Source organism: Sulfuriferula sp. AH1 (assembly GCF_002162035.1).
Taxonomy (GTDB): Bacteria; Pseudomonadota; Gammaproteobacteria; order Burkholderiales; family Sulfuriferulaceae; genus Sulfuriferula.
The window spans coordinates 736698-965984 of record NZ_CP021138.1; the positions used below are offsets into that span (position 1 = coordinate 736698).

General features: G+C 56.7%; 232 protein-coding genes and 2 tRNA genes (2 of these 234 running past the window's edge). 115 read left to right on the plus strand and 119 right to left on the minus strand.

All coding sequences use genetic code 11. The features are described from left to right. The 17 genes from CAP31_RS03875 to CAP31_RS03955 form a co-directional block, all read left to right on the plus strand. Window positions 1-1361 carry the 3' portion of a phage tail sheath subtilisin-like domain-containing protein gene (locus CAP31_RS03875; RefSeq protein WP_087446333.1) on the plus strand. Its footprint begins 61 nt before the window's first position, so the window shows 1361 of its 1422 coding nt (coding positions 62-1422); its start codon lies off the left edge, out of view; it ends in the stop codon at window positions 1359-1361. A 67-nt stretch (window positions 1362-1428) separates the two neighbouring features. Beyond that, window positions 1429-1803 (plus strand): phage tail protein, encoded by a 375-nt coding sequence (locus CAP31_RS03880; RefSeq protein WP_087446334.1) that lies wholly within the window; start codon window positions 1429-1431, stop codon window positions 1801-1803. Then, a complete protein-coding gene (locus CAP31_RS03885) occupies window positions 1800-2111 on the plus strand; it encodes a hypothetical protein (RefSeq protein ID WP_087446335.1) in 312 nt (103 codons plus the stop codon). The genes CAP31_RS03880 and CAP31_RS03885 overlap by 4 nt, the downstream gene beginning before the upstream one ends. Before the next feature lie 181 nt (window positions 2112-2292). Further along, complete coding sequence (locus CAP31_RS03890) at window positions 2293-4155, plus strand: phage tail tape measure protein (protein ID WP_087446336.1); 1863 nt, start codon at window positions 2293-2295, stop codon at window positions 4153-4155. 21 nt (window positions 4156-4176) lie between these two features. Then, window positions 4177-4359 (plus strand): hypothetical protein, encoded by a 183-nt coding sequence (locus tag CAP31_RS03895; RefSeq protein WP_087446337.1) that lies wholly within the window; start codon window positions 4177-4179, stop codon window positions 4357-4359. Window positions 4360-4418: 59 nt separating this feature from the next. Next, the gene (locus CAP31_RS03900; protein ID WP_087446338.1) at window positions 4419-5648 is read left to right on the plus strand and encodes a DNA circularization protein; all 1230 of its coding nucleotides are present in this window, start codon (window positions 4419-4421) and stop codon (window positions 5646-5648) included. Beyond that, complete coding sequence (locus CAP31_RS03905; RefSeq protein WP_087446339.1) at window positions 5632-6756, plus strand: phage baseplate assembly protein; 1125 nt, start codon at window positions 5632-5634, stop codon at window positions 6754-6756. Before CAP31_RS03900 ends, CAP31_RS03905 begins: the two co-directional genes overlap by 17 nt. After that, entirely contained in the window at window positions 6753-7358 is a 606-nt protein-coding gene (locus CAP31_RS03910; protein WP_087446340.1) for a phage baseplate assembly protein V, read from the plus strand. The genes CAP31_RS03905 and CAP31_RS03910 overlap by 4 nt, the downstream gene beginning before the upstream one ends. After that, complete coding sequence (locus tag CAP31_RS03915) at window positions 7358-7729, plus strand: phage GP46 family protein (RefSeq protein WP_087446341.1); 372 nt, start codon at window positions 7358-7360, stop codon at window positions 7727-7729. The genes CAP31_RS03910 and CAP31_RS03915 overlap by 1 nt, the downstream gene beginning before the upstream one ends. A gap of 3 nt (window positions 7730-7732) precedes the next feature. Beyond that, complete coding sequence (locus CAP31_RS03920; RefSeq protein WP_087446342.1) at window positions 7733-8803, plus strand: baseplate J/gp47 family protein; 1071 nt, start codon at window positions 7733-7735, stop codon at window positions 8801-8803. Further along, window positions 8800-9369 carry a YmfQ family protein gene (locus tag CAP31_RS03925; RefSeq protein WP_087446343.1) on the plus strand — a complete coding sequence of 190 codons (570 nt, stop codon included), beginning with the start codon at window positions 8800-8802 and terminating at the stop codon, window positions 9367-9369. Before CAP31_RS03920 ends, CAP31_RS03925 begins: the two co-directional genes overlap by 4 nt. Before the next feature lie 14 nt (window positions 9370-9383). Next, window positions 9384-9683: a hypothetical protein gene (locus tag CAP31_RS03930; protein WP_087446344.1), complete on the plus strand. Its 300-nt coding sequence runs from the start codon at window positions 9384-9386 to the stop codon at window positions 9681-9683. 11 nt (window positions 9684-9694) lie between these two features. Beyond that, window positions 9695-10021: a hypothetical protein gene (locus CAP31_RS03935; RefSeq protein ID WP_087446345.1), complete on the plus strand. Its 327-nt coding sequence runs from the start codon at window positions 9695-9697 to the stop codon at window positions 10019-10021. Window positions 10022-10023: 2 nt separating this feature from the next. After that, window positions 10024-11073: a hypothetical protein gene (locus tag CAP31_RS03940; RefSeq protein ID WP_087446346.1), complete on the plus strand. Its 1050-nt coding sequence runs from the start codon at window positions 10024-10026 to the stop codon at window positions 11071-11073. Continuing rightward, entirely contained in the window at window positions 11070-11486 is a 417-nt protein-coding gene (locus CAP31_RS03945) for a four helix bundle protein (RefSeq protein ID WP_087446347.1), read from the plus strand. The genes CAP31_RS03940 and CAP31_RS03945 overlap by 4 nt, the downstream gene beginning before the upstream one ends. After that, window positions 11486-11830, plus strand: coding sequence for a hypothetical protein (locus CAP31_RS03950; protein ID WP_087446348.1), 345 nt, complete (start codon window positions 11486-11488; stop codon window positions 11828-11830). Before CAP31_RS03945 ends, CAP31_RS03950 begins: the two co-directional genes overlap by 1 nt. After that, the gene (locus CAP31_RS03955) at window positions 11827-12840 is read left to right on the plus strand and encodes an RNA-directed DNA polymerase (RefSeq protein WP_087446349.1); all 1014 of its coding nucleotides are present in this window, start codon (window positions 11827-11829) and stop codon (window positions 12838-12840) included. Before CAP31_RS03950 ends, CAP31_RS03955 begins: the two co-directional genes overlap by 4 nt. Before the next feature lie 166 nt (window positions 12841-13006). Here the strand turns inward: CAP31_RS03955 and CAP31_RS03960 are convergent. The 7 genes from CAP31_RS03960 to CAP31_RS03990 form a co-directional block, all read right to left on the minus strand. After that, a tRNA-Lys gene (locus CAP31_RS03960) sits at window positions 13007-13082 on the minus strand. 65 nt (window positions 13083-13147) lie between these two features. After that, entirely contained in the window at window positions 13148-13405 is a 258-nt protein-coding gene (locus tag CAP31_RS03965; RefSeq protein WP_087446350.1) for a hypothetical protein, read from the minus strand. Further along, window positions 13405-14112 carry a type 1 glutamine amidotransferase gene (locus tag CAP31_RS03970; protein WP_087446351.1) on the minus strand — a complete coding sequence of 236 codons (708 nt, stop codon included), beginning with the start codon at window positions 14110-14112 and terminating at the stop codon, window positions 13405-13407. The genes CAP31_RS03965 and CAP31_RS03970 overlap by 1 nt, the downstream gene beginning before the upstream one ends. 22 nt (window positions 14113-14134) lie before the next feature. Continuing rightward, window positions 14135-14944: a GTP cyclohydrolase FolE2 gene (folE2, locus tag CAP31_RS03975; protein ID WP_087446352.1), complete on the minus strand. Its 810-nt coding sequence runs from the start codon at window positions 14942-14944 to the stop codon at window positions 14135-14137. A gap of 60 nt (window positions 14945-15004) precedes the next feature. Continuing rightward, entirely contained in the window at window positions 15005-16858 is a 1854-nt protein-coding gene (gene dxs, locus CAP31_RS03980; protein WP_087446353.1) for a 1-deoxy-D-xylulose-5-phosphate synthase, read from the minus strand. After that, on the minus strand, window positions 16855-17745 hold the full coding sequence (locus tag CAP31_RS03985; protein ID WP_087446354.1) for a polyprenyl synthetase family protein: 891 nt from the start codon (window positions 17743-17745) through the stop codon (window positions 16855-16857). Before CAP31_RS03985 ends, dxs begins: the two co-directional genes overlap by 4 nt. Beyond that, window positions 17735-17980 carry an exodeoxyribonuclease VII small subunit gene (locus tag CAP31_RS03990; protein WP_087446355.1) on the minus strand — a complete coding sequence of 82 codons (246 nt, stop codon included), beginning with the start codon at window positions 17978-17980 and terminating at the stop codon, window positions 17735-17737. The genes CAP31_RS03985 and CAP31_RS03990 overlap by 11 nt, the downstream gene beginning before the upstream one ends. 186 nt (window positions 17981-18166) lie before the next feature. Here CAP31_RS03990 and CAP31_RS03995 point away from each other — a divergent pair, with 186 nt between their 5' ends. From CAP31_RS03995 to CAP31_RS14970, 5 genes are all read left to right on the plus strand, one after another. Further along, on the plus strand, window positions 18167-19282 hold the full coding sequence (locus CAP31_RS03995) for an aromatic ring-hydroxylating dioxygenase subunit alpha (RefSeq protein WP_087446356.1): 1116 nt from the start codon (window positions 18167-18169) through the stop codon (window positions 19280-19282). Then, window positions 19279-20211: a DUF1853 family protein gene (locus CAP31_RS04000; RefSeq protein WP_087446357.1), complete on the plus strand. Its 933-nt coding sequence runs from the start codon at window positions 19279-19281 to the stop codon at window positions 20209-20211. The genes CAP31_RS03995 and CAP31_RS04000 overlap by 4 nt, the downstream gene beginning before the upstream one ends. A 76-nt stretch (window positions 20212-20287) precedes the next feature. Then, entirely contained in the window at window positions 20288-23845 is a 3558-nt protein-coding gene (locus CAP31_RS04005) for a DUF1631 family protein (RefSeq protein WP_189836638.1), read from the plus strand. A 152-nt stretch (window positions 23846-23997) separates the two neighbouring features. Further along, entirely contained in the window at window positions 23998-24840 is an 843-nt protein-coding gene (locus tag CAP31_RS14965; protein WP_223247354.1) for a hypothetical protein, read from the plus strand. Further along, window positions 24837-25421: an EAL and HDOD domain-containing protein gene (locus tag CAP31_RS14970; protein ID WP_223247355.1), complete on the plus strand. Its 585-nt coding sequence runs from the start codon at window positions 24837-24839 to the stop codon at window positions 25419-25421. The genes CAP31_RS14965 and CAP31_RS14970 overlap by 4 nt, the downstream gene beginning before the upstream one ends. A gap of 17 nt (window positions 25422-25438) precedes the next feature. Here CAP31_RS14970 and CAP31_RS04015 read toward each other — a convergent pair whose 3' ends face one another. After that, complete coding sequence (locus tag CAP31_RS04015) at window positions 25439-26476, minus strand: NADP(H)-dependent aldo-keto reductase (protein WP_087446359.1); 1038 nt, start codon at window positions 26474-26476, stop codon at window positions 25439-25441. A gap of 114 nt (window positions 26477-26590) precedes the next feature. Here CAP31_RS04015 and CAP31_RS15140 point away from each other — a divergent pair, with 114 nt between their 5' ends. Continuing rightward, window positions 26591-26719 carry a hypothetical protein gene (locus tag CAP31_RS15140; RefSeq protein ID WP_255377128.1) on the plus strand — a complete coding sequence of 43 codons (129 nt, stop codon included), beginning with the start codon at window positions 26591-26593 and terminating at the stop codon, window positions 26717-26719. On the opposite strand, the gene CAP31_RS04020 is transcribed toward CAP31_RS15140, so the two are convergent. Further along, on the minus strand, window positions 26692-27888 hold the full coding sequence (locus CAP31_RS04020; RefSeq protein ID WP_087446360.1) for a multidrug effflux MFS transporter: 1197 nt from the start codon (window positions 27886-27888) through the stop codon (window positions 26692-26694). The two genes, CAP31_RS15140 and CAP31_RS04020, sit on opposite strands and share 28 nt — an antisense overlap. Before the next feature lie 194 nt (window positions 27889-28082). On the opposite strand from CAP31_RS04020, the gene CAP31_RS04025 reads away from it, so the two are divergent. Beyond that, window positions 28083-28481, plus strand: a complete 399-nt coding sequence (locus tag CAP31_RS04025; protein ID WP_087446361.1) for a TraR/DksA family transcriptional regulator — start codon at window positions 28083-28085, stop codon at window positions 28479-28481. A gap of 23 nt (window positions 28482-28504) precedes the next feature. Further along, window positions 28505-30229: a DNA polymerase/3'-5' exonuclease PolX gene (polX, locus tag CAP31_RS04030; protein WP_087446362.1), complete on the plus strand. Its 1725-nt coding sequence runs from the start codon at window positions 28505-28507 to the stop codon at window positions 30227-30229. Between the two features lie 27 nt (window positions 30230-30256). On the opposite strand, the gene CAP31_RS04035 is transcribed toward polX, so the two are convergent. Genes CAP31_RS04035 through CAP31_RS04045 form a run of 3 tightly spaced genes read right to left on the minus strand, consistent with a single transcriptional unit; the run spans window position 30257 to window position 31302 of the window. After that, window positions 30257-30586 (minus strand): YqjK family protein, encoded by a 330-nt coding sequence (locus tag CAP31_RS04035; protein ID WP_087446363.1) that lies wholly within the window; start codon window positions 30584-30586, stop codon window positions 30257-30259. Then, window positions 30583-30963: a phage holin family protein gene (locus tag CAP31_RS04040; protein ID WP_087446364.1), complete on the minus strand. Its 381-nt coding sequence runs from the start codon at window positions 30961-30963 to the stop codon at window positions 30583-30585. Before CAP31_RS04040 ends, CAP31_RS04035 begins: the two co-directional genes overlap by 4 nt. A 3-nt stretch (window positions 30964-30966) precedes the next feature. Then, complete coding sequence (locus CAP31_RS04045; protein ID WP_223247356.1) at window positions 30967-31302, minus strand: YqjD family protein; 336 nt, start codon at window positions 31300-31302, stop codon at window positions 30967-30969. Between the two features lie 168 nt (window positions 31303-31470). Here CAP31_RS04045 and CAP31_RS04050 point away from each other — a divergent pair, with 168 nt between their 5' ends. Then, window positions 31471-32787: a hemolysin family protein gene (locus CAP31_RS04050; RefSeq protein WP_087446365.1), complete on the plus strand. Its 1317-nt coding sequence runs from the start codon at window positions 31471-31473 to the stop codon at window positions 32785-32787. Window positions 32788-32803: 16 nt separating this feature from the next. On the opposite strand, the gene CAP31_RS04055 is transcribed toward CAP31_RS04050, so the two are convergent. The 7 genes from CAP31_RS04055 to CAP31_RS04085 form a co-directional block, all read right to left on the minus strand. Beyond that, window positions 32804-33232 (minus strand): hypothetical protein, encoded by a 429-nt coding sequence (locus CAP31_RS04055; protein ID WP_087446366.1) that lies wholly within the window; start codon window positions 33230-33232, stop codon window positions 32804-32806. Between the two features lie 160 nt (window positions 33233-33392). After that, window positions 33393-35435 (minus strand): thioredoxin domain-containing protein, encoded by a 2043-nt coding sequence (locus tag CAP31_RS04060; protein WP_087446367.1) that lies wholly within the window; start codon window positions 35433-35435, stop codon window positions 33393-33395. Window positions 35436-35609: 174 nt separating this feature from the next. Next, window positions 35610-35909 (minus strand): DUF1540 domain-containing protein, encoded by a 300-nt coding sequence (locus tag CAP31_RS04065; protein ID WP_087446368.1) that lies wholly within the window; start codon window positions 35907-35909, stop codon window positions 35610-35612. Window positions 35910-36143: 234 nt separating this feature from the next. Further along, entirely contained in the window at window positions 36144-36992 is an 849-nt protein-coding gene (locus CAP31_RS04070; RefSeq protein WP_087446369.1) for a PA4780 family RIO1-like protein kinase, read from the minus strand. 54 nt (window positions 36993-37046) lie between these two features. After that, a complete protein-coding gene (locus tag CAP31_RS04075; protein ID WP_087446370.1) occupies window positions 37047-37328 on the minus strand; it encodes a hypothetical protein in 282 nt (93 codons plus the stop codon). 44 nt (window positions 37329-37372) lie between these two features. Further along, window positions 37373-39337 carry an AsmA family protein gene (locus CAP31_RS04080; RefSeq protein WP_087446371.1) on the minus strand — a complete coding sequence of 655 codons (1965 nt, stop codon included), beginning with the start codon at window positions 39335-39337 and terminating at the stop codon, window positions 37373-37375. Window positions 39338-39420: 83 nt separating this feature from the next. Beyond that, window positions 39421-39822, minus strand: a complete 402-nt coding sequence (locus CAP31_RS04085; RefSeq protein WP_157662647.1) for a hypothetical protein — start codon at window positions 39820-39822, stop codon at window positions 39421-39423. Between the two features lie 116 nt (window positions 39823-39938). Between CAP31_RS04085 and CAP31_RS04090 the strand changes: the two genes are divergently transcribed. Next, entirely contained in the window at window positions 39939-40151 is a 213-nt protein-coding gene (locus tag CAP31_RS04090; RefSeq protein ID WP_157662648.1) for a hypothetical protein, read from the plus strand. Continuing rightward, complete coding sequence (locus CAP31_RS04095) at window positions 40126-41127, plus strand: NAD(P)-dependent alcohol dehydrogenase (RefSeq protein ID WP_087446374.1); 1002 nt, start codon at window positions 40126-40128, stop codon at window positions 41125-41127. Before CAP31_RS04090 ends, CAP31_RS04095 begins: the two co-directional genes overlap by 26 nt. A 111-nt stretch (window positions 41128-41238) precedes the next feature. Here the strand turns inward: CAP31_RS04095 and CAP31_RS04100 are convergent, their stop codons facing one another. The 3 genes from CAP31_RS04100 to CAP31_RS04110 all read right to left on the minus strand — a co-directional run bounded on the left by CAP31_RS04100 (window position 41239) and on the right by CAP31_RS04110 (window position 42367). Continuing rightward, complete coding sequence (locus tag CAP31_RS04100) at window positions 41239-41502, minus strand: Txe/YoeB family addiction module toxin (protein WP_087446375.1); 264 nt, start codon at window positions 41500-41502, stop codon at window positions 41239-41241. Further along, window positions 41499-41741 (minus strand): type II toxin-antitoxin system Phd/YefM family antitoxin, encoded by a 243-nt coding sequence (locus CAP31_RS04105; protein ID WP_087448247.1) that lies wholly within the window; start codon window positions 41739-41741, stop codon window positions 41499-41501. The genes CAP31_RS04100 and CAP31_RS04105 overlap by 4 nt, the downstream gene beginning before the upstream one ends. A gap of 98 nt (window positions 41742-41839) precedes the next feature. Next, complete coding sequence (locus CAP31_RS04110) at window positions 41840-42367, minus strand: transposase (protein ID WP_087446376.1); 528 nt, start codon at window positions 42365-42367, stop codon at window positions 41840-41842. Window positions 42368-42530: 163 nt separating this feature from the next. Here CAP31_RS04110 and CAP31_RS04115 point away from each other — a divergent pair, with 163 nt between their 5' ends. From CAP31_RS04115 to CAP31_RS04125, 3 genes are all read left to right on the plus strand, one after another. After that, window positions 42531-42782, plus strand: coding sequence for a type II toxin-antitoxin system prevent-host-death family antitoxin (locus CAP31_RS04115; RefSeq protein WP_087446377.1), 252 nt, complete (start codon window positions 42531-42533; stop codon window positions 42780-42782). Between the two features lies 1 nt (window position 42783). Next, entirely contained in the window at window positions 42784-43095 is a 312-nt protein-coding gene (locus CAP31_RS04120) for a type II toxin-antitoxin system RelE/ParE family toxin (protein ID WP_087446378.1), read from the plus strand. Between the two features lie 126 nt (window positions 43096-43221). Further along, complete coding sequence (locus CAP31_RS04125; protein WP_087446379.1) at window positions 43222-43647, plus strand: hypothetical protein; 426 nt, start codon at window positions 43222-43224, stop codon at window positions 43645-43647. Between the two features lie 703 nt (window positions 43648-44350). On the opposite strand, the gene CAP31_RS04135 is transcribed toward CAP31_RS04125, so the two are convergent. From CAP31_RS04135 to CAP31_RS04145, 3 genes are all read right to left on the minus strand, one after another. After that, window positions 44351-44653, minus strand: a complete 303-nt coding sequence (locus CAP31_RS04135; RefSeq protein WP_087446381.1) for a DUF2288 domain-containing protein — start codon at window positions 44651-44653, stop codon at window positions 44351-44353. 70 nt (window positions 44654-44723) lie between these two features. After that, window positions 44724-46175, minus strand: coding sequence for a DNA recombination protein RmuC (gene rmuC, locus CAP31_RS04140; protein WP_087446382.1), 1452 nt, complete (start codon window positions 46173-46175; stop codon window positions 44724-44726). A 1-nt stretch (window position 46176) separates the two neighbouring features. Then, a complete protein-coding gene (locus tag CAP31_RS04145; RefSeq protein ID WP_087446383.1) occupies window positions 46177-48333 on the minus strand; it encodes a UvrD-helicase domain-containing protein in 2157 nt (718 codons plus the stop codon). 47 nt (window positions 48334-48380) lie between these two features. Between CAP31_RS04145 and CAP31_RS04150 the strand changes: the two genes are divergently transcribed. From CAP31_RS04150 to recX, 12 genes are all read left to right on the plus strand, one after another. Next, entirely contained in the window at window positions 48381-48773 is a 393-nt protein-coding gene (locus CAP31_RS04150; protein WP_087446384.1) for a rhodanese-like domain-containing protein, read from the plus strand. Next, window positions 48770-49159 (plus strand): DUF2237 family protein, encoded by a 390-nt coding sequence (locus tag CAP31_RS04155; protein WP_087446385.1) that lies wholly within the window; start codon window positions 48770-48772, stop codon window positions 49157-49159. Before CAP31_RS04150 ends, CAP31_RS04155 begins: the two co-directional genes overlap by 4 nt. A 67-nt stretch (window positions 49160-49226) precedes the next feature. Then, window positions 49227-49955: a YebC/PmpR family DNA-binding transcriptional regulator gene (locus CAP31_RS04160; protein WP_087446386.1), complete on the plus strand. Its 729-nt coding sequence runs from the start codon at window positions 49227-49229 to the stop codon at window positions 49953-49955. Window positions 49956-49988: 33 nt separating this feature from the next. After that, window positions 49989-50585, plus strand: coding sequence for a riboflavin synthase (locus tag CAP31_RS04165; RefSeq protein WP_087446387.1), 597 nt, complete (start codon window positions 49989-49991; stop codon window positions 50583-50585). Next, on the plus strand, window positions 50582-51673 hold the full coding sequence (gene ribBA / locus CAP31_RS04170; protein WP_087446388.1) for a bifunctional 3,4-dihydroxy-2-butanone-4-phosphate synthase/GTP cyclohydrolase II: 1092 nt from the start codon (window positions 50582-50584) through the stop codon (window positions 51671-51673). Before CAP31_RS04165 ends, ribBA begins: the two co-directional genes overlap by 4 nt. Window positions 51674-51723: 50 nt before the next feature. Then, window positions 51724-52191 carry a 6,7-dimethyl-8-ribityllumazine synthase gene (gene ribH / locus CAP31_RS04175; RefSeq protein WP_087446389.1) on the plus strand — a complete coding sequence of 156 codons (468 nt, stop codon included), beginning with the start codon at window positions 51724-51726 and terminating at the stop codon, window positions 52189-52191. Then, the gene (gene nusB, locus CAP31_RS04180; RefSeq protein WP_087446390.1) at window positions 52188-52619 is read left to right on the plus strand and encodes a transcription antitermination factor NusB; all 432 of its coding nucleotides are present in this window, start codon (window positions 52188-52190) and stop codon (window positions 52617-52619) included. Before ribH ends, nusB begins: the two co-directional genes overlap by 4 nt. Continuing rightward, window positions 52616-53590, plus strand: coding sequence for a thiamine-phosphate kinase (thiL, locus tag CAP31_RS04185; RefSeq protein ID WP_369802439.1), 975 nt, complete (start codon window positions 52616-52618; stop codon window positions 53588-53590). The genes nusB and thiL overlap by 4 nt, the downstream gene beginning before the upstream one ends. Next, window positions 53571-54059 (plus strand): phosphatidylglycerophosphatase A, encoded by a 489-nt coding sequence (locus CAP31_RS04190; protein WP_087446391.1) that lies wholly within the window; start codon window positions 53571-53573, stop codon window positions 54057-54059. Before thiL ends, CAP31_RS04190 begins: the two co-directional genes overlap by 20 nt. Continuing rightward, window positions 54056-54550, plus strand: coding sequence for a CinA family protein (locus CAP31_RS04195; protein WP_087446392.1), 495 nt, complete (start codon window positions 54056-54058; stop codon window positions 54548-54550). Before CAP31_RS04190 ends, CAP31_RS04195 begins: the two co-directional genes overlap by 4 nt. 105 nt (window positions 54551-54655) lie before the next feature. Beyond that, window positions 54656-55693, plus strand: a complete 1038-nt coding sequence (gene recA, locus CAP31_RS04200) for a recombinase RecA (protein ID WP_087446393.1) — start codon at window positions 54656-54658, stop codon at window positions 55691-55693. An 11-nt stretch (window positions 55694-55704) separates the two neighbouring features. Next, window positions 55705-56160, plus strand: a complete 456-nt coding sequence (gene recX, locus CAP31_RS04205; RefSeq protein ID WP_087446394.1) for a recombination regulator RecX — start codon at window positions 55705-55707, stop codon at window positions 56158-56160. 53 nt (window positions 56161-56213) lie between these two features. On the opposite strand, the gene CAP31_RS04210 is transcribed toward recX, so the two are convergent. The 3 genes from CAP31_RS04210 to trmL form a co-directional block, all read right to left on the minus strand. After that, window positions 56214-56747 carry a carboxymuconolactone decarboxylase family protein gene (locus CAP31_RS04210; RefSeq protein ID WP_087446395.1) on the minus strand — a complete coding sequence of 178 codons (534 nt, stop codon included), beginning with the start codon at window positions 56745-56747 and terminating at the stop codon, window positions 56214-56216. A 141-nt stretch (window positions 56748-56888) separates the two neighbouring features. Next, window positions 56889-57503: a TetR/AcrR family transcriptional regulator gene (locus tag CAP31_RS04215; RefSeq protein ID WP_223247358.1), complete on the minus strand. Its 615-nt coding sequence runs from the start codon at window positions 57501-57503 to the stop codon at window positions 56889-56891. A 68-nt stretch (window positions 57504-57571) separates the two neighbouring features. Then, window positions 57572-58036, minus strand: coding sequence for a tRNA (uridine(34)/cytosine(34)/5-carboxymethylaminomethyluridine(34)-2'-O)-methyltransferase TrmL (trmL, locus tag CAP31_RS04220; RefSeq protein ID WP_087446396.1), 465 nt, complete (start codon window positions 58034-58036; stop codon window positions 57572-57574). Between the two features lie 128 nt (window positions 58037-58164). On the opposite strand from trmL, the gene gshA reads away from it, so the two are divergent. Genes gshA through ptsP form a run of 6 tightly spaced genes read left to right on the plus strand, consistent with a single transcriptional unit; the run spans window position 58165 to window position 63781 of the window. Further along, the gene (gene gshA, locus CAP31_RS04225) at window positions 58165-59442 is read left to right on the plus strand and encodes a glutamate--cysteine ligase (protein ID WP_087446397.1); all 1278 of its coding nucleotides are present in this window, start codon (window positions 58165-58167) and stop codon (window positions 59440-59442) included. Further along, complete coding sequence (gene gshB / locus CAP31_RS04230) at window positions 59439-60380, plus strand: glutathione synthase (protein ID WP_087446398.1); 942 nt, start codon at window positions 59439-59441, stop codon at window positions 60378-60380. Before gshA ends, gshB begins: the two co-directional genes overlap by 4 nt. Continuing rightward, complete coding sequence (locus tag CAP31_RS04235) at window positions 60371-61396, plus strand: FAD:protein FMN transferase (protein ID WP_087446399.1); 1026 nt, start codon at window positions 60371-60373, stop codon at window positions 61394-61396. The genes gshB and CAP31_RS04235 overlap by 10 nt, the downstream gene beginning before the upstream one ends. A 3-nt stretch (window positions 61397-61399) precedes the next feature. Next, window positions 61400-61810 carry a PTS sugar transporter subunit IIA gene (locus CAP31_RS04240; RefSeq protein WP_087446400.1) on the plus strand — a complete coding sequence of 137 codons (411 nt, stop codon included), beginning with the start codon at window positions 61400-61402 and terminating at the stop codon, window positions 61808-61810. Beyond that, entirely contained in the window at window positions 61791-62060 is a 270-nt protein-coding gene (locus tag CAP31_RS04245) for an HPr family phosphocarrier protein (RefSeq protein ID WP_087446401.1), read from the plus strand. Before CAP31_RS04240 ends, CAP31_RS04245 begins: the two co-directional genes overlap by 20 nt. Beyond that, the gene (gene ptsP / locus CAP31_RS04250; RefSeq protein ID WP_087446402.1) at window positions 62057-63781 is read left to right on the plus strand and encodes a phosphoenolpyruvate--protein phosphotransferase; all 1725 of its coding nucleotides are present in this window, start codon (window positions 62057-62059) and stop codon (window positions 63779-63781) included. The genes CAP31_RS04245 and ptsP overlap by 4 nt, the downstream gene beginning before the upstream one ends. Here ptsP and CAP31_RS04255 read toward each other — a convergent pair. Then, the gene (locus CAP31_RS04255) at window positions 63775-64197 is read right to left on the minus strand and encodes a MerR family DNA-binding protein (RefSeq protein ID WP_087446403.1); all 423 of its coding nucleotides are present in this window, start codon (window positions 64195-64197) and stop codon (window positions 63775-63777) included. The genes ptsP and CAP31_RS04255 overlap by 7 nt on opposite strands. 75 nt (window positions 64198-64272) lie before the next feature. Between CAP31_RS04255 and merT the strand changes: the two genes are divergently transcribed. The 3 genes from merT to merA are packed head-to-tail and all read left to right on the plus strand — an operon-like array spanning window position 64273 to window position 66565. Then, window positions 64273-64623: a mercuric ion transporter MerT gene (gene merT / locus CAP31_RS04260; RefSeq protein WP_087446404.1), complete on the plus strand. Its 351-nt coding sequence runs from the start codon at window positions 64273-64275 to the stop codon at window positions 64621-64623. An 8-nt stretch (window positions 64624-64631) separates the two neighbouring features. Beyond that, window positions 64632-64934, plus strand: coding sequence for a mercury resistance system periplasmic binding protein MerP (gene merP / locus CAP31_RS04265; protein ID WP_087446405.1), 303 nt, complete (start codon window positions 64632-64634; stop codon window positions 64932-64934). Further along, complete coding sequence (gene merA / locus CAP31_RS04270) at window positions 64931-66565, plus strand: mercury(II) reductase (RefSeq protein WP_087446406.1); 1635 nt, start codon at window positions 64931-64933, stop codon at window positions 66563-66565. The genes merP and merA overlap by 4 nt, the downstream gene beginning before the upstream one ends. A gap of 97 nt (window positions 66566-66662) precedes the next feature. Here the strand turns inward: merA and CAP31_RS04275 are convergent, their stop codons facing one another. From CAP31_RS04275 to CAP31_RS04300, 6 genes are all read right to left on the minus strand, one after another. Further along, window positions 66663-67082: a hypothetical protein gene (locus CAP31_RS04275; protein ID WP_223247359.1), complete on the minus strand. Its 420-nt coding sequence runs from the start codon at window positions 67080-67082 to the stop codon at window positions 66663-66665. A 20-nt stretch (window positions 67083-67102) separates the two neighbouring features. Then, window positions 67103-68179, minus strand: a complete 1077-nt coding sequence (locus CAP31_RS04280) for a metallophosphoesterase (RefSeq protein ID WP_087448251.1) — start codon at window positions 68177-68179, stop codon at window positions 67103-67105. Between the two features lie 54 nt (window positions 68180-68233). After that, entirely contained in the window at window positions 68234-69313 is a 1080-nt protein-coding gene (locus CAP31_RS04285; RefSeq protein WP_223247360.1) for a cytochrome-c peroxidase, read from the minus strand. Window positions 69314-69542: 229 nt separating this feature from the next. Further along, the gene (locus CAP31_RS04290; RefSeq protein WP_223247361.1) at window positions 69543-70625 is read right to left on the minus strand and encodes an acetate/propionate family kinase; all 1083 of its coding nucleotides are present in this window, start codon (window positions 70623-70625) and stop codon (window positions 69543-69545) included. Continuing rightward, a complete protein-coding gene (locus CAP31_RS04295) occupies window positions 70625-72991 on the minus strand; it encodes a phosphoketolase (RefSeq protein WP_087446408.1) in 2367 nt (788 codons plus the stop codon). The genes CAP31_RS04290 and CAP31_RS04295 overlap by 1 nt, the downstream gene beginning before the upstream one ends. 107 nt (window positions 72992-73098) lie before the next feature. Then, the gene (locus tag CAP31_RS04300; RefSeq protein ID WP_087446409.1) at window positions 73099-73458 is read right to left on the minus strand and encodes a DUF488 domain-containing protein; all 360 of its coding nucleotides are present in this window, start codon (window positions 73456-73458) and stop codon (window positions 73099-73101) included. Between the two features lie 360 nt (window positions 73459-73818). Between CAP31_RS04300 and CAP31_RS04305 the strand changes: the two genes are divergently transcribed. Continuing rightward, entirely contained in the window at window positions 73819-75339 is a 1521-nt protein-coding gene (locus CAP31_RS04305) for a SulP family inorganic anion transporter (RefSeq protein WP_087446410.1), read from the plus strand. A gap of 36 nt (window positions 75340-75375) precedes the next feature. Here the strand turns inward: CAP31_RS04305 and CAP31_RS04310 are convergent, their stop codons facing one another. Genes CAP31_RS04310 through ppsA form a run of 5 tightly spaced genes read right to left on the minus strand, consistent with a single transcriptional unit; the run spans window position 75376 to window position 81741 of the window. After that, complete coding sequence (locus CAP31_RS04310) at window positions 75376-75684, minus strand: chaperone modulator CbpM (protein WP_087446411.1); 309 nt, start codon at window positions 75682-75684, stop codon at window positions 75376-75378. Between the two features lie 3 nt (window positions 75685-75687). Further along, entirely contained in the window at window positions 75688-76626 is a 939-nt protein-coding gene (locus CAP31_RS04315) for a DnaJ C-terminal domain-containing protein (RefSeq protein WP_087446412.1), read from the minus strand. A 15-nt stretch (window positions 76627-76641) separates the two neighbouring features. After that, window positions 76642-77907 carry a DUF4010 domain-containing protein gene (locus CAP31_RS04320; RefSeq protein ID WP_087446413.1) on the minus strand — a complete coding sequence of 422 codons (1266 nt, stop codon included), beginning with the start codon at window positions 77905-77907 and terminating at the stop codon, window positions 76642-76644. Window positions 77908-77923: 16 nt separating this feature from the next. Continuing rightward, window positions 77924-79309, minus strand: a complete 1386-nt coding sequence (locus CAP31_RS04325; protein WP_087446414.1) for an MBL fold metallo-hydrolase RNA specificity domain-containing protein — start codon at window positions 79307-79309, stop codon at window positions 77924-77926. Then, window positions 79306-81741, minus strand: coding sequence for a phosphoenolpyruvate synthase (gene ppsA, locus CAP31_RS04330; protein ID WP_087446415.1), 2436 nt, complete (start codon window positions 81739-81741; stop codon window positions 79306-79308). The genes CAP31_RS04325 and ppsA overlap by 4 nt, the downstream gene beginning before the upstream one ends. Before the next feature lie 102 nt (window positions 81742-81843). Between ppsA and CAP31_RS04335 the strand changes: the two genes are divergently transcribed. Together CAP31_RS04335 and CAP31_RS04340 are read left to right on the plus strand one after the other, a co-directional pair. Further along, entirely contained in the window at window positions 81844-82467 is a 624-nt protein-coding gene (locus CAP31_RS04335; RefSeq protein WP_189836639.1) for a DNA-3-methyladenine glycosylase, read from the plus strand. 93 nt (window positions 82468-82560) lie between these two features. Next, window positions 82561-82851 (plus strand): high-potential iron-sulfur protein, encoded by a 291-nt coding sequence (locus CAP31_RS04340; protein ID WP_087446416.1) that lies wholly within the window; start codon window positions 82561-82563, stop codon window positions 82849-82851. A 76-nt stretch (window positions 82852-82927) separates the two neighbouring features. On the opposite strand, the gene CAP31_RS15210 is transcribed toward CAP31_RS04340, so the two are convergent. Beyond that, window positions 82928-85000: a methyl-accepting chemotaxis protein gene (locus CAP31_RS15210; RefSeq protein ID WP_304442139.1), complete on the minus strand. Its 2073-nt coding sequence runs from the start codon at window positions 84998-85000 to the stop codon at window positions 82928-82930. A 154-nt stretch (window positions 85001-85154) separates the two neighbouring features. After that, complete coding sequence (locus tag CAP31_RS04350) at window positions 85155-87455, minus strand: Tex family protein (protein ID WP_087446417.1); 2301 nt, start codon at window positions 87453-87455, stop codon at window positions 85155-85157. Window positions 87456-87551: 96 nt separating this feature from the next. Here CAP31_RS04350 and hslO point away from each other — a divergent pair, with 96 nt between their 5' ends. Further along, window positions 87552-88430, plus strand: coding sequence for an Hsp33 family molecular chaperone HslO (hslO, locus tag CAP31_RS04355; RefSeq protein ID WP_087446418.1), 879 nt, complete (start codon window positions 87552-87554; stop codon window positions 88428-88430). 201 nt (window positions 88431-88631) lie between these two features. Here the strand turns inward: hslO and CAP31_RS04360 are convergent, their stop codons facing one another. From CAP31_RS04360 to CAP31_RS14760, 3 genes are all read right to left on the minus strand, one after another. Then, window positions 88632-90284, minus strand: a complete 1653-nt coding sequence (locus CAP31_RS04360; RefSeq protein WP_087446419.1) for a tetratricopeptide repeat protein — start codon at window positions 90282-90284, stop codon at window positions 88632-88634. Between the two features lie 115 nt (window positions 90285-90399). After that, window positions 90400-90834, minus strand: coding sequence for a prepilin-type N-terminal cleavage/methylation domain-containing protein (locus CAP31_RS15215; RefSeq protein ID WP_087446420.1), 435 nt, complete (start codon window positions 90832-90834; stop codon window positions 90400-90402). Next, the gene (locus tag CAP31_RS14760; protein WP_157662649.1) at window positions 90831-91187 is read right to left on the minus strand and encodes a hypothetical protein; all 357 of its coding nucleotides are present in this window, start codon (window positions 91185-91187) and stop codon (window positions 90831-90833) included. The genes CAP31_RS15215 and CAP31_RS14760 overlap by 4 nt, the downstream gene beginning before the upstream one ends. A gap of 70 nt (window positions 91188-91257) precedes the next feature. Between CAP31_RS14760 and plsY the strand changes: the two genes are divergently transcribed. Together plsY and CAP31_RS04375 are read left to right on the plus strand one after the other, a co-directional pair. Next, entirely contained in the window at window positions 91258-91860 is a 603-nt protein-coding gene (plsY, locus tag CAP31_RS04370; protein ID WP_087448254.1) for a glycerol-3-phosphate 1-O-acyltransferase PlsY, read from the plus strand. A gap of 21 nt (window positions 91861-91881) precedes the next feature. Beyond that, window positions 91882-92682: a hypothetical protein gene (locus CAP31_RS04375; RefSeq protein ID WP_087446421.1), complete on the plus strand. Its 801-nt coding sequence runs from the start codon at window positions 91882-91884 to the stop codon at window positions 92680-92682. Between the two features lie 16 nt (window positions 92683-92698). Here CAP31_RS04375 and tsaD read toward each other — a convergent pair whose 3' ends face one another. Further along, the gene (tsaD, locus tag CAP31_RS04380) at window positions 92699-93727 is read right to left on the minus strand and encodes a tRNA (adenosine(37)-N6)-threonylcarbamoyltransferase complex transferase subunit TsaD (protein WP_087446422.1); all 1029 of its coding nucleotides are present in this window, start codon (window positions 93725-93727) and stop codon (window positions 92699-92701) included. 107 nt (window positions 93728-93834) lie between these two features. Between tsaD and phoB the strand changes: the two genes are divergently transcribed. Together phoB and phoR are read left to right on the plus strand one after the other, a co-directional pair. Further along, entirely contained in the window at window positions 93835-94524 is a 690-nt protein-coding gene (phoB, locus tag CAP31_RS04385; RefSeq protein WP_087446423.1) for a phosphate regulon transcriptional regulator PhoB, read from the plus strand. A 37-nt stretch (window positions 94525-94561) separates the two neighbouring features. Next, on the plus strand, window positions 94562-95866 hold the full coding sequence (gene phoR, locus CAP31_RS04390) for a phosphate regulon sensor histidine kinase PhoR (RefSeq protein ID WP_087446424.1): 1305 nt from the start codon (window positions 94562-94564) through the stop codon (window positions 95864-95866). Between the two features lie 22 nt (window positions 95867-95888). On the opposite strand, the gene CAP31_RS04395 is transcribed toward phoR, so the two are convergent. From CAP31_RS04395 to dnaX, 4 genes are read right to left on the minus strand one after another with little or no spacing between them, the layout of a single operon-like run. Next, window positions 95889-96302, minus strand: coding sequence for an HIT family protein (locus CAP31_RS04395; RefSeq protein WP_087446425.1), 414 nt, complete (start codon window positions 96300-96302; stop codon window positions 95889-95891). A gap of 9 nt (window positions 96303-96311) precedes the next feature. Continuing rightward, window positions 96312-96917: a recombination mediator RecR gene (gene recR / locus CAP31_RS04400; RefSeq protein ID WP_087446426.1), complete on the minus strand. Its 606-nt coding sequence runs from the start codon at window positions 96915-96917 to the stop codon at window positions 96312-96314. Between the two features lie 19 nt (window positions 96918-96936). Beyond that, window positions 96937-97263 carry a YbaB/EbfC family nucleoid-associated protein gene (locus CAP31_RS04405; protein ID WP_087446427.1) on the minus strand — a complete coding sequence of 109 codons (327 nt, stop codon included), beginning with the start codon at window positions 97261-97263 and terminating at the stop codon, window positions 96937-96939. A gap of 14 nt (window positions 97264-97277) precedes the next feature. Beyond that, window positions 97278-98960 (minus strand): DNA polymerase III subunit gamma/tau, encoded by a 1683-nt coding sequence (dnaX, locus tag CAP31_RS04410; RefSeq protein WP_087446428.1) that lies wholly within the window; start codon window positions 98958-98960, stop codon window positions 97278-97280. A gap of 128 nt (window positions 98961-99088) precedes the next feature. Between dnaX and rpsU the strand changes: the two genes are divergently transcribed. The 5 genes from rpsU (at window position 99089) to CAP31_RS04435 (ending at window position 103662) form a co-directional block, all read left to right on the plus strand. After that, complete coding sequence (gene rpsU / locus CAP31_RS04415; RefSeq protein ID WP_087446429.1) at window positions 99089-99301, plus strand: 30S ribosomal protein S21; 213 nt, start codon at window positions 99089-99091, stop codon at window positions 99299-99301. A gap of 12 nt (window positions 99302-99313) precedes the next feature. Continuing rightward, the gene (locus CAP31_RS04420; protein ID WP_087446430.1) at window positions 99314-99760 is read left to right on the plus strand and encodes a GatB/YqeY domain-containing protein; all 447 of its coding nucleotides are present in this window, start codon (window positions 99314-99316) and stop codon (window positions 99758-99760) included. 55 nt (window positions 99761-99815) lie between these two features. Further along, window positions 99816-101522, plus strand: coding sequence for a DNA primase (gene dnaG, locus CAP31_RS04425; RefSeq protein ID WP_087446431.1), 1707 nt, complete (start codon window positions 99816-99818; stop codon window positions 101520-101522). 97 nt (window positions 101523-101619) lie between these two features. Further along, a complete protein-coding gene (rpoD, locus tag CAP31_RS04430) occupies window positions 101620-103530 on the plus strand; it encodes an RNA polymerase sigma factor RpoD (RefSeq protein ID WP_087446432.1) in 1911 nt (636 codons plus the stop codon). A gap of 55 nt (window positions 103531-103585) precedes the next feature. Next, window positions 103586-103662: transfer RNA gene (locus tag CAP31_RS04435), tRNA-Ile, on the plus strand. 351 nt (window positions 103663-104013) lie between these two features. On the opposite strand, the gene cysQ is transcribed toward CAP31_RS04435, so the two are convergent. Further along, window positions 104014-104814 carry a 3'(2'),5'-bisphosphate nucleotidase CysQ gene (gene cysQ, locus CAP31_RS04440; RefSeq protein WP_087446433.1) on the minus strand — a complete coding sequence of 267 codons (801 nt, stop codon included), beginning with the start codon at window positions 104812-104814 and terminating at the stop codon, window positions 104014-104016. 575 nt (window positions 104815-105389) lie between these two features. On the opposite strand from cysQ, the gene cysD reads away from it, so the two are divergent. Both cysD and cysN read left to right on the plus strand, forming a co-directional pair. Further along, window positions 105390-106352, plus strand: coding sequence for a sulfate adenylyltransferase subunit CysD (gene cysD / locus CAP31_RS04445; RefSeq protein ID WP_223247415.1), 963 nt, complete (start codon window positions 105390-105392; stop codon window positions 106350-106352). Continuing rightward, window positions 106352-108256: a sulfate adenylyltransferase subunit CysN gene (cysN, locus tag CAP31_RS04450; protein ID WP_087446435.1), complete on the plus strand. Its 1905-nt coding sequence runs from the start codon at window positions 106352-106354 to the stop codon at window positions 108254-108256. Before cysD ends, cysN begins: the two co-directional genes overlap by 1 nt. 251 nt (window positions 108257-108507) lie before the next feature. On the opposite strand, the gene CAP31_RS04455 is transcribed toward cysN, so the two are convergent. The 17 genes from CAP31_RS04455 to CAP31_RS04535 form a co-directional block, all read right to left on the minus strand. Continuing rightward, window positions 108508-110403: an ATP-binding cassette domain-containing protein gene (locus CAP31_RS04455; protein ID WP_087446436.1), complete on the minus strand. Its 1896-nt coding sequence runs from the start codon at window positions 110401-110403 to the stop codon at window positions 108508-108510. A 292-nt stretch (window positions 110404-110695) separates the two neighbouring features. Further along, on the minus strand, window positions 110696-111748 hold the full coding sequence (locus CAP31_RS04460; protein WP_157662650.1) for a M48 family metallopeptidase: 1053 nt from the start codon (window positions 111746-111748) through the stop codon (window positions 110696-110698). Then, window positions 111745-112659: an ExeA family protein gene (locus tag CAP31_RS04465; RefSeq protein ID WP_087446438.1), complete on the minus strand. Its 915-nt coding sequence runs from the start codon at window positions 112657-112659 to the stop codon at window positions 111745-111747. Before CAP31_RS04465 ends, CAP31_RS04460 begins: the two co-directional genes overlap by 4 nt. A gap of 6 nt (window positions 112660-112665) precedes the next feature. Then, window positions 112666-114390 (minus strand): pilus (MSHA type) biogenesis protein MshL, encoded by a 1725-nt coding sequence (mshL, locus tag CAP31_RS04470; protein ID WP_087446439.1) that lies wholly within the window; start codon window positions 114388-114390, stop codon window positions 112666-112668. A 4-nt stretch (window positions 114391-114394) separates the two neighbouring features. Next, entirely contained in the window at window positions 114395-114787 is a 393-nt protein-coding gene (locus tag CAP31_RS04475; RefSeq protein WP_087446440.1) for a hypothetical protein, read from the minus strand. Beyond that, window positions 114772-115431: a type II secretion system protein GspM gene (gene gspM / locus CAP31_RS04480; protein ID WP_087446441.1), complete on the minus strand. Its 660-nt coding sequence runs from the start codon at window positions 115429-115431 to the stop codon at window positions 114772-114774. Before gspM ends, CAP31_RS04475 begins: the two co-directional genes overlap by 16 nt. Then, entirely contained in the window at window positions 115428-116078 is a 651-nt protein-coding gene (locus CAP31_RS04485; RefSeq protein ID WP_087446442.1) for a PilN domain-containing protein, read from the minus strand. Before CAP31_RS04485 ends, gspM begins: the two co-directional genes overlap by 4 nt. After that, complete coding sequence (locus tag CAP31_RS04490) at window positions 116075-116980, minus strand: agglutinin biogenesis protein MshI (protein ID WP_223247362.1); 906 nt, start codon at window positions 116978-116980, stop codon at window positions 116075-116077. The genes CAP31_RS04485 and CAP31_RS04490 overlap by 4 nt, the downstream gene beginning before the upstream one ends. A 103-nt stretch (window positions 116981-117083) precedes the next feature. Then, window positions 117084-120536, minus strand: coding sequence for a LamG domain-containing protein (locus tag CAP31_RS04495; RefSeq protein WP_087446444.1), 3453 nt, complete (start codon window positions 120534-120536; stop codon window positions 117084-117086). A 10-nt stretch (window positions 120537-120546) separates the two neighbouring features. Further along, on the minus strand, window positions 120547-120957 hold the full coding sequence (locus CAP31_RS04500) for a hypothetical protein (RefSeq protein WP_223247363.1): 411 nt from the start codon (window positions 120955-120957) through the stop codon (window positions 120547-120549). Continuing rightward, window positions 120938-121747 carry a prepilin-type N-terminal cleavage/methylation domain-containing protein gene (locus tag CAP31_RS04505; protein WP_223247364.1) on the minus strand — a complete coding sequence of 270 codons (810 nt, stop codon included), beginning with the start codon at window positions 121745-121747 and terminating at the stop codon, window positions 120938-120940. The genes CAP31_RS04500 and CAP31_RS04505 overlap by 20 nt, the downstream gene beginning before the upstream one ends. Next, window positions 121747-122292 (minus strand): hypothetical protein, encoded by a 546-nt coding sequence (locus CAP31_RS04510; RefSeq protein ID WP_087446446.1) that lies wholly within the window; start codon window positions 122290-122292, stop codon window positions 121747-121749. The genes CAP31_RS04505 and CAP31_RS04510 overlap by 1 nt, the downstream gene beginning before the upstream one ends. Next, window positions 122279-122770 (minus strand): prepilin-type N-terminal cleavage/methylation domain-containing protein, encoded by a 492-nt coding sequence (locus CAP31_RS15220; protein ID WP_087446447.1) that lies wholly within the window; start codon window positions 122768-122770, stop codon window positions 122279-122281. Before CAP31_RS15220 ends, CAP31_RS04510 begins: the two co-directional genes overlap by 14 nt. Before the next feature lie 149 nt (window positions 122771-122919). Then, the gene (locus CAP31_RS15225; protein WP_087446448.1) at window positions 122920-123306 is read right to left on the minus strand and encodes a prepilin-type N-terminal cleavage/methylation domain-containing protein; all 387 of its coding nucleotides are present in this window, start codon (window positions 123304-123306) and stop codon (window positions 122920-122922) included. Between the two features lie 95 nt (window positions 123307-123401). Next, on the minus strand, window positions 123402-123848 hold the full coding sequence (locus tag CAP31_RS15230) for a type IV pilin protein (RefSeq protein WP_087446449.1): 447 nt from the start codon (window positions 123846-123848) through the stop codon (window positions 123402-123404). A 35-nt stretch (window positions 123849-123883) separates the two neighbouring features. Continuing rightward, window positions 123884-125113: a type II secretion system F family protein gene (locus tag CAP31_RS04530; RefSeq protein ID WP_087446450.1), complete on the minus strand. Its 1230-nt coding sequence runs from the start codon at window positions 125111-125113 to the stop codon at window positions 123884-123886. Between the two features lie 58 nt (window positions 125114-125171). Further along, on the minus strand, window positions 125172-126872 hold the full coding sequence (locus CAP31_RS04535; RefSeq protein ID WP_087446451.1) for a GspE/PulE family protein: 1701 nt from the start codon (window positions 126870-126872) through the stop codon (window positions 125172-125174). A gap of 125 nt (window positions 126873-126997) precedes the next feature. Between CAP31_RS04535 and CAP31_RS04540 the strand changes: the two genes are divergently transcribed. The 20 genes from CAP31_RS04540 to CAP31_RS04630 all read left to right on the plus strand — a co-directional run bounded on the left by CAP31_RS04540 (window position 126998) and on the right by CAP31_RS04630 (window position 145368). Next, on the plus strand, window positions 126998-128785 hold the full coding sequence (locus tag CAP31_RS04540; RefSeq protein WP_189836640.1) for a bifunctional diguanylate cyclase/phosphodiesterase: 1788 nt from the start codon (window positions 126998-127000) through the stop codon (window positions 128783-128785). A gap of 70 nt (window positions 128786-128855) precedes the next feature. Beyond that, window positions 128856-129608 carry an endonuclease/exonuclease/phosphatase family protein gene (locus CAP31_RS04545; RefSeq protein WP_087448256.1) on the plus strand — a complete coding sequence of 251 codons (753 nt, stop codon included), beginning with the start codon at window positions 128856-128858 and terminating at the stop codon, window positions 129606-129608. Further along, a complete protein-coding gene (clsB, locus tag CAP31_RS04550) occupies window positions 129605-130765 on the plus strand; it encodes a cardiolipin synthase ClsB (protein WP_087446453.1) in 1161 nt (386 codons plus the stop codon). The genes CAP31_RS04545 and clsB overlap by 4 nt, the downstream gene beginning before the upstream one ends. 151 nt (window positions 130766-130916) lie before the next feature. Next, window positions 130917-131663: a 30S ribosomal protein S2 gene (gene rpsB, locus CAP31_RS04555; RefSeq protein WP_087446454.1), complete on the plus strand. Its 747-nt coding sequence runs from the start codon at window positions 130917-130919 to the stop codon at window positions 131661-131663. 79 nt (window positions 131664-131742) lie between these two features. After that, window positions 131743-132615, plus strand: coding sequence for a translation elongation factor Ts (tsf, locus tag CAP31_RS04560; RefSeq protein ID WP_087446455.1), 873 nt, complete (start codon window positions 131743-131745; stop codon window positions 132613-132615). A 2-nt stretch (window positions 132616-132617) separates the two neighbouring features. After that, entirely contained in the window at window positions 132618-133334 is a 717-nt protein-coding gene (gene pyrH, locus CAP31_RS04565) for a UMP kinase (protein ID WP_087446456.1), read from the plus strand. Window positions 133335-133346: 12 nt separating this feature from the next. Further along, window positions 133347-133904, plus strand: coding sequence for a ribosome recycling factor (gene frr, locus CAP31_RS04570; RefSeq protein WP_087446457.1), 558 nt, complete (start codon window positions 133347-133349; stop codon window positions 133902-133904). Between the two features lie 2 nt (window positions 133905-133906). Then, a complete protein-coding gene (uppS, locus tag CAP31_RS04575; RefSeq protein ID WP_087446458.1) occupies window positions 133907-134668 on the plus strand; it encodes a polyprenyl diphosphate synthase in 762 nt (253 codons plus the stop codon). Beyond that, on the plus strand, window positions 134658-135470 hold the full coding sequence (locus CAP31_RS04580) for a phosphatidate cytidylyltransferase (RefSeq protein ID WP_087446459.1): 813 nt from the start codon (window positions 134658-134660) through the stop codon (window positions 135468-135470). Before uppS ends, CAP31_RS04580 begins: the two co-directional genes overlap by 11 nt. Further along, on the plus strand, window positions 135467-136657 hold the full coding sequence (ispC, locus tag CAP31_RS04585) for a 1-deoxy-D-xylulose-5-phosphate reductoisomerase (RefSeq protein WP_087446460.1): 1191 nt from the start codon (window positions 135467-135469) through the stop codon (window positions 136655-136657). The genes CAP31_RS04580 and ispC overlap by 4 nt, the downstream gene beginning before the upstream one ends. Continuing rightward, window positions 136657-136839 carry a site-2 protease family protein gene (locus tag CAP31_RS15280; RefSeq protein ID WP_369802441.1) on the plus strand — a complete coding sequence of 61 codons (183 nt, stop codon included), beginning with the start codon at window positions 136657-136659 and terminating at the stop codon, window positions 136837-136839. Before ispC ends, CAP31_RS15280 begins: the two co-directional genes overlap by 1 nt. Before the next feature lie 29 nt (window positions 136840-136868). Further along, window positions 136869-138011, plus strand: coding sequence for an RIP metalloprotease RseP (rseP, locus tag CAP31_RS04590; protein ID WP_369802455.1), 1143 nt, complete (start codon window positions 136869-136871; stop codon window positions 138009-138011). Then, window positions 138011-140323, plus strand: a complete 2313-nt coding sequence (bamA, locus tag CAP31_RS04595; RefSeq protein WP_087446461.1) for an outer membrane protein assembly factor BamA — start codon at window positions 138011-138013, stop codon at window positions 140321-140323. Before rseP ends, bamA begins: the two co-directional genes overlap by 1 nt. Window positions 140324-140334: 11 nt before the next feature. Next, window positions 140335-140832 (plus strand): OmpH family outer membrane protein, encoded by a 498-nt coding sequence (locus tag CAP31_RS04600; RefSeq protein WP_087446462.1) that lies wholly within the window; start codon window positions 140335-140337, stop codon window positions 140830-140832. 12 nt (window positions 140833-140844) lie between these two features. Then, entirely contained in the window at window positions 140845-141891 is a 1047-nt protein-coding gene (gene lpxD / locus CAP31_RS04605; protein WP_087446463.1) for a UDP-3-O-(3-hydroxymyristoyl)glucosamine N-acyltransferase, read from the plus strand. 1 nt (window position 141892) lies between these two features. Next, a complete protein-coding gene (gene fabZ, locus CAP31_RS04610) occupies window positions 141893-142321 on the plus strand; it encodes a 3-hydroxyacyl-ACP dehydratase FabZ (RefSeq protein WP_087446464.1) in 429 nt (142 codons plus the stop codon). Between the two features lie 15 nt (window positions 142322-142336). Beyond that, window positions 142337-143107: an acyl-ACP--UDP-N-acetylglucosamine O-acyltransferase gene (lpxA, locus tag CAP31_RS04615; RefSeq protein WP_087446465.1), complete on the plus strand. Its 771-nt coding sequence runs from the start codon at window positions 142337-142339 to the stop codon at window positions 143105-143107. 2 nt (window positions 143108-143109) lie between these two features. After that, window positions 143110-144273 carry a lipid-A-disaccharide synthase gene (lpxB, locus tag CAP31_RS04620; RefSeq protein WP_087446466.1) on the plus strand — a complete coding sequence of 388 codons (1164 nt, stop codon included), beginning with the start codon at window positions 143110-143112 and terminating at the stop codon, window positions 144271-144273. After that, window positions 144264-144839, plus strand: coding sequence for a ribonuclease HII (rnhB, locus tag CAP31_RS04625; RefSeq protein WP_087446467.1), 576 nt, complete (start codon window positions 144264-144266; stop codon window positions 144837-144839). The genes lpxB and rnhB overlap by 10 nt, the downstream gene beginning before the upstream one ends. A gap of 82 nt (window positions 144840-144921) precedes the next feature. After that, window positions 144922-145368 (plus strand): CopD family protein, encoded by a 447-nt coding sequence (locus CAP31_RS04630; RefSeq protein ID WP_087446468.1) that lies wholly within the window; start codon window positions 144922-144924, stop codon window positions 145366-145368. Here CAP31_RS04630 and CAP31_RS04635 read toward each other — a convergent pair. The 5 genes from CAP31_RS04635 to era form a co-directional block, all read right to left on the minus strand. After that, entirely contained in the window at window positions 145360-146478 is a 1119-nt protein-coding gene (locus CAP31_RS04635) for a M14-type cytosolic carboxypeptidase (RefSeq protein WP_087446469.1), read from the minus strand. The two genes, CAP31_RS04630 and CAP31_RS04635, sit on opposite strands and share 9 nt — an antisense overlap. Before the next feature lie 62 nt (window positions 146479-146540). Next, entirely contained in the window at window positions 146541-146729 is a 189-nt protein-coding gene (locus CAP31_RS04640; protein ID WP_087446470.1) for a DUF2892 domain-containing protein, read from the minus strand. Window positions 146730-146795: 66 nt separating this feature from the next. Then, on the minus strand, window positions 146796-147524 hold the full coding sequence (pdxJ, locus tag CAP31_RS04645) for a pyridoxine 5'-phosphate synthase (RefSeq protein ID WP_087446471.1): 729 nt from the start codon (window positions 147522-147524) through the stop codon (window positions 146796-146798). After that, window positions 147521-148282 (minus strand): DNA repair protein RecO, encoded by a 762-nt coding sequence (gene recO / locus CAP31_RS04650; RefSeq protein WP_087446472.1) that lies wholly within the window; start codon window positions 148280-148282, stop codon window positions 147521-147523. The genes pdxJ and recO overlap by 4 nt, the downstream gene beginning before the upstream one ends. Before the next feature lie 14 nt (window positions 148283-148296). After that, on the minus strand, window positions 148297-149193 hold the full coding sequence (gene era / locus CAP31_RS04655; protein ID WP_087446473.1) for a GTPase Era: 897 nt from the start codon (window positions 149191-149193) through the stop codon (window positions 148297-148299). A gap of 262 nt (window positions 149194-149455) precedes the next feature. On the opposite strand from era, the gene CAP31_RS04660 reads away from it, so the two are divergent. Further along, window positions 149456-150220: a glycosyltransferase family 2 protein gene (locus tag CAP31_RS04660; RefSeq protein WP_087448257.1), complete on the plus strand. Its 765-nt coding sequence runs from the start codon at window positions 149456-149458 to the stop codon at window positions 150218-150220. A 77-nt stretch (window positions 150221-150297) separates the two neighbouring features. Here the strand turns inward: CAP31_RS04660 and CAP31_RS04665 are convergent, their stop codons facing one another. Both CAP31_RS04665 and leuA read right to left on the minus strand, forming a co-directional pair. Beyond that, entirely contained in the window at window positions 150298-150630 is a 333-nt protein-coding gene (locus CAP31_RS04665) for a YnfA family protein (protein WP_087446474.1), read from the minus strand. 179 nt (window positions 150631-150809) lie between these two features. Next, window positions 150810-152483 (minus strand): 2-isopropylmalate synthase, encoded by a 1674-nt coding sequence (gene leuA, locus CAP31_RS04670; RefSeq protein ID WP_087446475.1) that lies wholly within the window; start codon window positions 152481-152483, stop codon window positions 150810-150812. 153 nt (window positions 152484-152636) lie between these two features. Between leuA and CAP31_RS04675 the strand changes: the two genes are divergently transcribed. Next, entirely contained in the window at window positions 152637-153119 is a 483-nt protein-coding gene (locus CAP31_RS04675; RefSeq protein WP_223247365.1) for an Lrp/AsnC family transcriptional regulator, read from the plus strand. Window positions 153120-153137: 18 nt separating this feature from the next. Here CAP31_RS04675 and CAP31_RS04680 read toward each other — a convergent pair whose 3' ends face one another. After that, window positions 153138-153545 carry a hypothetical protein gene (locus tag CAP31_RS04680; RefSeq protein ID WP_087446476.1) on the minus strand — a complete coding sequence of 136 codons (408 nt, stop codon included), beginning with the start codon at window positions 153543-153545 and terminating at the stop codon, window positions 153138-153140. Between the two features lie 271 nt (window positions 153546-153816). Here CAP31_RS04680 and CAP31_RS04685 point away from each other — a divergent pair, with 271 nt between their 5' ends. Continuing rightward, window positions 153817-154581 carry a slipin family protein gene (locus CAP31_RS04685; RefSeq protein WP_087446477.1) on the plus strand — a complete coding sequence of 255 codons (765 nt, stop codon included), beginning with the start codon at window positions 153817-153819 and terminating at the stop codon, window positions 154579-154581. Between the two features lie 32 nt (window positions 154582-154613). On the opposite strand, the gene CAP31_RS04690 is transcribed toward CAP31_RS04685, so the two are convergent. Continuing rightward, on the minus strand, window positions 154614-155792 hold the full coding sequence (locus CAP31_RS04690; protein ID WP_087446478.1) for a ketose-bisphosphate aldolase: 1179 nt from the start codon (window positions 155790-155792) through the stop codon (window positions 154614-154616). 118 nt (window positions 155793-155910) lie between these two features. Here CAP31_RS04690 and CAP31_RS04695 point away from each other — a divergent pair, with 118 nt between their 5' ends. Further along, window positions 155911-156312, plus strand: coding sequence for a hypothetical protein (locus CAP31_RS04695; protein WP_087446479.1), 402 nt, complete (start codon window positions 155911-155913; stop codon window positions 156310-156312). 3 nt (window positions 156313-156315) lie between these two features. Here CAP31_RS04695 and CAP31_RS04700 read toward each other — a convergent pair whose 3' ends face one another. The 5 genes from CAP31_RS04700 to CAP31_RS04720 form a co-directional block, all read right to left on the minus strand. Then, window positions 156316-156618 (minus strand): hypothetical protein, encoded by a 303-nt coding sequence (locus CAP31_RS04700; RefSeq protein WP_087446480.1) that lies wholly within the window; start codon window positions 156616-156618, stop codon window positions 156316-156318. After that, window positions 156615-158942, minus strand: coding sequence for a nitric oxide reductase activation protein NorD (locus CAP31_RS04705; RefSeq protein ID WP_087446481.1), 2328 nt, complete (start codon window positions 158940-158942; stop codon window positions 156615-156617). Before CAP31_RS04705 ends, CAP31_RS04700 begins: the two co-directional genes overlap by 4 nt. Before the next feature lie 63 nt (window positions 158943-159005). Then, the gene (locus tag CAP31_RS04710) at window positions 159006-159809 is read right to left on the minus strand and encodes a CbbQ/NirQ/NorQ/GpvN family protein (RefSeq protein ID WP_087446482.1); all 804 of its coding nucleotides are present in this window, start codon (window positions 159807-159809) and stop codon (window positions 159006-159008) included. Window positions 159810-159902: 93 nt separating this feature from the next. Further along, a complete protein-coding gene (locus tag CAP31_RS04715) occupies window positions 159903-160259 on the minus strand; it encodes a ribulose bisphosphate carboxylase small subunit (protein WP_087446483.1) in 357 nt (118 codons plus the stop codon). Between the two features lie 88 nt (window positions 160260-160347). Further along, window positions 160348-161769: a form I ribulose bisphosphate carboxylase large subunit gene (locus CAP31_RS04720; RefSeq protein WP_087446484.1), complete on the minus strand. Its 1422-nt coding sequence runs from the start codon at window positions 161767-161769 to the stop codon at window positions 160348-160350. Window positions 161770-161937: 168 nt separating this feature from the next. Between CAP31_RS04720 and CAP31_RS04725 the strand changes: the two genes are divergently transcribed. From CAP31_RS04725 to CAP31_RS04740, 4 genes are all read left to right on the plus strand, one after another. Continuing rightward, window positions 161938-162921, plus strand: coding sequence for a LysR family transcriptional regulator (locus CAP31_RS04725; RefSeq protein ID WP_087446485.1), 984 nt, complete (start codon window positions 161938-161940; stop codon window positions 162919-162921). A gap of 104 nt (window positions 162922-163025) precedes the next feature. Next, window positions 163026-164369, plus strand: coding sequence for an NAD(P)/FAD-dependent oxidoreductase (locus CAP31_RS04730; RefSeq protein WP_087446486.1), 1344 nt, complete (start codon window positions 163026-163028; stop codon window positions 164367-164369). Continuing rightward, the gene (locus CAP31_RS14995) at window positions 164369-165688 is read left to right on the plus strand and encodes a hypothetical protein (protein WP_223247366.1); all 1320 of its coding nucleotides are present in this window, start codon (window positions 164369-164371) and stop codon (window positions 165686-165688) included. The genes CAP31_RS04730 and CAP31_RS14995 overlap by 1 nt, the downstream gene beginning before the upstream one ends. Continuing rightward, window positions 165678-166262, plus strand: a complete 585-nt coding sequence (locus CAP31_RS04740; RefSeq protein ID WP_255377129.1) for a 1-acyl-sn-glycerol-3-phosphate acyltransferase — start codon at window positions 165678-165680, stop codon at window positions 166260-166262. The genes CAP31_RS14995 and CAP31_RS04740 overlap by 11 nt, the downstream gene beginning before the upstream one ends. 13 nt (window positions 166263-166275) lie before the next feature. On the opposite strand, the gene CAP31_RS04745 is transcribed toward CAP31_RS04740, so the two are convergent. The 33 genes from CAP31_RS04745 to CAP31_RS04900 form a co-directional block, all read right to left on the minus strand. Further along, window positions 166276-167571 carry a cation:proton antiporter gene (locus CAP31_RS04745; protein WP_087446487.1) on the minus strand — a complete coding sequence of 432 codons (1296 nt, stop codon included), beginning with the start codon at window positions 167569-167571 and terminating at the stop codon, window positions 166276-166278. Between the two features lie 81 nt (window positions 167572-167652). Further along, entirely contained in the window at window positions 167653-168273 is a 621-nt protein-coding gene (locus tag CAP31_RS04750) for a phosphatase PAP2 family protein (RefSeq protein ID WP_223247368.1), read from the minus strand. A gap of 97 nt (window positions 168274-168370) precedes the next feature. Then, on the minus strand, window positions 168371-169174 hold the full coding sequence (locus CAP31_RS04755; protein WP_087446488.1) for a polysaccharide deacetylase family protein: 804 nt from the start codon (window positions 169172-169174) through the stop codon (window positions 168371-168373). Then, window positions 169167-171515, minus strand: coding sequence for an MMPL family transporter (locus CAP31_RS04760; protein ID WP_087446489.1), 2349 nt, complete (start codon window positions 171513-171515; stop codon window positions 169167-169169). The genes CAP31_RS04755 and CAP31_RS04760 overlap by 8 nt, the downstream gene beginning before the upstream one ends. After that, window positions 171515-172117, minus strand: a complete 603-nt coding sequence (locus CAP31_RS04765) for a LolA-related protein (RefSeq protein WP_087446490.1) — start codon at window positions 172115-172117, stop codon at window positions 171515-171517. Before CAP31_RS04765 ends, CAP31_RS04760 begins: the two co-directional genes overlap by 1 nt. Next, window positions 172114-173049 carry an acyl-CoA synthetase gene (locus CAP31_RS04770; protein ID WP_157662652.1) on the minus strand — a complete coding sequence of 312 codons (936 nt, stop codon included), beginning with the start codon at window positions 173047-173049 and terminating at the stop codon, window positions 172114-172116. The genes CAP31_RS04765 and CAP31_RS04770 overlap by 4 nt, the downstream gene beginning before the upstream one ends. A 97-nt stretch (window positions 173050-173146) precedes the next feature. Further along, entirely contained in the window at window positions 173147-173350 is a 204-nt protein-coding gene (locus tag CAP31_RS15000) for a hypothetical protein (protein ID WP_223247369.1), read from the minus strand. Further along, window positions 173347-174696, minus strand: a complete 1350-nt coding sequence (locus CAP31_RS04775; protein WP_087446491.1) for an AMP-binding protein — start codon at window positions 174694-174696, stop codon at window positions 173347-173349. The genes CAP31_RS15000 and CAP31_RS04775 overlap by 4 nt, the downstream gene beginning before the upstream one ends. Before the next feature lie 61 nt (window positions 174697-174757). Next, entirely contained in the window at window positions 174758-175477 is a 720-nt protein-coding gene (fabG, locus tag CAP31_RS04780; protein WP_087446492.1) for a 3-oxoacyl-ACP reductase FabG, read from the minus strand. After that, window positions 175474-175941 carry a hotdog family protein gene (locus CAP31_RS04785; RefSeq protein ID WP_087446493.1) on the minus strand — a complete coding sequence of 156 codons (468 nt, stop codon included), beginning with the start codon at window positions 175939-175941 and terminating at the stop codon, window positions 175474-175476. Before CAP31_RS04785 ends, fabG begins: the two co-directional genes overlap by 4 nt. Next, the gene (locus tag CAP31_RS04790) at window positions 175935-176732 is read right to left on the minus strand and encodes a beta-ketoacyl synthase chain length factor (protein ID WP_087446494.1); all 798 of its coding nucleotides are present in this window, start codon (window positions 176730-176732) and stop codon (window positions 175935-175937) included. Before CAP31_RS04790 ends, CAP31_RS04785 begins: the two co-directional genes overlap by 7 nt. Before the next feature lie 2 nt (window positions 176733-176734). Beyond that, on the minus strand, window positions 176735-177928 hold the full coding sequence (locus CAP31_RS04795; protein WP_087446495.1) for a beta-ketoacyl-[acyl-carrier-protein] synthase family protein: 1194 nt from the start codon (window positions 177926-177928) through the stop codon (window positions 176735-176737). Between the two features lie 152 nt (window positions 177929-178080). Continuing rightward, a complete protein-coding gene (locus tag CAP31_RS04800) occupies window positions 178081-178719 on the minus strand; it encodes a hypothetical protein (protein WP_087446496.1) in 639 nt (212 codons plus the stop codon). After that, a complete protein-coding gene (locus tag CAP31_RS04805) occupies window positions 178719-179003 on the minus strand; it encodes a phosphopantetheine-binding protein (protein ID WP_087446497.1) in 285 nt (94 codons plus the stop codon). The genes CAP31_RS04800 and CAP31_RS04805 overlap by 1 nt, the downstream gene beginning before the upstream one ends. Window positions 179004-179112: 109 nt before the next feature. Continuing rightward, window positions 179113-179814, minus strand: a complete 702-nt coding sequence (gene rnc / locus CAP31_RS04810) for a ribonuclease III (protein WP_087446498.1) — start codon at window positions 179812-179814, stop codon at window positions 179113-179115. Between the two features lies 1 nt (window position 179815). Continuing rightward, on the minus strand, window positions 179816-180187 hold the full coding sequence (locus CAP31_RS04815) for a DUF4845 domain-containing protein (RefSeq protein WP_087446499.1): 372 nt from the start codon (window positions 180185-180187) through the stop codon (window positions 179816-179818). An 11-nt stretch (window positions 180188-180198) separates the two neighbouring features. Next, window positions 180199-181005, minus strand: a complete 807-nt coding sequence (gene lepB / locus CAP31_RS04820) for a signal peptidase I (protein ID WP_087446500.1) — start codon at window positions 181003-181005, stop codon at window positions 180199-180201. A gap of 25 nt (window positions 181006-181030) precedes the next feature. Beyond that, window positions 181031-182824: a translation elongation factor 4 gene (gene lepA, locus CAP31_RS04825; protein WP_087446501.1), complete on the minus strand. Its 1794-nt coding sequence runs from the start codon at window positions 182822-182824 to the stop codon at window positions 181031-181033. A gap of 53 nt (window positions 182825-182877) precedes the next feature. Continuing rightward, a complete protein-coding gene (locus CAP31_RS04830) occupies window positions 182878-183135 on the minus strand; it encodes a glutaredoxin family protein (protein ID WP_087446502.1) in 258 nt (85 codons plus the stop codon). Next, the gene (locus CAP31_RS04835) at window positions 183135-184511 is read right to left on the minus strand and encodes a DegQ family serine endoprotease (RefSeq protein ID WP_087446503.1); all 1377 of its coding nucleotides are present in this window, start codon (window positions 184509-184511) and stop codon (window positions 183135-183137) included. Before CAP31_RS04835 ends, CAP31_RS04830 begins: the two co-directional genes overlap by 1 nt. After that, window positions 184508-184999 (minus strand): SoxR reducing system RseC family protein, encoded by a 492-nt coding sequence (locus CAP31_RS04840; protein WP_087446504.1) that lies wholly within the window; start codon window positions 184997-184999, stop codon window positions 184508-184510. The genes CAP31_RS04835 and CAP31_RS04840 overlap by 4 nt, the downstream gene beginning before the upstream one ends. Further along, window positions 184996-185955 (minus strand): MucB/RseB C-terminal domain-containing protein, encoded by a 960-nt coding sequence (locus CAP31_RS04845; RefSeq protein WP_087446505.1) that lies wholly within the window; start codon window positions 185953-185955, stop codon window positions 184996-184998. The genes CAP31_RS04840 and CAP31_RS04845 overlap by 4 nt, the downstream gene beginning before the upstream one ends. Continuing rightward, window positions 185952-186476 carry a sigma-E factor negative regulatory protein gene (locus CAP31_RS04850; RefSeq protein WP_157662653.1) on the minus strand — a complete coding sequence of 175 codons (525 nt, stop codon included), beginning with the start codon at window positions 186474-186476 and terminating at the stop codon, window positions 185952-185954. The genes CAP31_RS04845 and CAP31_RS04850 overlap by 4 nt, the downstream gene beginning before the upstream one ends. 11 nt (window positions 186477-186487) lie before the next feature. Then, window positions 186488-187087 carry an RNA polymerase sigma factor RpoE gene (gene rpoE / locus CAP31_RS04855; RefSeq protein ID WP_087446507.1) on the minus strand — a complete coding sequence of 200 codons (600 nt, stop codon included), beginning with the start codon at window positions 187085-187087 and terminating at the stop codon, window positions 186488-186490. Between the two features lie 179 nt (window positions 187088-187266). Continuing rightward, window positions 187267-187635: a DsrE/DsrF/DrsH-like family protein gene (locus CAP31_RS04860; RefSeq protein ID WP_087446508.1), complete on the minus strand. Its 369-nt coding sequence runs from the start codon at window positions 187633-187635 to the stop codon at window positions 187267-187269. A gap of 88 nt (window positions 187636-187723) precedes the next feature. Continuing rightward, a complete protein-coding gene (gene gltX / locus CAP31_RS04865; RefSeq protein WP_087448260.1) occupies window positions 187724-189127 on the minus strand; it encodes a glutamate--tRNA ligase in 1404 nt (467 codons plus the stop codon). Between the two features lie 91 nt (window positions 189128-189218). Beyond that, window positions 189219-190688 carry a metalloprotease TldD gene (gene tldD / locus CAP31_RS04870; RefSeq protein ID WP_087446509.1) on the minus strand — a complete coding sequence of 490 codons (1470 nt, stop codon included), beginning with the start codon at window positions 190686-190688 and terminating at the stop codon, window positions 189219-189221. A gap of 9 nt (window positions 190689-190697) precedes the next feature. Continuing rightward, entirely contained in the window at window positions 190698-191603 is a 906-nt protein-coding gene (locus tag CAP31_RS04875; RefSeq protein ID WP_087446510.1) for a carbon-nitrogen hydrolase family protein, read from the minus strand. Next, complete coding sequence (locus CAP31_RS04880) at window positions 191596-191949, minus strand: hypothetical protein (RefSeq protein WP_157662654.1); 354 nt, start codon at window positions 191947-191949, stop codon at window positions 191596-191598. Before CAP31_RS04880 ends, CAP31_RS04875 begins: the two co-directional genes overlap by 8 nt. Next, window positions 191918-195730 carry a YhdP family protein gene (locus CAP31_RS04885; RefSeq protein WP_087446512.1) on the minus strand — a complete coding sequence of 1271 codons (3813 nt, stop codon included), beginning with the start codon at window positions 195728-195730 and terminating at the stop codon, window positions 191918-191920. The genes CAP31_RS04880 and CAP31_RS04885 overlap by 32 nt, the downstream gene beginning before the upstream one ends. Before the next feature lies 1 nt (window position 195731). Continuing rightward, window positions 195732-197699, minus strand: coding sequence for an acetate--CoA ligase (gene acs / locus CAP31_RS04890; RefSeq protein WP_087446513.1), 1968 nt, complete (start codon window positions 197697-197699; stop codon window positions 195732-195734). A gap of 162 nt (window positions 197700-197861) precedes the next feature. Next, complete coding sequence (locus CAP31_RS04895; RefSeq protein ID WP_223247370.1) at window positions 197862-199919, minus strand: cation acetate symporter; 2058 nt, start codon at window positions 199917-199919, stop codon at window positions 197862-197864. Next, window positions 199894-200214 (minus strand): DUF485 domain-containing protein, encoded by a 321-nt coding sequence (locus CAP31_RS04900; protein WP_087446514.1) that lies wholly within the window; start codon window positions 200212-200214, stop codon window positions 199894-199896. The genes CAP31_RS04895 and CAP31_RS04900 overlap by 26 nt, the downstream gene beginning before the upstream one ends. A gap of 208 nt (window positions 200215-200422) precedes the next feature. Between CAP31_RS04900 and glnE the strand changes: the two genes are divergently transcribed. From glnE to CAP31_RS04920, 4 genes are all read left to right on the plus strand, one after another. After that, complete coding sequence (gene glnE, locus CAP31_RS04905; protein ID WP_223247371.1) at window positions 200423-203101, plus strand: bifunctional [glutamate--ammonia ligase]-adenylyl-L-tyrosine phosphorylase/[glutamate--ammonia-ligase] adenylyltransferase; 2679 nt, start codon at window positions 200423-200425, stop codon at window positions 203099-203101. A gap of 46 nt (window positions 203102-203147) precedes the next feature. Next, window positions 203148-204068 (plus strand): branched-chain amino acid transaminase, encoded by a 921-nt coding sequence (locus CAP31_RS04910; RefSeq protein ID WP_189836642.1) that lies wholly within the window; start codon window positions 203148-203150, stop codon window positions 204066-204068. Window positions 204069-204078: 10 nt separating this feature from the next. Continuing rightward, complete coding sequence (locus tag CAP31_RS04915) at window positions 204079-204321, plus strand: zinc-finger domain-containing protein (protein ID WP_087446516.1); 243 nt, start codon at window positions 204079-204081, stop codon at window positions 204319-204321. 71 nt (window positions 204322-204392) lie between these two features. After that, a complete protein-coding gene (locus tag CAP31_RS04920) occupies window positions 204393-205142 on the plus strand; it encodes an MBL fold metallo-hydrolase (RefSeq protein WP_087446517.1) in 750 nt (249 codons plus the stop codon). Between the two features lie 62 nt (window positions 205143-205204). Here the strand turns inward: CAP31_RS04920 and CAP31_RS04925 are convergent, their stop codons facing one another. Further along, the gene (locus CAP31_RS04925) at window positions 205205-205969 is read right to left on the minus strand and encodes an IclR family transcriptional regulator (protein WP_087448263.1); all 765 of its coding nucleotides are present in this window, start codon (window positions 205967-205969) and stop codon (window positions 205205-205207) included. Window positions 205970-206097: 128 nt separating this feature from the next. On the opposite strand from CAP31_RS04925, the gene CAP31_RS04930 reads away from it, so the two are divergent. From CAP31_RS04930 to glcF, 5 genes are read left to right on the plus strand one after another with little or no spacing between them, the layout of a single operon-like run. Next, complete coding sequence (locus CAP31_RS04930; RefSeq protein WP_087446518.1) at window positions 206098-208290, plus strand: hypothetical protein; 2193 nt, start codon at window positions 206098-206100, stop codon at window positions 208288-208290. Window positions 208291-208294: 4 nt separating this feature from the next. After that, a complete protein-coding gene (locus CAP31_RS04935; protein WP_087446519.1) occupies window positions 208295-209623 on the plus strand; it encodes a four-carbon acid sugar kinase family protein in 1329 nt (442 codons plus the stop codon). Continuing rightward, window positions 209623-211116, plus strand: coding sequence for an FAD-linked oxidase C-terminal domain-containing protein (locus CAP31_RS04940; protein ID WP_087446520.1), 1494 nt, complete (start codon window positions 209623-209625; stop codon window positions 211114-211116). Before CAP31_RS04935 ends, CAP31_RS04940 begins: the two co-directional genes overlap by 1 nt. Next, window positions 211116-212180, plus strand: a complete 1065-nt coding sequence (gene glcE / locus CAP31_RS04945; RefSeq protein ID WP_087446521.1) for a glycolate oxidase subunit GlcE — start codon at window positions 211116-211118, stop codon at window positions 212178-212180. Before CAP31_RS04940 ends, glcE begins: the two co-directional genes overlap by 1 nt. 1 nt (window position 212181) lies before the next feature. Then, window positions 212182-213399, plus strand: coding sequence for a glycolate oxidase subunit GlcF (gene glcF / locus CAP31_RS04950; RefSeq protein WP_087446522.1), 1218 nt, complete (start codon window positions 212182-212184; stop codon window positions 213397-213399). Window positions 213400-213537: 138 nt separating this feature from the next. Here the strand turns inward: glcF and CAP31_RS04955 are convergent, their stop codons facing one another. Then, a complete protein-coding gene (locus tag CAP31_RS04955) occupies window positions 213538-213804 on the minus strand; it encodes an SHOCT domain-containing protein (RefSeq protein ID WP_157662655.1) in 267 nt (88 codons plus the stop codon). Window positions 213805-213829: 25 nt separating this feature from the next. Then, on the minus strand, window positions 213830-214219 hold the full coding sequence (locus CAP31_RS04960; protein ID WP_087446523.1) for a DUF302 domain-containing protein: 390 nt from the start codon (window positions 214217-214219) through the stop codon (window positions 213830-213832). Window positions 214220-214417: 198 nt separating this feature from the next. Here CAP31_RS04960 and CAP31_RS04965 point away from each other — a divergent pair, with 198 nt between their 5' ends. The 11 genes from CAP31_RS04965 to ggt all read left to right on the plus strand — a co-directional run bounded on the left by CAP31_RS04965 (window position 214418) and on the right by ggt (window position 228709). Continuing rightward, window positions 214418-215335, plus strand: a complete 918-nt coding sequence (locus CAP31_RS04965) for a L,D-transpeptidase family protein (RefSeq protein WP_223247372.1) — start codon at window positions 214418-214420, stop codon at window positions 215333-215335. A 14-nt stretch (window positions 215336-215349) separates the two neighbouring features. Beyond that, window positions 215350-215793, plus strand: a complete 444-nt coding sequence (locus CAP31_RS04970) for an OsmC family protein (protein ID WP_087446524.1) — start codon at window positions 215350-215352, stop codon at window positions 215791-215793. Between the two features lie 50 nt (window positions 215794-215843). Further along, window positions 215844-216407, plus strand: a complete 564-nt coding sequence (locus CAP31_RS04975; RefSeq protein WP_087446525.1) for a bifunctional pyr operon transcriptional regulator/uracil phosphoribosyltransferase — start codon at window positions 215844-215846, stop codon at window positions 216405-216407. 184 nt (window positions 216408-216591) lie between these two features. Beyond that, on the plus strand, window positions 216592-217053 hold the full coding sequence (locus tag CAP31_RS04980) for a DsrE family protein (protein WP_087446526.1): 462 nt from the start codon (window positions 216592-216594) through the stop codon (window positions 217051-217053). A 526-nt stretch (window positions 217054-217579) separates the two neighbouring features. Further along, entirely contained in the window at window positions 217580-220237 is a 2658-nt protein-coding gene (locus CAP31_RS04985) for a PAS domain S-box protein (RefSeq protein ID WP_087446527.1), read from the plus strand. A 46-nt stretch (window positions 220238-220283) separates the two neighbouring features. Next, window positions 220284-222092 carry an ATP-binding protein gene (locus CAP31_RS04990; protein ID WP_189836643.1) on the plus strand — a complete coding sequence of 603 codons (1809 nt, stop codon included), beginning with the start codon at window positions 220284-220286 and terminating at the stop codon, window positions 222090-222092. A gap of 99 nt (window positions 222093-222191) precedes the next feature. Next, complete coding sequence (locus CAP31_RS04995) at window positions 222192-223106, plus strand: sensor histidine kinase (protein ID WP_087446529.1); 915 nt, start codon at window positions 222192-222194, stop codon at window positions 223104-223106. A gap of 52 nt (window positions 223107-223158) precedes the next feature. After that, window positions 223159-223902 (plus strand): response regulator, encoded by a 744-nt coding sequence (locus tag CAP31_RS05000; RefSeq protein WP_087446530.1) that lies wholly within the window; start codon window positions 223159-223161, stop codon window positions 223900-223902. Between the two features lie 21 nt (window positions 223903-223923). Further along, the gene (locus CAP31_RS05005; protein ID WP_087446531.1) at window positions 223924-225150 is read left to right on the plus strand and encodes a diguanylate cyclase; all 1227 of its coding nucleotides are present in this window, start codon (window positions 223924-223926) and stop codon (window positions 225148-225150) included. Next, window positions 225147-226967, plus strand: a complete 1821-nt coding sequence (locus CAP31_RS05010; protein WP_087446532.1) for an HD domain-containing phosphohydrolase — start codon at window positions 225147-225149, stop codon at window positions 226965-226967. The genes CAP31_RS05005 and CAP31_RS05010 overlap by 4 nt, the downstream gene beginning before the upstream one ends. Window positions 226968-226969: 2 nt before the next feature. Beyond that, a complete protein-coding gene (ggt, locus tag CAP31_RS05015; RefSeq protein WP_087446533.1) occupies window positions 226970-228709 on the plus strand; it encodes a gamma-glutamyltransferase in 1740 nt (579 codons plus the stop codon). Between the two features lie 20 nt (window positions 228710-228729). Here the strand turns inward: ggt and CAP31_RS05020 are convergent, their stop codons facing one another. Beyond that, window positions 228730-229287, minus strand: the 3' portion of a protein-coding gene (locus tag CAP31_RS05020; protein ID WP_087446534.1) for a cytochrome c. 33 nt of this gene lie beyond the right edge of the window; only the last 558 of its 591 coding nucleotides appear in the window; its start codon lies off the right edge, out of view; it ends in the stop codon at window positions 228730-228732.

Genomic DNA, 229287 nt, shown 5'->3' on the forward strand with positions numbered 1-229287 from the left:
ATTTCGAATTCAATACCGCCCTGGCGGTACGTACCTTGCCGGGTAACCTGCAAAAGACGCTGATCATGGGCCAGCGCACTGCTGCCGGTACGGTGCTGGCCAATGTGCTGACGGATGTTTTCTCGGATACCGATGCGGCGACGTACTTCGGCTATGGATCGATGCTGCATCTGATGGTACGGGCGGCATTGCGCGCCAATCCGTATCTGGCATTGTCGGTGATCGCGCTGGATGACGATGCGGCCAGCCTGGCTGCCGCCAGCACGGTGACGGTGACCGGCACTGCTTCAACCGCTGGCGTGGTAACGCTGGGAATCGGTGCGCAGCAAGTGCAGATTGCAGTTAATAGCGGCGACCTGCCGGCGACGATCGCATCGGCACTGGCTACGCAGATCGGCAAGCAGCCGGATCTGCCGGTCACGGCGACGGTGCTGGCGGGTGTGGTGACATTGACTGCCAAGAACAAGGGCGCGCTGGGTAACTCGATCAAGATCTCGGTGACCAGCACTGTCGGTACCACCACCGTGGTGGCCACAGCATTTGCTGGCGGTGCGACCGACCCGCAACTGACTACGGTGCTGCCGACTGTATTCTCCGCCGGGCACAATATCCTGGTGTCGCCGTATAACGATGCGACAAATCTGACCTCGCTGCGCACGCACCTGGACAGCGTGGCCGGCCCGATGGAGCAGCGCGGCGCAATTGGTGTCTGCGGATTTGTGTCCACTTTGTCGACTGCAACGACGGCGGCACTGGCTAATAATAGCGGCCGCATATCGGGAATTCTGGTGCCTAATGCGTCTGACCTAGTCTGTGAAGTGGCGGCGTCGTATGGCGCGGTGTGCGCCAGCGAGGAGGACCCAGCGCGGCCGCTGAATACGGTGCCATTGACCGGCCTCACTCCGCCGCCAATGGCGAACTGGCTGTCGCGCACCGAGCAGGAAAACGCGCTGTACAACGGTATCACCCCGGCTGAAGTTGGGCCTGGCGGTGTCGTGCAGATCGTGCGCGCGATCACCATGTACACGGTAAATGCCAGCGGTATCCCGGACATCAGCCTGCTGGATCTGACCACTATCCGCACGCTGGATTACGTGCGCAAGGCCGCCCGTGAACGCATCGCGCTGCGTTTCCCACGCGAGAAGCTATCGGAGCGGACTGCGCCAAAAGTGCGGTCGGAGCTGCTCGATGTGCTGACCAAGTTGGAGGAGCTGGAAATCGTGGAGAACGTAGCGGCCAATGCAGCAGGCTTGCTGGTTGAGCGCGATCTGCAAGATCCGAATCGACTGGATGCGAAGATCCCAGCTGATGTGGTGAACGGGCTGCATGTGTTTGCTGGTCGGATTGACTTGTTGCTTTAGGCGTTAAATTTTGATGGCGATAGCATTGGTTTAACGCCAAGCTTACTATCCTAACTGGAGAAAGATTATGGCATTAGAAGAATACGCCGGCTCGATTGTGATGGAGATCGATGGTAAAGAGGTCGAGATCGCGAGCCTGAATGCGACTGAAAAAACCGGCCGAAAACTGGTCAAGACAATGAATAAAACAGGTCGAGCAAAAGGCTTTTCCAGAGGTATTAAGGAATACGACCTGAGTATTTCAGCTGTGATTCCGCTGACTGGCGATATTGACTGGGCTGCGATCGAAGGGGCAAAGATTACTCAATACCCGCTATCTACCGGTGGCCAGCGTGTTAGCTACCTTGATTGTTTCGCAATTAGTGTTGGTGAAAAATACACGGTAGACAATGAAGCCATGCGCGATATTGCTATGGGCGCATTGCGCAAGGTGGAAGAATGAGCGCCATTATCGTAAAGGGTACGCTGCCGATCGGTGTTGAGGTTGATGGGCAGCGCTATCGGGAGTTCGAGATTCGTTCCGGCACGCTGCGCGATGCCATCGCATTATCCGAGATTGACGGCTATCTCGATCTGCCAGAAAACAAGAAGCGTTACTCCGGGATTGCGCAACGGCTAAGTATCGATGGGGTTGATGCCGAGATGATCACGCTGGATTTGCTCCTGGATATGGTGGATCGTGATTTCATCGTTATCGATAATGCGGCGGATGAAGTCGAAAAAAAGCTCGATGCGCTGAGCAGCAGCTAAAGCCAATTCGCCAGGCGCAGGGGCTGCTCGCCCGCGCCGGGTTCGACCCGGACAAAGTGCTCGATATGAGCGAGGCCGAGGTTGAATCCCACCTCAGTGTCGTGCTTCAGCTTTCTGGGGCAAAAGCACATGGTGATACCACTACCAAACGCGTCATCAGCCAGCGCAAAAAGAAACCATCATGAGCGGAAAACTTGAACTAGAACTGATAATGCGCTTGCGTGATCTCGCCTCTGGCGCGTTCACCGGTTCACAGCGCAACATGCAGTCTGAGATCGGCCGAACTCAAAGCTCGGTAGATCTGCTCACCCGCAAAATGCAGGGCTACGAGCGCCAAACTTCAACGGCTATTCAAAAGAATGACAACCTGCTCGCCGGTGTGCGCCGCTTAGCCAATGAGCGCGGTCCTGTGGCGCTTATCAACGGCCTGCGGACGGTATCAGAGCAGGCGGCACGTGCGCAGCGGATGATTGAGGGAATGTCCAGGGCTGCTGCGGGTGTCGCTGCAGCAGGTTACGTTATATCGCGCCCGCTGAATCAGACGATGGATTATGGCATGCGGCTGGCGGGCATGGCCAATACTGCATTTACCGATCGTAACGCTGGCGGTCGTATTGCAGGCAAGGATGAACTGAATAGCGCTATTGTCAAAGCAGTGCGTTACGGCGGCGGTACCCGCGACAGCGCGGCCGAGACCCTCGATACGTTGATCGCCTCCGGTGCCATGTCGGCCAAGGATGCGATGGGGATGCTGCCGACGCTGGTGCGTTCTGGCACAGCTTCTGGTGCTGACCCCAACCAGCTTGCCCAGATCGGCATCCGTGGCATGCAGACCTTTGGCATCAAGCCGGGTGAAATGGGTAATGCCATCGATATGGCGATTACTGCAGGCCAGGCAGGTGGATTCGAGCTGAAGGACATGGCCAAGTGGCTGCCGCAGCAAATGGCGGCGGCCAAGATATCCGGATTATCCGGTACCGCTGGTCTGGCCAAGCTGCTGGCAGCGAACCAGGCATCGGCGATTACTGCTGGCTCGAAAGATGAAGCTGGTAACAACCTGGTGAACCTGCTGACCAAGATCAACAGCAGTGACACGGCAAAAGATGCTCAAAAGCAAGGTATTAATCTGTCTGGCACGCTGGCTGCAGCACGGGGCAAGGGGATGGACGGCATTGATGCTTTTGTCGCCATCACGGATAGCATTGTTGGCAAGGACAAGAATTATCAGGCGCTGCAGGGCAAGCTGAAAACTGCTCAGGGCGGTGATCGCAAGACGATACTTGAAAGCCAGGCCGATATCCTGCAGGGGTCGGCAATCGGTAAAATTGTACAGGACCGGCAGGCATTAATGGCGCTGGTAGGTATCATGAGTAATCGCAGCTATATGGCGGATGTGCAGAAGAAAACACTCGCCGGTGCAGGTGCTACCGAAAAGAATTTTGCTGTAATCTCGGCAGAGGCCGGTTTTAAAGCCCAGCAAGCGGGTAATGAAAAAGTATTTGCCACTCAGAATGCGTTTGAGAAGCTGGCGCCGATGGTGTCATCAACAGCTGACTGGATGACCAGTATGGCTCGTCAGTACCCAGTATTGACTGCTGCAGTCATGGCGGCTACTACGGCACTGACGGCTTTGGCTGCAGCTGCTGCTGCGTCGGGTGTAGCCGGGTTGCTTACAGGCAGGGGTGGCGGCGCGCTGGCTCAGAAAGCAGGCGGCAGCCTGCTCACCCGGCTTGGCGTCACTGCTGCATTTGCCGGTGGATCATCGCTCACTACTATGGCTGGGCTGGGTGCTTCCGGGCTGGCTACGATTGCCGGTGGGGTTGGAGTTGCCGGTGCAGCTGGATATGGTGTCGGTAGCCTGGTCAACAAAGGTATTGAGGGCACCGCGTTTGCCGACTCGCTGGGCAGATCTATTGCAAGGGCATTGGCCTTTATGGGTAGCGCTGAGGCAAGGCAGTCGCTCAAGGTTGAGGTCGACGTCAAAAACGGCAATATCGTGGCTGCAGTTAACCAGGCTAACGCACGTCAGGCGAGCCGTCATTAATGTTTAAATGGATGATTAGATATGATGCTGATGTTTGAGATTTCTCGTCCATTCCGAGCAAAACCGAAGATGGAGAAATATGGGATTTTATCACGGTGGATTTGGTTGTGGTTTTCAGTGGCATATTTGGATGCCGGATTCAATGATATTACTAAACAAATCCGCTTAGAGGAACGTGCGCGGATTGTAAATAACCTCTTGTAACCATCAGGCGGAAGCTCTTCCGCCTTAACCAGCCTCACGCGCGCGCGTAATCTGTGCGCATGGCCTGGAAAGATACCCTACTTGAAGCCTCGTTCAGAGGCGTTGTTTTCGACTGCATCAGTACGGATGACAGTGCGGATCGCGCTACGGCCGAGCATTCCTACCCTTACGTCGATGGCGCGGACATCGAAGACCTTGGGCGTGGTCCTCGTCATTTCAGTGTTGCGGCAATATTCTTTGGCGATGATTATGAGGTCAGGCTGCAGGCGTTCCTTGCAGCATTTGACCAGCCTGGTCCCGGTGAGTTTATCCATCCCGTATTCGGCTCGATCAAGACCGCGCAAGCGATACGCTCCAGCGTCCACCATGAGGCTGATAATGTCGACCAGGTGTCAGTCAGCCTTGAGTTTATCGAGTCCACCCCTAGTAATCCATTTTTTGACCGTAGCCTGCCATCGCAAAAAGCTGATGCCATTGGGCAGCATGGCGATGCGGCCACAGCATCTGCCATATCTGAAATTGGTAACGTGGTCGACAGGCTGCATGCAGCTAACCCGCTGGCTGCGCTGGATACCTTGCGCCAGGCGATGACCGGTCCGCTGTTGGCGGGTATGTCGCAGGTGCAAGGTGTATTACTCAGCGGGATGGATGTGCTGGCTTACCCTCGCGCATGGGGCAATGATGTTTCTGCATTGGTTGGTGGCGTGCTGGATGCGCAGGATTTCACTACCAATGTGTCGGCTGCATGGGCGTCGGTACAGAGCAATTTGACGCTGTTCGATGTATTCAGCGCGCCGCCCGCCAGTGTGCCGGCGCAGGTGAATGCAAGCGCTGTGCCGACTGAGCAGCAGGCTGTGGCTGCGGCAGCTGTCACTGTCAAAATCAATTCAGCTACCGGGCTGGCAAGCGCTGCCGGGATGTTGCTGTCTACCGAGTCGGCCACGCCGACGTTATCCCCGCTTGAGATCACTGCCATCGCCAATGCTGTGCGTACCAGCATTGAGAGCGCGATTGTCGATGTGCGCGCCATTTATCCGCTGGAGCAGAGCCGTGCGATTACCGAGCCATTAAAAGATCAGGCGCTGGCGATTCAGGATGCGGCGCGCGCGATTATCGAGATCCGGCCGCCTTTGATCGTGCGGGTGATGAATGCACCAGGTAATTTCCGTCTGATCGCGCATCGTCTGTATGGCGACCATACCCGTGCGCCTGAGCTGTTCCGTTTGAACAATATACGGCTGCCTAACTTCATCCAGCAGGGGGATAAGCTCAATGCCTACGCCAGCTGACAAAGTGCAGCTGCTGATCGGCGGCAAGATGCATGAGGACTGGGAGGACTACGATGTCGATTCTGACTTGCTGATCCCTGCGGACGCATGGCATGTCACGATGGGCATGCGTGGTGGCCAGATGCCGCCTGACGTTGTTGTCGGTGCGCCGGCAGAAGTGCGCGTTGGTGGCGAAACCGTGATGATTGGCCGGATTGATGATATCGATGATGAAGTCAGCAAGACTGCCCGTACATTCTCAATATCTGGTCGTGATAAGGCGGCCAACCTGGTCGACTGCTCTGCGCCTGTGTTTGTCGCACGTATGTCCAGCCTGGCAGACATCATGGCCAAGGTGGTGCGGCCGCTGGGTATCACCAAGATCCGCATCGATGCTGATGCTACCCGTACCCGTGAAAAAATCAATGTGGAACCGGGCGATAGCGCATGGGATGCGCTGTCGCATATTGCCGAAGCCAATGGTCTTTGGCCCTGGTTTGATCCGGATGGTACGCTGGTTATCGGCGGGCCGGATTACGCCAAGCCTGAAGTGGCCACGCTCATCCTGCGCAAGAATGGCAAGGGCAATAATGTCCTGAGCCTTGCCAAGCAAGAGGCGGTAAACGAACGCTACTCCGAGATTACCGTACTGGGTCAGACTCACGGCACCGCAACTGAAACGGGAAAGCATGCGCTGCGTGCTACGGCCAGAGACACCAACGTCAGCTGGTATCGACCCAAAATCGTGGTTGACCATGAAGCTGACAATACTGCCGTCTGTCTCGATCGGGCACGCAAGCTGCTGGCCGATAGCCGCTTGCATGGTTTTACTCTGCAAGCCACGGTTAAAGGTCACCGTATCGTCGCGCCTGGACAGCCTGCTGGTGGCAAGCTTTGGACGCCTGGCCAGCGTGTTCGGGTGTTTTCTGAGCCGCATGGTATCGATGGCGTATTTTTCCTGATGGCGCGTAAATTCAGGGGCGGCCGCGCTAGCGGGTCACGCACTGAGCTGACGCTGAAAGAAGATGGCGTCTGGGTGCTGGATGCTCACCCCCATAAGGGCAAGCATCGCCGTGGCAAGAATAGCGCACCAGGACAGATCATCGACCTTACTGGAGCGGCAGCATGATTAAGCAGATCGATGCCCGTATCCAGCGCGCCCTCGGCAGCATTCGCCAGGCATTTCGCGGCGTGCTGACATTGGTTAAATCAGGCGGTGCTGTGCAGCTGGTGCAACTCGATGGCCTGGCCGGCGAGCAGCTGCAGGATGCCGAGCTGTTCCAGCATTACGGCTACACCAGCAACCCGCCTGCCGGCACGATGGCCATCGTGCTGCCGATCGGCGGCAAGACCGCCCACGGCATCATCGTGGCCACCGAGCACGGCAGCTATCGGCTGCAGAACCTGCAGTCCGGCGAGGTGGCAATCTACACCGACGAAGGCGACAGCATCGTGCTCAAGCGCGGCCGCCTGATCGAGGCAACCACCCAGACGTTTACCCTCAATGCCGGCGTCGCCATCAATCTGAACGCGCCCACTATCACCGCCAACGCCAGCACCGAGGTGGCGTTGAACACCCCCGTGGTGGCCGCCAGTACCGACGTGAAGGCGCAGGGCGAGGTGATCGACCACGGCAACAAGTCCATGTCCAGCATGCGCGACGTCTACAACGGCCACACCCACACTGACCCGCAAGGCGGCAGTGTGAGCGCGCCCAACGGAATAATGTAATGGATGCCTGGATCAATCCGTCCACGGGTGACTATGAACTGAGCAATGGTGCGGCTTTGCGCGACCCTGCAAATGGACTAGCCAATGCCGTCTACCTGCGCCTGATGACGCCGCTCGCCAGCTACTGGGCCGACACCACGCTGGGCAGTCGTTTGCATGAGTTGCAGCGCGAGAAAGATGTGGCGCGTGTTGCGATTCTGGCTCAGCAATATTCAGAGCAGGCGCTGGCCCCGCTCAAGGCCGATGGGCGCGTGACGGACATAGCGGTAACTGTGGATCGCCCTGGCAATGGCTGGATGTATTTGTTCATACAGGTGACTGCCGCCAGTGGCGAGCAGTTGCCTTTTACTTACCCCGTTAAAGTGATTTAAGACATGGCATTTTTAACGCTCGATTATCAGGCTGTGCGCGACGGTATATTGCGCGATATCGCTAATCAGCCGCGCTCGGATGGCCAGGTGCCGAATGTGGCGCTGGATGGCGATTATGCTATCCGGGCGAATGCCACCGGCTCCGCCATCGAAGGGCTTTACCAGCATCAACAGTGGATCGTGCGCCAGCTTTTCGCGGATACGGCTGACACGGACTACCTGGAGCGGTTTGGCGCGCGCTATAAAATCTATCGGCTGCAAGCCGTGGCAGCTACCGGCAGTATCGACTTCTCCGGCACGCCAGGTGCAGCCGTGCCCATTGGCACTGCATCCACGACGATAGATGGCGTTGCCTTTGTCACCACTGCGGCCAGCGTGATCGGCGCCGGCGGTACGGTGAACATTGCCGCCCAGGCTTCGCTTGCCGGGGCGGCGGGAAACAAGCTTGCAGGCACGGCGCTGACGCTCACCGCTGCGCCCCCCGGCGTGCTGTCACAGGCGGCGATCAATACCATGACCGGCGGTGCCGATGCGGAGACCAATGCCGCGCTGCTGGCGCGCATATTGTTCCGCCTGCAAAACCCGCCTTGCGGCGGTGCGGCCCATGACTATTACGCCTGGGCGATAGAGGTATCCGGCGTCAGCGCTGCCTATGTGTACTCCAACCGGCGCGGGCTGGGCACGACCGATGTAATCATCCTGACGAATGGCGGGCTTCCCAGTGCGGGCCTGGTGGCCAGCGTGCAAAGCCATATCGATGGCGTGCGCCCGGTGCAGGCGGATTTTCTGGTGTTCGCGCCAACGGCGGTAGCGGCCAACATCACTGCTACGCTGACCTTGGCGGCCGGGTATGTGCTGGCCGATGTTGCGGCGGCGATCAATACCGTGCTGGATGCCTATTTCGCCACGTTGAAACCCGGCGACACCTGCTACATCAACCGCATTCGCGCCATTATCTCGGATACGCCAGGCGTGCTTGATTTCAACCTCACCGCCCCGGCCGGGAATGTGGCCACGCTGGTGGACGCCACCCATACCGAGATTGCTGTTAAGGGCGTCGTGACTCTGACATGAATCACGCCGACCTTCTAAAGCTGCTGCTGCCGCCGTCGAGCATCGACCCGAATGGGCTGGCGATATCGATCGAATTAGCCGCCGAAGGCAAGGCGCTCGACACGGCCTATTACAGCGCCAACCAGCTGCTCGAGGAGGCAGACCCAAGCACCACGGTGATGATGCTTCCCGACTGGGAGCGCAACTACGGACTGCCCGATGCCTGCGTGGCGGCCGCCGGGATCATCCAGTCAACTCAGGAGCGGCGCGCTGCACTGGTAGCCAAGGTGACTATGGTGGGCGGCCAGGATCCGGCGTTCTTCATCGGGCTGGCGGCCGATCTCGGCTACACAGTGAGCATCACCGAATGGCGGCCGCACACCACCGAGGACGATTCTGAGTACCCGGTAACCGACGAACCCTGGCGCTTCGTCTGGCAGGTCAATGCGCCGCTGAACACCATCCGCGAGCAGACCACCGAAGACGATACCGAAATGGCGCTTGAGGTTTGGGGAAACGATCTTTTGGAATGCGTGATCAGCCGCTTCAAACCGGCGCATACGCATGTAATTTTCAGCTACGCATAAAGGAGAAAGACACCATGCAGCGAGTCAAACGCAGTACCGCCATCGCCGTTTTACCGGCGGCTCCGGCTGGGGGCACACCGGGGTATTTTGCGGCCCCTAATCCGCAAGGCGGCGTGCCCGCCACGGTACCTGGGTACGAGTGGTACAACGGGGTGCAGGAAGAGCTTTGCAACGCGATTTTGGATTCCGGTCAGACCCTCGATCCTGATAATAACTCCCAGCTTAAGTACGCCATTCAGGTGCACGACACCGCTGCGGTAAAAAGTTACCGGCTGGGCGTTTCCAACGGCGCGCTCGTCCTCATCGAACAATAAGGAGGTTTTACATGTACGGAATTCCGCGAATCCTGCAAACACGGGAAGACTTTGATCTTGCTGTCTCTCTGGCCCGGAGCGGAGAGGCAGACCGCCATGTTGTTGCTAATCAGCTGCATGGCTTGCTCGAGGCGGCTCAGCACTACGTCTTTGACCGAGTGCTTGCCGCTGGCGAGGCGCCGGATGGCGCCATGCCAGGCTACTGTGTTGTCGAGCCGAGCGATACGAATCCACAGCGCCAGCAGCTAAAAAGCATCATCGACAACGAGGCGCGGCTGTTTGCGCTTGGCTTCGCCCAGGCGGAAATTGAATCACTTATCACTGAATTGGAGGCTTGATCATGGCTGTAGGCGACATCATTGCAATCCCGGCCATGTCGGCCGGTTATTTTCAGGTGCAGGGGCGGCTAGCCAAAACCAGCGGCGGCGATACCCTGGACATACCGGCCGGCATGCTGAACATCGGTGGCAACGGGTTTGGCTATATCCTCAGCGCCGCCACGGCCTGGAACCCCTATCTCGTTGCGAATAACGACGCGAGCTTTTCCATAATCACGCTCGGCGACGATATCTATGTCTATGCTGTCCAGCAGGCAAGCGGCGTGGCCAAACTGGTGGCCAGTAAAAATGCTACGGCGCCAACCGGATATAGCGCCAGCAATTCGCGCAAGATCGGCGGTTTCCACGTCGGCAGAACTCGGCCAATAGCCAATCGCTTCGATGCCGCCTTCCTGCCAGCCATCGGTATCGTGCCCAACAGCGTCTGGGATCTCGCCACTCGCCCCAAGGCCGCCCCCGAGGGTATGGCCGAGTTCGTCCCAGGACGTTGGGGCAGCATTTACCTATTGTCGCCGATCTCAGGCGCATGGCCCAGCGTGGTCTTCGGCAGTCGCTACAACGTATCGCCAGTGCGATCGACGGGCGGCTATAACGAGCTGGATCTGCATCGTGGTGTGCATGCCGCCGGGATGCGCGAACCGACCTTTGAAGAATGGTTGATGATGGCAGACGGCGCACCGCAAGGGTTGGATGCTGCCAACGATACCGCGTGGAGCATGACGACCAACACCGGGCCATGCAACACGGGGTTCCTGCAGAAATCAGTGAGTTGCGCAAATTTCGTGGATTGTGTCGGAAATCTCTGGGAGCGCCTGAATCACCACTTTGACACCACCACTGGCGCCTATGCGTGGGATGCTACGGTGGTCAATACCGGGCAGGACGCTGCTCAAGCGCGCGGCCAGGTGAACCACGTTGCCTGGCGCGACGCCGTCGCCGGTGGCAGTTGGGTTGAGGGTCTCCACGCGGGCGCTCGCACGCTCAGTTTGGGTGCCGCTGCCTGGGCTGCCGGTGGCAATATCGGCGTGCGCGGTGTCAGTGATTCCCTATGAGCATATCGCTTGATTTGCCTGGTCACGGCAGTGGCCGGGCGGCTGACTTGCCGAGGCTGAAGGTGCTGGAGCTGTGCGAGCAGCTGATTGTCGAGGCAATGCCTGTGCTCGATAAGATTCCGCGCTGCCATCGCTACCGCTACGGTGCGCGGCTGGAATCGGCGTTGTTTGCACTGCCTGAACTGGTAGTGCAGGCAGCGAGCTCAGGCACCAAGACCAAGGTGTTTGCATTAACAGACCATCTGGAAGTAACCAATGCCCTATTGCGCATTGGTGCGGAGCGCAAGCTGATCAGCCCGCGATTCGTGGGGCATATCATGAGCGCGCCTACCGAAGTCTCGCCGCGAGGTGGACTACTGCGGCAGGTTGGTGCGATGGCAGCCTCCTGGCGCAAATCGATAAAAGGGCAGTAATGCAACAAGGGATAAGGCGGGTTTCGACGCGCGGCCAGGTGAACCACGTTGCCTGGCGCTACGCCATCGCCGGTGGCAGTTGGGTTGAGGGTATCCACGCGGGCGCTCGCACGCTCAATTTGAATGCCAATGCCTGGAATGCCAATGGCAATATCGGCGTGCGCGGTGTCAGTGATGCAATAGCAGCAGAGCAATACTCAGATGCCCGGGCGGAATCTCGTGCACCCTGCATCCCCTATGGATCAGCCGCTTCATCCCAGCCAGGCAGTCGCCTGGCTGAATATCAAAAAACGCCGTGCAGTCGCGATACCAAGCCGCTGCATGGCAACAACCTCCAAATATGAGTAAAAAACACGACCATCTAATCGAGCGGATTGCCGACTGGGATAACCTGCTGCTGGCCTACCAGAAAGCCCGCAGCGGCAAGCGAGATCGCGCTGAAGTGCAGGTGTTTTCCAGCGACCTTTGGCTGCACCTGGGGAATATCCAGCACCATCTGCTGCACGGAACCTACCGGATGGGCGACTATCGTCGATTCGTTGTGTATGAGCCGAAGCGCCGGGAAATTCTGGCTGCGCCTTTCGCGGATAGGGTAATGCAGCATGCCATCCTGAATGTGATGCAGCCGATCTGGGATGCCTGCATGATCGAGGACACCTATGCATGTCGCCCCGGCAAGGGCACGCATGCCGGGGCTGACCGGTTGCAGCAGTGGCTACGCGATATGGCGGCCAATCAGCCGTTGGCGGAGGTCTGGATTGCGAAGACGGATTTCAGCAAGTATTTCCAACGTATTCAGCATGCCGATCTAAAGCTGATCTGCCGGCGCAAGATCATATGCGAGCGAACCCTGCAACTGCTGGATTCGATTATCGGCAGCACGCCCGGCGGTGTCGGCATCCCGGTTGGAAACCTAACCAGCCAGTGGCTGGCCAACCTGCTAGGCAACGAGATCGACCAGTGGATCAAGCGTGAGTTGCGTGTGAAGCGCTATCTGCGCTATATGGATGATATGGTTGCCATCTTCTCCAGCCAGTCTGAGGCGCAGTGGTTCGTGCGGCAGATTGAAGATCGTGCTGGTCGATATGGGCTTACGTTTTCGCGGTGGAGCGTGCACCGCGCAACGCAAGGTATTAATGCGCTTGGCTACCGTATCTGGCCAACTCATAAGTTGTTACGCCGCCGAGCGGTTGTGATGTTCAGGCGTGATATGCGGCATCTGGTGCGCGGCAAGGAAGAGGGTTGGGCCAGTTCTGATCAGGTGATGGCTAGGGTTAAGGCATTCGTAGCCCATGCAAAACATGGGGATACATGGCGGCTTCGTAAAAAGCTATTTTCGTCTATTATTTTTTAAAATGTTTAGTGCCAAATAAATCGCAAATCAGTGCCAAATTGGCCGCGCCGTTACAAGCACGCGCAGTCGGCTTTGAGAATACTGACATCGGTGGTGTGACGCCGGATTTATTGGAAAGCTCCGGATGGAAATAAAAAAGGCTTGCATCGCTGCAAGCCTTGTTTTCTGGTGGGTCGGGCGGGATTCGAACCCGCGACAAACGGATTAAAAGTCCGCTGCTCTACCGACTGAGCTACCGACCCGGTTGAGAGCCGCAATTATACTGGATTTCACAAATCCGTCAAGAAAGTAAATGCAAAAAAACGAATCAGAATTTTATGAGGAGAAATTCTGGATGTAGCCGGGAGCCGTCCTCGACAAGGACCGGGATGCTGATGGTGGTGCTGACTTCGCGGTGTGCGCGACCATGAACGTCGCTCTGAATGGCGTGATCAGGATGACATTTTTGCGCGATCAGGGCCGGCGGCTGGTCGATGATTTCGATGGCGATATAACGATCGTTTTTCCAGATGAAATTCAGTCCGATTATTTCGTGAAGTTCGTCGAGACTGATCGGCGGTTTCATTATTCTTTCAGGCCCTTGATCCAGCGGCTGTACATGCGGTCCGCCACGTGATTCAGGTCGTTCAGCCTGGTTTGCAGGTCGGCCTGCATTTCGGCCGGGGTTTGCACGGCGGGGCTGGCACTGGCGGCATTGATTTCGTCTGTACCGTGTTCACACCAGCTGTTGACCATGTCGGCCGTCATTTCGATGTGGCATTGCAAGGCCAGGTTTTTGCCGATGACGTAGGCCTGATTTGCGCAGTAATCGCTTTTAAGGATATGCGTTGCGCCTTGAGGCAGGCTGAAGGTTTCACCATGCCAGTGAAAGCTGCTGAACCGGGTGAGGCCGTCCAGCCATGCGCGCGCACTGTCGTTGTCGGTGGCGTAAACTTCGCCCCAGCCGATTTCTTTTACCGGATTGAGGTTGACAGACGCTCCCAGCGCTTTGGAAATGAGCTGGCCGCCAAGGCAGTGACCGAGGACGGGAATGTCAGCCGCTATGGCATCGCGTATCAGTTGCAATGACTGCGAAATCCACGGCAATGGATCATTTACGCTCATGCTGCCCCCCATGAATACCAGGCCGGAAAATGCCGTCGGGTCCGCGGGGATGGGTTCGTTTTCGTCAACCTTGATCAATACACTTGGAATCTGGTGCTGATCGAGAAAGTCGCTGAAATAGCCTGCGCCTTCAAACGGGATATGGCGAAAAATGGCTACGGGTTTCATGGCGTTGGCATGCTGTCGCAGCTCAAAGCTTGCGTTTGTCGCGTTCGATCAATGCGTAGGCCGAATGATTATGGATGGATTCGAAATTCTCGCTTTCCACCACATAACTGTCGATACGCGGCTCCCTGTCCAGCGCTGCGGCAACATCGCGCACCATGTCTTCGACGAATTTCGGATTGTCGTAGGCGCGTTCGGTGACAAATTTCTCATCCGGGCGTTTGAGCAAGCCGTAGAGTTCGCAGGAAGCCTGCTTCTCGGCTACGGCAACGATATCCTCTATCCACATGAAGTCGTTGGTGCGCGCGCTGATGGTCACATGCGAACGCTGATTATGCGCGCCGTATTCCGAAATTTTCTTCGAGCACGGGCACAGGCTGGTGACCGGCACCACGACCTTGGTGGTGTGCACGTACTGGCCATTCTCAATCGCGCCGATCAGCGTTACGTCGTAATCCATCAGGCTCTGCACGCCGGAAACAGGCGCGGTTTTGTTGATGAAATACGGGAAGCTCATTTCGATGTAGCCGGAATCTGCCTCCAGGCGCTGTACCATCTGGCGCAAAATGGATTCGAAATTCTCGATGGAGATCTCGCGCTCGTTGGTGTTGAGTATCTCCACGAAGCGCGACATGTGCGTGCCCTTGAAGTTATGCGGCAAGAACACGTACATGTTGAAATTGGCAATCGTGTGCTGTATGCCACTGCTTTTATCGGCCACCTTGACCGGGTGGCGGATCGATTTTATCCCCACCTTGTTGATGGCGATCTGGCGGGTATCCGCGTAGTTTTGCACATCCGGCATGGGGGCAGTGATGTCACAACAGTCGTTCATGGTCATTCCTGTAGAGGCTAAATATGTGTTCAGTATAACGCGTGCGAATACCTGAGTAAACTACTCGGATAAGGCGCGGTTGACGCTCGCGATGATGCCGTCCGCATCCAGTCCGCATTCGCGCAGCATTTGTGCATGGTCGCCGTGATCGATGTAGGTGTCAGGCAGGCCTAACTGGATAACACGAGTGGTCACCCCCAGTGTATGCAGGCATTCGCTCACTGCGCTGCCTGCGCCGCCCATTATTGCGTTTTCCTCCAGCGTGACGATCAGTTCATGATTGCTTGCCAGTTGTTGGATGAGCGTTTGGTCAATTGGTTTCACAAAGCGCATATCGGCGACGCTGGCGTCGAGCTTTTCTGCGGCGCTCAGTGCCGGGGTAACCAGGCTGCCGAACGCCAGCAAAGCGATGCGTTGTCCTTGTCGGCGGATGACACCCTTGCCTACCGGCAGCGCCTCCATGTCCTTGACGATAGGCGCGCCCGATCCGGTGCCGCGCGGGTAGCGTACGGCGCTGGGGGTATTCAGCTGCATGGCGGTGTACAGCATTTGCCGGCACTCGTTCTCATCGGAGGGCGCCATGACTGTCATGTTGGGAATGCAGCGCAAATAACTCAGATCGAAGCTGCCGGCGTGAGTAGGGCCGTCAGCGCCGACCAGACCGGCGCGGTCGATCGCGAACACCACCGGCAGGTTCTGCAAGGCAATGTCGTGGATGAGCTGATCGTAGGCGCGTTGCAGGAAAGTCGAGTAAATGGCGACTACCGGTTTGTAGCCGTCAGCGGCGAGACCGGCGGCAAAAGTAAGCGCATGCTGCTCGGCGATGCCGACATCGAAATAGCGTTCGGGATACTGTTCGGAAAAACGCACCAGCCCGGAGCCTTCGCGCATCGCCGGCGTGATGCCGATGAGGCGGGGTTCGATCGCCGCCATGTCGCACAGCCAGTCGCTGAACACCTGCGTATAAGTGGGCTTGACGACGGGTTTTTCGAGTACGCCAAGTGCCGGATTAAAAGAGCTTACGCCATGATAAAGGCAGGAGTTCTCTTCTGCAGGGGCGTAGCCTTTGCCCTTTTTGGTGACGACGTGCAGAAACTGCGGGCCGGACAGATGCCGGATATTGCCTAATGTATCGATCAGTACATCCAGGTCATGGCCGTCTATCGGGCCGATGTAATTAAAGCCGAATTCCTCGAACAGGGTGCTGGGTGTGACGAAGCCCTTTACGTGCTCTTCTGCGCGTTTGGCCAGCTCAAGCATGGGCGGCACATGCGCCAGGACTTTCTCGCTGGCGCGGCGCGCAGCCGCATAAAACTTGCCGGACATGAGCCGGGCCAGGTAATTGTTGAGCGCACCGACGTTGGGCGAGATTGACATGTCGTTGTCATTGAGAATGACCAGCAGGTTGGCATCCATGTCGCCGGCGTTGTTCAGCGCCTCGAATGCCATGCCCGCCGTCATCGCGCCGTCGCCGATGATGGCGACGGCGCGGCGATCCAGTCCGTCCAGCTTGGCGGCGACCGCCATGCCCAGCGCTGCGGAGATCGAGGTGCTGGAGTGCCCGGTGCCGAAGGTGTCGAATTGGCTTTCTTCGCGCTTGGGGAAGCCGGCAATGCCGCCAGCCTTGCGCAGGTCGGCCATCGCCGCGCGGCGCCCGGTGAGGATTTTATGCGGATAGCTTTGGTGGCCCACATCCCACACCAGACGATCGTCTGGTGTGTTGAACACATAATGCAAGGCGATGGCGAGCTCGACGGCACCGAAATTCGAGGCGAAATGTCCGCCCGTCTGCGCGATGCTGGCGAGCATGAAATTGCGTAATTCCTGGGCTAATGCGGGGAGTTCATCGCGCGGCAGCTCACGCAGATCGAGCGGGTTGTTAATACGGTCTAGCAAAGGGTAAGTTTGACTCAAAATGATCTCTGTACGATAAAATCAGCGAGTTTTCGCAAGCGTTGGTTGTGCTCAAAGCCATTCAGGGCGTCAAGTGCATCGCGATGCAGTTCCTGAGCGAATGCCTTGGCAGCGGAAATGCCCATGAGGCTAACATAAGTCGGCTTGTTGTGTTCGGCGTCCTTGCCGGCCGTTTTACCCAGCGTTGCTGTCGGCGCCTCTGCATCCAGAATGTCGTCTACTACCTGGAATGCCAGCCCGACGCACTTGGCATAATGATCCAGTTCGGCGTGCTGTGGCTCGGACAGCGGCTCACCGCAATAGGCGCCCAGCAGGACCGCCGCGCGGATCAATGCGCCGGTCTTGTGGATATGCATGAATTCAAGTTCTGGCAGGGTCAGGGTGACACCGACGCTGGCCAGGTCGATGGCCTGGCCGCCAGCCATGCCGCGCGAGCCGGAAGCATGGGCCAGCAGTCGGATCATTTCGATCTGCCGGGCCGGGATGTCGCTTAAGACGTTATCCGCAAGCAATTCAAATGCCAGGCTTTGCAGGCTATCGCCGGCCAGCAATGCGGTGGCTTCGCCGAATTCGACATGGCAGGTGGGTTTGCCGCGCCTTAATACATCGTCATCCATGCACGGCATGTCATCATGCACCAAAGAATAGGCATGGATAAGCTCGACGGCGCAGGCGACGATTTCCACCCGCGCAGGATCGGCGTGACATGCTTCGCCTGCAGCGAAAGCCAATAGCGGACGCACGCGCTTGCCGCCTTCCAGTACTGCATAGCGCATGGCTTGATGCAGGGTTTTCGGCGCATTGGCGCTATTGGGTAAATGCTGTTCCAGTACGATCTCGGTGCGCGCTTGCAGCGCAGTCGACCAAGTGAGAAAATCAGTTGTCATCTTGAGTGCCGGGATTGGTAAAGGCCTGTAGTGTGCCGTTTTCGAGGATTTGCACTTGCTGCTGGGCATCAGCCAAAGCGCTCTGGCAGAATTTCAATAATTCTGCGCCGCGCTGGTACGCGCCGAGGGATTGTTCCAGCGTCAGCTGTCCCGATTCCATTTCGGCAACAATGCGTTCCAGCTCGGCCATGGCCGCTTCAAAACTGGGGGGGTGGGGTGCGGTACGACGCGTCATTACTTTAATCTGGTCTGCAAAGTAATAAATCTTACCGAATAATTGCGCTTAACGCTATTATTAGCGATAATCTCGCCTTTTATTTTCGTTTGGTTTGTTACTTACTCTATAGGGGGTTAAGCGGCTGTTGTGCCGTCTTAATAAACTTTTTGCTTTGGTCACTTCGCCTGGGGTGTACTCGATATTATGTCCGATTTGGCTGTCGCGTCACAATTGACGCACACTTCTCCTCAATTACCCATCAGCTGGTATTTCGATCCCGATATTTACGCGCTTGAGCTGCAACATCTGTTTGCAAACGGCCCCGGTTATGTCGGTCACCAATTGATGACACCCAATGTCGGTGATTATCATGTGCTGGATACCGCTAATCAGGCCGCTTTGCTGGTGCGCAACGCCAATGGCGTGGAAATGCTGTCCAACATCTGCCGCCATCGCCAGGCGCTGATGTATGAAGGCCGCGGCCATACCCGCAATATCGTCTGTCCGCTGCATCGCTGGACTTACGATATGGAAGGCAAGCTGCTCGGCGCGCCGCATTTCCCCGGCAATCCGTGCCTGAATCTGGGCAAGACGCCGTTGCAGAACTGGAATGGCCTGCTGTTTAACGGTCCACGCGATGTTGCGGCGGATCTGTCGCGGCTGGGCGTGACGCAAGTCCTCGATTTCGAAGGCTATATGCTCGATCGCGTGATGGTCGAAGAGTATGCCTTTAACTGGAAGACGTTCATCGAAGTCTATCTGGAAGACTACCATGTCGAGCCGTTCCATCCTGGTCTGGGCAATTTCGTTACCTGCGACGACCTGAAATGGGAATATGGCGACTGGTACAGCGTGCAGACCGTTGGCGTAGCGCGCGGCCTGAGCAAATCCGGCAGTGCCGTCTACCGGAAATGGCAGGAGCAGGTATTGCAGTACCGCAACGGTGCGGTTCCCGAGCAGGGCGCGATCTGGCTGACCTACTACCCGAACATCATGGTCGAGTGGTATCCGCATGTGCTGGTCATCAGCACCATCATTCCTACCGGCGTCGAGTCGTGCCGCAATGTGGTCGAGTTCTATTATCCTGAGGATATCGCTCTATTCGAACGCGAGTTCGTGGAAGCGGAGCAGGCGGCTTATGCCGAAACTGCGGTCGAGGACGATGAAATCTGCCGGCGCATGCATGCCGGGCGTCGCGCCCTGTATCAGCAGGGACGTGAAGAGGCGGGACCATACCAGTCGCCGATGGAAGACGGCATGGTGCATTTCCACGAATTTGTCCGGCGCCAGCTGTCCCCGCATCTACCCCGAAATCCGTGAAATCCAGCCGCCTGCTGACCCTGTTCCATGACGCGCATGTGCGCGATCTGGTATGGGCGATGGCGGCACCCGGTCTGCTCGATCATGCGGACTGGGTGATCCCCGATAGCGAATGTCTGGCGCTGGTGACCCAGGCCATGCCGCAATTGCAGGCGCTGGACCGGCAGCCCGACGAGCTGCACGCATGGATTGCCGCGCGCAATCCCCAGCGTCTGGGGCGCTATTTCGAAACCCTGCTCGGTTACTGGCTCACCCATTTGATCGATGCGCGCTGGTTCGTCGCCAACCAGATCGTTAAATCCGGGCGCATCGTGGCCGGCGAATACGATTTGCTCTGGCGCGATGCCGGCGGCCAGCTGCATCATTGGGAAGCGGCGATCAAATTCTACCTGCAGGTCGATCCTGTTGCGGGTTTCGCCGGCTATGTCGGCCCCATGCGCCGCGATCGCCTGGATCTGAAGACCGCCCAGCTCCGCGATAAGCAATTGCAGCTGTCGCAAACGCCTGCCGGCGCGGCTACGCTGGCCGAGATGCTGCATACCTCCGATGTTGCAGGCCCGGTGCTGGCGCGAGCGTTGTTGAAAGGCTGGCTGTTTTATCCGGCGCATAGCCTCCCGCATCCGAGCACAGGCTTGTCGGCAAATCATCTGTCCGGCTGGTGGATGCGCTGGGCTGCGGCGGATTTCCACTTGCCGCCAGGGCTGCGTTGGCGCGTGCTGGACAGGCTGGCATGGCTGTCGCCTGCCATGACCGGCGATGCGGCGGCATTGCTTGACGAAGCCGATTGCATTCGCCGGCTCTCTGCGCATTTTGCAATCGACGGCGTGCCGCTGCTGATCGCAGGGCTGACGCACACCGCAACCGGCTGGCAGGAAGTGACGCGAGGTTTTGTGGTGCCTCCTGCGTGGAACGGACAGGAGGCGATCTGAGCTGCAGCCTCTGTCATTTTTGCTTCATAATAGCCATCCTGGCGTATTATGAAGGTCTCTTCAGGAGACTATGCATATGGTGCAAAGACGTCGCTTCCGGCGCATAACCGTTATCCAGCCCGCAACCTTGTTGAGCCAGCATACGGGTTCGATAGCAGGAGAAATACGCGATTTTTCGCCTAGCGGCGTGCTGTTCGCGCTGACGCGGCCGGTCGGCACTGCCGCTTTGCAGAATCAGCTCATCACCATCGAATTCCGGCCAAATCTGGCCGATACCCAGCAATACCGGATAATCGGGCGGGTAGTACGGATCTTCGACCAGTCCGTCGGTATCGTCATCGAGCATTTCCCGGCAAATGCCTATCGCGATCTGGTGCTGTTGACGAATCAGCCCAAACAGCCGGTGCCGACCGCGGCGACGGCCGGATACAGCGAGGCGCAGATCAGCGATGCGCTGACGCAGTGTCATACCCGCTTCAAATCGTTCATCGCCCAAGTCATCACGCATTTTTATAACAGCCTGAGCGGAAAACAGGCGTTTTCTGCAGAACAGACGGCAAGTATGGAAGAGCGCTGGCTGGTGCAGGAGGCGTATCCCCGGATTGCGATGCAGCGCGCCGGATTGGAGCGGGCTTTTTTCGACGACGATTATCTGGATCGCGATATGCAGGATAATGCGTCCATCAAGGAAGAGAACCAGCCGCTGGCATTGGTCGACGTGGATGAATTCGATGACTGGCTGGCAGTGACGCAACTGGTGAACAGGCTGAATCTGGAATATTCGTATGAAGCCGGTAAATTCGAATCGCGTTATGCCGTGCTCATCGGCACGCAGTTGAGCCCGAATGCCAACCCGTTCGGGTCGCATTATATTTTTCAGACTTTTCGCGAGGTGTGGGCGGCAGTCGAATTCCCGCATCAGGTCAAGGCACTGCTTTACAAAACCTTCCATGAAGCGATGATGGTATTCATGGATGAGTTTTATCGTGACCTGAATGAAATAGTGGCATTTGTCCAGGTCTCGCCGCTCAAGCCGGTTGTATCCGAATCGATGGCCAGAGCGGTAGACACGGCAGCCGTGAACAGGGTTAATGCCAGGACCGGCAGCGAGCAGTCCGCAGCCATTCCGTTGGAGGATTACCTGCAGACGCAAGGTCCGGGCACACAGCATGCCGCCAGGCAACGATCATCGAGCTCGTCGTCATCGGCGACAGGTATCCCGGGCCCGAATGCGGCGCTGGGCTACGGACTCAATCAGTTGCTGGAACAGCTCCATCTGTCGCAGAACAACGGCAGCGGCGAACCGGATTATCGCGCCCTGACGGACAGCCTGCGGGGCTTGCAAAGCGGGCAGGCTCGTACCAGCCGCTGGTCGGACAGCGTCATCCCGGCGATGCATCAATTGCTGGAAGCCGCCAACCCGCAGCTTCGGCAAACTGGTGCAGCCGCGCCGGGCGGTATGCAGGCAGGCGCTGTCATCGACAGCGATAACCTCAGCCAGATCCTGGGCGTGCTTAACGTGATGCAGCAGCGTATGTTGCAGGGGGACGTGGCAGACGAGGCATCGATCAAGCGCCAGCTGATCGATGCGCTGCCGCAGTTTGGCAATGCATCGATGCAGGACCGGTTTTTCCATTCCGTTCATCTGTTTGACGAAATGCTGAGCACGCCGCTGTCCGACGCCGGATTGAATTCGGATATTCGCGGTCTGCTGAAAAAGATCGAACTGACCCTGCTCAAGCTGGCGCTGATGGACGAGGATTTCCTCGAATCCAGCAATCATCCGGCCCAGCAGACCGTCAACCTGCTGGAACGGTTCTATGCCGCTGCGGACGACATGGGCAGGATTTTTGATCCGCGCTTGCAGCGCCTGCTCAATCTGCTGGCGAATCAGATCGTGGATCAGTTTGAAGGCAAGCCCGACGTGTTCGACGAGGTCAATAAAGTCCTCGATAATCTGCTGATCCCGATAGACGATATCCGCAAGAGCAAAGTCGAGCAGATTCAATTCGTCTGCCAGCACAGGGAGCAGCGTGCAGGCATCGAGCCTGCGGCAGAGTTTTTTGCTTCCAAGCAGAATGGCGAGACATCCGAGATCAACCTGTTGCGGCAGGATGACTGGCTGTCGGTGATGGTCGATGGCGTACTGGCGCCGTATCAGCTGGTGTGGTCGAGCCCGTCAGGGCGGATGTTCGTGATGACCAGCCGTTCCGCTACCACCGTGCGCGAGTTTACGCGTCAGTCGCTCATGCAGGCGTTAGCGACGGGGCAGGTGATACGTCTGCCCGAATACGATATCCCGTTCATGGAGCGGTCCGCCCATAAACTCATGCTCAATGCGTATGAGCGCGTATATCAGCAGGCGACGCATGATCCGGTGAGCGGCTTGCTCAACCGCAAGGGCATGATTACGCAGCTGGACGTGATTTTTGCGAACGAGGATGTGCAAAAGCGGCGCGGCATCCTGTGCATGCTGATGTTCGACCAGCTCAGCCAGCTTTACCATAATTGCGATGCGGAAGAAGCCGAAGTATCGCTGATGGCGCTGATAGGCCTGATCGCCAATGAAGTGAAATCGACGGACCTGTTCGCCCGGCTCGGCGAGAATACGTTCGCCATTCTGTTGCATGACAGCGATCTCGCAAGTGCGCAGGCGAACATGCAAGGCCTGGTCGCCATCATCGAACAGCAGCGCATCAGCTGTCAGGGCAAGCAGTTCGTCATTGGCGTCAATGTCGGTATCGCGCAGATCGATGCTGTGGTCGACAGCGTTTCCAAGCTGTTTAAGAGCGTTGGCTCTGCCTGCGTCGCGGCAAAGGCGCAAGGCGTCAATTTCGTGCAGATCTACGAGGCCGGCAGCGCGCTGATCAGGCATGAGCAATCCCTGTTCGAATGGGCCGGCGCAATCGACCAGGTGTTTAACGACAATCTGCTGTTCCTGCGTTGCCAGAAGATACAGCCGATCGATGCCGGTCGCGGCGCTTTGCCGCACTATGAGATACTGCTGGGGGTAAACAAGCACCTCACCACCAATCCGCAGGAATTCATACTCGCCGCTGAAAAATGGAATCGTTCGGCCGATATCGATTTGTGGGTATTGCAGCAAAGCTTCGAATGGCTGGCTGCACAGGGCGGCAGGCTGGATGCACTCGGCGGGGTGTCGATCAATCTTTCCGGACATTCGCTGGCCAATGAAAAGATTCTGGCTTATATCTACCAGACCCTTGAGGCCAGGCAGATACCGGCCGACAAGGTCATTTTTGAAATCACGGAAACAGCCGTTATCAGCCGGCTCGACAGCGCCCAGCGCTTTATCGAGACTGTGCGCGGATTCGGTTGCCGGTTCTCGCTGGACGACTTTGGCAGCGGCTATTCGTCGTTCGCCTATTTGAAGAACCTCAAAGCGGATTTCCTGAAAATAGACGGCGCTTTCATTCGCGATCTGGCCAAATCGCCCGCTGATCTTGCGATGGTCAAATCCATGCATCAGGTAGCGCATGCGCTTGGGTTGAAGACGATAGCCGAATATGTCGAGAATCCGGTCACGCTGGATATGCTGGGACGTATCGGCGTGGATTATGCCCAGGGCCATGGCATAGAGGCCTCCAGAGCGCTCGACACGCTGGTATTGTAATTTGCCGGTTGCTGGAAGCAGTACGTGGTTGGGCCGGTATTGCTGCCAGCTGACTGCGGTTTCGATTATGATAGCGCCGGTCAGCAGTTTCTTCGGCAGGCGGGTTGCTTTCAGCTCGCGCGCCGTTTTTCAAATCGTTATGAATGTTGCGGATGTTAAGTCGATTTTTTAAAAAAATACTGAGCAAGGATGCAGTTGCGGCGAAAGCCGATACCAAGGGGAATGCAACTGCTTCAGGCGATCCGGAATTCGCGCTGCTTAACGAACTGGCGCCGCTAACGGCCAATGGCGGGGTGCAGCAACCGGTTCAGGATTCGGGGGCGGATGCCGGCGGTGCCGGCACCATGCCGTCATCTGTCGTTTGCCGCGAAGCCGTGTTGAATAAGGAGCGTCGGGTCGCAGGCTATTCCTTTACCCTGAGCCGCAACATCAACCAGCGTGTCCGCGCCTCTTCGGCCATTGTCCAGCGGCTGTATGACGAAGTGCTGCTCAGAAACATCCTGTACATGGATATCAAGCGCCTGCTCGGTCACCGCCTGGCGTTTATCCCGGTGCTGCCGTCATCGCTGGGACACCCGCTGCTCGAGCAATTGCCGCGGGGAGGCGTCGTGCTCGTGGTAAACGCACTCGAGCAGCTGGCCAACGCCAGTGATATTTGCCTTGTTCAGCTCGGCACACTCAAAGCCGCCGGATTCCGTATCGCGTTGCAGGGCAATATCGACCTGCCCGGCCTGCAGCCATTCATCGAACTGGCGGATTTCGTTTTTGTCGATATCGGCAACAACGACCTGCCGACCATTACCACGCAAATCGATGCGGTCAGCAAACTGGCTTTCGACAAGGCACTGGCGGCAACCAACATCAGGACGCTGGACGAGTTCCGTGTGTGCGCCAAGCTGCCGTTTCTTTATTTTCAGGGCGCATTCGTTACCAGCCGGGAGGGGTGGGTCGCCCCAGGATGGACGCAGGCCGGATCAGGATACTGGATCTGTTGAACCGTATTCGCCAGGATGCCGAGAGCAGCGAGCTGGCGCAGATATTCAAGCAGGATCCCGCGCTGTCTTTCAAGATACTGCGCTACATCAATAGTGCCGGCTCCGGCCTGACCAGCAAGGTGGATTCCATCGACCAGGCGCTGCTTATGCTGGGACAGCAGAATCTTTATCGCTGGCTCACGCTGCTGCTGTTTACCAGCGGGGGCAGCGATACGCCGGACTGGGCGCTGATGGAGAATGCGCTGGTACGCGCGCGTCTTGCGGAACTCTCTGCTGGCGATGCTTTGTCGGCAGGGGAGCGGGACGAGCTGTTTGTGGCCGGTATTTTCTCGTTGCTGGATATCCTGTTGCAGTTGCCGATGGCGCAAGTCCTGCAGCAGATCAGCCTGCCGCCGCTGGCTGAAGAAGCGTTGCTGCATAAACGCGGCAAATACGCCCCTTATCTGGAACTGTCCATCGCCTGCGAGGAGTTCGATCAGGAGCGCATCTCCGATCTGGCAGCGCAGCTCGGGCTGGAGTTGGCGCATGTCAATGCATATCATGCCGATGCGCTGATCTGGGCAGAACAGCTCAACGGCTAAATCCGCGCAGTCCCGGCTTACGGTGCCGGATTCATATAGCGCAGGTGGATAGCTTCGATCTCCGCGATGATGTCGGCGGACAGCGGCTTGTCCCAGGCCGACAGGTTTTCCTCCAGTTGCGCCATGCTGGTTGCGCCTATGATCGTGCTGCTGACGAACCAGCGCCGGTAGACGAACGATAGCGCCAGTTGCGCCGGCGTCATGCCGTGCTTGCGCGCCAGTTCGGCATAGGCGGCTACCGCCGGTTGCACGTTCGGTTTCTCATAACGCTGGGCGAAGCCCTGGAATTCGGTGACGCGCCCCGGCGCCTTGGAGTCGGCGAGGTATTTGCCGGACAGATGTCCGAAGGCCAGCGGCGAATAAGCCAGCAGGCCAACCTGTTCGCGATAGCTGATTTCGGTCAGGCCAAACTCGTATCCCCGGTTGATCAGGCTGTAGCAGTTCTGGATCGAAGCAATGCGCGGCAGATCGTATTCTTTGGCCAGGCGCACGAATTCCATGATTCCCCAGGCTTGTTCGTTGGATACGCCGATATGGCGTATCTTGCCTTCCTTCACCAGTTCGCCCAGCGCCTCCAGCTGTTCCAGGATGGAAACTCTTTCCTTTTCCAGCGCGGGGTCGAACTGATACTGGCCGAATATAGGTGTGTTGCGCTCCGGCCAGTGCAGTTGATAAAGATCGATATAGTCGGTCTGCAGGCGCGTGAGCGAGCCCTCGATGGCTGCGCGGATGTTGCTGCGGTCGAGTGACTTGGGGCCGCCGCGTATCCACTCGATGGCGCGGCGCGGGCCGGCGACCTTGGTGGCAAGGATGATCTTGTCGCGCGGCTGCTTTCTGAGCCAGTTGCCGACGATGGTTTCGGTGCGGGTGTAAGTTTCGGCGCGCGGCGGCACCGGGTACATTTCCGCGGTGTCGATGAAGTTGATGCCTTGCCCGACAGCGTAATCCAGCTGGCTGTGCGCTTCGGCTTCGGTGTTCTGCTGGCCGTAGGTCATGGTGCCCAGACAGATGGCTGAGACCTTGAGTTCGCTGGTTCCGAGTTGGTGGTAATCCATGGCTGAAATCCCGTACAGTTGGCTAAATATTGATTCTATCACCAGCGGGGAGCGTATGGCTCCGGGAATTGGCAGGCCGCATCAGTGCTGGCCGCCTGCACGGTGCCCGGCGCTATGGCTTTCGGCCAAGAATCGGGCCGCGGTTCTGAACGGTTCGGGCTGGATGCGGGCGTCAAAACAGCGGCAGCGGTCGCCGAAGCTTGTGCGATGCCGGTTTATCCGGACGATTCCACCCTGCAGTAGATCTGCCAGGTGACGCGCCCCAGCAGCAGGAATCCCATCATCCCCAGCGCCAGATACATGGGCGAGAATGACAGCATGGGGGAAATGATGCCGGCGACGATGGCATTGAGCATGGTCTGCACGAAGCCCTGCATCGACGACACCAGTCCGCGATGCTGCGGGAACAGGTCGAGCGCGAGCAGGGTGATGCTGGGCATCGCCAGTGACATGCCCATGCCGTACAGCGCAATCGGCAGGATCGCCCAGGGCCAGGCGGGGATGAAGGTGCTGTTGTAGGCCAGGTTGATCGCGGCAGCGCTCAGCAGCAGTACATAGGCGTATTTGACCGTCTGCTGCTGCGTGATGCGACCGGCCAGACGCCCGGACAGGAATGCGCCGATCATCACGCCGGTGATGGCGGGGATGAACAGCCATGCGAATTGATCCTCGCGCAAATGCAGGGTCCGCAATACGAATACTGGCGCCGAGGCGATGTACAGGAAGAACCCGGCAAAATGCAGCGCCACCGTACCCGCCAGCAGCAGAAAATGCGGATGGCGGGCGACCTGATGATAGTTGCCGATCAGCGGACGCATCGAGAACGGGTGGCGTCCGGCCAGCGGATGGGTTTCCGGCAGGTAACGCCAGCTCAGCACCAGTAGCAGCAAGCCCAGCACGGCCATGAACACGAACACCGAATGCCAGCCGAACATCAGATGCAGCCAGCCGCCGATGATCGGCGCGATCGCGGGCGAGATCGCGAACATCATCGTGATCTGCGACATCAGGCGCTGCGCCTCCGCTCCGGCATACAAGTCGCGGATGATCGCGCGCCCGACGATCAGCCCGGCTCCTGCCGACAGACCCTGCATGCCGCGCAAGACGATCAGTGTATTGATGTCATTGGCGAACACGCAGGCGATAGATGTCAGCACGAACGCCACCAGCGAGCCGAGGATGATCGGGCGCCGTCCGAACGAATCGGAAAATGAGCCGTGGAATAGCATCATCACCGCAAAGCACAGCAGATACACGCTCAATGTCTGCTGCACCTGCAGCGGCGTCGCGTTCAGGCTTTGCTGTATCGCCGGGAACGACGGCATGTACGTGTCGATGGAAAACGGGCCTAAAGTCGATAAGCCTGCCAATAGCATGGCTAAAGTGGCGCGGTGCGGTTTGCGATGCGGCATGGGGTGGGTCGGGTTCCGTTGGTTTTGCTGGCGCCGGATTTTGGGGGTGTGGAGTCGATACCGGGGCGATCAGCCCTGATTTTATACCATACCCGCACATGCCTGAACATATCTTGCCAAATGACCTGCCATGTTGCGCACAGTTACTATAATGAATAAAACATCGACTGCATAACTAATGGATAGGGGATGATATGAGCGAACTGACGCAAGCGCAGCTAACCCGGATAAAACAGGTGCTGAATCAGCGTTATTGGGCATTGCTGGAAGAAGTCCGCGATGCGCTGGAGAATGCGGGGCAGCAGCAGTATATCGAGATTATCGGCAACGTACCGACCGACATCGGGGATGCCTCCATGGGCGACGCGCTGGCAGATCTGAATGTGGCGATGATAGACCGGCAGATTCATGAATTGCGCGATATCGAGGCTGCCCGCCAGCGTCTCGCGGACAAGGCTTACGGCGATTGCATGGACTGCGGTGAAGGCATTGCGTTCGAGCGCCTGATGGCTTATCCCACCGCCAAACGTTGCTTTCGCTGTCAGCAGCAGCACGAAAAAACCTATCACGGCGAAAATACGCCTTCCTTGTGAACCGGGTAGCCGAAGGGAATAGCATGCCGATCCACAACGCCGACATAGCGGCCATCTTCGACGAGATAGCGGATTTGCTGGAGATCCAGGATGCCAATCCGTTCCGCGTGCGTGCTTACCGCAATGCCGCACGGACGATAGAAGGACTGGGGCGTGATCTCCGCAGCCTGCTGCAGCAGGACGGTGTATTGCCGAAAATGAGCGGAATAGGTGCCGATCTTGACGCCAAGATCCACGAAATCGTGGAAACCGGGCACTGCACCATCCTCGAACGGCTGCGCAAGGAATTGCCGTCCGCCATCATCGAATTGCTGAAGATTCCGGGGCTGGGGCCGAAGCGGGTGAAGGCGCTGTATCACGACCTCGACGTGCAAACACCGGAGCAACTCTACCGCGCCGCCAGGGATGGGCGTATCCGGGTTCTCCATGGCTTTGGCGAAAAGACCGAGCGCAATATCCTGGAAAGCATGGAAGCGCATATCAATCATACGCGACGTTTCAAGCTCGCCGTTGCCGCGCAGTATGCGGATGCGCTCACCGCTTATCTGAAACAGGCGCCAGGCGTGCAGCGGGTGGTGGTGGCCGGCAGTTTCCGCCGCATGCGCGATACCGTTGGCGATCTGGATATCCTGGTGACCGCCGCCAGGGATAGCCCGGTAATGACGCGATTCATTGCCTATGACGAGATCGGGGAGATCCTGTCGCATGGCCCGACCCGTTCCAGCGTGGTGTTGCGCAGTGGCCTGCAGGTCGATATCCGTGTAGTCGATGAGGCTAGTTACGGCTCCGCGCTGCATTATTTTACCGGCTCCAAGGCGCATAACATCGCGGTGCGCAAGCTGGCGCTGGCGCGTGGACTCAAGGTCAACGAGTATGGCGTGTTCCGGGGTGCCGAGCGCATCGCCGGAGAAACCGAGGAATCCGTCTATCGCACGGTGGGGCTGCCGTATATCGAGCCGGAGCTGCGGGAAAATCGTGGCGAACTGGAAATAGCGCGCCTCGGGCAGCTGCCGGACCTGATCACGCTGAGCGATCTGAAAGGCGATCTGCATGCACACACCAAGGCCACGGACGGGCGTAACACCCTGCTGGAAATGGCGCAGGCAGCCAAAGCCATGGGCTTCGAATATCTGGCTATTACCGAGCATTCGCGGCACCTGACGGTCGCGCATGGCCTCGACCCGCAACAGCTGCTGCAACAGATGGATGAAATCGACAGGCTGAACGAAACCTTGCAGGGCATCACACTGCTCAAAGGCATCGAAGTCGACATACTGGAAGACGGCAATCTGGATCTGCCCGACAGCGTACTGGCGCGGCTGGATCTGGTGATCGGCGCGGTGCACAGCAAATTCGAGCTGTCCCGCGCAAAACAGACCGAGCGCATCGTGCGTGCGATGGCACATCCTCATTTTACCCTGCTCGCGCATCCGACCGGGCGCCTGATCGATCGGCGGGCGCCGTATGACGTGGACATGCTGCGCATCATCCGTGAAGCAAAACAGCGCGGCTGTTATCTTGAACTCAATGCCCATCCGGAACGTCTGGATTTGCTCGATACCCAGTGCCAGATGGCCAAGGAAGAGGGCGTGCTGGTGAGCATCGATTCGGATGCCCACACAGCGCAGGATTTCGGCAATCTGCGTTTCGGCGTCGGTCAGGCGCGGCGCGGCTGGCTGGAGAAGAAAGACGTGCTGAACACGCGCACGTTACAGGAACTGTTGCCATTGCTCGGCGGGACGATGTAGCGGGTCCGGATTCGTCCCGGCGTGACGTTAGCTTCGGGGTTTACGGGCCTTGCCGGTCGCAGGCCGGATGAAGGGCAATATTTTCAAGCCAAAGGACAGTAGCACAGGGTAATTGCGCCAGCATATCCTGGCAAAGCGGAGCAGCCCTTTGCGTCGCCACAGTACCAGCACTGCGACGCTGCCGATGACCATCCCCGGATGGGCGCGCAGGTAGCGTATCGCTTTTAATCCGGATTCTGCCGCCAGCAGCGGTTTGTGCCACTGTCGCGAGAGTGCGGCCACTTCCGTACGCTGCTCGTCTATTTTTGCCAGCAGTGTTCGCCGCCGGTCGATAACGTCTGTCAGGCAGTGCTTCATAAGCGCGGCGCCAGCTGTTCGCGGTCCTTGCTTAATTCGCTCAGGCTGGCAGCAAACAGTCTGGGTCTTTCCCGGCACATGGCGCGGAACGTATTCAGCGCCAGCAATCCTGCCAGCGTGAATAACCCGGTAAGACCGCCTATCATCAGCAGGCGGTGGCTATCCCAGAACAGCACGATCAGGAATACCGTTGCCAGCAGTAACGCCAGCCCGAAGAAAAACAGCGTAAGGCCGCCGATCACCAGTATGCGGGTGAGACGTATCCGCTCTTCTTCCAGTTCGTTGGACAGCAGTTCGAGTCGCGTCTGGCCGATGGTCAATAAGGTACGCACGAGCCGTTTCAGCGACTCCATCAATCCGGATGTAACCTCCGCCATGATTCAGCGTCGTGCGATCAGCATGCCGATGAGTACGCCCACGCCAGCCCCTATCCCCACCGCCTGCCATGGATGTTCATGCACATATTCGTCGGTGGCCCTGGCTGCTTGCCTGGTGCGCTCCACCAGGGCGGCTTCGGCTGATGCCAGGCGAAGCCTGGCGCTGTGCAGGCTCTCCCTGATACGTTCGCGGGCAGAGGCGATGCCTTCGCCCGTCTGATTCGCAGTCGCGCGCAGCAGTTCTTCTGCATCGGTCACTACCGCACGCAGATCTTCCATGAGCTGTTCCTTGGGTGCCATGCTTGCAGCATCTTCAGTCACGGTTGGATTGGCTTTCATTGTTCGCTCCCTTTTTTTGAAAGATAGTTTAAGCATAGTCACCTTCTGCAGAGTATCAAGATGATTCTTTGGCATGTATTGCTGCGCGATGGGGAAGCGGCAGCCATTGCCGCAGCGAATCGGGCGGAACTTTGCTATAACTAAAGTAAACCCCTGTCAGGATAATTCATGGAAATACTCTTTCTTGTCATACTGATACTGCTTAATGGCGCGTTTGCGATGTCGGAGATCGCGCTCGTCACCGCACGGCGCAGCCGGCTGGCCCGGCTTGCTGCCGACGGCGATGTGGCGTCCATCATTGCGATGCGCCTTGGCGAAGAGCCGACCCGGTTTCTGTCGACCATCCAGATCGGCATTACCGCGATCGGCATTCTGAACGGTATCGTCGGTCAGGCTGCACTCGCCGCGCCTTTCGCCGTCTGGCTGCAAGGCCTGGGCATCGCGCAGCGGGAGAGCGAAGTCGGCGCGACGGTGCTGGCGGTCATTGCGATTACCTACATATCCATCGTCATCGGCGAACTGGTACCCAAACGCATCGGGCAGTTCAATGCCGAGGGCATCGCGCGGCGGGTGGCGCGGCCGATATCGGCTCTCGCGGCCATCTCGCGGCCGTTCGTGCGCCTGTTGTCGTTTTCGACTGACAGCATCCTGCAATTGATGGGCAAGCGCGACATGGGCAGCGCGAACATGACCGAAGAAGATCTCCATGCCATGCTGGAAGAAGGCTCCGAATCCGGCATCATAGAAAAACACGAACACGACATGGTGCGCAACGTGTTCCGTCTGGACGACCGGCAGATCGGATCGCTGATGATCCCGCGCAGCGATATCGTCTACCTGGATATTGATGAGCCGCTGGAGATCAACCTGACCCGCGTCGCTCAGTCCGACCACTCGCGCTTCCCTGTCTGCCGCAGCGGGATGCACGATATCCTGGGCGTGATTGCTGCCAAGCAATTGTTCAATCAGCTGTATAAAACCGGCAAGGCCGACCTGGCCTCGCAACTGCAGCCAGCCGTCTATGTGCCGGAATCGCTGACCGGAATGCAGCTGCTGGAACAGTTCCGCGCCTCCGGTACGCAGATGGTGTTCGTGATTGATGAATACGGCGAGATACAGGGACTGGTGACGTTGCAGGACGTGCTGGAAGCCGTTACCGGTGAATTCAAGCCGCGCAATGCCGAGGAGGCCTGGGCCGTGCAGCGCGAAGACGGCTCATGGCTGCTGGACGGTATCATTCCGATCCCGGAACTCAAAGACAGGCTGGAGTTGAGAGAGGTGCCGGAGGAAGACAAAGGCCGCTATCACACTCTAAGCGGCTTGATTATGTGGCTGCTGGGGCGTCTGCCGCAAACCGGCGATGTGGTCGAATGGGAACAGTGGCGCCTGGAAGTAGTGGATCTGGACGGCAAGCGCATCGACAAGGCCTTGGCCAGCCGGCTGCCCGACGCCGATGGGGAAGCGGGAATCGGCGCCGGACAATAAGCGCCGGGCGTGCAGCTTACTCGCCTTTTTCCCTTGCGGCTTCATCCGGTGAAAGCGGGCGATCCCAATGCAGGATCACGTGTTTGCTGTGTTTGCCGTCCAGCGTCACCTTGCTGGATTGCGTTACGCCGTTGGATACGGCCTTGATGGTATATTTACCCTTGGGCAGACGCACATACAGCATCGGGCCGACATTGGACAGATTCAGAACCACCTTGTTATGTTCATCCGTGATGGTTACCGGAATATCGGCAACAAATGCGCCAGGCTTGCCTTCAGAGAATTCCATCTGCAGCGGGAATTCCTTGGCGATGCGCCGCATCATCGCCTGATCGCCTTCGCCGATGCCGCCGTTGACATAGCTGCATGAAGCGCCGTCTGCATAAGCCAATGGTAAAGCCGTGAATAGCGCTGTCGCCAGCAACAGTGAGTTTCGCAGTTTCATAATGCGTTTCCTTTCATCAATTGAGATCGGTAATGGAGCGCTGGCATATGCCGTGTCCGAAGGAGTGGACGCGAACCTGTCGCTCCCGTTTGAAATGCTAGTTTTCAGTATAGAACGCAGGCGGGAATTCACAAGTGAATGAACCAGTCAGATCAGTTAACTATCCTTTGGTAGCAAAACACGCATCCAGCAATTTCCGGATATCGTCCAGCGGCGGCGAGCATTGCGTGCCCTGGCAGATCCACGCGCTGACATCCTTGGTCAGCGGTTTTGCCAGCGCTGCCGGCAGTCTGGCGATCTCGCCTTCCAGCGCCAGTATCAGCTTGTCCGGCGCATAGTGGCTGAGCAATTGGCGGCGCCAGTAATCGCTTAGTCCCGGCGTGCTGCGCAGAATGACGATCTGCGGCGGGATGAGGTGTTCCTGCAAGGTAATCAGCAGGCTGGAAAAACCGCCGGTGTGCCGCGACATCGCCGGATAATACAGTGCCAGCGTGCGTTCGGCGGCATCCAGATAACGGGTGTCTCCGAGCAGATAACCCAGGCGTTGCAGCGCAAAGGCGGCGATGCCGTTGCCCGACGGCATCGCGCTGTCGTGACCGGGCTTGGGGCGGTGGATGAGCTGTTCGTGGTCGTGGCTGGTAAAGAAGAAGCCGCCCGCCTGTTTGTCCTCGAATTGTTCCAGCAGCGTATCGGCGAGCGTGCGCGCGAATTCCAGATCGCTCAGGCGGAACTCCGCCTGCATCAACTCCAGCAGGGCGTCGAGCAGGAAGGCGTAGTCGTCCAGATAGGCGTTCAGATGTGACTTGTCGTCCTTGTAAGTCGCCAGCAGGCGGCCGTTATGCCACATTCTGGCATGGATGAAATCCACTGCCTGTTGTGCCGAGGCGATCCAGACCGGCTGGCCCAGGATGTTGCCGGCGTGCGCCATGCCTTTGATCATCAACGCGTTCCAGCTCACCAGTATTTTTTCGTCGCGTCCCGGTTTTATCCGCTGGGTGCGGGCGGTGAACAGCTTCTGCTGCGCGCAGGCGAGCAGATGCTCGGCCTGTTCCAGTGGTATCTTGAGTGCGGCCGCGACATCGGCCAGCGGCTTGGCCACGATCAGATTCCAGTGTTTTTGTTCGAAATTGGGCGGCTGGTCCAAACCGTAATAAGCGGCCACGAGCGCGTATTCGTCCACGTGTAGCAGACTGGCGATCTGATGCGGGGTCCACACGTAGAACTTGCCCTCTTCGTGTTCGGAATCCGCATCCAGGCTGGAATAGTAGCCGCCATGCGGTGCCTGCATCGTGCGCATGACCCAGCCGGCGATGCCGTGTGCCGTATGCTTGAACGCGGCCTCACCGGTCAGGACAAAAGCATCGGTGTACAGCGACAGCAGCGGGCCGTTGTCGTACAGCATTTTCTCGAAATGGGGGATCGCCCAGCGTTCGTCCACGCTGTAGCGGCAGAAACCGCCGCCGAGCTGATCGTGAATGCCGCCGTCCGCCATCTTGCGCAGCGTATGCAGCGCCATGTGCTGTGCGCTGGTGTTGCCGCTGCGTGCTGCGTATCTGAGCAAAAAGTCCATATCCGTTGGATGCGGAAATTTGGGCGCGCTGCCAAAGCCGCCGTGGGTGACATCGAACGATTGCTGCAAGGCCTCAGTCGCGGCATCCAGCGGTGCGGTGTCGAAACTGGCCTGGCCCTGCGCGCTCGGCAGGGTGGTGTCGAAGGCCTGCAACAGCGAAGCATTCTGACTGGCGATGTCTTCCTGCCGCGTGCGGTACAGCTCGACTACGTGCTCCATCAGCGTGATGAAGCCGGGCAGATTGTGACGGGCCTCTTTGGGGAAATACGTGCCGCCGACGAACGGCGTCTGATCCGGCGTCAGGAACAGCGTCAGCGGCCAGCCGCCGTTGCGCTGGGTCAGCATGTAATGGGCGGTCTGGTAAATGTGGTCGAGGTCGGGGCGTTCCTCGCGGTCGACCTTGATGTTGATGAAATGCTTGTTCATCACTGCCGCCACTTCGGGGTCCTCGAACGACTCATGCGCCATCACGTGGCACCAGTGGCAGGCGGAATAGCCGATCGACAGCAGTATCGGCTTGTTCTGTTCGCGCGCCAGCCGCAGCGCTTCTTCCCCCCACGGGTACCAGTCGACCGGATTATCCGCGTGCTGTTGTAAATAAGGGCTGGTTTCCTGGGCAAGTCGGTTGGGCATGGTCGGCTCGATAGATAGGGTTAAGGGAATACGTTATCGGCTTTGCCGAATCCTTCCGGCAAGCCGTCACCCGGGTTTTACGGCTGATTGAAAAATGGGCAGCCTCTTCGACCGCCCGACTCAACCATGTCTTCAGCGGCATACACTGAATCTCGCTGTCATGCATCGCACAGACTAACGTGCGGCAAAGGTCATGCAATTTACCTGATTCTGGACATGGCCGACCATGATGTTGTCCGACATGCATTCGAGGCCGTCGTTAAACTTGCAGCCAGCGACCTTGCAGGCGCCTATTCCGGCTGAGCCCATGCCCGATTTGGCATGCTGCGAACTTTTCATGTAGGTGTCGCAGCCCGGGTGTATCCCGTCTCCGACGGAAATCGCCCGTGCCTGGCAGGCCTGGTCAAGATTATAGGCACATTCAGTAGCTGAACATCCAGCCACAACCGGCATTTCTATACAGATTTTCTCCATGGTGTACTCCTTTCATGCAGATTGCTCGGTGCTGATCGGGACTGAAATAAACGTACGCTGGCAGCCACGGTATCAGCGGGGGTGCATCCAACTCGTTGTGGATTGGCTGTGTATCAGAGGGTTGCCCGAAGGCGTGAAGCGCCGGGATACACCTTATCAGCTTAGTCGCCAATGCGGGTTTTTCAAGTGGCAATGCCCGCATTGAGCCTCTCGTCATTGGACTGTGCCGCGTGCTTACTGCGATGCCTGCATGCGCAGCCGCCGCGCAGTTTCTTCGGCCCGCGCATCGTCGATCTCCCTGATCACGCCGTGCAGGTCCACCGGCTTGTCGCTTGCAGTGAAATGGCCGCTTAGCGGCGTATCCGGGCGCAGCTCGCCTTGCTCATAGAGTGCCCAGATTTCCTTGCCGTATGCAGTTTGCAGCAGCTCCGGCGCAAAGCGGCCGAAATAGCTGGTCAGGTTGGTGACGTCGCGCTCCAGCATGCTGCGGGCGTGGTTGTTGCCGGCGGCATCCACCGCCTGCGGCAGGTCGATGATGACCGGGCCGTCGCTGCCGAGCAGGATGTTGTATTCCGACAAATCGCCGTGGATCACTCCGGCGCACAGCATCAGCACCACTTGCCTGAGCAGTGTATGGAAATGCGCCCGTGCCTGCTCCGGAGTGAAATTCACGTCGTTCAGCCGCGGCGCAGCATTGCCGGTGTCGTCGGTGACCAGTTCCATCAGCAATACGCCAGCATGAAAATTGTAAGGCCTGGGCACGCGCACGCCCGCGGCGGCGAGGCGATACAGCGCATCGACCTCGGCGTTCTGCCAGGCTTCCTCCTGCGCTTCACGCCCGTAGCGCGAGCCTTTCGCCATGGCACGGGCCTGGCGGCTGTTCTTCACCTTGCGGTTTTCGGTGTAATCGACGCTCTGGCGGAAGCTGCGTTTGTTGGCTTCCTTGTACACTTTGGCGCAGCGTACTTCTTCGCCGCTGCGCACGACGAACACCATCGCTTCCTTGCCGCTCATGAGCTGGCGGATAACGTCGTCGATCAGGCCATCTTCGAGCAGCGGGGCGAGTCTTTTCGGGATTTTCATTAATCAGTTCAGGTATGGAGTGGATTCAATGCGACGGAGCATGGGGCGATGGTATCACTCCTTGCCATGGGATCTGAAAATCTCCGGCAAGTAATCATCCAGCCGTCTCCCTGGGGCGGCTCGCGTACCGGATGTGGTTGGCAGACGTCCGCGCGGGCGCCGCATGGCGGCCAGTACGGTATAGGTTTCGGGCGTGAACGCTTCGCTTGCTGCAATCGCCTGCTTTAACCAGGCTTGAAAAAACTCAGGGCTATCCTGGTCGGGTATGCTTCCTGCATTGATGCCTGATGTTTCGTTGAGGGGAGGGGTGGCCGTACCGTTTTTAAACAGGGGCATGATTTTCCTTTCTCGGTTGATGTTGCGCAAGGCGCCGGGATGCCTTATTGCGCAGGCGGCACCGAGCTTTTTGCCTGATGGATCAGGTGTCCGCATGCGCTGTCCTTGCCGGGGCCGGAATCGACCAGCGGGATGATTGCGAGGAACGGATTGAGTACCGCCAGCGCAGCTGCACCCGCACCGCGCAACAGGATCCGGGTCTTGTCGATCGATACTTTCGGGTTGGCGAAGGGGCCGCGGATATAGATCGGGCTGCGCAGCGCTACCGGGCTGAGCACCTTGGTATGGGGTTCCAGATCGAGATTCAGGGTTTCCTGCGCCATGTTGATGTCGCCGCTGCCGATAATGGTATTGATCTCGGTGTCCAGCACCAGCGCCCGGGTTTGCATGTCGCCCTGCTTCACATCGAAATTGGCCACGGCGCAATTGAGCTTGATGTTCTTGTCGCCGGTGATCTTCAGCTGCAGCATCTCCCACAGGTGCAGATTGATGGTTTCCAGCATCAGTTTGCTGATTTCGCCGCTGTCTATGAGCAGCACCACTTTGCCATCGGCGTCGGCGAGCATTTTGCCGACCGCGTTACCTTTGCCGGCAAGATCGAATTCGCCGTTTACCTGGCCGATACTTGCCTTGCTCATTTTAATGGTCGGGAACAGCTTCTTGAGCAAAAGCTTGCGCGCCTGGATCTTCAGTTTGCCCTGGATGGGGTCGGTGTGGCCATTGAGCGTGACGGCGCCTTCCAGCGTGCCGCCCGCGACGCCGAATCTCAGCGGGTCGAGGGTCAATACCGAATCATTCATCTTCACGTGCGTCGCCAGATCCTCGATCGGCAAGGCTTGCGCACGCTGGATGCGCTTTGCCTGAATTTTCACATCGGCATCCACGCTGTTCCAGCGTTCGGTACGGAAAGGCAGCTCGGGCAGCACCTTGCGTTTGCCCGCGGCTGTGACGGGCTGCGTACCGGCATCCGCCGCCGTATCGGCCGTATCGTGCGCCGGTGCCTCGCCCTTGTTGCGGTTGCTCATGCCTACCAGCGATCCCAGGTCTTCCAGATTGAGCAATTGCAAAGTCAGATCACCCCGTAAAAACGGTCGCTTGCCGCCCTGATCGATTTGCAGGTCGCCCGCTACGTCGCTTTTGCCGACGCGCGCGGTGAATTTTTCATAGCGCCATTGTCTGGCATGGCGCAGCAGATGCCCTTTGGTCTGGTACGCGGGCGTGCGCGGCAGCGCGATGCCGATCAGCGGGTAGAGCCGGTCCAGGCTGGCGCCGGCAAGCTGCATGTTCAGATCGACAATGCTGAACCGGGTCAGGCTGGTGACCGTGCCCGCCGCCTGCAGCCGGGTATGGCCGAGATCGACGTCGATGTCGAGCGGGTAGGGCGTGGTCTGGTCGTTTAGCGCCAGCACCGTGCCGCCGCTGCCCTTGGCCGTTAACGGCAAGCCCTTGAATCGACCGTCTGCGGCGAAGACAATGTTTGCGGTGCCCTGCGATGCGCTCTGGCGGGTGGAAAGTGTCGCCTGAATGTGGGTGTTCTGTGCCGGATCGGCGTAACTGATATGGCCTTGATCCAGCATGATGCGGCCAATCTCCGGCTGTGCGCTTTCATCCTTCTGGTGGTGATCCAGCAGCCAGTTCTTGCGGCCATCCGGGTTCTGTTCGAGGGATATCTGCGGTTGTTCGAGCCTGATCGTACCGATGGTGAGATGGTGCCTGAACAGCTGCGGCAAACTGATATCGCCGTCCATGCGCTTTACCGTAAACATCTGCGGCTGCTTGCACCAGTCGGGGTTGGCGAAGGTGACGTCCGCAACCTGAATGCGCGTCATCGGCCAGCCCAGCTTGACGTCGAGGTTGCCCTGGATGACCAGCGCGCGTCCGGTCTTGTCGGTCACCATGCGTTCGATCGGGTGGCGCAGCCAGTTCCAGTCGAAAAAAATGACCAATAGCACCACCAGCACGGCGATTCCGGCCATGACATAGGCGAACCACTTAAAATCGCGGCGCATTTTCAGGATTCAAATGTATTCATAGTGAGGCAAGTGTTTCACGAAAACGAAAAGGCATCGGTTCGTTAGCGCACGGTTCACGGCTAGTAACAGCCGTTGCCTGACGACGACCAGCTTTCGACGATATTGGCGGGTGACACCTTGAACAATATTTTGCAGGAATAAGCGTAACTGGATACCGGCGTCGCCTGCTGCGTGGGAACGGAAATCCAGCTGCCGCCGCTGGCGCTGGGTACGTAAACCGGCTGGAAGGTCGTGTAGGAATCACCGCCGCGCACGACCGTCTGGCTGGTGAAATACTCGAAGAGCCGGGCGCCGGTCGATAGCTTAAAGGACCTGGAAGGCGGTCCTTTCGCCAGCACCAGATCGTCGGAGCTTTTGCCGACATGGATGTCAAGGCTGCGAGCGAACGTGGCCTTGCGCTGTTCCAGCGAAACGCAACCGGTCAGCGAGGCAAGTATCAGAAGGACAGGAATAAGGCGCATGACAGGGCTCATAACGTGGGCGAATGCGTGCATGGTAGCCTCACTTCCCTGCGCGAGTAAAGCGGGCGTTTGCCGGGTATCGCTCCTGATATGTGATTATAGATGCTTTGAAAGTCATGACAGCGCAAGCGATGCAGGAACTGACTCCGATGCACGCAGGAGCGGTGATGACATATCCGGTTGGCATTTTTGTTTTTGTCCGCAACCATTTCGTTCCTGTGAACTCCAAAGAAGATATATCAGCAAGAAACATAAGGCTGGTATATGTATGGAATGTCCACATTGACAAGAAGGAAATCAAGCATGATCAAAGCCTTTGCCGCATTTGAACCACACGGAGAACTCAAGCCCTTTGAATATGATCCCGGCCAACTCAAGCCCGACGAAGTTGAAATCGACGTTCAGTATTGCGGTATCTGCCATAGCGATCTGAGCGTGATCGACAATGAATGGGGGATTACCGAATACCCGGTGGTTCCCGGACACGAAGTGGTTGGAACGATCGGCAAAATCGGCGCAGACGTCAAGCACCTGAAGATCGGCCAGGTGGTGGGGCTGGGCTGGCATGCCGGGTATTGCAACGAATGCGAACCTTGCAAGACAGGCGACAACAATCTATGCGCGACCGCGCAGGCGACTATCGTCGGGCATCACGGCGGTTTTGCCGACAAGGTGCGTGCGTCAGCCAACAGCGTGGTTCCGATCCCGGAAGGCATTGATCTGGAGTCCGCCGGCCCGCTGTTTTGCGGCGGGATCACGGTGTTTAATCCGCTGGTCCAGTTTGATATCAAACCCACCGACAAAGTGGCGGTGATCGGCATTGGCGGCCTTGGCCATATGGCGTTGCAGTTCCTGAATGGCTGGGGCTGCGATGTCACGGCATTCACCAGCAGCGAAAATAAAAAGAAGGAAGCTCTGGAGCTGGGCGCGCACCATACCTTGAACTCGCGCGATCCGAAACAAATCGAGGCGGCTGCCGGACGTTTCGACATGATCATTTCCACAGTGAATGTGAAGCTGGACTGGAATCTCTATCTTGGCACGCTGAAGCCGCGCGGGCGTTTGCATTTTGTCGGCGCGACGCTGGACCCGCTCGATATCAATGTGTTTTCGCTCATCATGGCGCAGCGTTCGATTTCCGGTTCTCCGGTCGGCAGCCCTTTAACCATTGCCAGAATGCTGGAGTTCGCCAAGCGCCACCACGTCAAGCCGGTCATCGAGAAATTCAGCTTTGCTGATATCAACAAGGCAATCGAAAGACTAAGAAGCGGTAACGCGCACTATCGCATAGTGCTTCATCGCTAATGGTGTGCAACGGACATCGTGGACACGTCATGCGAAGGTAGAAACGGCGTCAAAAATCGGGTTAGTTCTTTGTTAGAATGTAGAGCTGACCCTAACGTGCGTTTTATGGACTCATTCATAGTGAGTCCACATCCGCAGAACACGAACGGTTTTTTCCTCGGCAAATACCTCGTACACGATACGATGCTGAATATTGATGCGGCGCGAATATGCGCCAGCAAGATCGCCGACCAGTTTCTCAAAGGGTGGCGGGTTCTGAAATGGATTATTTGCAAGCACGGTGATCAGCGCTTGCGCTTTTGGCATGAGGCCGGTTGCAGCAAGCTTTTTTGCGTCTTTCATTGCGTGCTCGGCATAAACAACCTCCCAGCTCACCAATCAAGCTCCTTGGCGCTTTCTGTGAGGGGTTCGGCCATGCCTGCTTTTATTGATTTCCGCATGCCGGGTACGGCAAGCAAATGCAAGGTTTCCTGAATGGCGCTCCAGTCTTCTATAGAAAGCAGCACAGCACTGCTACGCTTGCCGGAAATAATGATGGGTTGATGCGACTCCGCTGTTTCATCAATCAGCCGGTAGAGATTGGCGCGCGCTTCGCTGGCGGTAAGGGTGTGCATTTTTCGCTCCTGAGAAGAAGTTAAAATGGTACGTAAATGCGTACGCAATGTCAAATCCGGAATTTGATCGTAGGATGGGTAGAGCAAAGCGAAACCCATCACAACTCCCCAGTCGCCATTGCTTCCACATCACCAGCCCAGTCCGCCGGATACACCCCCATTTCAACATGGCGGTGAAATGAAGAGTAAGGCCATTCCGCCACCGAATTCACATGCCCATGCTTCACCGGATTGATATGGATGTAGTCCACATGCCTCGCATAATCCAGTTCGTCCCTGAGCGTGTGTTCCCAATAACGCCGCTGCCAGATACCGCGTTCGCCTTTGCCTAAACGGCTACGCGATATACGCTCCCTTTTTGGTATCGACCTCGAGAATCGGCTCTTGATCAAACGCCAGCGCATTGCATAATCGCAGTCGCCAGCAGGCAAAGTCCAGATGGTGTGCAAATGTTCAGGTAGCACAACAATCGCATTGATTTCGAAAGGATGGCGGCTACGCGTATAGCGGAATGCTTCGCGTAATAGTTCGATATGTTCCGTGAGCAGGCTGGATTTACGCTCAGCGAGATTCACGGTGAAAAAGAAGCTGCCGCCCGCAACAAAGTTTCGTCGATAGTTTGCCATGGGCGGTATCGTAGCAGAGGGTGGTGGTTTTGATGGGTATCGCTTTGCTTAACCCATCCTACGGGATGACCGCAAATATTAATGGATGGCTGCTTAATTAAGACTATTATAAAGCTCTATTTTTAGAGGTATAATTAGCTTAATTTATGCGTAGGAGAATACCATGCAAACCATCTTTACCGATCTGACCATCAGTATGTCGGACTTCAAGAAAAACCCGGCCAAGGTGCTGCGCGAGGCAGGCCAAAAACCGGTTGCCGTGCTCAACCACAACAAACCGGCGTTTTACATGGTTGATCCGCAGATGTTTGAGCTGCTCATTGAGCAGCTGGCTGATAATCAGCTGATGCCGTTGTTGCAAGCACGTATGGCGCAACGTGCCAACGCAGTGGAAGTGAACATCGACGAGATTTGATATGGCCGAACAATATAAATACAAATTAAAGTTCGTGCCTGATGCGCTGGGAGAATGGAATCGGCTTGATGGTTCTGTTAAAGAGCCATTACGCAAATTGCTGAAAAAGCGGTTGAATGAGCCTTTCATGCCGGGTTCGGAATTGCATGGCGAGTTGCGGAATTGTTATAAAATCAAGTTGTTAAAGCAGGGTTACCGGCTGGTTTATGTAGTGGAAAATGATGAGTTGGTGGTGCTTGTGCTGGCAGTGGACAAACGTGAAGATGCTACGGTTTACACTTCGGCAACGGCGCGGCTGAAAACTAAAATCTAGTTCGTAGGATGGGTAAAGCAAAGCGAAACCCATTACAAATAGATAGGGTAGTTGTTGGAATGTTAGAACTGACCCCGTTGTCCCAAATGTGGCTTAAATGAGCGACGAAATTGTTCCGGAGTATTTATGGCAATAATTGGTCTTATTACTTCGTTTGGTATGTTTACTGTTTATTTCTGTATGAAATATACCTATACCGTACGCGCATTAGCGTATCAATCAAACATATCGTTTAAAGATGTATGGAATTTTTCTTTTGATGGGCATCCTATGCGTAGAAGCATTGTCCCAATGAAGTATATTGCAATTTTCTTTGCATTTACGAGTTTATTTGGATGGGATCACGATCTCAGTTCAAAAGATATAAGGAGTTTATGGACCATGGTATTGATATTAATAGCGTATCTGGGTACATGGGCTCGCATTGCCATTTATGAGGCCACACATTGGAAACAAGGTGTTGAAAAGTCGCTGACTAAGAGTGAAATGTTTAAAAAAGCATTAAGGATATTGGTTGGTTTCCGCAAGGTAAAGACTGGTTATCGAGAATAGTTAATGTATCAAATATAGTTCTACTGAGTGTTGTTATATCACGCGTTATTTCTCTTTACTTTTACGGCTAGAATTGACCCCATTGTGCACGCTCAGCGCTCAGCGAGATTCATGGTGAAGAAGAAGCTGCCGCCCGCAACAAAATTTCGTCGATAGTTTGCCGTGGGAGGCATCGTAGCAGAGGGTGGTGGTTTTGATGGGTATCGCTTTGCTCAACCCATCCTACGGGCTACGGGCTACGGGCTTATTTGCCTCTACCGATTAGCGCCTGTTTTTTTAAAGTAAGGCATACACATAAATAACCAATATCAGCTCAAGCAAAAGTACAGCTAAGCAAAGCAGGGTCAATCTTACATCATGCAATTTAAAGAATTTAAACTTCCAAAGAAAACCTTGCAATGCCCATGCTGATCGACTTAGGTTGGAATCAGTAAGTTTTGGCTTACCCATTTCAGCATATATACCAGAGTGGTGTTTAGAGAGATAACTTATTAATAAGTGGGAAATCAATAACGCAAACAAAAGTATCGGAAGGTAATATAAATCCATAAAAAACTTCATTTAAATCACCCTTTCCACGCATAATCATAAGTACTACTTGCGGAAGTTCTGCCTCGTGGAGAAATTCGAGAAAATTTGGGGTCAGTTCTAACATTCCAACACAACAAAAAATAGAATTTTAGTACGATTAAAGCATCCTACCTCAATGCCCCCGCTCCTGCACCAAGATCCACGGCGCTAGCACCACCGTCCAGATTGCCGGCTTACGTTCTTCCCAGTCCAGCGCGGTTTTGTCGTCGAGTTTGACCAGTTGGCCGCTCATCATCCATTCGCGCACGCTCTCGGTGTCATCAGCAGCAATATGCGCGGCGACGTCGACTAAATCCAGCCGGTTATCCACTTTGATCAGCTGGCCTTTGGCGAAGAACGGGCGCAGCTCGGCCCAGTCGGTTTTGGCGGTTTCGGTGTTGAGTTTGGCGCGCATGAGTTCTATGGGCTCGGTCATGGTGTTTTCCTTGATCTTTGCTGATGGGTTTCGCTTGGCTCTACCCATCCTACGGTTCGGTGATGATTTTTTAATCTTCGTCAGGCAGTAGCGACGGGGCAGGGGCACGCAGGTGCTCGAGGTCGACCGACTCTATCTGGCTGAAACGCTTGCTGATTTTCTGGCTGCTGATGTGGACTTCGGCGGCGTCTTCGTTAGCCTGGCGGATATGGTCGGCGAGCTTTTTCATGCGCGTGTCGAATCGGCTGAAATCCTTGCCCAGTTTGGACAGCTCGTCCTTGATGATGTGCACCTGGCGGCGGGTTTCGACGTCCTTGATCACGGCGCGTGCGGTGTTGAGCACGGCCATCAGCGTGGTCGGTGATACGATCCACACGCGGCGCGACATGGCGTATTCCACCAGATCGCCGTGGTAGGCGTGGATCTCGGCGAATACCGCTTCGGCGGGGATGAACATCACCGCGCCGTCGGAGGTCTCGCCCTCGATGATGTATTTGCTGGCGATGTCGTCGACGTGTTTCTTGACGTCGGCCTTGAACGCGCGGGTGGCCCCGGTGCGGTCGGCTTCTGCCGTTTCGCGCGAGAACATGCGGGTGTAGTTTTCCAGCGGGAATTTGGAATCGACCGCGACGCGCCCGGTCGGCTCCGGCAATACCAGCATGCAGTCGGCGCGGCTGCCGTTGGACAGCGTGGCCTGAAATTCGTAGGCGTCGGGCGGCAGGATGTTGCGCACCAGGCCTTCGAGCTGGACTTCGCCGAAGGCGCCGCGCGAGCGTTTGTCGCCCAATAATTCCTGCAGGGTGACGACGTTGGTGGTGAGGCCGTCGATCTTTTTCTGCGCTTCGTCGATGGTGGCGAGGCGCGCCATGACATTGGCAAAGGTCTCGTTGGTTTTCTTGAAGCCGTCATCCAGGCGCTCGGTGACTTTGCCGGAGATTTCCGCCAACCGGGTGTCGACGCCCTTGGCTAGCGTTTCCACGGCGGCGGCGAGCTGGGCGCTGGCCTGCTGCATGGTGGTCTGGATCAGCGCCTGCTCGGCGCGGGCCTGTTCGGCCAGCGTTTGCAGGGTCTTGCTGAGGAATTCGGCCTGCGCGGTTTGCAGCCCGGCGGCGAATTCGCCCAGCTGCTGGTTGAGCGCGGCGCGGCTGTTGGCCAACTCGGTCGCCTGCGATTGCGCCAGCGCGTGCATGGCCGTGCTCAGCGCCTCGCGGTTGGTGGCGAGCTGGGTGGATTGCTCCAGTTGCAGCACCTGTACCGCGCTGCGCGTGCTGGCCAGCTCGGTGCTGACCAGGTTGCGCAGGCGGTCGGAGACGTCGTTCAGCGCGTTATGGGTGCGGTCGGACTGCGTTCCCAGCCCCTGATGCAGGTCGCTCAACATGGCGCGATGGCGCTGCTCCAGTCCGGCGTCGAGCTGGGCGGGGAGCTGCGCCAGCGCGCTTTGCAGGGCGTTGATGCGTAATGCCAGCCAGATCAGCAGGGCAACGGCGACGAGAGCGGCAATAAGGGTGAGTGTCGTGAGCATGTCAGGCGGCTTCGAGTTTGGCGTATTCCAGTGCCAGCCATTTTACCCCATGCGCGCCGCCGAAGTTGATTTGCACGCGGGTGTCGGGGCCCTGGCCTTCGACGTTGATCACCACGCCGACGCCGAATTTGGCGTGGCGCACGCTCATGCCCATGCGCCAGGGCGAGCTGCTGTGCTGCTGGGTAGAGCGGGAGACCGGTGCGGCGTAGACGTCGGCGTCGGGCGCATAGCCCTTGTTGATCGGTTTCAGCAGTTCCATCGGGATCTCGCCGAGGAAGCGCGACGGGATGCCGTAGCGGGTCTGGCCGTGCAGCATGCGGCTTTGTGCGTGGCTGATGTACAGGCGGCGGCGCGCGCGGGTGATGGCGACGTACATCAGGCGGCGTTCTTCCTCGATGCCGCTCTGCTCGCCGATCGACTGCTCGCTGGGGAACAGGCCTTCTACCAGCCCGGTGAGGAATACCGCGTGAAACTCCAGCCCCTTGGCGGCATGCACGGTCATCAGCTGCAGCGCGTCGTGGCCTTCGCCGGCCTGATGCACGCCGGCTTCGAGCGCGGCATGAGCGAGGAAGCTGGCCATCAGCCCGCCGTTGTCGGCAGCGTCGGCCAGCGCGTCGGGGTCGTTGATGAACACGGTGGCGGCGTTGATCAGCTCGTTGAGGTTGTCGACGCGGTCCTGGCCGTCTTTTTCGCTCAGGTAATGCGCCATCAGCCCGCTGGCTTGCAGGATGTGCTCGATGGCCTCGGGCAGGGTGACGCCGAGGGTGGCTTCCTGCATGCTGCGAATGAGCTGGACGAAACCGGGCAGGCCTTTGCTGCCGGGCGCATCGCCGGCCTTGGTGCTGGCGGCATGCCACAGGCTGGATGAACTTTGCTGCGCGGCGTCGATGAGCTGCTCCAGACTGCGCGCGCCGATGCCGCGGGTGGGGAAATTCACTACGCGGGTAAAGGCGCCGTCGTCGTCGGGGTTGGCGAGCAGGCGCAGGTAGGCCAGCGCGTGCTTGATCTCCTGGCGCTCGAAGAAGCGCAGGCCGCCGTAGACCTTGTACGGGATGCCGGCGCTGAACAGGGCGTGCTCCAGCACCCGCGACTGCGCGTTGGAGCGGTAGAGCACGGCCATGTCGTTGAGCGCGATGCCTTCGCGGTGCAGCGCCTGCGATTCTTCGGCGATGAAGCGCGCTTCTTCCTGATCGTTGTAGGCCAGATACACGCGGATCAGCTCGCCCTGATCGGCGGCGGTCCACAGGTTCTTGCCCAGCCGCGCCGGGTTCTGGCTGATCAGCGCATTGGCGGCGTCGAGGATGTTGCCGTGGCTGCGGTAATTCTGTTCCAGCTTGATGATGTTGTCGTGGGCGTAATCGCGCTGGAATTCGTTCATGTTGCCGGTGTGCGCGCCACGGAACGCGTAGATGGACTGGTCGTCGTCGCCCACTGCCATCAGCGCCGAATCCGCGCCGGCGAAGTGCTTGAGCCAGCGGTATTGCAGGCGGTTGGTGTCCTGGAATTCGTCCACCAGTATGTAGCGGAATCGCTCCTGATAATGACGGCGCAGGGCTTCGTTGCGCGCCAGCAATTCCTCGCTGCGCAGCAGCAGTTCGGCAAAGTCCACTACGCCTTCGCGGTTGCACTGCTCGTCGTAGGCCGAATAGAATTCGACCAGACGGCGCGTGTATGGATCGTAGACGTCGACATGATGGGCGCGCAGGCCGGCGTCCTTGTTGCCGTTGATGAAATTCTGCACTTTCTTCGGCTCGAATTTCTCGGTGTCCACGTTCATGGATTTGAGCAGGCGCTTGATCGCCGACAGCTGGTCGGCGCTGTCGAGGATCTGGAACAGTTGCGGCAGCCCGGCCTCATGGTGATGGGTGCGCAGCAGCCGGTTCGCCAGCCCGTGGAAGGTGCCTATCCACATGCCGCGGGTGTTGATCGGCAGCATGCTGCTCAGGCGCGTCTGCATTTCCTTGGCGGCCTTGTTGGTAAAGGTGACGGCGAGGATGCCCAGCGGTGATACCTGCCCGGTCTGCAGCAGCCAAGCGATGCGCGTGGTGAGCACGCGGGTCTTGCCGCTGCCTGCACCCGCCAGGATCAGGGCCGATTGGTGCGGCAGGGTGACCGCGGCGAGTTGTTCCGGATTTAATCCGTCGAGTAGTGATGACATGTTAGACTTTGCGCAGACCGCATATTGCAAATTGAAAGGGAATTATAATGGCTAAACAGCTTGGCTGCTTTATTAAAGAAGCGCGCAGCCACATCGTGGAATGGGATGCGGAAACCGCAGAAGAAAATCTGGGTTCCGGCGAGGTGCTGGTGATCGATGTGCGCGAACCCGACGAATTCGATAGTGGGCACATCGCCGGTGCGCTCAACATTCCCCGCGGCATCCTCGAAGCCTCTGCCGACCCGACTACCAAGCATCGCCATCCAGTGTTGTGCACCGCGCACGACAAGACCATCCTGCTGTACTGCCATTCCGGCGGGCGTTCGGCGATGGCGGCCTGGGTACTCAAGCAGATGGGTTTCGGACAGGCGTATTCGCTGGCGGGTGGTCTTGAGTGCTGGGAAGCCGAAGGCTTCGAACTGGAAGCCAATTTAAGATGAACCCATCCGATGTACGCCTGGCCAAAAACGTATTCGGCGAACCGCTGGTGGCGTGTTCATTCAAGCCGCTGACCGGCTATTTCCGTGACGGCGCCTGCCGTACCAATGAGGAAGATCTGGGTACGCATGTGGTGTGCGTGGTGGTGACGCTGCCGTTTCTGGAATTCAGTTTCCGCAATGGCAACGATCTGACCACGCCGCGGCCGCAATGGCAGTTTGCCGGACTGAAGCCGGGGGATCAGTGGTGTTTGTGCGCCAATCACTGGAAAACCGCCTACGAGGCCGGCGTGGCGCCGCAGGTGGTGCTGGAAAGTACCCACCAGCGCGTGCTGGATCTGGTAAGTCTGGAGGTGTTGCAGCGCTTTGCGCGTCCGCTCGAGGTGTAAGCTCTTATCGCAGCAGGCGTAAAGTGGTAAAATTAAAGCATTTTTTATTACCAGCTTAGAGGGTGTGATGGCCGGACATAGTAAATGGGCGAATATCAAGCATAAAAAAGCGGCAACGGATGCAAAACGCGGCAAGATTTTTACGCGGTTGATTAAAGAGATAACGGTCGCTGCCAAAATGGGCGGCGGCGATGCCAGCATTAACCCGCGCCTGCGTCTGGCGATGGACAAGGCGTTTGACGCCAACATGCCGAAAGACACTGTGGAGCGCGCGGTCAAGCGCGGCTGTGGCGAGCTGGAAAACGTGAACTACGAAGAAATTCGTTACGAAGGTTACGGTATCGGAGGCGCGGCGGTGATGGTGGATTGCCTGACTGACAACAAGGTGCGTACCGTGGCCGATGTGCGCCATGCGTTCAGCAAGTTCGGCGGCAATATGGGTACCGACGGTTGCGTGGCGTTCCAGTTCAAGCATTGCGGCCAGCTGCTGTTCGCGCCCGGCGTCGATGAAGATACGCTGATGGAAGCCGCGCTGGAAGCCGGTGCCGACGATGTGCTGACGCACGAGGACGGCAGTATCGAAGTGATTACCCCGCCGTACGAGTTGCACAGCATCAAGCAGGCGCTGGAAACGGCAGGATTCAAGGCCGAATTCGGTGAAGTGAGCATGAAGCCGGAAAACGAGATCGAGCTGACCGGCGATGATGCGGTGAAGATGCAGAAACTGCTGGATGCGCTCGAATCGCTGGACGATGTGCAGGAAGTCTATACTTCGGCTGTGATCCACGAAGACTGATGTTTCGTTCCGCCCATCAATTTAAGGACGTCTGTGTTTACTGGAATTATTCAAGCTGTCGGCAGCGTGGCCGAAGTGAAGCCGCATAACGATGACGCGCGTCTGCTGATCAACGCGGCAGAGCTGGATCTGGGCGATGTCGCGCTGGGCGATTCCATCGCCTGCAACGGCGTGTGTCTGACGGTGATTGCGCTGTCGCCACAAGGCTTCAGTGTCGATGTGTCGGCGGAGACGTTCCGCTGCACGGTGGGCTTCCCGCCCGGTGCGCCGGTGAATCTGGAAAAGGCCTTGCGTCTGGCCGACCGCTTGGGCGGGCATCTGGTGTCGGGCCATGTCGATGGCGTCGGCGAAGTGGTGCGCTTTGCCCCGGCGGGCGACTGCTTCGAGCTGGTGATCTGCGCGCCCGGCGACATTGCCCGCTTCGTGGTGACCAAGGGTTCGATCACCGTCAACGGCGTCAGTCTCACCGTGAATCAGGTCGACGGCGACGAGTTCAGCATCAATCTGATCCCGCATACGCTGACACATACCAATCTGCATACTTTAACAGCGGGCAGCCGCGTCAATCTCGAGGTTGACATGATGGCGCGCTACGCTGAACGTATCCTCAATTACCGGGAATCCACATGAGTTTAAGTCCTATCGAAGATATTATCGCCGACATCAAGGCCGGGAAAATGGTGGTGCTGGTCGATGAAGAAGACCGCGAGAACGAGGGCGATCTGGTGATGGCGGCTGAATTTGCCACCCCGGAAGCGGTCAATTTCATGGCCAAATACGGCCGCGGCCTGATCTGCCTGACGCTGACCGACGAACGTTGCAAACAGCTCGGCCTGCGCCAGATGGTGGCAGATAACCAGACCCCTTACAGCACGGCATTTACCGTGTCGATCGAGGCGGCTGAGGGCGTGACCACGGGCATTTCCGCGGCAGACCGTGCCACCACTATTCAGGCGGCAGTGGCCAAGCACGCCAAGGCCACCGACATCATCCAGCCAGGCCATATTTTTCCGCTGCGCGCGCAGCCGGGCGGCGTGCTGATCCGTGCCGGGCACACCGAAGCCGGTTGCGATCTGGCGAGCATCGCCGGGCTGGAACCGGCCGCGGTGATTTGCGAAATCCTCAAGGAAGACGGCAGCATGGCGCGTCTGCCCGATCTGATCGAATACGCGCGAGAGCACGGGCTGAAAATCGGCGCCATCGTCGATCTGATCCATTACCGCAACCGGAACGAAAGCCTGATTGAGCGTGTAGGCAGCCGCGTTATCGACACCGTATTCGGTGAATTCGAGCTGATCGCCTACCGCGAGAAGATCTCCGGTGCGGCGCATCTGGCGCTGGTCAAGGGCGATATTCATGCCGATACCGAAACACTGGTGCGGGTGCATGAGCCGGTGTCGGTGATGGATGTGCTGGAGATGGACAGCCCGGTGCATGCCTACAGCGTCAACCGCGCCATGCAGAAGATCGCCGCCGCCGGCAAGGGTGTGATCGTGCTGCTGCATCGTGCAGAAACGCCAGCCGAATTGCTCAGCCATGCGTTGCCGAGCAACGAACCGAAGCCGGCGCAGAAGTGGGATGTGCGTAATTACGGTATCGGCGCGCAGATACTGAAAGATGTCGGCGTCGGCAAGATGCGGCTGCTGGCAACCCAGCGCAAGATGCCCTCGATGGCCGGTTTCGATCTGGAAGTAACCGGGTATAGCGAAGGCGATTGAATATCGGGTAGGATTACCCATTACAGCCTATCAGGCATGAGGATAAAAACATGGCGACATACGACAATATTTATGAAATAGACAGCAACCTCGATGGCAGTGCATTGCGCATTGGTATCGTCATGAGCCGTTTCAATCGCGATATCTGCGACGGTTTGCTGGGTGCATGTGTCGCAGCGTTGACCAGGCGCGGCGTGAAATCGGACAATGTCCAGATCGCAACCGTGCCCGGAGCGCTGGAGATCCCGCTGGTACTGCGCAAAATGGCGCAGAGCGGTAAATTTGACGCGCTGGTGGCCATCGGCGCCGTGGTGCGCGGCGATACCTATCATTTTGAGGTGGTATCCAACGAAATGGCGAGCGGAATCACTCGCGTGCAGCTGGATACCGGCATGCCGATCGCCAACGCCGTGCTCACCACCGATACCGACGAACAAGCCCATAGCCGTACTTCCGCCAAAGGCGCGGAAGCAGCCGAATGCGCAATTGAAATGGCTAACCTGTTGAAAGTATTATGAGCGGAAATAGACGCAAGGCACGCGAATTCGCAGTGCAAGGGATATACCAGTGGCTGCTGAATCAGCAGCCGGTGAGTGACGTAGTCAAACAGTTGCGCGATGATCCCGGCTATGCGGGTATAGACGAAAAAATGTTTCTGGCTTTGCTGAACGGCGCCATCAATGAGACGGCGCAGCTGGATCAGCGTCTGGCCAAATATGTGGACCGCCCCATTGCCGAATTGAGCCCGGTCGAGCATGCGGTACTGCTGCTGGGCGCGCAGGAGCTGCTGCATCATCTGGAAGTGCCATACCGCGTGGTAATCAATGAAGCCGTCGAGCTGACCAAGACTTTTGGCGGTACCGACGGGCACAAGTATGTCAACGGCGTGATGGATAAACTTGCTGCCGAAGTGCGCAGCGTCGAAGTGAACAAGCCGCGGCGTTGAATACGACCAGCATGTCCAGCGAATTCGATCTGATCCGCCAGTATTTTTCCCGACCTGCGGCCAATGTCGTGCTGGGGGTAGGCGATGATTGTGCATTATTGCAGACTGGCGCCGGGATGCAGCTGGCGGTTTCCACCGACACGCTGGTTGCCGGGGTGCATTTTTTTCCTGACGCCGATCCGGCGTCACTGGGCTGGAAATCCCTGGCGGTGAATCTGTCCGACCTGGCGGCCATGGGCGCGACGCCGCGCTGGGCGACGCTGGCGATCACTTTGCCGTATGTCGATGACGAATGGCTGGCGGCTTATGCCGACGGCGTCTATCGCTGTGCGACAGACTATGGAATCAGTCTGGTCGGTGGCGATACTACGCGCGGCCCGTTGAGCATGACGTTTACCGTGATGGGTGAAGTGCCGGCAGGCCAGGCCTTGCGGCGTGATGGCGCACAGGCCGGGGATACCGTGTGGGTATCGGGTACCCTGGGTGATGCGGCCTTTGCATTGGCAGCGATACAAGGCCATCTTAATTTAAGCGATGCCGATTTTGCAACGCTGGGCACGCGTTTGCATGCACCCATACCGCGCGTCGCATTGGGCCAGGCGCTGCGCAGGCTCGCGCACAGTGCGATCGATATTTCCGATGGCTTGCTGGCCGATCTCGGGCATATCCTTGAAAATTCGCATGTCGGAGCCGAGCTGGATTATATCCGGTTGCCGGTGAGCGAGATCGTGCATGATCTGGCGGCGCATCCGGCGTTTGACCGCTGCGTGCTGGCAGGCGGCGATGATTATGAATTGTGTTTCACTGCGCCTGCGGACAATGAGGATGCGATCGCAGCCGTTGGCGAAAAACTGGGCTTGCGCCTGACCGCCATCGGCCGGATCAGTGCGATGCCGGGGTTGCGCTTGATGGATGCCGAGGGGCTGCCGATTACGCTGGATGTTGCGGGGTATGACCATTTTGCAAGCTGACTGGCGATTCATTACGCGCCATCCGGCGCATTTTCTGGCATTCGGTTTTGGTAGCGGTCTGGCGCCCGTGGCGCCGGGCACGTTCGGCACGCTGGCGGCCTTGCCTTCGTTTTATATACTGGCAGCCGTACTCAATCCGGCGCAAATCTATGTGGCGATCGCGCTGGCGGCTGTGACAGGTATCTGGATCTGCGGCGTTGCCGGGCGCAATATCGGCGTGGCCGATCACGGCGGCATCGTCTGGGATGAGATCGTCGCTTTCTGGCTGATACTGGCCTTTACGCCGCTTCAGCCGTTGTGGATCGCCGCCGCATTCCTGCTGTTCCGCTTGTTCGACATCTGGAAACCGTTCCCCATCAACTGGTTTGACGCCCGCCTGAAGAATGGTTTCGGCGTCATGTTCGATGATTTGCTTGCCGCAGGTTATACGCTGGCGGTATTGCTGGGAGTGCAACATTGGCTGACATGAGACCCACCGATTCCGAGCTGCATCAGCTTGCAGAACAAGTCGGGCACGCCCTGAAACGCCACGGCTATCAACTGGTGACGGCTGAGTCCTGTACCGGCGGCTGGGTCGGCATGGTGATGACCGCGATACCCGGCAGTTCGAACTGGTACGACCGCGGCTTTATCACCTACAGCAACGACGCAAAACAGATGCAGCTGGATGTGTCAGCGGAGACACTCGATACGCAGGGTGCGGTGTCCGAAGCGACCGTGCGCGAGATGGCCAAAGGTGCGTTGCAGCATAGCAAGGCCAATATCAGTCTGGCGATTTCCGGTATCGCCGGACCTGGCGGCGGTACGCCGTACAAGCCGGTGGGCACCGTATGCATCGCCTGGGCGACGACGGACGGCAAACACCTGGAAACCACTTGCCGGCTCAGCGGCGACCGCGACGAGATCCGGGCTCGCGCTGTGGCGGCGGCTTTGCGCGGAGTGATTGAGTTGCTGGCCTGAATCACGCATAATCAACCGATAGACCTTTTCCCGATTGCTGAGCAGAGTTCGCAATATCGTGCAAAGGCTTTTTACATTTTCAGCAGTTTCATTTAAGGAATATACATGGACGAAAACAGAAGCAAAGCCCTCGCTGCAGCCCTGGCACAGATCGAAAAAAGCTTCGGTAAAGGCTCTATCATGCGCCTGGGCGACGGTGAGGTGGTCAATGACGTTCAGGTGGTATCGACCGGCTCGCTGGGCCTGGATATCGCGCTGGGCGTAGGTGGCTTGCCGCGTGGCCGCATCGTCGAAATCTACGGGCCGGAATCGTCCGGTAAAACCACGCTGACCTTGCAGGTGATTGCCGAGATGCAGAAGCTGGACGGCACCGCGGCATTTATCGACGCTGAACACGCGCTGGACCCGCAATATGCGCAGAAGCTGGGCGTGAACGTCGGCGAATTGCTGATTTCGCAACCGGATACTGGCGAACAGGCGCTGGAAATCGCCGACATGCTGGTGCGTTCCGGCTCGGTTGACATCGTGGTGGTGGACTCGGTCGCAGCGCTGACGCCGAAAGCCGAGATCGAAGGCGAGATGGGCGATTCGCACATGGGCCTGCAGGCGCGGCTGATGAGCCAGGCGCTGCGCAAACTGACCGGCAATATCAAGCGCACCAATACGCTGGTGATTTTCATCAACCAGATCCGCATGAAGATCGGCGTGATGTTCGGTAACCCTGAAACCACGACCGGTGGCAATGCGCTGAAATTCTACGCTTCCGTGCGTCTCGATATCCGCCGTACCGGCGCGATCAAGAAGGGCGAGGAAGTGGTTGGTTCGGAAACCCGCGTCAAGGTCGTCAAAAACAAGGTCGCGCCGCCGTTCAAGCAGGCTGAATTCGACATCCTGTACGGCGAAGGCATCTCCCGCGAAGGCGAGATCATCGAGCTTGGCGTCGCCAACAAGATTGTCGACAAGGCGGGTGCCTGGTATGCCTATAACGGCGAGAAGATCGGCCAGGGCAAGGATAACGCGCGCGAGTATCTGCGCGAACATCCGGAAGTCGCCCATGAAATCGAGAACAAGGTGCGTGCCGCTATCGGTATCGTGCCGCACACCGCCATCATCGGCGAAAGCGTGGCCATCGACGACGCATAAGCTGCCGGTTTATGCATCAGCCCGTCGAAAAATCACTTCGCGCCCGCGCACTCGATGCGCTGGCGCGGCGTGAGCATACCCGTACCGAATTATTCCGCAAACTCAGCGCGCACACTGAAGACCTCGATGCGCTCAATCAACTGCTGGACGACCTGCAGACCCGCGGCTGGCTGTCGGACGCGCGTTATGCCGAACAGCGCGCCCACGCCCGTCAATCGCGTTACGGCAGCCGCAAGATCGGCCATGAGCTGCGTGAACAGGGAGTGTCGGAAACGCTGATCGCCGCAACGCTGGCCGGTCTCAAGACCACCGAAGTCGAACGCGCCCGCGAAGTCTGGCAGAAGAAATTCGTCGCACCGGCTGCCACCCCGAAAGAGCGCAACCAGCAGATGCGTTTTCTGCAATCCCGCGGCTTTGATCTGGACGTGATTTACCGCGTGATCAATCAGACAGAAGATGATTGTTGATCGACAAGCAGCCGTCTACGGATTAATAGATGGCTGCTTATGGTTGCTGACGCTCAGAAATCCCGTTCGAGTTTAAGCGTGTTGAAGATGGTGTCTCCGGCCAGCATATAGGCGCCGTGATTGAGTCCATCCAGAATATCCCCATCGCTCCAGTCGAGCGCCTTTAATGCAGCAATGTCGGCCTGATTCACCGTTGCCGCTGCAGTCGTTGCCTTCAACACAAATAACAGCATGGCCTTGTCCTTGTCGGATAAAGGTGCGGCATGCGGGTCTTTCTTGGCGGCGACAACTTGCTCCATGGTCAGGCCGCCCATGTTGACCAGCATCGCCTCATTGAAGCCAACGCAATATTCGCAGTGCGTGACTTCCGAAATCAGCATGCGCATCAGTGCCAGCAGATTGAATCCGAGTGCCGGATGCTGCATGTAATAGCCGATTTGCTGCCATTGTCTGGCCAGTAAAGCCGGGCTGCTGCTATAGATTTGCATGGCATTGGGGATAGATCCGAACGCGTTTTCAATCTGGGTGTAGATTTCCTTGACCTGACCTTCGGCGCTTTCAGGGGCTACAGTATGAATTAACGGCATTTCCTTCTCCTTGAGTAAAAGATACCAACCATTTGGTATCTTAAAAATCGATACCGGTCACCAAAACCCGGCACCGTACTTACCGATAGCGTTAGACTGTCGGTTTAATCCTGTTCGCCGCCCGCTTGCGGGCAGACGTATTCAAGCTTTCATCAGGCTTTGCACATAGCCCTGCAGTTGCGCCACGCACATCTTGAATGAAGCCGGCGATTGCTTGTTTTTGGCGATACTGAAACAGCCTTCCCAGGCGGAGACGACGAACAGGGCTGCTGCCTGGCAATCAACTTCGGCTTTGATTACGGCGTTTTTCTGGCCATGTTCCAGCGCCGAACGTATCGCTTGCTGCCAGGTTTCGAGGATGCCATTCAAATGATGCCGGAACTGCTCATCCAGCGGGCTCATTTCCTGCATCAGGTTATTCAGCGGGCAACCGAGCATGATGCCTTCGTCACCCATGAACGACTCCACGCCGGCGATGATATCCAGCAATGTGGCGACCGGATGCGCACTGTCGCGCAGCTGTCGAAACACCACCGTATCGAGTTTTGGGGCGATGATTTCATCGATCACTGCCAGACCCAGCGCGTGTTTGGTCGGGAAATGATGATACAGCGCGCCCTTGGTCAGCCCGGTCGACTCCAGGATGTCGGCAATACTGGCGCTCTGATAGCCCTTGCGGTGGATTTCGCAAAAAGCCGACGCCAGCAGTTTTTCTCTGGTGATGTCGTACTGTTTGATTTTGATTTCGGTACTCATAAGTTTATTAGATACCAACCGGTATGGTTGTGTCAAGGCGGTTAATATAATAAGATAAAAACCCTGGGTCAGACGCCGCCGGCGTATCCATTCTGCCGCCAGGCTTCGAAGACGACGACGGCGACGGTGTTGGACAGGTTCAGGCTGCGGCTGGTGGGCATCATCGGCAGCCGGATGCGCTGCCCGGCACTGAATTCCGCCAGGATATCGGCGGGCAGTCCGCGGGTTTCCGGGCCGAACAGCAGCACATCGTCGGGTTGGAACTCGACGTTGGCAAATGCGGCCGCACCTTTGGTGGTAAGCGCAAAGATGCGGCGGTCGCCCAGATATTGGCGGCACGCAGCCCAGTCAGCATGAATGTGGAGACTGGCATATTCGTGGTAATCTAGTCCTGCGCGGCGCAATTGCCTGTCCTCCAGCTTGAATCCCAGAGGTTCGACCAGATGTAGGGTACAGCCGGTGTTGGCTGCAAGACGGATGACGTTGCCGGTATTCGGCGGAATTTCAGGCTGATAAAGAACGATATGGAACATAAAAAGGCTGTTTTCCGGAAATGCGTTATTAAACCGCCAACCCGGAGAATACGCAAAGCGAATTTTGGGTAAATTCGCTGGCAAAGAGTTTATCCGGTTTGTTATAGAAATGATAAAAGAGGCATTGCATGGTCCCACATTTAACAACAGCATTAACCGGTCCGCTGCTCGATCTGGAACGTCACGTAATGGCCGCAACGCCGAAAATCGAACGCTGGTTTCGCACGCAGTGGCAGGAACACGAAGCGCCGTTCTATACCTCGGTCGACTTGCGCAATAGCGGTTTCAAGCTGGCCCCGGTCGATACCAATCTGTTCCCGGGCGGATTTAACAATCTGAATGCGGATTTCATTCCGCTGGCAGTGCAGGCAGCAATGAGTGCAGTAGAAAAAATATGCCCGGACGCGCAGCGCTTGCTGCTGATTCCGGAGAACCATACCCGCAACACGTTCTATCTGCAAAACGTAGCGCGGCTGGTCAGCATCCTGCGTCAGACCGGCCTCGAGGTTCGCATCGGCAGCATGATTCCGGATCTGGCTGAGCCGATGCAGCTGGATCTGGCGGAAGGTGAAACCTTGACCCTGGAGCCTGTGGTGCGTCACGGCAATCGCATCGGTCTGGCTGATTACGACCCGTGTGCGGTACTGCTGAATAACGATTTGTCGGGCGGCGTGCCGGAGATCCTGCGCGGCATCGAGCAGTCACTGTTGCCGCCGCTGCATGCCGGCTGGCACGTGCGTCGCAAATCGAATCATTTCGCTGCCTATAATCAGGTGGCCGAGGAATTTGCCGAGTTGATCGATATCGACCCGTGGCTGATCAACCCTTATTTCGCAACATGCGGTGCCATCGATTTTCAGGCGCGTCAGGGCGAGGAATGTCTGGAACATCACGTTACCATCATGCTGGAAAAGATCCGCGTCAAATACGCGGAATACAATATCGATGCGCCGCCGTTCGTGATTATCAAGGCAGATGCGGGCACTTACGGCATGGGTATCATGACGGTGAAAGACCCTTCGGAGGTGCGCGACCTCAACCGCAAGCAGCGTAATAAGATGGCGGTAGGCAAGGAGGGCTTGCAGGTGTCCGAGGTGATCATTCAGGAAGGCGTCTACACTTTTGAGAGCATCGACGACGCGATCGCCGAGCCGGTGGTGTACATGATGGATCATTTTGTCGTTGGCGGCTTTTACCGCGTGCATACCGGAAGAGGTGTCGATGAAAATCTCAATGCGCCCGGTATGCATTTTGTACCGCTGGCATTCGAAACCCCGTGTTGTGCGCCGATTCAGTTGACCAATCCCGACTCGATGCCGAACCGTTTCTATACTTATGGCGTCGTGGCGCGGCTGGCGATGCTGGCTGCTTCCATCGAGCTTGAGCGCACGGAGCCTGCCGCATGAGATTCGCTTTCGTTCTGGACCCCATCAGCCAGCTCAAGGCGTACAAGGACAGCAGCGTCGCCATGATGCGCGAAGCAGCGCTGCGCGGGCATGCCTTGCATGTGCTGCGCCAGGAAGACTTGCTGTTGCGCGATCAGAAAGTGCTGGCACGGGCCAAGCCGCTGCAAATGCTGGAGCACGCCGAGCAGTGGTACAGCCTGGGCGAGATGGAGGAAATCGCGCTCAGCCAGTTCGATGCGGTGGTGATGCGCAAGGACCCGCCGTTCGATACGGAATACCTGTACGCCACCCATTTGCTGGAGCTTGCCATGACTCAGGGCGCGCGGGTAGTGAACCGGCCCTCGGCGCTGCGCGATTTCAACGAAAAGCTGGCTATCGCGCGTTTCCCGCAATTTACTGCGCCGACGCTGGTCAGTTGCCGGGCTGACGCGATCAAGGCTTTTCTGCACGAACACGGCGACATTATTCTGAAGCCGCTGGACGCGATGGGCGGCACCGAGATTTTTCGGGTACGCACCGGCGAGGTCAATCTCAATGTCATCATCGAAGTGCTGACTCGGCTGGGCGCGCGCACGATCATGGCGCAGCGCTACATCCCGGAGATACGCGACGGTGATAAGCGCATCCTGCTGATAGACGGCGTGCCGGTGCCTTACGGGCTGGCGCGGATTCCGGCAGCAGGCGAAACCCGCGGCAATCTGGCCGCAGGCGGACGCGGTGTGGCGCAGGCGTTATCCCCGCGCGATCTGGAAATCGCGACCACCATAGGCATGGCCTTGCGCGAATTGGGGCTGTTCCTGGTCGGGCTGGACGTGATCGGCGATTACCTGACAGAAATCAACGTCACCAGTCCGACCGGCTTCGTCGAGATCACGCAGCAGACCGGTTGTAATGTCGCGGCGCTATTCATGGATGTGCTGGAGCTGCGATGCCGCTAAGCTGGATGCGCTGGACGCTGCTGCTGGTCGTGCTGCTGCTCGCAGGTTGCGGCAAGCCGGCACTCTATTCCCAGGAAAGTTACGTGTTCGGTACGCGGGTCGAGGTGAGCATCTACGGCGAACCCGAGGACAAGGCGCGGCGCGTGACGGCGCAGGTACTGCGCGATTTCGACCAGATGCACCATACCTTGCACGCCTGGGAGCCGGGCACGCTGGCGCGGATGAACCAGATATTCAGCATGAGCCCCGCTCAGGCCGCGATTGCACCGGGGATGATCCCGATCATTCGGGATGCGACCCAATATTCGATACAGTCAGGCGGGTTGTTCAATCCGGCCATCGGCAACCTGATCCGGTTGTGGGGATTCCAGTCCGATCATTTCGAGGCGAAGCTGCCTGACCCGGCTGCGATACAGGCGCTGGTGAAAGCCAACCCGCGCATGCAGGACATCGTTGTCGACGGCATCATGTTCCACAGCAATAATCCGGCAGTGCGGCTGGATCTGGGCGGCTATGCCAAAGGCTATGCGCTGGATCTGGCTGCCGCCTATCTGCGTTCGCAAGGGGTGCATAATGCGCTCATCAATATCGGCGGCAATATTCTGGCACTGGGCCAGCACGGCGACCGGCCCTGGCGCGTGGGCATTCAGCATCCGCGCAAGCCCGGCCCGATCGCCACGCTGGACCTGCACGATGGCGAAGCGATCGGCACATCGGGCGATTACCAGCGCTTTTTCGAGCTGAACGGCAAGCGCTATTGCCACATCATCGATCCGCGTAGCGGATGGCCGGCACAGGGTGTGCAGGCGGTGACGGTACTGCTTGCGCCGGGGGCGCATGCAGGTACACTATCGGATGTGGCCAGCAAGCCGATTTTCATTGCCGGTGTTTCCGGCTGGCGCCAGGCTGCGCAACAAATGGGGGTCAGTCAGGCGATGCTGATAGATGATCACGGCAAGATTCACCTGACGCCCGCGATGCAAAAACGTTTGAATTTCGAAGAGATTAAGGATTAGCTGATGATAGGCATACTCATCGTCGCGCACGGCACTTTGGGCGAAAGCCTGATCCAGTGCGCGACGCATGTATTAAGTGAGCGTCCGCCGTTGCTGGCGGCACTGGATGTCACCGCACAAACGCAGCTTAGCATGCTGGGCAAGGCAGAGAAATTACTGGTGGAGCTGGATCAGGGCGAAGGCGTATTGCTGCTGTCGGATATTTACGGGGCGACGCCTTGCAATACCATGTGTCGCTTGCTGGTTCCCGGGAAAGTGGAAGGCATTGCCGGAGCGAATCTGCCCATGCTGATGCGTGCCATTACTTATCGCGATGAGCCACTCGACCTGCTGGTGAAAAAAACCGTGGCTGGCGGACAGGAAGGCATTTTATATATCTCACCGGAGTTTTGTGATGCTGCAACAGGACGTTGAAATTACCAATAAATTGGGTTTGCATGCGCGCGCGTCGGCCAAACTGACACAAACGGCGGGGCAGTTTCAAAGCGAAATCTGGATTACGCGCAATCAGCGCCGGGTCAATGCCAAGAGCATCATGGGGGTGATGATGCTGGCCGCAGCCAAGGGCACGGTCATCCAGCTGGAGGCGGAAGGTCTGGACGAACAGCCGGCAATGACTGCGATCCTGGCTTTGATCAACGACAAGTTTGGGGAAGGCGAGTGAGCTTTACCCTGCATGGTATAGGCGTATCGGCCGGCATCGCTATCGGCGTGGCGCGGCTGGCTTCGCACAGCCGGATCGAAGTCGCGCATTACGTTTTGTCGCAGCAGTATCTGGACAAGGAAATCGCGCGGTTTGACGATGCCATCGCGGCGGTGCGCAAGGAAATGGAAGTGTTGCGCACCCAGATTCAGCCCAATGCGCCTGCGGAATTGCCGGCATTTCTCGACATGCATTTGATGATACTGAATGATTCCATGCTGTCGGAAGTCCCCAAGCAATTGATACGCAGCCAGCAATGCAATGCGGAATGGGCGCTGACGCAACAGATGGAACAGCTGGTCGCCCAGTTCGAGGCGATAGACGATCCGTATCTGCGCGAGCGCAAAACCGATGTGGTGCAGGTCGTCGAGCGGGTGCTCAAGGTATTGCTGGGGCATCCGGATAACCTGCCTTCGGAGGAAAGCAATCTGACCGACTGCATTCTGGTCGCGCATGATCTGTCGCCAGCCGACATGATCGGTTTCAAGCGCCAGCAATTCGCCGCATTCATCACCGATGCGGGCGGCGCGACTTCACATACCGCGATTCTGGCGCGCAGCCTGAATATTTCCTCGGTGATGGCGCTGCATAACGCGCTCAGTCTGATCCGCGATAACGAAATCATCATCGTCGATGGCGAGCAGGGTGTGGTCATCGTCGACCCTGACGATGCGGAGCTGGAAGAATATCAGCTGCGCAAGGAACAGTGGGAAATCGAGCATCAGAAGCTCAAGCGCATTACCACCAGCCGTGCAGCGACGCTGGATCGCGTCGCCATCGAACTGCACGGCAACATCGAATTGCCGCAGGACATCGCTGCGGTGAGGGAGTCAGGAGCGACCGGGATCGGGCTGTTCCGCAGCGAATTCCTGTTCATGAACCGCACCGATTTGCCCACCGAAGAAGAGCAATTCAGCGCTTACCGGGATGTGGCCGCCGCGATGAGCGGCATGCCGGTTACCATCCGTACGCTGGACGTGGGCGCCGACAAGCCGCTGGGCGGGCTTACCGAACATACGCTTAACCCTGCTCTGGGGCGGCGTGCGATTCGTCTGTGTCTGTCGGAGCTGGGCCTGTTCCATACGCAGCTCCGGGCCATCCTGCGCGCCTCGCATTACGGCAAGGTGAAGATACTGATCCCGATGTTGAGCAATCTCACCGAGCTGCGGCTGACCTACGCCGCGATAGATCGGGCCAAAGCCAGCCTCGCGGCGGAAAACATCCCTTTTGACGACGCAGTTGAAATCGGCGGCATGATCGAGATACCTGCGGCGGCATTGATGGCGTCTGCCTTTGCCGAGCGCATGGATTTCCTGTCCATCGGCACCAACGATTTGATCCAGTACACGCTGGCCATCGACCGTGCCGATGACAGCGTCGCCTATTTGTACGACCCGATGCATCCGGCAGTGCTGCAGCTGATCGCAATGACGCTGCGTGCCGGTGAAAAGGCCGGCAAACCGGTATCGGTGTGCGGGGAAATGGCCGGCGATCCCAAACTGACGCGCCTGCTGATCGGGCTGGGATTGCGCCGGTTCTCCATGCAGCCGTCCAGCCTGCTCAGCGTGAAACAGCAGGTGCTGAAGACCGACTGCAGCGAGACCACGATACTGGTGCAAAAGATACTCAAGGCCACCGATACCGACAAGCTGGAAAATCTGCTGGCGCGATTGAATCAGTAAGCGCTTTGCGGCGGCTCGTCCTCTTCAAGACTGTCGATGATCGGGCAGCCGCGCCCTCCTGTCGTAGTCGTACAGGAGGTGATCAGGGCTTTGAGCGTTTCCTGGATCGCGGCAAGGTCAGCCATCTTCTCTTCAACTATGGCGAGCTTGGCTTCGGCCAGCTCCCTGGTTTCAGTACAGTGTTTGTCATCCGCAAGTCCCAGCAAAAGCCTGATCTCGTCCAGTGAAAAGCCGAGGTGCTGCGCGCGCCTGATAAAACGCATCTGTTTCAGGTTTTCGCCGGTATAGCGGCGGATGCGCCCATAGTCGCGCATCGGGGTCGGCAGCAGGCCGATGCGCTGGTAGTAGCGGATGGTTTCCACGTTGACGTTGCTCGCCTTGGCGAGCGCGCCGATAGTGAATTGATCGTTAATCATAAAACCCTCTTGATTCCGTACCTGACTCCGTACTTAAGCTTAGCATGTCTTTTATCAAAGGAGAAAGTCGTGGGAATGAACTCAACTAAATCCGGGGCGTATTCCCTGGTTGCCGGGGGTATAGCGGCTATCCTGGCTTCCGCATGCTGTCTGGGTCCGTTGGTGCTGGTGCTGCTCGGGTTCGGTGGCGCCTGGATGTCCAATCTGCAAGTGCTGGAACCCTTCCGTCCGTTCACCTTGGCTATTGCCATCGTGTTTCTGGCATTGGCCTATCGCAAGCTATGGCAACCGGTAACGCCATGTCAGCCCGGCACCATGTGTGCCGTGCCTCGTACCCAGCGCATGTATAAAGCTTTATTCTGGCTGGTGGCGCTGCTGGTTGCCATATCGATTGTTTCCCCTTACGTTGCCCCCTTTTTCTACTAGGCGCTATCATGAAAAAAATCCTCTCGTTTTTTGCCGCATCCTTAATCGGAATGATGTTCTTTTCCTCGTCGGCACTGGCCGCTATCAGGACGGTCACGTTGAGCGTACCCGGCATGTACTGTGCGGTATGCCCGATTACCGTGAAAAAAGCTTTGCAGAAAGTACCGGGAGTGTCCAAGGTTGATGTGTCTCTGGAGAAGAAAGAAGCCGTGGTGACCTTTGATGATGCCAAAGCCACCATTGATAACATGCAGGATGCGACATTTGAAGCTGGCTACCCATCCGAAGTCAAGGGAGCCAAGGCGAAATGACACAATACGTACTGAATGTGACAGGCATGAGCTGCGACCATTGTGCGTCGTCCATTGAGAAGAATTTACGTGTCATGGACGGCGTGCAGCAGGTGCAAGTATCCTTTGCCGAAGCCAGGGCGTGGATTGATGCTCGGGACACGGTACGAGCAGAGAATGTGGTGGCGGCTATCCAGGCACTTGGCTATGGCGTGACTGTAAATAGCAACGACGCAACTGGCGGTCTCAGCGGTTCCGGCCTGCGAATGGCGATTATCGGCAGTGGCGGGGCAGCCTTTGCTGCAGCCATCCGAGCGGCGGAAGGCGGTGCACAAGTGACGCTGGTCGAACGAGGTGTCACCGGCGGTACTTGCGTCAACGTTGGCTGCGTACCCTCCAAAATCATGATCAGGGCCGCGCATATTGCGTACCTGCGCACCAGCAGTCCGTTTGATGCAGGTCTCGAAGCCGGTACGCCGCGCGTGAACCGCAAGGCATTGCTGGCACAGCAGCAGGGGCGGGTGGAAGAGCTGCGCCATGCCAAGTACGAAGGCATATTGGACAGCAACCCGAATATCAGTCTGGTGCGCGGTTTTGCGCGCTTCAAGAATGCGCAAACCTTGTCGGTCGATTTGGATACGGGAGGCAGTCGCGAGATTGTTTTTGATCGTGTGTTGATCGCTACCGGCGCGTCGCCGCGTATTCCCGATGTGCCGGGTCTGGCAGATACACCGTACTGGACCTCGACCGAGGCGCTGGTGGCCGAGGACATGCCGCAACATCTGCTGGTGTACGGCGGTTCGGTGGTGGCGCTGGAGCTGGCGCAGGCGTTCCTGCGGCTGGGTAGCCGGGTGACACTGATTGCCCGTTCCGGTTTGCTGTCGCAGGAGGATGCCTTGATCGGGGCGTCGCTTGCCCCGCTGCTGGAAGCGGAAGGCATGCGTGTACTCACAGAGCAGACCGTGAAAAGTGTCAAACATGCCGAGGGTCAATTTACCCTGGATCTGGGTGGCGAGTCAGTCAGCGGCGACCGCTTGCTGGTAGCTGCCGGACGGGTGCCGAATACCGCCGGGATGGGGCTGGAAAGTATAGGTGTCAGGTTAAATGACAGTGGTGCCATCGTTGTGGATGAGTGTTTGCGTTCATCCGTGGCAAATATTTTTGCGGGTGGCGACTGCACCAGCAATCCTGCCTTTGTGTATGTGGCTGCGGCAGCAGGTACACGTGCTGCCGCCAACATGCTGGGCGGCAATGAGGTGCTCGATCTCTCCATCGTACCGGCTGTGGTATTTACCGATCCTCAGGTGGCTACAGTGGGCATGACTGAGGCTGATGCCAAGAGTAAAGGCTTTGAGGTAGAAACCCGTGCCCTTACACTGGATAACGTGCCGCGAGCGCTGGCTAATTTTGACACCCGTGGTTTCATCAAGCTGGTGGCAGACAAGGCAAGCGGACGCTTGCTCGGCGTTCAGGCGCTCGCGCCGGAAGCGGGCGAATTGATCCAGACGGCGGCGCTCGCCATTCGTTCGCGGATGACGGTAAAGGAACTGGCGTCTCAGTTTTTCCCCTATCTGACCATGGTCGAAGGCCTCAAACTGTGCGCGCAGACCTTTGACAAGGATGTCAAACAGCTGTCGTGTTGTGCCGGATAAAGACCGGCCGGACTAAAAATCATGCCGACGCCAGCCGTAAGCCGGTATCGGCACACACATCTGACAGCATGGCCGCCGGTTTAGGTAAGGCAGGCAATTAATGTTTGCCCGGATCCAGCTTCACTCCGCGTCGCTCCTCGGTAATGTAGGCCTGCAGTGCGATCATTTTGTAGTCGTCGGCGGCGAGCGCCTTACCTTCCAGCGGATTGCGGATGCACCAGTTAATCATTTCCCACATGGGTGCTACCTTGCCGAGCTGTTTCTGGAATTTCGGATAGGTTTCCGGATGCGTATTCGCGGCATTGGGATGGCACTGTACGCAAGCCACGCCGTTGCTGCCCAATTTGGAGCTGGTCCAGAGTTCGCGGCCATCCTTGACCACTTTCGCATATTGTTCCTGCCAGCGATTCAAATCCGCCTGTGTGAATTCATCCGCCTGTGCCGGCGCAGACAATACGCCCGTCAGGCCCGTCACGACTATCCACAAGACAGCAAATTTCAGTTGTTCGAAATGCATGGTCTCACTCCCTAATATCCTTAATATTGGGTTTGCGGTGGAATACGCTTGTCCGGCGACTGGAATACGGTATCCTCAGGTTCGCCGGTTTTGGTATTGAAAGCCACGGTACGGCTGGTATTGCTAAACAGGTTATAGCGCATGTCCACATTGCCGTTCGCCATGTTAATAAATTGCCAGCCCGTTGCATCCCGCTCGAAGAACGGGTCGGCACGGTTCATCGGCACCGTGAGTTTTGGCAGATATTGTTCAGCTTGCGCATAAGTGGAAGGGTAAGGCCAGGGCCAGGCGGTCGACATGACGGAGTTGAAGCTGATGTTGCCGATCTGGTTGTACTGTATCTGATGCACATGCCCATACAGCACGGTCACCTTGTTGAACGGCCGCAGTAGCGCCTGCACCTGTTCGGCATCGTCCGTCCAGAAATTCCAGTTCTTGTAGATTTTTTGTAACGGTGAATGGGAGACGACGACGATGGGCGTGGTTTTGCTGATTTTTGCCAGATCTTGCTTCAGCCATTCACGCTGCTTGTCGCCGACCATGAACGGTGATCCGTTAGGATTGTCCAGATCAGCCATTTCCAGCATGCGCTGTTCGGCAGTGGGCCAGCGTTTGTAAGTCCAGTCGTCATAGGTAAGAATGCTGTTCAGCACGACGAAATGCACGCCTTTGTGGTCAAAGCTGTAGTATTGCGGCCCGAACAGTGTTTCCCAATATTGCCCGAGATCCAGGTAATAGTCGTGCTCGCCCATTACGTGATAAACCTTGTTGCCGCGCAACGCGGAGAGGATTTCAGCGCCGTGATCCAGTTCCGCTTTTTTGCCGAGCTGGGCAAGATCTCCACCAAACAGTATGAAGTCGGGTTTGGGTGTAAGCAGGTTGGTTTCCGCTACAGCGCGGATCAGACCACGATCCCAGTTGTTCACGAACTTGGTGCCCTTGATTTGTTGGAGATGCGCATCAGATATATAGGCAAAGCTGAAGTTTTGTGTCGTGTCGGCAAACACCAGTTCTACCATGCTGACAGGCAATGCGCTTGCTGCCGCCAGCACACCAGCACCTTTCAGGAAATCCCGGCGATTGATTGATTTGTTCATGCTCATCCCCCTATTTCTTGGCGGTTTTGACAGTTTTTGCATATTCCGGACTGGTCAGTGCCCCATAAAAGCAACCAGATCCGAAATCTGCCGTTCGCTCAAATTCAACGGGCGGATGCCTCCACTCAAGAAATCATTGACCCGATCGCCTTTTCTGGTAACTCCGCCATTGTTATAGTGAACGACCACTTCCTTCAGGGTTTTCAAGCTGCCGTCGTGCATGTAAGGCGCTGTCATGGCGATATTGCGCAGTGTCGGGGTTTTAAACGAACCCATGTCGTCCAGCGTATCGGTCACTGCAAAACGTCCCAGATTTGAGGTTTTTGGATTGCCGAGCACAGCTTTGTCCACATCACCACCTTGCATTTTGGCTTTGAGGAATTCGCCTGCCAGGCGCGGTACATCCTTCTGCATCTGGTTAATGCCTATGCCGATATTGTGGAAGCGATTATCGGTGAACAATGCCTGATCCTGCTCGACTGTATGACAGGAAACGCAACGACCTTGATCCATAAATACCTTGAAGCCGCGAATTTGTGCTGCCGTCATCGCGTTCTTGTCGCCGCCGAAATAATAATGGTCAAAAGGTGAATTTCCCGCAACGATAGTGCGCTCAAAACTGGCGATGGCCTTTTTTACTTCTTCCATCGTCAACTGCTCGCCACTCTTACCGAATACCGTTTTAAATGCCTGTACATATTCGGGATCTGTACGAACCAGTTTAAGCACCGGCTCATGATTCGGCAGCCCCATTTCTACCGGATTAATCATGGGGTCTTTGGATTGCTCTTCCAGACTGGGTTCTCGCCCATCCCAAAATAGTCGATGAAAATACGCCGCATTTATCACGGTCGGGGCGTTGCGGGTACCCTTGAGTTTATTGATGCCCCGGGAAACCGGCAGCGGACTGTCAGTAAAGGTTTTTTTGGCATCATGGCAGGTGGCGCAGCTTACCTGCCCGGTGGAACTGAACCTCGTGTCATGGAATAACTTGTCCCCAAGCTTGATTTTTTCAGGGCTTTGTGGATTGTCCGCCGGAATGGGGACAGGCGGCAGACCCAGTGGCGTAGCCATTGCCGCCAGGGAGATCGATATTGCTGTAATTGTCGATGCACCAGAAAAACAAGCCTTCATATCAGCAACTCCTTTACAGGACATGGTTGAAATGCATAGCGGCTAAAATTTTGAGTATAGGATGGTCAAAGATTCCTGCAAGGTAAAAAATGAAGAATTTTTCATGACAATGAAATTCAGTATGACTTATAAAAATCAGAAAGATAAAATCATTCCGTCATGGAAACATGGATTGCATAATAGGTCTAGTGCGATGGTGTTAACAGCGTGTCGCAAGCCTTTTTATCGTTTATTTCATCAGCATGTCATTCGCTAAACGGTAGATCATGCCTTCCTCATCGGCAGGTATGATCAGTATCGGTTTGCTGTCACTAGCGCTAATTCGCAGTTCATTGCCGGAATTGGCATTGGTGTTGAGCTGGAACCCCAGGAAGCGCAAGGGTTCACATACCTTGGTGCGTATCAGCGGCGCATGTTCGCCGATGCCGGCGGTGAATACCAGCGCGTCGATACCGCCGGCCTTGGCCGCGAGTGCGCCAATGGTACCGCGCACCTGGCGGCAGAAATAGTCAACGGCAAAACGGGCGGCTGCGCTGTCGCTGGCAAGCAGTTGCGCCATGTCGCTGCTTTCGCCATCGGATAGCGCGATCAGGCCCATGCGGTGATAGACCAGATCGCTGAGTTGCGCCGCTGTATGGCGCTCGGCGAGCGCCAGCATCACGCCGGGGTCGAGATCACCGCTGCGCGTACCCATCGGGATGCCGCCTGCGGGGGTGTAGCCCATCGTGGTGTCCACCGATTGCAGGTTTTGCAGCAGGCACAGGCTGGCGCCGTTGCCGAGATGCGCCACCACGATGTTGCCGGTGGCAGCATCGCCCAGCAGTGCGGGCAGACGCTGTGCGATATGGGCGTAATTGATGCCGTGAAAGCCGTAGCGGCGCAATCCATACGCTTGCGGAAGCGGTAGCCGCTGCGCTGCTGGCGGCATGCTGGCGTGAAATGCGGTATCGAAACAGGCGATCTGCGGCACGTCAAAACGCTCGCGGCATAAATCCACCCCCAGCAAATTGCCGGGCAGGTGCAGCGGCGCCAGCGGGATGAGCGCTTCCAGCCGGGCGCGCTCGGTGGCGTCGATCAGCCGTGCCGGCATCGTGACTTCACCGCCGTGCACCAGCCGGTGCCCGATGGCTAGGGGCGTGTCTGTGCCCAGATCGCGCAGCAGGGCGTCGAACGCTTCACGGTGGTCGTGCGGGAAACCCTGGCCGATATGTTCATAACGAAAATCCCGGCGCGTACCGTCACCGTGGAACAGGCTGGCCTTTAGCGACGACGAGCCGCTGTTGATGGTGAGGATGGCTGCTGATTCGGACATCAGTAGGGCCATTCCCAATCGCGGATGGACGGCATGTCTTCGCCATAACGCTCGATATACTGCTTGTGCTCGATAATGCGATCATGCATGGCCTGCTTGATATGTGCGGCGCGAGGCTGCATCTTCGGCACGCGATTCATCACGTCGATGACCAGATGGAAACGATCGAGATCGTTGAGCACCACCATGTCGAACGGCGTGGTGGTGGTGCCTTCCTCCTTGTAGCCGCGCACATGCATATTAACGTGGTTGGTGCGGCGATAGGTGAGGCGATGAATCAGCCACGGATAGCCGTGATAGGCGAAAATCACCGGCTTGTCGACAGTGAATAGCGAATCGAAATCCATGTCCTTGAGGCCGTGAGGATGCTCTTCCGCGGGTTGCAGTGTCATCAGGTCGACGATGTTGACTACGCGTATCCTGAGTTCGGGCACCCACTGACGCAGCAGGTCTACCGCAGCCAGCGTCTCCAGCGTGGGCACGTCGCCGCAGCATGCCATGACGACATCGGGCGCTTCCTTTTGATCGTTGCTCGCCCATTCCCAGATGCCGATCCCCGCCGTGCAATGCTTGATGGCAGCATCCATCGACAACCATTGCGGCGCAGGCTGCTTGCCGGCGACGATGACGTTGACGTAATTGCGGCTCCTGAGACAATGGTCGGCCACCGAGAGCAGGGTATTGGCATCGGGGGGCAGGTAAACGCGGATGATGTCGGCTTTCTTGTTGACCACATGGTCGATGAAGCCGGGGTCCTGATGCGAGAAGCCGTTGTGATCCTGCCGCCACACGTGCGAGGTGAGTAGATAATTGAGCGAAGCGATCGGCCTGCGCCAGGGAATCTGCTGACTGGTCACCTTGAGCCATTTGGCGTGCTGGTTGAACATCGAATCAATGATGTGGATGAAGGCCTCGTAGCAGGAAAAAAAGCCATGCCGGCCGGTGAGCAGATAGCCTTCGAGCCAGCCCTGGCAAGTGTGTTCAGACAGTATCTCCATGACGCGACCATCCGGGGCGAGATGGTCGTCGGTGTCCAGCCGCTCGGTTACCCAGGTGCGGTTGGTGACTTCAAAGAGCGCACTGAGGCGATTGGATGCCGTCTCGTCCGGGCCGAATACACGGAAATTCTCCATGTTGCCTTGCATGACATCGCGCAGGAAGCTGCCGAGTACGCGCGTGGCTTCTGCCTCGCTGTGGCCGGGTTTCGGCACCTCGACGGCATATTCGCGGAAATCCGGCAGGCGTAACTCATGCAGCAATATGCCGCCGTTGGCGTGCGGGTTTGCGCCCATGCGCCGGGCATCGGCAGGCGCCAGCGCAGCGAGTTCCGGCAGCAGGGTGCCGTTGCTGTCAAACAGCTCCTCGGGGAGATAGGATTTCATCCAGGATTCGAGCAGCTGCACATGAGCAGGCTTGGTCGCCATCTCGGAGAGCGGCACCTGATGCGAACGCCATGACCCTTCGGTCTGCAGGCCATCGACTTCCTTGGGGCCGGTCCAGCCCTTGGGCGAACGCAGAATGATCATCGGCCAGGACGGGCGGGCCGTATTGCCGTGAGTACGTGCCTGACGCTGGATTTCCCTGATTTCGGCGATTACGGTGTCGATGGTCGCCGCCATTTTCTGATGCATGACAGCCGGCTCGTCGCCTTCGACAAAATAAGGCTTGTAGCCGTAGCCGGTAAACAGCTGCGCCAGCTCGTCGTGGCTGATGCGTGCCAGCACGGTGGGATTGGCGATCTTGTAGCCGTTCAGATGCAGTATCGGCAACACCGCGCCGTCATTCCTGGGATTGAGGAATTTGTTGGAATGCCAGGCTGTCGCCAGCGGCCCGGTTTCCGCCTCGCCGTCGCCGACCACGCAGCAGGCAATCAGCTCGGGATTGTCGAATACCGCACCGTAAGCATGGGATACCGCATAGCCGAGCTCGCCGCCTTCGTGTATCGAGCCCGGCGTTTCCGGCGCTGCATGGCTGGGTATGCCGCCGGGGAAGGAGAACTGGCGGAACAGCTGTTTCATCCCGGCTTCGTCTTGCGAGATATTGGGATAAAACTCGCTGTAGCTGCCTTCCAGATAAGTGTTGGCGACCACCGCCGGGCCGCCGTGACCCGGGCCGGCGATAAATATCATGTTGAGGTCGTCGCGGCGGATCACGCGATTCATGTGTGCATAAATGAAATTCAGCCCCGGCGTCGTGCCCCAGTGCCCAAGCAGGCGCGGCTTGATGTGCTCCAGCGTGAGCGGCTGTTTTAACAGCGGATTGTCCAGCAGATAAATTTGCCCGACCGAGAGATAGTTGGCGGCACGCCAGTAGCGGTGGATGAGGTCGAGTTCGCTGGCGGAAAGCGGTTGCTGTAGTTGCATCATGCCTGTCTCCGGAATGGTGATGTCGTTTTAGTATAAACCTTTAATGTGACATACCCGTGTTCGGCGAGTCACTCAGCTTCTGCCGACCAAATCGAATAGCCCGGAATCTATGAGTGCTTGAATGCGTGCTCGAGATATTCCTTGAGCATGAGCGCATGGTTATGTTCACGGTCTTTTGCGCCATAAACGAGCGTCACTACGCCCTGCCGCACATGTGCGGCGAGCTGCTCGACGGCCTCGGGATTCTCGCGGAGCTCCTGAAAATAACGCTCGCGAAACGCCATCCACCTTGACGGGTCATGTCCGAACCACTTCCGCAGCTCAGGGCTGGGTGCGATGTCCTTGAACCACAAATCGACATGCGCCGAATTTTTGGATACCCCGCGCGGCCAGAGCCTGTCCACCAGGATGCGGAACCCGTCGTCAGGCTCGGGTGGTTCGTATGCGCGTTTCAGAAGGATGGTCATGGGCGTTGGCATTGGGCATTACATGAGTGGTTTAGGTGCCTATTTGTAAATTAGTCGAGTTCAACCTCAAATTCAAGAGGAATGCGAATGCTGTTCGCAGTCGCGCGATGGCCGTCATCAATCTTCCTGGTACTTCCGCTTGAGTCTGCCGGATGGATGGTTTGCCCATCATCCCGATAGCCTGTAGAATTCAGGCTGAAATAATTTAATTCACTATCAGATAGTCCAATGTAATTTCCTGCCTTCCTTCGCCTCATGTTGCGCCGCCCGTCTGTGTCGGCGCAATGCCATTGCTGTAATTCAACTGTATGGACACCTTGCCATGATGATGGTGCGGTGCGATTTTATTTCGAGGTAGGCATGAATCCGCAAAACTTTTCAGAAATTAAAACCAATGTATTGAGCGGCCTGATCGTCGCGCTGGCACTGATTCCCGAGGCCATTGCCTTTGCACTGGTGGCGCATGTGCATCCTCTGGTCGGGCTGTATGCGGCTTTTATGGTAAGCCTGATTACGTCGCTCATCGGCGGGCGTCCGGGGATGATTTCCGGTGCGGCCGGTTCGCTGGCCGTGGTGATGGTGGCGCTGGTGGTACAGCACGGTGTGGAATACCTGTTAGCCACCGTCGTACTGATGGGCGTGCTGCAAATCATTTTCGGACTGCTGAAATTCGGTAAATTCATTCGCATGGTGCCGCATCCGGTGATGCTGGGTTTCGTCAATGGTCTGGCCATCGTGATTTTCATCGCGCAGCTGGGCCACTTCAAGGTCGCCAATGCCGACGGTACGATGAGCTGGATGCATGGTACGCCGCTGTACACCATGCTCGGCCTGATCGCGCTGACACTGGCGATCATCTATTTATTACCCAGATGGACCAAGGCGGTGCCGTCCACCCTGGTGGCGATAGTGGCGGTCTCCACGCTGGTGATTGCTTTCGGGATAGATACCAAAACCGTCGGTGACTTATCCTCCATCAAGGGCGGCCTGCCGGTATTTCACATTCCGAGCGTGCCGCTTGACCTGGATACGCTGCGTATCATTTTCCCGTATAGCCTTATTCTTGCCGGCATCGGTTTGATCGAGTCGCTGTTGACGTTGAACCTGATCGACGACATGACGCAGACGCGCGGCAAACCGAATCGTGCCTGCGTCGGTCAGGGTGTTGCCAACGTGGTGACCGGATTTTTTGGCGGGATGGGTGGCTGCGCGATGATAGGGCAGAGCATGATCAACGTCACCAATGGCGCAGTTAAAAACATATCCGGCATCGCTGCCGCGCTGTTTCTGTTGAGTTTTATCCTGTTCACCTCGCAATGGATAGAAATGATACCGCTGGCGGCGCTGATCGGCCTTATGTTCATGGTGTCGGAGAAGACCTTCGAGTGGGGTAGCTTTCGCCTGTTCGGCAAGGTGCCGAAAGCCGATGTGCTGGTGGGATTGACCGTGGCGATAGTGACCGTGCTGAGCGACCTCGCCATGGCGGTGATCGTCGGCGTGATCATCTCGGCACTGGTATTCGCCTGGCAACACGCCCAGCACATCGAAGTGCGTGTCGGCACCGAAGAGCATGGCTGGAAAGTATATGACCTGCACGGCTCGCTGTTCTTTGCCTCGACCCAGAATTTCCTCGGGTTGTTCTCGCCCAAGGATGACCCCGCCGAAGTGGTGATCGATTTCAAAAACGCCCGCGTCAAGGACCATTCCGCGCTGGAGGCCATCGACCTGCTGGCGGAACGCTATGCCGAATTGGGCAAGAAGCTGCATCTGCGCCACCTCAGCCCGGATTGTCTGGAACTGCTCGACAAAGCCAAAGGCATGATAGAGGTGAACGTGCTCGAAGATCCACTGTATCACCCTGCGGATAACCGGCTTGGGTGATCGTCCCCGGTTGCTGATGCTATTCGGGATTGCGCGTTACAAGTCTATTAAATCATCATTAATACGATTGAACCCGCTTTTCAGGCGCTGAATTTCTTCCATCATATCCACGACCAGCGCCGCCAGCTCCGGGTTGGCGTCAAAGCTGCGCTCGACGTTGCGCAAGCGGCGGGTGCGCGTGAGCTCGGCGCTGGTAAAACAGTTCCGGCTCAGGTCTGTAGCGGGAGCGCAAAGCAGGCCTGCCTGTACCCGCTCGATAATCCATTCCTGGCTGACGCCGCAGCTATGCGCAAGGTCGGCGAGATTGAGCCGGCAGTCGTCGATGATGATAGCGGTGATGGTCATGGTTTAGCCCCCCATTTTGGCGCGTGGGTTGAAGGCGAGTTCGCGTGCCATGGTTTCGTATAGTTTGCGTGCTGCTTCGGTATCGGCTGGTGGCAGGGCGATCTCCAGCAGCAGGTACAGGTCGCCTGCCGGGTCGCCCGGTATGCCGCGTCCCTTGAGGCGCAGCTTGCGTCCGCTCTGGGAATTGGCAGGGACTTTGACTTGCACCGAACCGGATGGCGTGGCGACTTCGATACTGGCGCCGAGTGCGGCTTCCCACGGTGCGACCGGCACGGTTTCATATACGTCGCGGCCTTCGGTGCGATAGCGCGGGTCGGGCCGGAACTGGATCTCCAGGTACAGATCGCCCGCCGCGCCGCCGCCGATACCGGGGCTGCCTTGCCCGCTCAGGCGGATGTGCTGGCCGGCCTTGACGCCTTTGGGGATGCGCACGTTGACCGCATGTTCCTTGGTATAGACATGGCCCTGGGCATCGACGGCCGGGGCTTGCAGGGAGATGCTGCGGGTGGCGCCGTCGTAGCTGTCCTGCAGTTCGATCACGATCTTGGCATGGTGGTCTTCGCCGCGAGCCTGATACTGACTGCGGCGCCTGCTGCGTCCGGCCTGGCCGAACAGATTGGCGAAAAAGTCGCTGGCGCCGCCCATCTCACCATCGGAGAAGCCGCCGCCTGAAAATTCGAAACCGGCATCCCAGTTCGGCGGCGGCTGGAAATCCTGCCCGGAACGATAGCCCTGACCGAGCTGGTCATAGGCGGCGCGTTTTTCCGGGTCGGACAGCACTTCGTTGGCTTCGTTGACTTCTTTCATCTTTTTCTCGGCATCGGCTTCCTTGCTGACATCGGGATGGTATTTGCGCGCCAGTTTGCGGTAGGCTTTTTTGATTTCGTCTGCTGTGGCGGTTTTGGTGACGCCCAGTATCTGATAATAATCCTTGAATTGCATTTTTACTCCTGATGATTACCTGAGATAAACGTATACGAGTGATATCACTCCGGTAAAGCTGAGCCATAGCGCGGCAGGCATCACGCTGCGGTTGCGTGCCATAGCGATCGCATAGGCTGCCTTGAGCAGGTTGTTACTGGCGGTGGCGATGAGGATGGCGGCAGTAATCACGTTGAAATCGATGCTGTATTTGCCCGCGAGCAGCGCAAGAATAAACGGGTCGATGTCACTGAAGCCAATCGCAAAGGACAGCCAGTGCAAGCCGGCTGTACCGTAATTGCTGATGACCGCTTGCGTCAGCCCGGCGAAAAATACAAATAATACGGCAAACAGAATTGCAGTGGAAAATTCAAGCGGATGGCGTACGGGCGTAGCGATATCGTCAGCCTTGTCGCCGGTATTGGCGATGCGGCGGTACAGCAGCCAGGCGATCAGCGCGGATAGCGCGATGAGCAGCGCAAAAGGGATCGCCAGCCGCAGCGCGATGGCGGTGTGGCCGAGAATGATGATCAGCACCATCAGGCGCAGATACATCATCGCCGTCGCCAGGATGATGGCCGGGGAATACAGGTGGTCTCTGGCACTGGCGCTCTGCGCGCGCCGGCTGAGAACCACCGTGGCTGCGGTACTGGAATACAGCCCGCCGAGAATGCCGGCCAGTAGCACGCCGTTATTGGGGAAGAAGTAGGTTTGTGCGACATAGCTCAGGTAGGAGATGGTCGATACCACCACGACCGACAGCCAGAGCTGGCTGTAGGTGACGCTGATGAAACTGGCGATGGGCTGCTCGGGCAGCATCGGCAGTATCAGCCCGGCCATGATCATGAACTTGGCCAGGGTCACGGCTTCGGTGCTCTGGAACGTATCGGAAAAGCGCCGGATACCGGGCTTGCCGCCGAGCAAGAGCAGCACGACCACTACATACAGGATCAGCAGCCACAACGGCTGTTGCAGCGCGAGCGGCCCCAGCAGGTAGGTCAGCATGGCGATGAATGTCGGCAGCAGGCTCTGCTCCCCGGCTGCCAGCCGGTTCCAGTATTGCAGCGCCAGCAAGCCGGTGATGATGAATAACCCGCCCATGAACAGCCACAAATGCGGGTCGAGCACGGCCAGCACGAATCCCATCACCGCCAGCAGGGTCAGTGTGCGGGTGGTGCCGAAGCCGAGATCCTTGTTGCGCGCACGTCGGTAGCTGTGTACTTCCAGTCCGATGACGAATCCGAATAAGGCAGTGGCGATGAAAGCTTCGAGCAGAGGAGGGATTTCAGGCAAAGTGAACATGGTTGTGTAATTATGATTAGAGTGCGAAAACCTGATTGCGTATGGGCATATAGACTTCGGTGTTTTTCAGGTGGCTGGCAAACGACTGCATGACGGCTTCTTCGCCGTGGACCAGGAAGGTGCGCTCCGGTTTGATATGGCGATGCCAGGCCAGTAGCTCGTCGCGGTCGGCATGGGCGGAAAAGCCGTTGATGGTATAGATTTTGGCCTTGACCGCGATCTCTTCGCCGAAGATCCTGACCTTGGGCACACCGTCGATGATCAGCCGCGCCAGCGTGCCTTCGGCGGCAAAACCGACGAAAATGACGCTGGAATCCTTGCGCCACAGATTGTGTTTGAGATGGTGCCGCACCCGTCCGCCGGTGCACATGCCCGAACCTGCCATGATGACCGCGCCGCCGTTGACATTGTTAATGGCCATGCTTTGCGCAGTTTCGCGGGTAAAGTGCAGGCCCGGCAGATTGAACGGATCGTCGCCGGCATGGAACAGCGCAGCGGTGGTTTTCTTGTAGCAGTCGGGATAGTGTTTGAATATCTCGGTGGCCGAGATCGCCATCGGCGAATCCAGGAACACCTGCATGCTGCGCGGCAACTCGCCTTGCTCGATACCTTCGCGCATGTAGAACAGAAGTTCCTGCGTGCGCTCCAGCGCAAAAGTGGGGATGATGACATTGCCGCCGCGCTGCAACGCATCGTTGATCGCCTGATACAGTTCGGTGATCGATTCCGGCAACGAGCGGTGCAGACGGTCGCCGTAAGTGGTTTCCATCACTACCACATCGGCATGGAGCGGCGGCACCGGATCGTGCAGCAGTTTCCTGCCGGCGTTGCCCAGGTCCCCGGAGAACGCCACTGTGCGATGTTTTTTGCCTTCGGTGAGCTCCAATAATATGCTCGCTGAGCCTAATATGTGGCCGGCATCCAGAAAAGTGGCGCTAATGCCGGGGGCGATGGCGAGCGGCGTGCCGTATTTCGCGCTACGCCCGAAATATTCCAGCGTATTGAGCGCATCCAGCGTGGTATAGAGCGGTTCTACATCGTTTTGCTCGCCGTGCCGTTTGTTCTTGCGTGCATGGTAGCGGGCTTCGTCTTCCTGCAGTCCGGCCGCATCCATCATCACTATCCGGGACAATGCCCGGCTGGCGGCAGTGGTGATGATCTCGCCACGAAAACCACGTTTCACCAGCAGCGGCAGCCGGCCGCAGTGGTCCAGATGGGCGTGGGTGAGCAGCACGTAATCCATGGCGGCCGGGTCGAAGCCAAACGGTTCGCTGTTTTCTTCGTCCAGCTCATGTCCGCCCTGATACATGCCGCAATCGATCAGGATGTTCTTGCCGGCGCAGCTGATCATGTGGCAGGAGCCGGTGACGCCGCGGTCGGCGCCATGAAAGGAAATGTTCATTTTGATTTTCCTGTTTGGCTGCGTGGTGCGCGCCCCAGTTTGGCTTCCAGCGCCAGGATGCGCCGGGTGGTAGCAAGGACGCTGTCGGGATTGAGGCTGATCGAGTCGATGCCGAGTTCGACCAGGAATTCCGCCATCTCCGGATAATCGGATGGCGCCTGGCCGCACAGACCAGAATGGATGCTGTTTCTGCGGCAGCCTTCTACCGCCAGCCGGATCATGGCCTTGACGCCATCGTCGCGTTCGTCGTAATCGAATGCGACGATCTCGCTGTCGCGATCGACGCCCAGAGTGAGCTGGGTAAGGTCGTTGGAGCCGATGGAAAAGCCGTCGAAGCGCGAGGCGAACTGGTCGATCAGGATGACATTATTCGGCACCTCGCACATGGCGTAAATTTGCAGACCATTGTCGCCGCGCTTGAGGCCGAATTCGGCCATTTTGGCGAGCACCGCATCGGCTTCCGCGACGCGACGCACGAACGGCAGCATGAGGATGACGTTGTCGAGCCCCATTTTCTCGCGTACCCGTTTCATCGCCACACATTCCAGTCTGAAGCCGTCGGCGTAGGCGGGGTGGGCATAGCGCGAGGCGCCGCGGAATCCGAGCATCGGGTTGGCCTCGTTCGGCTCGAAATCCTTGCCGCCGAGCAGCGATGCGTATTCGTTGGATTTGAAATCGGACATGCGCATGACTACGGGCTTGGGGTAGAACGCGGCAGCAATGGTACCGACACCTTCAGCCAGACGTTCGATGAAGAAATCCGCGCCATTGCCATATCCCTGAGTCAGCGCAGCAATCTGCGCGCGTATCGCCGGATCGGTGATGCGTTCCGGGTACAGCAGCGCCATCGGGTGGGCCTTGATGGCCTGGGTGATGATGAATTCCATGCGTGCCAGGCCGACACCGTCATGAGGCAGCTGCGCCGTTTTGAATGCCAGGTCGGGATTGCCGATATTGATCATGATCTCCGTGGCCGGGCGCGACAATTGCGAAAGATCGGTATGTTCGACGTGAAACGGAATGGCGCCGCGGTAGACATTGCCGGTCTCGCCTTCGGCGCAGGCCACCGTCGTCAGCTCGCCGGTGGCCAGCGCGGTCGTGGCATGATCGGCGCCGACGATCGCAGGAATGCCGAGTTCGCGGGCAATGATGGCGGCATGGCAGGTGCGTCCGCCGCGATTGGTGACGATGGCGGCGGCGATCTTCATCACCGGCTCCCAGTCGGGCGAAGTGGTATCGGCGACGAGGATTTCCCCGGCCTGGAATTCTGGCAGGTGGGCGACATCGGCAATGACCCGGACGCGCCCGCTGGCAATGCGCCCGCCTACGGCACGGCCGGTAATGACGACTTCACCCTTGCCGTCGAGCTGGAATGTTTCCAGCGTGCTGGCGGCACGCTGCGAGGCGACGGTTTCAGGGCGCGCCTGCACCATGTAGAACTCGCCGTCGAGTCCGTCCTTTGCCCATTCCATATCCATCGGGCGGTCATGTCCGATTTTTTGCGAGTAGTGGCGTTCCACTTTCAACGCATAGTCGGCCAGCGTGAGCACGTCATCATCGTTGATACAGAAGCGCATTTGTTCGGCAGTGGAGGTGGGGATGTTGTGGGTGGTGGCACCGGCCAGATCGGCGGTATAGGTCATTTTTATTTTCTTGCCGCCCAGTCGTCGTCGCAGTACGCTGCGGTGCCCTGATGCAAACGTGGGCTTGTGCACGTAAAACTCGTCCGGTTCGACTGTGCCCTGCACGACGTTCTCGCCCAGACCGTAAGCCGCGGTGATGAACACCACGTCGCGGAATCCGGTTTCGGTATCCAGCGAGAACATCACGCCCGACGCGGCGATGTCGGAGCGCACCATTTTCATCACGCCAATCGATAGCGCGATCTTGAAATGGTCGAAACCCTGATCGATGCGATAGTGGATGGCGCGGTCGGTAAACAGGCTGGCAAAGCAATGTTTGCAGGCGTCGAGCAGTGCAGCGTCGCCGCTGATATTGAGGTAGGTGTCCTGTTGTCCGGCGAAGCTGGCGGTGGGCAGGTCCTCGGCGGTGGCCGAGCTGCGCACCGCCAGGCTGAGTTCGTCGCCGTATTCGGCCTTGAGCTGGGTATAGGCCAGCAGGATCTGCGTGCTGATATGCCCATCCAGCGGGGCGTTGTAGACGATGTCGCGGGCGCGGGCGCCGCGGCGCGCCAGGTCGGCGACATCGTTCGGATCCAGTTCGTCGAGTGCATCGTGCAACGCCGCGCTGACGCCGGGCTGGGCCAGCAGATTGCGGTAGGCTTCGGCGGTTATGGCGAAGCCGTTGGGTACTTTTACCCCCTGAGTGGTCAGTTCGCGGTACATTTCACCGAGCGATGCATTCTTGCCGCCGACCAGAGGAATATCATCGATCGTGATCTCTTCGAACCAGCGGATGTAATTGTTATCCATTGCCACCTCCAGGATTTACCCCATGCTGCATTATGGTTTTATGTTTAGTATAAGCCAAATGTTTGTAGAATAGGCATGAGTACTTATTTATGAGCAGAGGACATGACTATATCGCAACCCGGTTATTGGCCGTTGGCAACCGCGCAATTGGCAGAGGCTGATCCGGTGATGGCGGGCTTGATCGAGCGTTTCCCGCTTGTGTGGATGGAAAGTCGCGGCGATGCGTTCGAGACGCTGGCGCGCGCGATTACCGGCCAGCAGATTTCAATCAAAGCCGCGGATACGGTATGGCAGCGGTTGCTGGGCGTGACTGCCGTTACGCCGCTGGCGCTCGCGTCGCAATCGGTTGCGGCGTTGCGTGCGTGCGGTTATTCGCGGCGCAAGGTCGAATATCTGCATGATCTCGCGCGGCATTTCGCGGATGACCTGATCGATCCGGCCGCCTGGCCGCAGATGGAAGATGCCGAAATTATTCAGGTGCTTACGCAGATTCGCGGCATCGGTCAATGGAGTGCAGAAATGTTCCTGATGTTTAACCTGTTGCGACCGGATGTGCTGCCGGTGGACGATATCGGTTTGCAAAAAGCCTTCGCGTTGCATTACCCGGAGCTTGTGCCGCAAAACAAGGCCAATTTGCGTCGGCATGCAGAATGCTGGCGGCCCTGGCGTTCGGTCGCAACCTGGTATTTGTGGCGGAGTCTCGATCCGGTGGCGGTGGTGTACTGATATTTGTACTGGTTGACAGCTTGTATCGGTGCGAATATATTAGGAAACGGTTATATTCTTGATCATGATTTTAAATTGAATTTAGGAGCCGTCATGGAAAATGTCAAAAACAAACAAGTCTCTCGTCGTTCCTTCCTGAAAGGTGCTGCTCTGCTGGCCAGTATCGCAGTCGTACCGGCAGCGATGGTGAGCAAGGAAGCAGCTGCTGCAAAAATGTCCAAAGCTGCCTTGCAGTATCAGGATGATCCCAAGAACGGCCAGGATTGCGTAAAATGCGTGCAGTTCGAGCCAGGCAAATCAGCCAAGGCCAAAGGCACCTGCAAGGTAGTCGAAGGCCCGATAAGCCCGAATGGCTGGTGCCTGGCTTTCGCAGCAAAGGGTTAATTCCCGTTAGCTGATTGCTGGTTCCAAATAAAAAAGCGCAATCGATTTGATTGCGCTTTTTTATTGCGAGTGACATCTAGGCTGCAATGGCAGGTTTGCGGGTTCTGCCGGCTTTGGCGGTAACTTTGCCGGCTGGATAAGGTGGCCGCGGCATAGGGATGACATCGGCATCCTGCTGCTGGTGCGAACGCGATGAGCTGGCTGGAGGGGAGTAGTGCGTCAGTTTGAACACGCTTACCGCTACTGCCAGTGTGGTGGCCTGTTGCTGCAGGCTTTCTGCCGCCGCTGCTGCCTGTTCCACCATCGCGGCATTTTGCTGCGTCATTTCGTCCATTTGGGTAATGGCCTGATTGACCTGCGCTATGCCGGAGCTTTGCTCCTGACTGGCCAACGTGATTGCGCTCATGATGTCGGCGACCTGCTTGATCGCGCTGACGACTTCTTCCATGGTCTGGCCGGCATTGTTTACCAGCTCGCTGCCGATTTCCACCTGGTTGACCGAATCACCGATCAAAGCCTTGATCTCTTTGGCCGCTGCCGCCGAGCGCTGGGCCAGACTGCGTACTTCGGCCGCCACCACGGCAAATCCGCGCCCTTGTTCGCCGGCGCGCGCCGCTTCGACCGCGGCATTGAGTGCAAGGATATTGGTCTGGAATGCAATGCTGTCGATCACGCCGATGATGTCGGAGATCTTGCGTGAGCTTTCCCTGATCGAGCCCATGCTGTCTACCGCCTGATGCACGACTGCGCCGCCTTTGACTGCAATAGTGGACGCGGAAGCCGCCACTTGGCTGGCACGACTGGCGTTGGCTGCGTTCTGCTGTACGGTCGAAGTCAGCTCTTCCATCGAGCTGGCGGTTTCTTCCAGCGATGCGGCTTGCGATTCGGTGCGGGAGGATAGGTTGGCGTTGCCGGCAGCGATTTCGTTCGATGCCAGATTGATGGTTTCTGCTCCCATGCGCACGTCGGCGACCAGTTGCGCCAGGTTTTGCGTCATGTCGCCGAATGCGTGGATCAGTCCGCCGATTTCGTCCTTGCTGGCCGAGTGGATGGCATGCGTCAAATCGCCGCTCGCTGCCGTGGCTACGGCGCGTTCCAGGCGTTTGACCTCGCGGGAAAACGAAGTGTAAAAACCCGCGAACAGATACGCCGCAATCGCCAGCGCCAGCAAGATGCCAGCCATCATCTCGTTGCGCCACAACGTTGCCTGCTGGATGCGTTCGTCCAGCAGGCCGTTGAGCAGATTTGTCGTGGTGGCGGCAAATGCCGACAGCTCATCCATGCGCTGATTGCCGGCAGCATGGAATTGATTGCCGGAAGTCTGGTTGGCCGAATTCAATACTTCGACCCGCGCTCTTTCCAGATAGGCCCGAATGGCGTTCACGAGATTCGCATGCGGGGCGAGGCTGGCTTTCAGTGCCGGATTTTCGCGATACAGGGTTTGCAACTGGTCGGGGATCTTGTCGAGCGCGTATCTGGTCAGCATGATGTTCGAATTCAGCAGTACGTCCTCATTGCCTTCGAACATGCCGGTGTCGATGATCGAGGCGCCGCGTCCCGAGATCTCCGCGAGATTGTCATTGATGACCGGTAGGGTGCGGGTGAGCAGCGTGACCAGATGGTGGCTGTCGCTCTTCGGATCCAGTAACAGGCCCGATCTGTCGGCGATGAGCGTATTCAGTCTGTTTAACTGGCCGAGCAGCGCAGTATGCCGTTCATAACTCGCCTTTGATCGGTCTGTGGCGATATTGCCTTGTAATGCCTGCCAGGATTCGTTCACTTTCGACCATGTCCCGGCTGTGTCAAAATCGCCGGTATTTTTTTGCGTCGCATCGAACTGCGCCATTTTTTTATTGATGTCGTCGCGGACTTGGGATGCTGCGGCACTGACAGTGTGATTGCCATTGAGTTGCATGTGCAGCAATGCGCGATGTTGCTGGGTCAGGCGGATAATGTCGCTGATTTGCTGCATATAACGCAGGCCCTTGTGTTCGTGCTCTGAAACCGCGATGGATTTCTGCAATTCGTTGAACAGCAGGGTCGTTACCAGTAACAGCGGGGTGATGAATACTAGCGCGAGCAGGGCGAATTTCGGCAACAAACGAAGCTGTTGCATTAATCTGGCGGCAGGCATGAGTACGGCGTGCATAATGTTTTCCTGTTGATGTAATTCGAGTGCAACTTTCAGGCCGTCAAGGCGAATAAGCTGTCGGCCGTCGAATTATGCGGGGGCATTATGACTGTTTGATGACGTTTTGAAGACAAAAAAGGGCAGGGTTAGGCCTGCCCTGATACAACTGTGGTTAGCTGCGCATCTTGATGGCGCGTGCCAGCGCATTTGCCATCGCATTGTCAGGGGCCGGTGTCTGGCGCGCCGGTTTGCCGGGTCTCGCAGCAGCCGGTTCGCGTGGCGTGACCGCATCCTGCAGACGCATGGTCAACGCGATGCGCCTGCGCTGGATATCGATTTCCTGCACCTTGACCTTGATCACATCGCCGGCCTTGACGATGCTGTGCGGGTCTTTGACAAACGTATCGGCGAGTGCGGAGATGTGCACCAGACCGTCCTGATGCACGCCGATATCGACGAACGCGCCGAAGTTGGTGACGTTGGTGACGACGCCTTCCAGCACCATGCCGGGCTGCAAGTCGCCGATTTCGGCGATGCCGGCCTTGAACGTGGCGGTCTTGAATGCAGGGCGCGGGTCGCGGCCGGGTTTTTCCAGCTCGCGCAGGATGTCCTGTACTGTTGGCAGGCCGAAATGTTCGTCGGTATATGCTTTGGCGTCGAGCTGGCTGAATACGCCGGCCTGACCGATGAGTGCGGCAGGGTTGCCTGTGTGCAGGCGCTGCATGAGGTCGTGCAGGATGCGTTCTGCGACCGGGTAGGCTTCGGGGTGGACGGCAGAAACATCAAGCGGATTGTCGCCGCGTACGCGCAGGAAGCCGGCGGCCTGTTCGAAGGTCTTGGCGCCGAGACGCGGCACCTGCTTCAATGCGTCGCGGCTGGTGAACCTGCCGTGCTGGTCGCGATAGCTGACGATGCTTTCCGCCAGACTGGGTGACAAGCCGGAAACGCGTGCGAGCAGCGGAACCGATGCGCTGTTGACGTCAACGCCGACGGCGTTGACGCAATCTTCCACCACCGCATCGAGACTCCTGGCCAGCCTGGACTGGCTGACATCGTGCTGGTATTGGCCGACGCCGATGGATTTGGGATCGATCTTGACCAGCTCGGCCAGCGGATCCTGCAGGCGGCGGGCAATGGATACCGCCCCGCGCAGGCTGACGTCGAGCTGCGGGAATTCATGCGCAGCAAATTCGGATGCCGAGTACACTGAGGCCCCCGCTTCGGAAACCACCACTTTGGTCATGTTCAACTGTGGCAGCCGCGCAATCAGATCCGCTGCGAGCTGATCGGTCTCGCGCGAGGCGGTGCCGTTGCCGATGCTGATGAGTTCGATGTTATGTTTCTGTGCCAGCGCGGCCAGCGCGTGCAGGGCGCCGTCCCAGTTGTTGCGCGGCGCATGGGGATACACGGTGGCAGTGTCGAGCAGCTTGCCGGTGCCGTCCACCACGGCGACCTTGACGCCGGTACGGATGCCGGGATCGAGCCCCATCGTGGTACGCAAGCCGGCGGGTGCGGCGAGCAGCAGGTCGTGCAGATTGCGGGCGAACACGCGGATCGCTTCGGTCTCGGCGCGTTCGCGCAAATCGCCGAGCAATTCCAGCTCCAGATGCAGCGCGAGCTTGATGCGCCAGGCCCAGCGTACGGTGTCGGCCAGCCACTGATCGGCACCGCGGTTCTGATTGCTGATGCCGAATTGCCGGGCGATCATGCTCTCGGCAGGATGGCTCTGCGGCGTGTCGCTGAACTCTTGCGGCAGCTTGAGGGCGACCCGCAGGATTTCTTCATTGCGTCCGCGGAACAATGCCAGCGCGCGGTGCGGCGGTATCGCCTTCAACGGCTCGCTGTAATCGAAATAATCGCGGAATTTGGCGCCTTCGGTTTCCTTGCCCTCGGCGACTGTGGCGACCACGATGCCGTCGGCAGATAGCAGGTCGCGCAGCCGCGCCAGCAGCGCGGCATCCTCGGCGAAGCGCTCCATCAGGATCTGGCGGGCGCCGTCGAGTGCGGCTTTGGCGTCGGCTACGCCTTTGTCTGCATCGATGTAGGCTGCTGCGGCAGTTTCCGGATGCTGCGCGGGGGCGCCGAGCAGGCTGTCGGCCAGCGGGGTCAATCCGGCTTCGCGGGCGATCTGCGCCTTGGTGCGGCGTTTCTGCTTGTACGGCAGGTAGAGGTCTTCCAGCGTCTGCTTGGATTCGGCTAGCGCAATCTCGTTCTGCAGCGCGGGCGTGAGCTTGCCCTGCTCGCCGATGCTCGCCAGTATCGCGTTGCGGCGCGATTCCAGTTCGCGCATATAGCCCAGGCGTTCTTCCAGATGGCGCATTTGCGTATCGTCCAGCCCGCCGGTGGCTTCCTTGCGGTAACGGGAGATGAACGGCACGGTGGCGCCTTCGTCCAGCAGTGCAACAGCGGCCATTACTTGTTGTGGGCGCACATTCATTTCAGCGGCCAGGCGCTGTTCAATCGCAGGTAACATTTATCAGGGCAGTTCGCAAAAACCGCAACTATGCATAAAGTCCAAGTGGCTGACAAGCGCTATAATTACACCTTATTCGTTACTCTTTGATTCAACATGCATACTACCGACAGCCTGACCCGCTTTATGTTTGAACATGCCGCCGTGCGCGGCGAACTAGTCAGCCTGGACGAAACCTGGCGCGAAGTGCTCAAGCACGCCGACTATCCTGCGCCCTTGCAAACCCTGCTCGGCGAACTGATGGCAGCGGCGGCATTGCTGATCGCCACGCTGAAGTTCGACGGCAGCATGATCTTGCAGATGCAGGGCGAGGGCGCGGTGAAGCTGCTGGTGGTCGAGGCTACTTCGGCGCATACGCTGCGCGCGACTGCAAAATGGGATGGCGATCTCACCGAAGGCAATTTTGCCGAACTGCTTGGTACTGGGCGCATGGTGATCACGCTCGACCCCGCCAGTGCCGACAAGCAGGCCTACCAGGGCATCGTGCCGCTGGAAGGCACCGATGTTGCTGCCGCGCTGATGCATTACATGGCGCAATCCGAACAGATCGATACGCATATCGTGCTCGCAGCCGATGAAACCAGTGCTGCCGGCATGCTGATACAAAAACTGCCCGACCTTGCGGACGGCGATCCCGACGCGTGGAATCGTGCCAGCCATCTGGCGGCTACGTTGAAAGCGGAAGAGCTATTGACGCTGGATGCCAGAATGATCCTGCATCGGCTGTTCCACGAAGAAGACCTGCGCGTGTTCGAGCCGGAGCACGTGCGCTTCGCATGCACCTGCTCGCGTTCCCGCGTCGCCGACATGCTCAAAATGCTGGGTCGAGAAGAGATCGAATCGGTGCTGGAAGAGCGCGGCCAGATCGAAGTGCAATGCGAATTCTGCAACCGGCATTACCGCTTCGACCCCATCGATGCGGCGCAGCTGTGGCTGCCGAATGTGTCGGCGACGGAGGGGGAAACGCGGCATTGATTACAATGCGAATATGGTTTTTGTAAGAAGTTAAAAGCTTGTATGAGCGATGTGATTCAATAAGCGATGAATGGAGGGTTGCAAAATAGCCTTCACGGGGATGATCTGCTCTAGTGGTACTGTCTCACTTTAAATAAGAGTTAACTCTAACCGATCCGATTTTGCCATCTTGTTATATTGCGTGATTTATTCCTGCAAACATTAATATTTTTTACAGGCTTCTTTTGACCCTAAATGGCAGGCATTACGGAAGCTTTGCAAAGCCTCTTCCGGTTGATTGAGGAACTCAAGAGACGACCCACGACCCATATATGCTTCAGCTAATATCTTGACGGCCGATCGTTGCCCAGGATAGGGTTTTCCATTATTGTAAATGATAGTTATAGTTTGATTAAAATCATTTAGAGCATCCTGATAACGTTTCAAATCTAAATATGTTAGACCGCGTTCATTGTAGGCATAAATAAAATCTTTTCTGATTTGTATGGCTTTTGTAAGTTCGGTTACAGCCAATTCAGATAAGCCTGCTTTATGGAGTTGATGACCATGTTGAACATAAATTCTTTCCGCACCAGGCAAGCCAGATTGATTTTGCATTAAACGTGCCGCATCATCCCATAATATGAAAGGATGTGAAAAAGATCTGAGGCGGTCATATGCTAATGGATACATTAACGAGGAGATCAACAGGAGTATAACGATCGTTCTACGTTTGTTTAATAATGTACCAAAAATAATTGCAAAGCCTGCAAAAGCAGGCGCGAACCATAAATAACTTCGATATAGTACGAAAGGTTCTTGTATTCGTACTGTAGAAATTTCTGTGGCGTACATAAGCCACGGTGCTAAAAGTGCAAAACCTAAGATACCTATTCGCCCACCTCGCCATAATAATATTGAATTAAATATAGGGTAAAGTGCGAAAGTAATAAATCCTAATGTTTGTGGCCATATCCAGAACTGAGTAACAAATGGCACGCGGATATCAATTGACATTTTGAGTGGATTAGGTATTAACCATAGCCCTAAGTATTTAAAAAATAAAGAGCTTTGATTCAGTATGCTGAGAGGGTAAATGAGCTTTTGGTTTGCTAGAGGTAATCTAGAAGCCATGTCGCTTCCTTGGATTTCATAAGTTGTGCCAAGTATTCCTTTAAGTATTAATGTGATGTAAATTCCGATTAGTGCGTATGCCAAGAAAATTGGAAGTAAGTGTTTAATGTAAAGTGACGATCTAGATTCATTAGGCCTCGTACGTCCCCAAAGTATAACCAATGCGGCTGACACGGCTGGCGCCATAATGGCGTGTTCTTTAGAGAATATAGCTAATGCATAGAAAACGACGGAAAGCCATAGATATGCCCGGTTTTTATGTTCTAAACCGCCTAACAGCGCCAACCACATTAGAAGTGAAAATAAGGTCGCCATTACAATGGAGCGCTCTACGAGATAAGCAGCACCATAAACTGCTACTGGATGAAGTGCAAAAATAAGTGCAGCGAAAAACGCTAGTCCCTGATATGAAAGTTGATTAGTGTTTTGAGAAGGTAATAGCGTTTTCCATAATTGATGTAAAAAAATATATAGAGTGAGTACTACGCTAATGTGAAGTATTAGACTCTCTATACGAAACCAGAGAATATCTAAACCAATTAGATGATAAGTTAAATTAAATGTGGAGTAACTTAACCACCGGGGAGTAGCTGAAAAGGGAAGTTTGTGATAAAGCGTTCCGCCTTCAGTAAAATATCCATAATCATCGAAAATGAGAGGATTATGTAAAAAGCCACCGTAAAGTATGCTGGTTATGCTAATTAAAATTAAGGGCAAGATCCAGGCAGCACGATTACTCATAAAATATAACCTTGTTCTTAAGCATGTGACCTAGTATCTATAAAAAACAAAAAAGCCCAGCTATCAACTTGATGGCTGGGCTTAAATTATATTAGAGCGTTATTATCAATATTGATTAAACACCAGTTTGAGCCTTGGTGCAGCCAGTTCCTGATGTTACACCTGTCCAAGTAATTGCGTTTGCTGTGCTGGCTGGGGTGTATGTAACGGTACAGGCTGGTGATGCTAGTGCACCTGCGCCAGCAATAGCAATGGCTGCGGTGGTGCCTGTCAAGGTAACAGTGCCGTTAGCTGGGGTAGGCAAAGTTGTGTAACCAGTAGCGGAAGTTAATTTGGTGAGGGTGTCGCAACTGGCTAGTGTGCCAGCATTATTTTGAGCGCATTCAGCAATTGCAGTTTTTAATGGTTCAATCTGCACAATATTGTCTTGCCATTTTGCACGTGTAACATAGTCCTTATATTGAGGAATCGCAATCGCAGCCAGAATGCCGATGATCGCAACAACGATCATCAATTCGATCAGGGTAAAACCTTGTTGTACTTTTTTCATGTCGCTTCTCCTAAAGGGTTGATATAGCTAAAACACCTTGTTATTGATTTGGTGTTCGGGTGCATATATGCAAGCGCTGTGCCAGTTGCTTTTGCATGTGCGCGTTTTAATAAAAATTTAACAAATGATTCACTGCGTGATATCGCCAATCGTTTGATTGGGTTGCTGGAATATGCGCAGGAATTCGGCTGCATCAGGTGTTGCAGGATGGCGATGATGAAAGCTGAAACTTTGTCTCGGAGTTTGTTTTGGCAAGAATACGTGTCCAGGATCTCATGGAAGGCGGGTTGCTGACGGTATGGGCTGGCAAAAATCAGGCGCAATGTGACGTAATACGGCAGGTGTTTTGACATGATGTGCTAATTTTATGGAAATCGCCGACTCGCGGTTACAATATGTTTTTGGAATTTATGCGGAATGGCGATGATGGCGTTAGCGGTGGTGGTGTTGGCTTATTTGTTGGGGTCGTTGTCGTTTGCGGTGCTGGTGAGTCGCGCGTTCGGATTGCCCGACCCGCGCAGTCACGGCTCGGGCAATCCGGGCGCGACCAACATGTTGCGTACCGGGCGCAAGTCTGCGGCGGTGCTGACGCTGCTGGGCGATATGGCGAAGGGCTGGCTGGCGGTGTGGCTGGCAGGCTATTTGACTGTGCGCTATCAGTTGCCGGGGTGGGTAATCTACGCAGCGGCGGTGGCGGTGTTTCTCGGGCATCTGTATCCGGTGTTTTTCGGTTTCAAGGGCGGCAAGGGGGTGGCGACGGCGGTGGGCGTGCTGTTTGCGATTTCGCCATGGCTGGGGCTGGCGTGTCTGCTGGCCTGGGTGGCGGCGTTTGCCATTACGCGGATTTCGTCGCTGGCGGCGCTGGTGGCAGCAGCGATCGCACCGGTATTCGGCTACTATCTGCTGGAGGATGTGGTCCCACTCGCGGCATTGACGGCATTGACGGTATTGATCTTCTGGCGTCATCGCGCGAATATAAAGCGTTTGCTGGCCGGAGAAGAAGGGCGTTTTGCTAAGCGAAAGTGAATTCTGACTGCGAGGTAAACTATGGCTTGGTTTGAAAAGGAAATGGATTATGCGCGTGCGCAGTTGACCGAGGTGTCGCGTGATTCGATTGCCTTGGCGGGTGACAAGCTGGGCGAAGTGGTGAAAGAAGGCGCGGCGCAAGTCGGGGCCGAACTGCGCGACGTGGTGCAGAGTACCAGTCATGAGATCGATCTCAAGCTGGACAAAATATCTGCGGAACTGCATAGCCAGCGCCAGTTTACCAAGGATGACGTGCGCGAGCTGGTGGATTACGCGGGGGAGCGCCTGGCGTCCGTGCTCGATGAGCGCGTGGCGGTGGCGAAGCGCGAGATTTCGTCGCTGGTGCAGGAAAAGGTAGAGTATTTCAAAACCGAGGTGGACGGCTTTTTCATTCAGCGCCAGCAGGATCTGGCGCGCGAGCGGCGGCGCTTGCTGTTCAATGTGCTGATCGCGGTGCTGGCATCGCTGTCGGTGGGCGTGGTGTCGTGGTTTTATCAGCATCTGGCGCGCGGCGAGATGGATCTGTTCGGTGTATTCCGGGTGGTGTTCTCGGCGCTGGCCGGCGGCTATGCCGTGTATTTGCTGGTGAAACTGGTGCTGCGCTGGCGGCGCATGTCCGAACACCGCAAGGATGTGATGTTCCTGGCGATGCGTTACTGGGGCGTGTTGCGCCCGGAAAGCGTGTTTTCGAATGTTCTGGTGGTCGCCGTACTGGCTTTGCTGTTGGGTCTGGTGGCATTTCCGAACATACTGGCGGAGCTGCCGGGCGGCGCCGCATTGTTGAAGCTGGTGCGGGACATGTTCCCGCATATACGGTGGTAACGAGCAGCTTGCGGTTTTAGCTGGCGGCCACCTGCAATGGGGCTTCCATGCTTTCCAGATCCCAGCGCGGGCGTACGGTGAACGCACCGGCGGTGTGTCCGTCGTGGCGCAGCCGCATCGCGCCGGCATAGGCGATCATCGCGCCGTTATCGGTGCAAAATGCCAGTTCGGGAAAATATACGGTTGCGCCGATTTTCTGCACAGCCGTATTCAATGCGGCGCGCAGCTGCTGATTGGCGCCTACGCCGCCGGCGACGACCAGACGCTTGCAGCGTGCGGCCTTGAGTGCCGCCAGCGATTTGCTGCTGAGCACGTCGGTCATTGCCAGCTGGAATGCGGCGGCGATGTCGGCATGATCGGCTGGGTCGGGATGTTTCTGGCTGAGCGTGAGCACGGCTGTTTTCAGGCCGCTGAAACTGAAATTCAAATCCCCCGAATGCAGCATCGGACGCGGTAACCTGAAGCGCGTCGCATCGCCGCTTTGCGCCAGTTTCGATAATGCGGCGCCGCCCGGGTAGGGTAATCCCAGCAATTGCGCAGTCTTGTCGAAGGCCTCGCCGGCGGCGTCGTCCAGCGTGTCGCCCAGCGTGGCGTACTGGCCTACGCCGGTGACATGCATCAGTTGCGTGTGGCCGCCGGATACCAGCAAGGCGATGAACGGGTAATCGGGCGGATCGGCCGATAATAACGGTGACAGCAGATGGCCTTCCAGATGGTGGACGCCGAGCACCGGGATGTCGAGCGCGACGCCGAGCGCGTGGGCGATGCCGGTGCCGACCAATAGTGCGCCGGCGAGGCCGGGGCCTTCGGTATAAGCGATGGCGTTGATGTCGCTTAACTGGCGCTGCGCTTCAGCCAGCACCTGGCGGGTAAGCGGCAGGACGCGGCGGATATGGTCGCGCGAGGCAAGTTCGGGAACGACGCCGCCGTATTCTGCATGCATGGCGATCTGGGTGTGCAGGGTGTGCGCGAGCAGGCCGAGATGGGTATCGTAGAGCGCGATGCCGGTTTCGTCGCAGGAGGATTCGATGCCTAGCACTAACATGTTAAAAAATTAAGATAGAATGGATGTGGCACGATAATTGTCATCAATTTGTCATTTTGCTGTCATAACATACCTGACTATTATAATTGAATCCAAAGAGGTTATTCATGGCCGCGACAATTTTGTTGGTGGAAGATGAATCGGGCATTCAGGAGCTGGTAAGGTTTAATCTGACGCAGGCCGGACATGCCGTCATGTGCGCGGATTCTGCCGAGCAGGCCTTGACGCTGGTGCGCGAGGCATTACCCGATCTGGTATTGCTGGACTGGATGTTGCCAGGCATGAGCGGCATCGAGCTGGCGCGCATGTTCCGGGCGGATACGCGCATGAAGAATGTGCCGATTATCATGCTCACTGCGCGTGGCGACGAGCGCGACAAGGTGCTGGGCCTGGAAACCGGTGCTGACGATTACATTACCAAGCCGTTCTCACCGCGCGAATTGACGGCGCGGATCAAGGCGGTATTGCGCCGCCGTGCTCCGCAGATGACCGAAGACCGCGTCGAGATCCGCGGCCTGAGTCTGGATCCGGTCAGTCATCGCGTCATGGGTAACAATGTGCCGCTGGAACTGGGCCCGACCGAGTTTCGTCTGCTGCATTTCATGATGACACACCCCGAGCGGGTCTATTCGCGCGCGCAACTGCTCGATCACGTGTGGGGCGATCATGTCTTCGTCGAGGAACGTACCGTGGATGTGCATATTCGGCGTCTGCGTCTGGCGCTGGAAGTCTCCGGTCATGAAAATCTGATTGATACCGTGCGCGGCGCGGGCTATCGGCTGTCGGCACAGGTATAATTCATCACCTCGCCTGTGCGGAAATGCGGAGAACGATTTGATTGATTTCTGGTGGCGGCCATTGCTGGTTTTTTGCGCCCTGATTGCCGTTGCGCTTAGCGCAGCCTTGTTCTGGGGTTTGATGGTTGCCATGCTGGTGTTTATTGCTGGTTTGCTGTTCTATCTGGGTTATCACTTGCGGCAAATGGCTGCCTTCGCTGCGTGGCTGCAGCACGGCGAGCGCGCGCGGATACCGACTGCCAGCGGTGCCTGGGACGAGATTTTCTACGGTCTGGACCGGCTGATGCGGCGGCAGAAGCGCAGCACCTCCAAGCTGTCCGCGGTACTTGAGCGTTTCGAACATGCTGCCCAGGCGATTCCCGACGGCATCGTGATGCTGAGTGACGCCGATCAGATCGACTGGTTCAACCCGGCGGCGAGCCGCCACTTCGGGCTGGATGAAAATACCGACCGCGGGCAGTTTATCGGGTATCTGATCCGGCAGTCCGCATTCCACGAATATTTAAGCGGCGACGATTACCGCGAGCCATTGATCATGAAGTCGCCTGCCAATCGCGAAATGAGTTTGTCGGTGCAGATGGTGCCGTTTGGCGACAAGCAGAAAATGCTGATTTCACGCGATATTACCCAGTTCGAAATGGTGGAGGCGATGCGGCGCGATTTTGTGGCGAACGTTTCCCACGAGCTGCGTACGCCGTTGACGGTCGTCGGCGGTTTTCTCGAGACTTTTCTCGATATGGGCAGTATTCCGCCCGAGGATTTCCATAAATATTGCGACCTGATGCAGCAGCAAACCGAGCGCATGCGCCGTCTGGTTGACGATCTGCTGACCCTGTCACGTCTGGAAAGTCCGCAAAACAGGCTGGTGGAGGCGCGGGTGGATATGGTGAGCCTGGTGCAGTCTCTGTATCAGGATGCGCAGAGCCTGAGCGCGGGGCGTCACCAGATCAGTCTGGTCAGTGAAAGCAGCGACGCGCTGCTGGGCAATGCCGACGAGCTGACCAGCGCATTGGGTAATCTGGTCAGTAATGCCGTACGCTACACGCCTGAAGGCGGCACGGTTGTGCTGCGCTGGGGCTGGCGCGGCGAGGCCTTGTGTTTCAGTGTGCAAGACAGCGGCGAAGGTATCGAAGCCCAACATATACCGCGTCTGACCGAGCGCTTTTACCGAGTCGATCGCGGCCGCTCGCGCGAAACCGGTGGCACCGGGCTGGGTTTGGCGATCGTCAAGCATGTGCTCACCCGCCATCAGGGGCGTCTGGTGATCGAAAGCAAGGTTGGACAGGGCAGCTGTTTCAGTGCGTGTTTTCCGCTATCGCGGGTGGTGAAGTCTGCGGATTGATTGATTTGCCGCTGATGTGGCGTCAGGACAGGCGCTGCGCCAGAGCGGCCTTAAGGATGCCGGCAATCAGATTGTTATCGGTGCTGACGCTGCTCTCGCGTCGTGCTTCGCCCCAAATCGGATTGGGGAAATGTTTGTCATTCCTGAAGCGCGGGATGACATGCCAGTGCAGGTGCGGAACGACATTGCCGAGGCTGGCGAGATTGATTTTTTCCGGTTTGAGGGTGTCGCGCAAGGCAGCTTCGACGGCGAATACGACGCGCATCAGGCGGTTTTGCTGAACTGCGGTCAAGTCGCTCATTTCCTTGATATGTTCATGCCAGATCACCCGGCAGAATCCGGGGTAGTCGCGATCATCTACCAGTATTGCCCGGCAGAATGCATCCTGCCACAGCAGTTCTCCTCCGGTTGTTTCACATAATTCGCAGCTGGTCATGACAGGCTCTCAGTTGGTGTCGCAGCGTCGTCTGTCGGTCAGGGCCTGAGCCAGGGTGCCGGAGTCGATATGTTCCAGTTCGCCGCCCACCGGCACGCCGCGTGCAATGCGGCTGACTGCGATACCGCGTGCGCGCAGCAGTTCGGTGATGGCATGGGCAGTGGCTTCGCCTTCCATGGTGAAATTGGTGGCGAGGATCACTTCCTGCACGAGGCCGTTGCCGGCGCGCTGGATCAGGCGATCGAGGTGGATTTCACGCGGGCCGATGCCGTCCAATGGGGACAGGCGTCCCATCAGGACAAAATACAGCCCGTTGTAGCTTTGCGTTTGTTCCATCATCAGCAAGTCGGTCGGCATTTCGACTATGGCCAGCTGGCTGGCGTCGCGCGTAGTCGCTGAACATAGCGGGCAAATCGGCGTTTCGCTGAAATCGTTGCACATTTCGCAATGCGTGAGTTGGGTCAGAGCTTGCTCGATGGCATGCCCCAGTTTGAGCGCGCCCTGCCGGTCGCGTTGCAGCAGGTGATATGCCATGCGTTGCGCGGATTTCGGGCCGATGCCTGGCAATACGCGTAACGCGGCGATGAGTTCGGCAAGACGGGTGGGGGATTTCACTGAGTGGAACTTGGGCGGCTTAGAACGGTAGCTTGAAGCCCGGAGGCAGATTCAGTCCGGCGGTGAAGCCGCTCATTTTTTCCTGGGTCGTCGCTTCGGCTTTGCGTACCGCATCGTTCATGGCGGCAGCGATCAGGTCTTCGAGCATTTCCTTGTCGTCGCTGAGCAGGCTGGGGTCGATGGTGACGCGACGCACATCGTTGCGGCAGGTCATCAATACCTTGACCATGCCTGCGCCGGACACGCCTTCCACTTCCACTTCGGCAAGCTTGTCCTGCATCTTCTTCATATTTTCCTGCATTTGCTGGGCTTGTTTCATCATGTTGCCCAAACCACCTTTTAGCATGGCGCTACTCCTTGTTAGTTTGCTGATTGATCTACTGGTTGAATGGAGACGATGCGCGCATCAAGCTGATTGATCGCGTCGCGGACGAACGGGTCGTCCTGAATAATGCTTTCCGCTTCGGCCTGGCGGGCGGCGCGGGCATCGTTCTGCTGCTTGATCGGCGTATTCGCAATTTCTTCGGTGAGGCTGATTTCAAGCCGGATCGGGCGGCCGAAATGGCTGCCTAACGATTCGCGCAGCTTGTCCTGATAGGACTTGTCGGTCAGGTGCTTGTGCTCGACAGGTACAAGCAGCCGCATGGTATCCGCTGCGAATTGCTGCAGTTCGCACTGCAATGCCAGCATGCGGGCTTGTCCGCCGAGCTTGAGCTGGCCGACCAATTCGGCCCAGTCGCCATTGAAAACGGGAGCTGGCGCCGTCGTTTGGGCGACATGGTGTTCAGCTATTGCGGGGGCAGGCGTTTCAGCAGGTGTGGCTGCTGCAGCCTCTGGCGCTGCGGCAGGGGATGCTTGTGGTGCTTGTGGTGCTTGTGTGCGTTGCGCTGCAGGTACAGGTGCAGGTGCAGGTGCAGGTGCAGGTGCAGGTGCAGGTTGCGGCAGGTTGACATTGCCGGTTTGTGGCAGGAAAGCCAGCATGCGCAGCAAGGTCATGCTGAAGCCGGCAAATTCGTCAGGCGCCAGGCCGAGATCGCGGCGACCCAGCAGGCATATCTGGTAATAAAGCTGAACGGTTTGCGCGTCGAGCCGTGCTGCCAGATCAATGATCGTGTCGCGGTCCGGCGTGTCATCGGCCAGTGCGGCGGGTACGATTTGGGCCAGCGCGATTTGTTGCAATAATGCCGCCAGATTCTGTAACGCGGCGTTGAAATCGATACTGCGTACTGCCATTTGTTCGGCTTCGTTCAGCAAGGTTGCGCCGTCGTTGGCGATGAGCGCGAACAGCAGATTAAACAGGTAGCGCTGATCAATGGCGCCGAGCATGCCGTGTACGGTGTCGGTCAATACTTCGCCGCTGCCGTAGGCGATAGCCTGATCCAGCAATGACAGCGCGTCGCGCATGCTGCCTTGCGCGGCACGGGCGATCAGCTGCAGTGCGGCGGGCTGTGAGGGTATGCCTTCGAGCTCCAGTACTTTGGTCAGGTGTTCGCGCACCAGTTCCGGCGGCATCTGCTTGAGATTGAACTGCAGGCAGCGCGACAGCACGGTGATGGGGATTTTCTGCGGATCGGTCGTGGCGAGGATGAATTTGACGTGTTCGGGCGGTTCTTCCAGCGTTTTCAGCATGGAGTTGAACGCTGCTTTGGAAAGCATGTGCACTTCGTCGATGATGTAGACCTTGAAACGTCCGACGGTCGGTGCGTATTGCGCGTTATCCAGCACCTCGCGCATGTTGTCGATGCCGGTATTGGACGCCGCGTCCAGTTCCAGCAAGTCAACAAAGCGCCCGGCGTCGATTTGCGTGCAGGCGGAACATACGCCGCAGGGGGTGGCGGTAATGCCGGTCTCGCAGTTGAGCGCCTTGGCCAGAATTCGCGCTACCGTGGTCTTGCCGACACCGCGTGTACCGGTAAACAGGTACGCGTGATGCAGGCGGTTTTGGGTCAGCGCATTGCTCAGCGCACGCACTACGTGCGCCTGTCCGGCAAGTTCTGCAAAGGTTCGGGGGCGCCATTTACGCGCTAATACTTGATAAGCCATGCGGGTATTTTAACAGAAGCGTTTATTATTGGATGATCAAAAACGTTCGCTCAGCAATATGCTTGGAAAAAATACCATTAAGGGTTATAATTTATGTTTTTCCTCCCCTCTTTTGGAGTTTAGATTTCATGCCTAGTGTTCGTGTTAAGGAAAATGAGCCGTTTGAAGTAGCGATGCGTCGTTTCAAGCGTACTGTTGAAAAGACCGGTCTGTTGACCGAGTTGCGTGCTCGCGAGTTTTATGAAAAGCCGACTGCAGAGCGCAAGCGCAAGCTGGCAGCCGCAGTAAAGCGTCACTACAAACGCATTCGTAGTCAAACTCTTCCTCCGAAAATGTATTGATCTGCATTTTTCATGAGTCTGAAAGCCCGAATCACTGAAGATATGAAATCTGCCATGCGCGCCAAGGAAACGGCGCGTCTTGGAGCGATTCGACTATTATTGGCGGCAATCAAGCAACGTGAAGTCGATGAGCGCATCGAGCTGGATGATGCGCAGATAGTTGCTGCGATTGACAAGATGCTCAAGCAGCGGCGGGATTCCATTGCGCAGTTCGAAGCTGCGGGCAGGCAGGAATTGGCTGATATCGAGCATTTCGAAATCAGCGTATTGCAAGCCTATATGCCTGAAGCGGCAAGCGACGAAGAAATTGACGCCCTGATCGCAAAAGCGATGGTTGATACCGGCGCTGCCGGCGTCAAGGATATGGGCAAGGTCATGGCGGCAGTGAAGCCGGAATTGGCTGGTCGTGCCGATATGGCGCAAGTGTCAACACGGATTAAGGCCAGGTTAGTCGGCTGATTTTGCGTGCTGTTCAGTACGTAATTAAAGATTTCCGCTAAAAGGTTTTCGTTATATGATCCCGCAGGATTTTATTCAAAGCCTGTTAAGTCGCGTTGATATCGTTGATGTGATAGATCATCGCGTCCCGCTGAAAAAGGCTGGTGCGAATTATCAGGCCTGCTGTCCGTTCCATAACGAAAAAACCCCTTCATTTACAGTTTCACCTACCAAGCAGTTCTACCATTGTTTTGGTTGCGGTGCGCATGGCACGGCAATCGGCTTTTTGATGGAATATGCCGGATTGAGTTATGTCGATGCGATCAAGGCATTGGCAGATCAGACGGGTATGGTGGTGCCGGAAACAGCAGCGCCCAATCCGCAACGTACGCAGCAGACAGCCAGTCTGCTTGAAGTCATGCAGGGAGCGGAGCTGTATTATCGTCAGCAGCTCAAGGCTTCGGCAACGGCCATCGCTTATCTGAAAAAACGCGGGCTGACCGGCGAAATAGCGGCCAGATTCGGCTTGGGTTACGCGCCGAACGGATGGCAGAATCTGGAAGCGGTATTCGAGCAGTATGCCAATCCGGTATTGCAGGAAGCGGGCCTGGTGGTGGTTAACGATGCCGGGCAGCGCTATGACCGCTTTCGCGACCGGGTGATGTTTCCGATTATTAACCAGAAGGGTGACGTGATCGGTTTCGGCGGCCGCGTGCTGGATGGCGGCGAACCCAAATATCTGAATTCCCCGGAAACACCCTTGTTCCAGAAGGGCAGTGAACTTTACGGGTTGTTTCAGGCGCGACGCGCGATTCGCGATGCAGGCCGGGTGATTGTGGTCGAAGGTTACATGGATGTGGTAGCGCTGGCGCAGCACGGGGTGGAATACGCTGTGGCGACGCTGGGTACTGCGACTACGGCGACGCATATCCAGAAGTTGCTGCGGCATACCGATGAAGTGATTTTCTGTTTCGATGGCGACAGTGCCGGGCAACGGGCCGCATGGCGGGCGCTGGAACACAGCCTGGCTATCGTGACTGACAGTAGCCGCCTGGGGTTCCTGTTTTTACCGGAATCGCATGATCCTGACAGTTATGTGCGTGAGTTTGGGCGGGCAGGGTTTGAGGAATTTCAGGCCCGGTCGGTGGTGCCGCTGTCCGTTTACTTGTTCAAGCAGATTGCACAGCAGCATGATTTGATGACGGATGAGGGCAAAAGTGCTTTTTTGAAAGCGCTGCAGCCGCTGATCGTGCAAGTGACGGCACCCAGTCTGGCGCTGATGTTACGTAAGCGCGCGGCTGAGTTGGTGCAAATCGAGATGGCGGAACTAACCGGATTGTGGAATCTCAAACCGGCGCGTACTGCCTTCGCGTCACCCGCACGAGCAAAACGTCCGGCACCTGCATCAATAAGTCGACAGCTGCTGCGGATGGTGCTGTTTAATCCGGCTCTGGCGCAGCAAATGAGCGAGGAATTGCTCACGCAAAACGATAGCGATACGCAAACATTGCGCGAAGTACTTGTAATTCTGCGTCAGCATCCCCATCTGGATACGGCGATGCTGATAGAACAAGGGCGGCATCAGGCCCATGCTGCCACTATTCAGCAGTGTGGCGCTGAAATCATGGACTGGGACGCCGAATTCGATGTGGCGCCGGAGTTCAATCTGGCACTGGATCAATTGCGTGCGACAGGCAAGCAATCGCGCATGCAGATTCTGGCACAAAAATCGCTTCGGGATTTGACCGAAGCGGAAAAAAAAGAATTACAGCAATTACGCTAGTCAGGTAATCGTTCGGGGTGAAGATTTAGCTGGAATGATGCGCTGGCTGGTATAATTATCACATTTTTAAGCAGTACTCATTGGATACATTTTTATTATGGCGATCGATCAAGACAAGAATGATGTTAAACAAACCGACGCGGAATTACGCCGTGCCCGTCTCAAAAATCTGATTGTACTTGGTAAAGAGCGTGGTTACCTGACTTACGCGGAAATCAACGATCACTTGCCTGACGATATGCTCGATGCCGAGCAAATCGAGGGCGTGATCAGCATGATCAACGACATGGGTATCCAGGTCTATGATGAAGCGCCCGATGCTGAAGCGCTGCTCATGTCGGATGCGACGCCTGCGGTCGCCGATGAGGATGTGGTTGCTGAAGCCGAAGCTGCATTATCGACCGTGGATTCCGAGTTTGGTCGTACTACCGATCCTGTGCGCATGTACATGCGCGAAATGGGTACGGTTGAATTGCTGACGCGCGAAGGTGAAATTGAAATCGCCAAGCGTATCGAAGACGGCTTGAAGCATATGGTGCAGGCGATTTCCGCATGCCCGATCACGATTGACCAGATTCTGACTCTGGTGGACAAGGTTGAACGCGACGAAATCCGGATTGACGAATTCGTGGACGGTATCGTCGCCAGCGAAGCGGAACTTGAAGCCGCAGCGGCGGCCGCAGCAGCAGTAGTACCATCCCCGGAAGAAGAGACTGCTGAAGGTGAAATTGATGAAGAAGAGGTTGACGACGACGCCGACGGCAGTGCCATGGCAGCAGCCAATCTGGCGCAGTTGAAAGCCGATGCGATGGAACGTTTTGAGTTGCTGCGCAAACTGGTCAAGCGCATGCAAGCGGCACAGAAGAAATATGGTTACGCCAGCAAGCAATACAATGAATTGCAAACGGAAGTGTCCAATGTGTTGCTGGAAATCCGCTTTTCTGCCAAACAGGTCGAGGCTTTGTGCAATATCATCCGCGGTCTGGTAGAAACGGTGCGTTCGCATGAACGCGACATCATGGAAGTGGCCGTCAAGAAATCCGGCATGCCGCGCGAACACTTCATCAAAGTGTTCCCGAACAATGAAACCAATCTGGAATGGGTCAACGAACAGGCTGCGGTCAAAAAGCCTTATGCAGAAGGTCTGATCCGCCATCAGTACACCATCATCGAGCGCCAGAACGGCCTGATTGCGTTGCAGGACAAGATCGGCATTCCTATCCAGGACCTGAAAGAAATCAATCGTCAGATGACCACTGGCGAAGGCCGCACCTTGCGCGCCAAGCGTGAAATGATCGAAGCCAACCTGCGGCTGGTGATCTCCATTGCGAAGAAATACACCAATCGTGGTTTGCAATTCCTTGATCTGATTCAGGAAGGCAATATCGGCCTGATGAAGGCGGTGGACAAATTCGAATATCGTCGCGGCTATAAATTCTCGACTTACGCCACCTGGTGGATACGTCAGGCGATCACGCGTTCGATCGCCGACCAGGCACGCACCATTCGTATCCCTGTGCACATGATCGAGACCATCAACAAGATGAATCGTATCGCACGGCAGATATTGCAGGAAACCGGGCAGGAGCCGGATCCGGCCGTGCTCGCCGAAAAGATGGAAATGCCGGAAGAAAAAATCCGCAAGATTCTCAAGATATCCAAAGAGCCGATTTCGATGGAAACGCCGATCGGCGATGACGAAGATTCGCATCTGGGCGATTTCATCGAGGATACCTCGACTCTGGCACCGATGGATGCTGCTATTTATGACAGTCTGCAAGATGTCACCAAGGAAATCCTGGATGGCCTGACCCAGCGCGAAGCCAAAGTGTTGCGCATGCGTTTCGGTATCGAAATGAATACCGACCATACTCTGGAAGAAGTCGGCAAGCAGTTCGACGTCACTCGTGAGCGTATTCGTCAGATCGAAGCCAAGGCGTTGCGTAAATTACGCCATCCTTCGCGATCGGATCGGCTCAAGAGCTTTATCGACAATAGCGGTCAATAAGTTCCATTTGCAGGCTAGCAAGACAGGCCTGAAACTGGTATAGTTTCGGGCCTTCGGGTCTGTAGCTCAGTTGGTTAGAGCAGAGGACTCATAATCCTTTGGTCCACGGTTCAAGTCCGTGCAGACCCACCAGTAAAATTAACGGCCAAGAGCTCAATGCCCTTGGCCGTTTTTCTATTGCGGTGTGGGTTAGCGTTTGATTTGGCACTAATTTTCGCATTCCGCACCAACCTCATGATTAAACGTGGATGTTATTTGATTTTAGTGCTAAATAGCCCGTAAATGGCCTGTTGTAACTATTTGATTTTACGGATTGACATTTTCACGGTTGTGCCAAATTAAACGCAAATTCACAATGGGAAATATATTGATCCAAATCATGCCGCATTTGCCTGTGGGGTTTCATGAGATTAAATGCGATATTCGGTTACGAAGCACTTATTTGGTTTTGCGTATCTTGGTTATAAACCAGATAGGCATGGTTCAAATCAGGATTTCTGCGCTCGCCACAAAATACGGATTAAGCAAATCAGCTTTACCGTATCGCAGTGGTTCACCATCCAGCTGATAAACATGACCGCCTGCGGACTCTACAATGGCTTGTGCTGCAGCTGTATCCCACTCGCAGGTTGGTCCCAGGCGCGGGTAGCAATCGGCCGCGCCTTCTGCTACGCGGCAAAGCTTCAACGAACTGCCTGCCTGCATGAATTCATGCGGACCCAGCTTTTTGATAAAGGCGGCGGTGTCAGCGTTCATGTGGCTTTTGCTGGCGACTATGCGTAATGGTCGCTGACGGTCTGGCTGGCTGACATGGATAGATTCTATTGTGCCATTGCAGCTACGAAACACACCGATCCCGATGCCGCCCCAATACGTCAGATCCAGTGCAGGCGCGCCAACTGCACCGAACACTGCTGTGCCATCCTTGATCAGGGCAATGTTGACGGTAAATTCGTCGTTGTGGGCCAGGAATTCCTTGGTTCCATCCAGCGGGTCAATCAGCCAGAATATACCTTGCGCTTGTCTATGGACCAGCGAATCGGCATCTTCTTCGGATACTACGGGAATGTCCGGGGTAAGGCGGGTGAGGCCCTCAGCGATGATGTGGTGTGCAATCAAATCAGCCTGGGTTAGCGGGCTGTCATCCTCTTTGGTGCCAACAACCATACTGCTCATGCCATCCTCTGCGAGCCTGGTATAGATTTCCATGATGCTCAGGCCTGCTGCCCGGACAATGGCCAATACAGGCTCAACTAAAGTAGTCGTTGATATGAATTGTCGCATTTTGTATTTTTGATATATTTTTGTAATTGTTATATTGTATAGCAATATTTTTTAAGATAATTATTTGTTATTTGCATATTGCGACATGGGGATGCATGGCGACAACCGAACTCTTTGGACTGGATAAACCCCAAGCATGGGATACAGAGCTCGCATTTCAGCGTCTGAACCAGCTTGGCCAGGCAGAAACCAAACGCACGGCTGAACGCCGTTTGCATGAGCTGGCTATTTTTCCAATAGAGCTTAAGGCGACTGGTGTGCGCGATGAGTTGGGGCGAACACCCACTCCCTCCGTGCTGGAAAGCGAGATCGCCGAGGCAAGAGCCAGGCGTAAACTGGTGCTGTTCGCCCAGTTGCATGGCTTGCCGAATGGTGGCGCATGCCTGCATGCGAATGATGCGCGAGGCAGCCGCTATTGGGTGCCATTACCTGCTGACAAAGTAGATCGGCAAGCGATTGAAGCCGCGCTGAGCTTGCTGCAAACTCACATTGACAAACCGCTCGCCATTATTGCGCATGGCGAACTGTCGGCCTGGTGCAGATCGGCAGACGCATTGAACGGCGTCACATTCTGCATGCTGGGTTACCCGCCAGTCCTGGATTTGAGTAATCAACCTCTCGCGGATAGTCCGCGTCATGAAGCTGCCATCCATTTGGCCCGACTGGAAGCGGAAAGCATCCACATTATTCGCGAAGCCGTCGCCGAGGCAGAAAACCCGGTCATGCTGTATTCAATAGGTAAAGACAGTACGGTCATGCTGCATCTTGCGCGCAAGGCTTTTTATCCTGCCAAACCGCCTTTCCCTTTGCTGCATATCGATACGCGTTGGAAATTCCAGGAGATGTATTTATTTCGCGACCACATGGCACAAATGAGTGGTATGGATTTGCTGGTTCATATTAACCCGGTGTCGATAGAAAAAGATATCAATCCTTTCGATCACGGCTCGTCGTTGCATACCGACATCACTAAAACCGAAGGGTTAAAACAGGCGCTGGATCAATATCGTTTTGATGTTGCCTTCGGCGGTGCGCGACGTGATGAAGAGAAGTCCCGCGCCAAGGAGCGGATTTTCTCCTTCCGCACAGCGACTCATCAATGGGATGCCAAACGCCAGCGCCCGGAAATATGGAATCTCTATAACGCCCGTAAAAATCCGGGCGAGAGCATACGCGTGTTTCCGTTGTCGAACTGGACCGAACTGGATATCTGGCAATATATCTATCAGGAAAACATCCCGGTGGTACCGTTGTATTTTGCCAGGGAGCGACCTGTTGTAGAGCGCGACGGCATGATAGTGATGGTGGATGATGCGCGTATGCGCTTGCAGCCCGGCGAGGAAATACAGAGACGCAAGGTGCGATTCCGTACGCTGGGGTGTTACCCGCTCACTGGCGCAGTTGAATCGCAAGCGCAAACAGTGCCGGAAATCATCCTGGAATTGCTCGGTGCAAACAGTTCGGAACGGCAAGGACGGACAATTGACGCAGATTCAGCAGCTTCGATGGAAAAGAAAAAACAGGCTGGGTATTTCTGATGCGTACCAAATCATCCTGCACCCAACAAACCACTATTCCCGATACCCTGGAAGCGTTCCTCGCACAACAGCAAAAGCTCGATTTGTTGTGTTTCATTACCTGCGGTAGTGTGGATGACGGCAAGAGTACGCTCATAGGTCGCCTGTTATGGGAATCCAAACAACTGTTTGAAGATCAGTTGGCGTCACTCAGGCAGGATTCAAGGAAATTCGGTACCCAGGGTGATGAGATCGATTACGCCTTGCTGGTCGATGGCCTTGCCGCAGAGCGTGAACAGGGTATTACCATTGACGTTGCCTACCGGTTCTTTGCGACAGACAAGCGTAAATTTATCGTGGCTGACACGCCAGGTCATGAGCAATATACGCGCAATATGATTACCGGGGCTTCCACTGCTGATGTGGCGGTGATACTGGTCGATGCAAGTCAGGGCGTGCTTACCCAGACACGCCGCCATGCCTATCTCGTTTCGTTGATGGGAATACGTAATGTGGTGCTGGCGATCAACAAGATGGACAGAGTGCAATATGACGGTGGCGTTTTTGAACAAATTCGCGAAGATTTCAAGGTGTTTGCGCTGAATCTCGGTTTTCAGTCGATTACTGCCATTCCGGTGTCGGCACTCAAGGGCGATAACATTACCGATCGTTCGCCGCATACATCCTGGTATGCTGGCCCTACCCTGCTGGGATATCTGGAAACTGTCGATTTCAGCCAGACGGTATCCGACAGACTGGTATTCCCGGTGCAATGGGTGAATCGTCCTAAAGAAGGTTTCCGTGGATTCTCCGGCAACCTGGTTGAAGGCAACGTCAACGTCGGCGATGAAGTCAGGATTACCGCATCCGGGCAAACCGCCAAAATTACCGGGATTGTGACGATGGATGGTTTGTTGACCGTCGCTCAGCAGGGCCAGGCCGTGACCTTGACGCTCGATAAGGAAATCGATGTTTCACGCGGCGATGTGATTACCCTTGCGCAAAGACCGCTGGAAATGACCGACCAGTTCGAGGCCATCCTGGTGTGGATGAATGAAGAGGATGGTCTGATTGGACGCAACTACGATCTGAAATTGGCGACGCAATGGGTCTCGGCCTCCATTACCTCGATAAAGTACAGGCTGGATGTGAATACCTTAGTCCAGGAAGCGGCCAGACAGCTGACTATGAATGACATCGGCGTGTGCAATATTGTGCTGAGTAAACCGATGGTGTGCGATGCCTATGCCCAGTCAAAAACGCTGGGTGGATTTATTCTGGTGGACAGGTTTAATAATGCTACCGTTGCCGTGGGCATGATCAGGCATAGTCTGCGGCGAGCACAAAATATACATAAGCAGTCGCTAACCATAGGTAAAGCCGAACGCGAAAAACTGAACGGGCATAAAGGCCAGGTGATATGGTTTACCGGCCTATCGGGTTCGGGAAAATCGACAATTGCCAATGCTCTGGAGGTGGCGTTGCATGCCCAGGGTTATCGTACCTACATTCTCGATGGTGACAATGTGCGCGGCGGTTTGAACAAGGACCTGGGTTTTACTGATGCCGACCGGGTGGAAAACATTCGCCGTATTGCCGAAGTGGCCAAATTGATGATGGATGCCGGCATGATTGTGATGACCGCCTTCATCTCGCCATTTCGCCGTGAACGTGAAATGGCACGCGAACTTATCGGTGCGGAGCATTTCGTTGAAGTGTTTGTGAGTACTTCGCTGGAAGTATGTGAGCGGCGTGATGTGAAAGGGCTTTACAAAAAGGCCAGGGCAGGGCAATTACCTAATCTCACGGGAGTAGGGAGCGTTTACGAAGCGCCGCTAGCGCCTGATGTTACAGTTAATGGCGGGATTGAGCGGATAGAGGATGCTGTAAATAAAACTATCGCGAAAATTCTGTACGTTGCTTAAGTCGGGTGCGATCGGGTTTCGTTGATTCAGAAAGCGTTGGTTGGGCGAATGGTGTTCCCGGTTTTCGACACGGTGACATTTCACGGATCAGGTACGGAACGTTGGTCGATACACGCAAGTCCGCTTGCATCGGCTCAAGGCCGATTTGCGCTTGTGCCGATATTCGCGCTCCTTCATGCAATCCGCATAACGGCCTGATTTGGATATGCCGATCAACGCAATAAAGGGTCGCGTTTTTGTTCGAGCTCTGATTACCCTCCGGCATCGAGTTCAGCCAGGGTTTCATGCAGATTGAGCCAGCGCTCTTCCGCTTCGTCTATCAGATTGCTGAGTTCACACTGGCGCTTGAGCAGGGTTTGCAGCTTGTCACGCTGGGCGGCTTCATAGAGCGCGGCGTCGGCCAGTTGCTGGTCGAGCTCGGTCTTTTCGGCTTGCCATTTGGGCAACTGCTGGTCGAGTTTTTCCAGTTCCTTGATGATGGGGCGCCGTTGCGCGAGACGCACCTGACGTTCCTGGGCAGTCTGTTCGCGTTGCTGGCGGCGCTCGATCTTATCCGGATTTATGCTAGCTTGCTGCAGGCGCTGCTGATTGAGCCAGTCGCGGTAATCGTTCAGATCGCCGTCGAAGACTTGTGCCTTGCCGTCGGCTACGACCATGAAGCTGTCGCAGGTGGTCGACAGCAGCGAGCGGTCGTGCGATACCAGCACCACGCCGCCTTGATAGCCTTGCAGCGCCAGATTGAGTGCGTGACGCATGTCCATGTCCAGATGGTTGGTCGGTTCGTCCAGCAGTAGCAGATTGGGCCGCTGCCAGATCAATAGCGCCAGTGCCAGTCGCGATTTCTCGCCGCCGGAGAACGGGCCGCAAGGTGTCAGCGCGGCTTCGTTACGGAAATCGAAAGTGCCGAGAAAGTCGCGCAGTTCCTGTTCGCGGGTGTCGGGCGACAGGCGCAGCATGTGCTGCAACGGCGATTCTTCGGGACGCAGCTGTTCCAGCTGATGTTGGGCAAAATAGCCGATGGCGAGTCCTTTGCCTTCGCTGCGGGTGCCGCTCAGCGGCTGGATTTCGCCGGCCAGCAATTTGATCAGGGTGGATTTTCCGGCACCGTTGCGACCGAGCAGCCCGATGCGTTCGCCACTGCGCACTGCAAGGTTGATGTCGGATAACAACGGCTGCGGACCATAGCCCACGCTGGCATGGCGAATGTCCAGCAACGGATCGGGCGCGTTGGCCGGCTCGCGAAAGCTGAAACTGAACGGCGAATCGACGTGGGCGGCACTGATGTCCTCCATGCGCGCCAGTGCCTTGATACGGCTTTGTGCCTGGTGGGCTTTGGTGGCCTTGGCGCGAAAGCGCTCGATGAAGCTTTCCAGATGCGTGCGTTCGCGCTGCTGCTTGTCGAACATGGCTTGCTGTACTGCCAGATGTGCGGCGCGCTGGCGTTCGAAATCGGAATAGCTGCCGGTGTAGAGCTTGATGCCGCGGTTCTCTATATGGGCGATATGCGTGGTGACCGCATCGAGAAAGTCACGGTCATGCGAGATCAGTAATAACGTGCCCGGATAACTCTTCAGCCAGCCCTCCAGCCAGATGACGGCATCCAGATCCAGATGATTGGTCGGCTCATCGAGCAGCAGCAAGTCGGAACGGCTCATCAGGGCTTGCGCCAGATTCAGCCGCACGCGCCAGCCGCCCGAGAATGCGGCAACCGCTTTGGCGAAATCGGCGTCGCTGAAACCGAGTCCGTGCAGCAGCTCGGCTGCCCGCGCCTGGGCACTGTAACCGTCGATCTCGCCGAGCTGGGCGTGCAGTTCGCCGACGCGGTGGCCGTCGTTTGCCGCGGTCGCCAATTCCAGTTCATGCTCGATGGCGCGCAGGCGCTTATCGCCGTCCAGTGTAAACGCCAGCGCAGGTTGCTGCAGTGCGGGCGTATCCTGTGAGACATGGGCAATGACCCAGGTGTCGGGCAAATCCAGATCGCCGGATTCGGCATGCAACTCGCCGCGTAATAATGCGAACAGGCTGGATTTGCCGGAGCCGTTGGCGCCGGTCAGGCCGATTTTTTGTCCGGGATGGATTTGCAGATTGGCTTGTTCGATGAGGATTTTTGCCGCGCGTGCGAGGGTGAGTTGAGTAAAACGTATCACGATAATGAGTGAGTCACTGGTTACAAGAACGAAAGACGCTATTGTACGCTGACCGATGCGCGATAAAACGGAATGATAAAAAAGAGGGCGTCCGAGGACGCCCTAAATACCGCATGGAGGATGAAGATGGTGCATAAACCCAACAATGAAAGCTTATGCCCCATTCTTTACATAGCAATGAACGTGCCAGTATTTATTTTAAATATAAACAATTGGTTATGTTTTTGTTTGGAATGCGTTCAGGCACTCCGATAGTGCTGATTCCAATGCATGCACATTTTTGGGTGCGTGCTCAGTTCAATTGCTGATTGACGAAAACGAGCAAATCAGGATTCAAAGTATTGGTGGCTTTGGCTCTGGCAAATGCTTCGCGAGCCTTGTCGGGCTGGTTGTCGGCTTTCAGTGAAATGCCAAGTCCCATCCACCATACGCCGGATTGTGGCATTTTTCCGAGTGCGATGATGTAGTGCTCCACCGCTTGCCTGGGTCGTCCGGCGCGTTGCAGCAATGCCGCCAGAAATGCCTGATAATCCGACTGGTCGGATGCGTAGGGCAAACTGCGTTCCAGCGTGGCGATACCATCGGTGATGTTGCCGCGTTCGACTTGCAGACGCGCCAGTATCATGGCCAGATCGGTTTGATCGCCGTCCAGGGTGAGCCCTTCCTGCAGGCGGCGTTCTGCTTCGCCCATGCGTTTATTCTCTATCAGCAGACCGACCAACGTGAGTCTGGCCGCATGATGGTGCGGGTCCAGCATCAGCGCCTGCGCGAAACCCTCCATGCCTTCATTTACCCTGCCTTGTTGAGCCAGAGCCAATGCTTTGCGGTATTCGTTCTCGGCAAGCTGGACGGTCGTGAGCGGCTTGACCTGTTTGCTGATAGTCGTTGGGGCGGATGGGATGTTTTGAGTTGGTTCAGCCGGATTTACCGGTTTGACGGGGGCCGGGATGGAAGTCGGTTTGCTGATGGCCAGGGTTAAGGTCAGAGCAGGCGTGGTCAACGCTTGGATTGGAGCTGGCAGTGCAATGGCTGCTGGTGCCGGTGTAGAGACCGAACCGGGATTAACGGCTGGCGTAGCAGCAGGCATAACAGCTGCCTGCATGACGGATTTTGGCAGCGGTTGCACGCGCGCAGACAGGGTCGGCGGAGGCTGGATTGAACTCGATTGCCACCATAGCCATGCCAGGGCATTCGTACCGATGATACCGATGGCGGCTACCCATACCCACATCGGGATATGCTTGCGGCGGGGCGGCAATTGAACAGGCGTGACATGCCCCAGTGTGTCCGTTGCGGGTGCCTGACGCTGTGCCAAGTCTTGCAGCATTTGATTGATCAGACTCATCTTGATATGACCCATCCCAATCCGGTGGCGAGCATGACCAATGCGATCGCCGCGTAATGTCGATAATGCCGGATTTTATGGGCGGCTTGCGTGTCATCGGCGGCGACGCTGATCTGGTGTGCGCCGATTTGATGTTCGCCGGTACCAAAACTCAGCATCAGGGCTTTATGTGCCAGGATATTGACCAGGCGCGGAATGCCGCCACTGGCTTGATGCAGCGCATTTATCGCGCGACGGGTGAAGATCGGGCGGCCCGGATAGCCAGCGATTTGCAGGCGGTGTTCAATATAGCGGGCGAGTTCCGCAGGACTGAGTTTGCCCAGCTGATAATGGAAGCTGATGCGCTGATTGAGCTGGCGAATGCTGTGGTGCTGTAATTTTTGGTCGAGTTCGGGTTGTCCGAACAGGACGATTTGCAGCAATTTGCGTTTCTCGGTTTCCAGATTGGTGAGCAGGCGGAGTGCCTCCAGCGTTTCGATTGGCATGGCTTGCGCTTCATCAAGGCAGAGGATGACCTGCCGGTCCTGATTGGCGAATGCCAGCAGCGCATGGGAGATGGCCTTGAGCAGATGATGCTGGCCGACACCCGGTTCAAGCGCTATCTCCAGTTCATCGGCGAGCGACATCATCAGGCTGTGTGGTGTCAGATAAGGATTGGGTATGTAGGCGGACACGAACTTCGGTGCAGCCTGAGTGCTATTCAGGTGTTCGAGATGAGTCAGGAATTGACGGCACAGCAAGGTTTTGCCAGTGCCGACTTCGCCGGTGATCTTGATGAAGCCTTCGCCGGTATCGATGGCGACCAGCAAGGTGTTCAATGCGGCCTGATGATGATGGCTCGCCAGGAAATAACTGGTGTCCGGAGTGAGCGTAAACGGATACTCACGCAAGCCAAAATGCTCAAGATACATGCCGGTTCAACTGCCGCCGCGCTGCATGTTCTGTATGCGATTGCGGCTTTGCAGCACGTCCTGGGTCCAGTCGTTGCCACTCTGTACTACAGTGGTTTTCAGCAGGATCACCAGTTCGCGTTTTTGGGAAATGCGGTTGGTGTGTTTGAACAGCGAGCCGAGCAGCGGTATGCTGCCCAGCCCCGGTACTTCGTTCCTGTCGTCGGTACTCGCTTCGCGCATCAGGCCGCCGATGGCAACGATGCTGCCGTCCTGTACGCGCACCACGCTGTCGGTCTCGGAGATGGTGCTGGATGCGAGCGGCAAGGTCAATGTGCCCAGCGACTGGCCAAGGTTAATCACTTTGTTTTTCTCGGTCACATTGCTCACCGATGGATGGATATGCAGGGTGATGAGCCCTTCATCCGAAATTTGCGGCGTCACATCCAGCGCGATGCCGGAGAAGAACGGGCGCAGAGTGACATTCGGCGTGGCAGTATTGGTCGCGCTGCTGGTGCTGGTGACTGTGGAGGTGACATTGGTGACGAAGAATTCGTCGGTACCGACTTTCAATACCGCCATCTGGTTGTTCAATGTGGCGATGCGCGGGCTGGAGAGTACGCGCGCGGTACCCTGAGTGTCGAGGAAATTCAGTAATGCGGCAAAATTGTCAGATTGCGCAGCGACATTGAGCAGGCCGGCGCTGGTGCTTACAGCGGTGGACATGCCGGCACTGAATACGCTGCCCAGCGTACTGCCGGCAACGGGTGTCCCGCCAGGCACGCTGAAATTCGCAGGATCGGCGCCTACCGAAAAGCGGCTCTGCCCGTAGCGGTTGAATGCCGCCCAGTTGATTCCGGTCTGGAAGCCGTCATTTAGCTGCACTTCGATGATTTTGGCTTCGAGCATCACCTGACGGTCGACTGCCAGCTGCATGGCTTTGAGGTAGTTCTCAACCTGACGGATCTCGGCAGGCATGGCATGGATCAGCAATACACCCGATTGCGGGTTGACGACCACGTTGCGGCCATCCTTGTCACCGACGATGGCGCTCAGCGAGGTCTTGAGGTCGCCCCAGAAATCGGTATTGATGCTGGTGGTGATTTTGCTGGTTTCTATGGCCCGACCGCCGGCAGCGCCCGGCGTGGTGGTGGGAATGGCGCCCGGTACCGCGCCCGGTGCCATCGGTGCATCGCCTACCGAACCCGAAGTGACGCGGATGTCGGAAGTGCCTTTGCGTTCGCCGGCGATATAGTTGAGCTTGAAAACGCGGGTCTGCATGGTCATTGGCTGGATGAAAATGCGGGTGCCGTCGACCTTGTAATCGTAGCCGTACAGTTCGCGGATCGCGTCGAGCGCTTCGAATACCGTCACGTTCTTAAGATTGACCGATAAATTCCCCGTCAGGTCGGGCGGAATCAGCATGCTGTAGGGGGTGCCGGAGACGATGCCCATAAACACCTGACCGGCCGGCGCGTTGTTGATTACCAGATCAAAACGCTGTTCTATGGGTTTGGCCACTTTGGGTAATGCGATCTGCAGCGGGGGCAATAATGCGGCATTGACTGTGGCGGGTTGCGCGGCAGCGGGCGGATTGGCAGTGCTAACAGCCTTGTTCAGCTCGGCATCGATATGCGCTTTGGTGTCGTCGGGTTTGGGCTGCAACGCAGTACAGCCGGCCAGATTGAATAACAGCATGGCCAGTAAGCCGGACAGGTAGCGAATGGCGGTATGTGAGCGACAGTTGTTCATGATTCTACCTTTGGTTGCGGTGAACCGACGCAGGGCGGGTCGATTTCGCGTGTGAGTGCACGTGTTTGTCTACATTGGGAAACAGCTTCAGGGCGGTCAGCCCGCTAGCGGATTTAACGATAACGGTGTTTTCGGTAATCTTGACGATGCGGCCTTCGTTGATCACATCACCCGGTTTCATGATGATGCCGTTAATCATCGCATAACGCTGGCGGCCGCTGATGGTGATGGACTGAATCTGTGTTTCGGCAGCAGGGCCGGTCCTGGCACCTGCGGCATCGATTCCTGCGGGCGGTTGCGTCGGGTCGCGGGGAATGTCGGCAAAGCTGGCGGTGGCAATGCCGGCCCACAGCGCCGCCTGTATCCAGCGAATGCGCAAACCTAAATGCTGAGCCATGCTTTATCCTGACTTAATGTGTAGAGGCGCAGCTTAAGCGTGACTGTGTGGCTGTCGTCCACGCTGAGTCCGGCCTTGCCCCAGAACATGCGCCACGGCAAGGCTTCCACTGCGCTTAAATAGCGGGTGAGATCGAGATAGTCGCCGGTAACGGTGATCTCAACCCCGTGTTTGTAGATATGGTTGCCGGCATCGGCCGCGGATTTGGCGCTCAGTATTTCGACGGGCAGCGTTTTCAGCGCGATCAGATGTACGCTCTGGTTGCGCCGCAGGATATCTTCGAGCAAGGCGGGCATCTGCTGCGGCGCTACAAGCTTGCTTTGGATGTCATCCAGATTTTTTCCGCTGTTTGCCGCCTGATTGCGCAGTTGGGCGAGTTTTAACTGCAATGTGATATCGGGATTGATATTGCTGATTTTGAGCAAATCCTGAATTTGTGTTTGCATTGCCGCTGCAGTTTGTTGCGATTGCACGATCTGTTCGGCCAATTGCTTCTGGTGTGCGAGCAAAGGGCCGATCAGCAGCGCGTTCATAAGCGCGAGCAATACCACCACAATCGCGGCGAAAACCATGATGCGCTCGCGCATGCTCAAGGCATCGACCCGGTTCGCCAGATTTAGCCAGTAGTTCTTTAATGCCTTCATTCAGGTTGCCCCGATTCTGTTTTGCCTTCTGTTTTTCCCAGAGTGAACTCTATATAGGGCAGTGGCGTACCGGGCGTGCCTGCGCTGGGGTTCGGCGCTTTCGGATGATGGATATCAAGGGTGGCGAAATGCGCTCCGGCAAATGCCGGCTCGGTTTTCAGCCGTTGTATCAGCTCGGGGATCGATGCGGCTTGCAAGGCGCGGCCGCTGAGCGTGATCTGATCGCCGGTGCCGATGACGTCGAATCCGGTTAGCCACAGGCCGCTGACCGTTTGGTGCGACAAGGCTTTGAAATAATTTGAAAAACCGGTCTGATTGCCTAATTCGCCTTGCTGCAGCAGACTGAGCAGCACCTCGCGGGCATGCACTTCCTGTTCGGCTCTGACGACGGCATCAACCAGGGATGGGTCGGGTTTGCGTGCCGCCACCGTTGCCGCCAGCATCGTCAGTTGATGCTGGGTGGTATCGCGCATCCGGCTCATTTCTGCGGTTTGCCGCGTCAGCGCACGTGACTGGTAGCCCAGATATGCGTAGAACAGCAAACAGCCCAGCACGATCAGGCCGACCGATTGCGCCATGGTGGCCGCGGAGAAATATTGTTCCTGTTTGCGGAACAGCGGATTGCATAAGTTTATCTGCTGACTCACGGGGTTTTGTCCTCATAACGCAAGGCTGCACCCATGCTTGTCCGGAAACGGGATTGTTGCTGGATCGGCAGTAATTCGGGAGGAAGGTCGAATATGCTGGATAGCTCGAGTGTTTCCACCGGGATATACAGGTTGTCGGTAAGATAGGTCGATAATGCGGACATTTCCGGCGTCGCTGGCGTCAATACCAGTTTGGCCAGATTGATGAAATGGTATTGCCGGTCGATGTGGTCGAACGTACGCTGCAATTCGAGCGTGAGCTTTTCGAACAGGTTGCCTTGTTGCTCGCCGTCAACGGAGCCGAGCTGCGTCAGGTTGATGTCCAGCCGCCGTGACAGATACAGCTCGCCGTTGAAAGAGATAGTCAGCAAACTGCCGTTCTGGTCGAAGGACAGCAATGCCAGCCCGCGATTGGCAGGCGCAATCAGGCTGGCGATATTGCGTTGCGCCAGTTCGGGGATGTCGATCACTTTCAGCGGGATCTGCACGCTGTCGAATAGCGTCTGTCGCTGGGCGATAAGCTGGTTGCGCGCGGCGACGACATACATCATGGCTTTGCGTGCCGGCGCGTTTTTGTCCACCGGGATATCGAGCACGTCGATGGTGGCGTCGTCGACATGATAGTCGAGCATATCCTTGAGCAGCCAGCGTACCGCGGTCTTGAGCTCTTCCTGTGGCACGCCTGGAGTTTCGACCGTCAATATCTGGTATTCGCCCGGGCTGAGCAAATGGCTGCATTCGTAGCGCTTGGCATGCAGTTCCTTGTGGATACGGGAAAGCAGTGCGGAGGCTTCGGTTTGCGCGAACGGGTAAAAAACGGCCAGTTGCACCTTGGGTCTGGCATGGGCCGTGCGCGTGACGCGGGTAACGCAAATACCATCTGCCTGTAGTTCAAAAACCATCCATCCCTGAGTTTTCCTGATTTTTGAGAAAAGCCCCATTTTTTATCTATTTTTTAAGTAATTGTATGAAAATTAAAGCAAAAGCAATGTATTGTCAATTTTCTTAATACATCTCGCGCATATAGATGAATTCATTTGCATTTTTGTAGATGCCGAAGGTGGCGCGTGCGGTCGGGTTGGTCAGGCCTGCGCCTTTCCAGTTGTATTGCAGCCAGCCGGGCGCAGCGATGGTGATGTCGACATGGCCTTGTGCATTGGGTTTGGATAATTGCAGCTTGCCGTTACCCGCAATGAATGGTGATGCCAAGCTTGCGGTCGTGGTCAATGTGGTCTGCAAGCCCGAGTTTGCTTTCGTTGGCACCGGTACCGATGTGCAGCTATCCGCAGTATTGGTGACAAAAGTGGTACCGTTGTAGTACTGCGCCACCATGGGCACGGGCAGGGCGAGCGCTTCTGAACCGCTGGCATTGCTGAGTTTGATGCGGCCGCTGCGGATGGCTGCGCTGCCTTCGGCGTAGCCGGATGACGATATGCCGTCGCTATCGGTGGCGCGCAGGGTGATCGTTGCCGGTGCTGTCGCCGGACTGGTAAACGTGTATTGGGGTGTTGCGGTTGTCGCGACACCCCCGGCAAAGCTGCTGGCTGCCACCGTGTTGTTGCTGAATGTTCCGGCCGTCATGGCGCTGCCATCCGTCAGCGTGACTTGTTTGGCGAAATTGCTCGCGCCATTGTAATTGGCCGTCGTGGCCGGGGTAGTCAGGCTGTTTTTGGCGGTTATCTGCACGGTAAACGGTTGCGCTGAATACGTGAAATTGCCCGCGGTACAGCCTTGGGTGACCAGGGTTTCGAAATGATGCGGCGTAAAACGGCCGACATTCTCGCTCGCCGTTCCCGTAGTATTACCTGCGCCGAGATAGTCACCGTCGGCCACATCGGGCGTGAGGGTGATAATGCCAACTTCCGGCCAGCTAAAACCGGTGCCGTTTGCCGTGCCATTGGTGAATGTGCCAAACGCGCCGTTGATTGCCGGATTATTGGTCAGACCAAGGCCCGGAACGAGCACTGTAGTCAATTTCACGTTCTCCGGCGTTGTTTCCTGCCCATAGTTCGGTGTCACGCTGCCTGTTGCCGTGATCGCGGTGACCGTTGCTGAAAACGGGTCGCCAGCTTTGATGAATACCGGGCCTGCGGCATTAATGGCTGCCGGATTGGCGACATTGTCGGCGCTGCGCTTGATGCCGGACAGTACGAAGCTGTAGGGCTTGACCACAAACGCATTGGATGCGCCGGACAACGTGGTTGCGTTTACCGTCTTGCTGGCATGGAGCGTTACTTTGCCTGCGTCGCCGTAATTGAGGGTAAAGGGCGCATTGCCGTTCGCGTCGAAATTCATGTTCACCGGCAGGTAACTCGATACGCTGCCGTTGTTGTTGCGTGCAATGGTGGTCGCAGTCCCGCCGTTTACGCTCATCAGATTGGCGTTGTAGCACGTGGCTGAGTCATTGCATTCGTAGGCGAAGTTGACGGCAGTTGTTCCTTGCAATGCCGCCTCGCAAGCCTGGGTGCTGGTATTCGTTCTCACTGCGCGTAAATAATAGCTGCCGGAAGATACACCCGCCACCTGGGCCGGAATAGCGAACGTCATTCCATTGGCTGCACCGGAGAAGATGAAGCCGGCCGTATTGAACGTGGTGGAGCAGCTATTTCCAGTTGCACAGTTGATCCCGTCCGGGCAACACTTGTTGGGATAGGCGGCTGCGGCTTGTTCGCCGGTGAGTGTCACCGATACGGCTGCGCCGTTGGCTGCCGTCGGGTAACTGAGTGTGGTAGTCGCCGTCCCGGTCGTGCCGAAGGTGACTGTCGGATTGGCCAGTGTCCCGGCACTGGTTGCCAGCGTGGCCGTCGTGCCGCTCGCTGTCACGAATGCGTTGGTGCATGGGCTGCTGTTGTCGGCACAGGCGGTCACTGTCGCTGTGGCAGGCAGGCAGCTGATACTGCTGCTCGGCAGGGATAGTTCGTAGTGGTCGGGACCGCAGCTGGTGGCGTAGCTCATGTCGCGTTGAATCAACACCAGGCTGCCTTCCATATTGTAGATGTTGAACTCGTCCAAGGTGCCGTTCGCCGAGCTCTTTGTGCCGTTGGAGCCGGTGAAACTGCTTCTGTTATCACCCAGATAAAGCGTGCCGAGCTGCGATGAAACCGTGCCGCTGGTGGTGAATGCCGATAACGCTTTCTGCGTGCCGTTGATGTAAATGCTCAGATGGTCGCTGTTGCTGGCAGCCAGCGCATTGAAATTCCATGTGAGTGCAATATGCGTCCAGGTTCCGGCGGCGATATTGTTCGTCGCTGTTTCAGCGGAGCGTATCGTTCCGGTGGAATCGGTAATGACGAAGCGTACATCGCTGTTGTTAAGTTTCGTTGCAAAAAACCATTCGCCGTTGCTGATGGATGCATCGAGAAGCTGCGCATCGCCGCCGCCTTTCCATGCGTCATTGGCTTTGTACCAGAAATCAATGGTGCCAGCCCCTCCAAGCGTCGTCGGAACGGAAATGCCGGTGTCAATGCCATCGACGATGGCGCCGTTATTGACCGGGATAACCGCACCATTACAGGCATAGCCCGGGCCGGGAGTCGCACCTCCCAAAGCGGTCGCATTATAAGCAGGGCTACTGCCGCTGGTGTCCAGTACCTGGCCGGGTGCTGTCCAGGCGGACTGCTGGAAATGGTACTGGGCAATCGGATTCGGAATGTAAAAGAGAATCGCGCTGTTATTGGCCGGCAGCCCGACACCGGGAACCTCGTAGTCGGTCGGGCTTACCTGCCATCCCACTTGGCCGAGCGAGGCCTGGGGGCCGGGAACATCAACCCCGTACTGATAGATGAACGTGCCGTTCTCGTTCAGGATAAGTTGCAAATTATAGTTTCCGCTGGTGGAACCTCCTGCTGCCCATTCCGGAATGTTATTCCAGGTAACGACAAACTGCCGATTAGGTGCCGTGCCTATGGTGGCATAACTGATGTAGCAGGTAGAGGTGAGTTTGCATGCGGTCGAATAAGGGGCGTCTGCCTGCGGTGTCGGATCAAGGTCATTGCCGTAGATCCGCATGGTGTAATTGAGGCCGGAATTGGGATAGGGCAGCTGCGTCACCGGGCTGCCGTAGCCGCAGGTGGTATTGTTATTGAACTGCAGGCGACCGTTGGTCATGATGCGCGCCTGGGTAAAACCCGCGCCGCCGTACGTGAAAGTGAAGCCGATAGGAATGTTGTCGGAGAGCGTGTCGTCCAGGACGGGTGGCGTGGTGCCGCAGCCGCCGGTATTGTTGAATTTGTAGGGTGCGGTGTTGTAGCCGACCTTGGTATGGCCGGTAGTGTCGATCCAGGTGAAGGGGATGGATACGTTGGCGTAAGTCATGGCTTGCGCGCCATGTGTCAGTACCGACAGACAGGCAAGCAGGATCAATCGGAGCGCCGGCAGTTTGGGCAATGTTACACAAAAAGAAATTAGCCCAAATTTTCTGCGCTTGCGGGTAATGTTGCTTGTGTCGTTCATATTCATGGAGATGCCTTCAATTTCCTATGGTCGCCTGTAACTGGCGCTCAATATAAGTGGTGCTGCCAACCGTGCCGGAACTTGCCGTAGATGTGATCTGGTAGAGATTGACGGCATTGCCGCCCTCGGTATAAACAGTTTTGGTACAGCCGACCGTAAGGGTAAAACTAGCCAGGTTGCCGCCCAGCGCAACGTTGCTGCCGGCATTGCAGCTGCCGCTATTCCTCAGCACCTGATATGCGCCCCATTCCATGCCGGCACGTGCGGCCTGATAGGCCCTGCTGCCTTGCAGGTCTTGCGCAGAAGTCATTTGCTGGACGTTGGAGAAAGTGAGCATGAACGCTCCCAGCGCCGAGAGCACGACCAGCAGGAAGATCGCGGAGACGATGGAGAAGCCGCGCTGGGAATCAGGGCGCATTGCTGACATGGGCTTCATAATATAAATTCACCGACTCGCCGTTTTGGCTGAGCTGCAGTGTCGCCGAGACCAGTCCTGCGCGCTGGGTGACGACTTGTTGCGTGTACGAGAAACTGCAGGCGCTGACGTTTTTGGCCAATAGCGCGCCGGAGCTGCTGCCAAAACCGGTAGGTTGAGCTGCACTTATAGGGTAGTTCCAGTAGCGGGTCAGCGTGCCCGCCGCAGGGTCGCAGGCATAAGTCACCGGGTATTGGATGATCTGAAAACGGTTGCTGGGCGAGGCAAACGGGAATTGTTTAGGGGCGATGGGAATGTTGGATGCGCCGCCAAGCGTGCCGGTAATTGCGCTGGTGTTATCGCCAGCGTAAGCGTCAGCGCCGGTGATGCCCAGATTGTAGATGGCGACCATTTCCCCGGCCGTGGTGGTGACCGGCGGGCCGAGCACGTCGAAGCCGGTGTCTGCGGTAGTAAAATCGAGCGGGTCGCCGGGTGTGTCGGCGCGATAGCGTCCGCCGCCGCTGGTGAGTAAAAACTCCAGGTAATACGCACTGCCGTTGGTGGTCACGCGCACGCTGTTGGGTAGCGCCAGATGCAGGTCGCGGCCGATGCGGCGTACTGCGGTGTCGGCGGTGTCGGTGAGTTCGGCACGGCGCACGCTGTCGAAATAGCCTTGCACCGGTGCGCGGATGAAAACGGCCACCACAGCTGCGATGATGGCGGTGATGGTGATGACAACGATGGCCTCGATCAGGGTAAAACCGCGCTGGGGTGGGGCGGGTAAGGTTTGCATGGACATCATCAGGGTACCGCGTTCGGGGCGTAACGGAAACGATAACCGCTGAGCGTCAGGCTGTCGTTGCCGGCAGTGACTGTGACATCGATTTTAAGCACGGCATCGGTCGGCAGGGAAAAGCTCGCACCATCATTGGCAATGGCAACGCTTGTGGTGTAGCCGCTCAAGCCCCCGATGGGGGTATTGGTGATGTCGTTGATGCCGGACATGACGAAGCCGGCATAGTCGTTGACGTTGTCGAATTGCGGCGTAGCGTAGCGTGTTTCGCCGGGTTCCGGCCCCATGCCTTCGGGGATAGTGCAGCCAGCGACACTGGTCGCGGTCGCCGCATTGGGGTCGTCAGGATCGCAATAGGTGAACGGCTGTAGTTCGATTTCTTCCAGCAGCGATTCGGCGATGGCTTGCGCTTGCTTGCGCAGCATCGGGTCGGCGCTGTGCTGTGTCGTGATATTCATTACCGACAGCACCCCGGCGACAGCGGTGCTGACGATAACGATGAAAATGATCAGCTCGATCAGCGAGATACCGGATTGGCGCTTAACTGTGCACATAGCCGGTATCCTGCTCAATGACGATGTTGCTGCTGGCGCCAGTGATTTGTACGGTTTGTCCGCCGCTGGCCTGACCCAGCGCGTTGAAGGTGAAGTCGGTCGGCTGGGTAGAGTACGCGATCCCGGACGAGCGCGGGGTGACGGTAAACGGGCTGCCGCCGACCGGGTTGGCGAGAGGGGTGTCGCACGTGGCGGAACTGGCGGCCGAGGCGATAGTCAGGGTCAGGCTGGTAGCGGTGAATGTGGCGCAGACAGTACGGCGCTGGGCAATCGCGGCTTTTTGCGCATAACGCAGTGCGGAGATGGTTTCGTCGTAGAAGCCGCGGCTGTCGAAGGTGCTGCGGTCGAACATGCGCGGGATGGCGGCAACGGCCAGTACGCCGATGATGACGATGACAACGATGAGCTCGATTAGGGTGAAACCGTTTATCTTTTTTGGTAAGGATATATTGATATTGCAGTGTGCAGCATAATACATGGCGTTCGCGTTTTTGGAGAAAGCTAATTTCCTAAACTTGAGCCTACTCATTATTAATATCCGATCTGTAAACATAAAGCCCAACATCGAAGTATGTTGGGCTTTATGTTTGCTTGATGATGCAACAGAGATGAGTATTGTTAAGTATATTAGTTAATGCCAGTCACTGACGCAGTTGCCGTTTTGCCATTTTGACCTGTGACAGTACAGGATACTGTACTGTCTGCGGTAATTGCAGCGGTCGCGATTGTGTAACCGGCTGGTAAACCACCTTGGAGCAGCGTTGCTGCGCTAGTTCCACTAGTTGCATTATAGCAATTATTTACAGCTTGTCCTTTTGTAGCATTTACTTTACGTGCCCCATAGTTGATTGCGGAAGCTGAAGAAATGCCAGCAGCAACGCCATCAACGGCGGCTTGAGATGCGTCTGCAGATAGATCAATAAATTTCGGCAAAGCCGTCGCAGCCAAAATCCCCAAAATAACGATCACGACGACTAATTCGATCAAGGTAAAACCGGTTTGAGTCTGTTTCATAATGAGTTCCCTGAGCTATGGTAAGAGTGTGTAGCAATTTATTGTTGTTACGGCTGAATCATACAATTCTTAAGAGCACATGGCTAGTGTGGCATTCACGGTATAGGTTGGCAGGGTATCGGCCGCTGCGGGGCGGTATAGCTGATGGTGCAGTCTGCCGTGCCGCCGGTATGGTTGGCATCGGCGGCGGCGATCGCCGGCAGGGTCAATCCGGTAATCACATAATCGGGTTCGGTGAGTCCGGCGAGCGGTACGATGGTTGCCTGAGTCGGATAGCCGTTGGTGTAAACCACTGCGGTGCCTTCAATGCTGAATGGGGATACGCTGCTGGTGTAGCTGCTGCTGTAACCGCGGGTGAGCAGGGTGGCGTGCGCCATGGCGGCTGCGGCTTTGACCGAACCCATCGCGCCGTTCATCTTGGCGAGCCTGGCATCGGCCTGGATGGCGGTGAATCTGGGCAGTGCGATGGCTGCCAGTATGCCGAGGATGGTGATGACGACGACCAGCTCGATCAGGGTGAAACCGGCTTGTTTGTTTTGCATGTCATTTGTCTCCATTATTTTGTATAAGTCGGGGTTCATTTGTGCAGGGCGACCTTGCCCAGATCCCAGATCGGCAGGAATACGCCCAGCGCCAGTATCAGTACCAGTACACCCAGGCCGATGATGAGGATAGGCTCGATTTGCGAGGATAGGGTTTTCAGTTCGTAATCGACCTCGCGCTCGTACATCTGCGCGATTTCTTCCATGAGGTTGTCGAGATCGCCGGTTTCTTCGCCGACGGCGATCATTTGCAGTACCACCGGGGTGAATACGCTGGCGGTGGCGGCAGTGCGCAGGATGCTTTCGCCGCGCTCGATGCCGTCGCGCATTTGTTCGATGCGGCTGGCGATGTAGGCGTTATCGACGGTCTGGGCGACGACGTTGAGGCTCTGGATGATAGGCACGCCGCTCTTGCTGGCGAGCGCGAAGCTGCGGGCGAAGCGGGCCAGCGTGCCCTTTAGGATGATCTTGCCGGCGATGGGGATGCGCAGTTTGGTTTTGTCCCAACGGTAGCGGCCCGCTTCGGTGCCGATATAGTATTTGAACGCAATGACGCAGCCGATGAGGATCGCCAGCATCAGCCCCCAGTAATTCACCATGAAATTCGAGGTGTTGATAAGGATTTGCGTGACCAGCGGCAGCTCGGCATGAAAACCGGCGTAGACCTTGGCGAAAGCGGGGATGACGAACAGGTTGATGACGCCGATGGCGACGGCCATGGCGATGACGACGAACGACGGATAGCGCAAGGCGGTGCGCACGCGTTCGCCCATTTCGCGTTCGAATTCGAGGTGGTCGAACAGGCGCAGGAACACTTCTTCCAGACGCCCGGTCATTTCGCCGACGCGGATCATGCTCAGATAAAACGCCGAGAATACGGTAGGGTGGCGCTGCATCGCGGCGGACAGTTCGCGTCCGGCATCCAGCGATTCGCGCAGATCCTGGATGACGCCGGCGAAGGTCTTGTTGACCGCGGATTCCTGCAGACCGGCCAGGCCGCGCATGATGGGCACGCCGGCTTTAAGCAGGGTGTATATCTGGCGGCTGAATAATTGTACGTCGATGGCGGTGACTTTGACTTCGGTCAGCTTTTTCCACCAGTTGTCGTCGGTTTTGGCATGCGGGTCGGCGGTGGCCCGGATGTCGACCGGGGTGACGCCGGTATTGATGAGCAGGTCGGCGACGCTGCCGCTGTCGGCACTTTCCAGCGTGCCTTCTACGAGTTCGCCGCGGGTGTTGCGGGCTTTATAGGCAAAAAATGGCATGGGCGGCTAGTCGTCGGTCAAATGGCAAAGTGGGTCGCGCAAGGGAATTCCAATCGCATTATTCATCGAACTGGTTGCTGATGCGCATGGCTTCGGCTACGGTGGTTTTGCCTGCGGTAACAAGATTGATGGCGTGGCGGCGCAGGGTGTTGCCCGCCATCTGCTGTTCGGCGGCGTGCAGGAAGACGGCGGGGTCGGGCTGGTTGGCGGCTTCGGCGACTGCATTGGTGATTTCCAGCATCTCATAGACGCCGATACGGCCGTTGAAACCGGTATGGTTGCAATTGGTGCAGCCCTTGCCGTGCTGATAATTGTTGGTATCGACAGCGTCGCCCAGCTCCGATTTGAGCCAGAGATGCTCGGCAGGGGCCGGCGTATAGGCTTCGTTGCAGCTGTCGCAGATGATGCGTACCAGACGCTGCGCCAATACCGCCTGTATCGAGGTGGCGACCATGTAGCGCGGCACGCCCATGTCCATCAGGCGGATGGGCGTGCTGGCGGCGTCGTTGGTGTGCAGGGTGGAGAGTACCAGGTGGCCGGTCATTGCGGCGCGCATGCCGATCTGTGCGGTTTCCTGGTCGCGCATTTCGCCTACCAGCACGACGTCTGGATCCTGACGCAGCGCGGCGCGTAGCACGCGGGCGAAGTCGAGCTCGATCTTGTCGTTGACCTGAACCTGATTGATGCCGGGGAGGCGATACTCTACCGGATCCTCGACAGTGATGACCTTGAGTTCCGGGCTGTTGAGCTCGGACAGTGCGCCGTATAGCGTTGTGGTCTTGCCGCTGCCGGTCGGACCGGTTACCAGGATGAGTCCGTTGGGGCGTTTCAGGATTGCCCGGAAACGGGCAAGCATCGCCGGCGGCATGCCGATGGCATTGAGGTCGAGCGTGTTGCCGCCCTGGTTGAGCAGGCGCATGACCACCGATTCGCCGTACTGGGTGGGCATGGTGGAGATACGCACGTCGATGGACTGCTGCTTGACCTTGATGGCGAAGCGGCCGTCCTGCGGCAGGCGTTTCTCGGAAATATCCAGCCCGGACATGAGCTTGAGGCGCAATGCCAGCGCCGGGGCGATCTTGATGTCGGCACGGGTTTGCAGGTTGAGCACGCCATCGATACGGAAGCGGATATGCAGCGCATCCTGCTGCGGTTCGATGTGGATATCCGAGGCGCGAACCTGGGTGGCATCGTCGAACACCGATTGCAGTAGTTTGACGACAGGGGCATCCTCGCTGCCCGGGCTGGTGCCCAAGCCGAAATCGACGTAGCTGTCGCCTAGATCCTGTTCCAGTTCGCGCGCAAGGTCGGTGATTTCGCCGGTTTTACGATAGATGCGGTCGATGGTTTGCAGCAATGCGTTTTCGTTGACGACGGCCAGTTCGATGTTCTTTTTGACAACGCGTGCGATTTCGTCATACACGAACAGATCCGTCGGGTCGCTCATGCCGACGAAAACGCTGTCGCCGCGGTCTTCCAGGATGATGGCGCGGAAGCGCCGTGCCTGCATTTCCGGTAGCAGGCGCGTGGTGTCGGGCTTGATGCTGTAACTCTTGAGATGGATAAACGGGATGTTGAGCTGCCTGGCAACGGCATCGGCTATCTGGTCTTCGGTGATGAAGCCGTTCTCGACCAGAAAGCGGCCAAGCTTGCGTCCGCTCTTTTTTTGTTCTTCCAGCGCCAGTTGCAGCTGGGTTTCGGACAGCAGCTTTTGTCGAACGAGTAATTCCCCGAGGCGGATTTTTTCTGGGCGGGCCATGCACGATCCTTAGCATTGTATTTAAGCATTATCTTAACGCGAATTCGGCGGAAATGGGCGCTTGTCGTTAATTTGTAATATTTATGCAGTATTTTGTGGGACTAGATAGATTGAGGGAAAGTCACATGATACAACGTGGAATATTGCTTGATATTCTGGATAGGCAGGCATTGCATCCGCTGTTTCAGCCCATCATGGATTTGCATCATGGTGAGATAATCGGTTACGAAGGCCTGATTCGTGGTCCGATAGGGAGCGAACTGCATTTGCCACAGGCCTTGTTCCGCGCGGCCGAGCGTACCGAGCTGCTGGTGCGGCTGGAGATGCTGTGTATCTATACGGTGATGACGCAGTTTATCCAGGCGGTGCTACCGGGCAGGTTGTTCGTCAATATCAGCCCTTTCGCACTGCTGGCGGGCGCATTGTCTGACCCTTTGCTGAAGGATCTGATAGGCGAGCATAGCGAATTGAATGGGCGGGTGGTGTTCGAGATCACCGAAGGCTCGCCGCAAATGGATAACGAGTCGGTCGTTGCCGGATTGATGACATTGCGCGAGCGCGGCTTCAAAATCGCGCTGGACGATCTGGGCGAGGGCTTCTCCAGCCTGCGTTTGTGGTCTGATGTGCGCCCCGATTTTGTCAAGCTGGACAAGCATTTCGTTACCGGCATCGACAAGGATCCGGTGAAGTTGCAGTTCGTGCGTTCACTCAAGCAAATCGCGGAAAAAAGTAACGCGATCATTATCGCCGAAGGGATAGAACATCGGGCCGAGTTGCTGATTCTGAAGGAAATGGGGATTTGCCTTGGGCAGGGCTATTTCATCGGGCGGCCGGTTGTGCATCCCGAAAGCAGGCCCAGCGCGGCGGCACAGGCATGTCTGGACGAGGCGCTGATCAGTGCCAATCCGTGGTCGAAAATGGTGCTGCAGCGGGGACGTCAGGCGCGCTTGCTGCTGACCGAAGTGCCAACGGTGACAGTGCAGACCGCAAGCGAGGACGCCCTTAAAATCCTGCTGGCCAATCCGGAACTGAATGTATTGCCGGTGCTGGATGGCAAAGTGCCGGTCGGATTGTTGAATCGCACGATGGTGGATAAATTTTCGCATGGTTATGTGCGTGATTTGTATAGCCGCAAATCCTGTACGGTTTTCATGGAAAAAACCCCGCTGATCGTGGATGTGGAAATGCCGGTGGTTGCATTGAGCCAGTTGGTGCTGATGCAGGGCCAGAAGCGCTTTGCCGACGGGTTCATCCTGGTGCGGGAAGGCGCTTATGTCGGTGTCGGCTCGAATTTTGCGCTGATGCAGGAAATGACCAAATTGCAGATTCAGGAGGCGCGTTATGCCAATCCGCTGACGATGCTGCCGGGGAATGTGCCGGTCAACGAGCAGATTGAATTGCTGCTGGGTAACGGTCAGAATTTTTGCGCGTGCTATGTCGATCTCGATTGGTTCAAGCCTTTTAATGACGTATTTGGCTACAGTCGCGGCGATGAGCTGATCAAGCTGACTGCCAATGTGCTGATCAATCATGCGGACAAGGACATCGATTTCGTGGGACACATCGGCGGAGACGATTTCTTTGTGCTGTTTCAGAGTCCGGATTGGGAACCGCGTTGCCAGGCTATCCTGCAGGCGTTCGACAATGCAGTGCAATCTTATCTGCAGCACGAGAATCTGGGCGATGGCTGTTATGTGGCCGAGGACAGGCGCGGTAATCGGGCTGAATACAATTTCCCTACGTTGTCTATCGGTGCAGTGCCGGTAGGGCGGAATCAGTATCGTGAATGTCATGAAATTGCAGCGGCGGCTACTGAAGTGAAAAAGGCAGCCAAGAAAATATCAGGTTCGAGTTTTTATGTGGACCGTCGTGCCATGCCGTTGTCACAAGCTCGCGTATTGGCTGCCGCCTGATACTGCCGCAGGAAGAATCTGAAATTTGCTGAAGATTGTAGCGCGTGCGAACGCTTGCTATTATCTATTCATGAGTAATTTACTGCGCATCGCCAGCTATAACATTCATAAGGGATTTTCGCATTTCAATCAGCGCATGGTGATTCATGATCTGCGCGAACGCTTGCGTGCGCTGAATTCGGATATCGTGTTTCTGCAAGAGGTGCAGGGCAGTCATCTGGGGCACGCGCAGCGCTGGCAGCATTGGCCGGCTGCGCCGCAGTATGAGTTCCTGGCGGAGCAGGTATGGCCGGATTATGCGTATGGCAAGAACGCGATATACGACGAAGGTCATCACGGCAATGCGATCCTGTCGCGCTACCCGATAGTGCGCTGGGAGAATCTGGATATCTCAGCGCACGCATTGGAGTCGCGCGGTTTGCTGCATGCGGTAATCGCGATGCCCGGAATCGAGCTCGAAGTGCATGCGTTTTGCGTGCATCTGGCCTTGTTCGAGCATAGCCGCAGACAGCAGTTGGCGATGTTGCGGCGACGGGTGCGGGAAGCTGTGCCGGAGACGGCGCCATTGATTATCGCCGGAGATTTTAACGACTGGCGCGGACATGCAGGCCGCGAATTTGCTCGCGATCTGGGTTTGCAGGAGGCTTTCGTAACTATGCACGGCAAGGCGGCGCGCAGTTTTCCGGCCCGGTTGCCGCTATTGTCACTGGACAGGATTTATGTACGTGGCTGGAAAGTGCATGAAGCCGAGGTGCTGCATGGCCTGGATAACTGGCATCGTTCCGATCATGCCGTATTGCGCGCGACGCTGGGCGCGTCATGAGAGGTTATCTGCTGCCGGGTAACAGAGTGGATCTGCTGGAATGTGGCCTGGCGTATTTTCCGGCCTTGCGCGATGCGATTGATGCGGCGCAGCATGAAGTGGATTTGCAAACCTATATTTTTGCCGGCGACGCGACCGGCCGCATGATTGCCGAAGCGCTGTCCCGCGCGGCGCGGCGTGGCGTGCGCGTACGCGTGCTGGTCGACGGATTCGGTTCATACGGGTTGTCGCCGGAACTGGTCAGGGGTATGCGCGACGCCGGTGTGGATTGGCTGGTGTTTCGTCCCGAGCCGGGCTGGCTGGCGTTGCGCCGCTATCGTTTGCGACGCCTGCATCGCAAGGTGGTGGTGATCGACGCCAAAGTGGCTTTTATTGGCGGCATCAATATTATCGATGATATGGATACGCCGGGGCAGATTCCGCCCCGGTTTGATTATGCGGCGCGCGTGCAGGGACCCATCCTTAGCAGAATAGTGCCGGACGTGCGGCGATTATGGTCGCTGGTGCGATGGTCGCAGAATAAGGTCGCCTGGCACCACCGGCCGCATATGGCGATATTCACGGAAGCGGCGGGACGGGATGAGGTCGCATTCCTGGTGCGGGATAATTTCAGGCATCGGCGCGACATTGAACAGGCATATATGGCGGCGATTGCCGGTGCGCGCGAAAGCATTTTGATCGCCAATGCCTATTTCCTGCCCGGTATGCGTTTTCGTCGTGCCCTTGTCGAAGCCGCCGGACGCGGTGTGAAAGTGACGTTGCTGTTGCAGGGCAGAATAGAGTACCGGTTAATGCATTATGCTTCGCGCGCCTTGTATGGACAGCTGCTGGAGGCGGGGGTGCATATATGCGAATACCGCAAGAGTTTTTTGCATGCTAAGGTGGCCGTGATCGATGAGTTCTGGGCAACGGTCGGCTCGAGCAATATCGATCCACTGAGCCTGTTGCTTGCGCGAGAGGCTAATCTGGTGATTGAGGGCGGCGATTTCGCGCTTACCCTGCAGCAGGGTTTGCAGGCGGCCATGACGGATGGTGGGACGATGGTGCTATCCGATGACTGGCAACGGCGGTCATGGTATCAGCGTATTTTACCCAGCATGGCATTGGGTCTGGTGCGCGCATTGATGGGATTGGTGGGTTATGGCAGAGTGTGGTGATTGCATTGCTCCGCATGCGCTTGCTGTGTTATAATTTCGAGCTTGTTATTTTGCTGCTGGATAACAAAATTCGCACAGCCGCCAATGCTTAGGGTGTTCTCGATGAGAATGTAGGCGACGGCTGGAGGCTTAACCCTAAAAGGAAATTATCATGTCTATTACTATGCGTCAAATGCTGGAAGCCGGTGTCCACTTCGGTCACCAAACCCGTTTCTGGAACCCGAAAATGGCGCCGTACATTTTCGGTCATCGTAACAAAATCCATATCGTCAACCTGGAAAAAAGCTTGCCTATGTTCCAGGATGCGCTGAAATTCGTGCGCAAGCTGGCTGGCAACAAGGGTACTGTATTGTTTGTGGGCACCAAGCGCTCTGCACGTGAGATCGTCCGTGAAGAAGCTGAGCGCGCTAGCATGCCTTATGTGGACAACCGCTGGCTGGGCGGCATGCTGACCAACTTCAAGACCGTGAAGCAATCCATCAAGCGTTTGAAGGATCTGGAAGCGCTGTTGGGCGACGAAAGCTCAAAAATCCCCAAGAAGGAAGCGCTGGTATTGCAGCGTGAGCTCGACAAGCTGAACCGCAGTCTGGGCGGCATCAAGGATATGGTCGCTTTGCCTGACGCGATTTTCGTTATCGACGTGGGTTATCAGAAAGGCGCCGTGGTTGAAGCCAATGCGCTGGGTATTCCCGTGATCGGCGTGGTTGATACCAACAACAGCCCGGCTGGCGTGAACTATATCGTTCCGGGTAACGATGACTCCAGCCGTGCAATTCGCCTGTATGCGCGTGGCGTTGCAGATGCCGTGCTGGAAGGTCGTAGCCAGTCGATTGGCGAGATTCTGGGCGAAGGCGAAGAATTCGTTGAAGTTGCTGAAGAAGCGGCTTCGGCGCAATAATCGCCAAAATGCTTAACGAAAAGGGGCTTTCGCCCCTTTTTTTGTAAATTTTGTATTGAATCAATTTAAGGAGCAAAGCATGGCTGAAATTACAGCGGGTATGGTTAAGGATTTGCGCGAGCGTACTGGCCTGGGCATGATGGAATGCAAAAAAGCGTTGACCGAGACCAACGGCGACATGACTGCAGCAGAGGATCTGCTGCGCATCAAGAGCGGCGCCAAGGCAAGTAAAGCCGCCAGTCGCGGCGGTTCTGAGGGCGTGATCGGCGCATTTATCAGTGCCGACGGCAAAACCGGTGCTCTGGTTGAAGTCAACTGCGAAACCGATTTCGTCGGCAAGAATGACGATTTCCTGGCGTTTGCCAAGGCGGTGGCGCAATTGGCGGCCGAGCAGAACTGTACCGACATCGCTGCATTGTCGTCGATGACGATGACGGGCGGTACTGTAGAGGAAGTGCGCCAGGCCTTGATCATGAAGCTGGGTGAAAATCTGACGATTCGTCGCATTGCGCATTATGCAACGGCAGATCGTCTGGTAACTTACCTGCATGGCTCCAAAATCGGCGTAATAGTCGATCTGAATGGTGATGAGGTTCTGGGCAAGGATCTGGCAATGCATATCGCGGCCAGCAAGCCGGTATGTGTGTCCAAGGATCAGGTAGCGCCTGAGCTGATCGAAAAGGAACGCGAGATTTATACGGCACAGGCCGCAGAGTCCGGCAAGCCGGCTGATATCGTGGCTAAAATGGTTGATGGCCGCGTTGCCAAGTATCTGGCTGAAGTCACGTTGCTGGGTCAGCCATTCGTGAAGAATCCTGACCAGACTGTGGAAAAATTACTGGCTGAGAAAAAAGCCAAGGTGAACGGTTTTACCATGTTTATAGTGGGTGAAGGCATCGAGAAGAAAGTGGTTGATTACGCCGCTGAAGTGGCTGCTGCTGCAAAGGTGTAAGCATGGGTGCGCCAGTGTATAAGCGTATATTGCTCAAGCTCTCCGGCGAGGCCTTGATGGGGGACGACAGTTACGGCATCAACCGCGACACGATTACCCGTATCGTCAAGGAAGTGAAGTCCGTCGTCGATATGGGGGTGCAAGTTGCCGTCGTTATCGGCGGCGGCAACATTTTCCGCGGTGTCGCGCCTGCAGCGGCAGGCATGGACCGCGCGACTGCCGATTATATGGGAATGCTGGCAACAGTAATGAATGCACTGGCGTTGCAGGACGCTTTTCGTGTCAACGGCGTGGTAAGTCGCGTACAATCTGCGCTGAATATCGAACAGGTTGCCGAGCCGTACATCCGCGGCAAGGCTATCCGTTATCTGGAAGAAGGGCGCGTAGTGATTTTCGGTGCGGGCACCGGGAATCCGTTCTTTACCACGGATACTGCCGCTGCTTTGCGCGGCATGGAAATGAACGCCGATATCGTTATCAAGGCGACCAAGGTCGATGGCGTATATACTGATGACCCGAATAAGAATGCAAGTGCAACACGTTATCAGCGTCTGAGCTTCGATGAAGCGATACAGAAGAATCTGAAAGTGATGGACGCCACCGCGTTTACGCTGTGCCGAGATCAAAAAATGCCGCTGGCCGTTTTGAGTATTTTCAAGGCCGGGGCATTGGCGCGCTTCGTTCTGGGTGAAGACGAAGGTACGTTAGTACATTGTTGAGAGGAGGATTGCATGATTGCTGATGTCAGGAAAACCGCTGAACAAAAAATGACAAAGAGCCTGGAATCGCTCAAGAGCGATCTGGGCAAGGTGCGTACCGGACGTGCTCATCCGGGCATACTGGATCATGTCATGGTCGAGTATTACGGCAATCCAGCGGCTATCAATCAGGTGGCCAACGTCACCCTGATGGATGCGCGTACTATAGCGGTACAGCCGTTTGAAGCCAAAATGGTCGGTGCGGTCGAAAAAGCGATACGCGACGCCGATTTGGGCCTGAATCCGTCGAGTCAGGGCAGTATGATCCGTGTGCCGATGCCTGCACTGACCGAAGAGCGGCGCCGGGATTTGATCAAGGTGGTCAAGACCGAAGGCGAAAACGCCAAAGTGGCGGTACGCAATGTGCGTCGTGATGCAAATGAGCAACTTAAACGCTTGCTCAAGGATAAAGCTATCAGCGAAGATGATGAGCGCCGCGCACAGGAAGATATTCAGAAATTAACCGATAAGTTCATCGCTGAAGTGGATAAAGCACTAGTTGCTAAAGAAGCCGATCTGATGGCGGTCTGAGCGTGAATATTTTTAGCAGTTCGACGCAAGCTATTCCGGAGTCCCCGGAAATCCCGCGTCACATTGCCATTATCATGGATGGCAATGGGCGCTGGGCGAAGAAGCGTTTCATGCCGCGCGTGGCGGGTCATAAGCGTGGTGTGGAAATGGTGCGTGAGGTTATCAAGGCTTGCGCCGCGCGCGGTGTCAAGTATCTGACGTTATTCGCTTTCAGTTCCGAAAACTGGCGGCGTCCGGAAGAAGAAGTATCATTGCTGATGGAACTGTTTCGCTATGCGCTGGAACACGAAGTCACCAAACTGCACAAAAATCAGGTTCGCCTTAAAGTGATAGGCGATCTTTCCCGTTTTGAACCCAAACTTATACAGCTAATACACGATTCCGAACGGCTGACCGCGGGCAACGGCGGGCTTACGCTGACCATAGCGGCAAATTACGGCGGGCGCTGGGACGTGTTGCAAGCCGCGACCAAGCTGATGGCGCATCACCCGGAGCTGGCAGGACAGTCGCTGGCAGAACATCATCTAGAGCCATACCTGTCGATGCATTACGCTCCCGAACCGGATTTGTTCATTCGTACGGGCGGCGAACAGCGCATCAGCAATTTCCTTTTGTGGCAATTAGCCTACACTGAGCTGTATTTTACTTCAACCTTGTGGCCTGACTTCGACGCGGCTGCACTGGACCAGGCAATTACCTCTTTCCAGCAGCGCGAGCGGCGATTTGGCCGAACCAGCGAACAACTTAAACAACATGTTACTTAAACGTATATTGACTGCTGCCTTGTTGTTGATCGGTCTGCTCGCCTGTCTATTCCTGTTGCCGGATACCTTGTGGGCTATGGCGATGCTGGTGCCGTTGGGAATAGGTGCGCTGGAATGGGGCAAGCTTTCAGGTTTTTCGATGGCGGCAAGAGCGAGCTATGCCCTGGCAAATGTGGTGCTGGCCGGCGTGGTGTATTTCTTCGATCTGAGTGTGTGGATATATCTGGCCGCGCTGATGTTGTGGCTGCTGTTCGTGCCGTTGTGGCTGGCGGCAGGCTGGCAGCTCAGATCGTCATGGTTGCGCGTGCCGCTGGGTGTGCTGGTGCTGTTGCCCTTGTGGGTGGCATTGGTCGAACTGCGCGAGCAGGGGCCGTGGTGGGTGCTGCTGTTAATGGGTGTGGTGTGGATCGCTGACACCGCAGCCTATTTCACCGGACGCCGATTCGGCAAGCATAAACTGGCGCCGGCGATCAGCCCGGGCAAGACCTGGGAGGGTGTGATCGGCGCAATCATCGCCGTCGGAGTATATGGCGTAATCGTGCTGGCGGTGTTGCGCGGGCCGAGATTCGACCCTTATGCCTGGGCGTTGCCGATCATGATGCTGGGTGTCGTTATGCTGTATTTGAGCATACTGGGCGATCTTTTTGAATCATGGGTGAAACGTCTGGCGAATGTCAAAGACAGCGGCAATATCTTGCCGGGACATGGCGGCGTACTTGACCGTATCGATGCGCTTACTTCAACTTTGCCGATTGCTGCATTCATCCTGTTGCATGCCGATTTATTGCAGCGAATTTTATGACAAAAGTACAAAATCTGACCATTCTGGGTGCAACCGGGACGATAGGGGTGAATACTCTGGATGTGGTTGCCCGTCATCCTGAACGTTTTAATATCGTTGCCTTGACAGCCAGCACTCAACTGGAAAAGCTGGTTGAACAATGCCGTCGTTATCAGCCGCGTTACGCTGTGGTGCTGGATGAGAGAGCGGCTGCGCGTTTGCGCGGTATGTTGCGCGATGCTGGCGTGAGTACGCAGGTGCTGTGCGGCATCGAGGCGCTTGAACAGGTTGCTTCCATGCCTGAGGTGGATACCGTTATGGCGGCCATCGTGGGGGCAGCCGGATTGCGTCCGGCAATGGCCGCAGCACATGCCGGCAAGCGTATTCTTCTGGCGAACAAGGAAACGCTAGTAATGGCAGGCCGTCTGTTCATGCAGGCAGTTGCGGCAGGCGGAGCCGAACTGTTGCCGATCGACAGCGAACACAATGCGATTTTTCAATCCTTGCCGCGTGAATTCAAAGGCGATCTGGCTGCGTGCGGAGTACGCCGCATTCTGCTGACAGCATCGGGTGGGCCGTTCCGCACCCTGCCATTGGATGACCTGCCGCATGTCACCCCGGATCAGGCGTGCACGCATCCGAATTGGGTGATGGGCAAAAAGATATCGGTCGATTCGGCCACGATGATGAATAAAGGCCTTGAAGTCATCGAAGCGCATTGGCTGTTCAATGCCGCGCCAGAGCGAATCCAGGTGGTGATCCACCCGCAAAGCGTGATCCATTCCATGGTGGATTATCTGGACGGTTCTGTCATAGCGCAACTGGGCAACCCGGACATGCGCACGCCCATTGCCTATGCACTAGGCTTCCCGGAGCGAATAGATTCAGGTGTGTCGGCACTCGATCTGTTTGGCCGCGGCTTGACTTTCGAAGCGCCCGATTACAGCCGTTTCCCCTGCCTGAAACTGGCATTCGATGCGTTGGCCCAGGGCGGGATGCTGCCTGCGGTACTGAATGCGGCGAATGAGGCGGCAGTGGCGGCGTTTTTGGCAGGGCAAGCAGGTTATGGCGATATTGCGGCAAGTATCGAGTATGCGCTGGCACGTGCCATCTCAGGAGAGCCGGGCTCTCTGGATGACCTGGTCGAAGCAGACGCGCAAGCGCGGCGCGATGCCGGCGCCTATCTGCAAACGCGAGCGATAAACTAATGCATCTGCTGAGCACCATACTCGCTTTCGCTGTTGCATTAGGCGTGCTGGTAGTGGTGCATGAGCTGGGGCATTATCTGGCAGCGCGCTGGGTGGGCGTCAAGGTATTGCGTTTTTCCGTAGGTTTTGGCAAGCCTTTGCTGAGCAAACGCTGGGGCGTGATGCCACTGAGTGGTCGGTAGCCGCGATTCCGTTGGGTGGCTTTGTGAAAATGCTCGACGAACGCGAGGCGCCTGTCGCTACCGGCGAACTGGGGCGAGCATTTAACCGGCAAAGCGTCTGGGCGCGGATGTTGATTGTCGTTGCAGGGCCGGTGGCTAATCTGCTGTTGGCCGTGTTGCTGTACTGGGCGTTGTTTGTGCACGGCGTGCCTGCGATCAAGCCGGTATTGGCCGAGCCTGCGCCGGCGTCTGCAGCTGCAGTGGCCGGTTTGCACCGCGGTGATGAAATCAGTGAAATCGCGGGTCAGCCGGTACAAAGCTGGGCCGATGTGGACTGGATTCTAGTGCGCGCACTGCCTGCAAATCAACCCTTGCAGATAAAACTGGCGGGCGGGACTCTCCGCCAGCTCGATGCGGGCGGTGTGATGCTGGATGACGGCAAGTTCAATGTGTCGGCGCAATTGGGGCTGCAGTTGTTTGAACCGGCAGTACCTGCCGAAATCGGTCAATTAATCGCTGATGGCGTCGCGCAACGTGCAGGCTTGCGTGTCGGCGATCGAGTCGTGACGGTAAACGGGCAAAGCATCAAGGTGTGGGCGGATTTCGTGCAATGGGTGCGTATGCATCCGGGGGATTTGCTGGCGGTGGTAGTCAGCCGCAATGGCCAGCCGGTAAAAATCGATCTGACGCCGGAGCGCACGCAGGAAGGTCCGCAAACAATCGGCAAAATCGGTGCAGGCCCCAAAATAGATGAGGTGATATTTAAGGAGATGCTGACCGAGGTGCATTATTCGTTAGGCGGTGCCTTGCGGCAGGCATTTGCCAAAACCTGGGAAACATCCTTGTTCAGTCTGGGCATGATGGGTCGGATGATCAAGGGCGAGGTGTCATGGCACAATCTGTCCGGCCCTTTGACCATTGCCGATTATGCCGGTCAGTCGGCGCGCAGTGGCGGGTTGGCTTTCATCAGCTTCCTTGCCCTTGTCAGTATCAGTTTGGGTGTACTCAATTTATTGCCGATTCCATTATTGGACGGCGGTCATTTGATGTATTATATTATCGAAGCCATTAAGGGCAGTCCGGTCTCAGAGAGCGCCATGGAATTTGGACAACGCTTCGGGATGGCGGTGCTGCTGACGCTGATGGTGTTCGCTTTTTACAACGACGTTACTCGTTTGTTTGGTTCTCAATAATGCAAAACAAAATCGCTATTGCACTTGTTACCAGTGTGTGGGCAATGTCTGCTCATGCAGTTGGTAGTTTTGTCGTCAAGGATATTCGCGTTGAAGGTATACAGCGTACTGAAGCGGGTACGGTGTTTAGCTATCTGCCGGTCAAGGTAGGCGATACGCTGGACGCAGAAAAATCGGCGGCAGCTATTAAAGCGCTGTACGCAACGGGATTTTTCAAGGATGTCCGTCTTGAAGAACAGAATGGCGTGCTCATCGTCGCTGTTGAAGAACGCCCCGCGATCGCCAGAATAGACATTATCGGCAGCAAGGAATTCACCGCGGACCAGATCAAGGATGGTTTGAAGCAATCTGGTCTGGCCGAAGGGCGCATCTTCGATAAGGCTATGCTGGATCGCGCTTCGCAAGAGATCAAGCGCTTATATTTCAGTCATGGCAAATATGCCGTGGAAATTGAAACGACGATCACCCCGATGGAACGTAACCGGGTCGCGATCACTTTTAATGTCAAAGACGGCGATGTCGCGAAAATCAGGGATATCAATATCGTCGGCAACAAGGCTTTTAGCGGGAAGAAGCTGCGTGACTTGTTCCAGCTGCGCACGCCCGGCTGGTTTACCTGGTATACCAAGAATGACCAGTATTCAAAGCAGAAGCTGGCAGCTGATCTGGAAACGTTAAAGTCGTTTTATCTTAATCAGGGGTATCTGGAATTCAATATCGATTCCACCCAGGTATCCATCACACCAGATAAGCATGATATCTATCTGACGGTGAATCTGACCGAGGGCGAAAAATATACCGTTACCGACGTCAAGCTGGCGGGTGAAATGATAGTGCCCGCCGCTGAATTGCAGAAACTGATCAGCATCAAGCCGGGAGATACTTTTTCCCGCGAACAGATCACCGAGTCGGCGAAAAAGATCGGAGACCGGCTGGGTAACGATGGTTATGCGTTTGCCAACGTCAATGCTGTCCCTGAAGTGGACAAAAATAAGCACACAGTCGCATTTACGTTTTTTGTGGATGCAGGACGTCGAGTCTACGTTAATCGCATCAATATCAATGGCAATACACGAACCCGCGATGAAGTCGTGCGGCGCGAGTTCCGTCAAATGGAAGGCGGCTGGTACGCGGCGGATAAAATCCAGCGCTCGCGCGAGCGTGTGGAGCGCCTGGGCTATTTTAGCGATATCAATGTCGAAACGCCGCCGGTGCCCGGCACGACTGATCAGGTCGATGTGGACATGACAGTGACTGAAAAACCGACTGGTAACATCATGGTCGGTGCCGGTTTCTCTTCATCCGAAGGCCTGATCCTGTCAGGTTCGATCTCGCAGAATAACCTCTTCGGCAGCGGCAATGCGCTGACCGCCAGGATCAACAGCGGCGGTGTTAACAAGATCTATTCGATCTCTTATACCAATCCCTATTTCACCCCGGATGGGTTGAGTCTGGGTTACGATTTGTATCGGCGCGATACCGATACCAGTCGTTTGACGACGATCTCCAGCTACAAGAACTCGACAGTCGGTGCCGGTGTGCGTTTGGGTATCCCGCTCAATGAGAAAGATGCGCTCAGTCTGGGTCTGGCGTATGAGCGTTTTACGCTGACCGTGGATCCGGCGACGAGCCCGATACAATATGTGAATTTCGTGAACCAGTACGGTAATACCAACGACACGCTCCGCACTGATCTGGGATGGTCGCGCGACAGTCGTGACAGTCTGACTTACCCCACCAAGGGTATGTTGCAACGGATATATGGTGAAGTGGGTGTGCCGCCAGGCAGCTTGAAGTACTATAAGATAAATTATCAGCAGCAATGGTTTAAACCGTTAAGTAAAAACTTTACGCTGATGCTGAATGGTGAAATAGGCGTTGGTGACGGATATGGCGGGCAGGGCTTGCCATTCTTTAAAAATTTCTATGCAGGCGGTGTAAGTTCGGTACGTGGTTACGATACTGCGACCATAGGGCCGAAGTATTTGGATCAGTACGGCAATGTTGTTTCAGCAGGCGGCACTCAGCGTGTGGTAGCGAATGCCGAGATATTGTTCCCGATGCCAGGTATGGGGAATGACAAATCCGTACGCCTGAGTGCATTTTTCGATGCCGGTGAAGTTGCAGGTCCAGGAGACTATTTAGGCCGTTACAGCAATTTCTCATTCCAGGATTTGCGTTATTCGACGGGTCTGGCTGTAAACTGGATATCGCCGGTCGGCCCGCTAAAATTCAGCCTTGCGCAACCGCTTAATCCGCAAACCGATGATAAAAAACAAGTATTCCAGTTTACGCTGGGTCAAGTATTCTAAGGAGTAATGCTTTGAGCAAGCCATGGTTAAAAACTTTAGTCGCTGCAGCGCTGCTGGTGGCGAGTTCAGCCTCTTTGGCCGATCTGAAAATAGGCTTCGTCAACACCGAACGCGTATTCCGCGAAGCGCCTATCGCCTTGGCAGCGCAGAAGAGACTGGAGAAAGAGTTTGCTTCGCGCGATGCAGAATTGCAGAAAATGGCCAAACAGGCCAGGGACCTGCAAAACCAGATCGAAAAAGACGGTGTTACCCTGTCCGACACCGACCGGCGTAATAAAGAACGTGATCTGGCAAATCTGAACCGCGAATATCAGCGCAGCGTGCGCGAATTTCGCGAAGATTTGAATCTGCGCCGTAATGAAGAGCTGGTCAAGGTGCAGGATCGCGCGCGCAAGGCGATCCAGGCTTATGGCGAATCCGAAAAATACGATGTGATTCTAGAAGACGCTATTTATTTCAGCCCCAAGATTGATATTACTGATCGTATCATTCGTACCTTGTCACAGTAAGCCGCACCCGTCATGTCAGCTACCGCCTATACCCTGGCTGAGTTGGTGGAGCGGTTCGGCGGCGAGGTCCATGGCGATGAACTGACGTCAGTTTCGCAAGTGGCAAGCCTCGCTCACGCCGATCGGCATCAGCTCGCCTTCTTAGCGAACCTCAAGTATCGCGATCAGCTTGCCACCAGTCGGGCAGGCGCATTGATCGTGGGTCCCGATATGGAGGAAGCGAGTGACAAACCTCGCATCGTTACTGCGCATCCCTATACCTATTTCGCCAAAGTCTCGAATCTGTTCAATCCGCCATTGCGCGGTGAGAGCGGTATCCACCCGAGTGCGGTCATTCATCCTGATGCAAACTTAGGTGTCGACGTGCAGGTTGCCGCTAACGCTGTGATTGAGCGCGATGTGGTCATCGGCGCACGCAGCATCATCGGTGCCGGCAGCGTGATAGGCGCGGGAGTCGTGATTGGCTGCGATGCGCTGATTTATGCCAACGTGACGGTATACCATCGGTGCGTATTGGGCGACCGGGTGATTCTGCATTCCGGCTGCGTCATAGGCGCGGATGGTTTCGGGCTTGCACCGGATGCCGGGCGCTGGTTGAAGATTCCGCAGATTGGACGCGTAGTGATCGGCAACGATGTCGAAATCGGTGCCAATACTACCGTTGATCGAGGTGCGCTTGACGATACCATTATCAGCGACGGCGTCAAGCTGGATAACCAGATCCAGGTAGCGCATAACGTGTATATCGGTGAGCATACCGCGATTGCCGCCTGTACCGGGATTGCGGGCAGCGCCCATATTGGCGCTCATTGCACGATAGGCGGCGCCGCCATGATCTTCGGCCATATCGAGATTGCCGACAGGGTGAACATCTCGACCAATACCCTGATTACCAAATCATTACCCAAGCCGGGGACTTATACCTCGGCTTTGCCATTTTCCGAACACGGCGAATGGCTAAAGAATGCAGTGCAGATGCGCCATCTCGACAGCATGGCCAAACGTTTGCGCGCATTGGAAAAACAGCTGGAAGCATTGGAGAAAAAAACAAATGAATAGTATGGATATCAATGAAATCATGGCGTATTTGCCGCATCGTCCGCCATTCCTGCTGGTAGATAGAGTCATTTTTCTGGAACCGGGGAAAAGCATCACCGCATTGAAAAACGTCACGATGAACGAGCCGTTCTTTACCGGACACTTCCCCAAGCATCCCGTAATGCCCGGTGTCCTGATACTGGAGGCACTGGCACAGGCCGCCGCTCTGCTGTCGTTCAAGACGGTAGGTAATCCGCCGGATAGCGACGCAGTCGTGTATTTCGCCGGGATTGACGGCGCGCGTTTCAAAAAGCCGGTGATGCCTGGCGATCAGTTGGTATTGCACGTCGAAATCTTGCGCAACCTCAAAGGCATATGGAAATATGCGACTTACGCCGAAGTGGATGGTCAGCGTGTTGCAGAAGCCGAGATGATGGCAACATTGCGCTAAAGAAAGCCAAGTTTAATGATACATGAAACTGCAATTATCCATCTGGGTGCACAGCTGGGCACGAATGTCAGCATCGGCCCGTACAGCATCATCGGCGAACACGTGCAGATCGGCGATGGCACCACCGTTGCCGCCCATGCGGTGATTCACGGGCACACCACGATTGGACGCGATAACCGGATTTTCCAGTTCTGCTCTCTGGGCGAAATCCCGCAGGATAAAAAATATGCAGGCGAACCGACGCGACTGGAAATAGGCGATCGCAACATTATTCGCGAGTTCTGCACGTTTAACGTCGGTACGATACAGGACGTGGGTGTAACCCGCGTCGGCAATGATAACTGGATCATGGCGTATGTCCATCTGGCGCATGATTGCCAGGTGGGGAACAATACCATCTTTGCCAATAATGCTTCGCTGGCCGGACACGTGCATGTAGGCGATTATGCAATCCTCGGCGGCTTTACCGGTGTGCATCAATTCTGCAAGATAGGCGCACACGTGATGACGGGTATTTCCAGTGTGGTGTTCAAGGATATTCCGCCTTATGTGATGGCGGCAGGGCAGCCGGCTGCACCGCATGGCCTGAATAGCGAAGGACTCAAGCGCCGAGGTTTTTCAGCAGCGGCGCTCGCCGGACTGAAGCGCGCCTATAAAATTCTCTATCGTGAAGGTCTGAGTTTTAGCGAAGCGCAAACCAGGCTGGCTGAACTCGTTGCAGAAGTGCCGGAAGTCGCGTTGATCTCGGACTTTTTGGCACAATCCGAACGTGGAATTATCCGTTGATTATGGAAGCCAAAAGTCGACCGCCGCGCATAGCTATTGTCGCAGGCGAAGCTTCCGGTGATTTGTTGGGCAGTCATCTGATCAAGGCGATCAAGTCTCGTTGTCCGACCGCCGAATTCTACGGGATCGCCGGGCCGAAAATGATTTTTGCTGGCGCCCGGACGCTGTTTGCGATGGAAAAGCTCTCGGTCAACGGTTATGTCGAGGTGCTGCGTCATTTGCCGGAGATACTGGGCATACGGCGTAAACTCAAGCAGGCCATACTGGCCGACCCGCCGGATTTATTTATCGGCATTGACGCGCCGGATTTTAATCTGGGACTGGAATCCGACCTGAAAGCGCGTGGCATCCCTACTGTCCATTACGTCAGTCCGTCGATCTGGGCCTGGCGCGGTGGTCGCATCAAAAAAATCGCGCGTGCGGTATCGCATATGCTGGTGGTATTCCCGTTTGAAGAGGCGATCTACCGCAATGCCGGGATCCCGGTGACCTATGTCGGCCATCCGCTGGCTGATATGCTGCCGGAGCAACCGGATAAGCTGGCTACGCGCGAACGCTTGAATCTGCCAGCGGCTACACCCATTATCGCCTTGTTACCCGGCAGCCGCGTAGGCGAGCTGCAGCAGCATGCACAGTTATTCGTGGAGACGGCTCAGCTGGTGCAGGCGCATTATCCCGAAGTGCGCTTCGTTGTGCCGCTGATCAGTCGGGCGACGCGCGAGATATTTACCGCAGCGCTGCATGCCTGTGATCATCCGCCGTCGATACAGATGATGATCGGTCACGCCGATTATGCGATGACTGCGGCCGATCTGGTGCTGGTTGCTTCGGGTACGGCAACGCTGGAGGCCGCGTTGCTGAAACGGCCGATGGTGATCACTTATCGGGTGCCGAAATTCACAGCTTACCTGATGCGGCGTCAGGCTTATTTGCCGTGGGTGGGTTTGCCTAACATCCTGGCCAATCGCGATGTGGTGCCGGAACTGGTGCAGGAAAACGCCACTGCCCCGCAATTGGCCGCAGCCTTGATTGCCCTGCTGGGCGATAAAACCCGCCGTGCCGAGATAGAAACCGAATTCAACCGGCAATACCGGGTATTGAAGCAGAATACCGCGGAAAAAATGGCCGATGCCGTGCTGCCCTATTTGAGAAGCAAATGCGCCTGATCTGCGGCGTGGATGAGGCAGGGCGCGGGCCGCTGGCCGGTGCCGTGTACGCCGCTGCGGTGATTCTCGACCCGGCACGACCGATAGACGGATTGAATGACTCGAAGAAATTGACCGCCAAGCGCCGGGATGAACTCGAACTGCTTATTATGGAACGTTCACTGGCATACGCAGTCAGTTTCGCAACGGCAGCCGAAATCGACCAGATTAATATCCTGCAGGCTTCGCTGCTGGCGATGCAACGGGCGATTATGACGTTGGACAAGGTGCCTGACGAGGTGCTGGTCGACGGGCTGCATTGCCCGAAGATAAATCTGCCGAGCCGCGCCATAGTTCAGGGCGACCTGTCGGAGCCGTCTATTTCTGCGGCGTCGATCCTGGCCAAGACCGCGCGTGACCGGGATATGCTGCGCCTGCATGCGCTTTATCCGCAATACGGTTTCGATCAGCATAAAGGTTATCCGACCGAGACGCATATGGCGGCGCTGCTGCAACACGGCGTTTCGCCGGAGCATCGTTTGAGTTATGCGCCCATTCAGGGCCTGGCGCAAAAAACACTGTTTTAGTCAGCGCCTGCGTGACGTAGCGTGGTTAACCAGCAAGGAACATTGTTGTTGGGATTGCATTCATTCATTGAAAGGAAATTACATGATTTTGGCAAAGTTTTTACATGTGTTGAGTGTGGTGATCTGGGTAGGCGGAATGTTCTTTGCATATATGGCATTGCGTCCGATTGCCGCTGAACGGCTGGAACCGCCGCAGCGTCTGAGTTTGTGGGAAGGCGTATTCGGCCGGTTCTTTCCTTGGGTGTGGGCGTCTGTTGCGCTGATACTGGTTAGCGGTTTGTACATGATGGCGCAGCTCGGCAAACCGCCGGTGTATGTGATGCTCATGTTCGTGCTCGGCGTGGTCATGATGCTGCTGTTCGCGCACGTATTCTTTGCGCCATTCAAGCGTCTCAAGCGTGCCGTTGTCGCGCAGGACTGGAAAGCCGGCGGTGGCGCTCTCGGTCAGATCCGCAAGCTGATTGCGATCAATCTGACCCTGGGCCTGCTGACGGTAACCATCGCGACGCTGGGTGTTTATCTAGGATAGTTTCAGGCAATGCGTCAGTATGGGTGACAGCAGCGCGGCACCCAGATGCTTGCTGCGTGCCGCGCTCCAGCCATGTTGCGGATCAGGCAAATCGGCATTGTCCTTGAACGGCATTTCCAGCGTCAGCGATACGCAACCGAAGTGATGGCCAATGTATTTTGATGCCAACGTCAGCATTTCATCCGAAAAACGATCCGGCGCATAGCCGTATTGCGTCTGGAAATCCGGGCTGGCCTGTTGCAGCATGCGGGTGAATTCGAATTGCTTCGCCACCAGTTCCGGCGCGTAACCGGGTATCATTTCGCAACCGTCGGTGAATACGTACGGGATGGTCTCATCGCCGTGGATATCGAGGAATAGTGCAACGCCGGTATCGTGCATGGCCTGGCGCACATGCAGCACTTCCGGGCTGCGTGCGAGACTGGGCTGCTGCCATTCCCGGTTCAGATTGACGCCGGCCGCATTGCTGCGAAGATTGCCGTGTATGGCACCGTCAGGATTCATGTTGGGAACGATATGCAGCGTGGCGATCTGCGCCAGCCGCCGTGCTGCGGGGTCGCTGCGATCGGTCAGCCGATCCAGCAAGCCTTCGATCAGCCATTCCGCCATGGTTTCACCGGGATGCTGCCGGGCAATGATCCATACCGGCAGTACGCCTTTGCCCCAGTGGATAGCGTCCAGAGGGCGTCCTTCCATGCTGTTTCCCAAAGAACTGATGCGCACATTGTCCGCCGTCGAGACGCGGGCAAGCAAATCCAGATGGCGCTCGTAAGCATAAGGCGCGAAATAGGCATAATACACATCGTCATGCTGCGGGCGGTGGCGTATGGTCAGCACTTGCCCGTCATAATCGGTAGGGACGCGGAACCAGTTATGCCGGTCATAGCTCGCCATGGCCTGATAATCCTGCCAGCCGTCGGCATAGGTACAATCGCCTGCATTCAGCAAACGCAGCGTGAGCGGAGTGTCGGCAGCGCTATGAACGCGGAAATAGAACCATTGACGGAATTCTGCGGCGTTATCGGCCCGGATATTCAACTGGATAGTACTGGCGTCGGCAGCGGACAGGACTTCAATCGCACCGGCATCGAATTGACTGGAAATTAACATTGCATCTGCGGTTTAATCATGAAATGCAGATTAAACCGCAGGTGCAGGCAAAACGCTAGCGCTTACCTGGTTTTGCAGGAATTTAGCCCAAGTAGTGCGTATGCCGGGCACCAGCTGATAATGCCGGTTGCCAACGGTACTACGCCTATCCATCCCCAGAGGCCTATCGTGCCGGTTGCCGCCAGTGCGATCAGAGCCAGCCCGCCAATAATACGAACTGCACGGTCAACAGTGCCAACATTATGGATCATCGCCTCTCTCCTGTTTATATTAATGGGATGCTTATTAGAACATAAACAGCATGCTGATGTATGCGCTTATTGACCGGTTGCAGCCACCATCAGTCGTTTCATATCGCGCACCGCGGCTTCCCAGCCGACAAACAGTGCCTGCGCGACAATCGCATGACCGATGTTGAGTTCGGCGACGCCGGGGATGGCGGCAATAGCCTGGACGTTGTGATAATGCAGACCGTGTCCGGCATTGACCTGCAAACCCAGTGCATTGCCGTATTCGACTGCGCGGATGATGCGCCGCAGCTCATTGGCCTCGTCGTGGGCGTTCTCCGCATCGGCGAAGCGACCGGTGTGGATCTCTATTACCGGTGCACCGCAGGCGCGGGCGGCATCCAGCTGGCGCTCGTCGGCGTCGATGAACAGGGAGACGCGAATGCCGGCATTAGCGAGCACGTCGCAGGCATGTTTGACTTTATCGAGTTGCCCGGCCACATCCAGGCCGCCTTCGGTGGTGAGTTCCTCGCGGCGTTCCGGTACCAGGCAGACGTCTTGCGGCTTGACCCGGCAGGCGATACCCAGCATTTCGTCGGTGACGGCCATTTCCAGATTCATGCGCGTGGTAAGCACCTGGCTCAGTGTGTCTACGTCATGGTCCTGAATATGGCGGCGGTCTTCGCGCAGGTGCAGAGTAATGGCGTCGGCACCTGCCATTTCGGCAACGAGCGCAGCCTGTACCGGGCTCGGGTAACGGGTACCGCGGGCCTGACGGATGGTGACGATATGGTCGATGTTGACGCCGAGCTGGATCATAACTGTTGTAAATCCTTGAGTAGTTCTCGCGCATGCAGGGTTTGTCCGGCGAGGTGGTGGTTAATGATGTGTCGCATCAGTTGCTTGCCCTGAGTCAGGCTGGCGGGGTCGGCATAATCGCCGCTGGCAAGATCGAGCAGCGTTTTGCCGCGCAGAATGATGCCGCCGGGCATGTGTTCGTCTGTGGCAAGGCAGGCGCCGCGCTCGCAGACGTAGCTGTAATACTGCTCGGCGATGACGGGTTTGCTGCTATCGGCTTCATGGGTGAACGGTTGTGCGTAGCCGAGCTCGGCGAGCAGGCATTGCTCGAAACGGCGCAGGATGACGGCGTAGCCGGTCTGGGTCAGGCCTGGCGTGGCCAGCGCCTGCAAGGTAGCGTAATAATGTTCGAACAATTGCGGATGCGGGTCGTCGCGGGCCAGCAGTTTGAGCATGAGCTCATTGATGTAAAAGCCGCACAATAGCCCCATGCCCTGTGGCAGCGCCAGCCCGCCTTGCCATTCGGCTTTGTGCAGGGTGCGCAGCTCATTCTTGCCGGCAAATGATAGCAGCAGCGGGGTGAAAGCCTGCATCAGGCCGCGCAGTTGGGAGCGCGGACGGCGGGCGCCGCGCGCCACCAGCGCAACGCGGCCATGCTCACGGGTAAAGGTTTCGATGATCAGGCTGGTTTCGCGGAAATGATAGCTGTGCAGCACCAGCCCTACCGTGTTATCTACACGGCTACGTTCGTGGGCGGAGCTGGGAAGCCTGGCAGTCATGAATTAACGTAAACTTAGTCGTAGCCGAGCTGCTTGAGGATGCGTTCGCTGTCCGCCCAGCCGCCTTTGACCTTGACCCACAGCTCCAGGTACACTTTGCCGCCGAACAGGCGTTCCATATCCAGCCGTGCTGAGGTGCCGATTTCCTTGAGCTTGCTGCCCTCGTGGCCGATGAGAATGGCTTTCTGGTTGTCCTTGTCGACCAGAATGCTGGCAAAGATGCGGCGCAATTCGCCTTCCTGCTCGAATTTTTCGATCATTACGCTGGCGGAGTACGGCACTTCTTCGCCGGACAGGCGGAATACCTTCTCGCGCACGATTTCGGCCGCGAGGAAACGCTCGCTTTTATCGGTGATATCATCCTCGTCAAACATCGGTACGGCGACCGGCAGGTACTTGCGGATCTCGGCCAGCAGTTGCGGCAAGTGTTCGCCATTGCGTGCGGAGATGGGCACGATGGATGCAAATTTGAAGCGCTCGTTCATCGATGCCATAAACGGCAGCAGCTGGTCTTTTTCCTTGACCAGATCGATCTTGTTGAGCACCAGTATCACCGGCAGGTCGCTGGGCAGTAATTCCAGCACTTTCTGATCGCGCGCATCGAACCGCGTGCCTTCGATCACGAACAGCACCACGTCAGTCGAGTGCAGCGCATCCACCACGGTTTTGTTCATGCCGCGATTGAGCGCGCTGCTGTATTGCGTCTGAAAGCCGGGCGTATCGACGAAAATGAACTGCGCGTCGTCACCGGTATAGATGCCGTGGATGCGATGACGCGTGGTTTGCGCCTTGCGCGAGGTAATGCTGACCTTGGCCCCGACGATACGGTTGGTAAGCGTGGATTTGCCTACGTTGGGGCGACCGATAACGGCGATAAAGCCGGTGCGAAAATCGGGATTGCTGGTGTCCATGGTGTTGACCGGGGATAGCGGGAGAATACCTGTATTTTAACCTAAAAAGACCGCCAGCTTGAAATTGACTCCTCAGCCTTTTTGCGAGCAGGATCAAATGCCGCAGCGCTGCCCGATATATCACTGCGATAACCTGAATGTAATGACGATGCGCTATAATCCGCGGGCCGGGCGATTGTCGCAAGTGTGGCCCCGGCGTGTTATCCGGCCGACGAATTGCCGGGCATCCATTCACATTGATTTTGAAATTTATAGCGTGCTCATGACGACGACTTCCGCTACCCATCTCGTACTCATACCCAGTTATAACCCGGGAGAGAAAGTTTATGAAACCGTGCGTGCAGCGCGTCAGTACTGGCAGCCGGTCTGGGTCGTCGTCGATGGCAGTACCGACGGCACGGCAGCCGGGTTGCAGGCCATGGCGGCCGAGGATGACGGTCTGCGCGTGATCGTGTTGGCGCACAATCAGGGTAAAGGCGCCGCGGTATTGCATGGCATCGATCTGGCAGCTGCTGCCGGGTTCACTCATGTGCTGACGATGGATTCGGACGGTCAGCATCCAGCCGAGCAGATCCCGGTGTTCATGGATGCATCGATCAGCGCGCCTGCGGTCATGGTGCTGGGTATGCCGGTATTCGACGCCAGCGCACCCGCGTTGCGCGTCCAGGGGCGGCGTGTATCCAACGCCTGGGCGAATCTGGAAACGCTATGGGCCGGGATAGGTGACTCGTTGTTCGGGTTCCGCGTCTATCCCATTGCACCGTTGCAGCGGGTTATGCGCCATCAGCCGTGGATGCGGCACTTCGATTTCGACCCGGAGGCCGTGGTACGCTTGTGCTGGCGCGGCGTGAGGCCGGTGAACCTGCCCGCCCCGGTGCGCTATTACCGTGCCGAGGAAGGCGGGGTATCGCACTTCCGTTATTTGCGCGACAACCTGTTATTGAGCTGGATGCATTTACGCCTGTTTCTCGGGTTTGTGTTGCGCTTGCCACTGTTGCTGGTTAAACGTGGGGTGGGGCGGTTTTGAAAGACTGAGGGCCGGCTATAAAGCATGTCGCCAACTGTATCAGGCCGGCTTTTGTGCCGTCGCACTTGTGCTCAGGGTTATGCATTTTTGGGTGCGAACATGATGATTGCCATGCCCGCCAATGCAACTGAGGCACCGGTAACATCCCAGACAGTAGGTCTGACTCCATCTACAGACCAGAGCCACAAAATGGCGACGAAAATGTAAACGCCGCCGTATGCCGCATACACCCGACCTGCCGCTGTCGGGTGGAGCGAGAGCAGCCATGCGAAAAGTGTCAGGCTCAAAGCGGCTGGAATAAGCAACCAGACACTTTTGCCTTCCTTGAGCCAAAGATATGGAAGATAGCAGCCAACGCTTTCTGCCACCGCAGTAACGAAGAAGAGGGCTATGGTCTTCAGTTCAAGCATTTGGATTTCTCGCTAATGTGGGTTGAAGTGCGTAACGAAGCTGTAGAAAAAGCATATCCATAAGCCGCATCGTGCCGCGAACCTAATAAAATACCAAGGATGAAGGTGAGATTAACCATCGTGGTTTGACAATAAAGCATATCCCAAAGCGGGTCTGGCCGGGATTGCCCGGCGGTAAGTCAGTTGCCCGTGTTTGTCGTCAGCCGGTTGGCACCGCTCACCAGCGCCTTGATCGAGGCGGTCACGATATTGCCGTCCATGCCCGCGCCATAACATGCATGGCTGCGGCCGGGCGCTGATACTTCCATGAATGCGCAGGCCTGTGCATCGCTGCCGGCACTGTCGCCCATCGAGCGCTCTTCGTAGCTGCATACCTGCAGTTCGATATCGAGGCTGCGCAGCGCGTGAATGGCGGCATCGATCGGGCCGTTGCCTTCTCCGGTGAGTACATGGCTTGTGCCGTTTATTTCCACACTCAGGCGGATGCCCTGTGCAGCGCCGTGTTCGAACAGGTGGTGTTCGACATAGCTTAATGGCTGGCCGGCGGCGAGATAGGTCTGCGCGAACAATTGCCAGATGTCGGCGGCGCTCATTTCTCCGCCGTGTTCATCTACATGGCGCTGCACCGCGCCGGAAAACTCGACCTGCAGGCGGCGCGGCATCACTATGCCGTATTCGGTTTCCAGCAGATAAGCGATGCCGCCCTTGCCGGACTGGCTGTTGACCCGAATTACGGAATCGTAGCTGCGGCCCACATCGGCGGGGTCGATGGGCAGGTAGGGGACGTTCCACAGCGCATCCGGCTGTTGCGCGGCGAAACCTTTCTTGATCGCATCCTGGTGCGAGCCGGAAAAGGCGGTGAACACCAGATCGCCGACGTAGGGATGGCGCGGATGGATCGGCATCTGGTTGCAGTATTCCACGGTACGCGCCACCGCGTTGATGTCGGAAAAATCGAGGCCCGGCGATACCCCTTGCGTATAGAGATTAAGCGCCAGGGTGACGATATCGACGTTGCCGGTGCGTTCGCCGTTGCCGAAGAGACAGCCTTCGACGCGATCGGCGCCTGCCATCAAGCCCAGTTCGGCTGCGGCCACTGCGGTGCCGCGGTCGTTGTGCGGATGCAGGCTGAGGATGATGCTGTTGCGGCGTGCAAGGTGGCGATGCATCCACTCGATCTGGTCGGCGTACACGTTCGACGTCGCCATTTCCACGGTGGTCGGCAAATTGAGGATGACCTTGTTGTCCGGCGTCGCACCCCAGGCGGCAGTCACTGCATCGCAGACTTCGAGCGCGAAATCCGGTTCTGTGGCGGTGAAGGTTTCCGGGCTGTATTCCAGCACCCATTCGGTTTCCGGCTGTTCGGCGGCCAGTTGCCTGATTAGCAGTACGGCGGAAACGGCCATTTCCACCACCTCAGCCTTGCTCATGGCGAATACGATGTCGCGGAACGGCTTCGACGTGGCGTTATAGACGTGAACGATGGCCCGGCGCGCGCCTCTGAGCGATTCCATGGTGCGGCGGATCAGGTGCTCGCGCGCCTGGGTGAGCACCTCGATGGTGACGTCGTCGGGAATGTGGCCGCCCTCGATGATATTGCGCACGAAATCGAAATCGGTCTGCGAGGCGGAAGGGAAGGCGACCTCGATCTCCTTGAAGCCGATGGCGCACAGCGTACGGAACATGCGCATCTTGCGTTCACCATTCATCGGTTCGAACAGCGACTGATTGCCGTCGCGCAGATCGGTGCTCATCCACACCGGCGGTGCGGTGATGGTGCGGTTCGGCCACTGGCGGTCGGCGAGCCGGACTCGCGGAAAAGGGGCGTATTTGCTGGACGGGTCTGGCAACATGATGCTGGCTCCTGCGACTGTAATCGATGGGAGGAATGTTACGCAAAACCGTCCGGCATGTGCTTGCGTTTTTATGTATTAAATGAGTATAAATAAGCATAAAATTGCGTTATATTTATAATTATTTAAATTAAATTCTGTTTATTTAAAATTATGAGCAATAATATTGAAATTGACAGATATGATCGGCAGATTCTGCGGCTATTGCAGCAGGAGGGGCGCCTCAGCAATCAGGAGCTGGCCGATCGCATCGGCCTGTCGCCATCGCCCTGTCTGCGACGGGTGCGTGCGCTGGAAGAGTCCGGCTTCATTACCGGTTATCGTGCGCTGGTGGATGCCAAGGCGCTGGGCTTGTCGCTGATGGCGTTGATTCATATTTCCATGGATCAGCACACGCCGGAGCGTTTCGATCGGTTTGAAACGGCAATCGGCGAGATTCCAGAAGTCCTGGAATGTCTCCTGATTACCGGGCAGGATGCGGATTATCAGCTCAAGGTGGTGGTGAAGGACATGGACGCGTATCAAGAGCTGTTGCTGAACCGCATCAACCGCATCCCGGGGGTGACCGGCGTGCATTCGAGCTTTGTGCTGCGGCGGGTGGTGGACAAGACAGCACTTGATGTCGGGGAGAAATAGCAGTGCTGGCAGGCAGCGTTAATGCGTGCGTCTGACCGGGATAAAGAAATCGGGCGTCATATGCCAGTATTCGGCAATTTCGGTAGCGCGTTGCAGGTCTTCCGGATGGACGAAAACCTGCATGTGGCTGTGATGCTCATGTGCCCAGGCGTTAAATGCCTGCCAGCGCCGGCCGCAGGATTCTTCGCCTAGATCGGTGCTGACTTCAACGACGCCAAGGATCTGTTCATCGCCTGGCCTGCCAGAGGCGACGATATCGGGACGCATATGGACATTCAGTACGGGTATGACCAATTCATCAGGCTCTTTGTAGCCGGCAAGATCCTGTACGGCCATGGGTTGATAACCTTGGGTTTTAAGGATGCCGATCGCGTCGCTGAGTAGCGCTTCGCGCTCACGCTGTACTGCATTGGGAAGGGTATGCATGGTCAATCTCCTGAAGAAAAATATTAACCGCTACAATTATTTATAGCATATTAATGCGGATTTCATAGTGAGGATTGCAAGCAAGCCGGGGAAATTGACGTGAACCGGGAAACACGCTAAACCGATGAAAGCTGCTTGGCAACAGCGGCTCAGGCTACGCATGCTTGCGGATTCCGCGAATGGGCCTATAGTCATTATAGGGACGGGCATCGGTTGACGCAGGATGCGCCGCGTACGAGGGGGAAGCAAAATGGCTTGGGAGACTGGTTCGATGAGCGCTTTTATACTGTTGTTGCTGATAGCTGCGTTGTCCGGCTCCGCCGTCCGTGTTTTTCGCGAATATGAGCGCGGCGTGATTTTTACCCTCGGGCGTTTCTGGAAGGTAAAGGGACCGGGACTGGTGATCGTGATTCCGGTGTTCCAGCAGGCGGTAAGGGTTGATCTGCGTACCGTGGTGCTGGAGGTGCCTACCCAGGATGTAATCTCGCGCGACAATGTTTCGGTCAAGGTCAGCGCTGTGGTCTATCTGCGCGTTGTCGATCCGCAGAAGGCCATCATTCAGGTGGTCGATTTCTTGAATGCTACCAGTCAGCTGGCGCAGACGACCTTGCGCTCGGTATTGGGCAAGCATCTGCTGGATGACATGCTGGCGGAACGCGAGAAACTGAATCTGGATATCCAGCAGGCGCTGGATGCGCAAACTGATACCTGGGGCATCAAGGTTTCCAATGTCGAGATCAAGCAGGTGGATCTGACTGAATCCATGATACGGGCGATAGCCCGGCAAGCCGAGGCGGAACGTGAACGGCGTGCCAAAGTCATTCACGCCGAGGGCGAATTGCAGGCCTCGGAAAAACTGTTCCAGGCGGCAGCGGTGCTGGCGCAAGAGCCGCAGGCCATCCTGTTGCGTTATCTGGAAACGCTGACCGTGATCGGCGCGGACAAGAACACCACGGTCGTGTTTCCCCTACCGATGGATCTCGTCACACCCTTTTTGAAAAAAGCGGATCCGCAAGCGGGCAAAGCACCCTCCTGAGCCATGAGCGCTTGCAGTACATAAGTCAGGGGTTATTCGGCTTCCACATAATCAATCGTAAGCAGATCAGGCGTGACGGCACGCAATGCCTTGTCCATGAAACGCAAATGTGCCGGATTTGTGCGGTAATGGTCTGCCACTGCCTGACTGGCAAAGCGTATCAGCCAGCAGTAACGCAAACTGCCGTCGGGCTGCAGCGATTTGCCGGTCCTGACCGTGCGTATCCCCGGCACGGCGCTTAGCGTCTCCTGGCCGCGCAGCATGGTCGCGGTGGTCTCGCTCTCAGCCATTTTTTCCGGCGCATTGTAAAAAGCTATCTGTTCGACTTCACGCCAGGGACGGCACTGTTTCAGCACTTCGGCTGCCCGTCCGCCGCTGCCCCAGAGCCGGATCATGCGTTCGATCTCGGTGCCGATGGCATCGCGCACGCCCGCAGTCAGCTGCGGGTAGCTGCCTTTTGGATGCTCTTTCAGCTGCGCGCGGATGCAAGCACCTGCGACATCAGCCAGCCCGGTGTAATAGTTGATTTTCGCCACGCCGTGCGCAATCAGTTTTCTGAATTGGTCGTCGGTCAGGCCGGTGCCGCCATGTATGACCAGCGGAATGCCTACCGCCTCGCTGATCTTCGACAGGCGGGTTATGTCCAGTTTGGGCGTGCCGTGCGCCAGGCCATGCACGGTGCCGATGGATACGGCGAGGCAGTCCACACCTGTGCGTTCGACGAAAGCTTTCGCTTCCGCAGGCAAGGTGTAGGCGATATCGCCTGTGTGTTTGTTGTCGCCGTTTTCAGCCCAGGGTACATAACCCAGCTCCCCTTCTACCGCCACACCGCAGGCGTGCGCCATGTCGGTGACTTCCCGGGTGCAGCGCAGATTCTCGTCCAGCGGCAGGGCGGAGGCGTCTATCATGACCGCGTTGCAGCCTGATTTGATGCCATGGACGGCAGATTTCATGCTGGTGCCGTGATCGAGGTTGATCGCCACCGGTACTGCGGCGCGCTGTGCACCAACGACCGCGGCTGCAATCAGCATTTCAAAATTGTAATGCTCGAGATGGGATTCCGGCAGGTTGAGCACTACCGGCGCGCGGCAAGCTTCGGCTGCTGTCAGTACACCCTCAAGAAAATCGAAGTTTGCCACATTGAAAGCGCCCACCGCGTAGCCGTGACGGTAAGCGTGGTTGAGCATGTCGGCCATGTGGACTAACGCCATGAGTACTCCTTAAGGCTCGTTAACGAAATAATCGGAACAAACTTTGCCGTGCATTCTCTATACATTCAAAAACGTGTATCGTATTCCTCGAGGAGACGTTCCTAAAGGAGATGCTCTTATGGAAATTACCTGCTACCGCAATCCGGAAGTGAGCCGGGAGCCGGGTCAATTGGCTGCGGCTACTTACAATCTCGCTCACACGCTGCTGTCACGCAGTGCCACAGGTAATCTGTTCATTCCTATTCGCGCCATGCAATATCTGGCGATTCTGGACGAGGAAGAGCTGGTGTTTCTGGACGGCGTACATAAATGCTGGATCGATGTGGCCTGGCGTCATTTCCGTCCTCAGACCAGAGTTTCGCTGGCAGACCCGGTGACATACGAAGCGGTTTATTACTCCGGCAACGCTAAAAATATCGCGTTGCGTTTGCAGGCCGAACTGCCGAGGGCGTTGCATGCGCTGGAAAACAAATCACGAATCGATGCTCCCGCGCGCGTGTTCAAATTCCCGGCGCCCTAGCGTTTACTCGTCTTCATCCAGTTCCGCATTCCAGCCTTCGTTGCGTGCGGTGGTGATGGCCCGCGCATACAGTTGGGTATGCTTGTCGCGCAGCTCGTCGGGCAGACGGCTTGGCAGGTGGGCGTAGGGCTCCCAGGCGGCATAGACCTGCTCATAAAGGTTCTGCATGCGTGCCGAATCCCAGCCTTCGCAGGTTTCGGTTTCGGGAATGATGCCGAAAACCCATGCATCGCGCACTATGCGCCCCAGGTGGGTCAATCCGCCATTGGTGTCCTTGTCGACACCTGCATATGTTTGTACTGTCATCGTGTCAGTCCTGCGTAAAGTACCGGCAATTTCTCCGGCAATCGTTCAACATGATCCACGACCATGTAATTGCGCGCGCCAAAAATACGCGATACGTACTGGTCGGCACGCGGGTCGAGGCTCATGCAATAAGTAGTGACACCGGCGCGGGCGACTTCTTCTACCGCTTTCTTGGTATCGAAACGCAGGTATTGCGGGTCGCGCACATCGATGTCCGCGGGTTCGCCATCGGTAATCACCAACAGCAGTTTCTTCGAAGACTTCTGCAGCTTCAAATAATGTCCGGCATGGCGTATGGCAGCGCCCATGCGCGTGGATAGCTGCCCGGTCATGCCCGCCAGTTTGGATTTGGGTACGTCATTATAAGGCTGATCGAAGTCCTTGAAGCGATAATACTCCACGTCGTGACGGCCATCCGAACAAAAACCGTGTATCGCGAACGGGTCGCCGATCTTGTGAATCGCGTCCGCCAGCAATACGGTAGCCTGGCGCGTCAGGTCGAGCACGCTGTAATCCTGCCCGGCGACTTTTTCGTTGGTGGATTCGGATAAATCCAGCAGCACCATCACCGAAATGTCGCGCACCTTGCGTACCGAGCGCATCATGATGCGCGTATCCGGCTGCATGCCCATGCGCATGTCGATCATCGAGCGCAGTGCGGCGTTGATGTCGATTTCGTCGCCGTCTTCCAGCTTGCGGATGCGCGTGACACCTTGCGGTTGCATCGCATCGAGCAGGAATTTGAGGCGGCCGATGGTGCGTTTATGCTGGGCGGTAATGTCATCGATGACCTGCATGTCACCGGATTTGGCGCGTTTTTCCAACACCGTGGCCCAGGTCGGGCGCTCGAGCTGGATCTGGTAATCCCATTCCGAATAGTGGAAAGGGGCGGCAGCGGGTTCCTTGCCCTCCATCTCGTTAAAACTGACGCCGGTGTCCTCGTACGGGAACAGCTCGGTACCGAGCACCCAGATTTCCTGTGCATCGTCGCCGGCCAGTTCGCAATCTATCTCATTGGCCATTTCCATCACGCTGACGTATTTGCGTACTTGCTTGATGGATTCGTAGCCAGCCGATTGCGCCTTGTCGAAGTCGAATTCTTCGAACTCCCAGAAATAGCGGTTGTCGTCGCGGTACGGTGCTCTAAGCACGTCGGTCCGCGCGTTGAACGGAATGCGCAGCTGCGACAGTTCGTGCGCCAATGCAACGCCGATTTCCCACGAGATCGTGTTGTCGGCCAGGTATTCCTGCTGGGCTTTGAACAATGCACGTGCCTTGGCGATGATGGGATGGCCGTCCTCGTAATCTGGATCGAGCAGCGCGCGTGCGATGCGATTGAGGTAGTCGCCCAGCGTCGCGGACTGATCCGGGGTAACGAAATGCAGCGATGCCCACAACTGGTTCAGGCCGGGGAAGGCGTTGATGGCGATCTGTTCTATCCGCGCATCCTCTATCACCGAGATCACCGCCATCTGCAACGGATTGAGGCTTTCGGCCGAAATCGGCGTGCGGGTATAGACTACGTGCGCGGCGCAATGGGCGGCGGTGGCGCGGTAGAGCTCCAGTCCGGAGATGCCTGCGACATCGTCATAGGCGTCCGGTATGTAGATCAGGTAATTTTCAATGTATGGCTTGTAGCCTTCACGGTGCTCAAAGTCGCCGGAAGTAGGGCGCATGAAAAAGTCGCGGGCCCACAACGCACGCAAGTACATGTTGATGCGGCGCTGGATATCGACGAACAGCGTGCCCTTGCGCTCCTGTTGCAGCATGGCCTGCGATTCCTTGCTTTCCAGCCCGAAATAGCGTACTTGCTCGGGATAGTCGGTGCGGTGCGCCTGTGCACCCCACAGCGCCCAGCGGCGCAAGCCGCCCAGCGTCAGATTGCCCAGCAAGGTGTCGAGGTGGTCAAGCATCGGGCGCAAGCCGCGCGGTGCCTGCGATATCAGCAGGTTCAGCAATTGTAGATAGCCGCGGAATACCTGTTCGTCGCCGAGGCGCTTGGCAGCGATGGGCGCGGTGGAATATATCCGCTCGATCACCGCGCCGCTGGTCTTGGACGCCATCATCATGCCGGTCTGTATCAGATCGGGAATGATGTCTTCGCCAATTTCCTTGGCCACGGCGGGGGTTTCCTGGATGTAGGCGACCACCAGATCGCAGCCGCGACCCAGATTCTTGAGCGAGCGGGCACCTGTCATGTAATTGTTCAGTCCCTGCGGGCTGAACACTTTGGTGGCTTCGTGCCAGGACGCTTCCAGTACGCCTCTGGATTGCTCCGAGAGTTCGCCGAGTGTGTCTTGATAGTCTTCGAGATTAATGCTCATATTCTACCTGACGATGTGGGGCAGCGTGGAAGGTGGCGATGGCCACCAGCCTGCTGCGTATGACTAAAAGAATGTCGTAACGGCTGCATCCAGCGCATCGCGCATGTCGGGGTCATCCGTGATCGGACGCACCAGCGCCACGCGGCAGGCAGCCTGAGGATTCACCCCAGTGGCGATCAGCGATCCGGCGTAGATCAGCATGCGGGTCGAGATGCCTTCGTCCAGTCCGTGGCCTTTCAGGTTGCGCGCACGTTCCGCAATGGAGACCAGCTTGCCTGCGACTTCTGCGGACACGCCGGTTTCATGCGACACGATTTCAGTTTCGATGTCATGCGTCGGATAATTGAAATCCAGCGCGCCGAACCGTTGTTTGGTGGACTGTTTCAGATCCTTCATCAGGCTCTGGTAGCCCGGATTGTAGGAAATCACCAGTTGAAAATCGGGGTGCGCCTGTATCAGTTCGCCCTTCTTCTCCAGAGGCAGTACGCGACGTGCGTCGGTCAGCGGGTGGATTACCACGGTGGTGTCCTGACGGGCTTCCACGACTTCGTCCAGATAGCAAATCGCGCCATAACGGGCGGCGATGGCCAGCGGACCGTCTTGCCAGCGTGTGCCGGATGCATCCAGCAGAAAGCGACCGACCAGATCGGATGCTGTCATGTCCTCATTACAGGCTACCGTGATCAGGGGTTTTCCCAGCTTCCACGCCATGTGTTCCACAAAGCGGGTTTTGCCGCAACCGGTAGGGCCCTTCAGCATCATGGGCATGCGCACGGCATAGGTGGCTTCGTACAGCTCTACCTCATCGGCGACAGGGCGGTAATAGGGTTCTTTCTCAATCAGGTACTGCTTGATGACGTCGTTCATCGTAGAGCTCCAGTTAATAACAACTCACAGAAACAGAGGCCTCCGCCCCTTGCGGATGCGGAGGCCTTGTGACGGTTCAACAGTGTTGCGGACTTAAACAGTCTTGCCGCGGTAGATCACCATGGATGTGCCTTGGGATTGATTGAAGTTGTTGTAACCAATCAGGCGCACATGGTTATCAGGGTTGGCTTTGTGGCAAGCCAGTGCTTCAGCCAGCACGACGTTCACGTCGGTTTCGCCGAACATCGGCAGCTTCCACATGTACCAGTATGAGTCCATCAGGTATTGCGGTTCGATGTGCTCGATAGCCGGGTTCCAGCCTTTGGAAACCAGGTATTCCACCTGTTTTCTGATTTCGGCTTCGCTCATCGCAGGCAAGTAAGAGAAAGTCTCAAATTTGCGGCTGGCTGGATCGCTCAAGCGCGATTTGTAATCCATCACTTCATTCATGATTCATCCTTTTTAAATCGATAGTTTCGTCAATTCCGCAACGGTAGCGGGCGATTAAGCCCAAGACCGCTGCAGAATCAGGGCATGCTTACTTGTGAGCAACGTCCAGCTTGTCGACAGTGTCGAACTCGAACTTGATTTCTTTCCATGTTTCCATGGCGATTTTCAATTCGGGGCTGCTTGCAGCTGCCTTGGTCAGGATCTCTTTGCCTTCCTTCTCAATGGCTACGCCCTGGTTGCGTGCTTCTACGCAAGCTTCCAGTGCCACGCGGTTAGCAGCTGCACCAGCCGCGTTACCCCATGGGTGGCCTAATGTACCGCCACCGAATTGCAATACGGAGTCATCGCCGAAGATGTTGACCAGCGCCGGCATGTGCCAAACGTGAATACCGCCGGATGCAACCGGCAATACACCGGGCATGGAACCCCAGTCCTGATCGAAGAACAGGCCGCGGCTGCGATCTTCCTTGATGAATTCGTCACGCATGGTGTCGATCCAGCCCAGAGTCGCTTCGCGGTCGCCTTCCAGTTTGCCGACAACGGTACCGGAGTGCAGGTGATCACCACCCGACAGACGCAGAACCTTGGTCAGCACGCGGAAGTGGATACCGTGGTGCGGGTTGCGGTCGAGCACGGCGTGCATGGCGCGGTGGATGTGCAACAGCATGCCGTTGTTGCGGCACCAGTTAGCCAGACCTGTGTTGGCGGTCAAACCGCCGGTCAGGTAATCGTGCATGATGATCGGTGCGCCGATTTCCTTGGCGAACTCTGCACGCTTGTACATTTCTTCCGGTGTTGGCGCGGTAACGTTCAGGTAGTGGCCTTTGCGCTCGCCAGTTTCACGTTCAGCCTTCAATGTAGCTTCGTGCACGAATTCGAAACGATCGCGCCAACGCATGAACGGCTGGCTGTTGACGTTTTCGTCGTCCTTGGTGAAGTCCAGACCGCCGCGCAAGCACTCGTAAACAGCGCGACCGTAGTTCTTCGCAGACAGACCCAGCTTGGGTTTGATGGTGCAACCCAGCAATGGACGGCCATACTTGTTCATTTTGTCGCGTTCGACCTGGATGCCTTGAGGAGGACCGCCGCAGGTTTTTACGTAAGCGATCGGGAAACGTACGTCTTCCAGACGCAATGCGCGCAATGCCTTGAAACCGAATACGTTACCAACCAGCGAGGTCAGCACGTTAACGACGGAACCTTCTTCGAACAGGTCAATCGGATAAGCAACGAAAGCGTAGAAACATGTGTCGTCGCCAGGTACGTCTTCTATGCGATAGGCGCGGCCTTTGTAGTAATCCAGATCGGTCAACAGGTCGGTCCACACGGTGGTCCAGGTACCGGTTGAAGACTCGGCAGCAACAGCAGCAGCAACTTCTTCGCGATCAACACCCGGTTGAGGGGTGATTTTGAAACAGGCGAGAATATCGGTATCCAGCGGCGTATATTCCGGCGTCCAGTAAGTTGCGCGGTACTCTTTCACACCGGCGTTATATGATTTTACAGCCATTGAAATTCTCCTTTCAAGGTTGGGGCAATGTGCTTTCCTGTGAGGGGCAGCGTATAGCTCAATTGAGCTTGATGTAAATATAGCAGTCGATAACAATAAATAATAATTGTAATTTTGAATGTATATGATAGATTAATATCAATGAATGATTTTTTGATTGGAAGTAGGATGAAGCATGCCACATTGCACCAGCTCAAGATATTCGAAGTGGTCGCGCGCAACCTGAGTTTCACTCGCGCCGCCGAAGAATTGCATCTCACCCAGCCCACGGTATCCATCCAGATAAAACAGCTGACGGATATCGTCGGAATGTCTTTGCTGGAACAGGTGGGAAAGCGCATTTTCTTGACAGAGGCCGGCCGCGAGCTGCTTACCGTATGTCATAGTCTGTTTGACGGACTGTCGCGATTCGAGATGATTATTTCCGACATGAAGGGCGTGAAAACAGGCAAGTTGCGGTTGGGCGTTATCACCACTGCAAAGTATTTCGTGCCGCGGCTGCTTGGACCGTTTTGCGATCGTTATCCGGGGATAGAAGTTTCGCTGAAAGTCACCAACCGCGAACGTCTGCTGCAACGTCTGATCGACAACGAAGACGATCTGTATATCCTCGGCCAGCCGCCCGAGCACATGGATATATGGGTAGAGCCGTTTCTGGATAACCCTCTGGTTGTGCTCGCTCCATATAATCATCCGCTGGCGGGTGAGAAAAATATCTCCGCGGAACGCATTGCGCAGGAACCGTTCCTGATGCGCGAATCAGGCTCCGGCACGCGACTTGCTACCGAAAAGTTTTTCAATGAACGCGGGCTGTCGCTCAATGTGCGGATGGAATTAGGCAGCAACGAAGCCATCAAGCAGGCCGTCGCCGGCGGTCTCGGCGTTGCGGTGCTGTCGGCGCATACGCTGGCGCTGGAAAAAAGCGGCGACGAATTGGCTGTGCTCGATGTGGCGGGCTTCCCCATAATGCGTCAATGGCATGTGGCTTATTCCACAGGCAAGCAGCTGTCGGTGGTAGCGAGGACATTTCTGGAGTTCCTGCAACAAGAAAGCGGGCCCATGGCAGAGCGCTATATGAAGGGATTGAGCGGATTTCCGAGTCAGGCTGCCAGGAAAAGCGTAGCCAAATCCATGGCAAAGACAAATGACTGATTCAAAAAACCATGCTGTCATAACGATAAAATCTTCGTAACCCGTCGCTACAATAAGATACAATCCGCAGATAAATCCGCAGATATAAAAACAGCAGGCTAATTATGAATATTCCTTCCACGGCAAGCAATACACATACCTCTGATTGCGATGTTCTGGTGATTGGCGGCGGACCTGCAGGTTCAACGGCGGCAGCGCTGCTGGCTGAACGCGGCCACCGCGTCACGTTGCTGGAGAAGGCGCACCATCCGCGTTTCCATATCGGCGAATCGCTGCTTCCGGCTAATTTGCCGCTGCTGGAAAAACTGGGTGTAGCGGATGAAGTCAGGGCCATCGGCATGGAAAAATGGGGCGCTGAATTCGTCTCACCGTGGCATGACCATAAACAGACAGTCGAATTCGCCGATGCGATAGATAAGTCCATGCCCATGGCCTATCAGGTACGCCGTGCCGAATTCGATGAAATACTGATCCGCAATGCCAGCCGTAAAAACGCCCGTGTGGTGGAGGGCTGTCAGGTGCTGGATGTCGAGTTTCTGCCGGAGAACAGCGGCGTCATCGTGCAGGCGCGCCATGATGACGGCAGCATGGAAACGGTATACGCGCGTTTCGTACTGGATGCGTCAGGTCGCGATACTTTCCTGGGCAATCGCTTCAAAGCCAAGCAATGCAACAAGAAGCACAACAGTACCGCAATTTACGGCCATTACACCGGTGCAGAACGCAATGCAGGCAAAGAGGCGGGCAACATAACCATTTTCTGGTTTGAGCATGGCTGGTTCTGGTTTATTCCACTGGCTGACGGTACGACGAGCGTCGGTGCGGTGACCTGGCCGTATTACCTGAAAACCCGTGGCAAGAAGCCGCTGGATGCGTTTTTGCAGGAAACCATAGCAATGTGCCAACCGCTGCACGACCGCTTGCGGCATGCCCGGCTGGCATCGCCGGCCGAGGCCACCGGCAATTTCGCATACGCATGCGATCACACTCATGGCAGCAATTATTTGCTGCTGGGTGATGCCTACGCTTTTATCGACCCGGTATTCTCTTCGGGGGTCATGCTGGCGATGCACAGCGCATTTGTCGGAGCCGACACCGTGGATGTGTGCCTGCGCAATCCGCAGCAGGCGGCGGCTGCATTGAAAAAATTCGACAAGTCGATGCGTGTGGGGCCCAAGGCGTTTTCCTGGTTCATTTACCGGGTGACCAATCCGGTCATGCGCGACATGTTCATGGCTCCGCGCAATATATTCCGCACCAAGGAGGCCGTGCTGTCGGTGCTGGCTGGCGACGTGTTCGGTAAAACCCCGATTCAAGGCCCCTTGCTGGTATTCAAGGGCATTTATTACGCTGCATCCCTGTTCAATTTCAAGCGTACGCTGAAATCATGGCGGATGCGCAAGAACAATATTCGCGCCGTGGATGAACCCGGCGCAGCGGTAAACTAATGGGCAATACGGCAGCATTCCTGTACGGCGAGAGTTTATCCATTGCAGCGTTTCTGCAACACCCGGTACCCTGGAAAGACAGCGTGCTGGGTGCCATCTGTTTTTCAGCGGACGCAGGCGAGCGCGAGGCGATGCAAAAAGATGCGGATATCCCCTGCGTGGCAGTACCCATGCACCGGCTGGATGCCGGCGAGTCATACTGCGAAATCTGGCATGGCAGCGCGCAATTGAAACAGGGCCGGCAGGATGATATCCGTTACCGGCATGACGCCGACGTGCTGTTTGGCGTAATTGAGCTGACTGAAAACGCATTCCCTGGCGATGCCGATAAAACCCCTCTGCAACAGGCTACCGAATCCGCCTACCGGCAGATATTTGCGCTGCTCGATGCACTGGATTATCCCTACCTGTTCCGTTTCTGGAATTACATCGCCGACATCAATGCGTGCAGTTTTGAGCTGGAGCGTTATCGCCAGTTTAATCTGGGGCGGCAGGATGCCTTTCTGGCGTATGGCCGCGATTTGGCCGAGAATGTCCCGGCCGCATGTGCATTGGGCTCGCCGCAAGGGCCGCTGACCATCGCGTTTCTGGCGGGTCGCGTCAGATCCGCAGCGATCGAGAATCCGCGCCAGATCAGCGCCTATCAATATCCGCCGCAGTACGGTCCGCGCAGTCCGGTGTTCGCGCGTGCCAGTCTGGTGCGCATGGGGGAGAGCGAAATGCTGTTCATCTCCGGCACCGCCAGCATAGTGGGTCATGAAACCCTGCATCCGGGGGATGTCGTCGCCCAGACCCATGAAACCATGACCAACATCGAAGCGGTGCTGTCGGAAGCTAATCGCGTTGCCGGGCAGCCGTGTTTCTGTCTGGCCGATCTGCATTACAAGGTGTACGTGCGCCATCCGGCTGACCTGCCTCGGATACGCAGCGTGCTGGAAACGCGCGCGGGGGGGCGCATCAAGCCGTTTATTTGCAGGCGGATGTTTGCCGTGAGGATCTGCTGGTCGAAATCGAGGCGACAGCAGCGCATACATCCGTCCCTTTCCGGGATAAGCGGAATTGATGATGCGCGGCATAGTACGTGGGTTGCTGAATATCTACGATTATCTGGTGCTGTATCTCGGCCTGATCTGGCTGGGGCTGATATGTCTGGCATGGACGCCGATCGCATTGATCGTCCACCCGTTATTGCCGGTACGCTGGGGACGAGCGCTTGGGCGTTACGTTATCACTTGGGGCTTTCGTTTTTATCTCGCCAGCTTGACCGCTTCCCGGCGTTGCAGTTTCGATCTGACGGAACTGGACGCGTTGCGCGATGAGCCGTCGCTGATCATCGCCCCCAATCATCCGTGCCTGCTGGATGCGGTGATGATCATTTCGCGTTTGCCTAACGTCGCCTGTGTACTTAAAGCCGAATTGATGAACAATGTCTTCCTGGGCGCGGGTGCCAGGTTGGCACGTTATATCCGCAACGAGCCGGTACGGAGCATGGTGCAGTTGGCGACACGCGATTTCGAAAGCGGCAGTCACCTGCTGCTGTTCCCTGAGGGGACCCGCACCGTGCAGGCACCGGTCAATCCGCTCAAGGGCAGTGTCGCGCTGGTCGCGAATCGTGCGCAGGTGCCGGTACAAACCGTCCTGATAGAAACCGATTCAGTGTACCTGAGCAAGGGCTGGCCGCTATTCCGCAAGCCGGTCATGCCGATCCATTATCGGGTGCGTTTGGGACGGCGTTTCGATCCGCCGCAGAATACCCAACAATTCATGGCCGAACTGGGGCATTACTTTGCTCACGAGCTGGTGCAAGGTTCTGCGTTCTATCCGCCCAATTCATTGCCAGAGCAGACCAGGCGCATTGCTGACCTGTCTTCCGTGCGCAATGAGGATGAATGATACGCGGAGTCTGTCAGGGGATTTTTGAAGCGGCTGTGACAGGGATGCCGATGCGCGGCAGCCAGCGCCGCAATATCGGGCTGGTGATCACGGTGCTGAAAATCGCCATGATGACCAGTATGGTAAAGACCTGCTGCGAGATCACGCCCAGATCATAACCGACATTGATCACGATCAGCTCCATCAAGGCGCGCGTATTCATCATCACGCCTAATATCCTGCTTTCAATATGGCTCAGGCCTCCCGCTCGCGCACCCAGATATGCGCCGCCGAATTTTCCCAGCGTCGCGAGCAATACGAATAACGCACACCAGGCCCATGCAGCGGCACTGTCCAGACTGCCGATATTGGTGCGCAGACCAGTATAGGTAAAAAAGATCGGTAGGAAGAAAACCGTTACGAACGGGCTGATGCGCGCGCGCCAGGTTTTCACGAAGGCATGCTCATCGTGCAGCAGCACACCCATCATGAAGCCGCCGAAAATGGCGAAGATGCCGAGCTGGTAGGTGGCCATCGCAGACATGAAGACTGCCGCAAGCACGATGCCCAGCAGGTTATTGCTCAGTGCGCCGCTTCTGGCATCGCAGCGATGCAGGATGCGCTTCATGAGCGGACGCACGATCAGCCAGCTTGCGGCAAAGAACACGCCGACCAGGGTCACTTTCAACGCAAAATCTGCACCATCGAAATCGGACAGCGCGAGGGTGGTTATCAATGCCAGCAATAGCCAGCCAACGACATCATTGATCGCCGCCGCACTGATGGCGATCACGCCTATCGGCGTCCGCGTCATGTCGAATTCCATCATGATGCGGCCGAGTATCGGCAACGCGGTAATCGAGAACGCGGTAGCGATGAACAGCGCCGATGCCACCGGATGCGCGCCGGGCGAAAGCGTGGGCGCACTGATCTGGCCGATGCCGTAACCCAGCGCAAATGGGGCAATCAGGCTGGCGAATGCCACCCATAGCATCGCCTTGCGGTTGCGCCGCTCATTGAGGTGGGAGAAATCGAATTCCAGTCCGATCTGGAACATCAGCAGCACCAGTCCGATTTGCGACAGCATCTGCATTGGTTCGGGTGCGCCGGAATGGAACACATATTGAAATAACCCCGGGGCGAGCAGCCCGAACAATGAAGGCCCCAGCAGTATGCCGACTATGATTTCGCCCACTGCGGTCGATTGCCCGATGCGCAGTGCAATCTCGCCGCCGAGACGAGCTGCCAGCACGATCACGGTCAGCTGCAACAGGGTGAAAAATAACAGGGATTCGGTCTGATGGGTGGCGATATGTACGGCAGTGGTCATATTGTTATTTTTGAACGCGGATTAAAAGGGCAGGCTACCAGCTGCCGCTGTGGATGCGATGCCGTAGCGACAGGTAAGCCGCTACTCCCCGAGCATGAAACCGGCATATACATCGATTGCGACATGCTGGCGGGTGGCAATGGTGGAATAGATGATGCCGATGCCCCATACGGCGTTGAGCAGGAGTATCCAGAACGGTCCGCTAATGCGGCGTAACAGGTGATGCAGCCAGACACCCGAAAAAACGGCGGTAGCGACATGCAGTGAAGGGAAAGCATTGCCGGATGCATCCATGTTTTTGAGAAATGTCACGCCCGGATACAGTGCCCAGTCGATGTCCGCTGCGGGGACTGCCGTGGGCCAGAAATAGAAGACGGCCAGGCCGGCGATGCACATCAGGGCGATATCCAGTCCGTATTCATAGAGCCCGCGCCGGGTGGCGAAGAACAGCGGCGGCAGGGAAACATAGGCCCAGAGCGACAAATACACCGGGAGTGCCAGCGGCTGGAAACCGATCAGCCTGTCAAGCCAAGTGTTATGCATCACCGTGATCGGATACGCGGGATGCTTGAGGAAATAGAAATAGGCGCCGAAGAACACGCCGATGAACAGCATCGTACCGGTCGATTTCAGGTGCCAGTACTTCGGTATTACTGCTGCGGCTTGCCGGTACCAGGGCGTTCGCTGATTATTTTCGTTCAAGGCTTGTTCTCCGATATGCGGCATATTGACAGTTGTTAAACAAGTGGATCGAATAAAAGATCACCGAATCGAATTGAGTTAAGCGCATGGCTGATAGTCATGCCAGCGCCTGCCGTAACGTGATACAACGCAAACCCTTGGCCGCAGCAATTTTCAGCACGGCTGGCAACACTTCCAGTATGACCGGGGTGCCGTTTGCCGTGCGCGCGGCATTGCCGTCATGCAGCAGCAGAATTGCTCCGTTGTGCAGTTTGCGCAACAAGCTGTTTTTAACGCGCTCAGCGTCATTGATGCGGGTGTCGAAACCGCGCCCCGACCAGCTGGCGAGGGTGAGCCCCAGTCGGGTTAGCACCGGATCGAGAAAGGGATTGCGCAATCCGGCAGGGGCCCGAAAAAACAGCGGGTGCTGGCCGGTAATGCCGTTGAGCGTGATTTGCGCAGTTTGTAGTTCCCGCATAAATCCGCGCGGGCCCAACAAGGAAAAAAAGTGGCGATGATGCTGGCTATGATTCTCCACAGCATGGCCGCGGCGTACGATCTCGCGGCACAGTTCCGGATAAAGTGCAGCTTTATCACCGATGCAGAAAAAACTGGCTTTGGCCGCATAGCGATCCAGTATATCCAGCACCTGCGGCGTGACAACGGGATCGGGGCCATCGTCGATGGTAAGAGCGATTTCGTTCCTGGCTGCGGCAGCTGCAGGCAGTTGCGTCCAATTCGGCCCCAGCCAGTGGCTGCGCGGCCACAGGCCAGCGGCGGTAAGCAGCAGGTGGTTGACGATCACAGCGCCGAGTGTCCAGCGCCAATGTTCGGGTGCGACAATTATCGCCACCAGTGCCACGCCATGCAATGCAAGGGTCGCACGGATCAGCAGCGTCGGTTGCCAGCGCGCATTATGCATGATGGGTGTTCCTGGCGAAAATCGCTGCGTAGATCAATGCCAGGATAACGCCCGGCGCCACGGTGACGCCCATGGCCTGCAATATCGATACGTTGGAAAACGCAAGCAAGCCGAAACCGGCGACGGTAGTGAGATTGGCGAACAGCATCGAGGCCAGCGTGCGCGGCTGAATCAGCGTATGCGGATCAGTCCGGTCAAAGAACAGGGCGTAATTGGAACCTACTGCGACCACCAGCAGCAAGCCTACCAGATGCAGGATGATCAGTTGCTGGCCGAATACGGCCAGCCCTGCCGTGACAGTGACGACCGCCGCAGCCAGCGGCACAATGATGCGCAGCACGCGCATCGGCGAGCGGAAAACGAACAGCAGCAGGCCGATGATGGAGACCAGCCCGCCCAGCGATAACAGTATGGCCTCGTGCAGATAGCCGGAATACAGACGATCGGATTCGGCCTTCATGTCCACGAACATCACGTTCGGCAAACCGGTAGTGCTCAATGCTGCCCGAATACGATCTGCGTTGATGTCGGCACCCTTCGGTGCGGTCAGCGGCAATAACGCACTCCAGCGCTGGTTCTGATGGATGAGCAAGGCATCTACCGCCATCGCCATCGAGGTCTTTTGCAGGTCGGAAGCTTGCAGCAAAGGCTGGCTGCGGGCAGCAGCGACATCGACCACGAACGGCGTAAATAGCGTTGCGCGTACTGGTAAATCCTGGATTGCTTGCCCAAGCCGCAGTTGCAGCTCGGCAGGCGGCGGCAGGCTTGCCTGACGCGCGCGCTGCATCGCTACGCTGGGCAGATAACGGCTCGGGCTTTCGAAGCCGGCGAGTTCGCCTTGATCGACCTGTGTCTGCAGCAGTGCGGAAACCCGTTCGCTGCCGCGCAAGACGGATTCCTGGCTATTGCCGGATACGACGACCAGATAGCGCACATCGGGTGCGCCCATGTCGGCACGCAGGCTGGCATCCAATGCGACATCGGCCTGGGATACCGGGCTTAACGAAGATATCTTGTCGTTGAACAGACTGGCGCGGTTTGCGACGAGGACAGCGCAGGCTGCCAGCAGCAGGATCACGGCCGGCCAGCGCAGGGCTGCCGCGCGCTGTACCAGTGCGGCGAGTATATGACCGATAGCGGTGACGTCATGGATGCGGAATTTCGCCGGCAGCAGATGCGGCAGCACGAAGCGGGTCACTGCGGCCGCGGCTATCAGCCCGGCGATCGCATACAGGCCGAGCTGCGCCAGCCCGGGAAAGCCGGACAGCAGCAGCGAAGCAAAGCCGAATATCGAAGTCAGTACACCGAGACGGATGGTGGGCCAGAAGCGCCTGATCCAGGTCTGCTGGTCAGTGTCATTGTGCTCGGATTGCACAAACAGGTAGATGGAATAATCCACTGCCTCGCCGATCAGTGCGGTGCCGAATCCAAGCGTGATGCCATGCACGGCCCCGAAACCCAGACTGACTGCCGCGACACCCGCCAGCGCACCGCTGATAACGGGCAGCAAGCCCAGCGCCAGCGCGGTGAAGGAGCGGTAGACCAGCAGTAACAGGGTGGCGATGAGCATGACACTGATGATGGATAGGCGGCTGACCTGACCTTTGATGGTGTCGCGCGATGTCACTGAAAATACGCCGGGGCCGGTCATCACCAGTCTGGCGGCGGAAGAGGCGCCGGTAGCCGAGTCGAAAGCCTGGCGGATAGCGGCCATGGCGCGCTGCTGGGCATCGGTATCGGAACCCGGTGCGCGCGTCTGCATCAGCATCAGTGCGCGCTTGCCGTCGCGCGATACCCAGGCGCCGTCCAGCAGTTGCGGGTGGGTGCCGCTATTGAGCTGGTCGAGCAATTGCACCATTTCCCCGGTCGGGTCGCGCGGCAACATGGATTTGACCAGCAGGCCGGCAGGCGAGGCGAGCAGGTCGATACTGTCGCCCAAAGCGGCATGCAGTCCTGCCACGCCAAAGCGCGCAGGCGTGACCGCCGAACTCAGCAGGTAGCGGTTTTGGAACAGGAAATCGCGGTCGCGCTCGGTGTTGACAGGCTCGCCATTGTTAACGCTGACAAAATCGGGGTCGGCACGCAGACGCTGTGCGATCTGTTTGGAAAGCCGGGCGCGAGTGGGTGCATCGGCGCCTTCTATGCCTGCAAGGATAAGGCGCGAGGCCAGACCGTCGCGCAGCTGATCCATCAGCAGCTGCTGCTCGGCCGTGGGAGTGCGCGGCAGGAATGCCGATAAATCGGTGGTGAACTGGGTACGGCTGATAATGACGGTACAGCCCAGCAAAAACGCCAGCCACAGCGTGATGGCCGTGATGCCATGGCGGCGAGTGGTCGTCATTATGGCGCCGCCAGTTTGGTTATCGTCATCACCGAGCTGTCGCCGTCGGCTTGCGTGATCTCGATGCTGTTCACCTGATCATGTGTGCCGGTGATGCGGATGCGCTGGATGACTTTCTGCATTTTTTCGTTTAGCGGCAGCAACTGCAGTGTCCAGTGAGCGGCCGTGCCGTCCAGGCTCAGTTGATAATTGCGTTCCAGCGCCTTGCGGTCACCCGCCAGCGTGCCGCGTATGCTGTCGAGGAACGCAGCCAGTTCCGGATAATCCTGTAATTGCAGGCGATATTTCTGGCGGCCGCGATCGATTAACAGCTCGTCGCCGTCCACGATCATGGATTCGCTTTTGGGTTTGATGGTGCGTTTTTCCAGGTGGTCAGGTGCACTGTAGAACAGCTCTCCGGAGGATTCCACCGGTTTGTCGAGCATGGCGATGGATTTCTTTTCGACGAAGCCGACATGACCGGAGTGTGTCTGGGCCAGGCTGCGCATGAGCTGGTCGATATTCCAGTCAGCAGCGTGACCAAGGGCGGGCAGCGTTAATGCCAGCGCAACGAACGCTTGCCGCAGATTGCGTAACGATAAGGCAGAGGTAAATATCATCATGATTCGGAAGTCGGAGTAGTGGCTGAGGGCTGCCAGAAATCGAAAAAATTGAACCAATTATACGGCGCGATACGGCAGTAGTGGTCAAGCAGTTCTGCATAACGGATGCAGGCGGCCTGTACGGCGAGGTCGCGCTGGCCGGGGGCGATATTGGAAAAATCAGCGAGCTGATTGAAGTGGATGGCATAGCGGTTGCCGCCCAGATACAAGCCCGTCATGAATATCACCGGGCGGCGCAACAATGCCGCCATGCGGAATGGCCCTGTAGGCAGATTTGCGTCCGCGTCGAGGATGCGCGCCGGGTACAGGGTGTCGTTGCCCGGCGTGCGATCGGCGAGCATGCCGACCATGCAACCTTCGTCCAGGCGTTGCCGCACCTGGAGCATCGAATCCAGATGTCCGAGGCCGATGATGTCCTGTACGGCTTCCGGGTTGATGGCGCCGAGCATGGCATTGATCTTCTGGGCGTTGTCCTGATGCATGACCATGGCGACATGCAGATCCGTATGCTTGCGCCCGATCGCACGGATCACTTCGAAACTGCCGAGATGCGCACCCATCAGGAACAGGCCTTTGCCGCCGGCCATCAGTTCGCTCAATGCATCCTCGCCATGAATCTCAAAATCGAACAGATCGAAGCAGCGATTGACCAGGTAAATGCGGTCATGGATAGTGGCCGCAAAAGTGAAAAAATGCCGATACAGGTCGCGCCAACGGGCAGGTCGGCCTAATGCGCGTTGCAGATATTGGCTGGAGGCGCGGCGGCTGGCCGGCGCAAACAACAGGAAGTAGCCGGCGATCAGGTGCAGTACGACACGCCCTGCACGGCGCCCGAGACGCAGTGAAATCCACGTCATGATGCGCAGCATGAGCATGTTGCTGCGCTCTGGGGTCTGCGCCCAGGAAGTCTGGCTGGCTGGGGAGGTGGTCATGCAGCCGGTCTCGCTATGATGTTGCCGCTGGCGATTTTGCGTTCACCCGCGAGGATGTCGAAACGTATCGTGCCGTTGTCCGCAATGCTATGCCGGATTAGCAGTTCGTCCTCGGGGCGGCCGGGCTCAGGAATTTGACCGAACCGATCTCGCAGCTGTCCAGTGCGATGCTGTTGGCGTCGGCGATTGCCTGCAGCGCGATATCGAGCAGCACTACGCCAGGCAGGATAGGCATGCCGGGGAAATGACCTGCGAAGGCAGGGTGATCTGCAGGGACGGTCCAGTGACAGAGTCGATTCATGCCGATTTCCGCGCGCCGGGCGTCTGGTTGAACAGGGCTTGCAGCGCCGAGCGCGGCAGTTTGCCGGTGCAGTTGCGCGGCAATGCATCCACGAATAGCAGCGGACGCGGCAGGAATATCGGGTCGATGTGCTCGCGCAATGCGGCCAGCAGCTGCGCCTGATTCATGCCCGGTGCGACGACACATGCCGCCAGCCGGGTGACGCGCGCATGGTCATCGTCATCCGGCATGTAGAAAACACCATCCACCACACCGGGAATCGTGTTGAGCAAATGATTGAGGCTCGCCAGCGAATGCCGTTTGCCCGCGATATTGACCAGATCGGCCAAGCGGCCGTGCAGCAGAAAATGCTCGTCGGTAACGAGTTCTATGATGTCGCCAAGCATGATCGGGGCAGGAATATGGCCACCGCTTGCGTGCACGTTCTCATCTGTAATATTCAATTTTATTCCCGGCAGCAGCTGCCATTCTGCGGTTTGGGTGGAACGCCGGGTTGCGATTAGGCCGGTTTCCGTACTGCCGTAAATCTCCATCAGTGGCGCACTGCAGCGTGCTTCGATGTCCTGCGCGAGGCGATCCGGGAGGGGGGCGGTCGCGGATAAAACGCAGGTGATTTCCGGCAGGGGCAGCCCTGCGTCGAGCAGTGCGCGCAGATGCACGGGCGACGACACCAGCATGCGGGGGGCAGGCACCGCGGTCAGCGCCTGGCAGATATCGGCCGGATAGAAAGGCTGGGCGTGGCTGAGCGCGTTGCCGCTTTGCCAGGCCATCAGCACGGTGGATTCGAATCCGTACATATGCTGCGGCGGGACGGTGCCGATCAGCGTGCACGGCAGGGTGTTGTGCAGCAGCCCCAGACGCAATGCTTCAGCCTGCACGCTGCTGACCAGCGCGCCCCATGTTTTGGCGTGGGGCAGCGGCGTCCCGGTCGAGCCGGAGGTGAACACGATGGCGACCCGCTGATCGCTGCCAATTTGAGGAATAGTCCATGCGGTGCCCGGCTGGATGCCGGTCAGCGGATAACGTAGCTGCGGCATATCCAGCGTACAGGCGTCACTGTCAGTCAGGCAGAACACATCCGGTGCGAACGCCTTGAGCTGACGCACCACTTCGGGCGTATGGGTGGACGGCAGCAGGCTGGTTTTGCCAGTCACGATGGCGGCCGCCAGACCGACGCTGAAACGGTAGCGATCGCTGCACATGTTGAGCAGGTGGCTGCCCGGCAGCAGCACGGCGGCGAGCTGGTCGATGTCGGCCAGGAACTGGCGCAACGTGACCGGACCTTCGGTGCACCAGGCGATGATGCTGTCAGGGGAAGTATGGGTGACCAGTGGCAGTAGAGGCATGGTTAAGGTTGCGAGGTGAGGTCGGCTGAAAATGGTTTGATAGTCGGTATTGCCGGTGCGTTCATATCATGCCGCCATTGATCGAAATGATTTGTCCGGTAATGTAGGCGGCATGAGGCGAGGCGAGGAAGCCGATCAGTTCGGCGACTTCATGCGGCGTGCCAGCGCGTTTCATCGGCACCATCTGCGCGATTTCTTCCTTGCTGAAAACATGCTGGCTCATCGCGGTATCGATGATGCCGGGCGCGACGGCATTGACGGTAATGCCGCGGCTGGCGACTTCCCGGGCCAGCGATTTGGTGGCGGAATTGATCGCGCCTTTGGCCGCGGCATAATTGACCTGGCCCTGGTTCCCGGTCAGCGCGGCAATCGACGACACATTGATGATGCGTCCCCAGCGGGTGCGTATCATCGGCATCATCAGGGTATGGGTGACGTTATAGAATCCGTTTACCGACACATCCATCACGGAGTGCCACTGTTCCGGACTCATGCCGGGAAAGACGGCGTCATCATGAATGCCGGCATTGTTGACCAGCACCTGAATGGGCGTCTGTTCGAGCAAGGGGGTGAGGATGGTCACGACAGCCGCGTGGTCGGTGATGTCGAATCCGAGCGCCTGTGCGCTGCCGCCATCCGCGATGATTTCATCCGCGAGGGCATGCGCGTTATCCGGATTGAGATTGGCGTGGATCAGCACGTGGTAACCGTCGGCTGCCAATTTTCGGCAAACGGCAGCGCCTATGCCACCACTGCCGCCGGTGACGAGTGCGTGTTTCATGTCGAGGCTCCTGTGATTATGTCTGCATTGAGCATTACCGCAGCGCGACCGTCCAGCAACAGTCGCCCTGCGGCGTGCAATGTGAATTGGTACAGGATGTTATCCCCGCTGCTGTGGATACAAACGGCTTCAATGTCGAGATCCGCGGCAATATCATCCAGACGCGATACATGCAATGTCGCGCCGCGTACGCTGACCAGAAAGCCTGAGCGGGGAGGCGCGCTATCGATCGGGGCCAATAATGCGCCATGAACAGCCATTGCCTGTGCGGCGTATTCGATGCCGCAAGCGGTGCCGAGCCGGCTGCCCGAACGTAACGGATTGCCGGTCAGGCGATGGCTGACGGCCACGCAGCGGATATGCTGCTGATCCCAGCTGGTCACGCGGTCCAGCAGGCACATGCTGCCTTTATGCGGTATATGTGTGGCGATCCAGGCATAATCCAGCTTGTCGCAATTCAGCATGGTGCAATATCGACCGCGATGCGTAAATGTTCAAAGTAATCCAGTATCACCTGTGTCGGCTCATGTTGCGCCAGTGCGCTCAGTAATGGCAGACTGCGTGCCGCCGGGATAGCCAGTCGCAAATGCTCCAGCTCGGGATGATCGAGTTTCCTGGCTGCTTCGCTGGTCAGGCTGACATGGATTTTTGCCAATGAATTCGGGCCTGCTGTGGGTGCCAATACCATGGCGATGCCAAAATTATCCAGGATGGGGCGTACCCGATGCAGCGGCTCGGGATAAGGGGTGTCGTTGGCCGTGAGCAGCGTGGCCGTTCCATCGGCGGCCACTTGGGTGATCGCTTCGAGTAATCCGGCGCCGAAGCTGGCATCAAATGCACATAGCACGGAGATAGGCGTCATTGCGCCGGTTGCTATGCTCCAGTAGCCGGCAGCGGCATTATGAACCGAATTATGGAAACGGGTGGGCGAGATGTGCCGGTCGTCGGACGCCAGCGTTTGGCAAATTTCGTGGCAATTCTGACCGTCGCCGCCTGACGATGTGTACACACAGGGCAGGGAAGCTGCATCTACGCCGGCAGCGGCAGTGGCTTCCAGACCAGTGGCCAGCGTGAGTCTGACCAGTGCGCCGCTGCGGCGCCGCTCTGCGGCAGCGAGCAGGGCAGGCAAGGGCAGTATGGTCGGCTGCGCTTGATAGGGCTGTTTCCCGGCAAGAATGGCACGGCTGCTTGGCCAATCGGTTAAACCAGGCCCGAGCAGACCGATACCGTCGATGTAGGCAGAGAGTGTCTGCATGGTTAATCCGCCCGTCCAAAGATCAGGCTGCAATTGGTGCCGCCAAAACCGAAGGAGTTGCTCATCACCCGCTTCAGCGGCTGGCTGCGATTCTCCAGCAGATAATTGAGGCGGATGTCCGGGTCGAGTTTCCTGGTGTTGATCCCGGCTGGAAGCAAACTGTGGCGGAGTGCTAATGCACAAATCACGGCTTCGACCCCGCCGGCTGCGCCCAGAGTGTGTCCGGTAGCGCCTTTGGTCGAACTGCAGGGCGTATCCGTGCCGAATATCGTTGTCACCGCTTTGCCTTCGGCAGCATCGTTACTCTGTGTGGAAGTGCCGTGCAGATTGATATAATCGATATCTCGCGGGCTGAGTCCGGCCGTGTCCAATGCGGCTTGCATCGCCATGCGTGCGCCCAGACCTTCCGGGTGCGGTGAAGACATGTGGTAGGCGTCACTGGACTCGCCGACGCCCAGCAATAGTATCGCATCGTTGTCCAGCTGTTCGGGAGCATGCTCGAGCAGCGCAAACGCACCACCCTCGCCAATCGAAATGCCGTCGCGGGACGCATCATACGGACGGCAGGACTGCGCAGCAGTGAGGCCGAGCGAGTTAAAGCCGTACAAGGTGGTCAGGCATAACGAATCCACTCCGCCCACTACTGCTGCGTCGATCAGCCCCGCCGCCATCATGCGCCGGGCCGAGCTGAATACCTTGGCACTGGAAGAGCATGCTGAGGAAACGGCGACGGCCGGCCCGGTCAGATCGAAATAGCGCCGGGTGAAATCGGCAACGGAAAACGTATTGTGCATGCCGCTGTAATGAAAATCGTCAGGCAGGGCACCGGTTTCCGGGTCGCGTTTGCGGTAAGCGATTTCGGTCTGCAAAATGCCGGATGTGCTGGTGCCGATGAATATGCCTACCCGCTGAGGGCCGTATTTTACGGCGGCAGCATGCACTGCTGCTGTAAAACCATCCTGCTCCAGTGTCAGCTGTGCCAGCCGGTTATTGCGGCAATCAAATGTAGCGAGATGTGACGGCAGCTGTACTGCATCCAGCCCCGCGACTTCTCCGATGAACGTATCGAGGTCGACTGTTTCAAACGCACAACGCGCCAGACCTGAGCGGCCGGCGCGCAAAGCTTCCAGAGTCTGGTCCAGGCCACGGCCGATACAGCTGGTTGTGGTGAAATGGGAAAGTAACAGTGGCTTCAATGCAATATTCCGGGTGATGAGAACGTAATGGTTTTTAACGCAGGAGCGATTTTACCAAACTATTATTGATTAACGTGACTCGGATTTTGAGGGTAGATGGAGCACAAAGATTAATCGATTATTCTGACACCGTGAAAATTGTTTCAACCGATTCAAGGTCTGTGTCTGGAGCTTTCCAGATAGGCTCGTACGGCATCCATGATATTTCCTTGGGCTTTTTCCTGTAGAACCAATTTGCGGATTATAAATTCGGCTATAAACATCAGCGCAACGAGCGGCAAGAAAATGAAATTGGAAAAAATCGACCAGACGCCGATCGGGTACATGAAGAATAACCAGGTCGAGGTCATGATCATGCCGGCAAAGAACAGCGTCCATGCCACGGTAACCTTGTAGGCGTAGTGCGCATGAGCCGGCGTAAGCGGGCCGTGCGTCATTTCGGCGAACCGGGTACAGAGCGGTTTGCGATTAGCGATCAGTGTCCGCGCAAACGTAAGGAACAAGACCGACTGCAAACTTTCGTGTTCCAGCCAGTAAATCCAGTCATAGTGACGTATTAATAGCGGCCAGCCCAGCCACAATACGATACTGGTGAAAATAACCAAGGTGATCATGCGCATCCGCTGCCTGGAACGCCATATCAGCAATAGGGCGGCGAGCGCAATCGGCGCCAGCGCGACCATTGCACCCAACGCTGCATTATGGGGCGATTGGTTGGTATGGTTGGCCACTACGGCATACCCTGTTACGATGGCCCCGATTCCAAGCCAGCGCAGTATCGGAGGGATCATTAGCGCGTGCGCTGTGCTGCGATATGGTCTGCGAGGTTGCGCAGCGAACTGAAAATATGCTGATTGTCTGCGCTGTCAGCACGCAGTTGCAAGCCATAGCGCTTGGATACAACCAGGGCGACTTCGAGTACGTCGATCGAATCGAGGCCCAGCCCTTCGCCGTACAGCGGGTCGTCAAGACCGATATCGTCTGCCGTGACTTCAAGGTTCAGGGCTTCGATCATCAATTCGGCGATTTCGCGGTAAAAAGCAGTTGTTTCGGTCGTTGGGATAGTGTCGGACATAATGGAATAGAGTGGGAAAAATTGCCTAATCATTATACAAGATGTGGCTAATGTTGTTCAACCAACCCTGACAGCGAGTCAGCTGATTGATAGGCGACAATATTTTTTGCTAACCCTGGCGCTTTTTGCCCGACCTTGCGGCAGGTTCTGCACAGATAATGGCCTGATACGCGGTGAGGGCAGCGGCTTGTTCGGCTGTGCGGCGGCTGCTGGCTACGCCGTTGGTATGGATAGACAGTGCGGGAATAATGCAATCTATGCTGAAGGTCTGTTCGTGGGCATGGCCTGTGGTGTTGACAAGCACATAATCCGGTAACGGCAGGTGCCGGCTTTGCAGCACTTCCTGCAACAGTGTTTTTGAGTCCTTGGCCGGGGTTTTGGGGTCAATCGCCGCGATACTGTCGGCATACAAACGATGAATGACCTGTTGTGCCTGGTCGAAATCGCTGTCGAGCAGAATCGCGCCGAAAATGGATTCCAGTGCGTCAGCCAATATGGATGGCCGGTTGCGGCCGCCGCTTTTCACTTCGCCGTCGCCCAGCCGTAAAAATTCGCCGAGTTTGAGCCGGTCAGCGATTTCGAACAGGCTCTGCTGGCGTACCAGATTCGCCCGCAGTCTGGAGAGCACGCCTTCGGGCAGGTCGGGAAAGCGGGTATAGAGGAACCGGGCTATCGCACAGTTGAGTACGCTATCGCCCAGAAACTCCAGCCGCTCGTTATGCGGCGTGCCGAAGCTGCGATGGGTGAATGCCTGGGTAAGCAGTCTGGGCTGTTTGAATTGGTAGCCGATGGCGTGTTCAATTGCGGTCACGTTATTGCGCGCTGTGCGGGGCTGTGGTCGGGGCGAAGTCGATGTAGATGCCGATATTGGAGAATAAGGGTTTTTCTACATGATATTTCGCGCTCAGGACTAACTGACCGTTGTCGCGCGAGATATCGAGGTCATCGGCCGTGACGCTGGTGATATTGTCGATGCCGGAGCGGCGGATATAGGAGTCGCGAATCTGCGACGGCTTCGCGTCCTTGAGCTCGGGGTCGGCGACCATCGCAGAAAATACCTTGTTGATCGCCATGTATTCCACGTAAGGCGGAACGAGCTTCATCACCACGATAGCGGCAAAAACCAGGCTCATGGCTACAAAAAACATACCGAACAAACCGATACCTTGCTGTTTATGGCGCATGTAACTCCCCTTTATTCTATGAAATGGCCGATGCGGCTGAGGTCGTCAAAATTCCACCAGATCATGAATGCGCGGCCGACGATGTTACGATCGGGCACGAATCCCCAATAACGGCTGTCGTTGCTGCTGTCGCGGTTATCACCCATCATGAAATAGTAGCCTTGAGGTACTTTACAGGTAAATCCTTCGTCATTGTAATCACAATTCTGGCGGTGAGGGAACTGGCTATCAACCTGATCCACAAACACGGTAGGCATTTCTGGCTGAATCAGGATCTTATGGGTATGTGTGCCCAGTTTCTCCAGATATTGATTGGCGCTGACGGCGTTCAAGCCGCTGGCGACGTAGCTATAGATGCCATCCTTTTGCTGGGAGACAGGATGGCCGTTAATGGTGAGTTTCTTGTTGCGGTAGGTGACGACATCGCCAGGCACGCCGATAACGCGCTTGATGTAGTCAAGGCTAGGATCCTGCGGATAGCGGAAGACCATGACATCGCCGTTTTTCGGCTGGCTGACTTCGATGATCTTGGTGTTGATTAGAGGAATGCGGATACCGTAGGTGTACTTGTTGACCAGTATGAAGTCGCCGACCAGCAGGGTCGAGAGCATGGAACCGGACGGAATCTTGAACGGCTCCACCAGAAACGAGCGCAACATGAAGACCGCCAGAATCACCGGGAAGAAGCTCTTGGCATATTCCGCCAGTACTGGCATTTTGTCATCGCTGGCACGTTTCGGCTTGAAAAAGACGCTATCAATCAGCCAGATCAGGCCGGTGGTTACCAATGCAACAAACATGATCAATGCGAAATTCATTTGTTTTGCCTTTATGTGCTAGAGGTTATTTGTCGCCGATTTGCAGGATTGCCAGGAAGGCTTCTTGGGGTATCTCGACGTTGCCGACTTGTTTCATGCGCTTCTTGCCGGCTTTTTGTTTTTCCAGCAATTTGCGTTTACGGCTGATGTCGCCGCCGTAACACTTGGCCAATACGTTCTTGCGCAACGCCTTGACGTTCTCGCGCGCAATGATCTGTGCGCCGATGGCTGCCTGGATGGCGACATCGAACATCTGGCGCGGGATGAGTTCACGCATCTTGGACGCCAGTTCGCGGCCTTTATACTGACTGGTGGCGCGGTGCACAATGAGCGAGAGCGCATCCACTTTTTCGCTGTTGACGAGAATATCCAGTTTGACCAGGTCGGCAGCGCGGAATTCCTTGAAGTCGTAGTCTAGCGAAGCATAACCCCGAGTTGCTGACTTTAGCCTGTCGAAGAAGTCCATCACCACTTCATTCATCGGCATGTCGTAATTGAGCATGACCTGCCGGCCCATGTATTGCATGTTGGTTTGCGAACCGCGTTTCTGCGTGCACAACGTCATCACATTGCCGAGGTATTCCTCCGGCACCAGAATGGTAGCGGTGATGATAGGCTCGCGGATTTCTTCGATCTTGGACAGATCGGGGAGCTTGGACGGGTTTTCGATCTCGATGACTTCGCCGTCCTTCATTACGATCTGGTAGATCACGGTGGGGGCGGTGGTGATGAGATCCATATCGTACTCGCGCTCGAGGCGTTCCTGTACGATTTCCATGTGCAGCAAGCCTAAAAAGCCGCAGCGGAAACCGAATCCCAAGGCCTGGGATACTTCCGGCTCGTACTGCAACGAGGCATCGTTGAGCTTGAGTTTTTCCAGCGCATCGCGCAGGGCATCATAATCGTGCGATTCGACCGGATACAGGCCGGCGAACACCTGCGGCTTGATTTCCTTGAAGCCGGGCAGCGCTTCGCTGGCCGGATTGGCGTCCAGGGTCACGGTGTCGCCTACCTTGGCGGCTTTCAGTTCCTTGATGCCGGCAATGATGAAGCCGACGTCGCCGGCGGACAACTCCGGCCGCGGCCGTGCTTTGGGAGTGAATACGCCGATTTGTTCGGTCAGATACACGGCATTGGTTGCCATCAGGCGGATTTTCTGTTTGGGCTGGATTTTGCCGTCCATCACCCGTACCAGCATCACCACGCCGACATAGTTATCGAACCAGGAATCGATAATCAGCGCTTTCAGCGGGGCGTCGGGATCGCCTTTGGGCGGCGGAATCCTGGCAATGACAGCTTCAAGCACATCCTCGATGCCCAGTCCGGTCTTGGCTGAAGCACGGACGGCATCGCTGGCTTCGATGCCGATAATGTCTTCGATTTCCTGAATAACGCGTTCCGGTTCGGCGGAGGGTAAATCGATCTTGTTGAGTACCGGTACGACTTCTACGCCCAGCTCGGTCGCGGTATAGCAGTTGGCGACAGTCTGTGCTTCGACCCCTTGCGATGCGTCCACCACCAGCAGAGCGCCCTCGCAGGCAGACAGGGAACGGCTGACCTCGTAAGAGAAATCGACGTGTCCCGGGGTGTCGATCAGATGCAGCTGATAGGTCTGGCCGTCACGCGCCTTGTATTCCAGCGCGGCGGTCTGTGCCTTGATGGTAATGCCGCGTTCACGTTCCAGATCCATGGAGTCGAGCACTTGCGCTTCCATTTCCCGGGCGGACAGGCCGCCGCACAACTGGATGATACGGTCGGCCATGGTGGATTTGCCGTGATCGATATGCGCGATAATGGAAAAGTTACGTATGTTTTTCATTCAATAAAAAAGGCACACGCTGTGTGCCTGAAGCAGCTTGATAATCACCGATTTTAACGGATTTTTGCCAAATAAGCAGTAAACACGGCTTCGTCCAGAAAATAATGGCAGATTTCCTCTCCATTCGCATCGGTCAGGACCGGGATCAGCGTGCCATAGCGTTCTTCCAGCAGCGGATCCGTATCGATATCGATTTCGCTGATTTGCAGGCCAAACTGCTGCTGGTAGGGCTGCAGTTTGGCGAGCAGGTCATGGCACAGGTGGCAATAGCGCCGCAAATAAACGGTCAGTTGTAATGGGTTTGTCGGCATTATTCTATTTGTAATGGCACATAGAGCGTTGTGTCTTCGCGTTTTATCAGCAGCGCAATGCTGCTGTTTTTGCGTACATTTGCGATGACGCTATTGAATTGTTCGACGCTGGTTATGCTGATATTGCCGACCCCGATTATGATATCGCCAGGCTGGATACCTGCACGGGCCGCTATGCCATCGCTATCTTCCACCGCAATGCCATGGCTGATGCCTAATTGTTCCAGTGTGGGCTTGTCCAGATTGCTGAGAACCAGGCCTATCCTGTTTGGCGTTTTACCCATTTTTGCGGGTTTCCCGGCTACGCTTTTAGGTTCGCTGGCTTCGCCGAGGGTGACTGACATATCCACTGTCGCCCGATTGCGCCATACTTGCAGTTTGGCGTTGCTGCCGGGTTTGGCAGCGGCAACCAGGCGGGGTAACTCGATGGAGCGGTTGATGAGCTGACCATTGAATTTGAGGATGACATCCCCGACCTTGATTCCCGCTTTGGTCGCAGGGCTGTCCTTTTCCACTTCCGACACCAGTGCGCCTTCCGGTTTGTTTAAACCAAACGCATTGGCAGTGCCGGCGCTGACGTCCTGGATGACCACGCCCAATCTGCCGCGTCGTACCTTTCCTTGCGTTTTGAGCTGATCGGCGACTTGCATCGCGACGTCAATCGGAATGGCGAAGGACACGCCCATATAACCACCTGAGCGCGAGAATATCTGCGAGTTGATGCCGACCACTTCACCTTTCATATTGAACAGCGGGCCGCCCGAGTTGCCGGGATTGACGGCGACGTCGGTCTGGATGAAAGGCACGTAGTTTTCACTTGGCAATGACCGGCCCGTGGCACTGACGATACCGGCAGTGACCGAGTTTTCAAAGCCGAATGGCGAGCCGATGGCGATGACCCATTCCCCGGCCTGGAGCTGCTGCGAGTCGCCGATAGGCACTTTGGGTAAATTGCTGGCGCTGATTTTAATCAGCGCGATATCCGAACGTGCGTCGGTACCGATGACTTTGGCCTTGAATTCCCTGCGGTCGGTAAGCTTTACCGTGACCTCATCCGCCCCATCCACAACATGTGCGTTAGTCAGGATGTAGCCGTCACTGCTGATAATGAAACCCGAGCCGCCGCTGCGTACCGGTATTTCACGATTGTTTCCCTGAGCGGCGGGCGGCGGCATGAAGCGGCGAAAGAAGTCGAACATGTCGTCATCGGGAAAGCCGCTAAACTGGTTGCGTTGTTTGATGAGCTGCGTGGAGGTGATGTTGACGACGGAAGCACCGTGCTGTTTGACCAGTTCGGTAAAGTCGGGAAGATCCTTGGCAAAAGCAGAAAAACTCAAATTAAATAAAAACAACCCGATAAGCAGCAACCTTTTCATAATTTCATTTCCTTAAGCACAAAAATATCTGAACGAACGGAACGTAAAACAACTGGTTGATATTGCGGATCATTTCCTGCCTTGCGGCTAAAACGGAAGAGCCAGAATGCGCCGATCATGAATCCTGCTGCGGCGCCTGCGATGGATGCCAGATCCTGATTCTGAGAGGGGACGAGATAAGCCGCCAGCGTGGCGCCGATAAACACCAGCAGCAGCGGCAGTACATAAACTGCTGCAGAGCCACGTAATACTGCACCGTCGGCGATGCCGATGATGACTTCGTCGCCTATCCGGGTGCCGATGGGATCGATGACACGGTATTGTTTGGCTTTAAGTGTAAAAAGCTGTCCGATCTTGTCGGCGCCGCAGCCGCCGGCACTGGCTTCGCCGCTGCTGCTGGCACAACTGCTGCAAGAAGCGCCGGACATAGGCTCAACCAATGCTGCACCTGATTCGGTTGCTATGATGCGGGCCTGCATCTCTATCATTTTGATGATTCCAGATTGAGATTGTCTGCCATCATCATTAGTGTGGCGGCGGGGACTTCGCCCAAGGCCGTGACCTGATATATGCCTACCGGCCGTGCATACAAACTCATCATGCCCTGGCTGGACAAGCCACGCGGCGGATTGCTGCCGAGCTGATCCAGCGGTTCGATAAATAAGGAGACAGTGGCGAGCCCATCGGTGTATACCTGATGGATGATGTCTTGCGGTTTGCCTGGCAGGTCGCGCTGGGTTTCCATGGCCAGATAAAAACCATCCGGCAATTTGCCGATGCGCCAGTGGGTTTGCACCTGAACTTCCCTGCTGGGCACGGTGACCGGTTTCTTGTCGGCGAAGCCGGATTGAAATTGCTGGCGGGCAGGAGCCTGGCCGATATCGACCTGAGTGAAAGTGAACTGGGCGACAGCCTGCTGTTTGGAATCCAGTTTTACCAGTTTGAGTAACAGGCCGGTCGCAGTATCCGCCCATAACGCGTAGCCGTAGCGGTAATCGTCGCGGGGAATCAGGCTGATGCCGAAGCTGTCATGGTCGGCGATATATGTGTGTCCCAGTGGTTTCAGGGTGTATAGCGTAGTGAGTGTGGCGGCCGATGCTGGCAGCATGGCCGGGAAAAACTTGTGGTACTGGTGCCGTTCCACCTTTACTTGGTTGCCATCGGGAATGTAGCAGTAGACCGCATCGTTTACACGCACAAAGGCATGTGGCGGACCGGAGAGCGCATCCAGTTTGGTTAGTTCGCTGCCATTATCCCGGCGATGTGAAATATGGGAGATTTCCACGCTGTCGTCGTGCTGATAAATGTAAGTACCGTCATAGGTCAATTGTTGGGTGGCTTTGGCGACATGGCTTAACCAGGCATTGAGATTTGACGGACTGTCGATACTTGCTGCGCTAGCGGGTAAACTCAGGAAAGCCACCCACACCAACCATAATCTCATCGGCTACGCTCCGTAGTCACCTGATAGGCAGCATTTACAAAGGGAGAGGATGCGCCTGGCGAATAATCGCGGTGCGCCGCAATAAAGTCGGCCAGTTGCACTTGATCGATTTTATCCTGTTGCATTTGCGCTGCCGCGAGCGCGGGGGCGGGAACGGAGGAAGCAGTGGGTAAATTCAGTGCGCTCCAGGCGACCAGCATGACTGCAGCGAGGGATGCCGCCATCGGCATGGCATATTTGGTGACGCTGCGTTTATGCTGCGGGGCAAGTACTGTGGGTTCATCTGTCAGCAGGTGATTGACCCTGGCTACCAGATTGCTGGTGGTAAACGGTGTCTGGCGCAGAATGTCGCCTATCATGTGGTAGGTTTCCCACTGCGACTGACAGTGGGCATCCTGCTTGTATCTTTGAATAAGCTGGTTTAGGGCCTTGTCGTCAAGTTCGCCGTCCATGCCTGCGGAGATAAATCCGTCCAGGTCGTCTTCGCTACCGTTAAGTTGTCGTTGGGCTGTAGTGTGCATAATCGTATTCCTTACCATCTGGTATCCAGGTTTGTGCCTAGTATGGGCCGTAATTTCGCGGCGATAGCTTCCCGTGCCCGAAAAATACGGGATCTTACCGTACCGATGGGGCAACCCATGGTCTCGGCAATTTCTTCATAACTTAAACCTTCCATTTCACGTAATGAAATGGCAGTGCGTAAATCTTCCGGCAAGGCAGCCATTGCATCATTGACTACTTTTGCGACTTCTTTCGACAATAATTCGTTTTCCGGCGTATTCAGATCCTGTAAACCTGTCGCATCTTCGAAGCCTTCGGCTTCTTCTGCATCGAACTCGGTCGATGTCGGTGCGCGACGCCCGCGGGCCATCAAATAGTTTTTGGCGGTATTGATACCGATACGATACAGCCAGGTATAAAACGCCGCATCGCCGCGAAACGTCGGCAATGCCCGATAAGCTTTGATAAACGCTTCCTGCGCAATATCTTCGACCTCGTGCGGGTCACGTACGAAGCGCGACAACAAGCGGGTCAAACGCCTTTCATACTTCGTTACCAGCAGATTGAATGCGCGCTTATCGCCACGTTGCACTCGTTCTACCAGTTGTTGATCGATGTCACGATCATTCATCGTGCGTATTCATCCCTGAATTTTGTATGGGTGACAGTAATATAACACTGTATCACCTGCTGTTATTTGGTAATACAGACTGTCGTATTGCTCATTTAGTTCAATCGCCGGGTTGCATATAAATCGGGCAGTAAAAAAAAGCGGCGTATAAACGCCGCTTTTCCCGTTAAGCTTGTTGCTTAGTAGCACAAGGTAACAACATCTTCATCCATAGCTTGCTGGATAACATAAGCGCCGCCAACGGTTTCTTCGATTTCAGGGATCAGATCGTGACCCCAGAGTTCCAAGGTCGGGGTGCAAACCTTGAATTTAACGCCGGCTTCGTGTGCGTCTTTGATAAATTCGTACACGCTCTTAGGAGAGCCTTCCTGCACAAACAGTTTTTCAGCGAAGCCTTTAACAGCCAATTCGCCGGCACGTGCAGTCAGAATCACTTCAACTTCGTATTCCATTGCAGCAGCTACGGTAGCCTGGAAAAATGGCGCGCCCAGTTCCGAGCCGTTCGCTGGATCGGTATTTACCATCATAATCATTAGCTTGTCAGCCATCTTTATCTCCTAAGTTAAATAAAAGCTTGAGTCTGATTACGTCAAAAAAGACGGTCGATTATAGCAATAAAAAGTTAATAAGACGATGTTAATTTACTAATTTTGCCAGTTGCTGCTGTAAGCGTTGCACTACCGTGGTTTGTCCAATTAATGCCAGCGTGGCGTCAATGCCCGGCGTTTGGGGAACGCCGGCAACGATGACGCGCAAGGGCATGGCGATTTTGGGCATCTTCAATCCCGAGTCGGCGACGACGGATTTGATGGCGGCGCTGATCGCTTCGCGCGTCCATTCGATGCGGGCAAACTGCTCGGCAAGCTGCTGCAGCGCAGGCAGTGTCTCTTCGGTAACATGCTGCTCCAGCAATTCCGCGGTGGGGTCGATGTAGCGGTAAAACAGATGCGCCGCATCGGCCAGCTCGACCAGCGTGCTGACACGCTCTTTCAGCAACTGCATGACTTCCGGAAGCGCGGGGGAGGCTGACAGCGGGCCGATCTGTTGTTCCATGAACGGACGTACAAGCGTTGCGAGCCGCTCGTTGTCGGCTGTTTTCAGATATTGTTGATTGATCCACAGCAGTTTTTCCGGATTGAATTTGGCAGGCGAACGGCTGATGGCTTCAAGATTGAACCATTCAACGAATTGCGTCATGCTGAACACCTCTTCGTCACCATGTGCCCAGCCGAGGCGGGCCAGATAGTTCAGCAAGGCTTCGGGAAGGAAACCTTCCTCCAGATATTGCATCACGCTGACGGCGCCATGGCGTTTGGACAGGCGCTCGCCATCCGCACCCAATATCATCGGCACGTGTCCGTATAGCGGCACGGTGGCGCCGAGCACCTTGAGGATATTGATCTGACGCGGTGTGTTGTTGACATGGTCATCACCGCGAATCACATGGGTGATGTGCATGTCCCAGTCATCGACCACGACGCAGAAATTATAGGTCGGCGTGCCGTCGGGCCGGGCGATGATCAAGTCATCGAGCTCGGTATTGCTGATTTCTATCGTGCCCTTGACCAGATCGCGCCAGGCGACGCTGCCTTCGACAGGGTTCTTGAAGCGAACTACCGGTTGTACGCCGCTGGGGATGGCGGGCAGCGTCTTGCCCGGCTCCGGGCGCCAGCGCCCGTCGTAGCGCGGCTTCAATCCGGCGGCGCGCTGCTGTTCGCGCATGATCTCGACTTCTTCCTTGCTGGCATAGCAATGATAGGCATGGCCGGATGCCAGCAGTTGCGCCAATACTTCCTTGTAGCGCGGCATGCGCTGCATTTGATAAAACGGACCTTCGTCGTAATCCAGATTGAGCCAGCTCATGCCTTGCAATATGGCTTCGACGGATTCAGGAGTGGAACGTTCCAGATCGGTGTCCTCTATACGGAGGATGAAGGTACCTGCATTGTGGCGTGCAAATGCCCAGGAAAAGAGTGCGGTGCGCGCGCCGCCGATGTGCAGATAACCGGTCGGGCTGGGGGCGAAACGAGTGCGGATCATGGTGTGTGCAGTACTATCAATAAAAATGAATCTGAATAAAGAACCGGGATGAATAAGCTGCATTCATCCCGGCTATAGGACGAGCGGTAGTTTAAGCGGTGCCGCCGACAGTCAGCCCGTCGATGCGCAGTGTGGGCTGGCCCACGCCTACCGGCACGCTTTGACCTTCCTTGCCGCAGGTGCCGACGCCGGGGTCGAGCGCCATGTCGTTGCCGATCATGGAGACGCGGGTCAGCACATCCGGGCCGTTGCCGATCAGGGTTGCACCCTTGACCGGGTAGGTGATTTTACCATCTTCTATCATATAGGCTTCAGCAGCGGAAAACACGAATTTGCCGCTGGTGATGTCAACCTGCCCGCCGCCGAAATTGGCGGCGTAAAGGCCGTGTTTGACTGAAGCGATGATTTCCTGCGGATCCTTGTCGCCGTTGAGCATGTAGGTGTTGGTCATGCGCGGCATCGGGATGTGGGCGAAGGATTCGCGGCGTGCATTGCCGGTAACCGGCACGCCCATCAGGCGGGCGTTGAGACTGTCCTGCATGTAGCCTTTGAGTATGCCATTCTCGATCAGTGTGGTGCACTGGGTAGGATTGCCTTCGTCATCGACGTTCAGCGAGCCGCGGCGATGGGCGATAGTGCCGTCATCCACCACGGTCACGCCGGTGGCGGCTACGCGTTCGCCGATGCGTCCGCTGAATGCGGAGCTGCCTTTGCGGTTGAAGTCGCCTTCCAGGCCGTGGCCGATGGCTTCGTGCAGCAGAATGCCGGGCCAGCCCGCGCCCAGCACCACCGTCATGGTGCCAGCCGGTGCAGGCTTGGCTGACAGATTGGTGATGGCCTGATGCACGGCCTGTTCGGCGTAGTGCTTGAGCATGGCATCGGTAAAGTATTCGTAACTGAAACGACCGCCGCCGCCTGCCGAACCCTGTTCGCGACGGCCGTCCTGTTCGGTGATGACCTGCAGCGACAGGCGCACCAGGGGGCGCACATCAGCTGCCTGATGGCCGTCGGAACGGGCGATGAACACCACGTCGTATTCAGCAGCGAGACTCGCCATGACCTGCGTGACGCGAGAATCGGCAGCGCGCGCATAGCGTTCCAGCTTTTCCAGCAGCGCTACCTTTTCTGCATCCTTGAGCGTGGTCAGCGGATCTATCGGCTGGTACAGGGCATTGCCGGTTTTGCGGGCGACGGCGTAATGCTTGTGGCTGGCACCGCCCTTGGCGATGGCGCGGGTGGCATCGCTGGCGGCGATCAGCGCGGCATGGCTGATATCGTCGGAATAGGCAAAAGCGGTTTTTTCGCCGGAGACGGCGCGTACGCCGACACCTTGTTCGATATTGAAGCTGCCGGATTTGACCTGGCCTTCTTCCAGGCTCCAGCTTTCCGAGCGCGTGTACTGGAAATACAGGTCGGCGTAGTCCAGATGGTGATCCATCAGCCGCCCGAATACGCTGTCGAGTTGGCCCACTTCAAGCTGATTCGGCACAAACAGGGTTTCCTGGGCGGTTTCCAGTAAAGCGGCGGCGTTGGGTATATATATTCCGGAGAGCGTAGTCATATGCGTACCTTATGTGACAGATTTGATTTTCAGGCGGCTGCAATCGAGCGTGCGATGCTTGAGTGCGGGCAGGCTGCTGCGCAGACTGGCCTGATAATCCGGGTTGATGCCGGCCATGACGATGCCCGAGCCACGCGGCAGGCGATCCAGCACCACGCCCCACGGGTCGACGATCATGGTGTCGCCATGGGTTTCGCGTCCCGATAAGTGATACCCGCCTTGGGCCGGGGCGACGACATAAGCCAGATTCTCGATGGCACGGGCGCGGATCAGGGTCTCAAAATGGGCCTTGCCGGTGGTGGCGGTAAACGCCGACGGCACGAAAATGATATCGACATTATGCATGGCGCGGTACAGCTCGGGGAAGCGCAAGTCGTAACAGATCGACAGACCGATGCGTCCGAACGGGGTATCGAGCACGACGATCTCATTGCCGGGATCGATCGTATTCTCTTCCTGATAGTGTTCCGCACCCAGATCCAGGCCGAATAGATGGATTTTGTCATAGCGCGCAACCTGTTTGCCCTTGTCATCATAGACCAGGCAGCTGTTGCGCACCTTGTCAGGGTTGTCGCAGGCGAGTGGAATCGAGCCGCCGATCAGCCAGACTTTGTGTTTTTTTGCGATATTGGACATGAATTTCTGGATCGGTCCCTTGCCTTCGGTTTCCTTGACAGCGACTTTGTCGGCATCTTTTAAGCCCATGATCGCAAAGTACTCGGGCAGTGCAACCAGTTTCGCTCCCTGCTTGGCTGCGGCAGCGATCAGGCGCTCGGCTTCAGCCAGATTGGCGGCGACATTGGGGCCTGACGCCATCTGGATCGCGGCAACACGAATCACACCGCTATGGGCAGGTTTTTTAGCCGTGCTTCGAGTTTTGGATTTGGCGAAGCTGGACGAGGTATTGCTAGTCATGTTGTATCTCCAAACGGATCGGGTCGGTTGATGCAGCTGTTTTTTTTAATATGATACGCCCAGCGGGAAGTGCCAGGGCAACTAACCACTGCCGTAATTCGTTCGCTGATACGCCTGATTCGTCGGTATCGCTGTAAATAATGGTCATTCTGCTTGTGTCATCGGCAAGCAGCTCGGTAATGCACGGCTTGATGGAAGGCTCGTTGAGTATCGTCATGCCCGAGCGCGGTTGTAACCAGAAAGCGTCGTCCAGCACGCAGGTCTCGGCATGTATGCTTGGGGATGATGTAAGCATCAAGCTTAGGATAGCGAGTTTAATAGTTTGTTCCATTTTTCTGATTTTCATTAATTCGTCCAGCTTTGCTGACTGAGGGGTCGGCCCACGGTCCTGTAATCATATAATCAAATCGCACGGCCTGACCGAACGGATCTTTCAACAGCTTCTGCATCGCATATACGCCTAAACCAACTACCGGCCCGCCTACCAGTGAACTGGCAAAGGCGACGCTCTCACTCAGTTTCGGGGTGATGGAAGCGCGCAGTTGCTGCGTTTGTGTATTTATATCCACGGCACCGCTCATTTGTACTGTGGCCGCGGGTCCCTGCATCAGGAAATCGTTGCTGTAGATGATGCCGCGATCGAGCCTTATCGTAGCGGAAATGTCATCAAAAGCGAAGCCGTTACTAAACACATCACGGAAATCCAGGCCAATGCGGCGCGGTAGCGATTGCAGGCTCAATACGCCCAGCAATTTGGCAGCCCCCGGATCTGCCTTGAGGAACTGCCCGTTGCTGGCTTCCAGGTTGAAATTGCCGGACAGGCTGGCGACTGTCATGTCAACCGGTGTGCCATTCCAGCTTGCCTGCCCGTCAACTACGGCGTGGCCGCGTTTGACGGTATCCGCATGATCGAAACGGTTGAGGAATTGGCCGATGTCATTCACCTCGAAATGGATTTTCGCATCCGTTTGCGGCACGCTTTGCGGGCGCCAGAGAGCAGACATCTGCAATTTGCTGTCGTTATGCGTGAGCTGGATGTGGTCGAAGTCGAGACCGCCCGGAACAGGGGTGGCGCTTACTTCCAGTTTGCCCAGACGGCGGTTGCCCAGTTGCAATTCATCCACGTTCAGCGTGAGTTTCGGCCATTGATTGTTTTCTGACTGGCCGGTGGTTGCATTGCCGGTGCCGGTGGCAGGAATGGTCAGGTTTTTGAAATGGGCATTCAAGGCATTGAACTGGTCACGGGGCGTGCCGGGTGTCCAGGTAATATCCCCTTGCATCGCAGGGCTCTGGATGCTGGAATGCCAGCTGGTTCCTGAGTGTCTGGCGCGGATGGCAACATCGTTAAAGCGGCGCCCGAATACATCAAGCTGATTGATATTGATATTGACTCCGGCAATGGCCGGCAGGTCTTGTCCGGATTTGCTGTCAAGCTGGCCGATCCACCTATCCAGGTCGGAAGCGGCCAGATTGCCGGTTATCCATATGCCGCTTTCATCGGGTAATTCCGCGTTGCCGCCGAAGCGTATCGTGCCGCGTTCGATCTGATTGCGATTGTTCTGTTCGAGCTGCAATAATTTTGCCGTGGCGACTTGCCCATAGCGCAGATCTATCACCGTTTCGCCCGGATTACGGGGACGGGTGCTCACATGCGTCAGTTGACGATTGGCTGCCGCCTTGTTAAATGGCGGCGGTAATGCAATGTCCAGACCCAGCAAATCACTTTCGAAATCCGTGGCATTGGCACGGCCATGGAGCAAATCGATTCTGCCTTGCCATGCCGCACTGCCGGTGACGAATCTGGCTACGCCATTGTCAAGGTAAGGGCTCAAACCGGCAGCATTGAGGCGGCCTTGCAGATTGATGCGGGTAATGCCGTCGGCCATGCTTTGCGTCGACAGGCTGGCCGGGCCGCCGAGCAGACGCAGCGTAATGCCCTGGGCATTGATCCCCTTGTGCGTGAAGTTCAGTTTGCCGCGCACCGCATCGAGCTGCGGCAGCGGTTTGGCGGGGACAATGGTATTGCCAATGAAGGCGAGGGTGCCCGCCAACGTGGTGTCCTGGATATGGCGTAACGGCAACGCGAAATCGAGATTGAGCCTGGCGTCGCCGGTGGCGGTCGCGCCGGCGGTAAGGTTGTCGATCCTGACGGCGATCGGGCTGTTGTTGGTAAAGCGGATAAAATCGGCCAGCGTGCCGGTGGCTTCGCCGCTGACGTTAAGCGTTTCGTCTGTTGCAAACAGGTCGGGAACCACTGCGCTGATGCGGCGCAGATCCGCACCATAAAGTTTTGCGCTGTCGGAAGTGATCGCCATGCGGGTTCCGGTAAAGCGCAAATCGGCGTTGATGTGGTCGATTGCCGGGTATTCGGGTGCCGGTTGCAGTACGCCATCGGCAATTTTGACATTGACTTCCAGAAAGCCGTTTTTATCGTTGTGGAACGGATATTTCGCCAGATCGCCTTTCAAGCGGAACTGCACATTCGTCACTTTGCCATCGAGCACGTTGGTGCGTACCCAGTCATAGGCGGGCTGCTTCACAGCCAGCGGCAAATAGCGATAGGCGGCTTTGCCATTGCCGCGCCAGATGGCGCCGGTCAGGTCGATCACGCCGGGATGTCCGGCCTGCCAGCGGTATTCGCCGAATAAATTGCCGGCGACATCGGCGTTGGCAAAAGAACCCTCAGTGAGTTGAAAACGGTAATCGCTGGCTTGTTTTTGCCATTTGAGCTGGGTGGTCAGCGTGTCAAATACGACATCCGGGTCGAACAGGATGCTGGGCAGGTGCAATCCGACGTGCTGGCTGTTAAGTGCCAGATTGCCGCCTTGGGTATTGGCGTTGATTTGTCCGCTCAACCCGCTAAATCCGGGCGCCGTATTGCTGCCAGACAGGCCAAGCTGGCGGAATTGCCCTTGAATCCGGTAATCCGACGGATGCAACAGGTCGCCTTGCCAGTGGGCGCTGAACTGCTTGAGGCGTCCGCTGGGACGATGCTGATTTAGCGCATCGCGTTGAGCTGCGGATAGCGGGATGTAGGCAGCCAGCCGTGCCACGGATTGCAACCATAGGTCATTGATGCTGAGATCGCCGACAGCGGCAGTGCTGGCATTGGCGGGAGCGTAGCGCAGGTAAAAATCGAATGGCGTGACGTATAGAAAATCGCTGGTGCGCAGGCTGACCTGGCGCAAATCCAGCGATTGCGCTGAACCCAGACGTTTCCATTTTACCTTGCCGGTCAGATCGAGCAGATTCAGGCGCGGCAACTCGGCAGCGAATTGCAGCGAGAGCTGATGCAGGGTTGTGTTGGCGGTAATGGCGATAATCTGTTTCCGGGCGATCTGCAGTTGCAGGTCGAGATTGCCGAAGCCGCGGGTAATGCCCAGCGGAAGCGTAATCCAGGGCCGCCATTGCGCCAGATCGGTACGTTCTACGTGCAGATTCAGTGAGCCGCGCCAATCAATGAGCTGGCTGAGGCTGCTGCCGCGGAATTCGCCGCGCAAATCCAGCGGGTTGGCGACCAGCGGCGGTGGAATGGCCGTAATCCGGAATTGATGCCTGCTGCCGCGGTTGGTGAGGTTGATGTTCACTTCGCGCGCCACCAATAACGGTGCCTGCCGCTGGTCGTCCTGCCACGACATGGTGGCATGATTGATCTGGATCTGACGCTGTTTTAACAGCCAGTCGGTGAATTCGCTGTTATTTTGTTTCTGGTTGACTGCGATCCCGGCGACATAAAGCGTGCCATCCTGAGTGCGGTGTACGCTTAGCACCAGATCGTCGACAGTCAGGTTCGCCAAGCGTAATTCGCCATGAAGCAGGCTGGTCCACGACAGCATGGTGTGCACGTCTGTCAGCAGCAAGGCCGGACGGTTGTCCTTGTCGTACACGCGCAACTGCTGGATACGCAGTCGCGGGTGCCATCCCTGCCAGTCCGCCGTTAGCTGGCCGAGCGTGACTTTCTGTCCGGCGGACTGGCTGATCGACGCGGCAATATCGTTGCGCCACTGATCAAGGTTGGGCAAGATCCACAGCCGTAGCGCCAGCACCAGCGCCACCAGGGCGATGGCGACGGGCATGAGGAAGTAGAAAATACCGCGACGAAGCCAGCGGCGGCTAAAAGCCAGCATATTAATGGGATGCTTTGAGCTGTTCCAGTATGGCCGGATTTTCCAAAGTGGAGACGTCCTGGGTAATGTCTTCGCCCCGTGCCAGATTGCGCAACAGGCGGCGCATGATCTTGCCCGAGCGCGTCTTCGGCAGGTTGTCGCCGAAACGGATCTCGTCGGGCTTGGCGATCGGGCCGATTTCCTGGCCGACCCAGTTGCGCAACGCATTGGTGACTTCCTTGATTGCGTCGCCTTCGGGGCGTGCATCTTTCAGCACGACGAACGCGACGATGGCTTCACCCTTGATTTCGTGGGGCTTGCCGACCACGGCAGCTTCGGCGACCAGAGGATGTGCGGCCAGCGCAGATTCAATTTCCATGGTGCCGAGGCGGTGGCCGGACACATTCAGCACGTCGTCGATACGCCCCATGATCCAGTAGTAGCCGTCCTTGTCGCGGTGCGCCGAATCGCCGGCGAGATAGATATTGCCGCCCAGTTCTTCAGGGAAATAGGCTTTCCTGTAACGTTCCGGGTTGTTCCACAGCGTGCGCAACAGCGACGGGAAAGGACGCTTGATGACCAGATAACCGCCTTGCCCCAGCGGCAGCGCATGGCCGTGTTCATCGACTACATCCGCCATGATGCCGGGTAACGGCAAAGTGCAGGAGCCGGGTTTGGCAGCGACGGCGCCGGGTAAGGGCGCGATCATGTTGGAGCCGGTTTCGGTCTGCCACCAGGTATCGACGATGGGGCAGCGTTCCTGGCCGACTTGCTGGTAATACCACATCCATGCTTCGGGATTGATCGGTTCGCCCACTGTGCCCAGCAGGCGCAGGCTGGATAAGTCGTGCCGGGCCGGCAGATCGCCGCCCAGCTTAATTAGCGAGCGGATCGCAGTCGGTGCGGTGTAAAAGGTGGTAACGCGATGATCCTGGATCATTTTCCAGAAACGTCCGGCGTTCGGGTAAGTCGGGATACCCTCGAAAATCACCTGGGTCATGCCCATTGCCAGCGGACCGTAAGCGACGTAGGTGTGGCCGGTAATCCAGCCGACGTCGGCGGTGCACCAGAACACATCGGTCGCAGGCTTGGCATCGAACACCCATTGCATGGACAGGATTGCACCGAGCAGATAGCCGGCGGTGCTGTGTTGCACACCTTTTGGGGTGCCGGTAGAGCCGGAGGTGTAGAGAATGAACAGCGGGTCTTCGGCGTTCATCCACTCGGGTTCACAGCTGCTCGCCATGTCTTTGACGCAGTCATGCCACCACACGTCGCGCCCGGCGTGCCAGCTGATTTCATTGCGGGTGCGCTGATAGACGATCACGCCGCTGACGCATTCGGTGCCGCCGAGGGAGAGAGCTTCGTCTACGGCGGCTTTCAGTGCCACAGCCTTGCCGCCGCGCATGCTGGCATCGGCGGTGATCACCAGCTTGGCCTGGGCATCGATGATGCGTTCGTGCAGAGATTTAGCGGAAAAGCCGCCAAATACCACCGAATGGATGGCGCCGATACGGGCGCAGGCCTGCATCGCGATGACGGCTTCGGCGCCCATGGGCATGTACACCACAACACGGTCACCCTTCTGTATGCCGCGTGCTTTCAGGGCGTTGGCGAAAGCGCAGACCTGGTCATGCAGCTGCTGATAGCTGATGCGGGTCACGTTGCCGTCGTCGGCTTCAAAGATCAGTGCTGTCTGTTTGGCTTTGGCCGGCAGATGACGGTCGATGCAGTTGTAGGAAACGTTTAGCACACCATCATCGAACCAGCGGTAAAACGGCGCATTGGATTCGTCGAGTGTGCGGGTGAAAGGGGTTTTCCAGGTGATGTGCTGGCGGGCCAGATCTGCCCAGAATTGCTCGTAATCCGCCTCGGCCTTGGCGGCCAGGGCCTGGTATGCGGCGATGCCGGAGACATTGGCTTGAGCCTGGAATTCGCTGCTGGGCGGGAAGGAACGGTTCTCATGCAAAACTGATTCGATGTGTGACATTACAAACTCCGTGGTGGGTGTTTAGGGCGGGCCCTTGATGTTAAGTTGCTATTTTAATCCAAATTGAGGTAGAGAGCTTGGCGCTGATGAGGCTGGCTGAAATTAAAAAATCCTCTGGCCGGAGGAGGCCAGAGGATTTTCAGGTTGGTGCAGAATCAGGGATTAAGCTGCGTGTATGCCGGTATTCTGGCGTACATACAATTCTTCCCACATGGCCTCAGCACGCGGATCGCGATACAGCAAGGAACCCAGTATCACCATCAGGAAACCCAGCGGAATCGAAATAAGACCGGGGTTCTTGAGCAGGAAGAACGGCTTCTCCAGGCCCATGATGCTGGTAGTCTGGCCGGCATACTGTTTCAAGTCGTCCTGCGCCTTGCTGATGTCTTTCGTCAGCTTGCCGATCTCCTTGTTGGTTTTGGCGATCGCGTCAGCATCGGTCAGCGTCGGCAGTTGCGCATTGAGCGCGGCCAGCTTTTCCAGCGCTCCCGGTTTGGCCGGGCTGGCCGGAGTCGCCGGTTTGGCCGCCTCGGCCTTGGCGCAGACTGCAAACAGTTCGCATATCAAGCCTTCGCCCGGTTTGGCCGCTACAGCAGGTTTGGCTTCAACGGCAGGTTCGCCTTGCAATACCTTGTTGGCAGCCTTGACGACTTCCTTGGGGTAGGTCATGTTGGGCGAGACCATCACCAGCACGATTGCGGCAATCGCGCCTGACAGCATCCCCAGTACTACGCCGCCGGTATTGCAGCGTTTCCAGTACAGCGTAAGGAATACCGCAGGCAGGTTGCTGGAAGCAGCCACCGCAAAGGCCATGCCGACCAGATGAGCGACGTTCTGCCCTTTGGCCATGATGCCGATGACGATGGCGGCGACGCCAACGATCAGGGTGGAGATGCGAGCTGCCTTGATCTGCTCTTCCTGAGTAGCATGGTTGCCGCGAATCACACCGACGTAGATGTCATGCGCCATTGCCGAAGCGGATGCCAGCACCAGACCGGCGACAACCGCGACGATGGTGGCGAAAGCCACTGCGGCGACGAAGGCGAGGAAGAAGTTGCCCAGGATGGAATGCGCTCCACCGCCCAGATATTGGGCCAGGATAGGTGCAGCCATGTTGCCGCCCTTGTCGAGCGCGATGATATTGGCCGGGCCGACCAGGGTAGCGGCACCCAGTCCGAGGAACAGGGTGATCACATAAAAGCCGCCGATGATCGCCATCGCCCACACCACGGATTTACGCGCTTCCTGAGCGTTTGGTACGGTGAAAAAGCGCATCAGGATGTGCGGCAGGCCTGCGGTACCCAGCACCAGCGCCATGCCCAGCGAGATCTGGTCGATCGGATTTTTCAGGAACAGGCCGGGTTCAAGGAAACGCTGGCCCAATTCTTCCGGGGTCATGCTGGTTGCTGCATTGCCCAGCAGTTTCGCTACCTGTTTCTGCACGCCTTCGTTATGCACGACGCCGTCGAGGAAACCTGGCAGCGAGAAACCGTAAGGCGCCCACACCAGTACCACCAGTACCAGCGAAGCCACGACCAGCAGTATGGCCTTGACGATCTGCACCCAGGTGGTCGCCACCATGCCGCCGAACACCACGTAGGCCAGCATCAGTATGCCAACGCCGATCACCGAAATCTCGTAATCGATGCCGATCAGGGTCTTGATCAGCACGCCGCCGCCTACCATCTGCGCGGTCAGGTAAAAAATCGATACGGTGATGGTGGAGATGGCAGAGATGGCCTTGGTTTTTTTCGGGTCGTTACGGAAAGCCAGGATATCGCCCAGCGTGAATTTGCCGATGTTGCGACAGGGTTCGGCGATGACCAGCAGCACCGTGATGTACGCCACGAGGAAACCGACCGAGTACATGAAGCCGTCATAGCCATACAGGGAGATCAGGCCTGCGATACCCAGGAACGAAGCGGCAGACAGATAATCGCCAGCGATCGCCCAGCCGTTCTGCGCCCCGGAAATGCTGCGCCCGGCAGCATAGAATTCGGCGGTTGTATGTGTCCTTTTTGCGGCCCAGTAGGTGATCGCCATGGTCAGCGCGATGATCGCGCCGAATACAGCCAGGGTGAGGAATTTGTATTCATTGGCGACGGCGCCTTCGCCTGCCCAGCTCATCGAGCTAAGGCCGGCGAGCAACGGGAATGCCGGCCACGCTCGTTTTGTGTTGGTAATATGCATGGTATCAGGCTCCAATTTTGTGTGCGTCATTCATGATTTCCTGCGCCATGCTGTCGAATACGGCATTGGCACGGCGTGAATAAATCAGGGCGATGAACCATGCCACGATGAATTCGGAGAGCGCGAATAGAAGTCCGATATTGACCGGCCCCCATACTTTGATATTGAAAATCTCGGGGAAATACGCGGCGCCAACCGGTAGCAGGAAATAGTAAATGATCGAAAAAACCATCAATCCCCAAAGAAACATCATTTTTTTGCGATGCAGGGCCTGGAAACGCGGATCTGCATCGATCGCTTGCCAGTTCATGTTGTGCGTGGTCATATAGGCTCCAATTGGTATGGTTGCATGTTGTTAAGTGCTGGTTTGAATGAAAGCTGAAACGGCTGCATTGGTATCGTTATGGTGAAACGAACTTGTGGCTGTGCTCAAGTTATGTCTTGAGTTTGATTGTTTCAATTAACCCGGTGGAGTCAAGGTGAGTGATTCTAGTGAATAATACGGTTTTGTGTCAAACACGGAAGTGATGCCCATGAGTGCAATGGATTTAGTGACAACGGCCAGTCAACATTCCCGTTACTTGAGTCGGCTGATTGCCGCCGATGACGGCTTTGGCCCGGCACTGGCAGCGCATCTGGAGGTGCCGTGGGATGCGAGCTCGATGCAGGCGCAACTGGACAGGTTGCAGATCGCCGACGCCGCAGCGTTGCAAGCCACCTTGCGCAAATTGCGCCAGGCGGTGATGGCGCAGATCATTGTGCGTGATCTGGGCGGTCTGGCGGATTTGTACGAGGTGATGCGCATGTGTACCGATCTGGCGCAAGTGGCGGTGCGCTATGCCTTGCGTTACCACACGGCCTGGCTGGCTGAGGACCACGGCATGCCGCTCAATGCAGATGGCACGCCCATGGAGCTGGCAGTGGTGGGGATGGGCAAGCTCGGCGGCGGCGAGCTGAATGTTTCATCGGATATCGATCTGGTGTATCTGTATGCCGCCGAAGGGGAAACCGCAGGGAACAAGCCGATTTCCCATCATCAGTTCTTTGTGTCGCTGGCGAAGAAGATAGGGCTGGCGATCTCCGAGATTACCGCTGACGGCTTCGTATTCCGGGTGGATACGCGCTTGCGGCCGTGGGGCGATTCGGGGCCATTGGCGATGAGTTATACGGCATTCGAGGATTATCTGGTAATCCACGGCCGCGAATGGGAACGTTATGCCTGGATCAAGGGACGCACGTTGACCGGCAGCCGGCTCGACGAATTGAATGCCATCGTTCGTCCGTTCGTATTCCGCAAATATCTGGATTTCAATGCGCTGGCCGCGATGCGCGAACTGCACGCGCAGATCCGTCGCGAAGTGATCCGTCGCGATCGCATCGACAATATCAAGCTCGGACCGGGCGGCATCCGTGAAATCGAATTCATCGCACAGGTGTTCCAGCTGATACGCGGCGGTCAGATACCGGCATTACAGACGCGCGCAACCCTGGCGATACTGCCGATGCTGGCTGCGCGCGGCTCGCTGCCGGAACAGGCCGTCACCGAATTGCGCGAGGCTTATTGTTTTCTGCGCAATCTGGAACACCGTCTGCAATATCTCGATGACGCACAAACCCAGATGTTGCCGACCCGGGAAGAAGACCGCATGCGTATCGCAAAGAGCATGGGTTTTGCAGATTACATCGCGTTTTTACTGGTTTTGAACGAGCACCGCGCCCATGTCTCCAGGCATTTCGATCAGGTGTTTGCCGCGCCGGCCGATAGTGCCGGTCATCCGTTGAGCGCGCTGTGGCTGGGCGTGATTGACGAGGAAGAAGCCAGGCTGCAACTGGCAAAATTGGAATTTGACGATCCCGAAGCGGTTTACCAGCGCTTGCGGCAGATACGCCAGAGCAGCCGCTACGTGGGTTTGCCTGCCAGTAACCGGGTGCGGCTGGATACGCTGGTGCCGCAGCTGATCGAAGTGGCGGCGAGCATGCCGCCGCGCGACAGCACGCTGGCGCGCATCATGGATCTGCTGGAAACGGTATCACAGCGGGCATCGTATCTGGCATTGCTGGTGGAGTATCCGGCGGCTTTGCAGCAGCTTGCCAAGATCTGTGCTGCCAGCCCGTGGGCAGCGCAATACATGACGCGCAACCCGATGCTGTTGGACGAATTGCTGGATACCCGCGTGCTTTATACCCCGCCTGACTGGACGACATTACGGGCTGAGCTGGCGACGCAAATACAGTCGCTGGAAGGCGATACCGAGCGGCAAATGGATGCCATGCGCCATTTTCGCCAGCGCGTGACCTTTCACCTGCTCGCGCAGGACCTTGCCGGCATACTGCCGCTGGAAAAACTGTCGGATTATCTGTCCGATCTGGCTGCGCTGATACTGGAAGCGACGCTGCCGCTGGCTTGGGCGGGCGTGCGCAATCACCATTGCGAAATCCCGCATTTTGCCATTATCGGTTATGGCAAGCTGGGCGGACGCGAGCTGGGCTACGCCTCGGATCTGGATATGGTGTTCCTGTATCAGGATGATGCGCCCGATGCCGCAGAAAACTATGCACGCCTGGCGCAGCGCATCAATACCTGGTTGTCCAGTACCACCGGGGCGGGCGTGTTGTACGAGACCGATTTGCGTCTGCGGCCGGATGGCGCATCGGGTTTGCTGGTAAGCAGTATCAAGGCGTTCAGCGACTATCAGCGCCATCACGCCTGGACCTGGGAGCATCAGGCGCTTACTCGTGCGCGCTTTGTGGCAGGCGATGTGGCGGTGGGTGCGTTATTCGAGCCGATTCGCCGCGATATTCTGACCCAGCCGCGCGATCTCGCCCAATTGCGTGCAGCTGTGCTGATGATGCGGCAAAAAATGCACGACGGGCATCCGAATCACAGCAAGCTGTTCGATATCAAACACGACGCCGGCGGCATTATCGACGTGGAATTCATCGTGCAATACCTGATACTCGCATACAGTTCGGCACACAGTGAACTGACTGTGAACGCAGGCAATCTGGCCTTGCTCACGGTGGCCGCAGAGCTGGGGCTGATTGCAGGCGATTCGGCCGAAGCGGTGCGTGACGCGTATCGTCAATTCCGCCAGTTGCTGCACAGCCTGCGCTTGCAGGGTGCAGATGCCGCCCGGGTCGATATGGCGACGATAGCGGCGCACGTGGATGCGGTTAAAACGCTGTGGACGCAGGTTTTTGGTTCAAAATAAGTTACAATTTCACATTCACTTAATTTCAAGCTTTGGAGTAAATGCAATGTCAATGGCTGACCGCGATGGTTTTATCTGGTACGACGGCAAAATGGTGCCCTGGCGCGACGCCACCACCCACGTTTTGACCCACACCTTGCATTACGGCATGGGTGTATTCGAAGGCGTGCGCGCGTACAGGACCGACAAGGGCACGGCGATTTTCCGCCTGAAAGAGCACACCGACCGTTTGTTCCGTTCCGCCCATATCCTGGGCATGAAAATGCCGTATGACAAAGCCACCATCACCGCCGCGCAGCTGGCTGCCGTGCGCGACAACAATCTCGAATCCGCCTATTTGCGCCCGATGGCGTTCTACGGCGCCGAAGCGATGGGTATCTCGGCCAAGACCTTGTCGACCCACGTCATCGTGGCGGCATGGACATGGGGCGCTTACATGGGGGCGGAAGCACTGGAGCGCGGCATCCGCGTGAAGACTTCCTCGTTTGCCCGCCATCATGTCAATATCACCATGTGCAAGGCCAAAGCCAACGGCAATTACATGAACTCCATCCTCGCACATCAGGAAGCAGCGCAGGACGGCTATCAGGAAGCCCTGCTGCTGGATGTGGACGGTTTCGTGGCCGAAGGTTCCGGCGAGAACGTGTTCATCGTGCGCAACGGCAAGCTGTACACCCCGGATCTGACCAGCGCGCTGGAAGGCATTACCCGTGACACCATCGTGCAGCTGGCCGGCGAAATCGGGCTGGAGGTGATCGAGAAACGCATCACCCGCGACGAAGTATATAGCGCAGACGAAGCCTTCTTCACCGGCACTGCTGCTGAAGTGACGCCTATCCGCGAGCTGGATAACCGCGCGATCGGCAACGGCGAACGCGGTCCGGTGACCAGCCGGCTGCAGAAGATGTATTTCGATTGCGTACATGGCCGCGATCCCAAACATACCGACTGGTTAAGTTATATTTAAGGAATAGATGATGTCCCAGACACCGCATGAACATGACGTGCCGCTAAAGAGTCAGGCGCTGTACGATAACACCGAGCGCTATGTCGAAATCACTGCCAAGGATTTGCCCCTGCAGTGCCCGACACCGGACATGATCGCGTGGAATTCCCATCCGCGCGTATTTCTGGACGTGGAAAAGACCGGCGAAGCGATGTGCCCGTATTGCGGCACGACTTTCCGGCTCAAGGGCGGCCCGGTAAAGCACGGTCATTGATAATCGAAAGATTGAACATCTCATGTCAATGGCACTCCAATAAGCATGACGCTTAATTCGAGGAGGTTGACATGATTTTCCGACAGTTATTTGAGCCGATATCCAGCACATATACCTATCTGTTGGGCTGTGAAACAACCGGGCAGGCAGTGCTGGTCGATACGGTACTGCCCACCTGGCAGCGCGACCTGGCCGAGATCAATGCGCTGGGGCTGAAGCTGGCTTACACCATCGATACCCATATTCACGCCGATCATATCAGTGCCGCGCGCAAGCTGAAACAGGAGACCGGCAGCCGCATCGCGCACCCTGCGCTGGACCGGCTTCCTTGTGCCGATGAAGCTTTGGAAGACGGCAGACCTTTTACCTTCGGCGGCGTGACCATCATGCCGCTGCATACTCCTGGCCACACCGATAATCATTTCGCTTATGTGGTTGACCGCCATGTATTGACCGGCGACGCGTTGCTGATAGACGGCTGCGGCCGTACCGATTTCCAGAATGGCGATGCCCCGACGCTGTACCGCAGCGTGCATCACAAGCTGTTTACCTTGCCGGATGATACGCTGGTGTATCCCGCCCACGATTATCAGGGGCGGCATGTTTCCAGCATCGCGCAGGAGAAAACCCGTAACCCGCGTCTGGGCGGCGACAAGCCGTTGGCCGAATTCGTCGAAATCATGGCCAATCTCAATCTGGCCTATCCCAAATTCATCGATTATGCGGTGCCTGGTAACCGCCTATGCGGCGAATGCCCGCCGGGCGTCCCCGATACGCTGCAACAGTATTGTGAGCAGATCGCCGAAAGTCATCAAGGCTGACGCGGTCAGGTACAGCTTGGTTATTGAATTCAGTGCGTGCGAAAAACTGCGTAAAATCGGAATCAGACGGTAGATGCAGGATTGAAATAACCGAGTTTTGCCGATAATTGAGCGCCAGCCTGTTGCAGTTCGGTCACCCACTCATCTTTGCGGCGGTCACGCGGGGCTGAGATGGATAGCCCGGCAACGGCTTTGCCGTTGGCATCGCGGATCAGTACGCCTATGCAGCCTACCCCCAGCTCAGCTTCTTCATCATCAAACGCATAAGCTTGGGCTCGCAGCGATTGGGCGGTGGCGCACAGGATTTTGGGGTCGGTAATGGTATTGGGGGTGTAAGCGGGCAGCTGCGTTCTCTGTGCATACTCGAGGCAGGCGCTTGCACTGCTTTCGCCCAGCATCAATTTACCGACAGCGGTGACATGCAGCGGTGCACGGCTGCCGATGATCTGTTCCACTCGCATCATGCGGTTGGAGGTCACGCGTTCGATATAAATCACTTCGTCGTTTTCACGCAAGGTCAAATTGACTGTTTCGCCAGTTCGATCACGCAATGCCGTCATGATGGGCAGCGCAATCTGGCGCAGGTCGATTTGCTGCTCGACTTGCGCGGCATAGCGCATCAGGCCGCTGCCGAGCTGGTAGGCGCCGTTGCTGTCGCGCGCCACCCAATCGTGATGTTGCAGCGAGGCCAGGATGCGGAAGGCCGTGGAGCTATGCAGGCCGGTGTCGGCAGCCAGTATTTTGAGGCTGGCATGGCCGTGCTGGGCCAGGCTTTCCAGCAGCGTGACCATGCGGTCGATGACTTGGATGGAGGATTCTGTATTCATGAAATTATCATACATCATTTCACATCGTGAAATCAATTCTGTATTGCGAAATACCGAGTAATTTGGTAAGGTAATTCCATCGCGCTGCATTTGGGCCGCCATCCATTTCAATTCAGGAGCAATACATCATGAACACACCCGCATTTTGTCAGGGCATCCATCACTACGGCGACAAGTGGCCGGATTTTGACGCCAAGGCAGCTCAGGCGATAATCGCCGAAGGCAAGAGCGCGATTGCCGACGCCAACGACGACAAGGCCGCCTACCAGACCTTGCTGGGCGCCGATGCGCTGCGTTATCTGACGCTGCAGGTGACCGGCTCCAAGGGTTCCGGCCACCCTGGCGGGTTTGCCTCCAGCGCCGAGGCGCACGCTTCCCTGATTATGCTCGGCCACACCAATATCGTCACCGAAGTCGGCCACCATGCGCCGGGTTTCTATTCCTCCATGTTCCTCGATTCCTCGCTGGAAGAAATGGGCATCCACACCATGGACGACATGATGGCGCGTTTCCGTGAAAAGCACGGCCTGCTGGGCCACCTGTCCGGCGCCATCCCCGGTCTGCTGGCCCCGGCCGGTCCGCTCGGCCAGGGCCAGCACTTTGCCATGGCCGGCGCGCTGCTGCACCCCGGCAAGCTGTTCCCGGTCACCATCGGCGACGGCGGCATGGGCGAACCCTACGTGCTCAACAGCATGATGCACTTCAACACCGCTTACCCGAACGTCACCAACTTCCTGCCGGTGCTGGTATGGAACGGCTACTCGCAGGAACACCACTCCATGGTGTCGCGCATGAGCAACGACGAGATGATCGCCTACTGGAAAGGTCACGGCTTCAAGAAGGTGGTACTGGTCGATGCCAAGGAGTTCGACGATAGCAACCAGAGTGCCGCCTACGTCGACAGCACGTATTTCTCCCACGGCCAGCGCCTGGCGTTTGCCAAGGCGGTGCTGCAGGGCACGGACAAGGCAGCCCGTTCCGCATTGGGCGGCACGCTGACGGTGTTCATCATCAAGCAGCTCAAGGGTGCCGGCGTGCACACGGTGGGTGCCAAGTCGCACAACCTGTATCCCAAGGACACGCTCGACCAGCCGCATATCATCGAAGGCCTGAAGCGCCGCGCGCTGCCGCCAGAAGCCTGGCAGATCGTGCGCGACAACTTCTCGCGTGCCGGCGGCGGTCCCGCTGTCAAAACCGTGGTAACCGAGACCGAGCTGGCTATCGTACCGATGCCGAAGCTGGCGATGGACGAATTCAAGCTGGCCGACAAGGCCGTGCCGGCTACTGCCATGGGCGCGCTGGTGGCGCAGATGGGCAAGGCAGATCCGCGTTTCGTGGTGACCAATGCTGACGGCAACGAAGCCTCGGCGATGAAGAACATCAACGATGCGCTGAAAATCCGCCATCCGACCGCTGACCCGCTGTACAACCAGGAACCCAACGGTCAGGTCTACGAGCCGCTGAACGAGGACGCCTGCGCCGGTCTGGCAGCCGGTTTGGCGCTGTTCGGCTCGCGTTCGCTGTGGCTGTCGTACGAATCGTTCGCCATCAATGGCTGGCCGATCATCCAGACGGTCACTCAGGCCATGGCCGAATTGCGCCGCAAGACGCCGTCGGTCGTGTGCATGTTCACCGCCGGCGCGCTGGAACAGGGCCGCAACGGCTGGACCCATCAGCGTCCTGAAATCGAGAACTTCTTTGCCGCCATGATGCGTAACGGCAACGTGTTCCCGCTGTTCCCGTGCGACGCCAACTCGATCCAGACTGCCTATGAATACGCCACCGACAGCATCAACAAGGGCATGGTCATTATCGCCTCCAAGAGTCCGCTGCCGGTGTACATGAGTCTGGCTGAATCCAGAAAAGCGGTTGAGCAGGGCGCGGCGACGATTTACCAGAGCGCAGGCGGCGACAAGGGCACGGTGGTGTTCGCTGTTACCGGCGACATGGTGCTGCTGCCGGTGTTTGGCGCCAAGGACAAGCTGGAAGCGGACGGCTACAGTGTACGTATCGTTACCGTGGTGAATCCACGCGCACTGTACCGCCCGACCGACGTGGCCTGGAATACCGTATCGCAGCCGGATAACGCGTTCATGGACGACGATCATTTCAATGCGCTGTTCGACGGCGAGGCGCTGATCGCCGTGACCGGCGGCCCGAGCGCACCGCTGGAGCCGGTACTGTTGCGCACGCGTGCGCCGAAACGTGATACCTTCTGCTGGAAACGCGGCGAAACCACCGCCTCGGCAGACGAGATCATGGAATTTAACGGCATCACCGCCGACGCCATGTCTGCCCGTGCCAAAACCTTAATGAAATAAGCATATGGGCCAGCAAACCAAAATCATCGTCCTGGATGACGACCCGACCGGGTCGCAGACGGTACACGGCTGCCTGCTGCTGACGCGCTGGGACGTGCCAACCCTGGTCGGTGCGTTGCAGGACGCATCGCCGCTGTTCTTCGTGCTGACCAACACGCGCGGCATGTCGGCCGAACGGGCCGAAGCGGTTACCCGCGAGGTGTGCGCCAATGTGCGCATCGCACTGGAACAGGAAGGCACGGCCGGTCGCAGCATCAACCCGATTCTGGTGAGCCGGTCCGACTCGACCCTGCGCGGCCATTACCCGGTGGAGACGGATGTCATTGCGGAAGAACTGGGCCCGTTCGACGCGCATTTCCTGGTGCCGGCCTTTTTTGAGGGCGGCCGTGTCACGCGCGGCAGCATCCATTATCTGATGGTCAACGGCGAACCGGTGCCGGTGCACGAGACCGAGTTCGCTCGCGATTCCGTATTCGGCTACCGCCATAGTCATCTGCCCGATTACGTGGCGGACAAGACCCGTGGCCGCATTGCCGCTGAGCAGGTCGAGCGCTTTACTCTGGCTGACGTGCGCGGCGATGTGTCGGCACGTTTGCTGGCGTTGCACGGTAATGTCTGCGGCGTAGTGGACGCGGAGCAGCAGTCCGATCTGGACCGCTTTGCCGTGCAGATCCAGACTGCGGCGGCGACCGGCAAGCGCTTCCTATTTCGCAGCGCGGCCAGCCTGCTGACTTCGCTGGCGCAGCTCGGTCCGCAGCCGGTGGCACCGCAACAGATGGCTGCCTATGTGCGCGGCAGGCGTGCCGGTGCGGTCATTGTCGGTTCGCACGTGAAGAAAACCACCGCGCAACTGGCCGAGCTGCTCAAGCAGCCGGACGTCATGGGGCTGGAAGTGGATGTCGAACGCATCGGCTCCGATCGCGCCGCACTGCTGGAAGAAGTCCGCCAGGCCGCCGAGACGGCCCATACACGCGGCGAGACGCCGGTGGTCTATACCAGCCGGATGGAGAAAACCTTTGCCGATCAGGCCACCCGTCTGGCCTTCGGTGAGCAGGTGTCGGCGTTTTTGATGGACGTGGTGCGCAACCTGCCGCTGAGCATCGGTTTCCTCATCAGCAAGGGCGGCATCACCTCCAACGACGTGCTGAGCGATGGCCTGGCATTGCGTACATCGCGCGTGCTCGGGCAGATTCTGGCCGGCTGTTCGGTGGTGCGCTGCCCGGCCGATCACCCGCGTTATCCGGATCTGCCGGTGGTGATATTCCCCGGCAACGTCGGCGACGACAACGCGCTGGCCACTGTTTACAATCGTCTGCGCGGGAACGCTGCCTGATGTCGGCACACAGCTGCGAGCACGATCACACGCCAGCGATCGGCAAAGCCGAGCTGGTGGCGCAGCTGTTACAGCTGCTGCCGGCCGACTGCGTGCTGCACGTGGAAGAAGACCTGCGCCCGTACGAATGCGACGGCTTGTCCGCCTACCGGCAGCTGCCGTGGGTGACCGTGCTGCCGCAGACGGTGGAACAGGTGCAGGCGGTCATGCGCCTGTGCCATCAATATCAGCTGCCGGTGGTGGCGCGCGGTGCCGGCACCGGGCTGTCCGGCGGGGCGTTGCCGCACCCTAATGGTGTTTTACTTAGTCTGGCCAAGCTCAAATCGATTCTGTCGCTCGATACCCTGGCGCGCACCGCGCGGGTACAACCGGGCGTGCGCAACCTGGCGATTTCCCAAGCGGCCGCACCGTTCGGTCTGTATTACGCGCCGGACCCGTCGTCGCAGATCGCCTGCACCATCGGCGGCAATGTCGCGGAGAACTCCGGCGGCGTGCACTGCCTGAAATACGGCCTGACCGTGCACAACATCCTGCAGATCAAACTGGTGACGGTGGAGGGCGAGCTGCTGGTCATCGGCAGCGAGGCGCTTGACAGCGCCGGTTACGACCTGCTGGCGCTGCTGACCGGTTCGGAAGGCATGCTCGGCGTGATCGTGGAAGTCATCGTGCGCTTGCTGCCGGTACCGGAAAAGGCGCAGGTGATGCTGGCGGCGTTCGACGACGTGGAAAAGGCCGGTGCTGCGGTGGGCGCCATCATTGCCGCCGGAGTTATTCCTGCCGGGCTGGAGATGATGGACAAGCTGTCCATCAGCGCGGCGGAAGATTTCGCCCATGCCGGCTACCCGCGTGACGCCGAAGCCATACTGCTGTGCGAGCTGGACGGCACGCGCGAGGAAGTGGCCGAACAGGTGGCGCAGGTGCAGAGCATTTTGAATAATATCGGCGCCACCGAGGTAAGGCTGGCGCGCGACGAGCAGGAACACGCCCTGTTGTGGAAGGGGCGCAAGTCCGCTTTCCCTGCGGTCGGCCGCCTGTCGCCCGACTACTATTGCATGGACGGGACCATCCCGCGCCGCCACTTGCCCCTGGTGCTGCGCCGCATCGGCGAGCTGTCGCAACAATATGGCCTGGTGGTGGCGAACGTGTTTCATGCCGGTGACGGCAACCTGCATCCGCTGATTCTGTACGATGCCAACAAGCCCGGTGAACTGGCGCAGGTTGAGGAATTCGGGGGCAAGATTCTCGAGCTCTGCGTCGAAGTCGGCGGCAGCATCACCGGCGAGCATGGCGTGGGTATGGAAAAGATCAATCAGATGTGCGTGCAGTACGACAGCGCCGAGCTGACGCAATTTCACGCCATCAAGCATGTGTTCGACCCGCTTGAGCTGCTCAATCCGGGCAAGGCTGTGCCGACCCTGCACCGCTGCGCCGAATTCGGCGCCATGCACGTGCACGGCGGCCAGCTGCCTTTCCCCGAACTGGAGCGTTTCTGATGCCGCCAGCCGATCTTACCGCTACGCTGAAGCAGCAGGTGCAGGCTGCCTATGCCTGCACCACGCCGCTGCAGATTGTCGGCGGCAACAGCAAGGCCTTTTACGGCCGGACGACACGCGGCACCGTGCTCGACGTGTCCGGCCACGGCGGCATCATCAGCTACGAACCGACTGAATTGGTAATAACCGCCCGCGCCGGCACGCCGCTGGATGACATCGAAGCGGCGCTGGCCGAGCAGGGCCAGATGCTGCCGTTCGAACCGCCACACTGGGGACCGGCGGCTACGCTGGGTGGCACCGTGGCCTGCAACCTGTCCGGCCCGCGCCGTCCCTATGCGGGTTCCGCGCGCGATTTCGTGCTGGGCTGCCACATGCTCAACGGCAAGGGCGAGCTGCTGCATTTCGGCGGCGAAGTGATGAAAAACGTCGCCGGTTATGATGCCGCCCGGTTGATGGCCGGGGCGCTGGGCACGCTCGGCGTGCTGCTGGATATCAGTCTGAAAGTATTGCCCGCGCCGCAGCAGGAGCTAACCCTAGTGCAGCCGTGCACGCTGGCCGAGGCGCTCATGCGCATGAATCGGCTGGCCGGCCAGCCGATACCGCTGTCCGCGTCTGCCTGGATCGACGGCCAGCTGTATCTGCGTTTTTCCGGCGCAGCCACTGCCGTTGCCGCGGTCAAGGCACGCGAGCCGAGCGAGGTGCTGGCGGATGCGGCAAACTTCTGGCGCGGTTTACGCGAGTTGCATACGCCATTTTTCGTCGATGCCGGCAAACTGTGGCGTATTGCGCTGCCACCAACAGCCGCGCAGCCCGACTTGCCGGGAGACTGGCTGGTCGAGTGGGGCGGGGCGCAGCGCTGGCTCAAGAGCAACGCAGACGTCGAGCAGGTGCGCGCCCGCGTGCTCGCATCAGGCGGACACGCCACGCTGGTGCATGGTGCCAGCGCCAGCAAAGCGGTGTTCCAGCCGCTGCCGCCCGTGCTGTGGCAATTGCATCAACGTTTAAAACAGGCATTCGACCCGGCAGGCATCCTCAACCCCGGTCGCATGTACGAAGGATTGTGAAATGCAGACATCATTGAGCGATGCATTCAAGAACACTGCCGCCGGCCAGGAAGCCGATGCCATCCTGCGTTCCTGCGTGCATTGCGGCTTCTGTACCGCGACCTGCCCGACCTATCAGATCAAGGGTGACGAGCTGGATGGCCCGCGCGGGCGCATATACCTGATCAAGCAGGTGCTGGAAGGCCAGCCCGCCACGGCAAAAACCCAGACCCATCTGGATCGCTGCCTGACCTGCCGTTCGTGCGAATCGACCTGCCCGTCCGGCGTGCAGTACGGCCATCTGGTCGATATCGGCCGCGCGGTGGTGGAGCAGCAGGTGGGACGAAGCTGGCGCGAAAAGCTGCTGCGCCGCACTTTGCGGGCAGTGATTTCGCATCGGCATCGCTTTGCAGCGCTGCTCAAACTGGGGCGATTGTTTCGTCCGCTGCTGCCTGCTGCATTGCAACACCACATTCCGCAAGCGCAATCTGCCGGGGCTTGGCCAGCTGCACGTCATGCGCGGAAAATGCTGGTGTTGCAAGGCTGTGCGCAGCCTGCTACTACGCCGCTCACCAATGCCAGCGCTGCGCGGGTGCTGGACAAGCTGGGCGTGAGCTTGCTGGAAATAAGCAGCGCCGGCTGCTGCGGCGCGTTGAGTCATCATTTGAATGCACAGCAGGAAGCGCAGGATTTTGCGCGGCGCAATATCGATGCCTGGTGGCCGCATATCATGGCGGGAGCAGAAGCCATCGTCATGACTGCCAGCGGTTGTGGCGTGATGGTCAAGGATTACGCCCACTTGTTGCGTCATGCCCCGGATTATGCAGACAAGGCGCAGCAGGTGTCGGCAATGACGCGTGACCTGATCGAAGTCCTGTTGCGGGAGGATCTGTCTGTATTGCCATTGCAGCCGTCAGGCGCAGTGGCAGTCCATGCTCCGTGTACGCTGCAACATGGACAGAAATTAAGCGGCACCCTGGAGCAGCTGTTACGCCGTGCCGGATTTGAGCTAACTGCTGTTCCCGATGCGCATCTTTGCTGTGGTTCAGCCGGCACCTATTCCATCTTGCAGCCTGATTTGTCCCAGCAGCTGCTGCAGCAAAAACTGACTGCGCTGACCAGCGGCAAACCAACACAGATAGTCACCGCAAATGTGGGCTGTCAGTTGCATCTGGCGAGCAAGTCACCGCTGCCTGTGCGTCACTGGATCGAGTTGTTCGATAGGCCTGCTCATTTGTAGTATTGCTGTTGTTACAATGCGGATGACCGACCCGGACGAAGCGATGCAGGAAGGATTTTGAGGATATGAAGCCACCCGCGCCGGGCGTGATAGTTTAAATCAGCGGCCCGGGTTTGTTTTGACAGGGAGTCGGTCAGCTCAATTCTTGCCTTGGATATCATCCCGTTTCTGCAGGTATTCTTCGCGGCTGATATCACCGCGGGCATAGGCGTTGTTGAGTATGTCGAGGGTGGAGGGTGCCTCCGTTCCGGTTTCGCGGTTACGGTCGCTGCCCGCTTTGGAAAACAGGTATTTTAGTAACGCAAAGGCCAGCAGCAGTGGAATTCCCCAGATCAGGATCATCCACAAGCCGCCTAGCAACATGCCGCCTCCGAACATCCAGCTGTGGTCGTATGGACCGTACATGACATCTCCTTTTGATGATTGGTATTCAGCTTGCCAGACTATCCCGCACCCGTTCCAGGCGTCCTTTCACTTCCTGAGCCAGTTCGGTGATGTCGGGACGGTTGACCAGTTGCAATACCGCAGCAGGGTCCATGAACGCAACAGTGATCTTGCCGTTGGTCTCTTCGCGCACCACCACGTTGCAGGGTAGCAGTAGGCCGATATCAGGGTCGGCCTCAATGGCCTTATGAGCCAGCGGCGGATTGCAGGCGCCGAGGATGCGGTAGGGACGACCTTCAATGTTGAGTTTGGCTTTCATGGTGGCTTGTACATCAATATCGGTGAGCACACCGAAACCTTCTTTTTTCAGGGCCTCAGTGACTTTGTCTACGGCAGCGGCGAAAGGAGGGTTTATTGAAATGGAAAATCCGTACATAGGGCTGGTCCTTTTCTGAATAATGAATAGTCTAAACCAAGTATAGTATTAAAATTGGTATAAATGTTATTTGAATCACGGGTTCCCTGCTATAGTTGATTCGAAGCTTTCGGGAGAGCGCAAGCAGGCTTATTGGATTCAAGCGGGATTGCATCATGGTTTGATGGATGGATTATCCTGAGGCAAAACAGGGGAAATATGAATATCCGCAGTTGGTTTGCCTTGGCAGGGTTGCTATGCGTGATCTGCGTACCTGCCGCTGAGGCGCAGCAAGGCATGGCGGTAGTTGCCGGCACGATGGTCGGTTCGCGGTTTGCCTACGCGGTGCGGCCCGGCGATTCACTTACCCTTATCGGTGCACGTTTCGGCATCGCGCCGACGGTGCTGGCCCGGATTAACGGTATAAAGTACAGCGCTCTGATTTATCCCGATCAGGTTTTGCAGATCGACAACCGCCATATCGTTCCGGAACAGCTGGATAATGGAATCCTGATCAATTTGCCGCAGCGTATGCTGTATTATTTTCAGACAGGCCATTTGCTGGCGGATTTTCCTGTGGGGCTGGGGCGTCCGGATTGGCCTACGCCGGAAGGTCGTTTTCGGATAATCGATCTGCAGGAAAACAAGACCTGGTATGTTCCCAAATCGATCCAGGAAGAGATGCAGCGCGAAAGCGAGGTGGTGAAAACCGAAGTGCCGCCGGGGCCGGATAATCCGCTGGGAAAATACTGGATAGGTCTCACATTGCCGGGTATCGGCATACACGGCACCATTGCGCCGGCCAGTATTTATCATTTTCAGAGTCATGGCTGCGTCCGCCTTAATCCCGATGATATTGAAGTGTTGTTTCAACTGGTATCCAGAGGTCAGACCGGCAGGGTTATTTATGCCCCGGTGTTGCTGGCGCGATTGGAGGATGGCCGGTTTTTTCTGGAAGTGAATCCTGATATTTATAAGCTGTGGGCCGATCCGCTGGACAGTATCGCGAACGCGGCGCAGCAGCATGGATGGCAGGACATGCTAGACTGGGATAAAGTGCAAGCAGTCGTTCGCCAGCAAGACGGATTGGCTCACGAAGTCGGGTTGCCTACGACTGACTTCAAGGCTGTTGATTAACGCAGGGGGCCATCATGAAAAGTTTGCCTCATCAATATCAAGCAAGCGCGATTGCAGAACCAGAAGGCGAAGTCAGTCTGGTAAGCGAGGGGGTGGATGCCCTTGCTTCGGCAGCGCCGATTGAATTTGGCGGGCCGGGGGATCGCTGGTCGCCGGAAACCTTGCTGGCTGCCGCGATTGCGGATTGTTTTATCCTTACTTTTCGTGCTGTTGCCTCAGCCATGAAGCTGACCTGGATTACTTTGTACTGCAATGTCGAGGGTACGCTGGATCGTGAACAGGGTGTAACCAGATTTACCGAGTTCAGGGTGACGGCGCGGCTGCATGTCCTGCCTGATACCGACGAGGCCAGAGCGGTCATCTTGCTGCAAAAGGCAAAGGACGGCTGTTTCATTGCGAATTCGCTCTCTGCCAGAATCGATTTTGAAATGGCAATTACGGTAGAGCCTGCGACGTGAACCCTGGTGCAGCGCCAGGATGAACCCAGAGTTGGAAAGGTCTGACTGATATGGACTTCAAGCCATCGGGAAAGCGGACATGTCTTTATACCACAGCCCAGCTGGATGCCGTACTCGATAGCATGGCATGGCAAGCAGCCGGGCTGCTGACCGGGAAACAGCGCATCATGGTGGCCGGTATCCTGCGCCGCGGGGCGCCATTGGCAGCCATGCTGCACGGCAGATTGCGCAGCCAGTTCAAACTGGACGCTATTTCCCTGATGAATTTGCAGATAAAGCGTTATGCCGATGATTTGACGCTGCTGCATCCACAAACCCTGCTCACTGAAAATCCCGAACACGTGATGCTCGATTTGTCAGATACTGCTGTGCTGCTGGTCGATGACGTGATGTATCGCGGCCACTCGATGCTGCGCGCCGTGGAATATCTGGCGAACAAACAGCCTGCTGAAATTCGTACCGTTGTGCTGGTTGACCGCGGCGTGGTCAAGTTGCCGGTACGTACCGATATTGTGGGTGTGAGACTGGATGTCGCGCCGCCGGATATCATCGAATGCAATGTTCCGCCGTATGAAACGGAATTCAGGATAGACCTGCTGCAACCTGCTGCATGATTGTTTTCTCTGAATATCCTTGGCATATGCGCCAGTTTAATCTGTTGATAAGGGAATATTTTCGGTGAAACTCCGTCATCTATTATGATGGGTGCATGTGCTGGCCGTAATGCCGGAACAAGGTTCAACCGCATTAAATTAATTCCTGGGTGTAATTTTTTATTGATGAGACGGAGACGATGTAATGACACATAAGAAAAATGTATTAAACAGTTTATTGGCGGCTGCATTGTTCGCGGTAGCAAGTGTTTCGGCGACAGCCTATGCCGCGGATGCCGGCGGCGCGGCACAGGTACAAAAAGCCAAAATGAAAGTGGTTTTCCAGGTGAGCGATGCCGATCCGCAAAAATGGAATCTGACCCTCAATAACATAAAAAACTTCCAGGATGCTGTAGGCAAGGGTAATAGCGAACTTGAAGTCGTGGCTTACGGGCCAGGGGTCAACATGCTCAAGTTCGAGTCGCCTGTTGGTTCGAGAGTCAAAGAGGCTATTGAATCGGGTGTCAAGGTCGTGGCTTGCGAAAATACGCTGCATGCAATGAAGCTGACCCATGATGATATGTTGCCCGAGATCGGTTATGTGCCCGGCGGCGTGATTGAGCTGGCCAAGAGACAGATGGAGGGTTACGCATACATCCGTCCTTAAGTGCGGGCTTATTATCGCTTTAAATTTCTAGCCTGACCGGTCGCTGATCTGATCAGTGGCTGGTGACATCGCCTCAAATATGACTGTTCATCCCCGAGGATGAACAGTCTATCTTCCCTCTGCCATTGTCCGGGTTGAGTCACTTCAACTTCCGTTGCCAACTTCTCCGTTTATTGCGCAACTTCAAATTGTGCACTATCGTCTATACTTGCTGTAACGCAATTAATAATTAACTAAAACCCAGGACTGGTTACAGATCCGTGCGAGGAGGCAATCGTGTCAGTAAATCAATCAATAGATTTCTTCCGATTAATATCCTTGTACCCCCACGTATTCATGGCTGTTTATGGTAAAGACCCGCACTGCAATGCGGGGAGTTTATAGTGCCGTGAAAATTTTCCGATAATGGCATGATGCGCTTGCTCGTTGGGGGACAGGGCAGGAAATCTGGACGGACTCTCGCGCAGCCGGGAATGCCGTTATCGGTAAGCTTAATCCTGCCAGCGGGAGGCATACAGTGAGTTCGATGTCTGTATTTCAGGATATGGCCATACGCCGCAAGCTGATGGTCATCGTCATTTTGTCGGCAGGCGTCGCCTTGTTGTTTACTGCTGTCGTTTCCATCATTCAGCAGTGGATCGTATATCGCAACGAACTGATTAATAACGTCAATAGTCAGGCAAGCATTATCTCGATAAACAGCACAACTGCTATTCTGTCCCGCGATAGGACTGCGGTGAATGCTACCTTAAGTGCACTGCATGCGATTGATTACATTGATTTTGCAGTCATTCAGGATAAATCCGGCAAGATTTTTGCTCTGTATTTGCATGCGCGCAGAGCGCCCACGCCATTGCATATTCTCCTGGAAGGAGATCACCACGCATTCAACATGACTCATGTCGATCTGTATCGTCCGATTGTTTTCAAGGGTGAGACAATCGGCAGGATGCATGTGCAAGCCAGTCTGCTGCCGGTATATGAGCAACTGCTCAGAAATCTGCTGATCACGCTGATCACGATAATCGGTGGTTTAAGTGCGGCATTGGCGTTGATCACCAGAATAAGCCCGGGCATCCTTGGCCCTCTGGACAGCCTGGTCGAATTGATGCGTACCGTTTCCCGGGACAAAAATTACGCATTGCGTTCGGATTTGCGTAACAAGGACGAAGTGGGTGTGCTGGCCGGTGCTTTCAATAACATGCTGGAGCAGATTCAGTCCCGGGATAATGCACTGGAACAGCATCGAGCCTTGCTGGAACATGAGGTGGCACAGCGTACTGTCAGCCTGACCGAAGCGCAGCGCATCGCCCATATAGGCAACTGGGAATGGGATGTTATTGAGGACAAATTGTCGTGGTCAGATGAAATCTACCATATATTCGGCCTCACGCCACAGCAGTTCGGCGCCGATTATGTAGCCTTCATGCAAGCCGTGCATCCTGAAGATCGACAGCATGTCGAGCAGCAGGTGCATACAGCACTGCAACAGATGCGTCCGTACAGTTTCGATCATCGCATTTTACGTCCTGACGGCTCTGTGCGTTATGTGCGCGAGCGCGGGGAAGTTTATTGCGGCGCAGATGGCCGGCCTGATAAGGTGTTGGGAACGGTTCATGACATTACCGACAGCTGGCTGACGGAAACAGCGCTTGCCGCAAACGAAAAGCGGTTCCGTGATCTGGTGGAGCAGAGCAGCGACTGGATATGGGAAACCGATATCCAGGGGATTTACACCTATGTCAGCCCGCAGTGCAAGGCCATTCTGGGATATGGGCCCGAAGAAATAATCGGCAAATCGCCGTTTGAATTCATGCCACAGGAAGAAGCGGAGCATATCTCCATAATGCTTCAGGAAACTATTCAGGCACAACAGCCATTTTTGCATCTGGAGAGTATTCATCTGCACAAGGATGGTCATCTTGTCGTGCTGGAAACAAATGGTGTACCCATTTTTGACCAGAATGGGGAGTTTGGCGGTTATCGGGGTATGGATCGGGATATCTCCGAGCGCAAGCAAGCGGAAGATGCCTTGCGCAAGCAGAAGGAGTTGATTACACACATTATCGAAGCCATTCCTCATTTTGTATTCTGGAAAGATCGTGATTCCAACTATCTGGGCTGCAATGCGAATTTTGCCAAGGTAGCAGGCCTGGACTCACCTGAAAAAATCGTAGGGAAGAACGATTTTGACTTGCCCTGGAACAGGGATGAAGCGGAGTTCTATCGCAAGGTGGACAGCGAAGTCATGGCCTCCGGAGAGGCGCGGCTGAATATCGAGGAGACCCAGGTTCAGGCCGACAAAAGCAAGGTGTATGTGCTTACCAGCAAGATACCGCTGCGCGATGCGCAAGGCACGGTAGTCGGGATTCTGGGGATGTATTCGGATATCACCGAGCGTAAACGGATCGAAGACGAGATCCGCAAGCTGAATGAGGAACTGGAGATCAAGGTTGAGGAGCGCACCCGGCAGCTGCTGGAGACGCAGGAAGCGCTGGTACGCAAGGAGAAACTGGCGGTGCTGGGCCAGGTGGCCGGCAGTGTCGGCCATGAACTGCGTAACCCGCTCGGGGTGATGAATAATGCCGTTTATTTTCTGCAGGCGGTATTGACCGATGCGGATGAAACGGTCAAGGAATACCTGGGCATCATCAAGAATGAAATTGCGGTGGCTGACCGCATTGTCGGCGATTTGCTGGATTCGGTGCGTACCAAACCGCCTCAGCCGCAGATGATAGGAGTAGGGAATCTGATCGGGCAGGTATTGAACAAGTGCGATATACCCGCCACGGTCACTGTCAATCAGGATGTCCCGGATACGCTGCCATCGTTGCTGGTAGATCCGGTGCAGATAGGGCAGGTATTCCGTAATCTGATCAGTAACGGCGTTGAAGCAATGCCTGAAGGCGGTACGCTGACGATCCGGGCCAGTGCCGATCCGGTGGCCCAGACCATTACCGTCAGCGTAAAGGATACCGGTATCGGCATGACCCATGAGCATCTGTCCAGATTATTTCAGCCATTGTTTACTACCAAGGCCAAAGGCATCGGCTTGGGGCTGGTCGTGGTAAAGAACCTGACGCAGGCCAATGGCGGCAAGGTCGAAGTGGCGAGCGAGTCCGGCCAGGGAACGACGTTTACGATCACGTTGCCTAGCGCCGCCTTGCCGGTAAGCGCAGGATGAAAATCATGGGCTATCCGGTTAGTCAATGCATCGGGTGGATTGCAGCATGAAATTCGCCACCAAAATCGGATTAAGCGCAGCGGCGATCTCCCTGATCGTGGGGCCATTGCTCGGTGCAGCCGTGTTTCTGGAAGCGCGTTCGCTATTGCAGGAACACATCGTGCGCGAGCAAATGCAGACTGCTACCAGTGTCATGCGCGAAATCGATATTGCCATGTACCGGGCTTATATGGATATCAGCATGATTGCGGCAGATGAGTTGTTGCAGGAAGCGGTGGAGTCTACGCAAATTCGGGCTTCGGCGAAGGCGAAACTGGCGAAAGAGCTGGAAGAGCGGGAGCGTTTGACCGGGCCGTGGCGAGCCATGATGGTGTTCGATCAGAAAGGCCGTGCACTGTTCGGCCCCAAACCCTTGGGCAAGACGCAACAGATTTCAGATTATCCGCTGAACAAGATCGGTTTCGATCATGCCCTGCAAGGTCAGATTTATTACTCGGGACAAGTTATTTGTCCGCGCACCCATCAGCCATTCGTTATTTTTGCAGCGCCTGTTTATGCCAGAGGCAATCCGCATAAAGTGATTGGGGTGGTAATTGCCCAATATCTGTGGACATCGGTCCAGCAGATACTCGATCACGCGGCTTCCGCGGCCAGGATATATCTGCTTAACCATGAAGGCGGCGTGATAGGCAGGCGCAGCGGTGATCAGTCTTCGCTGCAGCGAATGCCGCTGCTGGGAGCGGCTGCCATAAAAAATGGTATGGCCAGCTATGGCATTATTGCCAGTCCTGCCCATGGCGAGGGAGATGCGCTGGCAGTGGAAATGCGGCAAAGCGGTTTGCAGGATTATCGTGGCAGCGGCTGGATTTTGATGATGGAACAGCCGCTTGATGTCGCGTTTGCCCCCATTTCTGAAATGGCGCGAAATACAGCGCTGTTAGTGTTCGTCATATTGCTGTTGCAAGCCATATTGCTGGCTACTCTGGGCCGGTTCTTTCTGCGGCCGCTATCCAATCTGCTCAAGGGTGTGAAGCGGGTGTCCAGCGGGGATTTCAATGAGAGACTGGCAGTGTACGGCAAAGACGAGCTCAGCGAATTTGCCAATAACTTCAATATCATGACCGATCAGCTGCAGCTGAGAACACAGCAGTTGCTGGAGGCGCAGGATCAACTGGTGCACAAGGAAAAGCTGGCGATGCTGGGGCAGCTGGCCGAGAACGTCGGTAATGAACTGCGTAATCCCCTCGGCGTGATGAGCAATGCCGTTTACTACCTGCAGGCTGTGCAGCCTGATGCAGATGGCATTACCAAAGAATATCTGGACATCATCAGGAACGAGATCGCGGGAGCCGAGCGTATCGTAGCCGGTCTGCTGGATGCAGTGCGTACCAACCCCCCGCATCTCGCGACCGTGAGTGTGCGGGAGCTGGTAAGCCAGACCTTGAGCCGGTGCGTCATACCCGTTACGGTCAACGTCAGGCAAAATCTGCCGGAGGCATTGCCTCCTGTCTCGGCAGACCCGCTGCAAATGCAACAGGCGCTGCGCAACCTGGTCTGCAACAGTATCGAAGCCATGCCGGAAGGCGGCATGCTGGAAATCCAGGCGGTTGCAAATGCAGCCGACAACACTGTCGCCATCAGTGTGCGCGATAGCGGCGTCGGTATCGCTCCGGAGCATCTTGCCAAGCTGTTCCAGCCCATGTTTACCACCAAATCGCGTGGCATCGGCTTGGGGCTGGTGGTGGTGAAAAACCTGATGCAGGCCAATAATGGCAAGGTGGAAGTGCAAAGCGAGGTGGGCAAGGGGGCGACATTCACCCTTACATTGCCCGCAGCGCTCCAGCAGCCTGAATAGACGATTTGCTGAATCGCCAGCGGGTTTTCATTTGAAGGGGGGCGTGCATGGATACAATTGCTGGCAATATTGGCGGATATGCAGATATGAGAGGTAGCCATGACCGATGATATTCGAGTTGAATTGCAGCTAAAAATCACTCAGCTGGAACGATATAACAAGCTGCTGGGCGACGGTTTGCGCCAGCCGGAAAAGCAACGAGCGTTGTATGACCAGATGGCGCAGGAACTCAAGTCCGTCAAATCGCTGCTGATCCTGCAAGACCGGCAGCTTGAAGCGAAATTGCAGGCGCATACACAGGAACTGCTGGCCGCGCAGGAAGAACTGGTGCGCAAGGAAAAACTCGCCCTGCTGGGACAGGTGGCAGACAACGTGGGTCACGAGCTGCGCAATCCGCTGGGGGTGATAAATAATGCGGTGTATTTCCTGCAGGCAGTGCTGACGGACGCAGATGAAACGACCAAAGAATATCTGGGTATCATCAAGAGCGAGACGGAAGAGGCGGAACGCATCGTGTCCGATTTGCTGGATGCCGTCCGCACCAAGGCACCGCGAACCGAAACGGTTCATGTGGCGGAATTGATCGGACAGACTTTGCGCAGATGTCAGATTCCGGCTGCGGTCAGCGTCAAACTGGATGTCCCGGACGCCTTGCCTGCCATCCAGGTCGATCCCGTGCAGATGCAACAGGTGTTGTGGAACCTGATTACCAATGGAGTCGAGGCCATGCCGCAGGGCGGTACGCTGGAGATAGCGGCCAGTGCGGATGAGCCGACGCACAGCGTACGTATCAGTATCAAGGATAGTGGTATGGGCATCGCGCCGGCGCAGCAAACCAGGCTGTTTCAGCCTTTGTTTACCACCAAGGCGCGACGGGTCGGGTTAGGGTTGGTGGTAGTGAAGAACCTCACGCAGGCTAATGGCGGCAATGTCGAGGTATGGAGCGAACCGGGTAAAGGCGCTGTATTTACTGTCGTCTTGCCAGGCAGTGAAGCGATTGCCGGCACGGTATGAAAAATGCTTCCTGCTTGAATTAAAGCAACAATAAAATAAACTGGAGATAATCATGAAAATCCTGGTAGTGGATGATGACCGGCGTATCGTGAAAACCACCTGCGACATCCTGAAAATCAAGGGTCATGAGGCGATTGCAGCCTATACCGGCGAAGAAGGCGTGGAGATGGTTAAAACCGAAGCGCCGGATTGCGTGCTGATGGACATCAGGATGCCCGGCATCAGCGGGGTTGAGGCGCTGCGTCAAATGAAGGCGATCTCCCCTGCGCTGCCAGTCGTGCTGGTCAGTGCTTACACGACGGGCGAGGTGGCGGACGAAGCCAAGCATGCCGGGGCTTACGCGGTTCTCTCCAAGCCGCTTAATTTCCAGATGGTATTGTCTTTCCTGTCGCTGTTGCACAAGGAAGAAAACATTCTGGTGGTGGATGACGACCCCGGTTTTGGCAAGACATTGAAAGACATACTGATACTGCGCGGTTATCAGGTGGAAACGGAAACCGAGCCGGAAAAGGTGCTGGATCATCTCACTAATAACTATAAGCTGGTAATCGTACTGGACCTCAAGCTGGGTGACGTGAACGGTGTGGAAGTGCTGAAGCGGATTCAGGCCAAATACCCGAACAAGCCGGTCGTGATGATGACCGGCTATCGCCAGGAAATGGGTGCCTCCATTGAGAAGGCCAGCCAGATCGGCGCCTATACGGTGCTGTACAAGCCTTTTGAAACAGATGCCTTGCTTCAGTTGATCGAGGAAATCCGGATCAAAAAACTGCAGAATTCGTTGGTTTCGACCTAGCGGCTAAAAATCGGGTGCCTCATGATGAAGAAAAATGTAAAAATTCTGGTGGTGGACGATGATCCGAATCTGCGGAAGACGCTTGCAGACATTCTGAAAATCAAGGGTTATGAGGTGATTATTGCCGGTAATGGCGCAGAAGCCGTTGCTGCTATTGAGCGTGAAGCAATCAGTCTGGCATTGATCGATCTTATATTACCCGACATGAACGGCCTGGAGGTGATGGAACGCATCAAGACGACTGCACCATTGGCCGAAGCGATCATCCTGACCGGGCATGCCTCCATGGAAACCGCTATCGAGGCCACCAGAAAGGGCGCGTTTTCCTATCTGCTCAAGCCTTACCAGATGGATGATCTGCTGCTGAGTATCCGGCATGGCGTGGATCACCAGCAGGCACAGGAGGAAATATTGCGCTTGGCCTCCTTTCCCCGGTTGCATCCCAGCCCTGTCATCGAACTTGATCCCGCCGGTGAGATTACCTATATCAATCCCGCTGCCGCAAAAGTGTTCCCCGACCTCAGTGTGACGGGATTGTCGCATCCGTTAATCAGCGGACTGGCCGCGCAAATCGTAGCCTTGCGCGAGAACAGGCGGCAGTGCGAGATCGTGCATGAGGTCGAGCTTGGTGAAGCGGTTTATGAGCTGCATGTTTCGTTCGTGCAGGAAGTCGGGCTAATCCGCATCTATGCCCTGGATATCACTCAGCGCAAGCGCGATGAAAAGGCCATTCATATTCTTGCGACTACTGACAGCCTCACGGGCATTGCCAATCGCAGGGAATTTACCGCGATCCTGGTCAGTGAAGTGGCGCGGGCAAAGCGCTACAGCACGCCATTGGCACTGGTCATGTATGACATCGATTACTTCAAGCGGGTGAACGACAGTTTCGGTCACGATGTCGGCGATTTTGTGCTGCAGGCGCTTACCCGTCTGGTGAAACAGAATATCCGGTCGGTCGACGTCGTTGCGCGTTGGGGCGGTGAGGAATTCATGATACTGATGCCGCAGGCCGATCGGCCAGCCGCCCTTGCCGCGGCCGAAAAATTGCGGCTGGCTATCGCCGATTACCGGTTCGACGAGGTCGAGCATCTGACCGTCAGTTTCGGTGTCGTCATTTTCGATCCTGAAGATGATTTGAATTCGCTGCTCAAACGTGTCGATGACGCGCTTTATCTGGCAAAGCAGAATGGCCGGAATCGCGTCGAGGCATTGCAGCGCGAAACGGTCGTTAATCCGGCATCATGAAGACGGTGCCCAAACTGCTGGTGGTCGATGATGACCCGAATCTGCGCAAGACCCTCGCCGATATTCTGCGGGTGAAGGGATATGAAGTGCTGCTTGCCGCAGATGGTGCGGAAGGTATCACGCAAGCGCAGCAAGCGTTCATCAGTGTGGCGCTCATCGATCTGAAACTGCCTGACATGTCCGGGATCACGGTGATGTCACAGATCAAAGCCGGCTCGCCGCTCACCGAGGCCATTATCCTGACCGGCCATGCCGCGATGGAATCGGCTATCGAGGCAACCAATCAGGGGGCGTTTTCCTATTTGCTGAAGCCTTACAAGATTGACGATCTGTTGCAACACATACGACATGCTGTCGAACGTCAGCAGGGCCGGCAGGAGATACTGCGGCTGGCGTCCTTTCCCCGGATGAACCCCAATCCGCTAATCGAACTGGATGCCGCCGGCACGCTAACCTATCTCAATCCGGCAGCGGAGAAGCGGTTTCCGGATCTGCTCGCGCTGGGCATGGCGCATCCGGTCCTGGCAGGGTTGGCAGACATCGTCAGCGTGTTCCCGCAAACGGAACAGCCGGAAGTGATGCATGAGGTCAGAATCGGCAGCGCTACTTATGAACAGTATGTTTATTATGTGCCGGAAAGCGATGTCTTCCGGATTACCACACTCGACATCAGCGAGCGCAAAACCAGCGAATTCAAAGTCAAAAAGCTGAATGCGATGCTGCTGATTCTGCGAGATATCAATGAATACCTGCTTGCGCCCGATAGCGAAACCGCGCTTTTCCAGTTTGTCTGCGATACATTGAAGCGGCTCGAAGACATCGTGGCGGTGCTGATTGCCGCCAAAAACAAGAAATTCAAGCCGTTGCCCGTAGCCTGGGCGGGAATTGGCGAGGCCGATTTCGCTGTCTTGCAGGCACGTTGCGACGATCCTGTACAAAGTTGCGGACTGTTTGCCAATGCCGTTGAAGGCAAGCGGCCGATTGTCATCGAGGATGCACAAACGGATGCGCTGCTTGCCGACTGGCAGCCGATAGTGCGGCAATGGGGTATCCGCTCTGCTGCTGCGATTCCGCTCCTCGCAGACCAGGAAATCATCGGCACGCTGCTGGTGTTTTCGGCACAGCACGGGACATTTGATGAGGAAATCGTCCGCTTTCTGGGCGAGGTGGCCAGCGATGTTGCGATCGGCGTGCATTCCTTGCGTTTGGGGCACAAGCTCAATGCCACGCTTGGCAATCTGAAAAAGTCGCTGGATAGTACGGTTGAAGCCATTTCCAGTATCGTGGAATTGCGCGATCCTTATACGGCGGGCCATGAAAGTCGCGTCGCACAGCTTGCCTGCGCCATCGGCAAGGAAATGGGGCTGCCCGAACGCAAGCTGGAAGGGCTGCACGTCATCGGCCATCTGCACGATCTTGGCAAAGTTGCGATCCCGGCGGAAATCCTCACCAAGCCGGCCAAGCTGACTTATCTGGAATACGAAATGATCAAGACGCATTCGCAGGCGGGCTATGACATCCTCAAGAATCTGGATTTCCCCTGGCCGGTCGCCCAGGCTGTATTGCAGCACCACGAACGGCTCGACGGCTCGGGCTACCCGCAGGGACTGAAAGATGAAGATATCATCCTCGAAGCCAGAATACTGATGGTGGCCGATGTCGTTGAGGCGATGTCGGGTTACCGCCCTTATCGTCCGGCATTGGGAATGGAAGCGGCGCTGCATGAAATCGATGTCCACAAGGGTACGCTGTTCGATGCACAAGTAGTTGAAGCCTGCATACGGCTGTTTACCGAACAAAGGTTCGAGTTCGCGTGAGCATGGCTGTCCGTTATTGCCTGTTGGTTATCATTGCGCTGTTCAGCGTTACGGCGCGCTCAACAGAGCGTCCCGATGCCCCCGAAGCAGCGACCGGCTTGCAGCAGCGCCAGGCGGTCGTGGCCAGGCATGCCATGGTGGTGGCAGCCAACCCGTTGGCGGTCGCGGCGGGGGTGGACATGCTGCGCCGCGGCGGCAGTGCGGTGGATGCGGCGATTGCGGTGCAGATGGTGCTGGCGCTGGTTGAGCCGCAGTCTTCCGGTGTCGGCGGCGGTGCTTTTCTGCTGTATTACCGCCACGGCGATAAACGGGTACTGGCTTACGATGGGCGCGAGACCGCGCCAGCCGCGGCGACAGCGGACATGTTTCTGGATGAAGACGGCTTGCCGCTCAGCTTTTACCGCGCAGTGATCGGCGGAAAATCGATAGGGGTGCCCGGCACTTTGCGCATGCTTGAGCTGGCGCATGTGCAGCAGGGCAGGCTGCCCTGGCGTACGCTGTTCGCCCCGGTGATCAGGCTCGCTGAACGCGGCTTTGTCGTCTCGCCGCGCCTGCATGCGCTGGTGGCGCGTGACAAATATCTGCCATTGCAGCCCGCTGCGCGAGCGTATTTCTATCATGCAGACGGTTCGCCTGTCGCCGCAGGTGAACGCTTGGTTAATCCGCAGCTGGCCGCGGTATTGCGTCAGGTTGCGCAACGCGGCGCCAAGGCGTTCTATACCGGGAAGATCGCCCGCGACATCGTGGCGACGGTGCATGCGCATCCGACCAATCCGGGCAGAATGAGCATCGCCGATCTGGCCGTTTACCGGGCCAAAGTGCGCGTACCGGTGTGCGGTGATTATCGGGCATACACGGTATGCGGCATGCCACCGCCGAGTTCGGGCGGCGTCACGCTGTTGCAGATATTGGGCATATTGCAGGCGTATGACGTGGCAGCTTTGCAGCCGGAAAGCGTGGCGGCGGTGCATCTCATCAGCGAGGCGGAGCGCCTGGCCTATGCCGATCGCAGTGTGTACCTGGCAGATGCCGATTTCGTCCAGGTGCCGGTCGCCGGCTTGCTCGATAAAACCTATTTGCGCCAGCGTGCCGGGCTGATCGATCTGCAATATGGCATGGGTACGGCGGAGCCTGGTACGCCACCTGGGGTCAATGCCGCCGATCAGGGTGCGGATAATGCGTTGGATCTGCCTTCCACCAGCCATATTTCCATAGTGGATCGCTGGGGCAATGCGGTGGCCATGACCTCGTCGATCGAGGACGCGTTCGGTAGCCGGCACATGGTGGACGGCTTTTTGCTCAATAACGAACTGACCGATTTTTCCTTTTCCCTGGAGCTGGACGGCAAGCTCGTGGCGAACCGCGTACAGCCCGGCAAGCGCCCGCGCAGTGCGATGGCACCCACGCTGGTCCTTGACCGGCGCCACCGGCTGGTCGGCGTGATCGGTTCACCGGGCGGCAGCGCGATTATCAACTACGTGGTCAAAACGCTGATAGGCGTGCTTGACTGGCATCTGGACATGCAGCAGGCCGTCGCGCTGCCCAATTTTGGCAGTCGCAACGGTCCCACCGAGCTGGAACAGGGCACCCCGCTGGCAGCCTTGCAGCCGGCATTGCAATCCATGGGGCATCAGATCAAAATCGGCGAAGCCAACAGTGGCCTGCATGGCATCATGCGCGTACCGGCAGGCTGGATGGGCGGTGTCGACCCGCGACGTGAAGGCATGGCAGCCGGATATTGAAATCGGGAGACGAACAGAGTTTAATCGTCAGCATGCATATGTCCGCTGTGAGTATGGCCGTCTGATGTGGGCAGGCTATTGTCGTCCATCGGACCCATATCTTCGTCCGGCGGTGCTTTGGCGACAATCTCCTTGTATTGCTCAGCCGTCATACCCGGCAGTTTCTGCAGGAAAGCCACCATACTCCAGATCGTTGCATCGTCGTGGCTCATTCCCCAGGCCGGCATTGCGCTCATTTTGAGGCCATGCTTGATGACCCAGAATGCCTCGCGCGGATCTACGCTCACCTTGCTCAGATCAGGCGGCTGAGGATACAGCCCGGGACGCAGTTCGGAATCCTGCATTCCCGGCGCCAGATGACAACTGGTGCACATCGCGGCGTACTGACCGGCGCCTTTCAATATCAGTTGGGGGTCATTGAGATTGGCGGGTACGGAAAGGGTTGATGCGTGTTGTTCGATAGCCCGTTCGCGAGTGGTCTCCATGACCGCGTAGGTGAGTTTCCAGTGCGGGTTGTCGGCGCCAGGGTTGTATATGCCAGACCATACGAATGCACCAGCGCCCAGTGCGAGTGCCAG

Coding starts and splice junctions, on each gene's coding strand:
- CAP31_RS04850 (WP_157662653.1), bottom strand. CDS start 186,476: ATGCACACTACAGCCCAACGACAACTTAACGGTAGCGAAGACGACCTG.
- hslO (WP_087446418.1), top strand. CDS start 87,552: ATGCATACTACCGACAGCCTGACCCGCTTTATGTTTGAACATGCCGCC.
- CAP31_RS04125 (WP_087446379.1), top strand. CDS start 43,222: ATGGCAATAATTGGTCTTATTACTTCGTTTGGTATGTTTACTGTTTAT.
- CAP31_RS15210 (WP_304442139.1), bottom strand. CDS start 85,000: ATGCACGCCGTACTCATGCCTGCCGCCAGATTAATGCAACAGCTTCGT.
- CAP31_RS03885 (WP_087446335.1), top strand. CDS start 1,800: ATGAGCGCCATTATCGTAAAGGGTACGCTGCCGATCGGTGTTGAGGTT.
- CAP31_RS04690 (WP_087446478.1), bottom strand. CDS start 155,792: ATGGCGTTAGTCCACATGGCCGACATGCTCAACCACGCTTACCGTCAC.
- CAP31_RS04725 (WP_087446485.1), top strand. CDS start 161,938: ATGAAGCATGCCACATTGCACCAGCTCAAGATATTCGAAGTGGTCGCG.
- CAP31_RS04665 (WP_087446474.1), bottom strand. CDS start 150,630: ATGCTTGAACTGAAGACCATAGCCCTCTTCTTCGTTACTGCGGTGGCA.
- phoB (WP_087446423.1), top strand. CDS start 93,835: ATGGCCGCGACAATTTTGTTGGTGGAAGATGAATCGGGCATTCAGGAG.
- CAP31_RS04090 (WP_157662648.1), top strand. CDS start 39,939: ATGACAGCGCAAGCGATGCAGGAACTGACTCCGATGCACGCAGGAGCG.
- CAP31_RS03970 (WP_087446351.1), bottom strand. CDS start 14,112: ATGAAACCCGTAGCCATTTTTCGCCATATCCCGTTTGAAGGCGCAGGC.
- CAP31_RS04280 (WP_087448251.1), bottom strand. CDS start 68,179: ATGAACAAATCAATCAATCGCCGGGATTTCCTGAAAGGTGCTGGTGTG.
- CAP31_RS04675 (WP_223247365.1), top strand. CDS start 152,637: ATGAGCAATAATATTGAAATTGACAGATATGATCGGCAGATTCTGCGG.
- CAP31_RS04340 (WP_087446416.1), top strand. CDS start 82,561: ATGGAAAATGTCAAAAACAAACAAGTCTCTCGTCGTTCCTTCCTGAAA.
- lpxA (WP_087446465.1), top strand. CDS start 142,337: ATGATACATGAAACTGCAATTATCCATCTGGGTGCACAGCTGGGCACG.
- CAP31_RS04965 (WP_223247372.1), top strand. CDS start 214,418: ATGAATATCCGCAGTTGGTTTGCCTTGGCAGGGTTGCTATGCGTGATC.
- CAP31_RS04375 (WP_087446421.1), top strand. CDS start 91,882: ATGGCTTGGTTTGAAAAGGAAATGGATTATGCGCGTGCGCAGTTGACC.
- gshB (WP_087446398.1), top strand. CDS start 59,439: ATGAGATTCGCTTTCGTTCTGGACCCCATCAGCCAGCTCAAGGCGTAC.
- CAP31_RS04065 (WP_087446368.1), bottom strand. CDS start 35,909: ATGGAGAAAATCTGTATAGAAATGCCGGTTGTGGCTGGATGTTCAGCT.
- CAP31_RS04315 (WP_087446412.1), bottom strand. CDS start 76,626: ATGCAATTCAAGGATTATTATCAGATACTGGGCGTCACCAAAACCGCC.
- CAP31_RS04755 (WP_087446488.1), bottom strand. CDS start 169,174: ATGCATAATGCGCGCTGGCAACCGACGCTGCTGATCCGTGCGACCCTT.
- CAP31_RS04805 (WP_087446497.1), bottom strand. CDS start 179,003: ATGTCCGACACTATCCCAACGACCGAAACAACTGCTTTTTACCGCGAA.
- CAP31_RS04050 (WP_087446365.1), top strand. CDS start 31,471: ATGGAAATACTCTTTCTTGTCATACTGATACTGCTTAATGGCGCGTTT.
- CAP31_RS14760 (WP_157662649.1), bottom strand. CDS start 91,187: ATGTCAAAACACCTGCCGTATTACGTCACATTGCGCCTGATTTTTGCC.
- lepB (WP_087446500.1), bottom strand. CDS start 181,005: ATGAATTTCGCATTGATCATGTTTGTTGCATTGGTAACCACCGGCCTG.
- recX (WP_087446394.1), top strand. CDS start 55,705: ATGCATCAGCCCGTCGAAAAATCACTTCGCGCCCGCGCACTCGATGCG.
- CAP31_RS04305 (WP_087446410.1), top strand. CDS start 73,819: ATGAATCCGCAAAACTTTTCAGAAATTAAAACCAATGTATTGAGCGGC.
- CAP31_RS04025 (WP_087446361.1), top strand. CDS start 28,083: ATGAGCGAACTGACGCAAGCGCAGCTAACCCGGATAAAACAGGTGCTG.
- CAP31_RS04840 (WP_087446504.1), bottom strand. CDS start 184,999: ATGATAGAGATGCAGGCCCGCATCATAGCAACCGAATCAGGTGCAGCA.
- CAP31_RS04405 (WP_087446427.1), bottom strand. CDS start 97,263: ATGCTAAAAGGTGGTTTGGGCAACATGATGAAACAAGCCCAGCAAATG.
- lpxB (WP_087446466.1), top strand. CDS start 143,110: ATGGAAGCCAAAAGTCGACCGCCGCGCATAGCTATTGTCGCAGGCGAA.
- CAP31_RS04710 (WP_087446482.1), bottom strand. CDS start 159,809: ATGAACGACGTCATCAAGCAGTACCTGATTGAGAAAGAACCCTATTAC.
- CAP31_RS03990 (WP_087446355.1), bottom strand. CDS start 17,980: ATGACGCGTCGTACCGCACCCCACCCCCCCAGTTTTGAAGCGGCCATG.
- ggt (WP_087446533.1), top strand. CDS start 226,970: ATGGCTGTCCGTTATTGCCTGTTGGTTATCATTGCGCTGTTCAGCGTT.
- CAP31_RS04245 (WP_087446401.1), top strand. CDS start 61,791: ATGCTGCAACAGGACGTTGAAATTACCAATAAATTGGGTTTGCATGCG.
- CAP31_RS04075 (WP_087446370.1), bottom strand. CDS start 37,328: ATGCCCCTGTTTAAAAACGGTACGGCCACCCCTCCCCTCAACGAAACA.
- CAP31_RS04235 (WP_087446399.1), top strand. CDS start 60,371: ATGCCGCTAAGCTGGATGCGCTGGACGCTGCTGCTGGTCGTGCTGCTG.
- CAP31_RS03985 (WP_087446354.1), bottom strand. CDS start 17,745: ATGACAACTGATTTTCTCACTTGGTCGACTGCGCTGCAAGCGCGCACC.
- CAP31_RS04910 (WP_189836642.1), top strand. CDS start 203,148: ATGTCAATGGCTGACCGCGATGGTTTTATCTGGTACGACGGCAAAATG.
- CAP31_RS04815 (WP_087446499.1), bottom strand. CDS start 180,187: ATGCGCCATAAACAGCAAGGTATCGGTTTGTTCGGTATGTTTTTTGTA.
- rpsB (WP_087446454.1), top strand. CDS start 130,917: ATGTCTATTACTATGCGTCAAATGCTGGAAGCCGGTGTCCACTTCGGT.
- CAP31_RS04215 (WP_223247358.1), bottom strand. CDS start 57,503: ATGAGTACCGAAATCAAAATCAAACAGTACGACATCACCAGAGAAAAA.
- CAP31_RS04475 (WP_087446440.1), bottom strand. CDS start 114,787: ATGGCTCAGCATTTAGGTTTGCGCATTCGCTGGATACAGGCGGCGCTG.
- CAP31_RS04015 (WP_087446359.1), bottom strand. CDS start 26,476: ATGGATTACCACCAACTCGGAACCAGCGAACTCAAGGTCTCAGCCATC.
- CAP31_RS04070 (WP_087446369.1), bottom strand. CDS start 36,992: ATGAAAATCCCGAAAAGACTCGCCCCGCTGCTCGAAGATGGCCTGATC.
- CAP31_RS04350 (WP_087446417.1), bottom strand. CDS start 87,455: ATGTTACCTGCGATTGAACAGCGCCTGGCCGCTGAAATGAATGTGCGC.
- folE2 (WP_087446352.1), bottom strand. CDS start 14,944: ATGAACGACTGTTGTGACATCACTGCCCCCATGCCGGATGTGCAAAAC.
- CAP31_RS04195 (WP_087446392.1), top strand. CDS start 54,056: ATGAGACCCACCGATTCCGAGCTGCATCAGCTTGCAGAACAAGTCGGG.
- dnaX (WP_087446428.1), bottom strand. CDS start 98,960: ATGGCTTATCAAGTATTAGCGCGTAAATGGCGCCCCCGAACCTTTGCA.
- glnE (WP_223247371.1), top strand. CDS start 200,423: ATGAGTGCAATGGATTTAGTGACAACGGCCAGTCAACATTCCCGTTAC.
- CAP31_RS14995 (WP_223247366.1), top strand. CDS start 164,369: ATGGGCAATACGGCAGCATTCCTGTACGGCGAGAGTTTATCCATTGCA.
- CAP31_RS04770 (WP_157662652.1), bottom strand. CDS start 173,049: ATGACCACCTCCCCAGCCAGCCAGACTTCCTGGGCGCAGACCCCAGAG.
- CAP31_RS04685 (WP_087446477.1), top strand. CDS start 153,817: ATGAGCGCTTTTATACTGTTGTTGCTGATAGCTGCGTTGTCCGGCTCC.
- CAP31_RS04155 (WP_087446385.1), top strand. CDS start 48,770: ATGAACCCATCCGATGTACGCCTGGCCAAAAACGTATTCGGCGAACCG.
- CAP31_RS04895 (WP_223247370.1), bottom strand. CDS start 199,919: ATGACGCACACAAAATTGGAGCCTGATACCATGCATATTACCAACACA.
- CAP31_RS04240 (WP_087446400.1), top strand. CDS start 61,400: ATGATAGGCATACTCATCGTCGCGCACGGCACTTTGGGCGAAAGCCTG.
- cysD (WP_223247415.1), top strand. CDS start 105,390: ATGCTGGGTTACCCGCCAGTCCTGGATTTGAGTAATCAACCTCTCGCG.
- CAP31_RS04700 (WP_087446480.1), bottom strand. CDS start 156,618: ATGACAGTACAAACATATGCAGGTGTCGACAAGGACACCAATGGCGGA.
- CAP31_RS04465 (WP_087446438.1), bottom strand. CDS start 112,659: ATGTATCTTGAGCATTTTGGCTTGCGTGAGTATCCGTTTACGCTCACT.
- rpoD (WP_087446432.1), top strand. CDS start 101,620: ATGGCGATCGATCAAGACAAGAATGATGTTAAACAAACCGACGCGGAA.
- CAP31_RS03895 (WP_087446337.1), top strand. CDS start 4,177: ATGATGCTGATGTTTGAGATTTCTCGTCCATTCCGAGCAAAACCGAAG.
- CAP31_RS04920 (WP_087446517.1), top strand. CDS start 204,393: ATGATTTTCCGACAGTTATTTGAGCCGATATCCAGCACATATACCTAT.
- fabZ (WP_087446464.1), top strand. CDS start 141,893: ATGGATATCAATGAAATCATGGCGTATTTGCCGCATCGTCCGCCATTC.
- CAP31_RS03910 (WP_087446340.1), top strand. CDS start 6,753: ATGATTAAGCAGATCGATGCCCGTATCCAGCGCGCCCTCGGCAGCATT.
- CAP31_RS04085 (WP_157662647.1), bottom strand. CDS start 39,822: ATGCGCCTTATTCCTGTCCTTCTGATACTTGCCTCGCTGACCGGTTGC.
- CAP31_RS04765 (WP_087446490.1), bottom strand. CDS start 172,117: ATGATGATATTTACCTCTGCCTTATCGTTACGCAATCTGCGGCAAGCG.
- merT (WP_087446404.1), top strand. CDS start 64,273: ATGAACTCAACTAAATCCGGGGCGTATTCCCTGGTTGCCGGGGGTATA.
- ppsA (WP_087446415.1), bottom strand. CDS start 81,741: ATGGATAACAATTACATCCGCTGGTTCGAAGAGATCACGATCGATGAT.
- polX (WP_087446362.1), top strand. CDS start 28,505: ATGCCGATCCACAACGCCGACATAGCGGCCATCTTCGACGAGATAGCG.
- CAP31_RS04860 (WP_087446508.1), bottom strand. CDS start 187,635: ATGGCTGACAAGCTAATGATTATGATGGTAAATACCGATCCAGCGAAC.
- CAP31_RS04505 (WP_223247364.1), bottom strand. CDS start 121,747: ATGATGTCCATGCAAACCTTACCCGCCCCACCCCAGCGCGGTTTTACC.
- CAP31_RS03920 (WP_087446342.1), top strand. CDS start 7,733: ATGGCATTTTTAACGCTCGATTATCAGGCTGTGCGCGACGGTATATTG.
- CAP31_RS04720 (WP_087446484.1), bottom strand. CDS start 161,769: ATGGCTGTAAAATCATATAACGCCGGTGTGAAAGAGTACCGCGCAACT.
- CAP31_RS04500 (WP_223247363.1), bottom strand. CDS start 120,957: ATGTCAGCAATGCGCCCTGATTCCCAGCGCGGCTTCTCCATCGTCTCC.
- acs (WP_087446513.1), bottom strand. CDS start 197,699: ATGTCACACATCGAATCAGTTTTGCATGAGAACCGTTCCTTCCCGCCC.
- CAP31_RS03955 (WP_087446349.1), top strand. CDS start 11,827: ATGAGTAAAAAACACGACCATCTAATCGAGCGGATTGCCGACTGGGAT.
- merP (WP_087446405.1), top strand. CDS start 64,632: ATGAAAAAAATCCTCTCGTTTTTTGCCGCATCCTTAATCGGAATGATG.
- CAP31_RS04210 (WP_087446395.1), bottom strand. CDS start 56,747: ATGCCGTTAATTCATACTGTAGCCCCTGAAAGCGCCGAAGGTCAGGTC.
- CAP31_RS04790 (WP_087446494.1), bottom strand. CDS start 176,732: ATGCAGACACTCTCTGCCTACATCGACGGTATCGGTCTGCTCGGGCCT.
- CAP31_RS04885 (WP_087446512.1), bottom strand. CDS start 195,730: ATGCTGGCTTTTAGCCGCCGCTGGCTTCGTCGCGGTATTTTCTACTTC.
- CAP31_RS04535 (WP_087446451.1), bottom strand. CDS start 126,872: ATGGCCCGCCCAGAAAAAATCCGCCTCGGGGAATTACTCGTTCGACAA.
- CAP31_RS04115 (WP_087446377.1), top strand. CDS start 42,531: ATGCAAACCATCTTTACCGATCTGACCATCAGTATGTCGGACTTCAAG.
- CAP31_RS04990 (WP_189836643.1), top strand. CDS start 220,284: ATGAAATTCGCCACCAAAATCGGATTAAGCGCAGCGGCGATCTCCCTG.
- CAP31_RS04785 (WP_087446493.1), bottom strand. CDS start 175,941: ATGCTGAATTGCGACAAGCTGGATTATGCCTGGATCGCCACACATATA.
- CAP31_RS15215 (WP_087446420.1), bottom strand. CDS start 90,834: ATGAAAAAAGTACAACAAGGTTTTACCCTGATCGAATTGATGATCGTT.
- CAP31_RS04320 (WP_087446413.1), bottom strand. CDS start 77,907: ATGTTCACTTTGCCTGAAATCCCTCCTCTGCTCGAAGCTTTCATCGCC.
- lepA (WP_087446501.1), bottom strand. CDS start 182,824: ATGAAAAACATACGTAACTTTTCCATTATCGCGCATATCGATCACGGC.
- CAP31_RS04970 (WP_087446524.1), top strand. CDS start 215,350: ATGAAAAGTTTGCCTCATCAATATCAAGCAAGCGCGATTGCAGAACCA.
- CAP31_RS03965 (WP_087446350.1), bottom strand. CDS start 13,405: ATGAAACCGCCGATCAGTCTCGACGAACTTCACGAAATAATCGGACTG.
- ispC (WP_087446460.1), top strand. CDS start 135,467: ATGACAAAAGTACAAAATCTGACCATTCTGGGTGCAACCGGGACGATA.
- gshA (WP_087446397.1), top strand. CDS start 58,165: ATGGTCCCACATTTAACAACAGCATTAACCGGTCCGCTGCTCGATCTG.
- CAP31_RS04035 (WP_087446363.1), bottom strand. CDS start 30,586: ATGAAGCACTGCCTGACAGACGTTATCGACCGGCGGCGAACACTGCTG.
- CAP31_RS04055 (WP_087446366.1), bottom strand. CDS start 33,232: ATGAAACTGCGAAACTCACTGTTGCTGGCGACAGCGCTATTCACGGCT.
- CAP31_RS04730 (WP_087446486.1), top strand. CDS start 163,026: ATGAATATTCCTTCCACGGCAAGCAATACACATACCTCTGATTGCGAT.
- CAP31_RS03900 (WP_087446338.1), top strand. CDS start 4,419: ATGGCCTGGAAAGATACCCTACTTGAAGCCTCGTTCAGAGGCGTTGTT.
- CAP31_RS04640 (WP_087446470.1), bottom strand. CDS start 146,729: ATGATCCATAATGTTGGCACTGTTGACCGTGCAGTTCGTATTATTGGC.
- CAP31_RS03930 (WP_087446344.1), top strand. CDS start 9,384: ATGCAGCGAGTCAAACGCAGTACCGCCATCGCCGTTTTACCGGCGGCT.
- CAP31_RS04255 (WP_087446403.1), bottom strand. CDS start 64,197: ATGATTAACGATCAATTCACTATCGGCGCGCTCGCCAAGGCGAGCAAC.
- CAP31_RS15225 (WP_087446448.1), bottom strand. CDS start 123,306: ATGAAACAGACTCAAACCGGTTTTACCTTGATCGAATTAGTCGTCGTG.
- CAP31_RS15230 (WP_087446449.1), bottom strand. CDS start 123,848: ATGCAAAACAAACAAGCCGGTTTCACCCTGATCGAGCTGGTCGTCGTC.
- CAP31_RS04110 (WP_087446376.1), bottom strand. CDS start 42,367: ATGGCAAACTATCGACGAAACTTTGTTGCGGGCGGCAGCTTCTTTTTC.
- CAP31_RS04705 (WP_087446481.1), bottom strand. CDS start 158,942: ATGAGCATTAATCTCGAAGACTATCAAGACACACTCGGCGAACTCTCG.
- CAP31_RS04300 (WP_087446409.1), bottom strand. CDS start 73,458: ATGACCATCCTTCTGAAACGCGCATACGAACCACCCGAGCCTGACGAC.
- CAP31_RS04875 (WP_087446510.1), bottom strand. CDS start 191,603: ATGACTAGCAATACCTCGTCCAGCTTCGCCAAATCCAAAACTCGAAGC.
- gltX (WP_087448260.1), bottom strand. CDS start 189,127: ATGATCCGCACTCGTTTCGCCCCCAGCCCGACCGGTTATCTGCACATC.
- CAP31_RS04830 (WP_087446502.1), bottom strand. CDS start 183,135: ATGCCGACAAACCCATTACAACTGACCGTTTATTTGCGGCGCTATTGC.
- CAP31_RS04540 (WP_189836640.1), top strand. CDS start 126,998: ATGATACAACGTGGAATATTGCTTGATATTCTGGATAGGCAGGCATTG.
- CAP31_RS15220 (WP_087446447.1), bottom strand. CDS start 122,770: ATGTATTATGCTGCACACTGCAATATCAATATATCCTTACCAAAAAAG.
- CAP31_RS04395 (WP_087446425.1), bottom strand. CDS start 96,302: ATGACCAGCTGCGAATTATGTGAAACAACCGGAGGAGAACTGCTGTGG.
- CAP31_RS04745 (WP_087446487.1), bottom strand. CDS start 167,571: ATGACCACTGCCGTACATATCGCCACCCATCAGACCGAATCCCTGTTA.
- CAP31_RS04775 (WP_087446491.1), bottom strand. CDS start 174,696: ATGCCTCTACTGCCACTGGTCACCCATACTTCCCCTGACAGCATCATC.
- rpoE (WP_087446507.1), bottom strand. CDS start 187,087: ATGAATGATCGTGACATCGATCAACAACTGGTAGAACGAGTGCAACGT.
- CAP31_RS03925 (WP_087446343.1), top strand. CDS start 8,800: ATGAATCACGCCGACCTTCTAAAGCTGCTGCTGCCGCCGTCGAGCATC.
- CAP31_RS04680 (WP_087446476.1), bottom strand. CDS start 153,545: ATGCATACCCTTCCCAATGCAGTACAGCGTGAGCGCGAAGCGCTACTC.
- CAP31_RS04985 (WP_087446527.1), top strand. CDS start 217,580: ATGTCTGTATTTCAGGATATGGCCATACGCCGCAAGCTGATGGTCATC.
- lpxD (WP_087446463.1), top strand. CDS start 140,845: ATGTCAGCTACCGCCTATACCCTGGCTGAGTTGGTGGAGCGGTTCGGC.
- CAP31_RS04900 (WP_087446514.1), bottom strand. CDS start 200,214: ATGACCACGCACAACATGAACTGGCAAGCGATCGATGCAGATCCGCGT.
- recO (WP_087446472.1), bottom strand. CDS start 148,282: ATGACTGCCAGGCTTCCCAGCTCCGCCCACGAACGTAGCCGTGTAGAT.
- CAP31_RS03905 (WP_087446339.1), top strand. CDS start 5,632: ATGCCTACGCCAGCTGACAAAGTGCAGCTGCTGATCGGCGGCAAGATG.
- CAP31_RS04095 (WP_087446374.1), top strand. CDS start 40,126: ATGATCAAAGCCTTTGCCGCATTTGAACCACACGGAGAACTCAAGCCC.
- CAP31_RS04845 (WP_087446505.1), bottom strand. CDS start 185,955: ATGAGATTATGGTTGGTGTGGGTGGCTTTCCTGAGTTTACCCGCTAGC.
- plsY (WP_087448254.1), top strand. CDS start 91,258: ATGATGGCGTTAGCGGTGGTGGTGTTGGCTTATTTGTTGGGGTCGTTG.
- CAP31_RS04080 (WP_087446371.1), bottom strand. CDS start 39,337: ATGCGCCGCGATTTTAAGTGGTTCGCCTATGTCATGGCCGGAATCGCC.
- leuA (WP_087446475.1), bottom strand. CDS start 152,483: ATGTTGCCAGACCCGTCCAGCAAATACGCCCCTTTTCCGCGAGTCCGG.
- CAP31_RS04695 (WP_087446479.1), top strand. CDS start 155,911: ATGGAAATTACCTGCTACCGCAATCCGGAAGTGAGCCGGGAGCCGGGT.
- CAP31_RS04295 (WP_087446408.1), bottom strand. CDS start 72,991: ATGATGCAACTACAGCAACCGCTTTCCGCCAGCGAACTCGACCTCATC.
- CAP31_RS03995 (WP_087446356.1), top strand. CDS start 18,167: ATGTCCGATTTGGCTGTCGCGTCACAATTGACGCACACTTCTCCTCAA.
- CAP31_RS04040 (WP_087446364.1), bottom strand. CDS start 30,963: ATGGCGGAGGTTACATCCGGATTGATGGAGTCGCTGAAACGGCTCGTG.
- CAP31_RS04360 (WP_087446419.1), bottom strand. CDS start 90,284: ATGAGTAATCGTGCTGCCTGGATCTTGCCCTTAATTTTAATTAGCATA.
- CAP31_RS04150 (WP_087446384.1), top strand. CDS start 48,381: ATGGCTAAACAGCTTGGCTGCTTTATTAAAGAAGCGCGCAGCCACATC.
- CAP31_RS04715 (WP_087446483.1), bottom strand. CDS start 160,259: ATGAATGAAGTGATGGATTACAAATCGCGCTTGAGCGATCCAGCCAGC.
- CAP31_RS04495 (WP_087446444.1), bottom strand. CDS start 120,536: ATGAATATGAACGACACAAGCAACATTACCCGCAAGCGCAGAAAATTT.
- clsB (WP_087446453.1), top strand. CDS start 129,605: ATGAGAGGTTATCTGCTGCCGGGTAACAGAGTGGATCTGCTGGAATGT.
- rnhB (WP_087446467.1), top strand. CDS start 144,264: ATGCGCCTGATCTGCGGCGTGGATGAGGCAGGGCGCGGGCCGCTGGCC.
- CAP31_RS04580 (WP_087446459.1), top strand. CDS start 134,658: ATGTTACTTAAACGTATATTGACTGCTGCCTTGTTGTTGATCGGTCTG.
- pdxJ (WP_087446471.1), bottom strand. CDS start 147,524: ATGATCCAGCTCGGCGTCAACATCGACCATATCGTCACCATCCGTCAG.
- CAP31_RS05005 (WP_087446531.1), top strand. CDS start 223,924: ATGATGAAGAAAAATGTAAAAATTCTGGTGGTGGACGATGATCCGAAT.
- CAP31_RS04975 (WP_087446525.1), top strand. CDS start 215,844: ATGGACTTCAAGCCATCGGGAAAGCGGACATGTCTTTATACCACAGCC.
- bamA (WP_087446461.1), top strand. CDS start 138,011: ATGCAAAACAAAATCGCTATTGCACTTGTTACCAGTGTGTGGGCAATG.
- CAP31_RS15280 (WP_369802441.1), top strand. CDS start 136,657: ATGCATCTGCTGAGCACCATACTCGCTTTCGCTGTTGCATTAGGCGTG.
- CAP31_RS03915 (WP_087446341.1), top strand. CDS start 7,358: ATGGATGCCTGGATCAATCCGTCCACGGGTGACTATGAACTGAGCAAT.
- CAP31_RS04120 (WP_087446378.1), top strand. CDS start 42,784: ATGGCCGAACAATATAAATACAAATTAAAGTTCGTGCCTGATGCGCTG.
- dnaG (WP_087446431.1), top strand. CDS start 99,816: ATGATCCCGCAGGATTTTATTCAAAGCCTGTTAAGTCGCGTTGATATC.
- tsf (WP_087446455.1), top strand. CDS start 131,743: ATGGCTGAAATTACAGCGGGTATGGTTAAGGATTTGCGCGAGCGTACT.
- CAP31_RS05000 (WP_087446530.1), top strand. CDS start 223,159: ATGAAAATCCTGGTAGTGGATGATGACCGGCGTATCGTGAAAACCACC.
- pyrH (WP_087446456.1), top strand. CDS start 132,618: ATGGGTGCGCCAGTGTATAAGCGTATATTGCTCAAGCTCTCCGGCGAG.
- CAP31_RS03945 (WP_087446347.1), top strand. CDS start 11,070: ATGAGCATATCGCTTGATTTGCCTGGTCACGGCAGTGGCCGGGCGGCT.
- rseP (WP_369802455.1), top strand. CDS start 136,869: ATGCTCGACGAACGCGAGGCGCCTGTCGCTACCGGCGAACTGGGGCGA.
- CAP31_RS14965 (WP_223247354.1), top strand. CDS start 23,998: ATGTTAAGTCGATTTTTTAAAAAAATACTGAGCAAGGATGCAGTTGCG.
- trmL (WP_087446396.1), bottom strand. CDS start 58,036: ATGTTCCATATCGTTCTTTATCAGCCTGAAATTCCGCCGAATACCGGC.
- CAP31_RS03940 (WP_087446346.1), top strand. CDS start 10,024: ATGGCTGTAGGCGACATCATTGCAATCCCGGCCATGTCGGCCGGTTAT.
- CAP31_RS04660 (WP_087448257.1), top strand. CDS start 149,456: ATGACGACGACTTCCGCTACCCATCTCGTACTCATACCCAGTTATAAC.
- CAP31_RS04490 (WP_223247362.1), bottom strand. CDS start 116,980: ATGGTTTTTGAACTACAGGCAGATGGTATTTGCGTTACCCGCGTCACG.
- CAP31_RS04325 (WP_087446414.1), bottom strand. CDS start 79,309: ATGAACATTTCCTTTCATGGCGCCGACCGCGGCGTCACCGGCTCCTGC.
- recA (WP_087446393.1), top strand. CDS start 54,656: ATGGACGAAAACAGAAGCAAAGCCCTCGCTGCAGCCCTGGCACAGATC.
- rmuC (WP_087446382.1), bottom strand. CDS start 46,175: ATGCTCACGACACTCACCCTTATTGCCGCTCTCGTCGCCGTTGCCCTG.
- cysQ (WP_087446433.1), bottom strand. CDS start 104,814: ATGCGACAATTCATATCAACGACTACTTTAGTTGAGCCTGTATTGGCC.
- ribH (WP_087446389.1), top strand. CDS start 51,724: ATGGCGACATACGACAATATTTATGAAATAGACAGCAACCTCGATGGC.
- rpsU (WP_087446429.1), top strand. CDS start 99,089: ATGCCTAGTGTTCGTGTTAAGGAAAATGAGCCGTTTGAAGTAGCGATG.
- CAP31_RS04160 (WP_087446386.1), top strand. CDS start 49,227: ATGGCCGGACATAGTAAATGGGCGAATATCAAGCATAAAAAAGCGGCA.
- mshL (WP_087446439.1), bottom strand. CDS start 114,390: ATGAACAACTGTCGCTCACATACCGCCATTCGCTACCTGTCCGGCTTA.
- CAP31_RS04190 (WP_087446391.1), top strand. CDS start 53,571: ATGACCATTTTGCAAGCTGACTGGCGATTCATTACGCGCCATCCGGCG.
- glcE (WP_087446521.1), top strand. CDS start 211,116: ATGCCGCCAGCCGATCTTACCGCTACGCTGAAGCAGCAGGTGCAGGCT.
- CAP31_RS04460 (WP_157662650.1), bottom strand. CDS start 111,748: ATGAGTCTGATCAATCAAATGCTGCAAGACTTGGCACAGCGTCAGGCA.
- CAP31_RS04980 (WP_087446526.1), top strand. CDS start 216,592: ATGACACATAAGAAAAATGTATTAAACAGTTTATTGGCGGCTGCATTG.
- CAP31_RS04290 (WP_223247361.1), bottom strand. CDS start 70,625: ATGTCCGAATCAGCAGCCATCCTCACCATCAACAGCGGCTCGTCGTCG.
- era (WP_087446473.1), bottom strand. CDS start 149,193: ATGGACACCAGCAATCCCGATTTTCGCACCGGCTTTATCGCCGTTATC.
- nusB (WP_087446390.1), top strand. CDS start 52,188: ATGAGCGGAAATAGACGCAAGGCACGCGAATTCGCAGTGCAAGGGATA.
- CAP31_RS04835 (WP_087446503.1), bottom strand. CDS start 184,511: ATGAAAAGGTTGCTGCTTATCGGGTTGTTTTTATTTAATTTGAGTTTT.
- frr (WP_087446457.1), top strand. CDS start 133,347: ATGATTGCTGATGTCAGGAAAACCGCTGAACAAAAAATGACAAAGAGC.
- CAP31_RS04635 (WP_087446469.1), bottom strand. CDS start 146,478: ATGTTAATTTCCAGTCAATTCGATGCCGGTGCGATTGAAGTCCTGTCC.
- CAP31_RS03880 (WP_087446334.1), top strand. CDS start 1,429: ATGGCATTAGAAGAATACGCCGGCTCGATTGTGATGGAGATCGATGGT.
- CAP31_RS15000 (WP_223247369.1), bottom strand. CDS start 173,350: ATGAATCGACTCTGTCACTGGACCGTCCCTGCAGATCACCCTGCCTTC.
- CAP31_RS04005 (WP_189836638.1), top strand. CDS start 20,288: ATGGTGCAAAGACGTCGCTTCCGGCGCATAACCGTTATCCAGCCCGCA.
- merA (WP_087446406.1), top strand. CDS start 64,931: ATGACACAATACGTACTGAATGTGACAGGCATGAGCTGCGACCATTGT.
- CAP31_RS04925 (WP_087448263.1), bottom strand. CDS start 205,969: ATGAATACAGAATCCTCCATCCAAGTCATCGACCGCATGGTCACGCTG.
- CAP31_RS04880 (WP_157662654.1), bottom strand. CDS start 191,949: ATGAAAATCAGAAAAATGGAACAAACTATTAAACTCGCTATCCTAAGC.
- glcF (WP_087446522.1), top strand. CDS start 212,182: ATGCAGACATCATTGAGCGATGCATTCAAGAACACTGCCGCCGGCCAG.
- CAP31_RS04760 (WP_087446489.1), bottom strand. CDS start 171,515: ATGACGACCACTCGCCGCCATGGCATCACGGCCATCACGCTGTGGCTG.
- CAP31_RS04020 (WP_087446360.1), bottom strand. CDS start 27,888: ATGCCGCATCGCAAACCGCACCGCGCCACTTTAGCCATGCTATTGGCA.
- CAP31_RS04310 (WP_087446411.1), bottom strand. CDS start 75,684: ATGACCATCACCGCTATCATCATCGACGACTGCCGGCTCAATCTCGCC.
- CAP31_RS04545 (WP_087448256.1), top strand. CDS start 128,856: ATGAGTAATTTACTGCGCATCGCCAGCTATAACATTCATAAGGGATTT.
- CAP31_RS04630 (WP_087446468.1), top strand. CDS start 144,922: ATGATTTTGGCAAAGTTTTTACATGTGTTGAGTGTGGTGATCTGGGTA.
- CAP31_RS04145 (WP_087446383.1), bottom strand. CDS start 48,333: ATGTCATCACTACTCGACGGATTAAATCCGGAACAACTCGCCGCGGTC.
- tsaD (WP_087446422.1), bottom strand. CDS start 93,727: ATGTTAGTGCTAGGCATCGAATCCTCCTGCGACGAAACCGGCATCGCG.
- CAP31_RS03935 (WP_087446345.1), top strand. CDS start 9,695: ATGTACGGAATTCCGCGAATCCTGCAAACACGGGAAGACTTTGATCTT.
- CAP31_RS04800 (WP_087446496.1), bottom strand. CDS start 178,719: ATGATCCCTCCGATACTGCGCTGGCTTGGAATCGGGGCCATCGTAACA.
- tldD (WP_087446509.1), bottom strand. CDS start 190,688: ATGACTACGCTCTCCGGAATATATATACCCAACGCCGCCGCTTTACTG.
- fabG (WP_087446492.1), bottom strand. CDS start 175,477: ATGAAACACGCACTCGTCACCGGCGGCAGTGGTGGCATAGGCGCTGCC.
- CAP31_RS05010 (WP_087446532.1), top strand. CDS start 225,147: ATGAAGACGGTGCCCAAACTGCTGGTGGTCGATGATGACCCGAATCTG.
- CAP31_RS04420 (WP_087446430.1), top strand. CDS start 99,314: ATGAGTCTGAAAGCCCGAATCACTGAAGATATGAAATCTGCCATGCGC.
- CAP31_RS04135 (WP_087446381.1), bottom strand. CDS start 44,653: ATGACCGAGCCCATAGAACTCATGCGCGCCAAACTCAACACCGAAACC.
- CAP31_RS04955 (WP_157662655.1), bottom strand. CDS start 213,804: ATGTACGGTCCATACGACCACAGCTGGATGTTCGGAGGCGGCATGTTG.
- CAP31_RS04105 (WP_087448247.1), bottom strand. CDS start 41,741: ATGCACACCCTTACCGCCAGCGAAGCGCGCGCCAATCTCTACCGGCTG.
- CAP31_RS04285 (WP_223247360.1), bottom strand. CDS start 69,313: ATGAAGGCTTGTTTTTCTGGTGCATCGACAATTACAGCAATATCGATC.
- CAP31_RS04960 (WP_087446523.1), bottom strand. CDS start 214,219: ATGTACGGATTTTCCATTTCAATAAACCCTCCTTTCGCCGCTGCCGTA.
- CAP31_RS04335 (WP_189836639.1), top strand. CDS start 81,844: ATGACTATATCGCAACCCGGTTATTGGCCGTTGGCAACCGCGCAATTG.
- CAP31_RS04930 (WP_087446518.1), top strand. CDS start 206,098: ATGAACACACCCGCATTTTGTCAGGGCATCCATCACTACGGCGACAAG.
- CAP31_RS03890 (WP_087446336.1), top strand. CDS start 2,293: ATGAGCGGAAAACTTGAACTAGAACTGATAATGCGCTTGCGTGATCTC.
- CAP31_RS04045 (WP_223247356.1), bottom strand. CDS start 31,302: ATGAAAGCCAATCCAACCGTGACTGAAGATGCTGCAAGCATGGCACCC.
- CAP31_RS04940 (WP_087446520.1), top strand. CDS start 209,623: ATGTCGGCACACAGCTGCGAGCACGATCACACGCCAGCGATCGGCAAA.
- CAP31_RS15140 (WP_255377128.1), top strand. CDS start 26,591: ATGGCTTTCGGCCAAGAATCGGGCCGCGGTTCTGAACGGTTCGGGCTG.
- CAP31_RS04060 (WP_087446367.1), bottom strand. CDS start 35,435: ATGCCCAACCGACTTGCCCAGGAAACCAGCCCTTATTTACAACAGCAC.
- CAP31_RS04530 (WP_087446450.1), bottom strand. CDS start 125,113: ATGCCATTTTTTGCCTATAAAGCCCGCAACACCCGCGGCGAACTCGTA.
- CAP31_RS04510 (WP_087446446.1), bottom strand. CDS start 122,292: ATGTGCACAGTTAAGCGCCAATCCGGTATCTCGCTGATCGAGCTGATC.
- CAP31_RS04915 (WP_087446516.1), top strand. CDS start 204,079: ATGTCCCAGACACCGCATGAACATGACGTGCCGCTAAAGAGTCAGGCG.
- CAP31_RS04995 (WP_087446529.1), top strand. CDS start 222,192: ATGACCGATGATATTCGAGTTGAATTGCAGCTAAAAATCACTCAGCTG.
- CAP31_RS03950 (WP_087446348.1), top strand. CDS start 11,486: ATGCAACAAGGGATAAGGCGGGTTTCGACGCGCGGCCAGGTGAACCAC.
- CAP31_RS04275 (WP_223247359.1), bottom strand. CDS start 67,082: ATGCATTTCGAACAACTGAAATTTGCTGTCTTGTGGATAGTCGTGACG.
- cysN (WP_087446435.1), top strand. CDS start 106,352: ATGCGTACCAAATCATCCTGCACCCAACAAACCACTATTCCCGATACC.
- CAP31_RS04935 (WP_087446519.1), top strand. CDS start 208,295: ATGGGCCAGCAAACCAAAATCATCGTCCTGGATGACGACCCGACCGGG.
- gspM (WP_087446441.1), bottom strand. CDS start 115,431: ATGAAGGCATTAAAGAACTACTGGCTAAATCTGGCGAACCGGGTCGAT.
- ribBA (WP_087446388.1), top strand. CDS start 50,582: ATGAGTTTAAGTCCTATCGAAGATATTATCGCCGACATCAAGGCCGGG.